General features: G+C 46.4%; 171 protein-coding genes and 1 pseudogene (1 of these 172 running past the window's edge). 88 read left to right on the forward strand and 84 right to left on the reverse strand.

Annotation, left to right across the window (positions count from 1 at the left end; all coding sequences use genetic code 11):
- Nucleotides 1-283, reverse strand: partial view of a substrate-binding periplasmic protein gene (locus LIN78_RS10585; protein ID WP_227180769.1) — the 5' end (the start) only. Its footprint begins 518 nt before the window's first position; the window shows 283 of its 801 coding nt (coding positions 1-283); the start codon lies at nt 281-283; the stop codon falls past the left edge of the window.
- Between the two features lie 149 nt (nt 284-432).
- On the opposite strand from LIN78_RS10585, the gene proB reads away from it, so the two are divergent.
- Both proB and deoD read left to right on the forward strand, forming a co-directional pair.
- Complete coding sequence (gene proB / locus LIN78_RS10590; RefSeq protein ID WP_227180770.1) at nt 433-1,548, forward strand: glutamate 5-kinase; 1,116 nt, start codon at nt 433-435, stop codon at nt 1,546-1,548.
- 42 nt (nt 1,549-1,590) lie between these two features.
- On the forward strand, nt 1,591-2,301 hold the full coding sequence (gene deoD, locus LIN78_RS10595) for a purine-nucleoside phosphorylase (RefSeq protein ID WP_227180771.1): 711 nt from the start codon (nt 1,591-1,593) through the stop codon (nt 2,299-2,301).
- Nucleotides 2,302-2,376: 75 nt separating this feature from the next.
- On the opposite strand, the gene LIN78_RS10600 is transcribed toward deoD, so the two are convergent.
- Nucleotides 2,377-3,219, reverse strand: a complete 843-nt coding sequence (locus LIN78_RS10600; protein ID WP_227180772.1) for a DUF2145 domain-containing protein — start codon at nt 3,217-3,219, stop codon at nt 2,377-2,379.
- Nucleotides 3,216-3,641: an STM0539 family protein gene (locus tag LIN78_RS10605; RefSeq protein WP_227180773.1), complete on the reverse strand. Its 426-nt coding sequence runs from the start codon at nt 3,639-3,641 to the stop codon at nt 3,216-3,218. The genes LIN78_RS10600 and LIN78_RS10605 overlap by 4 nt, the downstream gene beginning before the upstream one ends.
- Nucleotides 3,642-3,785: 144 nt before the next feature.
- Between LIN78_RS10605 and yaaA the strand changes: the two genes are divergently transcribed.
- A complete protein-coding gene (gene yaaA, locus LIN78_RS10610) occupies nt 3,786-4,568 on the forward strand; it encodes a peroxide stress protein YaaA (protein ID WP_227180774.1) in 783 nt (260 codons plus the stop codon).
- On the opposite strand, the gene LIN78_RS10615 is transcribed toward yaaA, so the two are convergent.
- The 7 genes from LIN78_RS10615 to ilvD form a co-directional block, all read right to left on the reverse strand.
- A complete protein-coding gene (locus tag LIN78_RS10615) occupies nt 4,562-5,911 on the reverse strand; it encodes a sensor domain-containing diguanylate cyclase (protein ID WP_227180775.1) in 1,350 nt (449 codons plus the stop codon). The genes yaaA and LIN78_RS10615 overlap by 7 nt on opposite strands.
- A gap of 59 nt (nt 5,912-5,970) precedes the next feature.
- Nucleotides 5,971-6,612: a chemotaxis protein CheC gene (locus LIN78_RS10620; RefSeq protein ID WP_227180776.1), complete on the reverse strand. Its 642-nt coding sequence runs from the start codon at nt 6,610-6,612 to the stop codon at nt 5,971-5,973.
- A 63-nt stretch (nt 6,613-6,675) separates the two neighbouring features.
- On the reverse strand, nt 6,676-7,044 hold the full coding sequence (locus LIN78_RS10625; RefSeq protein WP_227180777.1) for a response regulator: 369 nt from the start codon (nt 7,042-7,044) through the stop codon (nt 6,676-6,678).
- A gap of 138 nt (nt 7,045-7,182) precedes the next feature.
- Entirely contained in the window at nt 7,183-7,863 is a 681-nt protein-coding gene (locus LIN78_RS10630; protein WP_227180778.1) for an MgtC/SapB family protein, read from the reverse strand.
- A gap of 9 nt (nt 7,864-7,872) precedes the next feature.
- Nucleotides 7,873-10,710 carry a sensor domain-containing protein gene (locus LIN78_RS10635; RefSeq protein ID WP_227180779.1) on the reverse strand — a complete coding sequence of 946 codons (2,838 nt, stop codon included), beginning with the start codon at nt 10,708-10,710 and terminating at the stop codon, nt 7,873-7,875.
- An 11-nt stretch (nt 10,711-10,721) separates the two neighbouring features.
- On the reverse strand, nt 10,722-11,048 hold the full coding sequence (locus LIN78_RS10640) for an MGMT family protein (RefSeq protein WP_227180780.1): 327 nt from the start codon (nt 11,046-11,048) through the stop codon (nt 10,722-10,724).
- 1 nt (nt 11,049) lies between these two features.
- Complete coding sequence (gene ilvD / locus LIN78_RS10645; protein WP_227180781.1) at nt 11,050-12,906, reverse strand: dihydroxy-acid dehydratase; 1,857 nt, start codon at nt 12,904-12,906, stop codon at nt 11,050-11,052.
- 322 nt (nt 12,907-13,228) lie between these two features.
- Between ilvD and lgt the strand changes: the two genes are divergently transcribed.
- Nucleotides 13,229-14,098 (forward strand): prolipoprotein diacylglyceryl transferase, encoded by an 870-nt coding sequence (lgt, locus tag LIN78_RS10650; protein ID WP_227180782.1) that lies wholly within the window; start codon nt 13,229-13,231, stop codon nt 14,096-14,098.
- An 83-nt stretch (nt 14,099-14,181) separates the two neighbouring features.
- Here lgt and LIN78_RS10655 read toward each other — a convergent pair whose 3' ends face one another.
- A complete protein-coding gene (locus LIN78_RS10655) occupies nt 14,182-15,255 on the reverse strand; it encodes a 2Fe-2S iron-sulfur cluster-binding protein (protein WP_227180783.1) in 1,074 nt (357 codons plus the stop codon).
- Between the two features lie 290 nt (nt 15,256-15,545).
- Between LIN78_RS10655 and dusB the strand changes: the two genes are divergently transcribed.
- The 5 genes from dusB (at nt 15,546) to LIN78_RS10680 (ending at nt 20,529) form a co-directional block, all read left to right on the forward strand.
- The gene (gene dusB / locus LIN78_RS10660; protein ID WP_227180784.1) at nt 15,546-16,532 is read left to right on the forward strand and encodes a tRNA dihydrouridine synthase DusB; all 987 of its coding nucleotides are present in this window, start codon (nt 15,546-15,548) and stop codon (nt 16,530-16,532) included.
- A gap of 104 nt (nt 16,533-16,636) precedes the next feature.
- The gene (locus LIN78_RS10665; RefSeq protein WP_227180967.1) at nt 16,637-16,882 is read left to right on the forward strand and encodes a Fis family transcriptional regulator; all 246 of its coding nucleotides are present in this window, start codon (nt 16,637-16,639) and stop codon (nt 16,880-16,882) included.
- 82 nt (nt 16,883-16,964) lie between these two features.
- Nucleotides 16,965-18,533 carry a bifunctional phosphoribosylaminoimidazolecarboxamide formyltransferase/IMP cyclohydrolase gene (purH, locus tag LIN78_RS10670; protein ID WP_227180785.1) on the forward strand — a complete coding sequence of 523 codons (1,569 nt, stop codon included), beginning with the start codon at nt 16,965-16,967 and terminating at the stop codon, nt 18,531-18,533.
- 149 nt (nt 18,534-18,682) lie between these two features.
- Nucleotides 18,683-20,071 carry a 23S rRNA (uracil(1939)-C(5))-methyltransferase RlmD gene (rlmD, locus tag LIN78_RS10675; RefSeq protein WP_227180786.1) on the forward strand — a complete coding sequence of 463 codons (1,389 nt, stop codon included), beginning with the start codon at nt 18,683-18,685 and terminating at the stop codon, nt 20,069-20,071.
- A complete protein-coding gene (locus LIN78_RS10680; protein WP_227180787.1) occupies nt 20,068-20,529 on the forward strand; it encodes a YehS family protein in 462 nt (153 codons plus the stop codon). The genes rlmD and LIN78_RS10680 overlap by 4 nt, the downstream gene beginning before the upstream one ends.
- On the opposite strand, the gene LIN78_RS10685 is transcribed toward LIN78_RS10680, so the two are convergent.
- Together LIN78_RS10685 and alr are read right to left on the reverse strand one after the other, a co-directional pair.
- A complete protein-coding gene (locus LIN78_RS10685; RefSeq protein WP_227180788.1) occupies nt 20,518-21,507 on the reverse strand; it encodes a LysR substrate-binding domain-containing protein in 990 nt (329 codons plus the stop codon). The two genes, LIN78_RS10680 and LIN78_RS10685, sit on opposite strands and share 12 nt — an antisense overlap.
- A complete protein-coding gene (alr, locus tag LIN78_RS10690; RefSeq protein ID WP_227180789.1) occupies nt 21,447-22,547 on the reverse strand; it encodes an alanine racemase in 1,101 nt (366 codons plus the stop codon). Before alr ends, LIN78_RS10685 begins: the two co-directional genes overlap by 61 nt.
- A gap of 417 nt (nt 22,548-22,964) precedes the next feature.
- Here alr and LIN78_RS10695 point away from each other — a divergent pair, with 417 nt between their 5' ends.
- A complete protein-coding gene (locus tag LIN78_RS10695; protein WP_227180790.1) occupies nt 22,965-23,747 on the forward strand; it encodes an ABC transporter substrate-binding protein in 783 nt (260 codons plus the stop codon).
- A gap of 96 nt (nt 23,748-23,843) precedes the next feature.
- Here LIN78_RS10695 and LIN78_RS10700 read toward each other — a convergent pair whose 3' ends face one another.
- The 4 genes from LIN78_RS10700 to ilvB form a co-directional block, all read right to left on the reverse strand.
- Complete coding sequence (locus tag LIN78_RS10700) at nt 23,844-24,251, reverse strand: SRPBCC family protein (RefSeq protein ID WP_227180791.1); 408 nt, start codon at nt 24,249-24,251, stop codon at nt 23,844-23,846.
- Between the two features lie 131 nt (nt 24,252-24,382).
- Entirely contained in the window at nt 24,383-25,399 is a 1,017-nt protein-coding gene (gene ilvC, locus LIN78_RS10705; protein WP_227180792.1) for a ketol-acid reductoisomerase, read from the reverse strand.
- 130 nt (nt 25,400-25,529) lie between these two features.
- On the reverse strand, nt 25,530-26,021 hold the full coding sequence (gene ilvN / locus LIN78_RS10710) for an acetolactate synthase small subunit (RefSeq protein ID WP_227180793.1): 492 nt from the start codon (nt 26,019-26,021) through the stop codon (nt 25,530-25,532).
- Nucleotides 26,022-26,034: 13 nt separating this feature from the next.
- On the reverse strand, nt 26,035-27,795 hold the full coding sequence (gene ilvB / locus LIN78_RS10715) for a biosynthetic-type acetolactate synthase large subunit (protein WP_227180794.1): 1,761 nt from the start codon (nt 27,793-27,795) through the stop codon (nt 26,035-26,037).
- Between the two features lie 124 nt (nt 27,796-27,919).
- Between ilvB and LIN78_RS18220 the strand changes: the two genes are divergently transcribed.
- Nucleotides 27,920-28,048, forward strand: a complete 129-nt coding sequence (locus LIN78_RS18220; protein ID WP_264474588.1) for a hypothetical protein — start codon at nt 27,920-27,922, stop codon at nt 28,046-28,048.
- Nucleotides 28,049-28,276: 228 nt separating this feature from the next.
- Entirely contained in the window at nt 28,277-28,783 is a 507-nt protein-coding gene (locus tag LIN78_RS10720) for an RDD family protein (RefSeq protein WP_227180795.1), read from the forward strand.
- A gap of 83 nt (nt 28,784-28,866) precedes the next feature.
- Here the strand turns inward: LIN78_RS10720 and lptG are convergent, their stop codons facing one another.
- Both lptG and lptF read right to left on the reverse strand, forming a co-directional pair.
- Complete coding sequence (gene lptG / locus LIN78_RS10725; RefSeq protein WP_227180796.1) at nt 28,867-29,943, reverse strand: LPS export ABC transporter permease LptG; 1,077 nt, start codon at nt 29,941-29,943, stop codon at nt 28,867-28,869.
- On the reverse strand, nt 29,940-31,037 hold the full coding sequence (gene lptF, locus LIN78_RS10730; RefSeq protein WP_227180797.1) for an LPS export ABC transporter permease LptF: 1,098 nt from the start codon (nt 31,035-31,037) through the stop codon (nt 29,940-29,942). The genes lptG and lptF overlap by 4 nt, the downstream gene beginning before the upstream one ends.
- Before the next feature lie 220 nt (nt 31,038-31,257).
- Between lptF and LIN78_RS10735 the strand changes: the two genes are divergently transcribed.
- From LIN78_RS10735 to LIN78_RS10770, 8 genes are all read left to right on the forward strand, one after another.
- Entirely contained in the window at nt 31,258-32,745 is a 1,488-nt protein-coding gene (locus LIN78_RS10735; protein WP_227180798.1) for a leucyl aminopeptidase, read from the forward strand.
- Between the two features lie 8 nt (nt 32,746-32,753).
- Nucleotides 32,754-33,185, forward strand: coding sequence for a DNA polymerase III subunit chi (locus tag LIN78_RS10740; protein WP_227180799.1), 432 nt, complete (start codon nt 32,754-32,756; stop codon nt 33,183-33,185).
- Nucleotides 33,186-33,187: 2 nt separating this feature from the next.
- On the forward strand, nt 33,188-34,687 hold the full coding sequence (locus LIN78_RS10745; protein ID WP_227180800.1) for a hypothetical protein: 1,500 nt from the start codon (nt 33,188-33,190) through the stop codon (nt 34,685-34,687).
- Between the two features lie 3 nt (nt 34,688-34,690).
- Nucleotides 34,691-36,541: a CHASE2 domain-containing protein gene (locus LIN78_RS10750; protein WP_227180801.1), complete on the forward strand. Its 1,851-nt coding sequence runs from the start codon at nt 34,691-34,693 to the stop codon at nt 36,539-36,541.
- The gene (locus tag LIN78_RS10755; RefSeq protein ID WP_227180802.1) at nt 36,538-37,026 is read left to right on the forward strand and encodes an SH3 domain-containing protein; all 489 of its coding nucleotides are present in this window, start codon (nt 36,538-36,540) and stop codon (nt 37,024-37,026) included. Before LIN78_RS10750 ends, LIN78_RS10755 begins: the two co-directional genes overlap by 4 nt.
- A gap of 3 nt (nt 37,027-37,029) precedes the next feature.
- Nucleotides 37,030-37,908, forward strand: a complete 879-nt coding sequence (locus LIN78_RS10760; RefSeq protein ID WP_227180803.1) for a M48 family metallopeptidase — start codon at nt 37,030-37,032, stop codon at nt 37,906-37,908.
- A gap of 116 nt (nt 37,909-38,024) precedes the next feature.
- Nucleotides 38,025-40,835, forward strand: coding sequence for a valine--tRNA ligase (locus tag LIN78_RS10765; protein ID WP_227180804.1), 2,811 nt, complete (start codon nt 38,025-38,027; stop codon nt 40,833-40,835).
- Between the two features lie 93 nt (nt 40,836-40,928).
- A complete protein-coding gene (locus LIN78_RS10770) occupies nt 40,929-42,515 on the forward strand; it encodes a mechanosensitive ion channel family protein (RefSeq protein ID WP_227180805.1) in 1,587 nt (528 codons plus the stop codon).
- Between the two features lie 95 nt (nt 42,516-42,610).
- On the opposite strand, the gene lipA is transcribed toward LIN78_RS10770, so the two are convergent.
- The 5 genes from lipA to ilvA form a co-directional block, all read right to left on the reverse strand.
- Nucleotides 42,611-43,576, reverse strand: coding sequence for a lipoyl synthase (lipA, locus tag LIN78_RS10775; RefSeq protein WP_373307751.1), 966 nt, complete (start codon nt 43,574-43,576; stop codon nt 42,611-42,613).
- Nucleotides 43,573-44,244 (reverse strand): lipoyl(octanoyl) transferase LipB, encoded by a 672-nt coding sequence (lipB, locus tag LIN78_RS10780; protein ID WP_227180968.1) that lies wholly within the window; start codon nt 44,242-44,244, stop codon nt 43,573-43,575. The genes lipA and lipB overlap by 4 nt, the downstream gene beginning before the upstream one ends.
- Before the next feature lie 2 nt (nt 44,245-44,246).
- The gene (locus LIN78_RS10785) at nt 44,247-44,522 is read right to left on the reverse strand and encodes an HP0495 family protein (protein WP_227180807.1); all 276 of its coding nucleotides are present in this window, start codon (nt 44,520-44,522) and stop codon (nt 44,247-44,249) included.
- Nucleotides 44,523-44,534: 12 nt separating this feature from the next.
- Complete coding sequence (locus LIN78_RS10790; RefSeq protein WP_227180808.1) at nt 44,535-45,716, reverse strand: D-alanyl-D-alanine carboxypeptidase family protein; 1,182 nt, start codon at nt 45,714-45,716, stop codon at nt 44,535-44,537.
- 175 nt (nt 45,717-45,891) lie between these two features.
- Nucleotides 45,892-47,397: a threonine ammonia-lyase, biosynthetic gene (ilvA, locus tag LIN78_RS10795; protein WP_227180809.1), complete on the reverse strand. Its 1,506-nt coding sequence runs from the start codon at nt 47,395-47,397 to the stop codon at nt 45,892-45,894.
- Nucleotides 47,398-47,678: 281 nt separating this feature from the next.
- On the opposite strand from ilvA, the gene rpiA reads away from it, so the two are divergent.
- The 4 genes from rpiA to corA all read left to right on the forward strand — a co-directional run bounded on the left by rpiA (nt 47,679) and on the right by corA (nt 51,897).
- Nucleotides 47,679-48,359 (forward strand): ribose-5-phosphate isomerase RpiA, encoded by a 681-nt coding sequence (rpiA, locus tag LIN78_RS10800; RefSeq protein ID WP_227180810.1) that lies wholly within the window; start codon nt 47,679-47,681, stop codon nt 48,357-48,359.
- A 164-nt stretch (nt 48,360-48,523) separates the two neighbouring features.
- Nucleotides 48,524-49,234 (forward strand): phosphate signaling complex protein PhoU, encoded by a 711-nt coding sequence (gene phoU / locus LIN78_RS10805; RefSeq protein ID WP_227180811.1) that lies wholly within the window; start codon nt 48,524-48,526, stop codon nt 49,232-49,234.
- Between the two features lie 112 nt (nt 49,235-49,346).
- Nucleotides 49,347-50,828, forward strand: a complete 1,482-nt coding sequence (gene ppx, locus LIN78_RS10810) for an exopolyphosphatase (RefSeq protein ID WP_227180812.1) — start codon at nt 49,347-49,349, stop codon at nt 50,826-50,828.
- 4 nt (nt 50,829-50,832) lie between these two features.
- Nucleotides 50,833-51,897, forward strand: coding sequence for a magnesium/cobalt transporter CorA (corA, locus tag LIN78_RS10815; RefSeq protein ID WP_227180813.1), 1,065 nt, complete (start codon nt 50,833-50,835; stop codon nt 51,895-51,897).
- 75 nt (nt 51,898-51,972) lie between these two features.
- Here corA and LIN78_RS10820 read toward each other — a convergent pair whose 3' ends face one another.
- Together LIN78_RS10820 and LIN78_RS10825 are read right to left on the reverse strand one after the other, a co-directional pair.
- On the reverse strand, nt 51,973-52,530 hold the full coding sequence (locus tag LIN78_RS10820) for a DsbA family protein (protein ID WP_227180814.1): 558 nt from the start codon (nt 52,528-52,530) through the stop codon (nt 51,973-51,975).
- Nucleotides 52,531-52,574: 44 nt separating this feature from the next.
- Nucleotides 52,575-52,811 (reverse strand): hypothetical protein, encoded by a 237-nt coding sequence (locus tag LIN78_RS10825; protein WP_227180815.1) that lies wholly within the window; start codon nt 52,809-52,811, stop codon nt 52,575-52,577.
- Between the two features lie 345 nt (nt 52,812-53,156).
- Between LIN78_RS10825 and LIN78_RS10830 the strand changes: the two genes are divergently transcribed.
- Nucleotides 53,157-54,287, forward strand: a complete 1,131-nt coding sequence (locus tag LIN78_RS10830; protein WP_227180816.1) for a branched-chain amino acid ABC transporter substrate-binding protein — start codon at nt 53,157-53,159, stop codon at nt 54,285-54,287.
- 140 nt (nt 54,288-54,427) lie between these two features.
- On the opposite strand, the gene LIN78_RS10835 is transcribed toward LIN78_RS10830, so the two are convergent.
- The 3 genes from LIN78_RS10835 to LIN78_RS10845 all read right to left on the reverse strand — a co-directional run bounded on the left by LIN78_RS10835 (nt 54,428) and on the right by LIN78_RS10845 (nt 56,343).
- On the reverse strand, nt 54,428-54,754 hold the full coding sequence (locus tag LIN78_RS10835) for an FKBP-type peptidyl-prolyl cis-trans isomerase (protein ID WP_227180817.1): 327 nt from the start codon (nt 54,752-54,754) through the stop codon (nt 54,428-54,430).
- Between the two features lie 100 nt (nt 54,755-54,854).
- Complete coding sequence (locus LIN78_RS10840; protein WP_227180818.1) at nt 54,855-55,319, reverse strand: hypothetical protein; 465 nt, start codon at nt 55,317-55,319, stop codon at nt 54,855-54,857.
- A 148-nt stretch (nt 55,320-55,467) separates the two neighbouring features.
- On the reverse strand, nt 55,468-56,343 hold the full coding sequence (locus LIN78_RS10845) for a LysR substrate-binding domain-containing protein (protein ID WP_227180819.1): 876 nt from the start codon (nt 56,341-56,343) through the stop codon (nt 55,468-55,470).
- A 161-nt stretch (nt 56,344-56,504) separates the two neighbouring features.
- Here LIN78_RS10845 and LIN78_RS10850 point away from each other — a divergent pair, with 161 nt between their 5' ends.
- The 5 genes from LIN78_RS10850 (at nt 56,505) to LIN78_RS10870 (ending at nt 62,006) form a co-directional block, all read left to right on the forward strand.
- Nucleotides 56,505-57,674, forward strand: coding sequence for a methionine aminotransferase (locus tag LIN78_RS10850; protein ID WP_227180820.1), 1,170 nt, complete (start codon nt 56,505-56,507; stop codon nt 57,672-57,674).
- Nucleotides 57,671-58,489 carry a carbon-nitrogen hydrolase family protein gene (locus LIN78_RS10855; protein WP_308443955.1) on the forward strand — a complete coding sequence of 273 codons (819 nt, stop codon included), beginning with the start codon at nt 57,671-57,673 and terminating at the stop codon, nt 58,487-58,489. The genes LIN78_RS10850 and LIN78_RS10855 overlap by 4 nt, the downstream gene beginning before the upstream one ends.
- A gap of 95 nt (nt 58,490-58,584) precedes the next feature.
- Complete coding sequence (locus LIN78_RS10860; RefSeq protein WP_227180821.1) at nt 58,585-59,361, forward strand: ABC transporter substrate-binding protein; 777 nt, start codon at nt 58,585-58,587, stop codon at nt 59,359-59,361.
- 66 nt (nt 59,362-59,427) lie between these two features.
- Nucleotides 59,428-60,810 (forward strand): FAD-binding oxidoreductase, encoded by a 1,383-nt coding sequence (locus tag LIN78_RS10865; RefSeq protein WP_227180822.1) that lies wholly within the window; start codon nt 59,428-59,430, stop codon nt 60,808-60,810.
- Entirely contained in the window at nt 60,807-62,006 is a 1,200-nt protein-coding gene (locus tag LIN78_RS10870) for an alpha-hydroxy acid oxidase (protein ID WP_227180823.1), read from the forward strand. The genes LIN78_RS10865 and LIN78_RS10870 overlap by 4 nt, the downstream gene beginning before the upstream one ends.
- Here the strand turns inward: LIN78_RS10870 and LIN78_RS10875 are convergent.
- Nucleotides 61,952-62,434: an Lrp/AsnC family transcriptional regulator gene (locus LIN78_RS10875; RefSeq protein WP_227180824.1), complete on the reverse strand. Its 483-nt coding sequence runs from the start codon at nt 62,432-62,434 to the stop codon at nt 61,952-61,954. The two genes, LIN78_RS10870 and LIN78_RS10875, sit on opposite strands and share 55 nt — an antisense overlap.
- A 157-nt stretch (nt 62,435-62,591) precedes the next feature.
- Between LIN78_RS10875 and LIN78_RS10880 the strand changes: the two genes are divergently transcribed.
- The 3 genes from LIN78_RS10880 (at nt 62,592) to LIN78_RS10890 (ending at nt 66,598) form a co-directional block, all read left to right on the forward strand.
- Nucleotides 62,592-63,620: a histone deacetylase family protein gene (locus LIN78_RS10880; protein WP_227180825.1), complete on the forward strand. Its 1,029-nt coding sequence runs from the start codon at nt 62,592-62,594 to the stop codon at nt 63,618-63,620.
- Between the two features lie 67 nt (nt 63,621-63,687).
- Nucleotides 63,688-64,815, forward strand: a complete 1,128-nt coding sequence (locus LIN78_RS10885; protein WP_227180826.1) for a branched-chain amino acid ABC transporter substrate-binding protein — start codon at nt 63,688-63,690, stop codon at nt 64,813-64,815.
- A 109-nt stretch (nt 64,816-64,924) separates the two neighbouring features.
- On the forward strand, nt 64,925-66,598 hold the full coding sequence (locus LIN78_RS10890; protein WP_227180827.1) for a C13 family peptidase: 1,674 nt from the start codon (nt 64,925-64,927) through the stop codon (nt 66,596-66,598).
- A gap of 10 nt (nt 66,599-66,608) precedes the next feature.
- Here LIN78_RS10890 and LIN78_RS18350 read toward each other — a convergent pair whose 3' ends face one another.
- Complete coding sequence (locus tag LIN78_RS18350; protein ID WP_227180828.1) at nt 66,609-67,424, reverse strand: helix-turn-helix domain-containing protein; 816 nt, start codon at nt 67,422-67,424, stop codon at nt 66,609-66,611.
- 119 nt (nt 67,425-67,543) lie between these two features.
- Between LIN78_RS18350 and LIN78_RS10900 the strand changes: the two genes are divergently transcribed.
- From LIN78_RS10900 to LIN78_RS10915, 4 genes are all read left to right on the forward strand, one after another.
- Nucleotides 67,544-68,905, forward strand: a complete 1,362-nt coding sequence (locus LIN78_RS10900; RefSeq protein ID WP_227180829.1) for an APC family permease — start codon at nt 67,544-67,546, stop codon at nt 68,903-68,905.
- Nucleotides 68,906-68,934: 29 nt separating this feature from the next.
- On the forward strand, nt 68,935-70,056 hold the full coding sequence (locus LIN78_RS10905) for a DmpA family aminopeptidase (RefSeq protein WP_227180830.1): 1,122 nt from the start codon (nt 68,935-68,937) through the stop codon (nt 70,054-70,056).
- A gap of 291 nt (nt 70,057-70,347) precedes the next feature.
- Nucleotides 70,348-71,262 (forward strand): bestrophin family protein, encoded by a 915-nt coding sequence (locus tag LIN78_RS10910; RefSeq protein WP_227180831.1) that lies wholly within the window; start codon nt 70,348-70,350, stop codon nt 71,260-71,262.
- Between the two features lie 96 nt (nt 71,263-71,358).
- On the forward strand, nt 71,359-73,494 hold the full coding sequence (locus LIN78_RS10915) for a UvrD-helicase domain-containing protein (protein WP_227180832.1): 2,136 nt from the start codon (nt 71,359-71,361) through the stop codon (nt 73,492-73,494).
- 42 nt (nt 73,495-73,536) lie between these two features.
- Here LIN78_RS10915 and LIN78_RS10920 read toward each other — a convergent pair whose 3' ends face one another.
- The 5 genes from LIN78_RS10920 to LIN78_RS10940 form a co-directional block, all read right to left on the reverse strand.
- Nucleotides 73,537-74,037 (reverse strand): SRPBCC family protein, encoded by a 501-nt coding sequence (locus LIN78_RS10920; RefSeq protein ID WP_227180833.1) that lies wholly within the window; start codon nt 74,035-74,037, stop codon nt 73,537-73,539.
- 517 nt (nt 74,038-74,554) lie between these two features.
- Nucleotides 74,555-75,370 carry a hypothetical protein gene (locus tag LIN78_RS10925; protein ID WP_227180834.1) on the reverse strand — a complete coding sequence of 272 codons (816 nt, stop codon included), beginning with the start codon at nt 75,368-75,370 and terminating at the stop codon, nt 74,555-74,557.
- Between the two features lie 27 nt (nt 75,371-75,397).
- The gene (gene lpoB / locus LIN78_RS10930; protein WP_227180836.1) at nt 75,398-75,985 is read right to left on the reverse strand and encodes a penicillin-binding protein activator LpoB; all 588 of its coding nucleotides are present in this window, start codon (nt 75,983-75,985) and stop codon (nt 75,398-75,400) included.
- 100 nt (nt 75,986-76,085) lie between these two features.
- Complete coding sequence (locus LIN78_RS10935) at nt 76,086-76,490, reverse strand: DUF1425 domain-containing protein (protein ID WP_227180837.1); 405 nt, start codon at nt 76,488-76,490, stop codon at nt 76,086-76,088.
- A gap of 24 nt (nt 76,491-76,514) precedes the next feature.
- A complete protein-coding gene (locus LIN78_RS10940; RefSeq protein WP_227180838.1) occupies nt 76,515-77,858 on the reverse strand; it encodes a COG3014 family protein in 1,344 nt (447 codons plus the stop codon).
- Between the two features lie 207 nt (nt 77,859-78,065).
- On the opposite strand from LIN78_RS10940, the gene LIN78_RS10945 reads away from it, so the two are divergent.
- Genes LIN78_RS10945 through LIN78_RS10955 form a run of 3 tightly spaced genes read left to right on the forward strand, consistent with a single transcriptional unit; the run spans nt 78,066 to nt 80,251 of the window.
- Nucleotides 78,066-78,701: a histidine phosphatase family protein gene (locus LIN78_RS10945; RefSeq protein ID WP_227180840.1), complete on the forward strand. Its 636-nt coding sequence runs from the start codon at nt 78,066-78,068 to the stop codon at nt 78,699-78,701.
- Nucleotides 78,698-78,877 carry an oxidoreductase-like domain-containing protein gene (locus tag LIN78_RS10950; protein WP_227180841.1) on the forward strand — a complete coding sequence of 60 codons (180 nt, stop codon included), beginning with the start codon at nt 78,698-78,700 and terminating at the stop codon, nt 78,875-78,877. The genes LIN78_RS10945 and LIN78_RS10950 overlap by 4 nt, the downstream gene beginning before the upstream one ends.
- A gap of 27 nt (nt 78,878-78,904) precedes the next feature.
- On the forward strand, nt 78,905-80,251 hold the full coding sequence (locus tag LIN78_RS10955; RefSeq protein WP_227180970.1) for a deoxyguanosinetriphosphate triphosphohydrolase: 1,347 nt from the start codon (nt 78,905-78,907) through the stop codon (nt 80,249-80,251).
- A gap of 63 nt (nt 80,252-80,314) precedes the next feature.
- Here the strand turns inward: LIN78_RS10955 and LIN78_RS10960 are convergent, their stop codons facing one another.
- The 3 genes from LIN78_RS10960 to LIN78_RS10970 are packed head-to-tail and all read right to left on the reverse strand — an operon-like array spanning nt 80,315 to nt 84,449.
- Nucleotides 80,315-82,183, reverse strand: coding sequence for a potassium transporter Kup (locus tag LIN78_RS10960; protein WP_227180843.1), 1,869 nt, complete (start codon nt 82,181-82,183; stop codon nt 80,315-80,317).
- A gap of 55 nt (nt 82,184-82,238) precedes the next feature.
- A complete protein-coding gene (gene kdpE / locus LIN78_RS10965; RefSeq protein ID WP_308443956.1) occupies nt 82,239-82,922 on the reverse strand; it encodes a two-component system response regulator KdpE in 684 nt (227 codons plus the stop codon).
- A 9-nt stretch (nt 82,923-82,931) separates the two neighbouring features.
- On the reverse strand, nt 82,932-84,449 hold the full coding sequence (locus LIN78_RS10970; RefSeq protein ID WP_227180846.1) for a DUF4118 domain-containing protein: 1,518 nt from the start codon (nt 84,447-84,449) through the stop codon (nt 82,932-82,934).
- A gap of 136 nt (nt 84,450-84,585) precedes the next feature.
- Here LIN78_RS10970 and LIN78_RS10975 point away from each other — a divergent pair, with 136 nt between their 5' ends.
- Genes LIN78_RS10975 through LIN78_RS10990 form a run of 4 tightly spaced genes read left to right on the forward strand, consistent with a single transcriptional unit; the run spans nt 84,586 to nt 86,956 of the window.
- Nucleotides 84,586-85,434 (forward strand): EamA family transporter, encoded by an 849-nt coding sequence (locus tag LIN78_RS10975; protein WP_227180847.1) that lies wholly within the window; start codon nt 84,586-84,588, stop codon nt 85,432-85,434.
- A 36-nt stretch (nt 85,435-85,470) separates the two neighbouring features.
- Nucleotides 85,471-85,974 carry a MarR family winged helix-turn-helix transcriptional regulator gene (locus tag LIN78_RS10980; protein ID WP_227180848.1) on the forward strand — a complete coding sequence of 168 codons (504 nt, stop codon included), beginning with the start codon at nt 85,471-85,473 and terminating at the stop codon, nt 85,972-85,974.
- Nucleotides 85,971-86,447, forward strand: a complete 477-nt coding sequence (locus LIN78_RS10985; protein ID WP_227180849.1) for a PM0630 family protein — start codon at nt 85,971-85,973, stop codon at nt 86,445-86,447. Before LIN78_RS10980 ends, LIN78_RS10985 begins: the two co-directional genes overlap by 4 nt.
- Nucleotides 86,444-86,956, forward strand: a complete 513-nt coding sequence (locus LIN78_RS10990; RefSeq protein WP_227180851.1) for a prolyl-tRNA synthetase associated domain-containing protein — start codon at nt 86,444-86,446, stop codon at nt 86,954-86,956. Before LIN78_RS10985 ends, LIN78_RS10990 begins: the two co-directional genes overlap by 4 nt.
- A 16-nt stretch (nt 86,957-86,972) precedes the next feature.
- Here the strand turns inward: LIN78_RS10990 and LIN78_RS10995 are convergent, their stop codons facing one another.
- Nucleotides 86,973-87,560 (reverse strand): IMPACT family protein, encoded by a 588-nt coding sequence (locus LIN78_RS10995; RefSeq protein WP_227180853.1) that lies wholly within the window; start codon nt 87,558-87,560, stop codon nt 86,973-86,975.
- Nucleotides 87,561-87,571: 11 nt separating this feature from the next.
- Nucleotides 87,572-87,901, reverse strand: a complete 330-nt coding sequence (locus LIN78_RS11000) for a hypothetical protein (protein WP_227180855.1) — start codon at nt 87,899-87,901, stop codon at nt 87,572-87,574.
- 131 nt (nt 87,902-88,032) lie between these two features.
- On the opposite strand from LIN78_RS11000, the gene msrB reads away from it, so the two are divergent.
- A complete protein-coding gene (gene msrB, locus LIN78_RS11005; protein ID WP_227180856.1) occupies nt 88,033-88,434 on the forward strand; it encodes a peptide-methionine (R)-S-oxide reductase MsrB in 402 nt (133 codons plus the stop codon).
- 226 nt (nt 88,435-88,660) lie between these two features.
- On the opposite strand, the gene LIN78_RS11010 is transcribed toward msrB, so the two are convergent.
- A complete protein-coding gene (locus tag LIN78_RS11010) occupies nt 88,661-89,584 on the reverse strand; it encodes a FecR family protein (RefSeq protein WP_227180858.1) in 924 nt (307 codons plus the stop codon).
- Nucleotides 89,585-89,764: 180 nt separating this feature from the next.
- On the opposite strand from LIN78_RS11010, the gene leuS reads away from it, so the two are divergent.
- Genes leuS through holA form a run of 3 tightly spaced genes read left to right on the forward strand, consistent with a single transcriptional unit; the run spans nt 89,765 to nt 93,939 of the window.
- Entirely contained in the window at nt 89,765-92,374 is a 2,610-nt protein-coding gene (gene leuS, locus LIN78_RS11015) for a leucine--tRNA ligase (protein ID WP_227180859.1), read from the forward strand.
- An 11-nt stretch (nt 92,375-92,385) separates the two neighbouring features.
- A complete protein-coding gene (locus tag LIN78_RS11020) occupies nt 92,386-92,904 on the forward strand; it encodes an LPS-assembly lipoprotein LptE (protein WP_227180861.1) in 519 nt (172 codons plus the stop codon).
- A 6-nt stretch (nt 92,905-92,910) separates the two neighbouring features.
- Nucleotides 92,911-93,939, forward strand: coding sequence for a DNA polymerase III subunit delta (gene holA / locus LIN78_RS11025; protein ID WP_227180864.1), 1,029 nt, complete (start codon nt 92,911-92,913; stop codon nt 93,937-93,939).
- 64 nt (nt 93,940-94,003) lie between these two features.
- On the opposite strand, the gene LIN78_RS11030 is transcribed toward holA, so the two are convergent.
- The 11 genes and pseudogenes from LIN78_RS11030 to LIN78_RS11080 all read right to left on the reverse strand — a co-directional run bounded on the left by LIN78_RS11030 (nt 94,004) and on the right by LIN78_RS11080 (nt 105,261).
- Nucleotides 94,004-94,906 (reverse strand): ABC transporter ATP-binding protein, encoded by a 903-nt coding sequence (locus LIN78_RS11030; RefSeq protein ID WP_227180866.1) that lies wholly within the window; start codon nt 94,904-94,906, stop codon nt 94,004-94,006.
- Nucleotides 94,907-94,916: 10 nt separating this feature from the next.
- The gene (locus tag LIN78_RS11035; RefSeq protein WP_227180868.1) at nt 94,917-95,759 is read right to left on the reverse strand and encodes a hypothetical protein; all 843 of its coding nucleotides are present in this window, start codon (nt 95,757-95,759) and stop codon (nt 94,917-94,919) included.
- Complete coding sequence (locus LIN78_RS11040) at nt 95,731-99,048, reverse strand: glycosyltransferase family 9 protein (RefSeq protein ID WP_227180870.1); 3,318 nt, start codon at nt 99,046-99,048, stop codon at nt 95,731-95,733. Before LIN78_RS11040 ends, LIN78_RS11035 begins: the two co-directional genes overlap by 29 nt.
- Before the next feature lie 232 nt (nt 99,049-99,280).
- Nucleotides 99,281-100,087 carry an ABC transporter permease gene (locus tag LIN78_RS11045; RefSeq protein WP_227180871.1) on the reverse strand — a complete coding sequence of 269 codons (807 nt, stop codon included), beginning with the start codon at nt 100,085-100,087 and terminating at the stop codon, nt 99,281-99,283.
- A gap of 75 nt (nt 100,088-100,162) precedes the next feature.
- A complete protein-coding gene (locus LIN78_RS11050; protein WP_227180872.1) occupies nt 100,163-100,498 on the reverse strand; it encodes a hypothetical protein in 336 nt (111 codons plus the stop codon).
- A gap of 132 nt (nt 100,499-100,630) precedes the next feature.
- A pseudogene (locus LIN78_RS11055) lies at nt 100,631-100,747 on the reverse strand (prepilin-type N-terminal cleavage/methylation domain-containing protein); the annotation flags it as partial.
- A 123-nt stretch (nt 100,748-100,870) separates the two neighbouring features.
- A complete protein-coding gene (locus tag LIN78_RS11060) occupies nt 100,871-101,050 on the reverse strand; it encodes a type IV pilin protein (RefSeq protein ID WP_227180874.1) in 180 nt (59 codons plus the stop codon).
- Nucleotides 101,051-101,100: 50 nt separating this feature from the next.
- Entirely contained in the window at nt 101,101-102,345 is a 1,245-nt protein-coding gene (locus tag LIN78_RS11065; RefSeq protein WP_227180875.1) for an O-antigen ligase family protein, read from the reverse strand.
- A 68-nt stretch (nt 102,346-102,413) separates the two neighbouring features.
- On the reverse strand, nt 102,414-102,719 hold the full coding sequence (gene grxD / locus LIN78_RS11070) for a Grx4 family monothiol glutaredoxin (protein ID WP_227180876.1): 306 nt from the start codon (nt 102,717-102,719) through the stop codon (nt 102,414-102,416).
- A 176-nt stretch (nt 102,720-102,895) separates the two neighbouring features.
- Nucleotides 102,896-103,516: a lytic transglycosylase domain-containing protein gene (locus LIN78_RS11075; RefSeq protein ID WP_227180877.1), complete on the reverse strand. Its 621-nt coding sequence runs from the start codon at nt 103,514-103,516 to the stop codon at nt 102,896-102,898.
- Between the two features lie 32 nt (nt 103,517-103,548).
- Nucleotides 103,549-105,261 carry a proline--tRNA ligase gene (locus tag LIN78_RS11080; RefSeq protein WP_227180878.1) on the reverse strand — a complete coding sequence of 571 codons (1,713 nt, stop codon included), beginning with the start codon at nt 105,259-105,261 and terminating at the stop codon, nt 103,549-103,551.
- 210 nt (nt 105,262-105,471) lie between these two features.
- Here LIN78_RS11080 and LIN78_RS11085 point away from each other — a divergent pair, with 210 nt between their 5' ends.
- Nucleotides 105,472-106,311 carry an acyl-ACP desaturase gene (locus LIN78_RS11085; protein ID WP_227180879.1) on the forward strand — a complete coding sequence of 280 codons (840 nt, stop codon included), beginning with the start codon at nt 105,472-105,474 and terminating at the stop codon, nt 106,309-106,311.
- On the forward strand, nt 106,308-106,808 hold the full coding sequence (rfaE2, locus tag LIN78_RS11090; RefSeq protein WP_227180880.1) for a D-glycero-beta-D-manno-heptose 1-phosphate adenylyltransferase: 501 nt from the start codon (nt 106,308-106,310) through the stop codon (nt 106,806-106,808). Before LIN78_RS11085 ends, rfaE2 begins: the two co-directional genes overlap by 4 nt.
- A 41-nt stretch (nt 106,809-106,849) precedes the next feature.
- Here the strand turns inward: rfaE2 and lptM are convergent, their stop codons facing one another.
- Entirely contained in the window at nt 106,850-106,969 is a 120-nt protein-coding gene (lptM, locus tag LIN78_RS11095; protein WP_227180882.1) for an LPS translocon maturation chaperone LptM, read from the reverse strand.
- 122 nt (nt 106,970-107,091) lie between these two features.
- Between lptM and cyaY the strand changes: the two genes are divergently transcribed.
- From cyaY to LIN78_RS11125, 6 genes are all read left to right on the forward strand, one after another.
- Complete coding sequence (gene cyaY, locus LIN78_RS11100) at nt 107,092-107,406, forward strand: iron donor protein CyaY (protein WP_227180883.1); 315 nt, start codon at nt 107,092-107,094, stop codon at nt 107,404-107,406.
- Between the two features lie 34 nt (nt 107,407-107,440).
- The gene (locus LIN78_RS11105; protein WP_227180884.1) at nt 107,441-108,622 is read left to right on the forward strand and encodes an STAS domain-containing protein; all 1,182 of its coding nucleotides are present in this window, start codon (nt 107,441-107,443) and stop codon (nt 108,620-108,622) included.
- 69 nt (nt 108,623-108,691) lie between these two features.
- Nucleotides 108,692-109,228 carry an ATP-dependent protease subunit HslV gene (gene hslV / locus LIN78_RS11110; protein WP_227180885.1) on the forward strand — a complete coding sequence of 179 codons (537 nt, stop codon included), beginning with the start codon at nt 108,692-108,694 and terminating at the stop codon, nt 109,226-109,228.
- A gap of 45 nt (nt 109,229-109,273) precedes the next feature.
- Nucleotides 109,274-110,605, forward strand: a complete 1,332-nt coding sequence (gene hslU, locus LIN78_RS11115; RefSeq protein ID WP_444543519.1) for an ATP-dependent protease ATPase subunit HslU — start codon at nt 109,274-109,276, stop codon at nt 110,603-110,605.
- A gap of 110 nt (nt 110,606-110,715) precedes the next feature.
- Nucleotides 110,716-111,216 carry a peroxiredoxin gene (locus LIN78_RS11120; protein WP_227180887.1) on the forward strand — a complete coding sequence of 167 codons (501 nt, stop codon included), beginning with the start codon at nt 110,716-110,718 and terminating at the stop codon, nt 111,214-111,216.
- Between the two features lie 109 nt (nt 111,217-111,325).
- Nucleotides 111,326-114,241, forward strand: a complete 2,916-nt coding sequence (locus tag LIN78_RS11125; protein WP_227180888.1) for a WG repeat-containing protein — start codon at nt 111,326-111,328, stop codon at nt 114,239-114,241.
- Nucleotides 114,242-114,313: 72 nt separating this feature from the next.
- On the opposite strand, the gene gatB is transcribed toward LIN78_RS11125, so the two are convergent.
- The 4 genes from gatB to gatC all read right to left on the reverse strand — a co-directional run bounded on the left by gatB (nt 114,314) and on the right by gatC (nt 118,367).
- The gene (gene gatB / locus LIN78_RS11130) at nt 114,314-115,747 is read right to left on the reverse strand and encodes an Asp-tRNA(Asn)/Glu-tRNA(Gln) amidotransferase subunit GatB (RefSeq protein WP_227180889.1); all 1,434 of its coding nucleotides are present in this window, start codon (nt 115,745-115,747) and stop codon (nt 114,314-114,316) included.
- 102 nt (nt 115,748-115,849) lie between these two features.
- Nucleotides 115,850-116,596: a GNAT family N-acetyltransferase gene (locus tag LIN78_RS11135; protein ID WP_227180891.1), complete on the reverse strand. Its 747-nt coding sequence runs from the start codon at nt 116,594-116,596 to the stop codon at nt 115,850-115,852.
- Nucleotides 116,597-116,602: 6 nt separating this feature from the next.
- Entirely contained in the window at nt 116,603-118,054 is a 1,452-nt protein-coding gene (gatA, locus tag LIN78_RS11140; protein WP_227180892.1) for an Asp-tRNA(Asn)/Glu-tRNA(Gln) amidotransferase subunit GatA, read from the reverse strand.
- A gap of 25 nt (nt 118,055-118,079) precedes the next feature.
- On the reverse strand, nt 118,080-118,367 hold the full coding sequence (gene gatC / locus LIN78_RS11145; protein WP_227180893.1) for an Asp-tRNA(Asn)/Glu-tRNA(Gln) amidotransferase subunit GatC: 288 nt from the start codon (nt 118,365-118,367) through the stop codon (nt 118,080-118,082).
- Between the two features lie 201 nt (nt 118,368-118,568).
- On the opposite strand from gatC, the gene LIN78_RS11150 reads away from it, so the two are divergent.
- From LIN78_RS11150 to LIN78_RS11175, 6 genes are all read left to right on the forward strand, one after another.
- Entirely contained in the window at nt 118,569-119,618 is a 1,050-nt protein-coding gene (locus LIN78_RS11150; RefSeq protein WP_227180895.1) for a rod shape-determining protein, read from the forward strand.
- An 83-nt stretch (nt 119,619-119,701) separates the two neighbouring features.
- Nucleotides 119,702-120,610 carry a rod shape-determining protein MreC gene (gene mreC, locus LIN78_RS11155; protein WP_227180896.1) on the forward strand — a complete coding sequence of 303 codons (909 nt, stop codon included), beginning with the start codon at nt 119,702-119,704 and terminating at the stop codon, nt 120,608-120,610.
- The gene (gene mreD / locus LIN78_RS11160) at nt 120,610-121,119 is read left to right on the forward strand and encodes a rod shape-determining protein MreD (protein ID WP_227180897.1); all 510 of its coding nucleotides are present in this window, start codon (nt 120,610-120,612) and stop codon (nt 121,117-121,119) included. The genes mreC and mreD overlap by 1 nt, the downstream gene beginning before the upstream one ends.
- Before the next feature lie 40 nt (nt 121,120-121,159).
- Complete coding sequence (mrdA, locus tag LIN78_RS11165; protein ID WP_227180899.1) at nt 121,160-123,127, forward strand: penicillin-binding protein 2; 1,968 nt, start codon at nt 121,160-121,162, stop codon at nt 123,125-123,127.
- Nucleotides 123,120-124,238, forward strand: a complete 1,119-nt coding sequence (gene rodA, locus LIN78_RS11170) for a rod shape-determining protein RodA (protein ID WP_227180900.1) — start codon at nt 123,120-123,122, stop codon at nt 124,236-124,238. Before mrdA ends, rodA begins: the two co-directional genes overlap by 8 nt.
- A 1-nt stretch (nt 124,239) precedes the next feature.
- Nucleotides 124,240-125,235 (forward strand): septal ring lytic transglycosylase RlpA family protein, encoded by a 996-nt coding sequence (locus LIN78_RS11175; RefSeq protein WP_284700254.1) that lies wholly within the window; start codon nt 124,240-124,242, stop codon nt 125,233-125,235.
- On the opposite strand, the gene LIN78_RS11180 is transcribed toward LIN78_RS11175, so the two are convergent.
- The 5 genes from LIN78_RS11180 to glnA form a co-directional block, all read right to left on the reverse strand.
- Nucleotides 125,236-126,114 (reverse strand): hypothetical protein, encoded by an 879-nt coding sequence (locus tag LIN78_RS11180; protein WP_227180902.1) that lies wholly within the window; start codon nt 126,112-126,114, stop codon nt 125,236-125,238.
- A gap of 124 nt (nt 126,115-126,238) precedes the next feature.
- Entirely contained in the window at nt 126,239-127,657 is a 1,419-nt protein-coding gene (ntrC, locus tag LIN78_RS11185; protein ID WP_227180904.1) for a nitrogen regulation protein NR(I), read from the reverse strand.
- Nucleotides 127,658-127,704: 47 nt separating this feature from the next.
- Nucleotides 127,705-128,796 carry a nitrogen regulation protein NR(II) gene (gene glnL, locus LIN78_RS11190; protein ID WP_227180906.1) on the reverse strand — a complete coding sequence of 364 codons (1,092 nt, stop codon included), beginning with the start codon at nt 128,794-128,796 and terminating at the stop codon, nt 127,705-127,707.
- A 235-nt stretch (nt 128,797-129,031) separates the two neighbouring features.
- A complete protein-coding gene (locus LIN78_RS11195; RefSeq protein WP_227180909.1) occupies nt 129,032-129,496 on the reverse strand; it encodes a DUF4124 domain-containing protein in 465 nt (154 codons plus the stop codon).
- Nucleotides 129,497-129,640: 144 nt separating this feature from the next.
- Entirely contained in the window at nt 129,641-131,050 is a 1,410-nt protein-coding gene (gene glnA, locus LIN78_RS11200) for a type I glutamate--ammonia ligase (RefSeq protein ID WP_227180910.1), read from the reverse strand.
- A 339-nt stretch (nt 131,051-131,389) separates the two neighbouring features.
- Between glnA and LIN78_RS11205 the strand changes: the two genes are divergently transcribed.
- The 4 genes from LIN78_RS11205 (at nt 131,390) to mtgA (ending at nt 135,458) form a co-directional block, all read left to right on the forward strand.
- Nucleotides 131,390-131,842: a rhodanese-like domain-containing protein gene (locus LIN78_RS11205; RefSeq protein WP_227180912.1), complete on the forward strand. Its 453-nt coding sequence runs from the start codon at nt 131,390-131,392 to the stop codon at nt 131,840-131,842.
- 5 nt (nt 131,843-131,847) lie between these two features.
- On the forward strand, nt 131,848-132,669 hold the full coding sequence (gene aroE, locus LIN78_RS11210; protein WP_227180913.1) for a shikimate dehydrogenase: 822 nt from the start codon (nt 131,848-131,850) through the stop codon (nt 132,667-132,669).
- Nucleotides 132,666-134,648: an ankyrin repeat domain-containing protein gene (locus LIN78_RS11215; protein ID WP_227180915.1), complete on the forward strand. Its 1,983-nt coding sequence runs from the start codon at nt 132,666-132,668 to the stop codon at nt 134,646-134,648. Before aroE ends, LIN78_RS11215 begins: the two co-directional genes overlap by 4 nt.
- Nucleotides 134,649-134,750: 102 nt before the next feature.
- Nucleotides 134,751-135,458, forward strand: coding sequence for a monofunctional biosynthetic peptidoglycan transglycosylase (gene mtgA / locus LIN78_RS11220; protein ID WP_373307754.1), 708 nt, complete (start codon nt 134,751-134,753; stop codon nt 135,456-135,458).
- 53 nt (nt 135,459-135,511) lie between these two features.
- Here mtgA and LIN78_RS11225 read toward each other — a convergent pair whose 3' ends face one another.
- A complete protein-coding gene (locus tag LIN78_RS11225) occupies nt 135,512-135,907 on the reverse strand; it encodes a hypothetical protein (RefSeq protein ID WP_227180918.1) in 396 nt (131 codons plus the stop codon).
- A gap of 245 nt (nt 135,908-136,152) precedes the next feature.
- Between LIN78_RS11225 and ompR the strand changes: the two genes are divergently transcribed.
- Entirely contained in the window at nt 136,153-136,878 is a 726-nt protein-coding gene (gene ompR / locus LIN78_RS11230) for an osmolarity response regulator transcription factor OmpR (RefSeq protein ID WP_227180921.1), read from the forward strand.
- Nucleotides 136,875-138,194 carry an ATP-binding protein gene (locus LIN78_RS11235; protein WP_227180922.1) on the forward strand — a complete coding sequence of 440 codons (1,320 nt, stop codon included), beginning with the start codon at nt 136,875-136,877 and terminating at the stop codon, nt 138,192-138,194. The genes ompR and LIN78_RS11235 overlap by 4 nt, the downstream gene beginning before the upstream one ends.
- 3 nt (nt 138,195-138,197) lie before the next feature.
- Here the strand turns inward: LIN78_RS11235 and LIN78_RS11240 are convergent, their stop codons facing one another.
- A complete protein-coding gene (locus LIN78_RS11240; protein WP_227180923.1) occupies nt 138,198-138,740 on the reverse strand; it encodes a hypothetical protein in 543 nt (180 codons plus the stop codon).
- 305 nt (nt 138,741-139,045) lie between these two features.
- On the opposite strand from LIN78_RS11240, the gene mgtE reads away from it, so the two are divergent.
- The 11 genes from mgtE to LIN78_RS11295 all read left to right on the forward strand — a co-directional run bounded on the left by mgtE (nt 139,046) and on the right by LIN78_RS11295 (nt 151,133).
- The gene (mgtE, locus tag LIN78_RS11245; RefSeq protein ID WP_227180924.1) at nt 139,046-140,494 is read left to right on the forward strand and encodes a magnesium transporter; all 1,449 of its coding nucleotides are present in this window, start codon (nt 139,046-139,048) and stop codon (nt 140,492-140,494) included.
- A 9-nt stretch (nt 140,495-140,503) separates the two neighbouring features.
- A complete protein-coding gene (gene prmC / locus LIN78_RS11250; RefSeq protein WP_227180925.1) occupies nt 140,504-141,328 on the forward strand; it encodes a peptide chain release factor N(5)-glutamine methyltransferase in 825 nt (274 codons plus the stop codon).
- Nucleotides 141,329-141,400: 72 nt separating this feature from the next.
- Nucleotides 141,401-142,990: a putative bifunctional diguanylate cyclase/phosphodiesterase gene (locus LIN78_RS11255; RefSeq protein WP_227180926.1), complete on the forward strand. Its 1,590-nt coding sequence runs from the start codon at nt 141,401-141,403 to the stop codon at nt 142,988-142,990.
- Nucleotides 142,963-143,718 carry a helix-turn-helix transcriptional regulator gene (locus tag LIN78_RS11260; protein ID WP_227180927.1) on the forward strand — a complete coding sequence of 252 codons (756 nt, stop codon included), beginning with the start codon at nt 142,963-142,965 and terminating at the stop codon, nt 143,716-143,718. The genes LIN78_RS11255 and LIN78_RS11260 overlap by 28 nt, the downstream gene beginning before the upstream one ends.
- An 80-nt stretch (nt 143,719-143,798) precedes the next feature.
- Nucleotides 143,799-144,647 carry a DMT family transporter gene (locus LIN78_RS11265; RefSeq protein WP_227180928.1) on the forward strand — a complete coding sequence of 283 codons (849 nt, stop codon included), beginning with the start codon at nt 143,799-143,801 and terminating at the stop codon, nt 144,645-144,647.
- Between the two features lie 110 nt (nt 144,648-144,757).
- Nucleotides 144,758-146,023, forward strand: a complete 1,266-nt coding sequence (gene rsmB / locus LIN78_RS11270; RefSeq protein WP_227180929.1) for a 16S rRNA (cytosine(967)-C(5))-methyltransferase RsmB — start codon at nt 144,758-144,760, stop codon at nt 146,021-146,023.
- Nucleotides 146,020-146,574 carry a DUF4390 domain-containing protein gene (locus LIN78_RS11275; RefSeq protein WP_227180930.1) on the forward strand — a complete coding sequence of 185 codons (555 nt, stop codon included), beginning with the start codon at nt 146,020-146,022 and terminating at the stop codon, nt 146,572-146,574. Before rsmB ends, LIN78_RS11275 begins: the two co-directional genes overlap by 4 nt.
- Nucleotides 146,571-148,685, forward strand: coding sequence for a sensor histidine kinase (locus LIN78_RS11280; RefSeq protein WP_227180931.1), 2,115 nt, complete (start codon nt 146,571-146,573; stop codon nt 148,683-148,685). The genes LIN78_RS11275 and LIN78_RS11280 overlap by 4 nt, the downstream gene beginning before the upstream one ends.
- Nucleotides 148,682-149,980 (forward strand): sigma-54-dependent transcriptional regulator, encoded by a 1,299-nt coding sequence (locus LIN78_RS11285; RefSeq protein WP_227180932.1) that lies wholly within the window; start codon nt 148,682-148,684, stop codon nt 149,978-149,980. Before LIN78_RS11280 ends, LIN78_RS11285 begins: the two co-directional genes overlap by 4 nt.
- A 67-nt stretch (nt 149,981-150,047) precedes the next feature.
- Nucleotides 150,048-150,371, forward strand: coding sequence for a DUF2322 family protein (locus tag LIN78_RS11290; protein WP_227180933.1), 324 nt, complete (start codon nt 150,048-150,050; stop codon nt 150,369-150,371).
- A gap of 15 nt (nt 150,372-150,386) precedes the next feature.
- Complete coding sequence (locus LIN78_RS11295) at nt 150,387-151,133, forward strand: substrate-binding periplasmic protein (protein WP_227180934.1); 747 nt, start codon at nt 150,387-150,389, stop codon at nt 151,131-151,133.
- Between the two features lie 18 nt (nt 151,134-151,151).
- Here LIN78_RS11295 and clsB read toward each other — a convergent pair whose 3' ends face one another.
- From clsB to purB, 7 genes are all read right to left on the reverse strand, one after another.
- Complete coding sequence (gene clsB, locus LIN78_RS11300) at nt 151,152-152,312, reverse strand: cardiolipin synthase ClsB (RefSeq protein WP_227180935.1); 1,161 nt, start codon at nt 152,310-152,312, stop codon at nt 151,152-151,154.
- Between the two features lie 77 nt (nt 152,313-152,389).
- Nucleotides 152,390-153,214 (reverse strand): pantoate--beta-alanine ligase, encoded by an 825-nt coding sequence (panC, locus tag LIN78_RS11305; protein ID WP_227180936.1) that lies wholly within the window; start codon nt 153,212-153,214, stop codon nt 152,390-152,392.
- A gap of 187 nt (nt 153,215-153,401) precedes the next feature.
- Nucleotides 153,402-154,196 carry a 3-methyl-2-oxobutanoate hydroxymethyltransferase gene (gene panB, locus LIN78_RS11310; protein ID WP_227180937.1) on the reverse strand — a complete coding sequence of 265 codons (795 nt, stop codon included), beginning with the start codon at nt 154,194-154,196 and terminating at the stop codon, nt 153,402-153,404.
- A gap of 93 nt (nt 154,197-154,289) precedes the next feature.
- On the reverse strand, nt 154,290-154,925 hold the full coding sequence (locus tag LIN78_RS11315; RefSeq protein WP_227180938.1) for a deoxynucleoside kinase: 636 nt from the start codon (nt 154,923-154,925) through the stop codon (nt 154,290-154,292).
- A 12-nt stretch (nt 154,926-154,937) separates the two neighbouring features.
- Nucleotides 154,938-155,444 (reverse strand): 2-amino-4-hydroxy-6-hydroxymethyldihydropteridine diphosphokinase, encoded by a 507-nt coding sequence (gene folK / locus LIN78_RS11320; RefSeq protein WP_227180939.1) that lies wholly within the window; start codon nt 155,442-155,444, stop codon nt 154,938-154,940.
- 2 nt (nt 155,445-155,446) lie between these two features.
- Entirely contained in the window at nt 155,447-156,790 is a 1,344-nt protein-coding gene (pcnB, locus tag LIN78_RS11325) for a polynucleotide adenylyltransferase PcnB (RefSeq protein WP_227180940.1), read from the reverse strand.
- Between the two features lie 132 nt (nt 156,791-156,922).
- Nucleotides 156,923-158,293, reverse strand: coding sequence for an adenylosuccinate lyase (gene purB, locus LIN78_RS11330; protein WP_227180941.1), 1,371 nt, complete (start codon nt 158,291-158,293; stop codon nt 156,923-156,925).
- 393 nt (nt 158,294-158,686) lie between these two features.
- On the opposite strand from purB, the gene LIN78_RS11335 reads away from it, so the two are divergent.
- The 3 genes from LIN78_RS11335 to LIN78_RS11345 all read left to right on the forward strand — a co-directional run bounded on the left by LIN78_RS11335 (nt 158,687) and on the right by LIN78_RS11345 (nt 161,484).
- Nucleotides 158,687-159,337, forward strand: coding sequence for a DUF47 domain-containing protein (locus LIN78_RS11335; protein ID WP_227180942.1), 651 nt, complete (start codon nt 158,687-158,689; stop codon nt 159,335-159,337).
- A gap of 27 nt (nt 159,338-159,364) precedes the next feature.
- Complete coding sequence (locus tag LIN78_RS11340) at nt 159,365-160,369, forward strand: inorganic phosphate transporter (RefSeq protein ID WP_227180943.1); 1,005 nt, start codon at nt 159,365-159,367, stop codon at nt 160,367-160,369.
- Between the two features lie 107 nt (nt 160,370-160,476).
- On the forward strand, nt 160,477-161,484 hold the full coding sequence (locus LIN78_RS11345; protein WP_227180944.1) for a class 1 fructose-bisphosphatase: 1,008 nt from the start codon (nt 160,477-160,479) through the stop codon (nt 161,482-161,484).
- A gap of 94 nt (nt 161,485-161,578) precedes the next feature.
- On the opposite strand, the gene adk is transcribed toward LIN78_RS11345, so the two are convergent.
- The 6 genes from adk to LIN78_RS11375 form a co-directional block, all read right to left on the reverse strand.
- Nucleotides 161,579-162,235 (reverse strand): adenylate kinase, encoded by a 657-nt coding sequence (gene adk, locus LIN78_RS11350; protein WP_227180945.1) that lies wholly within the window; start codon nt 162,233-162,235, stop codon nt 161,579-161,581.
- A 96-nt stretch (nt 162,236-162,331) separates the two neighbouring features.
- The gene (gene kdsB, locus LIN78_RS11355) at nt 162,332-163,114 is read right to left on the reverse strand and encodes a 3-deoxy-manno-octulosonate cytidylyltransferase (protein ID WP_227180946.1); all 783 of its coding nucleotides are present in this window, start codon (nt 163,112-163,114) and stop codon (nt 162,332-162,334) included.
- Nucleotides 163,114-163,290 carry a Trm112 family protein gene (locus LIN78_RS11360; RefSeq protein WP_227180947.1) on the reverse strand — a complete coding sequence of 59 codons (177 nt, stop codon included), beginning with the start codon at nt 163,288-163,290 and terminating at the stop codon, nt 163,114-163,116. The genes kdsB and LIN78_RS11360 overlap by 1 nt, the downstream gene beginning before the upstream one ends.
- Entirely contained in the window at nt 163,280-164,281 is a 1,002-nt protein-coding gene (gene lpxK, locus LIN78_RS11365) for a tetraacyldisaccharide 4'-kinase (protein ID WP_227180948.1), read from the reverse strand. The genes LIN78_RS11360 and lpxK overlap by 11 nt, the downstream gene beginning before the upstream one ends.
- 2 nt (nt 164,282-164,283) lie before the next feature.
- The gene (locus LIN78_RS11370; protein ID WP_227180949.1) at nt 164,284-164,706 is read right to left on the reverse strand and encodes an ExbD/TolR family protein; all 423 of its coding nucleotides are present in this window, start codon (nt 164,704-164,706) and stop codon (nt 164,284-164,286) included.
- Nucleotides 164,707-164,720: 14 nt separating this feature from the next.
- Complete coding sequence (locus tag LIN78_RS11375) at nt 164,721-165,338, reverse strand: MotA/TolQ/ExbB proton channel family protein (protein WP_227180950.1); 618 nt, start codon at nt 165,336-165,338, stop codon at nt 164,721-164,723.
- A gap of 517 nt (nt 165,339-165,855) precedes the next feature.
- On the opposite strand from LIN78_RS11375, the gene xseA reads away from it, so the two are divergent.
- The 4 genes from xseA (at nt 165,856) to LIN78_RS11395 (ending at nt 169,760) form a co-directional block, all read left to right on the forward strand.
- Entirely contained in the window at nt 165,856-167,214 is a 1,359-nt protein-coding gene (gene xseA, locus LIN78_RS11380; RefSeq protein ID WP_227180951.1) for an exodeoxyribonuclease VII large subunit, read from the forward strand.
- 166 nt (nt 167,215-167,380) lie between these two features.
- The gene (locus LIN78_RS11385; protein WP_227180952.1) at nt 167,381-168,505 is read left to right on the forward strand and encodes a CobW family GTP-binding protein; all 1,125 of its coding nucleotides are present in this window, start codon (nt 167,381-167,383) and stop codon (nt 168,503-168,505) included.
- A 20-nt stretch (nt 168,506-168,525) separates the two neighbouring features.
- A complete protein-coding gene (locus LIN78_RS11390; protein ID WP_227180953.1) occupies nt 168,526-169,335 on the forward strand; it encodes an AraC family transcriptional regulator in 810 nt (269 codons plus the stop codon).
- Nucleotides 169,335-169,760, forward strand: a complete 426-nt coding sequence (locus LIN78_RS11395; protein WP_227180954.1) for a hypothetical protein — start codon at nt 169,335-169,337, stop codon at nt 169,758-169,760. Before LIN78_RS11390 ends, LIN78_RS11395 begins: the two co-directional genes overlap by 1 nt.
- Before the next feature lie 61 nt (nt 169,761-169,821).
- Here the strand turns inward: LIN78_RS11395 and LIN78_RS11400 are convergent, their stop codons facing one another.
- On the reverse strand, nt 169,822-171,831 hold the full coding sequence (locus LIN78_RS11400) for a methyl-accepting chemotaxis protein (RefSeq protein ID WP_227180955.1): 2,010 nt from the start codon (nt 171,829-171,831) through the stop codon (nt 169,822-169,824).
- Between the two features lie 232 nt (nt 171,832-172,063).
- Here LIN78_RS11400 and LIN78_RS11405 point away from each other — a divergent pair, with 232 nt between their 5' ends.
- Both LIN78_RS11405 and LIN78_RS11410 read left to right on the forward strand, forming a co-directional pair.
- Nucleotides 172,064-172,777 carry an AzlC family ABC transporter permease gene (locus tag LIN78_RS11405; protein ID WP_227180956.1) on the forward strand — a complete coding sequence of 238 codons (714 nt, stop codon included), beginning with the start codon at nt 172,064-172,066 and terminating at the stop codon, nt 172,775-172,777.
- Nucleotides 172,774-173,097 (forward strand): AzlD domain-containing protein, encoded by a 324-nt coding sequence (locus LIN78_RS11410; RefSeq protein ID WP_227180957.1) that lies wholly within the window; start codon nt 172,774-172,776, stop codon nt 173,095-173,097. Before LIN78_RS11405 ends, LIN78_RS11410 begins: the two co-directional genes overlap by 4 nt.
- A gap of 14 nt (nt 173,098-173,111) precedes the next feature.
- Here the strand turns inward: LIN78_RS11410 and LIN78_RS11415 are convergent, their stop codons facing one another.
- From LIN78_RS11415 to LIN78_RS11435, 5 genes are all read right to left on the reverse strand, one after another.
- On the reverse strand, nt 173,112-173,915 hold the full coding sequence (locus LIN78_RS11415; protein WP_227180958.1) for a transglutaminase family protein: 804 nt from the start codon (nt 173,913-173,915) through the stop codon (nt 173,112-173,114).
- 60 nt (nt 173,916-173,975) lie between these two features.
- Nucleotides 173,976-174,902: an alpha-E domain-containing protein gene (locus LIN78_RS11420; RefSeq protein WP_227180959.1), complete on the reverse strand. Its 927-nt coding sequence runs from the start codon at nt 174,900-174,902 to the stop codon at nt 173,976-173,978.
- Nucleotides 174,896-176,332 carry a circularly permuted type 2 ATP-grasp protein gene (locus LIN78_RS11425; RefSeq protein ID WP_227180960.1) on the reverse strand — a complete coding sequence of 479 codons (1,437 nt, stop codon included), beginning with the start codon at nt 176,330-176,332 and terminating at the stop codon, nt 174,896-174,898. The genes LIN78_RS11420 and LIN78_RS11425 overlap by 7 nt, the downstream gene beginning before the upstream one ends.
- Nucleotides 176,333-176,771: 439 nt before the next feature.
- Complete coding sequence (locus LIN78_RS11430) at nt 176,772-177,674, reverse strand: homocysteine S-methyltransferase family protein (RefSeq protein ID WP_227180961.1); 903 nt, start codon at nt 177,672-177,674, stop codon at nt 176,772-176,774.
- Nucleotides 177,675-177,731: 57 nt separating this feature from the next.
- The gene (locus LIN78_RS11435) at nt 177,732-178,523 is read right to left on the reverse strand and encodes a transporter substrate-binding domain-containing protein (protein WP_227180962.1); all 792 of its coding nucleotides are present in this window, start codon (nt 178,521-178,523) and stop codon (nt 177,732-177,734) included.
- Between the last annotated feature and the right edge of the window lie 69 nt (nt 178,524-178,592).

Consider the following 178,592-nt stretch of genomic DNA (forward strand, 5'->3'; position numbering starts at 1 on the left):
ATCCTTTGACGGAAGCATTATCCATTACGCCGTCTACTCGCCCTTCTTTTGCCCACTCCAAACAACGCTGCCAAGGCAGGGCTTTCAGTGTCACTTCATAACCCAGCTCATTAAAAATAGCATGGTAAAGTTCAATTGAAATGCCCTTCACAAATTGGTCGCCACTCGCATAGGAATAGGGTGGCCAGTGCGTGCCACATAAGACGATCTTTTTTCCTTGCGCCTGCACCAGCCAAGGAAACAACATCGCAGTAAGACAAAAAAGAAGAAAAATACGTTTCATATATGCTGATTGAGCTAAATAAATTGCATTTTGCCTATGCTTTATAGCATGTTGATGAACAAGCCGCTGAGTTATCAAAAGAATCAATGATCAACTCTCGCAAGAGTTTTCGCTTATCCCTTATAATCAAGCTCTAACTGGGGATTTTCATGTCATCTGTCATCGCAAGTGCAACACGAATTGTTATTAAAGTTGGCTCGAGTTTAGTTACTGCCGAAGGAAAAGGCCTAGACCATGAGGCCTTAGCAAGATGGGCAAAAGAAATTGCCGCTCTCAAAGCACTAGGTAAAGAAGTGGTTCTCGTATCTAGCGGCGCCATTGCAGAAGGCGTTCAGCGCCTTGGCTGGACCAAGCGACCGACAACCTTGCATGAAAAACAAGCTGCCGCCGCGGTAGGTCAAATGGGGCTCGTTCAAGGCTATGAAAGCTGCTTTCGTGAGCATGGCTTAAAAACTGCTCAAATCTTGTTAACGCATGAAGACATGAAAGACCGAACCCGCTATCTAAACGCGCGGGCAACCTTGCTCACCCTCCTTGAACATCAAGTCATTCCAATCATTAATGAAAATGATACGGTCGTGACGAGTGAAATTAAGTTTGGCGATAATGACACCTTGGGTGCATTAGTGACCAACCTAATCGATGGCGATGCGCTCATTATTTTAACGGACCAGCAAGGCCTTTACTCTGCCGACCCGCGCAAACATCCGGATGCGAAGTTTATTCATGAAACAGAAGCTGGTTTGCCAGAACTGGAAGCCATGGCAGGCGGTGCCGGCTCTAGCGTTGGTACTGGCGGGATGTACACGAAAGTGATTGCAGCAAAACGCGCCGCACGAAGTGGCGCACATACCGTGATTGCATCAGGCCGCGAAGAAAAAGTCCTTACCCGTTTGGCAGATGGTGAAGCAATCGGCACCCAACTGATCGCGAGAACGTCTCGCTTAGTCGCCAGAAAACAATGGTTAGCTGCACAACTGCAGGTAGCTGGCGCAGTGACATTAGATGATGGCGCAGTAAGAGCGCTCATGTCTGGTGCAAGTCTACTGCCAGTCGGTGTTACCGCCATTGGCGGTGAATTTACCCGCGGTGATGTTGTCAGATGTTTAAAACCAGATGGTACAGAAGTGGCTCGCGGTTTAATCAACTACAGCTTTGAAGAAGCTGGCCGTATCCTGCGCCAACCCAGCAATAAGATTGAAGAAATTTTAGGTTACCTTGATGAGCCAGAGCTGATCCATAGAGATAACCTCGTGCTGCTGTAAGTCCACAAGGCTCGCAGTCATCTATACTTAAAAGGAAAACACATGCCTACACCACATATTAATGCCAATCTTGGGGATTTTGCTGACATCGTCTTAATGCCAGGCGATCCACTACGTGCAAAATTTATTGCCGATGAATGGCTATCGGATGTTGTGCAAGTGAACGATGTTCGCAATATGCTTGGGTTTACCGGTACTTATAAAGGCAAGCGCATTTCTGTGATGGGTCACGGAATGGGTATTCCTTCTGTCAGTATCTACACCACCGAACTCATTAAAGACTTTGGTGTTAAAACGATTATCCGCGTGGGTTCTTGCGGAGCATTGAATGCCAACCTAAAAGTGCGTGATGTGATTATCGCTATGGGCGCTTCGACTGACAGCAATGTGAACCGTATGCGCTTTATGGGTTATGACTTTGCGGCCATTGCAAACTACAACCTTCTGCGTACAGCGGTCGATACCGCTGAAGCGTTGGGCAAACCGGTTAAGGTGGGTAATGTCTTCTCTGCAGATCTTTTCTACACACCTCAACCACAGATGTTCGATGTACTAGAAAAAATGAATGTTTTAGCCGTTGAGATGGAATTAGCTGGCATGTACGGCGTCGCAGCGGAATATGGCGCAGATGTACTAGGCATTTTGACCGTATCGGATCATATTCGCACAGGTGAAGCAGCCTCTTCAGACGAACGTCAATCTAGCTTCCGCGACATGATTGATATCGCACTAGAAACTGCATTGAAATATTAAAAGCTTGTCTCCATCGATATTAAAAAAGCCGGCGTATGCTGGCTTTTTTAATATTTAAAGTAGTTGATTCACTTCCTACTTTAATGACTTCACATCCAACTCACAAATGTGATCCCCTAGTTTGCTCGCCTGACAGGTCACTTGCGAAGATGCATACGCATTAAAAAAGCGCATCAAAGAGTCTCCGGTATGGGTAGTAATTTGATCACTCCATCTTAGTTCGGAGGGATGATCATCAAATGCGACATTCGCCGTAAACATCCGCCCACCTAAGCGCTTTAAGGCTCCAACTTTTAGTATCGAAGGCTCATATTTTAGGACTTTTAGCATAGATTGAACTTGCTCCCTGTCACTCAACGCGATGGGGCTCACGGCAGCTAGAAAGGTCTCGATTATCCATCCATCCGAATTTTGATATTTCGTACCAAAAGGGTAAGCAACCGCACTGTATTTGGATTGGTGCATAGCAAAGCGCTTCGAGTTATCGTGCAACACCGTCATTAACTTTGCAGACACATCGGCATTAAATACTGCGATTGCGATTTCTTGATTGAGTAAATCATCCGCAAAAAACTCAGGCAATCCTTGCATAAATAGATTCGAACTATCTGACTGACACTTATTTAACTCATGATAAGTTCGCCATTGCCCATCTGACTCTTTCACTAAAAATGCAACATGCGAATACTTCACACCATAGTCATCTAGGTTTTGCCCCCTTCTCGCCAAGGCCGCCACCTGAATCTCAGGACGCTGGTTTAACCAAGACTGAAGTCGCATTGCGCCATCGAATGCAACAACCGTTTTTTCGGGAGAAATAGTCACTTCAGCACAATTTCTTCCCGCCCAACTAGATGTACTAAACAGAGTAATAAATAGACCGCAAAAGAGAAACGCGGAGCCCAATCGCTTCTTCATGGTGTGGGTGCCTGTAGTTCCTGATTGCTAGAAATTCCAGATAGTTCAGGTTTCACCGCAAAAGCGAGTGCAACATCCCCTTTTTTCAGTAATGCACCTGATGGATGTGGCTCTGCGGTGATTTGATCGCCGACTTTCAGTTGTGCCTTATCTGCAATAGACTTGGGCAAATTCATTTCTACTTTTGATCCATCCTCATTTTTCCCAACTACTTTTACTGTATTCGATTCATCCACCGACTTATCAATCGACTCAATCACTAGTAGCGGGGAGATAATTGGCGCAGAGACAATGACCAATCCGCTTAATGTCGACAACATTGACCCATCCAGTCCAGGAACAATACCGGGACCAGGACTTGCGAGGGAACAAGATAAGCTGGTTGAAATCACTAAGCACACACTCAGTTTTGTTAATTTCATTTTTCCTCCTTTTTTGGGAATATAGATGAATGTCATATATTCAACAAGAAAGAATCGTCACTCCACCAAACTAGCGCTAACAAAGTCATTGCATATCCCTTATCATGTCGCCTGATTTTAGATTTATCCAACAAAGGACTCAGGATGTTCATGCTCATTTCACCAGCAAAAACGCTGGATTTTGAGACCCCATTACCAACTGATCGATACACCCAACCAAAATGGTTAGACAAGTCGACCCCTCTCATCAATATCCTGAAGGAAAAAAGCCTGCAAGACATCGCCACCATGATGTCTATTTCTGATAAGTTGGCACAGTTAAATGTTGCTCGGTTTGCAGAATGGCAACCGCCATTTACGCCAGATAATGCCCGGCCTGCCATTTTCGCCTTTATGGGAGATGTCTATGAAGGGTTAAACGCCTATCAACTAGATGAAGCATCGCTTAGCTTTGCTGAACAGCATCTAGGTATTTTGTCTGGGTTGTATGGCTTACTTTCTCCGCTCGACTTAATTCAGGCATACCGCTTAGAGATGGGCACAAAGTTAGCAAATCCGGCAGGGAAAGATTTGTACGCTTATTGGAAGCCTTTGCTCGCAGCCTCTCTGAATCAGCGGCTCGCATCGGAGGAAATACTCATTAACCTTGCTTCTGAAGAGTATTTCAAAGCCATTGACCGTAAGCTATTAAAAGCCAAAGTCATTGAGCCCGTTTTCTTAGACGAGAAAAATGGTAAGCAAAAGATTATTAGCTTTTACGCAAAACGGGCGAGAGGGCTAATGGTGAGATACGCAATTGAAAAGCGTATTTCCGATCCAGAAAAGCTAAAAGCATTTGATGTGGAAGGCTATGCTTTTAGCGCGCCTGAATCGGACGAAAAACGCTGGGTGTTTAAACGCAACGAAGCAACTGCTGCGCGTTACTGAGACTCAACCGGGCGGCGGGCGCGTTTGTCAGTGTACATGCGCTCATCCGCCAATCTTAGCAAGCCAAGTGCGCTATCCGCATCCTCTGGGAAAACAGCGGCGCCAATAGATGCCTCAACCGTCACATGCTTGACCATCACATTAATTGGCAATGTGAGCGCAACGCGGATTTTACTCACGACCATTGCCAAGGATTCTTTCGACTGTAAATCTGGCAACAAGATCACAAATTCATCACCACCAAATCTGGCAATCACATCATCACTACGCAAGGTACGCTTTAAGCGTCTTGCAACGGCCTTGAGTACCAAGTCACCCGCTTCATGGCCTAGCTCGTCATTAATTTCTTTAAAGCGGTCTAAATCTAGAAACAATAACGCAGGTAACGTATCAGATCGGCGCGCCGTCTTAATCACATGTTTCAGCGAGCTTTCCAGGTACTCCCGGTTATACACGCCAGTAAGGACATCTCGAATCGCCCGTTGCTCATGACGAATTGCAGAAACTTTCACATCATGAATATCTACAACGGTGCCAATATAACCCGTTAACGTACCACGCTCCGCTTTTAGTGGTGTGGCTTCAACACGCACCCACACCACGCTACCGGTTTTACGATCAATATAGCGAAGCTCTTCAGAGAAAGAGGCTTCTAGCTGAACCGATGCAGACCAAGCAGTTTCAATTCTAGCAAGATCTTCACCAGCGACACGGCTCGTCCATTTGATTAAACCAAACTGTTCATGCGACATGCCAACCATCGTCATCCAACGATCATTCGCAAACTGTAGCATCCCATCCATATCTACTTCAAAGATACCTACTGGCGCTTGTCTTGCTAGCTCTTTAAAGCGCTGTTCGCTTCTAAACAGTTGCGTTTGCGCCGCTGAAATATGGTTGAGTTTATCGGTTAACTCTCTGGACTGCTCGCGAAGCAACTGCTCACGACGCACTAACTCGGTTACATCTGAAATTTGAATTAAACACCAGTTACCGCCCTCAACCTTTAGCGGGCGAATTTTAACCGATTGCTTGATTCGCTTTTCTTTAGGATGCCCTGGTGTATAGAGCGGAAAAGGGGTTGGGTGCAGTGCATGAGAGAATAATCGGGACAAGCCAAAGTCCAGCGTCTCTCGGACGCCAATAGCGACACGAGGCTCTACGACACTATCAAAAGCAACATGAATCGTCTTTCCGATCGCATCGCTTGCTGCAATACGGCTATATTGCTCTAGCCATTTATTCCATAAAACGACTTTTCCAGCCTGATCGAGAATAATCAAGCCGACATCAATGGCTTCGGCAAACAAGTTTACAAATGGAGGAATTTCATCCGACTTCATGCAGCACTCAACCTCTAATATCTTCAGACCACAACAAATTTTGCATCAGGCAGTTCTGATCACTCAATGCCAAATAGTTTTTGTACTTGCAGCATAAATCCTTTGACAGAATTCACGTCCATAATAAAGAGCATATACCCGGATATGTCTTGTGTAGACATTGTCATGCCAATTTTTGCGACTAAGATCAAATCATTAGCAATGTGATTGTTGAATAACGTGACTGCTTCGTTCGTTTCGACAACTGGTAATGTTCCTTCAATCGTCGAATGAAATAGGTTAGCAAGACTACTCATACATGAATTGATAATAATATTACCAATCTCGGCTAATGCATCTTGTTCTAACTCAGTAATCTGGTCAACGGATGTCGTATCACCCAGCATTCTGCGAACAATTTCTAAGCTACCCTTTTCAGGAAACACCAACATGGTGTCAGTAGAGAAAAGCTCACCAGCTTCAAAGTGCTGATTAATCCCACACAGTCGGCCGGAGCTATTTACCGGGCCAGCATGCCCAACTTCGGCGATTAACTCGTCACGATGGAGTATTTTAACGGTTGGCACAGAAAGCTCGATCGTTTCTGAGACCATTTCAGAAAATACAGCCGCCGCTTCGCCTAAAGACAAATTAAAGGTTTCTGCCAAGGCATCTAACTGTAATTCGGAAAACGAACTGAGTAATTGGCTAGAGTCTGTCAATTTACCACCTTATTTTCTTCAACTATGGTGATGCGAACACAATTAGGCATCACCGATAAATTGTTACAGGCCTGAAGTAGTCAAAATGGTGCTAATGACTGTTTCATTAATTGGCTTACGGAAGAAAGATACCTTCAATGAATTTGCAGTTTCACGAACAGAATCTTGTACATTCGCCGTTAACATCGCTAGTTTTACATTAGGATGCTTTTCTCTCAGGATAGCAGCTAGTTCTAGTCCTGTTATCCCAGGCATATTCATGTCTAAAATAGCTAACGTAATTGCATTCGCGTCGACGGCAGCGAGAGCCTGATTAGCATCTGCCGCTTCAATAATGGAAACACCAGGGCGCAAAGTACGAATTAAGGTAGTACTTAACATTCTGGAGACTTTGCTATCGTCAACAACTAGGATGGTCGTAGATTCGGACATGGCGACTCTCTAAAAATAATTTATGACTAGCTATGTGAAGCTCCTCAATAATGAATATAGCAGCGATTGAGGAATTCATACACTAAAAATTAATGACCATTTCGTCAGTTAGATCGTTTGATTTAACTAGAGGATATACTAAGTACGTGGCAATGACTGCCAGTTAACAATTGTTTGCTGTTTCTGCAGTGATAATGCTAACCGCTCTATTACCTGAAAATTTGGATGATCTGAAGCTAGCTCGACATCTAACACCACTTCGTGCAGACCACTTTGCGTCATAGAAAGCATTCTGTACTGATGTTTCTCGACTTGCCTCGCCAGAAATTCGCGTACATGCGCCACTTTATTCGGGTCAGCGATTGTAATATTTAATCGATAATGTGTTGTTCCCGTTTCCGAAAAACCCATCGAAAGGTCCATGCGGGTAGCGATGTCTCGCAAGACCACATTAGCAATCACAATAATGACAGTGGCAACAGCAGCTTCTAGTAGCGCACCTGCACCAGATAGGACGCCAACCGATGCGGCGCACCATAAAGTCGCCGCGGTATTTAATCCTTTGACGGTAATGCCATCTCTAAACATGACACCTGCGCCAAGAAAACCAATCCCGGAAACCACTTGCGCAGCAATCCGTGATGTACCCACTTCATTTTCAAAAAAGTAACTGGCGCTAACAAACAACATGGCGCCTGCACTCACGAGTGCATTGGTTTTCAACCCAGCTAAACGATGCCGCCATTGCCGCTCGGCCCCAATTAATGAGCCCAGCAATAAAGCAACAACCCCTCTAAGTAAAAAATCGGTTAAGCCCATGCGTTGCCTTTACAGCACATAATCATCTTGAGGAACAAAAAACTTTGTCGGCAGCTGCTCAAACTCGGCTTTTGAAACAGCCTTCCCAAACAAGTACCCCTGAGCAATTTGGCAACCATTTTGCCGGAGGTACATTGCTTGATCCATGTCTTCAACGCCTTCGGCCACCACGGTTTGTCCTAAGCAATCTGCCATTGAAATCATCGCACGCACTAGACCAGCTTTATAAGGGTCGCTAGTCACACTGCTAATAAACGATCGATCAATTTTTAAGGTGTCAATCGGGAAATGGGTAAGATAACTAAGCGCGGAAAACCCAGTGCCAAAGTCATCAATCGCAATGGTGATCCCCATAATCCTTAGACGCTGCAAGTCTCTTAGCACTTGCTCATCTTCGTGCAACAAGAGGCTTTCCGTAATTTCTAACTCAATCCAGTCTGGCTGGCAGTTAGTTATCTCTAGAATGGCGGGGATTTCATCGACCAAACTACTAGAGTGAAATTGCTTGGCGGATAAGTTAATCGCCATTCGATGAGGTGTGGCTGCTTGTCGGTTCCATTCTGACACCGTTAAACACGCCTCTTTCAGCACCCAACGACCAATATCAACAATCAGCGCACTCTCTTCCGCCAACGGAATGAATCGATCAGGCGAGATCAGCCCAAGCTCAGGGTGTTGCCATCGAATTAACGCTTCAGAGCCTACCACCGTACCATCATCCAATGAAACTTTAGGTTGATAGCGCAACACCATTTGCTGGCGAGCCAAGGCCTGCCGGAGTTCTACCTCTAGCGCCAAACGTTCGTTCGCAAGGCGGGTCATTTCACTGTTGTAGCAACGGAAGCTATTTCGTCCAGCGCGTTTGGCAGCGTACATCGCTGCATCGGCATAGCGCACTAAATCTTCAGACGAAGTCGCATCATCCGGGTAGTAAGCGATACCCACACTACCCGTCATAAACATTTCACGCCCGCCAATCCAAAATGGCGCTTCAAATGCAGCTAACAGCTTACTGGCCAATACCGCCACATCATCTTTATGAATAATTTCAGGAAAAAGAACAGCAAACTCGTCCCCACCTAGCCTAGCGACCAAATCATTACTTCTTAATTTTGACTTTAGACGATTAGCCACTTGGCAAAGCAGCTGGTCTCCTACCGGATGGCCTAAGGTATCGTTTACTTCTTTGAATAAATCAAGGTCAATCAGCATTACCGCAGATTGCCGTTGATACTGCGCTGATTCATGCAGCATTTGAGAGAGGCTATCTTGGAACATTGCCCGATTCGGCAAGCCGGTCAAATTATCAAAGAAGGCTAAGTGGTGTACTTTTTGACGATAATCATTTAGTTCGGAAACATCACGCCCAATCGCAAGAACAGAGATTACATTCCCCTCATGATCAAGTTCTGGCGTCAGCCGAATCAATACGCAAAACCGCTCTTGGTCCGAACTAGACCAAAACATCTCGAATTGCGTAGCAGCCTTAGAAGAAATGGTCTGATTGAGATAACGGACATAGACCGTTCCATCGACCTCGCCAAATAGCTGAACTGGTGTTTGCCACTGAGCCGATTGACTAGCGCATCCAAATAATTGGGAAAATGCGGGGTTAATATATTTTACCCGATGAGAGACATCAAACCGGGCAATCGAATCAGAGGAATTCTCCGCCAATGTTCGGAATTCTTGTTCTCGCTCACGCAAGGCATTCTCGGCCTGCTTTGTTGCCGTGATGTCTCGTAACATCGCTAAGAAGTAGACATTATCGGCAAATAATAGGTGCGCTCCTGTCACTTCAACAGGAATAGTCGTCCCATCTTTACGTAGGCAGCTTGCTTCAAAACGGATTCGCTCTGCAGTAATGGCATGATGGCCAGAAAGGTCGATTTGTGAGACCAACCCTCCTCCATCAATTTCAGATAAGGGCATCGACTTTAGTGCATCACGAGAATAACCCAGTGCTACACACGCCTCGCGGTTCACATACGTTAATCGCACCGGCTCTTCAAAGGAAATGAGCATCACCATATCTCTGGCATGCTCTAACAACATTTCTTTTAACTGAACATCACTTTGCACACTACGCTGAAAAGTCATGTCCCGCGCAAACCCGATGGTTCCAATCGCCTCACCATGCGAAACAACTGCAGACTTCCAGCTATCAAACCAACGCACCTCTCCAAATTGATTAGAAGCCGGGCCTTCGGTTTCTAGCTTCGACTGGCTAGCCATCACCTTTCGGTCTTCTTCCATAAATGCTTCTACTTCCGCAGAAGGAAGCCATTCGGATTCTTGCTGACCAGCAACACCTAGAAGAGACTGCCCAGTCCATTCGTAGTAAGCCGCATTAGCAAATAGTATTCGCCCCTCTTTATCTTTGGCCCACATCATCGAGGACATATTATCGAAGAGGGATTGCAAATAATCTCGCTGATCAGCAGCAACGGTTTGATCAAGCAACCCACCCCAGTAAAACTGCCGCTGCGTCGCATCACGCTGCAAAATTAGTTTTGTCACATAACGAGTTTGATTAGCATGGCAAATCGACACCTCCATGCACAATGGGAAGGTTGCATCCCCCATTAACCAATCGGTAATTTGGGATGACTCAGTATCAGGAATAAAGGCGTTTAGATCTTGGCAAAAATTGGAAGACGACTTAAAAGGCAAAAGCAGCGAAGCCCCTGCCAAATATCGCATTTGAACTAGTTGAGTAGACTCATCACGATGCAAGACAAAAACAGAGGTAGACAGCTTAGACAACAACAATGAGAGCGCATCAGGGATGCCCTGATCAGTATCCGGCCATTGAATAGGTAAAGAGGAAACTGTGTCTCTTTGCATAGGAATTCACTCTAGCCTACCGAAGCGGGGCGGTAGAAATAGCGGAGCGGGATTTTATGGTTTGTTTCAAATGTAACGCCTTCTTCAACTAAGATAAGTCGTTGCAAATCATCATGGCCCGTTAAGCCTCTTCGGCTAATAGTTCTACCAGCATTCACCACTCGCCACCAAGGCAATTGAGTATCTTCTGGCAAACTACCAAGCAACTGCCCAACCATTCTGGCACGGCCAGGCCAACCTGCCATTGCGGCAATGTCACCATACGTCATGACATGCCCAGAGGGAATAGCTGCAACAACCAAATATACCGCCTCTTTGATCGTTGCAGCACTTACCACTTTATTTACGCTCTACTTGGCTTACATCACGCACGGCGCCAGTATCTGCAGAAGTAGTCATGGCAGCGTAAGCTCGAAGCGCAGCAGATACCACACGCTCACGACTCACTGGCTTCCAAGCATCTTTACCACGCGCTTCCTGTGCAGTACGGCGTGCAGATAAGGCATCTTCCGCCACGGCTAGCACAATGCTACGGTTTGGAATGTCGATTTCAATGGTGTCACCCTCTTCCACCAAACCAATCAAACCGCCTTCCGCCGCTTCAGGGCTAACGTGTCCGATAGATAGGCCAGAAGTACCACCAGAGAAGCGACCATCGGTTAGCAATGCACATGCCTTACCCAAGCCTTTAGATTTCAGATAGCTAGTTGGGTACAACATTTCTTGCATACCAGGACCACCTTTCGGGCCTTCGTAGCGAATCACCACGACATCGCCCGCGACGATCTGGTCTGCCAAAATGGCCTCAACTGCATCGTCTTGGCTCTCGAACACGCGTGCACGGCCAGTAAACTTCAAGATGGATTCATCCACGCCTGCCGTTTTCACAATACATCCGCGTTCAGCGATATTGCCAGATAGCACGGCTAAACCACCGTCTTGCGAATACGCATTGGCTTTATCACGAATACAACCATTGGCACGGTCGGCATCCAAAGTTGGATAACGCATGGATTGTGAGAATGCAATTGTCGTCGCAATGCCGCCAGGTGCTGCACGGTAGAAAGTGTGTGCAACAGAATCTGCAGGCTGGGTCACGATATCCCAAGCCGCCAAGCCTTCGCCTAGTGATGCAGAATGCACCGTTGGGACATCACGGTTAATCAGACCTGCACGATCTAGTTCTGCCAAAATAGCCACCACGCCACCGGCACGGTGAACATCTTCCATGTGATATTTTTGTGTAGCAGGTGCCACTTTTGCCAAACATGGCACGCGACGAGAGATACGATCAATATCTTTCATCGTAAAATCTACGCCAGCCTCACGTGCAGCAGCCAATAAGTGCAAGACGGTGTTGGTAGATCCACCCATCGCTACATCTAAGCTCATCGCATTTTCAAATGCAGCAAAGGTAGCAATTGAGCGAGGCAACACGCTCTCGTCATCTTGCTCGTAATATCGTTTCGCTAACTCAACAATGGTACGGCCTGCTTGCAAGAACAATTGCTTACGATCGCCGTGCGTGGCAAGTAATGATCCGTTACCAGGCAAGCTAAGACCCAATGCTTCTGTTAAACAGTTCATTGAGTTTGCGGTAAACATGCCTGAACAAGAACCACACGTTGGACAAGCAGAACGCTCAACGGCAGCGACTTCTTCGTCTGACACATTCGGGTTCGCCGCTTCAACCATCGCGTCGACTAAATCTAGTGCACGCTCTTCGCCACGCCAGTTTACTTTACCGGCTTCCATTGGGCCGCCAGACACAAAAATCACAGGAATATTTAGGCGTAATGCCGCCATCAACATCCCAGGGGTGATTTTGTCGCAGTTAGAAATACACACCAGCGCATCTGCTGTGTGCGCATTCACCATGTATTCAACTGAATCAGCAATCAAATCACGGCTTGGAAGCGAGTACAGCATCCCGCCGTGGCCCATTGCAATGCCATCATCGACAGCAATGGTATTAAATTCTTTTGCAACGCCACCTGCTTTTTCAATTTCGCGGGCGACAAGTTGGCCTAGGTTTTGCAAATGCACATGACCTGGCACAAACTGGGTAAACGAGTTAGCAATCGCAATGATTGGCTTATTAAAATCGGCATCTGTCATACCAGTGGCACGCCACAAGGCACGTGCACCGGCCATATTACGGCCACCAGTGGAAGTCTTCGAACGGTATTGCGGCATGGTCTATTCGCTCTTACTCAAAACATTCAATCGTCTATCGGAACAAATGCAAAAATGCACGGTCGGAACAGCCTTTAGCAGCCAACTAGTTAGATAGGCTATCTCTCTACATTAGAGAAAACCAACGGGTCTTGTAAACCATTGGGTTTGCTACTCCTTAGGAAGGGTGTGTCGGTAAGCGTACCGCTTCTCAAAAGGTGCATTATTTCGTTTATTGCGTAAACGTCTAGTGTAGCAAATGCTGACTAATAAACGTATAAGAAAACGCTTAACGGGTTATAATTGCCCGGTTTATTCAATCCAGATACTGGTAACTCACAACATGGCTCTGCAATTTGCGGATTTACATCTAAGTCCGGTCGCTTTTAACATTCCTCTTATTCATTGGCCAGTGCATTGGTACGGCCTAATGTACATGATTGGTTTTATTCTTTTCTTGGTACTAGGACGGGTAAAACTTAAGCAAAGGCCCGATTTAGGATGGAAGCCACAAGATCTGGATGACCTACTCTTTTATGGTGCGCTCGGCGTGATTCTGGGCGGTCGAATTGGCTACATCCTTTTTTACCAATTCTCGGATTACCTCCACAACCCATTAGATATTTTCAAACTATGGCAAGGCGGCATGTCTTTCCATGGTGGGTTAATTGGCGTAATTTTAGCCATGGTGCTATTTGCCAAGAAAAAAGGCGTCACTTGGATTACCGTGACAGACTTTATTGCCCCAACCGTCCCGATTGGACTCATGGTTGGTCGCATTGGTAACTTTATCAATGGAGAACTGTGGGGCCGAGTAACATCGCCAGACTCGTTCTGGGCTGTCGTTTTCCCAGGTGCACAAGCAGAAGACCTGGCTTATTTAAAGCTACACCCTGAAATTCAAAACACATTTATTCAATTAGGTGGTTTGCCGCGCCACCCATCACAACTGTACCAAGCGCTTCTTGAAGGCTTCTTACTCTTTGTGATTTTATGGGTTTATTCAAAAGAAAAAAGAGCAACCGGCGCTATTTCTGGTTTGTTCTTATTAGGCTATGGCGCGTTCCGCTTTATTGCCGAATTTGCACGAGAACCAGATAGTTTCTTAGGCTACTTAGCATTACATCTCTCCATGGGACAATGGCTGTGCTTACCAATGATTGTGATTGGCGCTTGGATGTTTGCCGTCTCAAAAAATAGCCGTAGACGTTAAGCGTTAATTAGCCATTAAAAAAGGGAGCCTAGGCTCCCTTTTTTGCATTTGCGCATTCAAGAAAATGAGTTTCGCAATCCAATCTAGCGCCAGAACCTCAAACGACTGGTTAATTGAGACCACCATGAGTCTGGAAAACGTACTTTAGACGGGTAAAACGGTTCAGCAATCAGATTCTCGGGATCTAAATCCATGGACAATGCTTCTTTCGCCAAATGCGGCATGGCGGCTGGGTCGCCAGACAAATACATTTTTAGCTGCGACACATCGACATCTAGCGAATGAAACGCCGTTAATAGATGATCTAGTCCCTGCGCTTCACACTGAAAGCCCTGATAAACAAATCCATATTTGCTAGCCAGTTTCTTCAGTTGTTCATCTTGCAATAATGGGCGGCCAGCAGAAAACTGCCATACCGTTAGCTCTCTTTGGCGATCATTTAATGCCGCCATTAAGACAGAGATCGCGAACGACATACCGCCACCAATTGCCGCAATCACGACAGGACCATCATGGCGTCCACGCCAAAACGCTTCACCATACGGCCCTTCGAAGTTTACCTTCTCACCGACGCGAAGCTTGTTTTCCATATAGTCGCTATATAAACCATTGGCACGACGACGTACCAATAGTTCCAATACTTGCTCACCAGGTCGATTCACCAAAGAGTAACAACGTGAAGGCATATCACCTAATTCAAGGCGAATAAACTGCCCAGGTGCAAACTGTAAGGCAGCACCCATAATTTGCAATTTCAAACGTAAATAGCCAGTCTCACCTAGTACGTCCACCGATTGCACTCTTGCTTGCCCATAACGGATGGTAAAACACGCCTCATCATCATCGGCCAACCAAGAGATAGAAACCGGGCCTTTGGGATAGGCTCGGCACGCAAGAATTTCTCCGCGCGCGGCCTCTTGTGCCGTGAGTGCCTCAGGGCTAAATGCCTCCATATCCACTTGGCCATCGACCAGCTTACATTTACATTGCCCGCAATCACCGGCAGAGCATGCATGAGGAAATGGAACGCCCGCACTCAAAATCGCATCCAGTAGCGATCCGTGTCGATAAGGAATTTGAGTTGGCCATTGAGCCAGCGTAATTTGATGCCCCGACACTGTCGTGGCAATCGAATCGTCTGGGTGTGAATTCGGCATGTATGTAGATACGCCTTTTATGGATCACATAAAGTACAGATGAATCAAGTTGTTGATTCATTAGCGTTAAGCTGCAGTTGTTCATTAAACAACGCAAACCAGATTATATCACTTCAAGAGTAGGGTAAAGCACCTCCATCACACCCAGCGAAAAATTTGCACAAAAAATAGACAAATTTCTTCCGAAAAAGCCAACTTCGCGGTACAATTCACTCCCCCTAGAAACACACCCTGCACAAAAAATAGGCTTTGGGTGATTGTTGCAGATTTCACAGGCAGTTAGAACACACATGAAAATCGGCCATATCACCCTAAAAAATAACGTTATTGTTGCGCCGATGGCAGGCGTAACAGATCGTCCATTTCGCATGCTCGCCAAACGCATGGGTGCAGGTTTAGCCGTTTCAGAAATGGTCACCTCCATTCCTTCTTTATGGAAAAGTGACAAAACGGTTCGTCGTGGCAACCACGAAGGTGAGCCCGGCCCAATATCTGTTCAAATTGCCGGTGCAGATCCTGAAATGATGGCGGATGCTGCCCGCTACAATGTAGACAAGGGCGCAGAGATTATCGATATCAATATGGGTTGCCCTGCCAAAAAGGTTTGCAATGTGGCCGCTGGTTCGGCCCTGATGCGTGATGAAGCATTGGTGAAACGTATATTAGAAGCAGTCGTCAATGCAGTAGACGTACCGGTAACAATGAAATTTCGCACTGGCTGGGATAAAGACAACAAGAACGCAGTGGCAATTGCCAAGATCGCAGAAAGTAGTGGTATTCAATCCCTCGCCGTTCATGGAAGAACTCGAGCGTGTGGATATAGTGGCGAGGCAGAGTACGACACCATTGCTGCCGTAAAACAGGCGGTGGGCTTGCCCGTGATTGCCAATGGGGATATTACCTCGGCAGAAAAAGCGGCAAAGGTACTAGCTTACACAAAAGCAGACGGCATCATGATTGGCCGAGCGGCACAGGGTAAACCATGGATATTCAATGAATTAGTTGAATACTTGGCAACAGGCAAACTGCCCCCCGCCCCCACTTACAGCGACATACGAGCCATTGTGCTCAGTCACTTAACCGATTTATATGGTTTTTACGGTGAGCATCAAGGCTGCTTGATCTCTCGTAAACACATTGGCTGGTACGTAAAACAACTGCCAGGAGGAGAAGACTTCCGGCAGGCAATGAACCAGCTAAAAACAGCAGAGGCACAATTCGAGGCGGTTAATCACTACTTCGATTTGCTTTTAGCATCACCGCAGCACCCGCAATAAGTCGCCACAAGCAGTACTGATTTGCCAGCAACAACTCAAACAAAATAACAATAGGAACAGCATCACCGATGAACGCTATGGAAAATTTAAACCAGCCATTTGCCATGATAGAAACCAGCACGAACGACCCTGTCTCTGCATGTGTAAACCAGGCTTTGAAGCAATATTTTGCGGATCTCGATGGTGAAACTCCAGCCAATATCTACGATATGGTACTCAGAAGCATTGAAAAGCCGATGCTTGAATTTGTATTAAAAGAAGCAGGTGGCAACCAAAGTAAAGCGGCAGATTGGCTTGGCCTAAACCGCAATACATTGCGCAAAAAGATGAAAGAACACGGCCTTCTATAATCGGCCTGCGTTGACGTTCTCTTCGCCCCTTACCGAATACGTTTTAAATTTTTATCCAACTAACTTGAACCGGGAACTCACCATGGATCTCTGTAAAATCAAGCGCGCGCTAATCAGCGTTTCTGACAAGAAAGGTGTGCTGGAGTTTGCTCAGGCACTAGCCGCGAATGGCGTACATATTTTGTCTACTGGCGGAACAGCCAAACTATTAGCAGACAACGGCGTCGCCGTGACAGAAGTAGCCGACTACACTGGCTTCCCAGAAATGCTAGATGGCCGTGTAAAAACACTTCATCCAAAAATCCATGGTGGCATTTTGGGTCGTCGTGATCTAGACAGCCACGTTGCTAAAATGGCAGAACACGACATCGGCAACATTGACCTAGTGTGTGTCAACCTATACCCGTTCGAAGCAACCATCGCCAAGGCAGATTGCACTTTTGAAGATGCTATCGAGAATATCGATATCGGCGGCCCAGCAATGGTTCGTTCTGCAGCTAAAAACCATGCGCACGTAGCCATCGTGACCGATGCAGCAGACTACGAAGCACTCACTGCAGAAATGAAAGCGAATGACGGCGCATTGAGCCTAAAAACTCGCCAAGGTCTGGCGAAAAAAGCCTTCAGCCATACCGCTGCTTACGATGGTGCAATTAGCAACTATCTAACTGCATTAACAGAAGAAGGCAGCAAACAAGCCTTCCCAAATCGTTTGAACCTGCAGTTCGAAAAGGTCCAAGATATGCGTTACGGCGAAAACCCGCACCAAGGTGCTGCGTTCTACCGTGATTTGCACCCAGCAGCTGGTAGCCTAGCGGGTTACACTCAGTTGCAAGGCAAAGAGCTTAGCTATAACAACATCGCTGACTCTGATGCAGCATGGGAAGCAGTAAAGCAATTTGACGAGCCAGCATGTGTGATCGTTAAACACGCCAACCCATGTGGCGTTGCCGTAGCGGCAGATCCACTTTCTGCTTACCGCTTAGCATTTGCGACAGATACCACTAGCGCATTTGGCGGCATTATTGCCTTTAACCGCGAAGTAGACGGTGTAACCGTTGAAGCAGTAACAGGTCAGTTCTTAGAAGTGTTAATTGCCCCTTCATTTACCGAAGAAGCCAAAGCACTCATCGCAGCGAAGAAAAACGTGCGCGTACTAGAAGTGCCATTGTCTGCTGGTGCAAACCATTTTGATCTAAAACGCGTTGGCGGCGGTCTATTGGTGCAAACCCCAGACTTACATCAGATCACTGAAGCAGATCTAAAAGTAGTCACCAAACTACAACCAACTGCAGCACAATTGAAAGACCTATTGTTCGCATGGCGCGTGGCGCACTTTGTGAAATCTAACGCGATTGTATTCTGCGGCAATGGTCAGACATTGGGCGTTGGTGCAGGCCAAATGAGCCGTGTAGACTCAACCAAGATTGCTGCAATCAAAGCGAAAAATGCGGGTCTAGAACTGAAAGGTTCTGTCTGCGCATCCGACGCCTTCTTCCCGTTCCGTGACGGTGTAGACGTGATTGCAGAAAATGGCGTATCAGCCATCATCCAACCAGGTGGTTCTATGCGTGATGACGAAGTGATTGCTGCCGCTGACGAACATGGCATCGCCATGGTCGTTACTGGCATCCGCCACTTCCGTCACTAAGCACATCGCTTAACCTGACACAGCCGGCACATTGATCCAATCAGTGTGCCGGCTGAAGTACTTTAAAGCGCTTGTAAAGCACGCAAGCGGACAACAATCAGCGCATTGATTGTCATTATTAAGACCCACAGCAAATACCCGGAGTATTCATGCCCATCGCAAAGATTGAATCCCTCGATCACGAAGGACACGGCGTTGCCCACGTAGACGGCAAAACGATTTTTATCGACGGCGCGCTCACTGGCGAAACAATCGAATATAGCAGCTATCGTAAAAAGCCATCTTTCGAGAACGCGCAAAGCATTCGAGTACTCAAGGCAAGTAGCCAACGGGTGAATCCAAAATGCCAGCATTTTGGCGTCTGTGGCGGCTGTTCAATGCAGCACCTAGAGCCTAGTGCTCAAGTGGCTGCGAAACAACGTGTATTAGAAGATAACTTGCGTCACATTGGCAAAGTCAAAGCCGAACGCATTCTGCCTGCTATTTACGGCCCATCGTGGGGTTACCGCCACCGCGCGCGCTTATCTGCCCGTATGGTAGAGAAAAAAGGTGGCATGCTGGTTGGCTTCCATGAAAAGCGCTCAAGCTTTATTGCCGACATGACCAAGTGCGAAATCCTACCACCACATGTGTCAGCCCTACTTGTGCCACTGCGTGGCCTCATTGCTAGCTTGTCTATCTCTCGCCGTATGCCACAAATTGAATTAGCGGTTGGTGACAACGTGACCGCGCTGGTTCTTCGCAATATGGACCCAATCACCGAAGAAGACGAACAAAAACTGGCAGAATTTGCTGCTGCACATAGCAAACCGCACCCGATTCAATTCTGGTTACAACCCAAAGGCCCGGATACCGTCTTCCCGCTTGTTCCAGCAGATGCGCCTCGCTTAACGTACAGCATGCCAGAATTCGCGATTGAAATGCCGTACAAGCCAACCGAATTCACGCAGGTTAACCCACAAATTAACCAAGTAATGGTCAGACGTGCCATCGACTTACTAGACCCACAACCGGGCGAATCGATTGCCGATATGTTCTGTGGTTTAGGTAACTTCACCTTACCAATCGCTCGCCGTGGCGCACAAGTATTAGGAATGGAAGGTAGTAAGCAACTGTGTGAACGCGCAGTGGAAAACGCCACCCACAACGGCCTACAAGACAAAACCAAGTTTACCGAAGCAAACCTATTCGAAATGACAGAAGAAGGCTTTGCTGGCCTAGGTGACTTCGACCGCATGTTGATCGATCCGCCACGCGATGGCGCAATGGAGTTGGTGAAATCGATTGGCCTAGCACTAAAACGCCGTCCAGATGCACTCAAGCGCATCGTTTACGTGTCGTGCAACCCTGCCACCCTCGCCCGTGACGCAAGCGTGTTGGTGAACGTACACGGCTACAAACTAAAAGCCGCCGGTATCATCAATATGTTCCCACACACCGCGCACGTAGAAAGCATTGCTTGGTTCGAGCGCGACCCGCACTTTGTACCGAAGGCACCAGAAGCGGAAGACGAAACCAGCAACGAGGCCACAGAATGAACGCCAATGACATCCTGCGTAGCCTACGTTATGCCATGGACCTTAGCGAGCCACAACTCGCCAAAGTGATTAATGAAGGTGGGGAAGAAATTGATCCTGACACCTTGCGGGCGTATCTGAAAAAAGAGGAGGAAGAAGGCTTCCTTCCTTGCCCAGAAACCATTCTGGGGGCTTTTTTAGATGGTCTCGTGTATGTCAAACGCGGCCGTGATGACAGTAAGCCTCAGCTCAGAACGGAACCCCCGATTAGCCATAATTTAGTGCTCAAAAAACTACGCGTGGCATTTGAATTAAAAGATACAGATATTCAAAGCCTATTAGCGAATGCCGGCTTAACGGTAACAACCGGCGAACTCAGCGCCCTCTTCCGCAAGCCTGATCACCGCCACTACCGCACGTGTGGCGATCAATTCTTAAGGAATTTTCTGAAGGGACTGACGTTAAAGCTACGTGGGTAGTTCTTCCGCATAAAGAAGGGACTCGGATTCTCGCATACGGCGAAATAGCCAGTCCCTTAAAATAGATGCAGGGGCATTTTGCGACGATGCCTTTGCTGAAAGCAAGTAATACCCTCTTCCTGTTTTGACGCGTAACGGATGCGGCATGACTAACTTGCCCGTTTTTAATTCATCCTGCACAAAGAGCGGATCAATAATTGTCACGCCCACCCCACGGCTTGCAGCGGCTACCGCCATGTAATCTGTATCAAAGATATGCTCGACTGGATTTACTGGCGGCACTTCTGACAACGCTGCTAGCCAAGCATGCCAATCCATACGATCACGAGTGGGATGAATCAACGGATGGGAAAGCAGTTGTGTAGATGACAATTTACCAATCTGTTCGGCAGAACAAAGATCATAAGAGCAAACTGGTGTAATACATTCTTCATGTAATAGCTCAACCTCTCCCGGAACCATCTGAGGCTCGCCATAATGAATAACAAAATCGTATTCATCCCAGCGAAGAAATGGGGTTTCCTCCCACATCGTCGTCAAATTAATTTCAATGCCTGGGTGTTCTAAGTAAAAATCTCTTAATCTTGGCATTAACCACAGAAATGCAATTGAGGGATAGGACTTTACGCGAATTTGATTTCGTCTAGCATCCATCAACTGTGTCGTCGTCGTCGCGATCACCTGCAGCGCACTTTGAGCCGCTTTTAATAGTTGTTCGCCCGCCTCATTTAACTCTGGCAAACGGTTTCTGCGCTCCATTAGCGGAAAACCAAAAAAATCCTCTAAATTTTTAATTTGGTGACTAACCGCACTCTGTGTCAAACACAACTCATTTGCCGCAGCAGTAAAGCTACGCAATCGGGCGACAGATTCAAATACTCTTAAGGCGTGGAGTGGAGGTAATCGATTCATGTAATCTAGGCGAATATGGACTCCTCCCCGATTAGACATACCGGCAGGCGCTTTGTCAAACCACATTCAAGCGCCTCGCTCAATACACCGCTATATTTTGACACTTCTGAAATTGGCAGCTGATGATCGCCCCATAAAACAACCGGGTCGCCCAAGCCAACTCGCCCAACCTCTGTTAAGTCAACCGCCATCACATTCATCGCTACCTTACCAACAACGCGAGTGAGATTCCCTTTGACCAAGACAGGTGTTCCGGTAGGAGCAGTATAGGGATAACCATCGCCATAGCCACACCCAACCAAACCAATCAGCATGGGTCGGTCAGCGACAAAAGAAGCGCCATAGCCAAGGGCATCTCCTTTTTGCAAATTCGATAGCCCAATAATCTCTGACCTCAGGCTCATCACTGGACGAAAATCATAACCAACTGGCATTGCTTGGCTGAATGGATTATTTCCATAAATTAGAGACCCCGCGCGAACAACTTCACCATGCGTTCGCTGATCGCGTAATATTGCAGCGCTATTTGCAGCGGTGAACGGCAATTGGTAGCGTCGCACGACCTCATGAAATACACGCCATTGCCCTTCAATCTCACAATCCAAATCATCTGCACATGCAAAATGGGTCATTACCCCTTTAAGCTTCACTGATGAGTTAGAGGCAAGTCGTTGCATAACCTCCTCTATCTGGGCTGGCGGAAAACCAAAACGGTTCATCCCAGTATTTACCTTTAGCCAGATTGCCAGAGGTTGCTTCAAAGCAACGGATGTTTTTTCAATCATCTGCAATTGTGCTTCACTGCGTAAAACAACCTCTGCTTTTAAGATTGCCGCATCCAGAAGGTCAGAAGCATCCATGACCCCCTCTAGCAGTAGCACAGGCTTCCAAATACCACTCTCACGCAAAGCACGCAGATCGTCCATTTGAATTAATGCGAATCCATCGGCATCATGCAACCCTTTAGCGATACGCAATAATCCATGTCCATACGCATCGGATTTAACAACTGCATAAGCTTTGGAAGAATCTGCTATTTGCTTAATTTGATTGTAGTTATGTCTTAAGGCGGCAAGATCCAATTGAACTCTTGTAGTGCTATGCATGAAGAAACTCACGTCTATAGAGAAAACGTCTACACAGTAACAATTCAATGCAGCAGTTAAAAATGAATTATTTACATCCCCTCATCGATTAAATTCATCTAATCTTTTTACCACTCGCACTTACCAAAACAAAACTCATTCAGTTAATCTCGTATAAATCTCGATAACAATTCAGCCTTACCAAGATAAATACCCCATACTCCTGAATCTAACAAGCGAGCAGCCATTAATTGTCATTACTTATTTCGATAGGTTTATTAGAATGATTCATTTCCGGACAAGCATCATTCTGTGCAAAATATCCTCAAGATTTGAGGCAATTGATTGAAGTAACCTAGTCTGAAAAGCTAGCATCCAAGCAAGAAAATGTTAGCTAATCAAATTTTGCATAAACGTCAATTTGGAGAGAGTATTGACATGAAAATCCTGCAACTTGTTTTCTCAGCCATCGCATTAAGCGCATTCACCGCCGCTCACGCAGAAATTCCTAAAACCATTCGCTTTGGCATTGACCCCACTTATCCACCTTTTGAAACAAAAAAGACAGATGGCAGTATTACTGGATTCGATGTAGACCTCGGAAATGCGATTTGCACAGAATTAAAGCGAAAATGTGTTTGGGTAGAAAGCGCATTTGATGGCCTAATTCCAGCGCTTAAAGCAAAGAAATTTGATGCGATTCTGTCTGGCATGTCGATGACAGAACAGCGTATGCAAGAGATCAACTTTTCTAACCGCCTGTTTCGTTCACCAGCAAGGTTAATCGCCAAATCGGGCAGTAATATCAAGCCAACGCCAGAATCCCTAAAAGGCAAAAGCATTGGCGTACTGCAAGGTTCCACCGAAGAGGTGTATGCAAAAACTTACTGGGCAACTAAAGGTGCCAATGTACAACCATACGAAAATCAGGACCAAGCCTATAACGATCTTGTTGCTGGGCGCCTAGATGCAACACTTCAAGAAGCAGCCACAGCGGTAGAAGGATTTCTGAATAAACCGCAAGGCAAAGGTTATGCCTTTACTGGCTCAATGCTAAAGGACGATAAGATTTTTGGAACAGGTTCTGGAATTGGGCTTAGAAAAGAAGACAAAGAACTCCAGCTAGCGATTAACTCAGCCTTAGCAAAAATGAAAAGCAATGGCACTTACAACAAGATTATGAAGAAATATTTCGACTACGATATTTCTGGTGATAAATAGGTCCTATACCCCTGTAGCGATCATCCCCCCAGTGACCAACTGATGGGATGGTCGTGTCATTTTTTCCTCTCCCACTGACACTTGTTCTACAGACTATTATTCGCTTTGTTCAACGTAGCATTTGAAGTTGTTAAGAATGGCCTGCCATCCCGCTTGCTGTTGCTCAATAGAGTGAATGTTTTCTGGATCAAATGTGACTGCCACAGATACGCCATCCGGCTCCACAACAAAATCTACCACCGCGGCTCTATCCCCAAACCTATACGCCAACCGCTGATGTGGCACGACTTCTGTGTAAGTACCCGCAAAATCAAAACCGAAACTGCCATCCTTCGCTTCCATGCGTGAAGAAAACTCTCCGCCCACACGAAGGTCGACACTCGCCGTTGTAGTATGCCAATCATCAGAAGCTGCATTCCACTTCACAATAGCTTCGGGAGTGGTATAAGCCTGCCAAACCTTTTCTATTGCTGCCTGTATCGTTGCATCCACGGTAATTTTCATGGTCCGACCTCTTTTGATTGCTGATGGCATCACTTCATGCAACAAACTAGCATCTTACGCTTGGATAGGGCAACCAAAAAGAAAAAGGCGCCTTTCGGCGCCTTTTTCACAATCCAGAGAATACTCTTAGATTAGTTCTTGCTTTGGTCAACTAGCTTGTTAGCTTTGATCCAAGGCATCATGTCACGCAGTTGGTTACCAACGGTTTCGATTGGGTGAACGGCGTTCAAGCGACGGCGAGCGGTCATTGAAGGGTAGTTAGTACGACCTTCCAAGATGAACATCTTCGCGTATTCGCCAGTTTGAATGCGTTTTAGTGCATTGCGCATTGCTTCGCGTGATTTTTCGTTAATCACTTCGGTACCAGTCACGTACTCGCCATACTCTGCGTTGTTAGAGATAGAGTAGTTCATGTTAGCGATACCACCTTCGTACATCAAATCCACGATCAATTTTAGCTCGTGTAGACATTCGAAGTAAGCCATTTCAGGTGCGTAACCAGCTTCGGTCAAAGTCTCGAAGCCCATTTTCACTAGTTCAACAGCGCCACCACACAATACTGCTTGTTCGCCGAACAAGTCAGTTTCGGTTTCTTCGCGGAAGTTAGTTTCGATCACGCCACCTTTAGTACCGCCGTTAGAAGCAGCATAAGATAGAGCGATGTCACGTGCCTTACCAGATTTGTCTTGGTAAACAGCGATCAAAGATGGTACACCGCCGCCTTTTAGGTATTCTGAACGAACAGTGTGGCCTGGGCCTTTTGGCGCAACCATGATCACGTCTAGGTCAGCACGTGGAACGATCTGGTTGTAATGGATGTTAAAGCCGTGAGCAAATGCCAAAGCAGCACCTGGCTTGATGTTTGGCTCGATGTCATTGCGGTATACGTCTGGCTGGCTTTCGTCAGGCAACAGAATCATTACAACGTCAGCAGCTTTAACTGCATCAGCCACTTCAGCCACTTTCAGGCCAGCTGCTTCAGCTTTTTTCCAAGATGCGCCGTTTTTACGCAGACCGATAGTCACGTTCACACCAGAATCACGCAGGTTAAGTGCGTGTGCATGGCCTTGTGAACCATAACCCACGATGGTCACTTCTTTACCCTTGATTAGGGAAATGTCTGCGTCTTTATCGTAATAAACCTTCATTGCTTTTCCTTTTGTTACCGGTCAGTGAGCAGCCACTAAGGTGGTAGTGACTGCCTTTTGAAAAATAAATAACTTTATACTTTATTGTGTTGGGATTGCAGTTTGTCCAAACAGACAAATTTTATCCTGATTATACTTTCAGGATACGCTCACCACGGCCAATGCCTGAAGCACCTGTACGCACGGTTTCCAGAATCAGGGCTGGGTCAATCGCTTTAATGAAAGCGTCTAACTTGTGGCCTGGACCTGTCATTTCGATGGTATAGGTTTTCTCAGTGACATCAATGATATGACCACGGAAGATTTCAGCCATACGCTTCATTTCTTCGCGATCTTTACCAGTGGCGCGCACTTTGATCAGCATTAGTTCACGTTCGATATGATCTGATTCATTCAGATCAATCACTTTTACTACGTCAATCAGCTTGTTTAGCTGCTTGGTAATCTGCTCGATGATGTCATCAGAACCAGTCGTCACGATGGTCATCCGAGACAGCGTTTTGTCTTCGGTTGGCGCAACGGTCAATGATTCGATGTTGTAGTTACGGGCAGAAAACAAACCAGCCACGCGAGACAGTGCACCCGCCTCGTTTTCCAGCAAAATGGAAAGAATGTGTCTCATGTTCTTACCCCTCTTAGCACAGGTTGCCGTAATCGCGCTCATTCACCGGTGTCGGTGGGGCGATTTGCAGGTTACGCATATGCGGAGGCAGATCCATTTGGGTCAAACCTTTACCATTTTGAACCATTGGGAACACGTTAGCTTGCTGGTCAGTCAGGAAGTCCATGAATACCAAGCGATCTTTCAGCGCCATTGCTTCACGCAAGGCACCTTCTACGTCTGCAGGCTTGTCGATACGCATACCAACATGACCATAGGCTTCTGCTAGTTTCACGAAGTCTGGCAATGCATCCATGTAAGACTCAGAGTAACGGTTGCCATAGAAGAACTCTTGCCACTGACGCACCATACCTAGGTAACGGTTATTCAGGTTAATGACCTTCACCGGTACATGGTACTGTTTGCAAGTAGATAGTTCTTGGATGTTCATCTGAATAGATGCTTCACCCGTAATACAGCAAACATCTGCATCAGGATGCGCTAGTTTCACACCCATGGCGGCTGGCAAACCAAAACCCATCGTTCCCAAACCACCAGAGTTGATCCAGCGTTTTGGCTCTGGGAAGCGGTAGTACTGTGCCGCAAACATTTGGTGTTGACCCACGTCAGACGTCACAAAGGCATTACCACCAGTCACTTCATACAGTTTCTGAACCACAAACTGAGGCATGATGATGTCAGAACCTTGGTCGAAGTGCAGAGAGTTTGGCGCACGCCAAGCTTCGATCTGCTTCCACCAATTAGTGATATCTGCTTGTTTATGGTCGCTTTGCTGAATCGCGCCAATCAAATCTGCCAAGACATCTTTTACATGACCAACAATCGGCACATCTACTTTCACGCGCTTAGCGATAGAAGATGGGTCGATATCGATATGAATGATTTTCTTAGGGCTAGACAAGAAGTGCTGTGGCACTGAAATCACACGGTCATCAAAACGTGCGCCAACCGCTAGCAAGACATCACAGTTTTGCATCGTCATGTTGGCTTCGAATGTGCCATGCATGCCTAGCATACCGATGTTTTGCTGATCATTACCAGGATGTGCGCCAAGGCCCATTAGGGTATTGGTCACAGGCAAACCTAGCATGCGAGAAATTTCGCGCACTTCATCCGCTGCATTACCCAATACCACGCCACCACCGATATATAGTAATGGACGTTTCGCATCTAGTAGAAGTTGAGCCGCTTTTTTGATCTGCCCAGGGTGTCCTTTTTGCGCAGGCGTATAAGCGCGCATTTGGATGCTAGCAGGATAGCTGAACTTCGCTTTTTGCTGAGTAACGTCTTTCGGAATATCCACCACGACAGGGCCTGGACGACCAGATGCCGCAATGTAGAAAGCTTTCTTAATGGTTTCCGCTAATTGGGAAATATCTTTAACCAAGAAGTTATGTTTCACGCATGGACGGGTAATACCGACCATATCGACTTCTTGGAAGGCATCCAGACCAATTGCTGGACGATTCACCTGCCCAGAAATTACCACCATTGGAATGGAGTCCATATAAGCGGTGGCAATACCAGTTACCGCGTTGGTCGCACCTGGACCGCTCGTAACTAGCGCTACACCTACTTTATCAGACGAACGAGAATACGCATCGGCAGCATGTACGGCGGCTTGCTCGTGACGAACCAGTACATGACGGAATTTGTCTTGCCGGAAAATCGCATCGTAGATTTCCAACACCGCACCACCTGGGTAACCGAAAACGTATTCAACGCCTTCTTCCGCCAGACAGCGAGTGAGAATTTCTGCACCTGTCAGTTCCATGATTTTGCACCCGAGAAAAATATAAAATTTCGCTGAAACTTACATACGCAGTGATCTGTCGCCGCCGATCAGGCGGTTCCGGGGTTGCCGAAAAGTTTGTCTGGCGTCGGCTTCGAAGTATTTAATGAGCCTAGGGATGTTAGGCTCTGGTGAATCGCAGGGTGTAGCGGGTAGTACAATACAATTCGAAGCAGCGGTATCGCCAGCTTGCGTCCCTCACCCAAGTGGTGACCCACCGGGGGAACGCGGCTAACTCGCGTTATGTAATGCGAATCGCCAACATACATGATGCAACGCACACTCGTCAAGCCATTTGCACATGCTTGTATTTAAAAAGATTTTTCTTAGACAGTTCGTCTAATTTAACGCGCTAACAATCATCAGAAAACCTGATCTTCACTCACCCCAAAGACGTGTGCTTAGTAGGGTTATCTAGCTATGTTAGAATCTTATTTTTTACCGCTGGCAGCAGAAAACCAACATGAGTAAATCCAATCAAACGGCCGACTTTACCGTCATCGAAACCGTCCCAAGTATTGCCAGAAGACTTATTTCACTCATTTATGAAGCCTTCTTATTAGCAGCGGTTTTATTTCTGGTTGAGTTGGTGTTTTTGCTGGTACTGCATGTTTTAGGCGGCCCTGCGACTTTAGAATCAAAAGAATCTCCAACTTGGTTACGCGCACTTAACTTCATCGTGTTGTGTAGTGTTTTGTGGGGATATTTTGGCTATTGCTGGACAACTGCGGGTCAAACCCTAGCGATGAAGACTTGGAAGATTGAAGTCCTTACTCACAATCAGCAGCGTTTAAACTGGCAACAATCCTCTATTCGCTTTGTGATTGCCTTGGTCGGCACTTTATTTTTTGGCGCTACTTATTGGTGGGCATTATTTGATAGAGAAAGCTTCTTCTTACACGACCGTTTAAGCGGTACACAATTGATCACCATGAAGAAAAAGAAAATTGCGGTAAGTTCATCTAGTTAATGACGAGTTTCGATGTCAACATTGCATAAAAAAATGGCTGATTTACTCAGCCATTTTTTTATGCAAAATTCATCAATTAAACCTTAGCTAGCCAGCCTTACCTTGCCATATTCTTGCCACCACAGCACCAGTACCGCTAAGCCCATTAACACCGCCGTAGGCGCCAAGGCCGTAATAATTGGTGCAAATCCATACAAGATGGCCATATTGCCAATCAGTTTATTGGTTACAAAGAATAATAGCCCAAGCAAAATTCCGGCAATCATCCGGTTGGCCGCGTTACCACTACGCTTTTGGTATTGCGCAAAAGGCAAGCTCAACAAAATAAGTGCCAAACAGGTAAAGGGATAACCCAACTTACTCCACAGTGCAACCTCGTAGCGACGAGAGTCTTGGTGGTTTGCGGTTAGATGCTCGACGAATCGATAAAGCTGCATACTCGACATTTTTTCTGGTGCGGAAATCAACACTTTTAGCAAGTCCGGATCTAACCTACTTTTCCAAACAGCTGAATTCACATGGGTTGTTTCCACATGACCGTTAGTCAACTTAATTTGCCGAATGTTTTTTAGCGTCCAAGAACCATCGCCGTTGTACGCTGCCGTTTCCGCATCATTAATCGCTTTAATTTGTCCTGTTTTAGACAGTTCAATTAGTTTTAATTGATCAACATGTTGATCAACGCCAAAGGAGCCAACACGAATAAACGTATCGTCATCTTTCAACCATAGGTTATTGGCGATCGCAGTGGTCGTCATGTCCGCTGTTTTTTCGATCCGATACTTTTTAGTTAGCTGATCCGAAAATGGAACGGCAAACTCGCCCACCAAGAAGGTAATCACACCAAACAACAAGCCGACCTTCACTAGCATCATCGCTAATTGGCCGAGAGAAACCCCTGCCATACGAATAACCGGGTATTCAGAGTCTCTGACCAAGGCTGAGAGCGCGAACAATGAACCCAGCATCATACTAATTGGTAACAGTTGATAAATCTGCACCGGTAAACGAATCACAATATAACCAAATGCCTGCGCAAGACCACCCAAGGCATTCATTTCGTACATCATATCGATAAAACTAAATAAACCGACTAATGCACCTAACACCAACAACGTTGATCGACCTATACCGCCAATCAGATATTTAATGAGGATCATACTGACTCCTCTTTTTGTGTAAGGTGGCTAATAAAAGCAGGTAACCCCCCATACATTTTGGCCATTAGCCAAATAAGAATCAAAATCGCAACCCCATGAATTGGCCATAATCCGAGCGCGACAGAAAGCTTCCCCTTCACCATCAAGGCTTGACCAATGGTGAGGGAGTTTACGTATACCAGATACACCAACAGCGCGATGACTAAATTCCAGCCACGACCACTACGTGGATTAAAGCTTGCCAGTGGAATCGCTAACAAAGCTAGTACTAGCGCTGAAATCGGGACGCCAATTCGCCAATGTAATTCGGCCTTATCGGATATATTATTGGATTGATATAGTTGTTTAGTCGGGATTGCACGCATCGCGGCAGGGGGATCTAACGCTTCTTTTGCTTTAATTCGCACCGAATAACGATCAAAGGAAATCAAACGATACTCTAGCCCGTTAATTTCTTCGTAGCGCTGGCCTTTATCTAAGCTTAGGAATTTATCGCCATTTTTTTCTGTGGTCTGACTAGCATAAGCCGAAACCATTACCCCGCGAGAACCTTCTTGCTGAGAGTCAACAAAGACGCGAGAGGCTTTATTACCCAAACCCACCAAATTTTCGATGAAGTAAACGACATCGCCACCTCTGGCAACCTTAAACACTCCAGGCGTTGCTAAACCTAAGTCATCACGCAATTGAAGTTGTGCTTCAAATTTCTCTGACAACCTCATCGCCCATGGTGTCATCCAAAAGCTAAGTGCAGTGATCACCACAATCATGGGCACTAGAAACCACAATACAGGACGAAACCAAGAGAGAGGAGAAACGCCGGCAGCAAACCACACATGCATTTCATGATCGCGCCATGCACGCATAAAAGACATCAACACAGAAATAAATAAGGTGATCGACAAGAAGACGGGCAACGCTTGCAGCAATTGAAAAGCAATAGTGGTCAGCACTGCGTCGAGTGCCAACTTCCCTACCGCTGCCTGACCAAATAAGCGAACAAACTGAATCGTCAGTACAATAGACAGCAGCACCAGCAAAACGCCCAAGGCGTTCATGGTTAATTCGCGGAGTAAAATGCGGCGCTGTAGCATGATAAGAGCTTAACCAATAACAATTTGAAATAGTGAATAAATAATTGAGACTACGCGGAAATTTTGGTTTCCGTTAAAATGTCATGCGGATGGACAGAAAACCCATCAAATCGTAGGATAAAGTATTACTCTGTAGACCGAATGACGCTCGGCACAGACGTTCCTGACAATTACTCGGCTGTTTTATCATTGAAAACAGCCTACACAAGGACATTAGGCAATGGAATTTAGCATAAAAACAGGCCCCGCGGATAAACAAAGCTTTGGTACTGCGGTTGTAGGTGTGTTCGAAAACGGGAAATTGTCAGCCGCAGCGAAGGCGCTAGATACGCAAACAAATGGCGCAATTAAGGCTGCGCTTGCTGATGGCGATCTGACAGGAAAAGCAGGTACTACGTTGCTACTACGTAGCCTAGCCAATAGTAGCTACACAAGAATTTTATTGGTTGGCTTGGGCGAGGAGCAAAAACAAGTCGCAGCAAAAGATTGGCTCTCGGCCTCTAATGCAGCGCTAAAAACCCTAAGCGACCTAGGCAGCAAGGACGCCGCCTTTTTCCTTACAGAACAAGTAGAAGATGCAGAATGGGCAGTTAGCCAAGTTGTGATCCAACTAGCTGAACAACGTTACCGCCTAGAAGGCTTTAAAAAGCAGCCAGATCAGAATCTAAATCTATCTGCGCTTCATTTCTTTGTTGGTAAAAAAGCGGTTGATGCGGCAAGTGCTGGTCTAACCTTAGGCCAAGCGTTGGCTTCCGGCATGACGCTGACGAAGAACCTAGGTAATCAGCCATCTAATTTCTGCACACCAACCCATTTAGCCAATACCGCTGCAGAAATCGCAAAAGAATATAAATTAGACATTGAGATTTTAGAACGTGCCGACATGGAAAAGCTGGGCATGGGCTCATTGCTATCGGTCGCTAAAGGCAGTATCGAACCACCAAAATTGGTCAGCATCCATTACCGTGGTGGCAACAAAAAAAACAAGCCAGTGGTATTGGTTGGCAAAGGGATTACCTTTGATACCGGCGGTATTTCATTGAAACCAGGCGAAGGCATGGATGAAATGAAATACGACATGCTAGGTGCGGGCTCTGTACTAGGGGTGATGAAAGCGATTGCGGAGGCAGGCCTTGCAATTAACGTGACCGGCGTGATTGTTACTTGCGAAAACATGCCTGCTGGCAATGCTAGCAAGCCAGGCGACATTGTGACAACGATGTCTGGTCAGACCGTTGAAATTCTGAATACAGATGCGGAAGGTCGTTTGATCTTATGTGATACGCTAACTTACATTGCGAAATTTGAACCAGCAGCGGTTGTTGATATTGCGACCTTAACTGGCGCTTGCATTATTGCGCTTGGTCACGTCAACACAGGGCTTTATGCGAATGATGACACCTTAGCAAATGACCTATTAGCGGCGGCAAATCAATCTCGCGACTGGGCATGGCGCATGCCGCTTAACCCAGAATACGATGAACAATTAAAGAGCAATTTTGCGGATATCGCGAACATTGGCGGCCGCCCAGCAGGTAGCGTGACGGCTGCAATGTTCTTGCAACGCTTTGCTAAAGACTACACTTGGGCGCACTTGGATATCGCAGGAACTGCTTGGAAGAGTGGCGCAGCTAAAGGGGCGACTGGCCGTCCAGTTCCTTTGCTAGTGACCTACTTGAAAAACCGTGCCAACGCACGTAAGAAATAAGCGGATCAATGACGCAAGTAGATTTTTATTCGCCTGTACCTGATAAAATTGCCCTGATTCATACGCTTTGCAAAAAAGCGCAGGGCAAAGGGTGGCGTACCATGCTTTGGTTAAGAGACGAAGCCCATGCGGCCGAAGTCTCTGGCCTGCTTTGGCAGCATCCGCCTACTGGTTTTTTACCACATGTTGCAGTCGCGCATCCGTTAGCGTCTAATACGCCTTTGTTATTAGCCACCAGACAGACGCCGACAGAAGGCAATTTACCGCATCACGATATGCTCATTAATCTGACAGATGCTCCACCATCGATCTTTGCTCGATTTGAACGGGTAGTCGAATTAGTTGGGCCGAATGAGGAAGAAAAATTGCATTATCGGGATCAATATCGCTGGTATAAGCAACATGGCTATCCACTTAACTTTTATCAGCTGGATAAGTAAGCATGAATCAACAAGACAAACCGGACCCGATATTTGATGATTTGGGAGAATCCCCGGTCTTGTCTAAGTTGGATGCGCTAATCCGGAAACATCGCCCAGCAGGTGTAGACGCACCGGTGTTAACAGATAGGGTGAATAAAAACAGTGCTAGATTTAGCGCTGGATTCCCTACACTGATTGACCCCGTAACCACAGAAGCACCACGCCCTGCCATTACACCGGATCCTGTTGTAACATTTGAAGTAGCGGCGCTAGAAGAGCCTCCGCTTTTATTAGAAATTGATGATTCTAATGAAGCCACCAATAGCCCTTCGGTGATTGACGCCAAGCCACTCGCAAGGTCTAATGTCCCATCTTCTGCGGCCGCTTTACAAGCCAACCCATTACTGTCTTCGTCTAGCATTCCAAAGCCGCGTCCGCGCGAACATACGGCACTAGAGACAAATACCCCTGCGGTAGACGCACACAAGACCTCCAGCAAGCAAACCAAAACCTTGTACTGGGAAGAGGAAATGCTGCCTCCTATCCCAGACCACGAGACAGCCGAGGCGCCTACTCTTGAAGTAGCGGAACTAAGCCCTCCCCTGCTTGATGATGAGATCCCTGTATTAGATGAAATAGTGATAGATGATGCAGCGCCAGATGAAATCGTATTAGACGAGGTCATTGAAGAACCTTTGCTAATTCTAGAGGCAGACTCATTACCTGCTCCATTTGAAGAAATCATTCCTGATGTGGACGATGCGGTTGCTCAGGTTGAAACACCCGTTGAGCATATAGAAGCGCTCGCACCAGATGAGCATGTAGAAGATTCCACCACGTTAGCAATAGAGGATTTACCTGCATCAGTGCAGGTCAGCGAAACGATTGAGCCGCTGCAACCGGCATTTGCGCCTAGTGTTGAACCAGAAGCAGTGGAAACACTAGACACGGCGGAAGAACTCTCTGTAGCGCCTATCGAACAAAGCCGCCTAGATGCGCCACCAGAAGAGACTTTCGAGGTGGAAATTGCAGTCACGCAAGAAGTAGCATCGGAAGATGAAACGGAGAATGCATTAGAGCAGCCCATCTTTGATTTGATGGGCGAGATACTAAGCGCACCAACGAATTCGACAGACCCAATTGCAGCGATTTTAGCGACGCCAGTAGAGGAAGGCACTCACGACGAAGTGCCAGTGTTAACCGAATTAGCACTCGAGTACGATGAAGAATTGCTCCCTCTATTAGACCCGCAGAGTCGATCTGACTGGGTTGCCGACATGGTGGAAGAAGTCATTCAAGAAATTACACCCAAGATTAGAGCCCTTGTTCGTGCACAACTTGGCCTTCAAATTGGCGGCTTAATGAAAACCGTCACCGAAGAAGTCAGCAAACAATTACAAGACAGCTGGCGAAATGAACTCAAGCGCAAAATTGAAAAACGTGTAGTAGACGAGGTAGACGCCAACCTCAAGCAACATATTATTGGTCAAGTAATCCAACCGCCTACATCCAACCAATAAAGCATGAAGGCCACTGAATTACTTCGTAACGCCTTAAAACAACCCTCATGGTGGGTGGCATTTTTCTTTGTTGCACTTGCTGCCCTACTTATCCCACTTTCCGAATCTGATATCGACACCCCCTTACAAAGCTTAAATCACTGGGGGAACGACCACCTTGTGCGTTGGGATGCAAAGCTTAGACCAGCACCAGACAATGTCGTCATTATCGCGGTTGATCAAAAAAGTATTGAAGATCCAAATATGATGGAAATGGCCGGCACACGCTGGCCATGGCCACGCGTCATTCACGGCGAATTGCTAGAACAAGTGCTTGCTAAAGAAAAACCTGCAGCCATTGTCTTTGATGTGATGTTTACCGAACCTGAAGCGTCAGATGCGCAATTGGTTGCGGCACTTCGTAAAGTGCCAGCTTATTTACCCATTGCCATCGCACCAGATGGCAATTCGTTTCCGCTTGCCAAACTCCCCTCAGTGATGGGTATTAAACGGTCGGCACACGCAAATCCTAATGCAAGCCTTCCGATTCAAATGCCTATTTCATTTGATTTGGATGTTTTAAAAACGGGGCATATCAACTTTCCAGAAGACAGCGATGGCATCGGTAGGCGATACGAGGTATTTCGCCAACATGAGGGATGGTCGATTCCCTCTATGCCAACCCGAATCGCGGAAGATCAACAATGGAATATCCCAAGAGCAAACGACATCCCTCTACACTGGTATGGCACCCCATTTCAACGATTATCCTACCGGGACGTTTATCTTTCAGGGCAAATGGCTAATGCGCCGAAAATTCCTTCACTAAAAGGAAAAATTGTCATTATTGGTGCGGTAGCGATTGGCCTTGGTGATCTCCGCGCGACACCAATGAGTGGCAAAATGATTGGACCAGAAATTCTTGCCACCGCAATTAGTAATTTAGCGAACCAAGATTGGCTTCACACGCTACCTAGCGGGATCACGCTGACGTTAACCTGCTTAGTCATTTTGCTCATTGCATGGCGATACAGTAATGGCACGCATCCCTCTTTAATTGGTGGCGCACTGTTACTTTTTAGCCTCATTGTGATTGCCTTTGCTTGGCTCGCCATTCATGAAAATTATCTATGGCAACCCTTCGCCGGGTTAGTCCTCATTTGGCTCTACTTCTTCTTTTGCGCCTTGTTTTACTTTTTATATGAGAAGCGCAAAAGGCAACATATACAACAAACGTTTAATCGATTCTTAGATCCTCGTGTCGTGAAAACACTGAGTGACTCCTCTATGTTGGCGTCATCTGAAATTGGACAAAACGTTATGCTCTCGGTATTATTTTCAGATATCCGTGGCTTTACTACGATGTCGGAAAAATCCTCACCGGCTGAAATTGTCTATTTGCTCAACAAGTACTTTGATAACCAAGTGTCTTGTATTTATGAAGAAGGCGGCACGTTAGACAAGTTCATTGGCGATGCGATTATGGCATTTTGGGGGGCACCGGTAGCACATGCGAATCATGCTGAGTTAGCGGTCAATGCGGCGCTTTCCATGGCGGAGAACTTGGAAAAGTTCAAAGCGGACATGGCAGGCAAAGCAGATGGCTTTGAGATTGGTATTGGGATCAACACAGGCCCAGCCATTGTTGGTTTTATTGGGTCGAGCCATCGCCTAGACTACACGGCGATTGGTGACACCGTTAACCTAGCTAGTCGGATTGAAGGGCAAACCAAGGGAATTGCTCGAGTATTAGTCTCTGAATATACACGTGAAGCATGTGGTAACACCTTTGATTTTATCGAACACGGTGAATTCACTGTGAAAGGGAGAGAACAGCCGGTACGGTTGTTTGAACCAAGGAGAAAACAACAATGAAAAAGTACTTGGCAACTGGCGTAGCCGCCGGATTGTTTATGCTGATGTCTGCCGCCCACGCCGACCCAGCAACCATCGTGAATAAGAGCGATTTAAAAGCCACTCCAAAATTGGATGCTGCCGCTATCACGACATTATCAGAGAAGACAGAAGTAACCATCCTAACGATTGATGGCGGATGGGCCCAAATCAAAACAACAGATGGCAAACAAGGCTGGATTCGATCGAACAACGTGCGCAGCAAAACAGCTGCAGCCAACCCTGCAAATGTATTGGGCGCCTTAGCCAAAACAGGCAGTTCTTCTAGCGCACCTACTACCGGTGTAAAAGGACTTAATAAAGACGATCTAGAAAATGCGAGCCCTAACTTCAAAGAAGTAGCGCAACTAGAAAAATATGATGTATCTGGTGCAGAAGCGAAGCGATTTGCGCAATCTAGCAAATTAAAAGCGCAAAAAGTAGATTACCTAGATGGGGGCAAGTAATTCATGAAAACGTATTTTCCTCGTCTATCGTTAGTTGCCGCGCTTTTACTAGGTGCATCCATCCTATCCGCTTGTGGCCCTAACTCGAAAGGCATGCAGCAATTTGCCCAGTTAATACCAGATAAAAACACCAGAGATGCAGTGACGGGTGTCGCTCAAATGACGTCTGATGTAAGCCCAGAAGAAGAGTTGGCAATGGGCAAGGAGATGTCTGCCTATTTGCTAGGAGCAAAGCCACTCCTAAAAAATGCGGCAGTTGAAAACTACGTGAATAAAGTAGGCCGCTGGATTGCCCTTCAATCTGACCGCCCAGATCTTAATTGGCATTTTGGTGTAATTGACACGCCATCAGTCAACGCGTTTGCGGCACCAAGCGGCTACGTGTTTGTCACTAAAGGCTTACTCAAAAATGTTAAAAACGAATCTGAGCTTGCAGGTGTCTTGGGGCATGAAATTGCCCATGTGATTAAAAGACACCATGTGAATGCAATCAAAAAACAAGGTGGTGTCAAACTTTTTGGTGCCGTGCTGAATAAGCAAGCGCAAAAAGAGGGTTCAGCAGAGTCCCAACTATTTGCGAATGCGATGAAGAACATGTTTACCAGCGGTCTTAGCCATTCAGATGAGTTTGAAGCAGATAAAATGGGCGTTGTCTTAGCAACCCGTGCGGGCTATAACCCATATGGCTTACCTAGCGTTCTACAAATGTATGCATCAGACCAAAAAGACCCGGGATTTGAACTACTCACGTCCACTCACCCGTTACCAAATGATCGCATTGATCGCTTGGATAAACTAATGGGTACAAAGCTAGACGGCTTTGAGCAAACAGGTAGCAACGATAGCTCACGCTTAAAAGCGATTCAGCGCTTACTGCGTTAAAACACACATTGCTTCCCAACAAAAAACCGCCCGTTAATCTGGCGGTTTTTTGTTTAAACAGCCTCGCTCGGGTATAATTTACCGATTATCTATTCACACATCTGACCAGACCCCATATGGAACTCGCGAAAAGCTTTGAACCCGGTGATATCGAACGTCGTTGGTACGAATTTTGGAACCAAAAAGACTACTTCCGCCCATCCATGGATGCGAATGCACCGTCATTTGCCATCCAACTACCACCGCCAAACGTCACTGGCGTGTTGCACATGGGCCACGCGTTCAACCAAACCATTATGGATGGTCTAACCCGCTACCATCGCATGAAGGGTTATAACACCGTTTGGGTGCCTGGTACGGATCACGCGGGTATCGCGACTCAGATCGTAGTAGAGCGCCAACTGGCAGAACAAGGCAAAAACCGCCACGAACTTGGCCGTGATGCGTTCATCAATAAAGTATGGGACTGGAAAGCACACTCTGGCTCTACCATTACCAGCCAAATGCGCCGTGTGGGCGCGTCAGTAGACTGGAGCCGCGAATACTTCACAATGGACGACAAGATGTCGACTGCTGTCGTAGAAGTGTTTGTTCGCCTGTTTGAGCAAGGCCTGATTTACCGTGGCAAACGTCTGGTGAACTGGGACCCGAAACTGGGTACTGCCGTTTCTGATCTGGAAGTAGTGAGTGAAGAAGAAGATGGCTTTATGTGGCACATCCGCTACCCGGTTGTGGGTAGTGATGAGAGCGTAGTGGTCGCCACCACTCGCCCGGAAACCCTATTGGGCGACGTGGCAGTAGCGATTAACCCGACTGATGAGCGTTACCAGCACCTGCTAGGTAAACAACTGGAATTGCCACTGACTGGCCGTACCATTCCGGTGATTGCCGATGATTACGTCGACGCCGCCTTTGGTACCGGTTTTGTAAAAATCACCCCTGCACATGACTTTAACGATTACCAAGTCGGTAAGCGCCACAACACGCCACTGATTAACGTGATGGATCTGGAAGCGCGCATTTTGGCGAAAGCCGATGTGTTTGCCTTTGATGGCAGCAGCACAAGCCAGATCGATCTGCCTGCCGCATACGCAGGGCTTGACCGCGTTGATGCCCGTAAACAGATCGTTGCGGACCTGCAAACTGCAGGTTTATTGGTTGAAGTAAAACCACACAAACTAATGGTGCCACGTGGCGACCGTACCGGCTCGATCATCGAACCATTGTTGACCGATCAATGGTTTGTGGCCATGCAAAAAGTGGGCGAAGGGGATGCTACCGGCAAATCCATCACCCAAAAAGCGATTGATGCAGTAGAAAGCGGTGAAGTGCGCTTTATCCCGGAAAACTGGGTAAACACCTACAACCAGTGGATGAACAACATTCAAGACTGGTGTATTTCTCGTCAGTTATGGTGGGGCCACCAAATCCCGGCTTGGTACGATGAAGAAGGCAATGTGTACGTTGCCCGTACCGAAGCGGAAGCGCAAGCCAAAGCGGGCGGCAAAACCCTTCGCCGTGACGATGACGTACTGGATACCTGGTTCAGTTCCGCCTTAGTGCCATTCTCATCACTGGGCTGGCCGGCGCAAACACCAGAACTAGACGCTTTTGTCCCGTCAGGCGTATTGGTGACGGGCTATGAAATTATCTTCTTCTGGGTTGCCCGGATGATCATGATGACCACTCACTTTACTGGCAAAGTGCCGTTCCGTGATGTGTACATCCATGGCATCGTGCGCGACCACGAAGGCAAGAAGATGTCGAAGTCCGAAGGCAACGTGATTGATCCGGTTGACCTGATCGACGGCGTGGCATTAGACAAGCTACTAGAAAAACGCACAACCGGCTTACGTCGCCCTGAAAAAGCGCCGCAGATCGCCAAAGAAACCGAAAAGCTGTTCCCGGAAGGCATCCCTGCCTATGGTGCAGATGCGCTACGCTTTAGTATGGCCAGCTACGCCACCCTAGGCCGTAACGTCAACTTCGACTTCAAGCGCTGCGAAGGCTACCGCAACTTCTGCAACAAGATGTGGAACGCCACCCGCTTTGTGATGATGAACGTGGAAGGCAAAGACTGCGGCCAAGACGAGAGCTTGCCGCTAGAATACAGCTTTGTTGACCAATGGATTATTGGCCTGCTACAGCAAGCAGAAGCGGAAATGACGACAGCGCTAGATACCTACCGCTTCGACATGGCAGCGCAGATCATGTACGAATTCATCTGGAACGAATACTGTGACTGGTACGTTGAGCTAGCCAAAGTACAAATCCAGAAAGGTAACGAAGCGCAACAACGTGCGACTCGCCGTACCTTGGTGCGAGTATTGGAAGTTGCCTTGCGCCTAACCCACCCACTCATGCCATTCATCACTGAAGAGCTATGGCAAACCGTGGCACCACTAGCCAACGCGAAGAAAACCGATTCAATTATGGTATCGAGCTGGCCAGTCGCTGCGCCAGAAAAAATCAGTGCAGAAGCCAATGCACGTATGGCGAGCTTTAAAGAAATGGTGAATGCTGTGCGTAACTTGCGTGCAGAAATGAACCTAACCAGCAAAGCACCGCTGTTTATCGAAACAAACGATGCTTCACAAGCAGACTTCATCCCTTACTTGATGCTGGTTGCCAAAGTATCAGAAGGTGAGATTGTCGCCGCACTGCCAGAAGGCGATGCGCCGGTGGCAATCAGCGGCAATAGCCGTTTGATGCTGAAAGTGGAAATCGACAAGGCCGCAGAAACCGCTCGCCTAACCAAGGAAATCACCAAGGTAGAAACCGAGCTTGGCAAGCTGACTGCCAAACTGGAAAAACCGGGTTATACCGACAAAGCGCCAGCGCATCTGGTTGAACGTGATAAAGCACAGTTAGCTGACTTCACCGAGAAACTAGAGAAGCTGAAAACCCAATTAGCTAAGTTGGGCTAAGACAAATAACCCGGGCACTCCCCGGGTTTTTTGTTGTCTGAATGCAATCATCTCCCTACAATAAAGCATTGTCATTTGCATATTTCATCAAAAATGAAGCCTAGCAACTCTCTTATTGCCCGATTAAAACTTTTGCTGGTTTTCTTCACTATCATCATTGGCTTCGCTTTTTCAACACAAACTCACGCCGCACCAACGGATGCCCCGCTGGCGATTGGTAATCGTACAATTATCGTATTTAGAGGCAACTACGGCTTATTTAGCCCCATCGAACGGGCGAACAATGCGAAACAGCGTATCGCAACGATTTTTCCATTAAGCAAAGAAGGTTGGACATCTATTCAACCAACATCAAATGGGATTGCGGTCTCAATTGATGGAAAACCAATTTTTTATGTACTAAAAAGCGATTTACCACCAAACACAAACCAGACAGTCGAAACATTGGCTAATGAGGCATCGCGAAACCTTCAAAGTGCATGGGAAGAATCAAAAGAAACAAAAGACCCGAGTGCTCTAGCCAATGCATGGATCAACACGATTGGTGCAACGGTAGGTTTAATTGTCAGCATTATCGTATTAAACAAGCTCTTAATGCGTTTTAGAACCTTCGCTGTCCTTACCCTTACGCATAAATTACGCGAGGTTCACCGGTTTCAATTTGGCCGAAAACTCACAAGTACAATTGCCATTATTTTAGCTAGGCTCATCGTATTAATGGCTTGGCTCATAAGCCTTGGGATTGTCGCCCTCTACCTAACCTTTGTACTCAACCAATTTGTCCTCACCCGCCCTGCCGCAGAAACACTAATTGCATCCATTACTGGCTTAGTTGTGGATGGTGCAACAGGATTTGTCAGTGCTTTACCTGGGCTATTTTTAGCTGCGCTTATCTTTTTAGCAGCATGGATGGCGACCAGACTCTCTACCGAACTATTTAATAATGTAGAAAAAAATGAAGCCGATCATGGCCCTCTTAATGCGCATACCGCCCCAACAACAAGACGGATTGTGAATGCCAGCCTTTGGCTATTTGCCGCAGCCATGGCTTATCCTTACCTACCAGGCGCCCATACCCAAGCGTTTCAAGGTTTATCTGTGCTACTTGGTTTAATGGTATCGATTGGGGCATCTGGTGTAGTTGGGCAGATCGCCAGCGGGGTAATGATTGTTTACACCTATGCACTCAAAAAAGGGGAATATGTCAAAATTGCAGAACATGAAGGAACCGTCACTGAACTTGGCCTTTTTGTCACGCGGCTTCGGACCGGGATGGGTGAAGAAGTAGCGCTTCCGAATACCTTTGTGCTTGCCAATGTAACCCGTAACTTCTCTCGAATTCACTCTGGGACTGGCTTTGTATTAGACGTGGCAATTTCTATTGGTTATGACACTTCATGGCGATTAGTACATGAAATGTTGCTAACAGCAGCGAAAAGTGTACCTGATATATTAAATGAACCGCCCGCTTATGTCGTTCAGACGGCGCTATCTGATTTTTATGTAGAGTACAAATTGGTAACACACGTTGGTACTGAAGAACCGTCGATGCGGGCAAGAGTAGCTAGCGCCTTACGAGCAGCTATTCAGGATGAATTTAACCGTAATCAAGTACAAATTATGTCTCCGCATTATTTTGCAGACCCGGCGACACCGAAAATTGTAACGGAAATAAAATAGACGGATTGCGGTGACAGTATTGCATCCTCAAGTGACAAGAAAGCCCAAGCACTTCTGCTTGGGCTTTTTAATCTGCTTAGTTACCACTAAAGTGTTTACACCCCATGCGCCTGCTGATCTGCATGGTAGCTAGAGCGAACTAGAGCGCCAACCGCTGCATGCTTAAAGCCCATTTCGTAAGCAGCTGCTTCGAACACTTTAAACTGATCAGGTGTGACATAACGCAAAACTGGCAAGTGGTGGTTCGATGGCTGTAGATATTGACCGATAGTGATCATGTCGATGTTGTGCGCACGCATGTCACGCATCACTTCAAACACCTCTTCGTCGGTCTCGCCCAAGCCCACCATGATGCCAGATTTGGTTGGCAGATCAGGGAAACGGTCTTTGAACTCTTTCAGCAAAGTAAGAGAATGCTGGTAATCCGAACCTGGGCGCGCTTGTTTGTATAGACGCGGGGCGGTTTCCAGGTTGTGGTTCATCACGTCTGGCGTACCGCGAGACAATACATCTAGCGCAATATCCATCCGGCCACGGAAGTCTGGCACTAGCACTTCGATGCGGGTTTCTGGTGACTGCTTACGGATTTCGGTAATACAGTCGACAAAGTGCTGGGCACCGCCGTCACGAAGATCATCACGGTCTACACTCGTGATCACCACGTATTTTAGCTTTAGCTTGGCAATGGTTTCTGCCAAGTGGATTGGCTCGTTCGGGTCCAACGGATTCGGGCGGCCGTGGCCCACATCACAGAATGGGCAACGACGTGTACAGATATCGCCCATGATCATGAAGGTTGCCGTACCGCCACCGAAACATTCGCCGATGTTAGGACAGCTAGCTTCTTCACAGACGGTGTGCAGTTTTTGCTCGCGCAGGATTTGCTTGATTTCGTGGAAGCGCGCGCTATTATGCGAGCGAACACGGATCCAATCAGGCTTTTTCAGAGGTGTATCTAGCGGCACAATTTTGATAGGGATACGTGCCGTTTTGTCTTCCCCTTTTAACTTTACGCCAACTTCTTTTTTAGCTGGCTTGTCCTGATTGACATCGCTTGTCATGATGCATTTCCTTGTGCGATTACTGGCCATTCGGCCGGTGCATCTGCCCATTGGGTAGCGGGCAAAATTTCTTGGTGAATGGCTTCGAGCAATTCCGCTGCAATGTTGTCTAGCGGGGCAAGAATGCCTTCCTGTTTGGTTTGAGTGACTTGCAGCCCTTGGTAACCACATGGGTTAATCCAACTAAACGGCGCTAAATCCATATCCACATTTAACGATAAACCATGGTACGTACAGCCACGGCGAACACGTAAACCAAGCGCCGCAATTTTGGCGCCTGATTCGACATAAACCCCGGGGGCTGCTTCGTCCCCTTTGGCAACAACTTGATGCTTCGCTAGGACAGAGATAATGCTATTTTCCATTTTCCGCACTAACTCTCTGACCCCTAAACCATGTCGTTTTAGGTCTAGCATCAGGTAAACCACAATTTGGCCAGGTCCGTGATAGGTAATTTGCCCACCTCGGTCAATTTTGACCAAAGGGATGTCTGTGGCTTGCAGGAGATGCTCTGGCTTACCCGCTAATCCAAGGGTATAGACGGGTGGATGTTGTAACAACCAGATTTCATCTGGCGTGTCTTCCGTTCTGGCGTTATTGAAAGCTTGCATCGCTTCAAAGGCAGATTGGTAATCTACCACGCCAAACTGACGGACTTGAACAGTCATCATTACAACACCACTTTTACCAGCGGATGCCCGCTAAGTGCGCGATAGAGATTATCTAACTGATCTTTTGAGTTCGCCATCACCGTACATGTCAGCGACAGGTACTTACCCGTACCTGAGGCGCGCATTTCTACTGTGGTTGCATCAAAATCTGGTGCGTGAATTCTTACCACGTCCACAATTACTTGAGCAAAATCATCCGTTCTTTCCCCCATAATTTTCAGAGGAAAAGCACATGGAAACTCGATTAACGTTTCCTGATTGCCTGTTTGCGTCATTCCATTACTACCTTATTCAAACCACAACTTAACTGAGTCCTTCATTCTACCCCATACACCCGCTTGGCTCACTTGCTTAAGTGCTACTACGGGGTAGGTTCCTAGTGCCTTGCCATCTAGTGAGAAGGTAATTTGACCCACTTTTTGACCGCCCACTACCGGCGCAATCAACGGCTGTTGCGTGACTAGCTTCACTTTCACGCGACTTGCCGCCCCTTTCGGAAGGGTCATATAGAAGTCTTGTAAAAATCCAACACCTAGTGATTCTTCACTACCTTTCCAGACTTTTACCTGCTGGATGGCCTGTCCTTTTGCATACAACTTAGGTGTATCGAAGAATTGAATGCCATAGTTAAGTAGTTTTAAGCTTTCTGTCGCACGTGCTTCTTCATTTGCTGTGCCTAACACAACAGAAACCACACGACGACCATCGCGCTTCATCGTACCTACCAAGCAGAAACCTGCACTATTGGTATGGCCTGTTTTCATACCATCTACGTTTGGATCACGCCATAGCAGCAAATTACGGTTTGGTTGTTTAACCCCATTGTAGGTAAAGTCTTTCATCGAGTAGATCGGGAAAAACTCTGGGAAATCACGAATAATCCGTGCAGCCAAAATAGAAAGATCACGTGCGGTGGTGTAATGATCGGCGTTTGGTAAACCGGTTGCGTTCATGAAGTGAGTGTTTTTCATGCCCAGTTTCTTCGCCATGTCATTCATCATGTGGGCGAAGGTTTCTTCTGATCCGGCAATCGCTTCTGCTAGGGTGATACACGCATCATTACCACTTTGGACAATCATCCCTTTAATCAGGTCATCTACTCGTACTGGTTTGTTAGGTTCAACAAACATCCGAGAGCCTTCGATTTTCCAGGCTTTTACAGAGGGCACTAATGCCTGATCTAGTTTGATTTTTCCCTCTTTCACCGCTTTGAAAGTGAGATAGGCAGTCATTAGCTTCGTTAGCGAAGCTGGTTCTACACGTTTATCCGCATCCACACTTGCTAGCGTTGTATTGCTGTAAAAATCATTCACAATATAAGCACGCCCAGCAATAGCAGGAGCAGGCGGCACAAAATCAGGGGCTGCAATAGCGGTTAATGAACTAAGACCAGCAAAGGCCAAAACCGATAATTTGAACAGTTGTCTACGGGAAAAAGAAAACACAGAATTCGCAACAGAGTTATTCATAAGATGGTTGATTCCAGATTGCAGAGGACAAAAGACGCCGCCTTTTCAAGATAAGGGCGGTTTTGTTTTTTTCGAGTCTTACACTGCAGAAAAATTCCCTAGGTCAGTTGAATTGGCAGGTAAGTACGCATAATTGCATCTCTACCTGCCCTTCACCACTCATTAGTTGGTTTGCTTAACGCAAGAATAGTTGGTAAGCCGGATTATCGGTTTCATCTACATAATCGTAGCCCAAACGCTCTAGGAACGATTCGAACTCGACATGATCAGCAGACGGCACCTGAAGGCCGATCAATACACGCCCATAATCTGCACCATGATTACGGTAATGGAACAAGGTAATATTCCAGCCTTGGCTCATGTTAGTTAGGAAGCCCATCAACGCACCCGGGCGCTCTGGGAATTCGAAACGGAATAGACGCTCGTCCGTTGCATTCGCATGGCCACCCACCAAATGGCGAACATGCAGCTTGGCTAATTCGTTATCGGTCAGATCAATCGTGGCATGGCCTTGGTCAGAAAGTTGCTGAACAATATCCGCTGCTTCACGACGGTTTTGCACTTGCACGCCCACAAAAATATGCGCTTGCTTGTTATCTGAGTAACGGTAGTTGAATTCTGTAATCGAACGGTTGCCGATTTGCGTTAAGAAGGTCTTAAACGCGCCCGGTTGCTCAGGAATCGTCACCGCAAATACCGCCTCGCGCTGCTCACCAATCTCTGAGCGTTCAGCCACATGGCGCAGACGGTCAAAGTTCATATTGGCGCCAGAGGCAATTGCAACCAGTGTTTGGCCAGTAACACCATTATCTTGCACAAAGCGTTTCGCACCGGCGATGGCCAATGCACCCGCTGGCTCTAAGATAGAACGCGTATCTTCGAAGACATCTTTGATTGCCGCACACATCTCATCATTCGTCACCCGGATGATGCCATCTAAGTGTTCGCGACAAAGGTTAAAGGTATGCTCACCAACAAACTTCACCGCAACGCCATCAGCAAACAAACCAACATGTGGAAGTTTGACACGTTCACCAGCCAAGATAGACTGGTACATAGAATCTGCTTCGTATGGCTCTACGCCATACACTTTAATACCTGGCTTTAGACGCTTCACATAAACGGCGATACCCGCGGCTAGTCCACCACCACCAATGGGTACAAAAATCGCGTCGATGTTTTTACGTTGGCGAAGAATCTCCATACCAACCGTACCCTGCCCGGCAATCACATACGGATCATCATACGGAGGGACAAAGGTTGCACCACGTTCTTTGGCTAGTTCTTGCGCGTAAATATTGGTCGCATCGAAATTCTCGCCCTGCAAAATCACATCGGCGCCGCGCGCCTTTACCGAATTCACTTTAATCTGTGGGGCAATCGCAGGCATACAGATAGTTGCCTTGCAACCTAGCGCTTTGGCTGCTAGTGCGACACCTTGAGCGTGGTTGCCAGCAGAAGCGGTAATCACACCACGTGCGCGCTCTTCATCGGTAAGCGCAGCCATACGAGCGTACGCGCCACGAATCTTAAAAGAGAATACTGGCTGAATATCTTCCCGCTTGAGTAGCAAGGTATTTTGAATTCGTCCGGACAATGCTTTTGCTTCTTCAAGAGGAGACTCTACAGCAACATCGTAGACCGGGGCGGTAAGGATATTTTCCAGGTAATCGAACTTCATCGGGTAATTGTGCCAGGCTAAAAATTAGTGAATGAGATCAAACCGTTAGAATAACAGCCCATTGCGCTTGGCGAAACCGGCAAAGGGAAATAAATTGCATTCTTTTGGAAACATTATTACATGTTATTAGCTGGCGAAGTATTGTTTGTTGTCTTCTCTCCACAGTGCGGGTAACAAACATGGGGAGAACGAGGAGTTTAGGGTAAAATGCAGGGTATGTGATGAGTGGGTTTTGCCACCTAACTCGCCCCCCTTCTAATTTGTTTATCAGGAAGCCAAACATGTCTTTGACTGTCGACCAACAAAAACAAGCTGCTGCCCGTGCTGCGATTGATTACATTGAAAATGACTGGGTGGTAGGTGTTGGCACCGGTTCTACGGCCAATCATTTTATTGATGCATTAGCGACAATTAAAGACCGCATTGATGGCGCGGTAGCGAGTTCTGAAGCGTCTGCTCAGCGTTTGAAAGCGCACGGTATCCGCGTGTTCGAACTCACTGCGGTTGGCGAACTACCGATTTATGTAGACGGTGCAGACGAAATCAATGCGAATTTGCAAATGATTAAAGGGGGCGGCGCCGCACTAACGCGTGAAAAAATTGTGGCGCAGTGTGCTGACAAATTCATTTGTATCGCTGATGAAAGTAAGTTGGTTCGCGTGTTGGGTCAGTTTCCACTCCCCGTTGAAGTGATTCCGATGGCGCGCAGTTTGGTTGGACGTGCTATGGTTAAGCTAGGTGGACATCCTGCATGGCGTGAAGACTGCGTGACCGACAATGGTAATTGGATTATTGATGTGCACGGCTTGACGATTGACGAACCAATCAAGCTAGAAACAGCAATTAATCAAATTCCTGGCGTGGTAACGAATGGTATTTTTGCTTTACGTCCTGCAGACGTATTGCTACTAGGCAAGACTAGCGGCGTTGAGGTGTTTAAAAACCCTGCTTCGGCTCGCTAATCTGCCCTATGCAAGACAAAAACGGTCGACTAGTTCGGCCGTTTTTTATTTCTGCCATTAAAATGGTAACCATCAAAACATTTATGACAAATGAGTTGTCACACTTTTGTCACATTCCATCTATAACATAAGCAGGTTATTTGTATAAATTGAAGGAGAGCGTGATGTCAGACCATACATCTCGCCAATTTGATCAAGAATTGGAAAGTGTGCGTGCCCGTGTATTAGAAATGGGTGGCATGGTTGAACAACAGATTCGCAATGCGATTGATGGCTTGGCTCGCGCTGATCGTGAAATCTTGCTTAACGTAATGAATACCGATCACCGTGTAAATACTCTTGAAGTGCAAGTAGACGAAGAGTGCCAGCATATTATTGCTCGCCGCCAACCGGCTGCTGTTGATATGCGCATGGTGTTTACCGTGATTAAAACCATCACAGACTTAGAGCGTATTGGTGATGAAGCGGTAAAAATTGCACGTATGGCGAACAATCTACTAGATGCAAACCGCATTCAAGTTCCACGTTTTAACGAAATTAAGCATGCAGCAGAAGTCGCCATTGATATGCTGACCAAAGCATTGGACTCATTTGCTCGTCTAGATGCCGTATTGGCTGCTAGCGTTGTGAAAGAAGACATCCAGCTAGATGCAGAATACCAAAGCGTTGTTCGCCAGCTGATCACTTACATGATGGAAGATCCACGTACGATTTCTAGCTCACTAGAAACCATCACCATCATCAAATCGATCGAGCGTATTGGTGACCACGCGAAGAACATGTCTGAATATGTTGTCTTCATGGTAAAAGGTAAAGATATCCGCCACCTATCTATTGCTGACGTTGAGCGTGCAGCACTAGGTGAAGATAGCTAAAAATACCTGCCATCTTGCTTAGTTTTCACGCTAAGCATGACAAAAGTACTTGTGTACCCCTTTATTTTGCGTCTAAATAAAGGGGTATATTCTTTTTCGTCTCGGAGTTTGTGTGAGTTTCGATACCATTGCCGCCGTTGATTTAGGTTCTAATAGTTTCCGTCTACAAGTTGCTCGTGTAGTGGATGATCAGATTTATCCGCTAGATAGCTTGAAAGAGACGGTTCGATTGGGCGCAGGGTTGCGCGCTGATGGACTTTTAGACGAAGACACCACCGAAAGAGCCATTAGTTGCTTAAAGCGTTTTGGTGAAAGACTAAGAGACCTGCCACCTGAAGCGATCCGCGCGGTGGGTACGAACACCTTGCGTGTGGCAAAAAACGCGGCAGACATTATTCCCAGGGCCGAAGCAGCACTAGGTGTACCGATTGAAATTATTGCCGGACGTGAAGAAGCACGCCTGATTTATTTAGGCGCATCGCACTCCCTTCCTGCGAGCAAAGAACGCCGCTTGGTTGTTGATATTGGCGGCGGCTCTACCGAATTTATTATTGGATCGCAATACAAAGCCTTAAAGCTAGAAAGCTTGTTTATGGGCTGTGTTAGCTGGACGATGAAGTATTTCCCAGAAGGCCGGATCACCAAAAACAACTTACAACTAGCGATTTTGGCAGCACGAACTGAGCTACAAAGCATAGTCACCGAATTTAGCCCAGACGAATGGCAAATTGCGATTGGTACATCCGGCACGGCTCGCTCTTTATCTGACATTATGGAACTGAATGATCTCTCCCCATCTGGCATTACCGCAGAAGGCATGGAGAAATTAAAAACCATTTTATTAAAAGCGGGCAGCATCGATGCCCTGCAGTTAAATGGTTTGAGACCTGACCGCGCACCAGTATTACCAGGTGGCTTTGCGATTATGTCAGCCATTTTTGCAGAACTTGGCATTCGCCAAATGCAAATTACCTTAGGCGCATTACGCGATGGCGTGATGTATGACCTGATTGGGCGTCATCTACATAAAGATATGCGCGACAGCACCGTGACGCAATTTAAACGTCGCTACCATGTAGATGCGAAGCAAGTAGAACGCGTTAGTCATTTGGCAACGCATTTCTTCAAGCAGCTAAAAACTAGTATGTCTTTGACCGATGAACAAGCGGAACAAACGTTAAATTGGGCCGCAAAACTGCACGAAATTGGTTTGTCGGTGTCACATACTGGTTACCACAAGCACAGCGCGTATATTCTGGAACATGCAGACATGCCTGGCTTTTCAAAACCTGAGCAATTGGTATTGTCGCAATTAGCCCTTGCGCACCGTGGCAAACTCGGTAAATTAGCACCGATTTTGACCCTGCCAGCAAGACGCGCGCAGATTTTGGCCTTGCGTTTAGGCGCGCTATTTAATCGTAGCCGTCGCGAAATGGATTTGCCTGAAACCAACATTGAAGCCACCAAAACCGGCTTTAAATTGGCAATCAATGCAAATTGGTTAGAAGAACACCCGCTAACCGAAACCGCTTTACAGCAAGAAAGTGCAATGTGGTCAGATACAGGTTTTAAACTGGATATTCTGCGAACATAGGTTAATGACAAAAAGACACCGCACCAGCCGTCAGAAAAAACAAGGTCTTCCACCAGGCACTCTGGTGCATATTGGAAAAGTACACACCCAAACACCGGAATTGGATTGGGTGTGTTACTCGGCCGATACGGTCGCGCGGCAATCTCCTACCCCCAAGAGTCTCCCACCGAAAACTGTCCCATCGCAAACCACTTGGTTAAATGTATACGGACTGCAAGATAGCGATTTACTTCGCAAAATTGGTGAAACATATGGCTTGCACCCTCTCGTGCAAGAAGACATTCTCAATACCGAGCAACGCCCCAAGGTCGAAATTTACGATCAATATTTGTATGTCGTTGCGCACCTGTTTCACCCAGATGAAGAAGGCCAACTGCAAGCAGAACAAATTAGCTTTGTCTTAGGTGACCATTGGTTACTGACGGTCCAAGAACGCAGTACGGGGTTATTTGCCCAAGTACGCAACCGCCTACTGGCAAACCATAGTCAACAACGAAAAGGCGGAGCAGACTATTTGCTATATGCCTTGCTAGACGCGTTGGTCGACCATCATTTCGCCCTTATCGAAAAACTATCTGAACGCATTGAAGATTTAGAAGATCGGCTAATGGAAGAGCGCCCTTCGACTGAACAACTCGCGGCGATTTACCGCGAAAAACGCCAATTAGCCGCTTTGCGCAAAGTGCTTTGGCCACTGCGGGAATGCCTTAATAGCCTAACGCGGGATGATGCAGATTTTTTCACGGCGGAAACACAATTGTATCTGCGAGATGTGTATGACCATGCGGTGCATGCGTTAGAGTCGCTAGAAGCATTGCGCGATCAAATCGCGGGGATGTTAGATATCTTTGTCTCCACAACGAGTAATTTGTTAAATAAAGACATGCGGGTGTTAACCGTGATTGCGACCATCTTTATGCCGCTAACACTGATTACATCGCTTTATGGCATGAACTTCAAATACATGCCTGAACTAGACTGGCACTGGGGATACTTTGCCGTGCTGGGGGTAATGGCTGCGATGGCCATTGGAATGGGCGTATTTTTCTGGAAACGCCGCTGGATTTAACGTTGCAAACTAGCCAACTAAAGACTTCCCGTTTCTTTAGTTGGCTTTTAGCCTAATCGCTTACTGCTTCGATTATTAAGCAAACCCTAGTTTTTGCAACCAGTCGCTCACTTCATCCCCACTACTCATATCTGCGATCACAATCCCGTCCAACATAAAGGTTGGCGATACATGAATGCCATTTTGTCTGGCATAGCGTGCATGCCATTTCTGTAGCGTGGTCACATGATCTTCAAAAAAAGCAGACTTTAATTGCACGCCGCTCAGTGATTCAATTTTGCCCAGAATTTGCGCGGCGGATGCATTAAGTAATTCACCTTTGCAGTGATCTTGCGGTTCGAACGCATCTCGGTGATTAAAGATGGCAGACAGCACGTGCATGACCGCGTCACGACCATGTGGCAAGGTGCTAGCAGCAAGCACTGCTCGTGTAGTGATTGGAGAAAACATATGCCATGGCTGAGACTGAATTCGAAGACGGATGGTCAGTTTATTTTCACCTGCGGCGGTCAGTAAGGCGGGTAACTTAGCGTAGGCTTTTCCAGAAAATGGGCAGGTAGGTTCTAGAAATACATCGAGAACTTTTGGACCGTGACCCCAGGTTAGTGCTTGGTTTGCGTTAGTAACTGGCATGCTGCTTCTCCTGCTAATTATTGTGTTGTGACTGGAAAAACGATTTATTTCCCACGGTAAGCGATTCTTGCTGTCATTTCCGACACAGCCATAGCAAGTGCCGCAGAGGCACCTAATTCTCCAGCCAAGTCTTCAAATAGCGTCCACTCGCCATAGCGTAACTGCCAGCCATGGGTGGCCCCTTCATCAATTCGCTCAATTAGTACGGGCACTTGAAAGCGCCCCACTCCAGGTAAGGTCAACTCGCGTACTTCAGGAAGCTCATTTTCTTCGAACCACATGTCATCACCATTCGTTGACAAAGTCAATTAATAGACTGATTAGCAGGATAAATAGTTCCGATCTTTTCTATCCATTTTTCAACTATTTTAACACTCCATCTTTGAAAGTTATTGATGAAACACACTTGCATATTTTGGATGACATTGAATTTTTTTCTAAATATCGATGTCATCTCTCACACTATTTATTTGGGTAATGGTTTCTTATAAGTAAATTCGATAGTAATTGACGGCTATACCCCGAAATTCCTAAGCTCGTACCACTTTCCAACACAACCCGTTGGAATAAAGCCTTACATTTTTGATGTTAACCATTGTTGAAATTAGTGACTAAAGGATTCGCGGATGAAGCACTTTACAAAAAATGCGATCGCTATTGCATTGTTTGCTACTAGCAGTTTGTCTTTTGCAGATGTCGTTGTAAAAGTTGGTCAAGTTAGCCCGATGTCTGGCCCGATTGCTCACTTGGGTAAAGATAACGAAGCAGGTGCAATCCTTGCGATTGAAGATGCGAATGCGAAAAAAATCAAAATCGCTGGTCAAGTAGTTAAATTTGAACTGGTTTCAGAAGATGATGCTGGTGATCCTAAAACCGCGACCGTGGTCGCTCAAAAATTGGTCGATGCCAAAGTCGTGGGCGTCGTTGGTCACTTAAACTCTGGTACATCTATCCCGGCATCTCGCTTATATAGCGATGCTGGCATTCCGCAGATCACCCCTTCTGCGACTAACCCAAAATACACCCAGCAAGGTTTTAAAACCACTTTCCGCGTGGTAGCCAATGACGTGCAGCAAGGTGGCGCCATGGGCCAGTTTGCGATGAAGAACTTGAAGGGCAAAAACATTGCAATCGTGGATGACCGTACCGCTTATGGCCAAGGCTTGGCTGATCAGGTAGAAGCGCGTGTAAAAGCGCTAGGCGGCAAGGTGGTATCTCGCGAATATGGTACAGACAAAACCACCGACTGGATGTCGGTACTGACCTCTATCAAATCGCGTGCACCAGATGTCGTACTTTACGGCGGTATGGATGCAACTGCAGGTCCATTACTACAACAAATGCGCCGCTTGGGCATGAAGACTCCATTGGTAGCGGGTGATGGTGCATGTTCGCCAGAGATGATCAAACTAGCAGGGAACGGCATCGATGCCAACACCTACTGTACGATCGCTGGTGTACCGCGCGACAAGATGCCAAAAGGAAAAGAATTCTACGCTCGCTTTAAGAAGCGTTTTGGCATGGACGTACAGACCTACTCTCCATACGAATACGATGCGATGACTGCATTGATTACCGCCATGCAGCAGGCAAACTCTACTGATCCAAAAGTATTCTTGCCTAAACTAGCTAGCATCAAAATGCCTGGCGTAACTGGTGTTATCCAGTTCACTCCAAACGGTGACATCAGCAATGGTTCGGTTACCGTTCACCAATTTGAGAATAACGGCTGGAAACCAGTCGCTGTTGTCAAATAACGCATCTCGGCACATGGTGGTGCCGAATGTGAACATACTCACTCACCCCGGTTCGCCGGGGTCTTTTTTTATTCACCGCGCCAATCGCCAATAAAAAAGGCCGGTTAGTACCGACCTTTTTAGCAGACTACGGTTGGCAATTAGCCCACGCGAATCAACTCTACTTCAAATACCAACGTAGCATTTGGAGGAATAACGCCACCCGCGCCACGTGCGCCGTAGCCTAATTCAGCAGGGATAGTCAGCTTACGAACGCCGCCCTCTTTCATCCCTTGCACGCCTTGATCCCAACCACGAATCACATGACCAGCGCCCAATGGGAAGCTAAATGGCTGACTACGATCTTTACTAGAATCGAACTTCTTGCCATCGGTTAACCAACCAGTGTAATGCACGGTAACGTGTTGACCAGCCACTGCTTCTTTGCCTTCGCCGGTGGTGATATCTTCAATAATTAGTTCTGACACAATGTTTTCCTTATCGAGCGAGTGTGATTGCTTGGTTAGCCATCACAGAAGCACGCATACTAGCATTAGGTATGCCGGTTGATCTATGCAGGGACACAGATTAGTCTTCTGGTGTTGGGCGTAAGTCAATGCCTTCTATCCGTTGGACAATTTCTTTTTTCGGATCACACGTAACGGTGGCCAGGGTTTTTCCATTCGCTAATACGGCAACGCCACCTTCCGGTTCTGGTTCATCATTCTCTTCCATTGGTTTTTCAAATGCCCAATAAACGCTATAGGTGGTTTTACCATTGGGCACGTCTACCGCATAAGAAATGGTTCGTCCGATGCCTTGCCATTGATAGGTTGAAGCCGATTGTCTTGGGGCCTTTACGATAATTTCTGGCGCGACATCAGGTTTTCCAAAGGCGTAATCGATAGTTTTCCCGCTATCACATACCTCAATGATTTTCCCCTTGGTCGTCGTGCAATGAAACACGGTTTGGCTAGGTTTGGCACATTGAGGGAAGGCGAAGCTAACCGTACTGACGAATAATGCAGCAAAAGGAAGGATGTAAGACTTCATTATTAGCTCTCATAGATAAGACATTACTTCAAATAGCAATTCACTTGGGAAATTGCCAAGGTTGATTTAGCTTAGATGGTAGAAGCGCTTTTTGCTGAAATATGCAAAACAAGCTTGATGTAGTCATCAAGATAGAACAACCCAACCATCAAGACACCGATTCAGCCAGTAGCCAATCCGCAAACGCTTTTAACGCAGTTGATTGGGGTTTGTTCGTGTTCACCGTGAAATAATACCCATCACCTGTCGCTATTTGATGAGGATGCGGAATCCTCAACAGCCCAGATTGAACATCGCCCGCGACTAGGGTTGCGTCCCCCACCGCAATGCCAAACCCTTGAATGGCCGCGCTAATGGCTAAATCCATGGTATCAAATTGCTGATTTCGATTCGCTTGCGTAGTTTGGCTGCCAACGGTAGTCAGCCACAAATACCAATCTCGCTGGTCTCTGGTTGGGTGCAATAAGGTATAGCGGAGAATTTCTGTTGGATTTAGTTCGGTTTGGGTGGTTAACGAAGGCGCACAAATGGGCACCAATACTTCATCAAAGAGTTTATGGCATTGTGCGTAACGTGATGTATCTCTGCCAAACAAAACGGCAGCATCAAAGGGTTCATGCAGGAAGTCGACATCATGCGCACTAGTCGTGGTGAGTTCTACGGGTATGTCAGGTTGTGATTTTTCCCAGATCATCAACTTCGGTAATAACCAACGCATGGCACACGTTGGCGCTTTTAGGCGAATCACATGGTGTGATTTTGCTGCTTTATCTGCGGCCTTCTGGATCAGATCAAACGCAGCGCGCAATTCTGGCAGCAATGACTCCCCTTGTACGGTAAGTTTTAGCCCCCTTGCCTCCCGATAAAACAATTTCATCCCAATATGTTGTTCTAAAGAAGCAATCTGCCGACTCACCGCGCCTTGCGTTACACAAAGCTCATCTGCCGCGCGGGTGAGGTTAAGGTGCCTCGCCGCAACGACAAAAGCGTGAAGCGCATTCAGTGGAGGGAGTCTCACAGACATGAGGGATTATTCCTATTTGTCATTCTTACGTTTAGGTATGCATTTTTCTCATGGCTAGTATGACAACAATTCCCTTGTGGGGGCAAGTGTAGATGCTTACAGTTTGTGCAAATCTTAATCACAAGAAGCGTCATTAAAACGCTGACTAAAGAGGACTGCGAATGAATTTCCCTACCCCTGCCATTAGCTCTAAATTACCGGATGTAGGCACCAACATTTTTACGGTGATCGGTCAGTTAAGTAGTGAATATCAAGCCATTAATCTTTCGCAAGGCGCGCCGAATTTTCCTTGTGACCCAGCGTTGATCGAACTCACCCATGAGGCAATGTTAAGTGGGCTAAACCAATACGCGCCAATGGCAGGTGTGCTTAGCCTACGCGAAACACTCGCTGAAAAAGTACACACACTTTATGGACAATCGTTTGATCCGCAAGATGAAATCACGATTACAGCAAGTGCCAGCGAGGCACTTTACTCGGCAATTAGCGCGCTAGTGCATGCAGGGGATGAAGTCATCTATTTCGAACCATCATTCGATAGTTACGCACCAATTGTTCGCTTGCAAGGTGCAACCCCTGTAGCCATTAAACTCAAACAACCAGATTTTCATGTGGATTGGGCAGAAGTAAAAAGCAAGATTACTGCTAAAACCAAAATGATCATCGTTAATACCCCGCACAACCCAAGTGCATCGGTCTTTTCTAAAGCCGATTTAGATTCGCTCGCCGAAGTCACTAGAGACACCAATATTGTGGTGCTATCGGATGAGGTATACGAACACATTGTGTTTGATGGGGCGGTTCACCATAGCGTGGTCTCCCATCCTGAATTAGCCGCGCGTAGCGTGATGGTGTCTTCATTTGGGAAATCTTTTCATGTGACCGGCTGGCGAATTGGCTATTGCTTGGCACCCGCGGCGATTACAGCAGAGCTTCGTAAAGTGCACCAGTTCATGATGTTTTCTGCGGACACCCCGATGCAGCACGCACTGGCAGCCTATATGAAAACCCCATCAACCTATCTATCGCTTGGGCAGTTGTATCAAGAGAAACGCGATCTATTGGTGAATCTCTTAAAAGACTCGCCTTTTGAGTTATTACCCAGCCATGGCTCATTTTTCTTGTTGGCTAAATATGGGCATTTTAGTCAGTTATCCGATAGCGAATTTGTTCTGCAATTGATTAAAGAACATCGTGTTTCTGCAATTCCACTATCTGCCTTTTATACTGATGGTACGGATGATCGAATTATTCGTTTCTCTTTCTCTAAAGACGAAGCCACGTTAAGAAAAGCCGCCGCTGCGCTTTGCCAAGTAGGAGCGGCAAAATGATGACCGAACGCATGTTAGTAGCTGCCGTGCAAATGAATAGCGGCGAAATGCTGGGAGAAAACCTTAGCCTAGCCCGCCAGCTCGTCAAAGAGGCGTCTGAAAAAGGCGCGCAATTAGTGGTTCTGCCTGAGTATTTTTATTTGATGGGTAAAACCGATGAGGCACGTTTGTCCCTAGGTGAGCCGTTTGGCGATGGACCCATCCAACGGTTCTTATCAGACTTAGCCAGAGAAAATGGTATCTGGTTGCAATGCGGCACCGTGCCACTGTCAGGCCCAGACAAACAGCATGTGTTTAATAGCTGCTTAACTTTTAATCCAGAAGGCGAATGTGTAGGTCGCTACGACAAAATCCATTTGTTTGGTTTCCAAGATAGCAAAGACACTTACCAAGAATCGGATACCTTAAGTGCTGGTGATGTGGTCACGACACTCATCACCCCATTTGGTCGTTTACGCCCTTCTATTTGTTATGACCTACGCTTCCCAGAGCTATTTAGAACCGCACCAGCACCAGAACTGATCACCGTGCCGGCGGCCTTTACCCATACAACGGGTTTAGCGCATTGGGAGGTTCTGCTACGGGCAAGAGCAATCGAAAACCAATGTTATGTGATTGCTGCGGCGCAAACCGGTTGGCACCCGAATGGCCGCCAAACCTTTGGGCACAGCATGATTATTGACCCGTGGGGCAAAGTGCTAAGCGTACTACCCGAAGGGAATGGGGTTGTTATTGCTGAACTAGATCCAAGTGTATTAGCCGAAATCCGTCAGAAGTTACCCGCTTTGCAACATCGCCGTTTAGATAAACATTGATTAAGGATCGTGACAACAAGGAAGACAACGATTAGCATTGCGCCCTTTTTTGTTCCCTTGTCGAATAGATCCCCCGTTTTTACAGGAGAGAAAGCATGAAATTTACATTCCGTTTAGCCGCATTCGCCCTAGCAGCAACCGCTGGAATTGCCAGCGCAGACAATAGCTTACGTTTTGGTATTGAAGCGGAATACCCTCCGTTTGAATCCAAAAATGCAGCTGGCCAACTAGAAGGCTTTGATGTTGATCTAGGCAATGCGATTTGTGCAAAAGCAAAATTGAAATGCACTTGGGTTGAGAATGCATTTGATAGCCTGATCCCTGCGCTACAAGCAAAAAAATTCGATGCGATTAACTCTGCCATGAACGCGACCGACAAGCGTCGTGAAGCCATTGATTTTACCGATACCATCTACCGCATCCCAACGCAGCTAATTGGTAAAGCGGGCAGCAAAATGGCACCTACAGCAGAAGGCCTAAAAGGCAAAAACGTGGGTGTATTGCAAGGTTCTATTCAAGAAACATTTGCGAAAACCCATTGGGAACCACATGGCGTCACCGTGACCGCATACAAAGACCAAAACATGGTTTATGCTGACCTAGCGTCTGGCCGTTTAGATGCTACCTTGGTGATGGCTGCAGCAGGGCAAGCAGGCTTTTTAAGTAAGCCTGAAGGCAAAGGCTATGCATTTATTGGCGCTGCAGTGAAAGACGACAAAATCTTAGGTAGTGGGATTGCATTCGGTTTACGCAAGGGTGACGACGCCCACAAAAAGCAATTGAATGCAGCGATTGCTGAAGTGAAGAAAGATGGTACCGTTGCAAAACTAGCGAAAAAATACTTCTCTGGTTTTGATGTAACCGTGAAGTAATTTTCCAAGTAGGGATAGCCACACGGCTATCCCGCATCTGCTGTTTCTCCTCCACAGGTCTGTGCCATGAACCTGCTTGCTGAACTTTCCGCTCTACTCACTCCGAATGAACTTTTGCAAGGTAAGGATATCCCCGAGCGATACTACACGCCGTATGCGGAGTCTCCACTGGCCGCACCATTGGCGGTTGCACGGCCAGATACGCTAGAGAAACTCGTTAGTACACTTGCGATTGCACATCAATCTGCCTGCCCCGTCATTCCACAAGGTGGATTCACAGGGCTTGCTGGTGGGGCGAACCCTTCTCCCAATAGCCTCGTCGTCGCGATGGAACGCTATTGTGGCATAGAAGAAATCGATACAGCAGGCGCAACTGTCACCGTTCGGGCCGGAACGCCCCTCTCCATTGTGCAAGCGGCAGTTGCCGAACAAGGTTTTACCCTAGGCATTGATCTGGGTGCACGCGATAGCTGCCAGATTGGCGGCTTAATTGCCACCAACGCCGGCGGCAACCGTGCCATCCGCTATGGCGTGATGCGTGATCAGGTACTAGGCCTAGAAGTCATTCTGCCGGATGGTACATTGGTCAGTAGCCTAAATCGCATGCTGAAAAACAATGCAGGCCTAGATATCAAACAACTTTTTATCGGCAGTGAAGGGACACTGGGGCTAATTACTCGCGCCGTGATCAAACTTTATCCGGCACTGCACACGCCCGTCACTTGCTTACTCTCCGTCGCAAATGCTGAGAACGTCACAGCACTTTGGCGAGCTGCTCGTACTCATTTACCCGATTTACTCAGTTTCGAAGTCATGTGGCCCGATTTTTATCAGTTTATGTCTAGCCGGATGCCTGACACACCCTTTCCGCTTCCCGCAGAAGATAGCTTCAAAGTCTTACTAGAATACGCCAGCCCTATTCAAACAGCAGAGGATCTACAGTCGGCACTCACTGACACACTCGGGGCATGGTTGGAAAGCGGCTTAATTAACGATGCAACGATAGCTAGTAATCTGGATCAGGCTAGGCAGCTATGGCATATCCGGGAAGGATTGCCAATGGACAACCTACCTGCTTTGCTGAATTTTGATGTTAGTTTGCCAATTGCCGATATTGACCCGTTTGTCCAACGCTGCACCAGCCAACTACTCAATACTTGGCCAAGCGTCATTTGTTTACCCTTTGGGCATTTGGGAGATAGCAATCTCCATTTAGGGATTTCACTCAACCAAGAAACACCGAATGAAGCAGCGCAGATGGCAGTCTGTGAATTGGTCTACCGACTCATCGGTGAAATGGGCGGTACCATCTCTGCCGAGCATGGGATTGGTCGCTATAAAAAGGCTTACCTCCATCATAGTCGCCATGCGCCAGAGATTTCGCTCATGCAACAATTCAAACAACTGCTTGACCCTTCCGGGCGGATGAACCCGGGCTGCGTGCTATGAAACGACAACTCTACCAAGGGAGAAATGTTGCATATGCAGCTTCTATCGCTGATTTAGCGGCGATGGCAAAAAAACGGCTGCCAAACTTTGCCTGGGAATATCTGGAAGGGGGAGCAGAAGATGAGCTTGCCATGCAACGCAACCGTCGATCCTTTGACGACTTCACACTCACACCACGTACTCTGGTAGATGTTAGCCAGCGAGATCAATCTGTCTCGCTATGGGATCAGTCTCTTTCCAGCCCCATGTTGATTGGGCCAACCGGTTTTAACGGTATGCTCTGGCCAGATGCCGATCGCTTACTCTCCAGTGCGGCAGCTCAATTTGGCATCCCTTTTTGCCTAGCAACCCTATCCAATAGCCGCCTAGAATCTGTCGCCCAAGCAATGCAACGCTACCCGAACCCCAACTTGTGGTTACAGTTGTATCTCTTTAAAGACCGCAGTTGCACAACCGATTTATTGAACCGTGCAAAGCATGCGGGTGTCAGTACCATCGTACTCACCACAGATGCGACCGTTTATGGCAATCGGAATTGGGAAGCCCGAAATTATCGCGGTTTTAAACAACCAAACTGGCGGAACCGGCTGCAGTTGATCGCCCGCCCGCACTGGGTATGGCAAATCCTAATAAATGGCTTACCACGCTTTAGTAATCTAGATGAATTTATAGGCAAACAAGCGGATGCATTGCAGGTAGCAGCGTGGATTGAATCTCAAATGGATACCCGCATTAATTGGCATACCTTGTCTTGGCTAAGAGACCAGTGGCAGGGCAAACTATTGATCAAAGGGGTGTTGCATCCTGATGATGCCAAACAAGCCGCATCAATCGGTGTGGACGGAATCGTTGTTAGTAACCACGGTGGTCGCCAGCTAGATGTTGCACCCGCCGCATTTGAATGCCTGCCAGCCATTACAGAAGCCATTCAGGGACGCTGCAAAATCTTGTTGGACTCAGGCATCCGCAGAGGCACAGACATCCTCAAAGCGAAAGCAAATGGGGCAGATGCCGTCATGCTAGGGCGTGCCACGCTGTATGGCGTCGCGGCCGACGGCGCTAATGGAGTGACCCGCGCACTCACGATATTACACACTGAAATCGACAATGCCATGGCTCAGTTAGGTATGACGAATCTTCATCATAACGGCAGGCGAGAAGTCGACTTAATTTCCCGAATGGATAATCCAGAGTGAATTAAGCTAACCCCTGGTAAATGGCGCAATACATTTTCAACAAAATCACCATAAGCATCCAGATTTTCGACCACCACTTGCAACATGTAATCCGCACTGCCCGTAATTTTATGGCAACTCAAAATTTCGGGAATCTTTTGCACCGCCTCTTCAAAGGCTTCAATCGGCTCGGGGTTACCGACGTTGCCAAAGGTAATCTGCACAAATGCAAAAATCCCCAGACCAATTTTGCGGCGATCTAAATTAGCCTGATAATCCCGAATATATCCCGCCTCTTCTAATCGCTTTAATCGCCGCCAGCATGGCGTCACACTGAGCGATACTTTTTCCGCTAGTAATGGCGTCGTTAGGCTGCCATCAGCCTGCAGTAATCGTAAAATTTCTTTATCAATTTCGTCTAACTGACTATCGCTTTGCTTTTGCCCCATTATTAGCCCCTTTGATTACTTTAAAAAGAATACGCTAAATAAATTAATTTATTAATCGTTTCTTTCTAATTTACAAAGCAATGACGCACAAAAAAGCAAAACACATCCTAGCAACACACCCTACAATTTATGTCAGCCCAATCATGAAAGACACCCGATGCTGACCATATATAGTGACAAACACCACCTCCATCACGGCACAGAATTAAAAGACGGCAAACTCAAGCCCTGCTTCGAAATGCCAGGCCGTGCCGACACGATTTTGGCGCGGGTGCAAAAAGAAGCGCTAGGTGAAATTATCGCCCCCAATGCCTACCCTGTGTCTGTGTATACCCGTGTTCATAGTGAGCGCTATGTGCGTTTCTTGGAAAGTGCGTGGTCGCAATGGCAAGCAATGGGCAGACAACACGACGCGCTACCACTCACTTGGCCGGTACGAGACATGCGCACCGACATCGAGCCGATTCATATCGATGGTAAGTTAGGTTTCTACGCCATGGATGCTGGTGTGCCGATTACCGCAGGGACTTGGGAAGCAGTGAAAAGCAGTGCCGATCTAGCACTCACCGGAGCAGACAAAATTGCAGGTGGCTTACCAGCTGCATTTGCCCTCTGTCGTCCTCCGGGTCATCATGCAGCAAGTGAATACATGGGGGGTTATTGCTACCTCAATAATGCGGCCATTGCAGCACAATCGCTGGTTGATCAAGGCGCGAAAAAGGTGGTGGTGCTAGATGTCGATTATCACCATGGCAATGGCACGCAAACGATTTTCTACGATCGCCCAGACGTAATGTTTGTCTCCTTACACGGAGACCCGCTGCATTCATACCCATACTATCTAGGTCACAAAGACGAAGCGGGTAAAGGCGAAGGGCTGGGGTTCAACCATAACTACCCGCTACCACACGGCACCGATTGGGCACACTACCAAATTGCCTTGGCAGATGCCTTACAAAAAATCCAAGCCTACAACCCAGATGCAGTCGTGATTTCACTTGGTGTCGATACCTTCGAACATGACCCGATTAGTCAATTCAAACTTAAAAATAGCGACTATCTCTCGCTTGGCCAACAGATCGCTAGCCTGAAGAAACCCACGCTATTTGTGATGGAAGGCGGCTATATGGTCGACGATATCGGCATTAATGCAGTCAATGTCTTAAAAGGTTTCGAGAACGCATAAGGTTTCTTTTCCGCCCTCCGTTTGGAGGGCTTTCATAGTGTCAATTGTCTCAATGAGGAGTGAGTAAATGAACGCTACTGTTAAACCCGTGTTGTTGGCGATGCTGTTAGCCATCGGGAGTGCGCACGCAGACGTAGAAATCAAAGTAGGGCAAGTAGGCCCATTGTCTGGCCCAATCGGGCATTTGGGTAAAGACGATGAAGCCGGCGTGATTTTGGCGATCGAAGACGCGAATGCAAAAAAGATCAAAATTGGCGGCCAAGTAGCTAAGTTTGTGTTGGTATCGGAAGATGATGCGGCCGATCCAAAAACCGCCAACATCGTTGCACAAAAACTAATTGATGCCGGCGTAAAAGGCGTGGTTGGTCATTTAAACTCTGGCACCACCATCCCAGCGTCTCGCCTCTATAGCGAAGCAGGCATTCCACAAATCACTCCATCTGCTACCAATCCAAAATACACCGCCCAAGGTTTCAAGACGACCTTCCGTATGGTCGCGAATGATATTCAGCAAGGCGGTGCAATGGGTCAATTTGCGGTAAAAAACCTCAAAGGGAAAAGCATTGCGATTATTGATGACCGTACCGCTTACGGACAAGGCTTAGCAGACCAAGTCGAATCACGCGTCAAAGCGTTGGGCAGCAAAGTGGTGGCAAGAGAATACGGCACCGATAAAACCACCGATTGGATGTCGATTTTAACGTCGATCAAAGCTAAATCACCAGACGTAGTCATTTATGGCGGCATGGATGCCACTGCTGGCCCATTGCTGCAACAGATGCGCCGCTTAGGCATTAAATCTGCCTTTGTGACGGGTGATGGCGCGTGCGATCCAGAGTTAATCAAACTCGCTGGCGACGGCATCGATAGCGGTGCGTATTGTACGATTGCCGGCATGCCAAAAGATCAAATGCCTAAAGGCAAGCAATTCTACGCTCGTTTCCAAAAACGCTTTGGCATGGAAGTGCAGACCTATGCGCCATACGCTTATGACGGGATGACCGCCATTATCAATGCCATGGCAGCGGCAAACTCTTCTGATCCAAAAGTGTATTTGCCTAAACTAGCCAGCATTAAATTCCAAGGTGTCACAGGCAATGTCCAATTTACACCTGCAGGCGATATCAAAGATGGTTCGGTAACTGTACACCAATTTACACAGGGTACATGGAAAGCGATCACGGTCGTTCACTAAGCGATTGATCACCTAGATGCTTGCTAATTCACTTAGCAAGCATCTTCAATATTGACATTGTCATTATCGCTGTTATGCTGCCAAGTATCGCCTTCACAGATAATTGGTTATGAAACGCCTTCTCGCTAGCCTCTTTATTTTTCCGCTGACTGCATTTGCCGCCTTCCCAACCGCCCCTTATACAACACCCGATGCACAACTCCCTGACGGGGGTAAATATTACGGCCATTTAGAAAATGGCGTTTTATCCGGTGAAGGGCTCATCCTCTATCCGAATGGAAAAGCTTACAAAGGGGTCTTCAAGGATGGCGTACTAGAAGGTCAAGGCGAAACTTATGCTCAACATCAATTAGTGTATAAAGGGACTTTTCATCAAGGCGATTGGGATGGACTAGGCACGTTAACTGCATTAGATGGAAGTACCTATGTGGGTGAATTTAAAGATGGTTTAGTGAATGGCAAAGGCACACTCACCCAGCCTGACAAATTTGTTTACACCGGCGACTTTAAAAATAAAACGCTCCAAGGCAAGGGACGCTACGAGTCTGCGGATGGCAAAATCTACGAGGGCGACTTCGTTAACAATGAGTTCACTGGTCAAGGCAAACTCACGCTAAAAGATGAATACTTTGAAGGCTCATTCACCAACTTCCGCCCAAATGGCGTTGGTAAATATCACAGCGATGCTTATGAACTAGAAGGCAATTTCAACAACTCCCGATTAAATGGCCAAGGGAAGTTTCACGATCTAAAAACAAACGATCGTTACGAAGGCAGTTTTACCGATAGTAAGTTTGAAGGCTACGGCAAACTGTATTATGGCAATGGCGATATCTACGAAGGCAATTTTTACTATGGCGAACGACACGGCAAAGGAAAGTTAATCCTAGCCAAACCCAACGCGAAAGGCCAAACCACGATTGCTGGCGAATGGGTTTACGGAGAATACAGCGATCCTGCAGAAGAGAAACGCCAACTTACCCAACTAGAAACTGCCATTTACCAACAGCAACACTTACTTGATCAATCCCTAAATGCGGTCAAACCCTCTATAGGTAAAGGGATTCAACTATTCTGGTTAGGTATTGCGGGTGATGGTAAGCAAGAAGTGTTTCATCGTGAGGTCGACTTTGTCAGACAGCAATTTGAAAAATACTTTGGCGTGAAAGACCACGCGATTAGTCTGATCAATAGTCGAAACACCTTTAGTGACGCCCCCTTTGCCACCAAAACCAGCATCTCCGCTAGCTTAAAAGCTATCCGCAATAAAATGGACCCACAAAAAGATATTCTCTTTTTATTCATGACTAGCCACGGCTCCCAAGACCATTTCTTTAGCCTCGCACAAGAAGACCTGCGTATCAACGATTTATCGAGCAAAGACTTAGCCAGCGTACTAAAACAATCCGGCATTCAGTGGAAAGTATTAGTGATTTCAGCGTGTTATTCAGGCGGGTTTATTAACGATCTAAAAGACGATCACACACTCATCCTAACCGCAGCCCGAGCAGACAGAACCTCATTTGGTTGCTCCGACACCAACGACTTCACTTATTTTGGCAAAGCCTTTTTTAAAGAGTCCCTAACCCCTAAAGGGGACTTCATCGCCGCCTTTCAAAAAGCAAAAGGTCTAATTCGCAGCTGGGAAACCACAGACAACAATGAAGCGACCAGCGCAGAAGAAAAAGCCGCTTACGCGCCCTCTGAACCGCAACTCTTTATAGGCAAAGCCATTGCACCTTACTTAAAAAAATGGGCGACTCAGTTACCTAGCAATCAGTAATTCGAGAAAATCATAATGCCTGTTTCTTTTGCTCTTCAGTGAGTTCAGAGATAAATTGGCTAAACAAATCGGTATGGCTTGATATACCCAGTTTGGTATACAACTTTCGTTTGTGCGTTTTTACAGTTTCAGGTGAGATCGCTAATTGCTGAGCAACGGCCTTACTTGAATAGCCTTGTAAGGTCAGACGGGCAATCTCGGCTTCTCGTTCCGAGAGCTTTGCACCGCCAAAATGTGCTAGTGCTTGCCCAATTTGATCTTCTATCTGAGGGGAAGGAACCGCACTCAGTCCTTTAACTTGAGAACTCTGCCAGTGTTTTTTCATTGCCGCAAACACCCAACAGGCAACGGTTTGTAAACGACCAATCGCTAAGTGATCAAAGCGAGACAATATCCCTAATGAAAGGGATAGATAGCTCCCATCCCCCAAAGGGAGGATGAACTGCAACTCATCTTGCCCCACTTCTTTACTAAAATAGCTCAGATAATATTCACTACTTCGAAACATATCAGGCGCAATTTGTTCAAGCTGATAAAGCCCTTGGCTCGCCCCCTCTTTCACTAACTGGTAAAAAGGATCTAGGAGATACATACCCTGGCAATAATGAAAAACTGGGGAATCTGCTTGTACGGGCCCACCAAATGTACACTCTTCCAGCACCACAGGCGCGGCATCTGGCCACATTCTCACGGCGAGTGCGTTATCAAGCGGGGCAACTTGTCTCAAGGCCATCACTAACGACCGCCAAAACCGAGGCGTTCCTAATTGCTCAAACACATTCGCTAATGCATTGTGCAGCATCATTTCTTTCAGTAAAGCTTCCACAGCCATCCCCCAAATGGGTACCCCATCACGGTGATTAGTTTGACGTATTTTTTACCTTACACTAAGACCCACAACTCTGGCCAGAGTACTTTCATCGACACATTTCAGGAGAGAGAATCATGTCGAATCAGTCAAATGCGGGCCAGTTAAAAGGTTCGCTAGGGATCATGGATGTGGTCATGATCACTGTTTCAGGCGTTACCCCCGCAAGTAGCATTTTTGTGATTGCCCCATTCGCGATTCAAAGCGCGGGCAGTGGTTCATTTTTATCGTTCATTTTCGCAGGGCTAATTGCAGTAGCACTGGCACTTTGCTATGCAGAACTCGGCGCGGCCCACCCAAGTGCAGGCGGCGAATACACAATTGTGCAGCGTTTATTTGGTCAAGCAGCAGGCTTGCAAATGTACCTATTTGTTCTCTGCATGTTGCTGTTCATTCCAGCAGTATTAGCAACCGGCGCAGCCACTTATCTCAATAGTGCGTTAGGAACGAACTTTGATAGTGCAACAGTTGCCTTAGTCGTCGTGGTTTTAAGTTACGCGATTGGGATTCTCGATATTAAAACCAATGCGTTAGTCACAGGGGCTTTTTTAGCACTAGAAGTATTGGTGTTACTGATTGTAGTCTGGTTGGGATTTAGTCACCCACATCAATCGGTTGATGTGCTAACCCATCCTCAAATGTTAGATGCACAAGGTGGCTTAGCGGATGTTCCATTTGGCATCATCGTTGCCATGGTGGGTACTGCCTTGTTTTCATATAATGGGTATGGCGCTGCCATCTATTTAGCTGAAGACATGCATAAAACAGGCCGACCATTAGCCATTGCAATTTTGCTTACCCTCATCATTGTTGTATTGATGGAGCTGGTACCCCTCACCGCGCTATTATTAGGGTCTCCTTCGCTAACAGAACTAGCAAAATCAAGTGATCCAATTAGCTATGTCATCACTCAATTAGGCAATCCAACGCTAGCGCGCATTATTTCGGCAGGTATCTTTTTATCTGTATTTAACGCGATTATCGCGATCGTCGTTCAAAATGCTCGCTTTCTATACGCGAGTGGTCGGGATGGCTTGTGGAATAAAGGACTAAACCAAGCGTTGGTTAAGCTGCACCCCAAATTTGGTACACCGTGGGTAGCGACGCTATTATTTGCAATTCCTTCTGCATTGCTAACCTTTAATTCCAATCTAGGTGAACTGACCTCCTTTACGGTCATCATCTTGTTGCTCGCCTATATGAGCATGGCAATTTCTGCACTATTTAGTCGCCATACGAGTACACACCATCCATACCACATGCCACTTTGGCCTATTCCTTCTTTAGTCGTTTTACTTGGCGGCGGATATACCCTTTTCACGATTCTAAAATCTAGCAGTGCCAAGGACTTAATGATCGTTGCGGGGATTATTGCTTTTGGATTGTTAATGTTTGTGTTTAAGCGCCAGGTCAACAAAACAGCGGATGCATCTGCATGAATCAATTTAATAAAAAAATGGAGAACCTCATGTCACCTCGCGCCAGAGATCTAGGTATTCGCATAGGAAATGGCCAACCAGGGCCACTAAATGCCATTACCGATGTAATAGGGATTCGTGTTGGTCACCATACCGTCATCCATGATCTTGCAGACGGCAGGAAAGTAAGAACCGGTGTGACGGTCATCGAACCCCGTGCCGGTCATGCGCGGTTATCTCCCTGCTTTGCAGGTGTACATGTGCTAAATGGTAATGGCGATGCAACGGGCCTAGAGTGGATTAGAGAGGCCGGCCTACTCACAACGCCCATTGCATTTACCAATACTCACAGTGTTGGTATTGTGAGAGACACCCTCATCGCTTTAGAGCGTGAATCACTGCGAGACGAAGATAGTGTTTACTGGACCATGCCTGTAGTAATGGAAACATTCGATGGCTTACTCAATGACATCAATGGATTTCATATCACGGCAGAACATGTAAAAGCCGCGCAAACCGATGCAAGTGACGGATCAATTCAAGAAGGGGCTGTTGGCGGTGGGACAGGCATGATTTGTCATGAGTTCAAAGGAGGTATTGGTACTGCATCGCGCCAATTAGCTGCATCCCAAGGAGGTTGGACTGTAGGGGCAATTGTCCAAGCAAACCATGGCATGAGGGATACCTTAAGGGTAGCAGGCTATCCAGTCGGCGATATACTCACCACTAAAGCCATTGCCTCACCCTTTGCTGAGCAATCTCTGCCACATCCGGGCATGGGGTCGATTGTAGTGACCATTGCTACCGATGCCCCTCTATTACCCCATCAATGCAAGCGTTTAGCACAAAGAGCATCGATTGGTATTGCACGGACAGGCGGAGGAACCGAAGACTCCAGTGGCGATATTTTCCTAGCATTTTCTACAGGCAATCAGCAACTACCTGTCGCAGATTATGGGAAGAAAGGAAACTTCACTACCCCAATCCAAATGGTCAACAACGATCATTTATCGCCGTTGTTAGCAGCGGCAGCAGAGGCGGTTGAAGAAGCGATCATCAATGTGCTACTTGCAGCCGAAACCACAGAGGGAAATAAACATAGTCGTGCGCATGGCCTTGCACCGGGACAACTACTGAATGCTCTTGAGCAGTGTGGTTGGTCACCTCAATAATTACAGTATTACTCACCCCCACCAGCAGGTCATATCGCCTGCATTTTGCGAGGTAGGTTGTCTACTCTACCTCGCTATTTTTATCAGTCGTCAGCGCAATACAGTCTCAACACATATAACCCTCATTGAGACTAAAAAGACCAGACACCCAACCAACTTACTTAGCAAGCAAATATTTATCCTATTTTTTTCAGTTTTTCGATATTTTGTGGCGGAATACTATAGACGCTAGAGAAAGTTAGGGAGCAAAATTCCTGCTTTCAAAACGCCCCCGCCCAAAGGAAGTGCATCATGATTGTTCGCCCAAAACTCAGCTGGATTCAACTGCTGTTCGTTTGGCGTGGCTCGGTCATGATTACCATTTGGCCAAGATTACTGCTGTTCTTTGGGATTGCCGTCTTAGCCATTATTCAAGATAACTGGCTATTTAAAGAACCCATCCCCCTCAATATTGTTCCATTCAGTTTGTTAGGCGTTGCATTGGCAATTTTTGTGTCATTTCGCAATAACGCCTGTTACGACCGCTACTGGGAAAGCCGCAAATTATGGGGGAGCGTCTTGAATCGTGGTCGTAGCCTCATCCGACAATTAAAAACAATGACGGATATGAGCCCAGAAGCACAAGATGAAATGGTGGAATTACTCATGGCGTTCTTCTACACCATGAAACATCAACTCAGAAAAACCGATGCCACTGAAGATGTAAACCGTTTTGTACCGCTACGCTGGAGACAACGCGTGCAGGACTGTCGCTTCAAACCAGCCCAAATCATCCAAATCATGGGCGAATGTGTGCAAGAAGCGAAGCGTGCTGGGCTAATTGACCCAATGAACAACCTCGCCATTGATGAAAGCATTTCTGGCTTGTCTGATTCACTCGGCGGAAATGAGCGGATTTCTAATACGCCAATTCCTTTTGCCTACAGCATTTTGCTACACCGCACCGTCTATATCTATTGCTCTTTACTTCCGTATGGGCTCGTCAGTTCAATTGGTTTTATGACCCCAGTCATTAGCGTTTTTGTTGCCTACACCTTTCTTGCGCTAGAAGCGATTGCGGAAGAATTAGAAGACCCATTTGGCTTCGCTTCAAATGATTTAGCACTCGACTTTATGTGCCAATTAATGGAATCCACACTGCGCGAACAGGCTGGCCAACCGGCACTACCAGATAGACAACCAAACGAAAACTATCAATTAACCTAAGCCACAGCCAAAACCGGCCTGTCGCAAATAGAACAGACGTTCGATTTAAAATCCGGTTACAATACGCACATTTGTGATTACCTCAGCAGAGTTGTGATGCGTACCGAATACCTGACAGGCCTCAATCCAGAACAATTGGCAGCAGTCACCCTGCCTCATGCTTCCGCGCTTATTTTAGCCGGGGCAGGCAGCGGAAAAACGCGTGTTCTCACGACTCGTATCGCTTGGTTAATCGACAATAACCACATCAGCCCATTTGGCGTCATGGCAGTAACCTTTACCAATAAAGCGGCAAAAGAAATGCTCACCCGCTTATCCGCCATGCTTCCGATTAATGTGCGTGGCATGTGGATTGGCACTTTCCACGGATTATGTAATCGTCTATTACGCGCCCACCATCGTGAAGCAGGGCTTCCTTCCACCTTCAGTATTCTGGATATGCAAGATCAACTCTCCTTGCTCAAGCGCGTGATGCGCGCGATGAATATTGATGAAGAGCGTACCCCGCCAAAGCAAGTCCAGCACTATATTAATGGTCGTAAAGAGGCTGGCATGCGCGCGCATGAATGTGAAAGCTACGATCCAGGTAGCCGTCGCATGACCGAAATTTACGCCGAATACGATGCGCAATGTAACCGTGAAGGCGTGGTCGATTTTGCAGAATTACTGCTTCGCGCCTACGAATTACTCTCTCGTAACGCCCTACTACGCGAACACTATCAACACCGCTTTCAACACATCTTGGTCGATGAATTCCAAGATACCAACCGCTTGCAATATCAGTGGTTAAAGCTCCTAGCTGGTAACGGTAGTGCTATGTTTGCCGTTGGCGATGACGATCAGTCGATTTATGCCTTCCGTGGCGCAAACGTCGGCAATATGCGCGATTTCGAGCGTGAATTTAAGATCCAACACTTCATTCGCCTTGAACAAAACTACCGCTCATTTGGCAATATTTTGGATGCAGCTAACGCCTTAATTGAACATAACGATGGCCGTCTAGGTAAAAACCTGTGGACAGCAGCTGGCCCTGGCGAACCCATTCGCGCGTTTGAAGCCCTAACCGATCACGATGAAGCAGCCTTTATCGTGGACGAAGTAAAGCAACTGCATCGGGAAGGTACAGCACTAGCAGATATCGCTATTTTGTATCGTTCCAATGCGCAATCACGCTTACTAGAGCACCAATTATTTGCCAATAACGTCCCCTATCGGGTGTATGGTGGCTTACGCTTCTTCGAGCGACAAGAGATCAAACATGCACTCGCCTACCTTCGACTAACCGCCAACCGCGATGACGATAACGCATGGCTGCGTGTAGTTAATTTCCCGGCAAGGGGCATTGGAGCACGCACCATGGAAACCGTTCAAGTGACGGCAAGAGAGGCTGGCCTTTCGCTTTGGAATGCAAGTTGCAGCCATCCGCCTAGCGGCGCCGCGGGCAAGAAAATCGGTGAGTTTGTAAAAATCATTGAAACCCTTAGCCAAGAAATCGCCCCACTACCGCTGATGGAAAAAATCGACGTTCTGCTAGATCGCTCTGGATTACGTGATTACTACCGCGCAGAAAAAGACGGCGAAGATCGTCTAGAAAACTTGGAAGAATTGCTTAACGCCGCACAAAACTTCATGCATGAAGTCCCGGAAGGTGGCGTAGAAGACTTCTTGGCACACGCCTCGTTAGAAGCCGGTGAACACCAAGCAGAAGTGGCAAGCGATGCCTTGCAGATGATGACCGTTCACGCCGCAAAAGGGTTGGAATTTAACGTTGTTTTCGTCTGTGGCCTAGAAGAAGGCCTATTCCCGCATGAAAACAGCATCATGGCCGAAGATGGCGTAGGTGAAGAACGTCGTCTAATGTACGTGGCCATTACCCGTGCGCGTCAACGCTTATACCTAACACTTGCTTCACAGCGCCAACTATTTGGACAAACAAGGTACAACTTGCCTAGCCGTTTTATGCGCGAAATTCCCGAAGCACTGCTACAGTGGATTAATAAACGGGCATCAGCGGCTATTCCAACATCGACCACCAACCCTACATTTGCAGATAAACGCGACTTACATGGTTTTAAAGTTGGCCAAAGTGTCGCGCATCCCAAATTTGGCTCGGGCGTAATTACCGCTGCAGAAGGGAGTGGAGAAGATGCTCGCGTGCAGGTGAATTTTGATGGTGCCGGTAGCAAATGGCTAATGCTAAGTTACGCGCGCCTAGCACCTGCGGCACGCTAAATAATTCCCTGCTATGTGAAGTACATCGCAGGGAATATTGCTTTACTGAAGTCTGTTAGCAGTTGGAGTAGTGGTTGGTAACGACCCTTCTTCCACCATCTCACGAATTAACTTCACCATTTCAATATCGTGTTGCTGATACGCCTGCTTTACATAACTCGCCACATTGACCCCATTGTGGGTCTCTGTTTCGCTTAGCCCTGTTTCATACGCAAAACGCACAAATAAGCGGTTCGATTCTGGCATCTCAATTTGCATCGACATCGTGCCGCCTTGATGCTGCTCATTGGGTTCGGTGACAAACTCAATACGCACCATTGGGTCCATACGGATATGATCTCTTACCCGCATACTGCCAAATACCACTTCTCTTTCTAACCAATTATCTCCTCTGGCCAAAAAAAGGACTTCGTCCATATGTGGCAAAAATAATTGCGGCGACTCTACACGCAGCATCAACCCTTGCCATAGTTGCTCTACGGATAATGGCGTCACCATTGGGTTTGCAAGGTCATTAATCTCAATAATATGCTCAAATTTCATTACACTTTACTCTAGCTAGTACTGTTCGGTGCGTACAACAATTGCCTGACCTTTTGATCAGCATCATAGATTAATTTGAAGAATTTCTGTAATATCAAACTGTTACATTATGTAGCAAAGCATGTCGTCATCCGGATGACATGGGCCGGAACGGAGCGATTTAGTTGCTGTGCAAACCGTGGCCGGTGGTTGACATGACAATTTGGCAAGGGTTGCAACCGCCCGCGTACAGCGTCATCCGATTCAGTTTCCATGATCTGGAAAACTGGTTGGGGATGAGTATCGCTCACAAAGCGATACAGCGCCAGTAGTAGAAAGGAGCAAATCATGGGCTGGGCTCTATTTATCTTTAAACGCTAAGCACATGCACTAGCTATAAGCCGCTTTCATTTGAATGCGGCTTTTTTATTATGTATAGCCCGCCCCATCGATTCAACCACTCTCAAAAAAATAGGCAGTGCATTCGCACTACCTATTTTTGCCAATTAAATCAACCTAAAACGAGTAAAGCATGCGATTAGTTATATGTCACAACTTCTTCTCTCTGACGCACTTCAATAGAATTATAACTTCCACTTTGTGAACGAGAAGAACGACTTCTTGTACCGCCAGGAATAAACTGTTCTTCCAATTGACGAGCGACATCTTTGCCTAGCGACTCTGATACCTCTTTCATTACTCGCGCTTTAGATAACTGCACTTTTTGACCAACCATATTGACTAAACGACTGTCAGAACCTTCGCCCATTGCAGAAAAAGCAGCCTTGACTTCATAAGTCTTGGTATTAATTAGGCTGCTTTCAACAACTAGTTCAAGACTTAAAGAATGGTTAACTGCATTAGAACCTTGAATAGGGTTCTCTTCTGAACGAGGATCAATGGAAGTAATTGTGTTAAACAATACGTAATCAGCATTTGGGAAATAGCCCTTTTTAATGCGATCAATCACATCATAAAGTTTCTCATTCTCTTTTGCTGTATAGGGCCTAGCTTGCACCAAGCGATATACGCCACTTTTTAACATCTCGCCTTTAATATCGCCTGTGAACTTCCTCAACTCACCTCGCTCGATTGTCTCAAAGTCACCGGAAGCTTCAAAGTACTCAGTATCGCTACTCGCAGAGACACGTTCCGAACCAGATGCTCCATAAGCACTCTCTTGACCACGAGAAGAAGCATTTAAGCGCTCTTTGTTCTTATAACTAGTCACATGAAAGTAATGTGAGACCTTTTCCTCGTAAGCCAAATCTGTCACCGCAATTTTGGGGATAGACTCGGCCTGCACCAGCGTAGGCAAGAAACAAGCACATGCCATTAACAGTTTTTTTAACATACTAACCCCCTTCTATTGAGCGCCTAATTAACGCTTAGAAGTTTTGCGAATTTCTTTCTCGTCTGCCCATTCGATCGTACCAGCCTCGTTATTGGTCAAAATCAATGAGAACTTGTAGTACACATCTTTCACGTCAGAATTACGCTTCACAATAGAGGTAATTTCACCCTCAAGACGATATTGGGCACCTTCCATTTTACCCACTTTAGCTTGAGTACTCTTTTTGTACATACCGCTATTATTTTGACGAGCTAGTTCATCTGTTTGACTCTGCATACCGCTAATATCAGTTGCAAAGCGAACTTGACCACTCTTCAACAATTGAGTACGAATTGAATCAGTAATCGATTTAGTATCGATGTATTCACTAGTTTTGTTCTTCACGTCAGCAATTGTAATTAGTGGGCGACCACGAACAACTTGGGACTGAACCAAAGAACGCGCCATACTTTCTGCAATGGTCTGTAAGTCAGTTGAACCGAACTCATTAGAAACGGTTTCAACGGCTTTGGCATCACCGTATGACACATCACCTTTTTTCATTGGACCTTGTGCTGCACATGCGCTCAGCAAAGCAGCTAAACTAATTACCGAGCATGTCATGAGCTTATTCATTACTATCTATCCTTATACTTTTATAAATTATCTGTGTAGTTTTGCGTATCATAAAACTACACCCAACATCGAATGCATTACAAAGATGGTGAAGTTTTACTTAATTCTTTGACGGTTCATTCGCCCCATTTGCATAGTTTTCTGGGCTATACAGTTCCACTTTAAAATCTGTCGCCTGTGGGCTAGGTGCTACAGTAGACAATACTTTTTTCTGCTTACCGTAAATAACTTCCGGCTTCCAGACTTCTTCGCTTCCAACTTGGAACCCAGAATCATCTAACCAGCGTATGCGCCAAGTGAATTGTTGAATTTCGTTATCAGCATTGCTCAGTTCTATCTGAAGCCTCACCAAGCCATCGCGTACAACTTTCTTAATTCCAACAACAGAAACCTCATCCATTTTGCCGAGTTGTTCAATCTTAGAAGCAATTGACTCCGCCATCACCGGCGGCGCACTCAGAATCAGGGTAAAGCAAATTAAACCAACCAACTTAGTAAACTTCATATCTCATGCTTTCATTATTAAAAATTATTTAATTACGGGTGCATCCGCCACCTCAACAGGGATATCGGTTCTAACCGTCAAGCCATTAGGGAAGCTTACAAAAGTTTTTCCTTGAAATGTTCGCATCGAAATTGCAGCATACTTCCCTGCAACTTCGAAAGGAAAGCTCAAACCATCAACCTGCAATATATGCTTTCCTACTGTAAGTTTTGTTCTAGCAATTCCTACTTTTGCAGGCAATGCTCGCCACATGCGGTCATCAGCCATTTCAGTTGCCATCGCAACAATATTGACAAACAAGCCTGCCAAACTGTCTTGACGCTGCGCCTCTTTAATCGCAATTCCTTTAGTTATCGCACGGATAGTACTGCGCAGAATAATCGCAGGCATCTCATCCTTGAGTGAACGACGTGACATCGCCTCATAATTGGTAACCCCATCCACATTGAATGCTTGGCCATCAATGATAATCGATCGAGGTAGAAGCGCCTCTATTTGGTCAGGGATAATGGGGAATGACATTGGCACAGCAATAAAACCATTTGGCGTATTCACCGGAATTGGGATCGTCTGAGATTTAATAGGAGTAACCTCCCCTGCTTCCACAATAAATAAGGTATCGGTGGCTTTAGGATCAGACCTCTTAACTCGCTGATCCAAGCCTTGCAATGCATTTTTGAGACTTTTTACATCAGGACGTAATTCAATTGCTTGCCGATAGCCAGCAGCTGCCAATGACGAATCTCCTGACTGCTCGTAAACAAAGCCTGCCAAATAATGTCCAATTGCACTTTGATATCCGTTCCGTAATGAAATTACCTCTGGATTATTCAGCGTATGGACTGGATAGCCATTTAAGACCATTACATCAGTATTAATATTGTCTGAATTCGATTTAGACTTCAGTTTATCGACTTCTTTTTCACGAAGATCTGCAATCACGCTTTCTCTTTCGTGTAGTTTCGTTACCTCCGTTCTGGCGCGGTCCCAATCCCCTTGCGCAAGATAGCTCATAGCTAAGCGAGAGGCTAACGCCACTCGTTCAAAGTCCTTGCCATCGTAAGATCTCACTTTGTCATTAACTAATACAGCCCCTAAGCCTTCAAGTAAGGATTCAGGAGCACTCTTGGCAACATCCTCCCATTTTCTAACTTTTTCATCAGCACTTAGCCAAGCCAAATTGGCACCTGCTTGGTTGCCAGTAATGCGGCGAGCCTCCCCTTCTTCGAGCGAAGTCAGCAAGTCTTCTGATACGCTCATATCTTTTTCTGCACCAGGAAGACGTGTCTTCCAATCTTTGGTTGGCAGCATATTGGCACAACCCGTCAAGCCCAGCACGAGAGCTAAAGCTATTGTTGCTTTAATCATTTTTAATATCCACCCTGATACGATTTTAACTGTTTGTTTTCCGTCGATTATTTGCAATAAATAATGAATTGTTTTTAATCTTGGTCAAATTTTGTATTCTTTTACAAACAATCTCATCAATGCCATTGTACTTAACGCCTATATATGTCGCAAGCATTAACAATTAGGCAACACATATCACACAGACCGTATGCTAAAATAGTTAGCATGAAAACTATCACGCATTTATGTTTGATTCGGCATGGTGAAACGCCATGGAATGTAGAACGTCGATTGCAAGGGCATTTAGATATACCCTTGAATGAGACAGGGCTTTCGCAAGCAGAACAGGTCGCCGAACACCTGCCAGATCTTCCCTACACTGCGCTTTACGCGAGTGACCTGACCCGCACACGCCAAACGGCTGCACCTTTAGCAAAGAAAACCGGGTTGTTACCTATCGTGACTTCGCGCTTACGGGAAAGGCACTACGGCATTTTACAGGGGCTAAACCCCGAAGAAATGCTGTCTCAGTACCCGGAAGAAACCGCGCATTACGATGCAAGAACGCCATCGTTTGATGCTGTTAATGGTGAGTCTTTACAATCGTTGCATGATCGAATCACGGTATTAATGGATCGACTTGCCAAGCAGCATCGAGGCGAATACATTATTCTAGTGACACATGGGGGCGTATTGGATATTGTGCATCGCTGGATTAATCAGCAGCCACTTGATACCCAACGTGAGTTTCCTATCCCCAATGCCGCCTATAATTGGATTAGCCATAATGATGAAGATGGCTGGAAAATTGAAGCTTGGGCAGATCGATCTCACTTAGCCAATACATTAGACGAACTATGAATCCATTAGACAATCTTCCACCTGAAGCGCCCGAACCACCAGCAGAGGGAGAATGTTGCGATAGCGGCTGTGAAGATTGTGTGTTGGATCGATATCAGGCGGCTTTACGGCAATACAGAGAAGAACTAGCCATGTGGCAAGCACTTCAAGAAGAAGATAACCCTCCTAACACTTAGTTGATCATTGTGACCGCTACCCCTCGCATGAATTGGCAGCAACTGCTGTCTACTACCCGATTTCGCATAGCAGATGGCAAAGCCGTGCCAACCGTCTCTCCTGCAACCGCAGAAGGGGCTTCCGGGTTACGCTCGGACTTTCACATTGATCATGATCGTGTAGTCTTTAGTAGCGCTTTTAGACGCTTGGGGCGAAAAACCCAGGTTCATCCTTTGGCTTCTCATGATCATACGCACAACCGCCTGACGCACAGTGTTGAAGTATCGTCTGTTGGCCGATCGTTAGGAAACCGCGTGGGCGCAGCGCTTGATCAGCATGGCTTGCTTCCTGCAGGATTCACCCCATTTGATATTGGCGCCATTGTGCAAGTCGCTTGCCTCGCGCACGATATTGGCAACCCTCCTTTTGGCCATACTGGCGAAGATGCTTTACGTGTCTGGTTTAGAGATCCGGCACAAGCGCATTTTCTAGCAGGACTAACCCCTGCCGAAACCTTGGATGTGCAAACCTATGAAGGCAATGCACATGGCTTCCGAATGGTTGCGGCGCTGGAAATGTATGAAAAAGATGGCGGCATGCGTTTAACTGCCGCCGCATTGGGTGCGTTAATGAAATATCCGTGGACGGTAGATGTTTCGCCGAAACCGGGAAAGTTTAATTTATACCAGTCAGAACTCCCCTACTTTGAGGCGGTTGCAGAATCACTTGGCTTACCTGAACTGTCAACTAATCGCTGGGCAAGACATCCCTTGTCTTATCTGATGGAAGCAGCAGACGATATTTGTTATGCCATCCTCGATTTAGAAGATGCAGTGGAAATTGGCATCCTGGATGTGCATGAGTTTGAGCGTTTGCTAACCCCGTTAGCGGGCTTGGATGATCGTGTTTGGCGAACCACAGACCCTCGGCAAAAATGCGCCTTATTGCGCGGTACAGTGGTGGGTAAATGCGTAACGGCGTTGGCAGACCGCTTTATGGCACATCATGATTCTCTAATGCATGGCCAATTTGCAGGTAAAGATTTATTGGCTGTCTGCCCTGAAGAAATCAACCACCCGCTATTGGCGGCAAAAGACTTGGCTAGCCGCAAAGTTTACCGTCACCGTAGCAAGGTAGTGACGGAAGTAGCTGCCTACCCATGTATGGCGACGATCTTGAATGTATTGATTCCCGGCGTGCATACATTGGTGACAAAAGGGGAACACGCTATGTCGACCAAAGAGAAGATTCAACTCTCCTTACTTGATCGACCTCTCCCCGTGCAAGAAGGCCTATATGCCTGCTATATGACAGTATTAGATTACGTTGGCAGCATGACGGATAACGCGGCCGCAGGCTTAGCCAGAGAAGTTTCTGGTGTCGGCATTATCTAGTTGCTAGCGGCACAAAGAAATGACAAAGGCGGATTAGCTCATGCGAACCCGCCTTTTTTGGTTTTATAGCACGATTTGAGACCCTAATTCGACAACTCTGTTTGGCGGTAAGCCGAAATAATCTGCCGCGCTACCAGCATTACGGAACATCCCCATAAATAGCTTGGCACGCCAACTTCTCCAGCCCATGCCGACCTGCTTCACTAGTGTTTCTCTGCCTAAGAAGAAAGACGTATCCATTTCGTCTAACATCAACTCTTTGAGCCCTGCCGTTGCTAATGCCTGTGGTAATAGTGGTTGATCCATAAACCCAAAACTGACCCTGACTTGCCAAAACTGATCATTAATACGCTTCACATGCACACATGATTCTGGTGGCACATAAGGGGCATCCACCGTGTCTACCGTCATGATGATGACTCGCTCATGTAGGCTTTTATAATGCTTTAAGCTATGCAGCAAAGCATGTGGGGTGCGATCGGGATTGCTCGTCATAAAGACAGCCGTACCTGAAACCGTTGGTGCGGCTTCACCAATGCTTTCGACAAAGCTAATTAGCGGCATGGTATCGCTCTCTCTGTGTTGGTTCAGCAACGCTCTACCTTTAAACCAGGTCGTCATCACCACAAAAATCACCAACCCAAGTGCTAGCGGGAACCATCCACCTTGAAACATTTTGGTTAAGTTAGCGCTGAAGTAAGCCATATCAACCAATAGAAAGAGCCCGGCCACTACTGCCACTTTTGCTCGCGACCATCCCCACAGTTTTCTCACCACCACAGCCGCGAGAATCGTTGTAATCGCCATCGTGCCGGTCACCGCAATACCATACGCAGCCGCCAAACTAGAAGAGGAGCGGAAACTAACCACTAGAATGGCGACCGCCACCATCAACGACCAATTAATCGCAGGGACATAGACTTGCCCCGCTTCTTGGCTAGAGGTGTGCAGAATATTCATCCTTGGCAAATAACCTAACTGTATCGCCTGTTGCGTCACCGAGTACGCACCCGAAATCACCGCCTGCGAGGCAATAATGGTCGCCATCGTTGCCAAGATCACCAAAGGTAAAACCGCCCAGTTTGGCACCATTAAATAAAATGGATTTTCAATAGCACTTGGATTGGCAATTAGCAAAGCCCCCTGCCCAAAGTAATTTAGTACCAGCCCAGGAAGGACAATGCCAAACCAGCCAATCTGAATGGGGCGACGTCCAAAATGCCCCATGTCGGCGTACAGCGCTTCACCACCAGTTAATGCCAGTACCGTTGCCGCTAGCGCAAAAAAACCGATGATTGGTTGATTCACAAAAAACTGCACCGCATAGATTGGGTTTAGCGCTTTCAGTACCACAGGGAACTGATAAATATGCCATAGCCCAAGTCCTGCTAGCGTAACAAACCACGCAATGATGATCGGCCCGAAAAACATACCCACTTTTGCCGTGCCATATTTTTGAACAACAAATAAACTCACCAAAATAACAAGTGCAATGGGGACGATGTAACGATCTAAAGACGACGAAACAATCCCTAACCCTTCTACGGCAGATAGCACCGAGATGGCAGGCGTTAAGACACTATCCCCATAAAATAATGCCGCACCGATTAAGCCCAACACCATCAGGGTGCCAGTTAGCTTTGCATTGGGAATAGCATGACGGACTTGCGCCATGAGCGCCATAATACCGCCTTCCCCATGGTTATCTGCCCGCATAATAAAGAGGACATACTTTAGGCTAACCACCACCATTAACGACCAAAAAATCAGCGATAAGATGCCAAGAATATTGTCAGCCGTCATCGGCACAGGGTGGTGGCCACCCGCAAAAATTTCTTTCATTGTATATAACGGACTGGTACCAATATCACCATAGACAACGCCGAGCGCCGCCAGCGTAAGCGCCGCTGTCCGGCCTTTCGCAGTAGACATGTTATTGCTCCTAATTTAGTAAAAGTATCGAGCGAGGAAGAAGGTAGAAATAAAATTACCCGGGGTGAAACCGGTATCCAATACCGGTTTCAGTCAAGAAATGTTTGGGCTGAGTAGGATCGACTTCTAATTTCTGGCGAAGCCGGCTTAGATAGATTCGAAGATAGTGACCGCTTTCTGCATGATTTGGCCCCCATACCGCCTGCATCAAGAAGCGGTGTGTCAGCACTTTATTTGGGTTCGCCACTAAGGTTTGCAATAAACGATATTCAATTGGGGTGAGATGGACTTCTCCACCTTGAAAAGAGACTAGTCTTAAGGCCAAATCCACTACTACCTCACCGAATTGGTGTCGAGGTGTATTTTCCCCACCGCCCACACTGCGGCGTAGCAGCGCCCTTACCCTTGCTAACAACTCACCCACACCAAATGGCTTGGTTAAATAGTCGTCTGCCCCTGCATCGAGGGCCGCAATTTTGTCTGATTCATCTGTTCGGGCAGATAACACCAGCACCGGATGTTGTGACCATCCACGAAAATCTTCAATGAGAGAAATGCCATCCCGATCAGGCAAACCCAAATCGACAATTAGCAAGTCTGGTTTTCTGGTTGCCGCCTCAATTAGCCCTCTGCTGGCCGAGTCCGCCTCTTGAACACGATAACCTTCAGACTCCAAAGAGATACGAACAAATCGTCTAATTTGTGGATCATCTTCGATCAGGACAATTAATTGTTCCATCATTTACTCCTAATCCACTTCTTCTAACAACAATTGCGGTGCATTTCCTTTTGGCAGAGTGATTGTCACTACCGCACCGGCCACTTCCTGATTGGAATCAAGGTGATTTGCAGCCTGAATATCGCCGCCATGCGCAGCCATAATTGCACTCGCAATCGCCAATCCCAACCCAATGCCAGGTGTGACGGACTCGGCATGTCCACGTTCAAAAAGGAGAAATAAACTATTTAATTTGTCTGCAGGAAACCCTGGGCCAATATCTTTTACACTTAACCAAACTCGTGCTTCATCCGCCCCAATTTGCACAGCGATACTTGCATCAGGATGTGCATATTTCACTGCATTTTCCAGTAAATTGCCCACCACACGTTCAATCATGACGGCATCAAACTCTACCAGAGGCATGTCATCTTGCATCTCGATGGTTAAGCGATTCGGCGCTAATGCGCCCCCCAGCAATTGTGCAGCGCTGTACACCACCTCATCCAAAAACTGCCATTCTTTGTGCAACGTTACCGCACCAGCCTGTAGCTTCGCCATATCTAACAAATTAGTCACCATATGGCCAATTGCACGGCTTTGTTGCTGCATAGATAAAATTAACGCTTCTTTATCTTCCGCGGTTTTCTCTTTGTGCATAGCCAATGTATCCGCGATGCCAACCAGTGCCGTCAGCGGCGTGCGTAAATCATGCGAGAGCGCTGATAGCAAAGAGCTTCTTAAACGCTCTGAATGTACAGCGACCCGAGATGCACTTTCAGATACTTCCAACTGTAAACGAGCCAAGGTAGTTGCTAATAAAGAGGTCACCGTTTGAAGTAGTGCACGATGAACTAGCGGCCAACTGCCATGCTGCTTTTCTGCCATCACTACCAGCACACCGACACTCTCTTCTCGCGTACCGATCGGCAGTAGCATTGCCGTGCCAGAAACAGAATGTAATCCACCCGTTTCCACCACAGACCCATGCTGCATGGTGGCATTTAAAATAGAGATATCTACCTGATCTGAAATATCGCTCACAGCGTTGAGGGGTAAGTAGAACTTAACTACCAGCCCAATTTGATCATTAAACCGTCTCACCTCTTGGCAAGCATCGACCACATTCGTCACCCCGGCTAACGCTTCCGCCAGAACATAGAGTTGCTTAGATTGCTGGGCACCATCGGCATTCAGTGCCACTTGGGCTTTTAGATTAGCCGTTAAGCCAGCAATGAGCCCACCGGTAATCATCATGACGAGAAAGGTAATGAGATATTGCGCATCAGCAACTGCAAAGGAAAAATGCGGCGGTACAAAAAAGAAATCAAACATGCCCACAGACAGCACCACCGAGAGAAATACGGCGAAGCGATTCACCAATGTCGCTAATACCACCACATTCAACAGATACAGCATTACGGTATTCGCCTGATCCACCCACGGGTGCAATAGGTATCCGGTAAATGTCGTGAGCGACGTTGCCAATATTGCCCAAAAGGCATGTGGCAGCTGTCTTAGTCGTAAGAGATAGGCTTGAGTATCCATGCCGATAAGATAACTCGTTCAGTGCAAAAAAGTTACTAAGATGTGATTGCCACGTATAAATAAAGTGTAAATATGATTCGACAATCATCTTAATACAAAGTATCTTTACATAAAGACACTTTTCTAATTCGCCATCATGTCCATCAAAACAAGTGATATTTTGCTCACCGCCATCGGACCTGTCATCTGGGGTAGCACCTATTTAATTACAACAGAACTGCTTCCGCCTGCGCATCCACTCACGGCAGCGGTGATTCGGGTATTACCGATTGGGATTCTGCTTGCCCTACTGAGCAGCTATACACCACCAAAAACGATGTGGCCAAAACTAGCGCTCCTTTCAATTCTTAACATCGCGATTTTCCAAGCCTTGCTATTCGTGGCAGCCTATCGCCTTCCGGGCGGCGTTGCGGCGACGTTGGGCGCCATTCAGCCGATTGTAGTAGGGTTCTTATCTTGGTTAGTCTTACAGCAAAAACCACACCCACTTCAGTGGCTAGCAGCACTTGGCGGAATCCTTGGTGTCGCGCTCATGGTATTAAAGCCCGATGCAACATTAGACAGCCTTGGGATATTGGCGGCATTAATTGGGGCGGCAACCAACGCCACGGGCACTATTTTTACGCGAAAATGGTGTAAAAATATGCCGATTCAAACCTTAACGGCATGGCAATTATGGATGGGCGGGTTAATGCTATTACCCTTTGCCTGCCTGATGGAATATCGACTAGACCAACTCACTATCCCGAATTATCTAGGGTATGCGTATCTAGCCGTCTTTGGATCCGGGATAGCGTATACCCTCTGGTTTCGCGGCATTCAGAAGCTGACGGTAACAGGAGTAACCATGCTAGCATTGCTAAGCCCTGTCGTTGCGACAATACTAGGCTTTGCCTTCTTGCAGCAGGCAATGAACTCATGGCAATTAGTTGGTGGGGCGCTAGTTCTGGCCAGTGTTGTGCTTGGCCAGTTTGGTAAAAGATAAACCGCTTATTATTTACAATTTGCAAAGCAAGACACCGTGAAATCAGATCGTGCAGCCTACGCCGTCTCCCAATGGAAAGACGAATTTCCTAATGATGACTTCTTGGCCATGGAGCTACTTGGAAGATTATTAGAAATTAGTCAAATTGTTAGCCAGCAACATCTTCAACCTTTGTTTGCCTCTTTTGGATTACACCCCGGAGAGTTTGACGTATTGGCCACCCTTCGCCGTGCAGGCAGCCCCTACCAGCTAACCCCAACCCAACTATTTGGTGCGGCAATGATTAGCTCTGGCGGCATGACCAACCGAATAGATCGGCTGGAAAAAGCAGGCTGGGTGATGCGCTTACCCCACCCGACGGATCGAAGAGGTACATTGGTGCAACTAACAGACACAGGGCTTACGCTGATTAATCAAATTTTGCCCGTTCATTTAGCAACAGAACAATCATTAATCGCAGGATTATCCAAAGATAAACAGATGGCGTTAAATGAATTACTTCAGCAACTTGTCGCACAATTACCGGAGTCAAAAGCATGATCAAAAACTGGAAATGGATGTTGCTTAGTTGGCTAATCTGCCTACCTGCATTTGCCAGCAATTTAGCCGTATCCACCCCATCCTTTCTAGTGAAACAATTTGGCTATTATGCGGACAATCAATTTATCGAATCAGATAATGTCCCCTACGTGATCGGCCAAGATTATGGATGGCGTATGCAAGTCACCCCAAATATTCAGTCTATCTGGATCGAAGAAAAATTTACCTTACCCAAAGCGCCCGCTACATGGGGCGACGATGTGCCGTCCAATAACTTTCGCATTTCGGCTGATCGAAAAACAGCCACCGTACGGCTCAACCTTTTCCCGCAAGATGGTTGGATTTATCACGATTGGACAATTGCCAAAGGCGACCCAACTGGCCAGCACCAAATCAACGTCTTTTATAACGGCAAGCTAATCGCAGCGTTTCCTTTTGAGATTCAAGCAAATCCCAAAGGAGAGGATCAATGAGCCAAACGACTGAATCGTTAATTTCGCTTTTGGACCAACATCAGGTGAGCTATCAGCGCTTCTATCACCCACCAGTTTTTACTTGCGAAGAAGCAAGAGCATTAACGCCCAACTTACCTGGTGCAGAAACGAAGAATCTATTTCTAAGAGATGGAAAAGGAAAAAGGCATTTCTTAGTGACCTTGCCAGACACGGCGAGTGTGTCTCTCAAAGCATTAGGCGAACACTTAGGTGTGAAAGGCCTAACATTTGCCTCACCAGAACGCTTATTAAAGTATTTAGGCATTACGCCCGGAGCGGTTTCATTTCTCGCTTTAAGCAATGATGTCGAAATCGCAGTAGAAGTGCTGCTAGACAGCCAATTAGCCCAAGCGGAACAGATTCTTGCTCACCCGCTGGTCAATACCGAAACATTATCCATCGCAACAAAGGATTTACTCAGATTTATTCAAGAGGTATGTGGGCACACGGTTCAGGAACTGCAACGAGATGCCCTTGCGCCAGCTTAATACGATTTCATGAAATTTATTCAATCGGCTGACTAACCCACTTGCCCCGCAAGAGGTCGTTAGCCGCTTGTTCAAATGGCGCTTGATTTAGCAGCGGCATAGCAATCACAAAGCCGACATCGGTTGCATAATCTGTCTCCACAACGTCAACCTGATGCTGCCCGCACAACCGACGAAACGCTGCCTCATCCGCAAATGGCACTCGACCTGCCAAACTAACCTTTTGAATAATTGGAACAAATTCCGCTAGCTTTAAAGCATCACTCACCGCTTGCCCATAGGCCCGGGTTAAGCCACCTGCGCCCAACTTTACTCCGCCCCAATAGCGGATCACCACCCCAAGTACAGAAGATAAGTGCTTATGGGTAAGCACATTGTAAATGGGCTTTGCGGCAGTCCCAGCAGGCTCTCCATCATCATCTAAGCCAGAATCCCCCTCGGTAATCAACGCCCAGCAACAATGTCCGGCGGTGGGGTGTTGCTGGCGAAGCATCGCCAACACTTCTTTGGCTGCTTTTCTATCACTGACCGGGCCAACCCACGCAATAAATCGGCTTTTCTTTACTTCTAACTCAGCGGTAACTGGTTGCCCTAGTTGAAACATACGTACTCGTTCTAAATTAAATCGTCGTCACTACCTAACAGCCCAGTTAACCGATTGCCCAACTGATTCCTTAATCGTTTTCTGGCCAATAGCTTTTGCTGCGCTTCTGAAGGAAGGTCAGTAATTCTCAATAAGTTTTTAGTAATCAGCGTATCCACCAAATCTTCCAGCACACGCACCAATTCATTATCTAAGCCGGTGAATAAGGTGGAATCCTCATTTTGGCCGAGAAAACGCGCGATCTCGGGGCTGTGTTGTGGCAAAAACTCATTCGCTTCTGGCGTTGCCTGCTTAAAAATGGCAATCACTTCACCTGAATCATCTCTTTTTACATAAGGCATTTGGACCTCCCAGCCCCATAAGCACGCCTATCAATCATCGCCAAGACGTTTGCAATCATGTCCCATCCTTGTATGCTATCACTGCCTATCATTGTGCAACAGCACATTGGATAAAAATTGGAGACCTCTTCATGAGCGATAAAATCGAAAAATCTGAAGCTGAGTGGCGCGCCCAACTATCGCCAGAGCAATACCGTGTTACCCGCCAATGCGGAACCGAAAGGCCCTTCACTGGTGAGTACGAACAACATTGGGAAAAAGGTAAGTACAACTGCGTTTGCTGCGGCAACTTGCTGTTCGAGTCTCAAACTAAGTTTGATGCAGGATGTGGCTGGCCTAGCTTTTGGCAAGAAGCAATCCCTGAAAATGTAAAACGCCTAAGAGACATTAGCCACGGGATGATTCGCACAGAAATTCGCTGTGCACGTTGTGATGCGCATCTAGGACATGTCTTTGAAGATGGGCCGCAACCAACTGGTGAAAGGCATTGCTTAAACTCCGCCTCTCTTGTGTTTATTCCGGAAGAAAAATAAACCCTTATTGCGCGCTAAGCTATAGGCAAAAAAAATCCCATGCAGGTCATTGCATGGGATTGAGGTATCACAAACACGACGTCACTTGGTGCCGCATCCGACGACTAAGTCGGGGGGAAAGATGCTACAACTCAGCAGTGACGCCGTGGATCGAACTTTATCTGGAATTGCGAAAAATTCCCAATTCTGATTCTTCATCAAACTATGCAAATAACGCATAGTTTGCTTATTGCGTCACCGCTGGGTTTAAATCAGGCACTTTTGTTTTTACCCATTGCGCCATTTTTTCTGCATCTTGCTCAGATCCCAACTGGGTAATTTTTGCAAAGTAGACTTTCTTCCCTTTGTACTTACCCGGCTCAACCAAGACAGCTACACCATCATCGACAAGCAAATCTTGCAATTGCTTCGCCTTATATTGGTATTTATAGCCAGATAACAGCAAAGACCATTTCCCATCCGCCACTTGTACAGCCTGATCGGCAACTAGATCGGTCTGAGGCGCCCATTCTTTCAGAACTTTTTCTTCCGGCACAATGCTGATTGGCTCTGTCGTGCCATTGCGATTCACCGCATAGAATTGTCTTTCTTGGTCTAGCGTCACTTTATCGCTGGCATAGTTAACTTCAATTTTACCTTCTAGCAAACACACTAAATCACGCTCATCATTTGCCTTGCCCCACAAATCGGTGCCACGAATCCCCGCAGTCAGGGTAGCGACTTTAATATCCACCCTCCGAGGGGTGGCTTTCGCACTGCTAGCGGTCGTAAAGCGAAATGCCCCCTTAATCACTTCTAGCGCAGAAGAAAAAACTCCCTCATTTTTCTTGGCAGGCACAATATTCGCCACCTTAAAACGAGCTGACTCTCCTAGTTTAATGGTGCTACCTTCCTCAACGAGTAACTCCACTCGGCCACCCGCACCAGTTAAAATCGTATCCCCTGCACCTAGAGCTTGCCCTGCAACCAATGGTTTTTGCACACCTTTGCTGTTAATCACCCAAGCAGGTAATTGCAGCTTATTCACCTTAATGCCATCTGCCCAAGCCACAGACACCAAGCCATATGCAACAGCCGAAAAGGCGATTTTTTTCCACAACGGAGCCATACGTTCCACCTCAACAATTAAATATCGATCTAAGTTCATCATAGCGACTTTTTACAGTAGCAAGGCAGTTTTCCCACAAATTATCTTTTCTCATCTCCCGCACCATGGATTTAACTGCCAAAATCACACGATCGACTTCGCCTGACTATAGAAGACACCCTCCCTAGCAGGTATAATGCTTTTTTTGCCAATTCCAATTGATAGATCAAGGACTTTTGCATTATGCAAGACCAGTATCGCCCATCCGAGGTAGAAGCTTCCGCGCAGGAGCACTGGGCCAAACGTGACGCCTATCGCGTCATCGAGGACAAAAGCAAACCGAAATATTACGCATGTTCGATGCTGCCATACCCATCGGGAAAACTGCACATGGGTCATGTGCGTAACTACACCATCAACGATATGCTCGCTCGCCATTTGCGCATGAAAGGCTTTAACGTCTTAATGCCAATGGGTTGGGATGCTTTTGGTCTGCCAGCTGAAAATGCCGCGATTGCTTATAACAAATCCCCTGCGGAATGGACATACGCCAACATCGCCGACATGAAAGCACAGATGCAGCCTTTAGGGTTGGCATTTGACTGGTCACGCGAAGTCGCCACCTGTGATCCTAGCTACTACAAATGGAACCAATGGCTATTCTTGAAGATGCTGGAAAAAGGCATCGCCTACAAGAAAACCCAAGTAGTGAACTGGGACCCGATTGACCAAACCGTATTGGCTAACGAGCAAGTGATCGACGGTCGCGGATGGCGTTCTGGTGCGTTAGTGGAAAAACGCGAAATTCCAGGCTACTACTTTGGCATTACCCAATACGCCGAAGAACTGCTGTCTAGCATCGATGCGCTAGACGGTTGGCCAGATCAAGTTCGCACCATGCAGCGTAACTGGATTGGCAAGAGCGAAGGCACCCGCTTTGCCTTCTCGCATGACATCAAAGATGCTGACGGCAACCTGATTCAAGACGGCAAGATGTTCGTGTTTACAACACGGGCAGATACCATCATGGGCGTTACGTTCTGTGCAGTCGCAGCCGAGCATCCTCTCGCTACCCGTGCAGCAGAGCTAAACCCAGCATTAGTCGACTTCATTGAAGAATGCAAAAAAGGCGGCACAACCGAAGCGGAACTCGCGACCCAAGATAAAAAAGGTGTCGCAACCGGCCTGTTTGTTACCCACCCACTCACCGGCAACCAAGTCGAAGTCTGGATTGGTAACTACGTGCTGATGACCTACGGCGATGGCGCAGTGATGGGCGTACCTGCGCATGACGAACGTGACTTTGCCTTTGCTAAAAAATACGGTATCGAAATCAAACAAGTGATCGCTGTTGAAGGCGAAACCTTCAGCACAGATGCTTGGCAAGAATGGTATGGCGACAAGCAACGTGCGGTGACCGTTCATTCTGGCAAGTACAATGGTCTATCGTACAAAGCTGCCGTTGATGCTGTTGCGGCAGACCTAAGCGGCAAAGGTATTGGCGAAAAGAAAACCACCTTCCGCCTACGCGACTGGGGCATTTCCCGTCAGCGTTACTGGGGAACCCCAATCCCGATCATCCATTGCCCACATTGTGGCGATGTACCCGTGCCATACGAAGATCTGCCAGTTGTCTTGCCAACTGATTGCATTCCAGATGGCTCCGGCAACCCACTAAAACACCGCGCAGACTTCCTGAATGTGGATTGTCCTAAGTGTGGCGCGGCCGCCCAGCGCGAAACCGACACCATGGATACCTTCGTGGATTCCAGCTGGTACTTCATGCGCTATACCTGCCCAGATGCAACCACCATGGTCGACGAACGCAACGACTACTGGATGGCGATGGACCAGTACATCGGCGGCATCGAACATGCGGTCTTGCACCTGCTGTACGCCCGCTTCTGGACCAAAGTGATGCGCGACATGGGTCTCGTTAAAATCGACGAGCCATTCACCCGCCTGTTCACCCAAGGGATGCTGCTAAACGAATGCTTCTACCGCGAAGAAGAAAGCGGTAAGAAACGTTGGTTCTACCCGAACGAAGTGGAAGTTCAGTTCGACGAAAAAGGTCGCCCACTTTCAGCCATTGCAAAAGATGATGGTCAACCGGTTGTGATGGGCGGCATCGAAAAGATGTCCAAGTCGAAAAACAACGTGGTCGAACCAAAGGACATCATCTCCCGCTTTGGCGCGGATACGGCACGTCTATTCACCATGTTTGCTGGGCCACCAGAGCAAAGCGCGGCATGGTCAAATAGTGGTGTAGAAGGCGCATCTCGTTACCTGAAACGCCTGTGGATGTTTGCATTTAAAAACGCAGACGCGATCCGCAGCGCGGGTGAAATTGGCGAATTGAGCGAAGAGGCAAAAGCCGTTCGTCGCGAAATCCACCTGACGCTCAAGCAAATCAACGACGATTACACCCGCCTACAGTACAACACCGTTGTATCGGGCGCGATGAAGTTGCTGAACGCGCTAGAAGGCTTTAAGGGCGATGCACCTGCGATGGTAAAAGAAGGTCTTGGCATTCTATTGCGTGCACTCTACCCCGTCAGCCCGCACATCACGGCAGTCATCTGGAAAGAGCTGGGTTTTGATGTTCAACAAGGTGATCTATTGGATGCCGCTTGGCCAGAACCGTTGGCAGAAGCACTAGAACAAGCCAACATCGATCTCGTTGTACAGGTAAACGGTAAACTGCGTGGCCACATTAGCGTGCCAAAAGCGGCAGATAAAGCAGCAATTGAAGCCGCCGCTTTAGCAGATGCAAGCATTCTGAAGCATCTAGAAGGCCAAGCACCGAAAAAGGTTATCGTTGTACCAGGTCGTCTAATTAATATTGTTGTTTAATAGAGGTACTTATGTCTTTACGCCGCGTATTATTTTCTTCTGCAGTCATCGCTTTGTTATTAAGCGGTTGTGGATTTCATTTACGCGGCGTGCAAGACGTAGCTCAACTACCATTCGATTCACTCTACGTGCAACCGGTTGGGGACTTCACCTTTGATCACGATTTAAAACGAGTTTTAGCAAGCCGTGGCGGCGTCAAACTGAGCGACTCCGCTGAAGGCGCGCCTTACCAGCTAGGCGGGTTAGGTGAAGGTCGAAGCAAAACCTTACGCTCTATTGATATTAACGGTAAAGCAAAAGAATATTTACTGCGCTACGACCTAAACTATCGCGTTGAAAACAAACTACGAGTAACCGTTAAGTCAGGTACATTAAGCCTCACTCGAACCATGACTTATAGTGACAACGAATTAGCAGGTAAAGACTTAGAAGAACAAAAGTTGTATGAAGACATGCGCCAAGATGCGTTCTTCCAGCTTCTGCATATTCTAGGTGCCTTGCCTGCACCGACAGTGAATACTGCGCAATAATTCACCGTGCAAGTCAAACCAGATCAACTCGCACAAGTTTTAAAACAACCATTAGCAAATATGTATTTGCTACATGGTGAAGAACCTTTGCAACTGCTAGAAGCGCAAGATGCAATCCGGCAAGCAGCCAAGCAGCAAGGGTTTAGTATCCGAGAAGTGTATTCCGCAGAATCTGGTTTTTCTTGGCAAACGCTTCAGTTCGCGAATGATGCCTTATCTTTATTTGCTGATAAAAAGCTGATTGAAATCCAGATCCCATCAGGCAAGCCAGGTGCACAAGGGGCAGAAGCGCTGATTCAATTAGCTAAATCGCCAAGCCCAGATAACGTCATCGTTATTACACTGCCTGTTCGCTTAGATAAAACCACTCAAAACAGCAAGTGGTTTACCGCACTCTCACAGCAAAGTGTGATTGTCCCGGTGTTTCCACTTGAGCGGCATCAACTACCGACATGGTTAAATGATCGCCTTGGCAAACAAAAACAGTTTATCGATGATGCAACGGCCCATTTTTTAGCCGACCGAGTAGAAGGTAACTTACTCGCCGCCCATCAAGAAATCCAAAAGCTCGCCCTTCTTTACCCTGCCGGTGAACTTTCTTTATCACAAGTGCAAGAGGCAGTATTAAACGTCGCGCGTTACGATGTTTTTAAACTATCGGAAGCCGCACTAAGTGGAGACATCCCTCGTTTTAAACGCATGCTTGCTGGCCTAAAAGATGAAGGGGAAGCACCAACCCTAGTCGCATGGACGCTTACAGAAGATGCCCACATTCTCTATCGGATATTAAAAGGGAAACGCGAAGGCATCGCGATGAACCAACTGTTTAGAGATAATCGCGTCTGGGGAAACAAGCAAGACTTAGTCACTCGCAGCCTAAAACGCCTTTCCCCCGGCGACGTACTTTCTGCCGTGAAATTATCTGGTATTGCTGACCGTGCCTGCAAAGGCGTCCACTCACAAGACCCGTGGTTTGTATTGGAACAGCTTGGGCTTATCTTGTGCGGGGTGAAGGTGATGAATAAGGACATTTAAAACAAAAACATATTTTCCATCATTTTAGACTCCTAAGCTACCTAAGCCACCTTTGCGAATGTGGTTAAATTGTAGGCAAATGCACACCCTCCAACTCTTTGGAAAATAACGCTTCCAGTGTTAGCGCCTGTTGCACATCCACCAACTCACCACCAGATGCTTTAATTGCCTCTAATGCACTCCAGAGATCTTCCTTTTGTACCGTCCAGCGCTTTCGCCCACCAGTCTCTGGGACAATATCTGCATTAAAGGCCTCGCCAAAGTAACGGATATGCGCCTCACTTGAACGCTTTGCAATTTCAGATGGCGTTTGAACCATCACTAGCCGGCCATTTAATATCAGCCCAAATCGATCGGCAATTCGCTCAACATCAAACAGCACATGCGAAGAGAAAAATAGCGTACCGCCGCCAGCTTTATATTCAGAAAGCAAATCCACGACTAGCTTTCGGCCTACTGGATCCAAGCCTGAAAGCGGCTCATCTAGCACCAATAGTCTAGGATTGACTGCCATTGCTTGTGCTAATGCAGTTCGCTGTGCCATTCCTTTAGAAAACTTATAAATAGGCTTATCTGCGACATCTGCAATGCCAAATCGGTCCAGCCATCTCATAATGTATTGTTTACGATTATCTGGCTTGACCTGATGAAAGTACAACATGCCATCAACACATTCAAACGGTGTTAATCGATCATATAAATTATTAGTTTCTGCCACATACGCAACTCCAACTCTAGCACTAGGTTTTGTTGGTGGCTGGCCAAACAAAAGCACATCACCTGAGCTCGGTGCATATAGTCCCATTAGAGATTTTATCGTACTGCTTTTACCTGCCCCATTCGGACCAATAAATCCAAAAACCTCGCCCTGGCTAACCGATAAATTAATATCTTCAAGAATTGTCTTTTGACGCCACTTTTGTCTGACTATCTTGGTTAAATGGCGCAACTCAATCGCAACACTCACAAACAAATCCTTATTTCTGATTAACTAACCGGACTTTACCGCGCTCATCAATAACAAATCTTGCACCCAACGGATCCATAGGCTCATGCTCAATTAGTTGTTGAGTCATCAGATCATCCCAACTTGTTGGCAAATGGCCTACCCTCTGTTGATAGGTTGCTATGCTTTGCGTCAACTTTACTACCAATTGATTTCTAGCTTTTTGCTGCTCAAGATATTTCTTAAACTCTGGATCACCAGCTTGAGAGATCAAAAGATCTAATGCTTTCTCTGCAACTTCCGGTGTTGGCGTCCTTGCGTACCATTTCGCAGCAATTACCTGTAAAGCGACTTTAAATTGAGGGGCAGCAACGGCTGCTTTTTCAACCAGTTTAGCGGCACCAAGATAATCATCCTTAAACTGCTGTAAATTAAACCCCGCATAAAAATAAGGGAATGGATCTTTTTTTCTTGCCTCTGCAGCATTCAATAAAATCTGCTGAGTTTGGTCAACATACCCCATCCACGGCAGGGTAGCTTCTGCCACATAGTAATTATCTTCATGCGCAGGCAATAAAACAGACACCTGCTTTTGTAGCTCCATCACCGCAGAACGCGTTTCTGGTGCCATTTGCTGTGTAGAAGAAACTAACACTCGCATGAAAAGTAAATTTCCAGCAAGGTGAGAATCCCCCCCCGCAAGAAAAATAGAAGCAGGTGCTGGGAGAACAACATCCGGATGGCTTAAATTGCGCTGATAATTTTTAGCCTCATAAACCTGATCCTTTGTTAGAGACACATATATGCCACCAAAAAGGATCAGTAAAGCCAATTGAATCAGGACATCAACGCGGATTGTCTTGCTGCTTGCCATCAACCATTTCCCTTAACGCTACCGCCACACGTGCCAACACATCAGACCACGGCTCCCACGGACCTTGTTGACGGAACATTTTTATCGTTGGATAAAAATGGCTACTTTCACCTTCCGTCCCCCACCTAAAATCAGTATGTACCGCATAATTTAATAACCACACTGGCTTACCTAAGGCAGCTGCAAGATGGACAATTCCTGTATCAGGTGCAATCACTAGATCTAGGTTCATGATTAACGCAGCGGTATCTAATAAGCTCTCACACAATGCGCCACCATTCACTAACCTCTCTAAAAAGGCAGGCGCCTGAAATACTTGGTTGGACGCATCATCTTTTTGCAGTGAAATTAGGCTAACCCCTTCGACATCCAATAAAGATAACCAGTCCTTTAAATGCGTAGACCTGAAATGGTCTGCTTGTAAACCAGGGTTTCCTGCCCAAACAATGCCTACTTTTAATCCCGGCAATTCTTTTAGCTGCGTTGCATACTTTAAAGTTAACTCTTCTGGGACATTTAGATATGAATGATCAACAGGTGTAGCTGGCTTTTCTGACTCCCATTCAGCATACAGTTGCATAACTGGCCGAATACACTCATAGTCCCGCTCATATTCTTCAATTCCATTTAGCTCAATCAGTTCATAATCATGTGTTTGTACATTTAATAGGGGAAGAATGTCTTTTCCTACAGCTAATCGGCAGCCTTTTTTTCCAATTTTATTTAGCATTCTCCAAGCCTGGATTAGGTCTCCTAAACCTTGGTCCTGATAAATAAGTACCTGCTCTGGCAATATCGCATCAAGATTCCCCCTTGATGAAATACGAGGATTTAAACCGATCGCATAATTCTTCCAGCCTTCGGAATATATGCCGCACCGAATCTGCATCCATCCAATTACCCAATGAAGATGTCGCTTGTTTTCCTCATCTAATGTTTGCATTACCTCCAGAAGTGGTTTAAGCACCTCTTCAATATTGCCACCTAAGTGGCCAAATTGAATTAATGCATCAACTACATTTTCTTTATCAAGAGCATTGATATCAAAGGAATTCTCAGTTACAAGGCATTCATAGCGTTGCCTTGCCTCATCTTTCAAACTTAATTGTCCCATTGATAAAATAAACATGATTTCTTGAGAAAATGACAACTCATTTCTTAGTTTAATCAATTTAAAAGAGGCCAACCAACCAAGATAAGGCGAACGACATTTTAGTGAAATTTCTTGAAGCAGCTCCCAACCTGGTTCAAAAGCAGGATAAAACTTTAAGAATCGCTCCAAGTAATCAACGGCAACCAATAACTTCCCATTATTAATACTAAACAAAGCCAAATAATAAAATGCTCTAACATCTTTATCCGCAATAAGAAGCAACTCTTCTTCTAAATGCAACTTTTCTGCAAGTAGAGACTTTTTTAATACATAAGCAACATAAGCTCGTGCAAGGATTATCTCAATTTGATTTGGATACGCCTGATTAGCATTTGTCACTAGGTTCGCCCAATCTATTGAACGATTCCCTCCTTGCACACAAACTTGTGACAATATCCATGCATGCGCAAAACATGGCGAATTCGATAATATAAAATTGTTCGCTAGACTTACTTGTGCTTGGGCATCGTTGAAAGCAAACAATGCTTCTTTTAGTCCGTCAGCAAATGTTGGATTCTCAATTTGATCAAACGCGCCCTTTAAAGCATCTATAAGCACATTGTCATTACACTCAAGCGCCCTCAACCACACCCAGTCTGGCAATTGATTTTGGCCAGCCAAACTCATTGCAAATAGGCTTTTCCAATCAGGTGTAAAATATGTATTCAAATATTGACCAGCTACATCAGATAACAATGCATGAGAACGGCGCCAATCAATCAAAGCAGATGTTAGATCATTTTTTATAAATGAAGACCATTCCACGGCAGAGGATCGGCGGAATATCCTCATGCTTTGATACCATGAGGAAGGCTTTTCAGAAGTCCCCCATCGCCAGTCTTGCCCCTGCTCACTAATTAGCATCCACACAGGCACACCCAAGGCGCCCGCAAGATGTGCAACAGATGTATCAACTGAAATTACCAAATCTAACTGACTAATTAATGCTGCAGAGTCAGCAAAACTCTCAAATTTATCGCCCACACGATGAATGCAAGCCCATCCCTCATACATTTTTGGAACATCAAACTCATGTTGGCAAATAAACCAATCGATCTCCGGTATCGCAAAGAGTTGGCAAAAACTCTTCCACGTTGTAGAACGAAAATGATCCCACCCATGGTTAGGGTTACCTTTCCAAATAATCCCTACTTTAGGATAACGACACTTTTCTAATGCTGAAGCCCACTTCAATTCAGAATTTTTCGGAATGGATAAATAGGCTGACTCCGCCACGGGCCCTTCACTATCTAACATAGCTGGCAAATCCATCATCCGAATTTGCGCAGTCACCATATCTAAAGAAACTTCTTCTGAACCTTCTAGTGCGCCGGAATGATCCTGATTCATGGAGGGAGAAAATAACCCCATTAACTGCGGAGATAAATTTAAAATTGTACGGATGCCCATTTGATGAAGCCGCGCAATGTAGCGGGCACACATAATGACATCTCCCGCTCCTTGCTCTCCATGAATCAGCAACACCAAATCAGATGCTATATGACCATCCCATGCTGGGAGATGCATTAACTCTGGATACTTATATAATTCCTCTGCTGCATCTGCTCTACAGCGATACAGAGGCCACCCTTTTTCATAATCTCCTTGTATTAAATAGGCTAAACCCACAGTAAACAGAAGCATCTGATCTTCAACAGGAAATAAATCTTTCCTCTGTATGAATAAGTTTGTTAGTAAAGAATAAGCCGGTGCGACAAACGCTGCTGCAGAAATTTCTGTAAGGGTTGCAGTAGTGGCATCTTCAATTGCAATATTTGTTAGTTTTTCAATACCCCGGTTTGAAGAATCGAAAAGATTTGCCATCCATACAGCAGAGGCTACAGAAGACTGCTGTGTAGCTAAATCTGATACCAAAGACCAACGTTCAGTTTCTGCAATATATAAGAAATTTCGACGGCTATTCACTAATAAGTCGAAGTATAAACCGCGATATTCAATAACATTTATATCAAGTTCATATGCCCGCTTCGCATGGGTGAGTGCAGAAAGGCTTTTTGCCGTATGAAAGTAACAAAAGGATAACAAATAATGGATATGTGCATTTAGCTCGTTCTCTTTCAGCAACGAATGCCAATGAGGAATCGCCTCAGCAAACCGGCCATTTTGCATGGCCATTACTGAAAAATTGTACTTAACGGCAGATACATCTGCAGCTAGTACTAAGGCTCGTTTGTAAGCATCATAAGCTTCTGCTACTTGCCCCAAAGACTGATGGCAAACCCCAACTTGAAACCAATAGTCTCCGGAACTTTCATTCAATTGCTTTAAACGAAGCAATGCTTCTTTGAATTGCCCATCAGCAATTAGTGCTTTAATTTCACCCATATAGAGAGGCCCATATATTTAATTATTCGAATTTTCTTCTATTTAGCAAAAGAATCGCCATCATTAAGATGAGACCAGCATAACTCATATTCGCCGTAATATTACTCAAGACTTGGGACACCGAGTAATCAACACCATACAAGACACTATCACGCCAATCTAAACGAGACAGATCTGGAATAATCCATTTCAGCCAGAGCAAAGGGGATGTTAAAGATTGCTTTAATTGTGAAGCAGCATCAGGATCAAACAAAATATAGTTAATCGCGGCATGTATACTTCTGGCCGAAATCGCAAAGATGAATGAGAGTACAAATGCAAGAAAAGGGGTTTTACTGATGACAATAAACAAGAACATCACCGAGACAATTAGCAGTTGCTCTATAAATGAACCGATGAACACAAGCGGAAGATGCTGTATGACCGGCTGAGATAATCCAGGATATTTCTGAAGCCCCCATTTCGCCATTAAATACATACAGCCATATGAGATCATTTGGAACACAAGAACAAAGCTAACAACAGCAAGCCAACGCCCAACAAGCAATAAAATACGATGAACAGGCAACACGAGCACACTATTAATTAGTTTTCTATCGATATCTGCGGCGAACATCAACTGAGCAATCGTTAGCCCGACAAAAAGCCCTAGCACTCTAGTCGCACTGATACCGATATCAATTGAAACAATACTTGGTTGCCTAGGTGAAAACGCATTGGCAACAAACATTGAAACAGCAACACAAAAAACACAAAACAATACTAATGGCCATACTTTACTTCTTAACGCCATTTTAAGTGTTTGAATATAAAAAACGACCAAGCTCATTGCTAAGCCTTACTTTTTGGGCAATAGAAAAAGAAAAAGCACCTCATAGAGGTGCTTTTCTGAGATCAAAACTGATTAGCAACCAGTAGTAGTAGAGCTAATTGTCGCAGCAGAAGTCCAAGAACCACTTGATGCAACTGCGCCGCCAGCAGTGCTGCCGCCGTACTTGATATTACCTTTATTAGAGCCGGCGCATACACCAACTTGAGTTGCATCTTGAGTGTAGTCCATTACAACGTTCGCAGAACATTGCTGAGTGAAGCCTGCCTTAATAAAGTTTGTACCTGAAGCAACTGCTACAGAAGTACCAGATCCGTTACATACTGCGGTTGCACCTGCAGTAGTAGATGCCAAAGAAATTACTGCTGCACCAGCCAAGAAACCAATTTTTAACGCTGTTTGCTTATCCATTACTTATCACTCCAAAATATTTTTTGCTGTTTTAAACTCAGAACACAAATTCAAAAACAATACAAATTATGTATTTGAGTTTGCAGTTGCATTGGTCAAGAAGTTGCGAGCGTCTGACTGAGCAGCTTTGTTTTCGCCTTTTTTGGTGTACTCACTGAACTGAGGAATCGCAATAGCAGCCAAGATACCGATAATTGCAACAACGATCATTAGTTCGATCAGAGTAAAACCTTTTTGCAGCTTTTTCATTTAAACACCTCTTTCAAAGAATGGGCTGTTAATTCACAAACAGCATGTGGCCACTTAAACCATGCATAAATCATGCCAGCAACATTAAACAAACTCAAGATCATTCAATAATATTAATAAAAATTAATGATTTGAAATGCTTAATGTTAAAAAATTTCTAGCATCCGTAATAGCTGCTTTGTTTTCAGCCTTTGCCTGAGACTCTGCAAACATAGGAATGCTGATCATAGCAAGGATTCCGAGAATACATAGGACTAGCATGATTTCTATCATTGTAAAACCGCTATGTTTCATTTGTGACATAAACCAATGCCTAGTCTGGAATTTGCTATTTAATCATGAATTAGCAATTTTCATGCCTGATTCGACTTAAAGCACCCGATCCCCGCCCCCATACTCAACCAAAACAACACTACATTTAGACCACGCATGCCATCATCAGGGAGATTTCTAAACACAAATAGGATTATCATTAATACTAAGAATAATTTTGGGAAATGAGTGACTGCATTCGCATCTTTAAAATTGTGTTTTACCACATACAAGACCGTCCCTAGCCATATCACCAGTCCAGTCAATCCAATGATCCCGGATTGTAAAAATCGATTCATAAATACGTTATGCCCATGCGATACAAATATGGGCAACATATTCGCGGGGCGAAAGCCTGCATAAGTTTGGCTTGGAACCTCCCAACCCATACCCACCCCCACCCAAGGCGACTTCATTCCTTGTTCAATCCAGAACTGCCAAATTTTGTAACGTTCTGTTTTGAAAAAAACTTGCCACCAACTGCCTTCCGTCGACAAAGTTGTCTCATTCATCACCATTCGCCAATCAGCGGGTTTAAACATCGAAGAATAGCGATACAAAAGTAGACTAAATATGCTCAATAGTAATATCGCTATGACACGCTTTTTATATCCAGCATCTTTTCTCACCATCGCTATTACACAAAAGCACATTAGGGGAAAGACAAGGTGAATAATTCTAATCTGCAGGCATAAAATTAATATCAAGATAAAAACTAAAAACAATATATAAAACTTAAGATACTTATCTGAACATGCAACTAGACCAATCAAACCAAGCGGCAGCAGAAATGACAAAATAGTGCTAAATAATACAGGGTCAAATACTGACATAAAATCTTCAGCGTTTAATAGACTATATAGCCCCAGCACCAATACAACTACAGCCGCAATGCGTTGATACTGCATAGCCGAATAAGGTGCCGCGCGTGTAACCGATGCGGCGAACAACATAGCGGCACCAGGCAGAACAGCATCCAGTCCCCATACCTTCCAAGAATACCCAGCCTTTAAGCTCCATAGATTTGCAAATGCCGTAGCTACACAATAAATGATCCAACCATATAAAATCGGCCTAGGAAAATCTTTGACTCCACCTATAGCAATCGCGCCAACAATTAATACGAGTGACGCAACTAAATATTTAATTAAATCGACTAGCTTCCAATTTCCATCTGCAATAATCCAAAAAAATGAATCAATTTGCGAAAAAACACTCCAGCGAGTATTTAAAAACACGAATGCAACAACAAAAATAAGCAGTGCTTGCAGTGATTCTGTTTTCATACAGATCCAAAATAGAAAAGGCCCAAAAGGGCCTTATGGTAAATCGTCTGGAACAACATGACAAAGAATTATCCCAGCAGTGTCTGCAACTCACCACTTTGGAACATTTCTTTCATGATGTCTGAACCACCAACAAACTCACCATTGACATACAACTGAGGAATCGTTGGCCAGCTAGCATATTCCTTGATGCCTTGACGAACTTCAGCATCTTCTAGCACATTCACTGCGACAAATTCATTGACGCCGCAGGCTTTTAGGATCTGAACAGCCATAGAAGAGAAGCCGCACTGCGGAAAAGTAGGTGTGCCTTTCATATAAAGCACAACTTTATTACCAGTTACTGTTTGGTGAATTTGCTCTTGCACGCTCATTTTTTTACTCCATATACAATTAGATTAGCGACTCTTTACAAGCAAAACGCCCTAAAATAGTCGAGTAATTTTGTCGGGATTTTATTCGGGGTGACGCTGAGCGTCAACTATTAGCAAAATGCGTCAGTCATATTATGACAAATAGCCGAATATCGCTCCCTAACAGCCACAACCAACTACGGCCATGACCAATTTTTTCGCCAAGCACCTAATACAAGGTTAGGGTACTCTGGCTTGCCTAAACTGCCGTTGTATCGACCTAAGGCACGATACAGATCACCTTTCTCGATATTGAGATAGTGACGCAAAATGGTGCATCCAAATCGAAGACTCGTCGCCTCATCAAATAGATTGTGGTTTTCATTCCCTATTTGCTTTACCCAAAAAGGCATCACCTGCATCAAGCCTTTTGCACCGACAGAGGAAATCGCATATTTCTTAAAACCACTTTCTACTTGAATAAGCCCAAGCACCATTTGCGGGTCGAGCCCCGCTCTGGATGCCTCGTACTGCACCATAGTAAGCAAGCGTCTCCGCATAAACTCATCTGGCACGCGCTTTTCAAGTCGACGCATCATTTCTGTCAACCATGCATCGCCTTCCGCTTTGGTTGGAAAAATCAGCTTTGGCTCACGTGAATCATTAATTGCTTGTTGCATTGCGGTTTGCACTGCAGGCGCCAAAATTTCTTTTTCTTGGCGGCCAGCAATGCAATCTTTAGCAAACAATGCCAACAACACAAAAGATGACATTAGCAATTTTTGTCGCAATGTGACGTTTTTCGTCAGTTTCTGCATGCCGCTGTAATTCTTAAGCATCAACAATCAGATTAAACCGCCATGTTAGATTGGATCAATGCTAGCGCCTCTCCAACTGGCAACTCTTTCACTTCACCGGTTGCGCGGATTGCAAACTCCACAATCCCTTTTTCCAACCCTTTGCCGCCTACGGTGACACGGAATGGGATACCTAATAGCTCCATATCGGCAAACTTCACGCCAGGACGCTCAGCGCGGTCGTCTAGCAATACATCGACACCCGCAGCCAACAAAGATTGGTATAGGGAATCCGCCGTTTCAGCAACTTGAGGGTTTTTATCTGCTGCAACAGGGACAATTGCCAACGTAAATGGCGCCATGGCAGCAGGGAAGATAATCCCTTTATCGTCATTGTTTTGCTCGATACATGCTGCCACCACGCGAGAAATACCAATGCCGTAGCAACCCATTTCCATCGGCACACTCTGACCATCCGCATCAAGGTAGGTACATTGCATCGCTTCAGAGTATTTAGTGCGCAGTTGGAAAATATGGCCAACTTCAATACCACGACAAATTTCTAATACGCCTTTGCCGTCAGGCGATTGATCACCTTCCACTACATTACGGATATCAGCAACAAGTGGTTCAGGGATATCACGGCCAATATTGGCACCGGTAAAGTGCATATCATCTTCGTTGGCACCAATGACGAAATCGCCCATACGGTCTACTGTGCGATCCATAATCACCGTACCAGGGAAGTTCACAGGCCCCAATGAACCAGGTGCCGCACCAAACGCTTCCACAATGGATTCAGGTGTAGAGAACGCGAGCGGTGACTTCACCTGTGGTAATTTTTCAGCTTTGATCTCATTTAGAGAGTGATCACCGCGCACCATCAGCAAGACAGGCTTGCCATCGACACCGTCCACCACCACCGCTTTAACCGTCTTCTCTACTGGAATTTTTAAGAAATCAGCTAGTTGAGCAATGGTTTTTACGCCAGGTGTATGTACTTTTGTCATGCTCTCCGCCGCTGCTGGGCGAGCATGCGCAGGAGAAACAGCCTCTGCTAATTCAATATTGGCCGCAAAATCTGACGTAGGACACCAAACAATGGCATCTTCACCAGAATCTGCCAGCACTTGGAATTCATGCGAACCGGTACCACCAATAGAACCCGTATCTGCTGCGACTGGGCGGAATTTTAAACCTAGACGGGTAAACACATTGCAGTACGCGTTGTAATAATCCCAGTAGGTTTTTTCTAAGCTAGCAAAATCTGTATGGAATGAGTAACCGTCTTTCATTACAAACTCGCGCGCGCGCATCACCCCAAAACGTGGGCGAATCTCATCGCGGAATTTGGTTTGAATTTGATATAGGTTCACAGGAAGCTGTCTGTAACTCTTGATGTCACGACGCACAACGTCCGTTACCACTTCTTCGTGGGTAGGGCCGATAACAAAATCGCGCTCATGGCGATCTTTTAAGCGAAGCAGTTCTTTGCCGTAAAACTCCCAACGGCCGGATTCTTGCCACAGTTCAGCAGGTTGAACAGCTGGCATCAACAGTTCTAACGCTTTCGCGGTTTTTGCCATTTCGTCACGAACAACGGCTTCCACTTTACGCAACACTTTAAGACCGACAGGCATCCAAGTATATAAGCCGCTGCCCAAGCGCTTAATTAAACCAGCACGAATCATCAGGCGATGCGAAATTAACTCTGCTTCCGCAGGAGCTTCTTTAAGAGTGGTAATCAGATATTGGCTGGCGCGCATGGTCTAAACTCTTCCAATCATTCCAAAAAAATCAATAACTTCGCATTTTAAGTCCTAGCAAGCAATTTGTCAGCGAAAGGTTGGTGGTTAAACGCGCAAAATTTTACATGCCATTGGTTTAAACAGAAATAATTCACATTCCTTTCATGGATTTGTCACTACAATTTAGGTACGATGACGAGATTTTTAAATTTTTTGAAGGTTTGCCTCATGCTGTACCCCGAACTGTTTGCATCTTTAGAAAAAGCCCGCTGGGATTTAGAGACTGATATTCCTTGGAGCTCGTTCGAGGCTGACAAGCTGAGTGACGAACAAGCGATGACCATTAAGATGAACGCCATCACCGAGTGGTCGGCTTTACCAGCAACCGAAATGTTCCTACGCGACAACCGCGATGACAGCGACTTTTCTGCGTTCATGTCGATCTGGTTTTACGAAGAACAAAAGCATGCGCTAGTCCTGATGGAATACCTACGCCGTTTCCGTCCAGACCTATGCCCTACCGAAGAAGAACTACACAAAGTTCGCTTTGAGTTCGATCCTGCACCAAAACTAGAAACCTTGATGCTGCATTTTTGCGGTGAGGTACGTTTAACGCAATGGTACCGTCGTGCAAGCGAATGGCACACAGAGCCAGTGATTAAATTCATTTATGAAACCATCAGCCGCGACGAAGCACGTCACGGTGGCGCTTACTTAAAGTACATGAAAAAAGCCATTGAGATTGATGGCAATGAAGCAAAACGTGCATTTACTAAAATTGGCGTATTAATGGCTTCTAGCGGTCGTGCTAGCAAACCATTGCACCCTACTAACTTGCACGTGAACGAATCTCTATTCCCTAACGACACCATTCAAAGCCGACTTCCAAATCCAGAATGGCTAGAACACTGGTTAGATCATCAGATTGATTTCAACAAAGACTGCGAAGCACGTGTTGTTGGTGGCATTTTGCGTAATCTATCCAGCTTATTTGATCAGCAATTTGAGAACGTTCAACAATTGAACCTGTATCGCAAATCATTAAACAAAGCAGCTAGCGCAGAATGAGTTACAACAGCCCTTCTTTTGAGCAAAAAATCATTGCGCCAGCAGATTTAGCTGGCGCGATCACCCGCCTGCCAAGACCACTAGTGTTTACAAATGGTTGTTTTGATATTTTGCATAGAGGGCATGTTACTTATTTAGCACAAGCACGTGCTTTAGGCGCCGGTCTGATTGTCGCCTTAAATTCGGATGCGTCTGTCAAACGGCTTGGCAAAGGCGATGACAGACCAATCAACCCACTTGAAAATCGCTTGGCCGTGATTGCCGCTTTAGAATGCGTATCAGCTGTTACTTGGTTTGAAGAAGATACGCCAATCGAGCGGATCTTGCAGATTCAGCCAAATATTTTGGTCAAAGGTGGAGATTGGGCGCCTGAAAATATTGTTGGCGCACCAGAAGTGATTCAGTGGGGCGGAAGCGTTCACAGCATTCCATTCCTATTTGATACTTCCACGACTGCAACATTGAAGAAAATTAGACTCGCCGAAGGAAGTCACTAAATCGATGGAAAAGGTGGATGCAAGCCACCTTTTCATCTTTATTAGTTAGAGGCAGGTTGTTCTACTTTGCCGTTCTTGTCTTTTGGCAAGTATAACGGTCCTTTAATACCACATGCGGTCAACCCAAGTACAAGCGCACCAGTTAAAGTCAATAAAGACATTTTTCTTAACATAATCGGGATCTTTACTAGAATTACGGTAAATATGACGTAATATGTTAGCATGAAGTCGTGACAATGACTTTGCCATTCACATACTGTTTTATCTCTCAGGATTTCATCAATTGGAAGAATCTCAATTCTTAGCAATCACCGACCAAATTTTTGATCAGATCATGTCTGCATTAGACGACTCAGGGGAGGATATCGAATGCCTGCTTTCGGGTAACGTATTAGATATTGAGTGCGAAAATGGCAGTAAAATTATTGTTAATCGCCATACTCCTAATCAAGAAATCTGGATTGCGGCAAAAAGTGGTGGCTTTCATTTTAAGTTAAAAAATGAAAAATGGATGGATAGCCGGTCAGATGATGAGTTTTTTGCCAGTCTAAAGCGTGTACTAAAAGAGCAAACCGGCGTAGACTTTACGATTGAATAACCATATCGCCTAAAGGGCTAAGTAGACAACACTTATGTTCTCCTTTTTCAAGAAAAAGGGTTCTAACACGGAAGAATCCGTCCTACCCGATTATCCACAAGTAGTCAGACCTAGTGGACAGGTAGAGGTATTGTCAGCCCCCGCAGAACCAGAAACGCCTTCTACCGAGGAGTTAGAAACCGATTTCATCGATGACACATTGATGGATCCAACCTCCACACTAGACCCTGTGGACGTTTCAATCCTAGATGAAGCAGCTATTCTCTATGCCAATGAACAAGACCGGGATGCAAGAGAGCTAATTGAGGCTCAGTTACAATCCGATTCAGCCACTGATATTGAACTTTGGCTGATGCTATTTGAGCTTTATCAGTTACAAGATGAAAAGCAACTCTTCGAACAACTAGCGTTGCAATTTGTCATGCGTTTTGAACGCACTGCACCTATTTGGCGCGATTCCGGCAAAAAAGTAAAAGCGGCACCAGAGACACAAGGCGTCATGTCGCTTCCACCATTAATTGACATTACGCATACCCGAGTTCTTCTTCAACAGCTTCAGCAACTACTTAAAAAGTTTGAAGAAGTGACGATTGATTGCCAAGCAATTACGCAATTAGCACCCGAAGGCTGCAAGTTACTTCACCAAGCACTCACCACGGTCCGTAAAAGTAATAAAAAACTCTCTTTTCGTTCTGCCGCAGTATTTGACTCTGCATTAAACGGTAAATTAGAGGTAGGCAGACCGTCGCCGGATGATCTTGTCTTCTGGTTACTCAAACTAGAGCTATTGCAATGGCTAGATGATCAGGAAAACTTCGAAAATACAGCGGTCGATTTTGCTGTCACCTATGAAGTATCCCCTCCTTCTTGGGAACCGCCCAAGCAAGTAGTAAAACCAGTTACTCCCGCGCATTTGCAAACGACTGCATTCACAGCAGATGAAGACCAATTTGCGCTAGATGGCGTCTATACCGCACTCAAAACGGCTGAACTCGACAAATTAGTTGAGTTTGCCAAAGAACGTTCGACGATTAGCATTAGTTGCTTAAAGCTAGAGCGGATTGACTTTGTTGCGGCAGGACATTTGTTACATATGATTGTGCAAATGCAGCAACAAGGAAAAGAGATTCACCTCCGACATGTCTCTCATTTAGTCGGCGCCCTATTTAGAGTGCTAGACATGCACGCATTCTGTCGTATTCATTACCGAAAATAAACCGCTCTACCACTTGAGATTTCTCTGTCTGCCCCTATTTGAAGTAGATCTAGAATAGGAAGTAAGCGCATGCAGCAATTTGACGGTACAACCATTTTATCTGTTCGCCGCGGCAATCAAGTCGCACTCGGTGGTGACGGCCAAGTCACCCTTGGCAATATTGTCATCAAATCAACCGCTCGGAAAATTCGCAGGTTATATCACGAACAAATTTTAGCGGGCTTTGCAGGTGGAACGGCAGATGCGTTTACACTATTTGAGCGCTTTGAAGGCAAATTAGAAAAACATCAAGGCCACCTATTACGTGCGGCAGTGGAGCTTGCCAAAGATTGGCGAACAGACCGCATGCTTCGCAGATTAGAAGCCATGCTTGCGGTTGCCAACCGTGACCACACCTTAATTATCACGGGTAATGGCGACGTTCTCGAACCTGAACTAGGCATTGCAGCAATTGGTTCTGGTGGTGCTTATGCACAATCTGCCGCCCGCGCACTTTGGGAAAATACCGAACTCAGCCCAGCAGAGATTGTGAAAAAATCGCTCACCATTGCAGGCGATCTTTGTATTTATACCAATCAGAATCATCTGATCGAGACATTAGATTAATCAGCAAAAAGTACCCACTTTTTGTTTACGTCATTGGATTTCCTCATGAGCATGACTCCTCAAGAAATCGTCCACGAATTGGACAAACACATTATCGGGCAACAAGCAGCTAAGAAAGCGGTTGCCATCGCGCTGAGAAATCGCTGGCGTCGTCAGCAAGTAGCAGAGCCTCTTCGCCATGAGATCACACCTAAGAATATCTTAATGATTGGACCTACTGGCGTGGGTAAAACAGAAATTGCCCGCCGCTTGGCCAAATTAGCAGATGCGCCTTTCATCAAAATTGAAGCAACAAAATTTACAGAAGTGGGCTATGTCGGCCGTGATGTAGATAGCATCGTGCGCGATTTAGTAGAAATGGCCATCAAACAGACACGTGAAACAGAAGCAAAAAAACAGCGTCACCATGCGGAAGATCGCGCAGAAGATCGCGTGTTAGATGCATTACTTCCGCCGCGTCAAACCGGTTTTGGCTTGGAAGAAGATAAAACAGAAGATACTGCGACGCGCCAAAAATTCCGCAAAATGCTTCGTGAAGGCAAATTAGACGATAAAGAAATTGAGATCGAACTGGATGCGCCAAAAATGACGGCGGAAATTTTTGCGCCACCAGGCATGGAAGATCTGACTAGCCAAATTCAAGGCATGTTCCAGAATATGGGCAATCAGCGCAAAAAAAGTCAAAAATTATCAGTGAAAGAAGCATATAAACTACTCATTGATGAAGAAGCAGGCAAATTAGTTAACGATGAAGAAGTAAAAGCAAAAGCGCTAAAAAACGTTGAGCAAAACGGCATCGTGTTTTTGGATGAAATCGACAAAATCACTAGCCGATCAGATGGGCAAAATAGTGGCGAGGTTTCTCGCCAAGGTGTTCAACGCGACCTACTGCCGTTAGTAGAAGGTACAACCATTACAACAAAATATGGCATGGTAAAAACAGACCATATCTTATTTATTGCGAGTGGTGCCTTTCATTTGGCCAAACCGTCTGATTTGATTCCTGAATTACAAGGTCGCTTCCCGATCCGTGTGGAATTAGAATCTTTATCGGTAAAAGATTTTGAAAGCATTCTCACCAGCACCGATGCTTGTTTAACCAAGCAATACCAAGCTTTGTTAGCTACGGAAGGGGTTTCACTTGAGTTCACACCAGATGCAATTCATCGCTTAGCTGAAATTGCTTGGTCCGTAAATGAAAAAACCGAAAATATTGGCGCAAGACGGTTACACACCGTGCTAGAAAGACTGCTAGAAGAGATTAGCTTTCAATGTGCCAATGAAACTGAAAAACAGATCACACTAACGGCTGCTGAAGTAGATGCTCAACTTGGCATGCTAGTACAAAACGAGGATCTAGCGCGTTACGTGCTCTAAGATTTTTAAACAGACGATCCAACAGGCCCATTTATATGGGCCTGTACTTTTTTGAGCAACAAAAACCCTATGCCTATTATGGGCATCGCTTACCAAATAAAGGTGAATAAATGATTACTGTCGGACAAACATTACCAGCTGGGTTGCTAACAGAATTCGTTGAAGTAGAAGGCAACGGATGCAGCGTTGGGCCAAATCAATTTGAGGTTAGCGAACTAGTTAAAGATAAAACCATTGTTATCTTCGGTCTACCTGGCGCATTTACACCAACCTGCTCGGCAAAACACCTGCCTGGCTATATTTCTCAAATTGAAGCGTTTAAAGCAAAAGGTGTGGATGAAGTATGGTGCTTTGCCGTAAATGATGCTTTTGTAATGCATGCATGGGGCGTTCAGCAAGGCGCAAGTGGCAAAGTACGTATGATGGCAGATGGAAGCGCCGCTTACACACAAGCATTAGGACTCACCCTTGATCTAACCACTCGCCATATGGGTGTTCGCTGCCAGCGTTTTGCGATGATTGTTAAAAATGGCGTTGTATCGCAAGTTGCGGTTGAAGCAGCCGGCCAATTTGAAGTCAGCAGTGCAGAGGCCATTTTAAATCTTTTATAAGATTTAGCCTGCTGTCGGTCAAGTTTGAAGAGAGGACGCTTCAGACTTGACCAATTCAATTCTATTTGTCATATTCCAAAGATATAGAAAACTTCTTTTGAAAGTCCTCATGCATACCCTCCCCTCCAAGCTTCGCGTCACACTGATCTCCATTGCGATCGCCTCTCTTCCTTTTAAAAGCTTCGCGCTAAACCAGCAGGGCATTAAAGAGATTATCCATCCTTTCCATGAGGGATTAGCTGCTGTCTACCTAGACCATAAATGGGGGTATGTCGATAAAGCAGGGAAAATGATTATCGCCCCTCAATTCGAGGAGGCATCCGATTTTCAAAATGGATTAGCGGCAGTCAAAATAGGTAAGGAAGCTTATTATATCGATCGAGCGGGTAAAAACGCTCTTGCTAAATCCTTTAAAGAAGCAGAAGGGTTTAACGGTAATAGTGCAATTGTGACCCTCTCTTCTGGGAAATTCGCGCTGATCAATACAAGTGGAGAAGTCATTTCCGAGCCACGTGAGGATCTCTCTCAATGGTTCAACAGTACGTCTAAAAACCGCTTTATTGGTTACAAGAAACAACAAATAATGCTTCTCTCGCCAACTGGGGCGGTCACCTCACTTGCTCAATCCAATATTACCAATTTTAGAAATGGGATTGGTGTATTTGGTTATGAAGAGAACAACCGATTTGGGCTAATAGACACCAGCGGTAAAGTGCTTACCCCTGCGATTTTTGATGGCATCCAAGCGTTAAGAAATCATTTATTTATCGTCCAGAAAGACCAACGGTACGGTTTAGTGGACGTCAACGGTAAAGAAATACTGCCACCATCCTTACAATCTATCGGTGAGTATAAATTCAATCTCGCGACAGCTACGTTAGATGGCACCCACTTTGGATTGATTAATACGTCAGGTCAATGGGTAATCAAACCGACAATTGATGCAGAAATTCACATCCTTTCCGACCGTTTATTTAGCTATACGACTCAAAACAAAACTACCTATAAGAATCTGCAAGGCAAAACATTAGCCGAAGTAGATGGCTACTCTACCTTCCAATCTGTGGGGAATGGACTAGGCATTCTTCATCTAGAAAATAGCGAAACCGGTGAAGAACAGACAAAGTTAATTGCAGTTGAGACCGGGCAAGATGTACTAACAGCAGAACAACTTCCTGGAGACCCAAAAGCCTATTTCTTTGATGTGTTATATAACGACTCAAGCGACACATATACTGAAGATGGTTCAAAAGGGATAGCAATTCGCATTTCAAAGCGTGGGGCAGAGGATGTAGAAAGTGTTGGCCTATACATTCCAGCACTAAAAAAATTCTACCCACCTATTTGGAAAGAAATCTCCAGTGGGGAAAGAGATGGTTTCCTTACGGTCAAAATGGATGACAGCAGTTCTGATCAGACCTATTTACTCAATACCACTTCTGGTGAAATAAGCCAAAGAGGGGCCTATTTTATTAGTGCTTATGAGAATAAAAGAAATAGTAAATTTGTTATTGCCTACGCTTATGATCATAAATACGGCGTGATGGATTTGTCTGGCAAATGGATCATCCAACCGCAATTTGAAAAGGTCATGATTGGAGAAGGTGATCAACTATTCTCTGTCCAAACAGCTTATAACCAATGGCAGATTTTGGACGCAACAGGCAAGCCCGCTTGGCCAGAAACATTTGAAGATGTCTCCCGCCCAGATGGGGATACATTATTTGCACGCAAAAACAAGCAGTTACTTCTCTTAAAAGCCGGACAAGCCCCCAAGCTTTTGGACAATAACCTATATCTGCTCAGCACTCAATTTGGTGAACGTGGCAGTGTACCTATTCAAAATCGAAGCACCGGAAAAATTGCTCTATTAGACAGAAGCGGCGAGTGGCTGACTCAACCTATTTTTGATCGCTTAGAAAAAGAAGAGAACAGTACCTTCTATCGAAGCTCAAAAACAGTTAATGGAGAGTATGTCGAAGGCTTGGTCGATAGCAAAGGAAAAGACATTATTCCTGCGAAATTTAATCGCTTAAGTAACTTTCAAGACCGCTTTTATATTGGATGTACAAACAAAGCGTGCCAACTGTTCGATCGCAAAGGGCAGGAAATTAACACAGCCATTCGATTCAACGAAAACGATAGCCCTCGCTTAATTAATGATACACCACCCAAAGATAGCAACATCCCCACTTGGCTAGAAATTCAAACGAATACGGGCACATGGTTTGTTAACTCTAATGGAAAATCTCTACGATTAGAGGATGTGTTTGAAGGTGCCAACTTACTCGAAGACCAAACCCTTGTATTACAAACCAAACAAACCCAAGCCCTTTTTGACGACAAAGGTAAGCAACTTACCCCATGGGGAGATCAAGTGGATGACTTTGGTGAGTTAATCATGTGGCAGGCAAATGGAAAGCACCAAGTTTACGATGGTAATGGACAGCTGAATGAAGCGCTTAGTAAGCAAGGAAAATACATTGATTGGGTAGGTGAAGGGCGGATTCAGGAGAATGGTAGCAATGGAAATTATGTATTAACCAGTTTAACGGGTGAACGCTATCCACTTCCTGCTGGCTACTTTATATACAGTGATGCTTATAAAGCAAAGTTTGTAGATGGATTAGCACCGGTGACCAGTGCGCACGATGATAATGGACTGTCTGGTTATGTAAAACCAAATGGGCAGTTCGCCTTCAAAACGAAATATCGTTATGTAGACAACTATGCGGAAGGACTTGCTTTAGTAGTCGATGCAAAAAGCCAGCAATATGGCTTTATCGACAAATCTGGCAAAACCGCAGTGCCATTTAACTATACCGTGGCCAATGCCTTTTCAGAAGGGATCGCTAGCACGGTAGAGCAACAACGTGATGATATTTCCCTCATTGATACAAAAGGAACCACGCAATTCCGCGTTAGCGCTAGGTGCGGAAATAATGTCTTAACGGATGCGGCAGGAAAAGTCACTTGGCAAGGACGACCATGCGTCACCTTTATTGAAAGCAAAATGCCAAACTAACAGCACTTGCCCCCCAAAATAAAACCGCCTGTGAGGCGGTTTTATTTTAGGGGGCATTCATCTGTAAAGTAATTAACTATCCAGTTTTTGCTTTAAGAGCGCATTCACCTGCGCAGGGTTGGCTTTCCCTTTAGATGCCTTCATACACTGGCCGACTAGTGCATTAAATGCCTTCTCTTTACCTGATTTATATTCGGCAATCATTGCGGCATTATTTACCAACACTTCATCGATCATGGATTCGATCGCGCCCGTATCTGTAATCTGCTTCAAGCCTTTCGCTTCGATGACAGCGTCAGCCTCACCTTCACCCGCCCACATAGCGGCAAGTACATCTTTAGCAATTTTGCTAGAAATCGTATTGTCTTGAATGCGGCGCAGCAAGCCAGCTAATTGCACAGCAGAAACAGGGCAATCACTAATCGATTTTTCTTCGCGGTTTAACTGGGCCATCACTTCGCCCAGCACCCAGTTAGCCACCAACTTACCTTCACCACCTAACGCCTGCACTGTTGCCTCATAAAAAGACGCCAATGCTTTGTTTGAAGATAGTTGGCTAGCATCTGCTACCGGTAAACTATACACATCCATAAACCGCACTTTTAGTGCTTGTGGCAATTCCGGTAATGCCGCTTTTACTCGCTCAATCCATGCTTCGCTAATTTGCAGCGGCAATAAATCAGGATCTGGGAAATAACGGTAATCATGCGCATCTTCTTTACTGCGCATAGAGCGGGTTTCATCACGGTCAGGATCATATAGACGGGTTTCTTGAACCACCTTGCCACCGTCTTCGATCAATTCGATCTGACGACGAACTTCGTAATCAATCGCTTTTTCTAGGAACTTGAACGAGTTAACGTTTTTCACCTCGCAACGTGTACCTAGCTTAGTTTCGCCTTTTGGACGCACAGAAACGTTAGCATCCATACGGAAGCTACCTTCTTGCATGTTACCGTCACAAATATCCAACCAAGTGACTAGCGAATGAAGCGCACGACCATAAGCAGACGCTTCGGCACTAGAACGCATAACTGGCTCTGAAACGATTTCTAGCAATGGCGTACCAGCACGGTTCAAATCAATGCCTGACATACCATGAAAATCTTCATGCAAAGATTTTCCAGCATCTTCTTCCAAGTGTGCGCGAGTCAATTCAACAATCTTTTCTTGATCGCCCACCTGAATAGCTAAGGTACCACCTTCTACCACCGGCAATTCAAACTGGCTAATTTGGTAGCCCTTTGGCAAATCAGGGTAGAAATAGTTTTTACGAGCAAAAATAGAAGTGCGATTCACCTTTGCGCCAATCGACAAACCAAAGCGAATGGCTTTTTCGACTGCTTCGCGGTTCATCACTGGTAACACACCAGGCAATGCCACATCAAAGGCATTTGCTTGACGGTTCGGTTCGGCACCAAATGCTGTCGAACTACCACTGAAAATCTTGGATTTGGTGTTGAGCTGTACGTGAACTTCTAGCCCGATCACAACTTCCCATTGCATTATCGTTTACCTTTTCTCATATTTTGGGAGGCGCTTTGTCTCTTCCCATTTTGTCTTGCTATGCCATCTGCCAAGGCGAGATGACATGAAATTCATTGTTACTTAATCACGAACTCTATAGTGATAGCCATATGCAGGTTGAAAACCCAATTTTTGATATAGCCTACTTGCCACCACATTATGATTAAACACTTGCAGCCAAGCCGTGTGACAACCACGCTGGATACCTTCATACAGTAATGAAGCCACTACACGCTCAGCATGACCCTGACGCCTGTGAGGTACCGCCGTCACAATATCGCACAACCCCAGAAAACCATCGACGATGATCCCCAAACCAGTTGCCAGCGCCAGCCCCGATGAATAGGCCGTTATGGCAATTCGCTCTGGCATTAGCGTTAACTGAGTCATAAAGGGCACAAATTTATCAGCCGGCAGATCAGACAAACGCCGATAATCTTGTTGCCAACGGTCATCCGTCTCACCGATATACAAGCCATCTTGAATTGGCTTGTATATCCCTTCACTGACCAGCGATTTCACCATCACTGTTGATGGGTCTAAGACCTTGTAGCCTCGATCATGAAGATAATTATCCAACGATCTAGGCTGCCAATCTGTTAACTTAATGACACTTTGCTGCTGTCTCTTTGCATACCAAGCTTCTGTTGTCGCAACAATGGTTTCCCACGATTGTTCAGCAGCCACATCGACCCACGCTGAATTTGCTCGTTTGGAGTAGCCGCCGTTTGCCCGACAGCACCAATCGGATTGCAAAAACGCTTCATCCTCCGCTGGCCAAGACAATCTAGCAATTTTCTCTAATTGATGAACAGCGGGGCTAGGCATTTACGTTTATAGGCTTGGTGCGCGCTGATGCCAATCAGTTACTTGTTGATATTGATGAGCAACACCTAACATTTTAGCTTCAGCAAAATAGTTACCAACAATCTGCAAACCGATTGGACGACCGTTGCTAGTAAAGCCAGCAGGCACGCTCATCGCAGGTAAACCGGCTAAGTTTGGCGATAAGGTATAAACATCTTCCAAATACATTTGCAACGGATCATTGGTATGACTACCAAGATCAAAAGCAGCGGTTGGCGCAGCCGGCCCCATAATCACATCACACACTTCAAATACTTTTTGGAAGTCTTCTGCAATCAGGCGACGTACCTTTTGTGCTTTCAGATAATAGGCATCATAGTAACCATGAGATAGCACATACGCACCCGTCAGAATACGACGCTTCACTTCAGCACCAAATCCTTCGGTACGTGACTTCTCGTACATATCCACCAAGTCAGTATATTCTGCGGCGCGATGTCCATAACGTACACCATCAAAACGGCTTAAGTTACTAGAGGCTTCTGCTGGTGCCAAAATATAATAGGTTGGAATCGCCATTCGAGTTTTCGGCAAGCTCACTTCAACCACTGTTGCACCAAGCTTCTTATACTCCTCTACCGCCGCAAGCACTGCGCTAGCCACTTCATTGTCTAACCCGTCAGCAAAGTATTCTTTCGGCAGGCCGATTCTTAAGCCGTTTAATGGGGTATTCAAATCGCTGGCATAGTCCTCTACTTCTCGCTCAAGGCTAGTAGAGTCTAGTTCATCAAACCCTGACATCACGTTCAATAGCAACGCACAATCTTCTGCCGTTTGCGCCATTGGTCCGCCCTGATCAAAGCTAGACGCATAGGCAACCATACCGTAACGAGAAACTACGCCGTAGGTTGGTTTAATACCCGTAATGCCGCAGAAGCTAGCTGGCTGACGAATCGATCCACCAGTATCCGTGCCTGTAGCAACAGGGACTAGACGAGCAGCCACCGCAGCCGCCGAGCCACCAGAAGAACCACCTGGCACCGCGGTTAAATCCCAAGGGTTCTTTACTGCGCCAAATGCACTGTTTTCATTCGATGAACCCATTGCAAACTCGTCACAGTTGAGTTTACCTAGGTTAACCATCCCGGCGGTTTTACATTTCGCCACCACCGTTGCATCGTATGGGGAGACAAAGTTGCTCAAGATTTTTGAGCCACATGTCGAACGCCAGCCTTCCGCGACAAAAATATCTTTATGCGCCAACGGCACGCCAGTCAGCAAACCTGCATTGCCTGCGGCTCTTAACGCATCAGCCGCTTTGGCTTCTGCTAAAGATTTTTCTTCATCAATCGTGATGAATGCATTTAAGGATGGGTTTAGCGACGTGATACGTGCTAAATAAGATTTCGCCAGCTCTTCACTGCTGACACTTTTGTTGGCCAATGCCTCGGCCAACGACTTCAACGTAGCATTTTGCATATCAACTGTTCTGTACTAGCGAGGGTTATTCGATCACTTTTGGCACTAAATACAAACCTTTTTCGGCTTGTGGTGCCACTGACTGCAAGGCTTCACGGCGATTCACTTCAGTCACTTTATCTTCACGCAATCGCAAAGCAATATCCTGAGCATGTGACATTGGCGCCACGCCCTCAGTATCAATCGACTGAAGCTCATCTACTAACGCAAACAGCCCTGAAAAATGGCCTTGCAGATGGGTAATTTCTTCCTCGGAAACACGTAAACGAGCTAACCGAGCAATCTTTTTAATTTCTTCTGGTGTTAATGACATAAAAATGTCCACTTTTCATGCTTAATTTGGGAACCTGAATAGGTTATCATACTCTATTTGCAACGCGCTGCTGAAATTGGCTAACAGATAATAAGTTAGCAAATCACTTTTACGCGATTGCGAAGACCGTATTTTACAGGACAGCCCATGGGGGCTGTCTATGCTTAATAAGAAAATCGAGCGGAATTACAAGGACTTACCATGTTTGGTTCACTATCCAACTATTTTTCAAATGATTTGGCCATTGACCTTGGCACCGCTAACACATTGATTTGGGTTTCCGGCAAAGGCATCGTACTTGACGAGCCATCTGTAGTTGCTATTCAACAAGAAGGCGGCACCGGTGGTAAAAAGACCATTTTGGCCGTTGGTCTAGAAGCAAAAAAAATGCTTGGCCGTACCCCAGGTAGCATCCGTGCAATTCGTCCGATGAAAGATGGCGTGATTGCAGACTTTACCGTGACCGAACAAATGCTGAAGCAGTTCATCAAAAAAGTGAACCCTTCACGCCTTTTCTCTCGTAGCCCACGCATTGTGATTTGTGTGCCATGCGGCTCTACTCAAGTTGAACGTCGTGCGATTAAAGAATCTGCCCTAAACGCTGGCGCATCGAAAGTAGAATTGATCGAAGAACCAATGGCAGCGGCAATTGGTGCAGGTCTTCCAGTAGAAGAGCCTACGGGTTCGATGGTTGTCGATATAGGTGGCGGTACGACCGAAGTGGGTGTGATTTCATTGGGCGGTATTGTTTACTCTAGCAGCGTACGCGTGGGTGGCGACAAGTTTGATGAGGCGATTATCAACTACATTCGTCGTAACTACGGCATGTTGATTGGTGAAACCACCGCAGAAGAAATTAAGAAGCGCATTGGTTCTGCCTTCCCAGGCGCAGAAGTGCGTGAAATGGAAGTAAAAGGCCGCAATCTAGCCGAAGGTATTCCACGTTCATTCACGATCACTTCAAACGAAATTCTAGAAGCTTTGACAGAACCATTAAATCAGATTGTCTCCGCAGTTAAATCAGCATTGGAACAAACCCCTCCAGAACTAGGCGCAGACATCGCTGAAAAAGGCATGGTACTGACTGGTGGTGGCGCACTCCTACGTGAACTAGACCGTCTGTTGATAGAAGAAACTGGTTTGCCAGTGATTGTTGCAGAAGACCCACTGACATGCGTTGCTAGAGGTTCTGGCCGTGCGCTAGAGAAGCTAGACAAGGTCGTTTCTGGCAGCATCTTTACCTATGATTAATTGGTAAGATTCGCAGTTAGCTATGTTAAATAAGGGCGAGCATTAGTCTCGCCCTGTGCGTTTTACCGGATCGATGGCAGATCGTGGAAAAAGAATCCCAACCCGCTTTTTTTGGCAACAAGCAAACCCCACTCAGTAAATTACTGTGGTTCGGGATTGCTTCGCTTGTACTTATTTTTACTGACAGTCGATTTCGATATCTTGAAACGGTGAGAGACAACGTTTCTGTTGCCTTATACCCTCTTCAGCAAGCGGCTATGCTGCCAGGCAACTGGTTTGAGTCATCCAAGGATTTCCTCACTAAGCAGCATGACTTGACTACCGAAAACCAACGTCTTCGCTTAGAAAAACTAGAAGTCACCGCACAACTTCAGGCTGCGAACCGTTTGGCGAAAGAAAATGAGACGCTTCGCTCATTGATGGGACTCACCCTTCAACACACTAGCGAAGGGATTATCAGTGAAATGATTTATGCGGGAAGAGATCCTTTTACCCGTAAAATTATTATCGACAAAGGGACCAACAGCAAAATTGCAGAAGGTTCTCCGGTATTAGACACCAACGGCCTGATTGGCCAAGTAACGCGTGTTCACCAATTAGTGGCAGAAGTTACACTCATTACCGATAAAAACTTTCCTGTACCAGTTGAAGTGGCGAGAACCGGACAGAGAACCGTCGTTTTCGGTACCGGCCACGATAGTTGGCTAGAGGTTCGTTATGCAGGTGCAAATGCAGACATCAAGAAAGGGGACTTGCTACAAACCTCTGGCATTGATGGCACTTACCCTGCTGGTATTACTGTAGCCCGTGTGGAAATGGTTGAACATAGCCCGGGGCTTCCTTTCTCTAAAATATGGTGCCGCCCTCTGGGTGGTGTAGAACATAGCCGGCATTATTTGATTTTAAACACACCAGCTAAGTTACCAGAATATCCGGCCTCTGAAGAAACACCTGCTAGCCAAGATAAAAAGAAGAATAAAGGTAAGTCGTAATGAGTCGCAGCCACCAAACACTTCTTTTGCCTGTTAAGCCATGGTTTGTATGGTTTTCCCTGCTTTGTGGATTATCGATTAACCTACTACCTTGGCGTAATAACGGACTGATGCTCCAGCCTGATTTTGTCGCCGTCCTTTTACTTTACTGGCACCTCTATGAACCAGAGCGAATCTCAATTGGCTGGGGCTTTACCTTTGGCTTACTGATGGATATTGCTGATACGAGTCTTTTTGGTCAGCACGCACTGGCGTATGTGGTCATGCTATATCTGAGCTCATTGCTCGCTAGGCGGATGCGGCTGTTTGGATTTTGGAACCAAGCCATTCACGTACTCCCGCTGCTGTTGTCGAGTAATTTAATCATGTCTGGCGTACGACTACTAGCAGATGGCAGGCTGCCTACGCCTAGTTACTTTAGCGCCCCATTGATTGGTGCTGTGATGTGGCCATTCTTTGTCCACTTACTGCAGTGGCCTCAACGTCGTGCGAGAGAGTCAGAGCTGTGATTGCCATGCTGTTTAGTTCCCAATGGGGTGGTGCTGACGCATGAATCGCCCGACACTCAAAAACAACAATCAAGATGGGGTCCAGTTTCAGATCCGTGTCATCTTGTTAGTGCTATTAATCCTATTAGGGTTTGGCACGTTAACCTATCGATTCTATGTGCTTCAAATTAGTCGCCATGACTTCTATCACACTCAAGCCGAAAGTAACCGGATTGGCATTGCACCAGTCACACCAAATAGGGGCTTAATTGTCGATAGAAACGGTATCGTTCTAGCGCACAACTATACCGCGTACACCCTTGAGCTACGCCCAGATAAAATCGCTGATCTCGAAGAAACGATTACCGAAATTAGCCAAATCCTCCCGATTAGCCCAAAAGAAAAACGCCAGTTTTACAAGTTAAAGTCGGAGAGCAAGAATTTTGAGACACTACCGCTGAAAATTCGCCTAACCGATGAAGAGATCGCCAAAATCGCAGCTCAAAACTATCGCTTTCCCGGGGTGGAAATTAAGGCACGCCTTTTTAGAGAGTATCCATATAAAGAACTCACCTCACATGTAATTGGCTATATTGGTCGCATCAACCAAGCAGAGGAAGACAAGCTAGCCGCCGAAGACAAACTAGCTAATTATCGGGGAACAACCCATATTGGCAAGAATGGCCTAGAGCAATTTTATGAAGATGACTTACATGGCACCACTGGCGTTGAAGAGGTAGAAACCGATTCATCCGGTCGCGCGATTCGTGTTCTACGTAGAACGGCACCTGTCTCAGGTAAGACACTGCATTTATCGTTAGATATTAATTTACAGCAGTATGCTGATGAGTTGTTTGGTGACAGAAGAGGTGCATTAGTAGCCATTGATCCAAGTACTGGCGGCGTACTCGCATTTATTAGCAAACCCGGCTACGACCCGAACTTATTTATCGATGGCATCGACTCACAATCTTGGCAGGAATTAAATAGCAACCCATTCCGTCCCCTAAACAACAGAGCGCTTCGCGGGGTTTATCCACCGGGGTCCACGTTTAAACCATTCATGGCTCTTGCAGCGCTTGAGTATGGCCACCGTCGTCCAAGCGATGCAATTGCCGACCCAGGGTTCTTCTCCTTACCCGGTAGTAGCCACCGATTTAGAGATGACAAAGTGGGTGGTCATGGCTTAGTCGACATGTACAAATCTATTGCGGCTTCTTGTGATACCTATTATTACCGCCTCGCGTTTGATATGGGAATTGATGAGATTGATCGATTTATGCCTATGTTTGGCTTTGGTCGTCAAACGGGGATCGATCTGCCAGGGGAAGCTATCGGCGTCTTACCTTCTCCCGAATGGAAGAAAAAGCGATTTCCAGCACCCCGCTATAGCGCAGCCCAAAGTAAATGGTACTTAGGTGATGTGATTAGTATTGGTATTGGACAGGGTTACAACGCCTATACCCCGTTACAGTTAGCCAATGCAACCGCGATCCTAGCAAACGGTGGCGTCGCCTTTAAACCTCACTTGGTCAATAAAGTAGAAGATGTGAAGTCTCATCAGCTTACACAGATCAACCCGATCCCATATGCTCGATATAACTTTAAACCAGAAAATATTGCAGTGATTAAACATGCAATGCAAGGCGTAATGGGACCTGGCGGTACAGGCTATGCCGTCAGTGGCGGACTGCAATACACCATGGCAGGTAAAACAGGCACTGCGCAGGTTGTCGGTATTAAACAAGGGGCAAAATACAATGCCGCGACCACCAAAGAAATGCATCGAGATCATTCATGGTTTATCGCATTTGCGCCTGTGGAACAGCCAAAAATTGCACTAGCCGTGTTGGTTGAAAATGGCGGATTTGGTGCGACTGCCGCCGCGCCTATCGCAAGAAAAATAACTGATTTTTATTTGTTAGGCAAACGCGCGACCCCAGTAGTTGAGACCGTGGCAAGCAAAGGTGGCAAGAAACCAGCCCCAGAAACCACTGCGAGTGAAGGTGAGGAGTTCGCTCATGATTAAGTCGCTCATTCAGCGGTTAGTGAAACCACTCGACCCTTGGTTAGTCCTGATGCTGCTTGCCTTATTACTAGTAGGGCAAGTGACGCTTTTCTCTGCAGGAGACAAGAGTTTTGCAAGAGTAGAAGCGCAGATGCTGAATTTTTCTGTGGCATTTGCTTGCATGTGGGTAGTCGCCAGCCTTCCGCCACAACGCCTAATGAATTTAGCCCCTCCGTTGTATATCTTAGGCGTCTTACTATTGCTTGGTGTCTTTTTGTTTGGTGATGTCAGTAAAGGGGCACGACGCTGGTTGAATCTTGGTGTAACCAGAATTCAGCCTTCGGAGATGATGAAAATTGCACTACCGATGATGTTAGCGTGGTATATGCAAAAGCATGAGTCCATGCTTCGCGCTCGGGACTTCTTGGTTGCCGCCTTATTACTTGGGTTGCCTGTTGCTTTTGTCTTAAAACAGCCCGATTTAGGTACATCCATTCTAATTGCTGGCTCGGGTTTTTTTGTCTTATACCTTGCTGGATTATCTTGGAAATTAATCTTACCCATGCTGATCGTCGGTATTGTATCGATTTGGTTTGTTACGGATGTCGGTAGGTGCACCCAAGTTTTTCATGATTACCAATGCCAACGTGTACAAACATTAATCGACCCAACCACTGACCCACTCGGAAAAGGTTACCACACCATTCAAGGAACCATTGCGATTGGCTCCGGAGGGCTAACAGGCAAAGGTTGGTTACAAGGCACGCAAACGCACCTAGATTACATCCCGGAAAAAACAACCGACTTTGTTTTTGCCGTTTACTCTGAAGAGTTCGGGCTCGTTGGTAATGTGATTTTATTACTCATCTACTTCAGCATCTTGCTTCGAGGCCTAACCATTACCTTGCATGCCAGCTCTCTATTTGGCAAATTGTTGGCAGGTGCCATTACGATGACCTTTTTTACTTATGCATTTGTCAATATGGGCATGGTTTCAGGCATACTACCTGTCGTTGGTGTGCCATTGCCATTAATGAGTTATGGCGGCACATCGTTAGTGACCTTGTGCATTGGTTTTGGTTTGCTGATGAGTATTCACCGACACCGTGCATTAATTCGATTTGGAAACTAATATGCGAGCAGGCATCAGTACGCGACTCTTACAGATAGTGATTCTTGCGATCTCTCTCTTTTATTTGGCAGGTTGTACATCAACCAAAGAGCCGACGACCAACCCTAGCACAAAGACGGCCGAAAACAAGCCAAAGTCTGGCTATATTCCGGGCAGCAAGTCTAGTCGGGACCCTAAGCTCCCTCCTCCATCGAAAGAGGGTGGCTACTACATGGATGACGGGCCGCCAGACAATATTCCACAAGGCTTAGAAAATACGCCGGATGCCCAGCCGAAAGATGAACCACTCAATCGCTTCGCCAATAAACCTTACAATGTATTGGGCGACACTTGGGTGCCAGATACATCCAATAAGCCTTACGTTGCAGAAGGCTTGGCCTCTTGGTATGGCAAGAAGTTTCACGGAAAAAAAACCAGTAGCGGGGAGCCTTACGACGTTTATGGAATGTCTGCAGCTCATCGCACCTTACCCATTCCAAGCTATGCAAAAATCACTAACTTAGCTAATGGCAAAACGGTAATTGTCAGAGTGAACGATAGAGGCCCCTTTCACAGCGAGCGCGTCATTGACCTCTCCTATGCAGCGGCATTCAAGTTGGGATACTCATCGAAAGGTAGTACAAAGGTAAGAGTAGAGCGTGTATTTCCAAACGATCGCTCAATTTCGCCAACCGCCACCCAATTAGCAAAGCAAGATGACACAGGCAATCTTCCTGCTCAGCAAGTGGACCAGAAAACGTCACAACAACAAGCCGCCGTGCTAACGGGTATTTACCTTCAGCTAGGCTCTTTTAGCCAACGAAATAATGCGGAGGCGATGGTCAGTCGATTGTCTAGCAATTTAAGCGTGCCAACAGGGAAACAGCTTCAAGTGCTGTACCACAAAAATCTACATAAAGTGGTGTTAGGACAATTTACTTCGGAACAAGAGGCAAGAGCAAGTGCTTCAGACCTGAAATCTCAATCAGGGATTAATAGCTTATTACTTCGTCCGTAATTACGACAAAGAGGCCAACCAACTGGCAATGCCTCCGAAACTAGCGCATCCCAGACAAAGCAGCCAATATGTCTGGGATGGCCACCAAGGCCTTGGCAGAATCAAAGACCAACCGCCCAATAATAAAATGGGCAGTATCCGCCAAGGCAAAGGCAGTACCATCATTTCTGTAATCAACCACACCAACACAAAATAGATAAGAACGGGCACAACGAGTGAGACCCATGGCCATGAAGCGATCGGCCGATACTTCTTTAATGATGGCAATCCTTCTAGGGTCATCCAGTAACTAGGATCTGTCTCAATTCCCCTCATACAGGCCGTCACCGAAGCGGGTGGCAACAATTGTTTAAGTCCATCTTCTAATGAGGTGGCATTTTCCCACAACGCCTCAGGGCCTTCCGTGACCAAGCTAAGCTGCCCCTCCACGTGGCGTTGATAATTTCGATGCAATTGGCGTCCGCGATGAAATGTATACATCACCAATACCAGCATCAAGGCAATACTTACCAAGCCCATCCGTGCTCCATCCGTTAAGTGGCTAAAGGCAATAAAAACACCTAGTAACACACCAATCAAACAAGGCATCTCAAGAGAATGAAATGAGGATCGCCAATCGGTTTCTTCATCCTGCACAAATGGGGCTAACTCAGGCACCCTGCTGGAAAAATGACGAAATAAAATGGGATGTCCAAGCCATGGAACAAGGCGCATAAGCATTCGCTCATACTTAGTTGGAACATAAACAGAGGCAGAAACGTTATATTTCTTTGCAATGAATAGCATCACCCATTGCCGTGGCGTGCCATCAAACCAATCTGCCAGCCAAATAGCCCACCAGTAGACTCGAGAAGAATGAGATGACGGGGATGATTTCATAGAGTGAAGACGCATTCGTAAAACTTAGAGAAGATTCACTTAACGCCCAACTTATTGAATTGCGATGAACCGATAAGTAGATGGGCAACCTGCATTTTACATGCCCATCTACTAAAGAGCATAGTTAGTCAGGGTGGGAATCTTCTTCCAATCCCAACTCTTGCACTTTCCGTGTTAAGGTATTTCTACCTAAGCCCAATAAATTAGCGGCTTCGATCCGTCTGCCATGCGTAAATTTTAATGCCTCCAGAATTAAAGTAGCTTCAAATTTTCTCGTCAGCGCATCCATAATACCCGAGTCACCATTTTGAAATGCCTGTTGTGCAACATCGGCGAGTAATTGCGCCCAATCTGCCGAAAGCATTTGTTGGGCGGGCATCTCGACACCACCGGGCAAATGCTTAAATTCAGGCGGTAGATCCGCAATATCCACACGCTGTCCGGGCGCCATCACTGTTAGCCAGTGGCACAAGTTTTCTAACTGTCGCACATTACCGGGTAATGGATGATGCTCTAGCATTTGCAAAGCGGCATCAGTGATCTGCTTTGGCTCGACACCTAAGTCGGATGCGCTTTTCAGCAAGAAATGACGCGTCAGCAATGGAATATCTTGTGAGCGTTCACGAAGTGCAGGTAAGCGCAATCGAATAACGTTTAGACGATGGAATAAATCTTCACGAAACGCTCCATCTTTCACTCGCTGCTCTAAGTCTTGATGTGTGGCGGCAATGACCCTCACATTCGCTTTTACTGGTTGATGCCCACCAACTCGATAAAAATATCCATCTGATAGCACACGCAAAAGTCGGGTCTGCAATTCTGCCGGCATGTCCCCAATTTCATCTAGGAACAACGTACCATTTTCAGCTTGCTCAAAACGCCCTTGCCGTTGTGATTGGGCGCCAGTAAAGGCACCACGTTCATGACCAAATAATTCTGACTCCAGTAAGTCTCTTGGAATCGCAGCAGTGTTAATTGCAATAAAAGGCTTAGAAGAACGTGGACTATGGCGATGCAGCGCCCTTGCTACCAACTCTTTACCCGAACCCGATTCACCCGTAATTAGCACTGTAGCACTCGAGTTAGACAAGCGACCAATCGCACGAAACACGTCCTGCATGGCTGGTGCTTGGCCAAGGATTTCTGCCTGAGTTAAGCTTTCGGCTGGTTCAGCCACCACCGGGTTAGTAGAGAGGGCTCGTTCGATCAGCGATACCGCCTGATCCACATCAAACGGTTTAGGTAGATATTCAAACGCACCATTTTGGAAGGCGGAAACGGCGCTGTCCAAATCAGAAAACGCGGTCATAATGATGACGGGAATATGTGGATAGTGATCCCTTAATTCTCTTAAGAAATCTAGACCACTTTCACCTGGCATCCGAATATCGCTCACCACCACCTGTGGCAACACCCCTTTTAGCGCACTTCTTGCACTGGCAATATCAGGGAAGCTTTCAAATTGAATATGTGCACGTGCAAGTGCTTTTTCAAACACCCATCGAATAGAACGGTCATCATCAATAACCCAAACTTGTGCCATAAAATTTTCCTAACTTATCCAGCAACTATACGGATCTATTCGCGCACTTAATGGCCAACAGAAATTGGTAATAACATAATGAATTCGGTGTACCCAGGGCGGCTAACAAAATCTAGCGAACCACCGTGCTGGTGAACAATACTCTGGGCAAGAGAGAGCCCAAGCCCAGTACCGTCTGCCCGACCTGTTACCAACGGATAAAACACGCTTGGTTGGAGTGATTCAGGGATACCAGGTCCATTATCAATAATCGACACTTGCACAGCTAATGCATGACGCTTGCGATAAAGCGTTACTTGCCTAGCAATTCGCGTACGGAAAACAATTTCACCAGAACCGCCTAATGCTTGAACGGCATTACGGACGATATTCAATACCACTTGAATTAACTGGCCCCTATCGCCATGTAAATCCGGCAAACTCGCGTCGTAATCACACAGGAAACTGACATTTCGTTGTGTCTCTGCCGAGACCAGTTGTCTTACGCGCTCTAATACCTCATGAATGTTGAGCACCACCATTTGTGGGCGAGGATTGGGTGTGAGCAAGCGATCAAGGAGCGCCTGAAGCCGGTCTGCTTCAGCACGAATCACCTGTGTATATTCTTGCAAGGAAGGATCGGTTAACTCATGCTCTAGGAGTTGCGCAGCCCCACGAATGCCACCTAGTGGGTTTTTGATTTCATGCGCTAGATTACGCATTTGCTCGCGGTTTGCATCTTTTTGACGAGCGATTTGTTCCTCTTGTATCGCGCGCCATTGGGGATCAATCGGGGTTAGCTCTAAGAGGACATCTGCACGATGCACCAAGCGCGCATCTAGCGGAATCGTCTGTATATTTAAGTGTACTTCTTTCGCCGCATGCAGAAGCGTCAGTTTCATGTCGTATTCACGACAGGCAGCTTGTTGACGTCTGGTTTGTCTAGCTGCTTGTAACAACTCCTCCACGCCCTCACCAAAAAAGTGCGCGAGTGGTCGCTCAAAGATATAGCGAGCACCAACCTCTAACATTTGCTCAACCGCTGGATTGGTATACACCACTTTATCATCTGGGCTTAGCGCCAAAATAGGATGCTCTAACCATTCCAGCCCTGCAAATGCGGCTACATCAGGAATATGTTCATTCAGGGTAGAAGACACGATTTCTCTCTTATGCTCGGTTCAGTTACACACCGAGGGGTATGTGTGTGATACAGAAACTAGCTACTCCCATACTCTTAGCAAAAAGTAAGCCAGCGTAAAGTGCCGAAATTCAGCCTGTTCACGAAGATTCAGCACCATTACGGATATCAAACAGCATAGCACTGCACCACTTTGGTGCAATAAAAAATGCCGGTAAAAACCGGCATTTTTTTGGGGCATTGATCAGCGAAGCTTAGAATTCTTTCACGCCCGCCAATTCCTTACGTAACGCTTCAATGTTTTTGGAATGCAACGTCACCGAGTTTTGTAGTTTGGCTAATTTATCTGCAGGCTGCTTTTGTGCCGTCGCATCAGAAAGCGCCTTCCTAGACTCTTCAAACAATTTTACTTCATCGTTTAATTCATCTTGTAGCACTTGTGCACGGGTATTGTCTCTACGCTTTTGAGTCTCCGTATCGACACGGGGAAAACTAGTCGGCGTAGCGGTTGCAGTAGAACTAGCCTCTCTCTTAGGCTTTGCAGCCCCTCCACTAGAAAAGCCATTTGGCGCTACCGCATCATCAAAGTTTAGGCGCTGAGCACCTTTCACCGGAGAATTGGTGTAAGTCACATTACCATTGGCATCGACCACTTTGTAGATTGTATCAGCCATGACTGCCGGGCTAAGCAGCAGGCCGACGAGTAGTAGTTTTTTCATGTCTGCACCATCACATTCAATTTCTGGGACTTTCCAGTTTATGCCAATAGCAAACCGATCGCAAGCGTATCGAACAACCTTTACAAATAAAAAACCCCCTGAAAATTCAGGGGGTTTTTAGACCAACATGTCTTACAAACCAGATTATAGGCTGTAGTACATTTGGAATTCTACTGGGTGAGTAGTCATACGAGTTTTGTTAACTTCATCCATCTTCAATTCGATGTATGCGTCAATAAAGTCGTTGCTGAATACGCCACCACGAGTCAAGAACTCACGGTCTGCATCCAATGCAGCCAATGCTTCTTCTAGGCTTGCACAAACTGTTGGGATTAGTTTGTCTTCTTCTGGAGGCAAGTCGTACAAGTTCTTGTCTGCTGGATCGCCAGGATGAATCTTGTTCTGGATACCATCTAGACCCGCCATCATCAATGCAGCAAAACACATGTATGGGTTTGCCAATGGATCTGGGAAGCGAGTTTCGATACGACGTGCTTTATCAGATGCCACGTGTGGAATACGGATAGAAGCAGAACGGTTTTTAGCAGAGTAAGCCAATTTTACAGGTGCTTCGTAGTGTGGAACTAGACGCTTGTAAGAGTTGGTACCAGGGTTAGTAATCGCGTTCAATGCTTTAGCGTGCTTGATGATACCGCCAATGTAGAACAATGCGGTTTCTGACAAGCCTGCATAGCCGTTACCAGCGAACAAGTTTTTGCCGTCTTTCCAGATAGACTGGTGAACGTGCATACCTGAACCGTTGTCACCAACGATTGGTTTTGGCATAAATGTAGCGGTTTTGCCGTACTGGTGAGCTACGTTGTGAACAACGTACTTCAATGTTTGAGTCCAGTCTGCGCGCTCTACCAAGGTAGAGAATTTAGTACCGATTTCACATTGACCAGCGGTAGCCACTTCGTGGTGGAACACTTCAACTGGAATGCCTAGTTCTTCTAGGATCAATACCATTTGCGCACGGATGTCGTGCAAGCTGTCGACTGGAGGAACTGGGAAGTAACCGCCTTTAACAGCTGGACGGTGACCAGAGTTACCACCTTCGTATTTCTTAGAAGAAGACCATGCGCCTTCTTCAGATTCGATTTCTACGAAGCAGCCAGACATAGAGATGTCGTAACGTACGCCATCAAAAATGAAGAATTCTGGTTCTGGACCGAAGAATGCGGTATCACCAATACCTGATGCTTTTAAGTAAGCTTCAGCGCGTTTAGCGATAGAACGTGGATCGCGATCGTAACCTTTGCCATCAGCTGGTTCGATAACGTCACATGTCATGAATACGGTTGGTTCGTCAAAGAATGGATCTAGACGTGCAGAGTTTGCATCTGGCGCCAAAAGCATGTCAGAAGCTTGAATGCCTTTCCAGCCAGCGATAGAAGAACCATCGAATGCGTGGCCGTGGTCGAACCAGTCTTCGTCAACAACGTGAGCTGGAACAGTTACGTGCTGCTCTTTGCCGCGTGTATCGGTAAAGCGCAGGTCAACAAATTTAACACCATTTTCTTGGATGAGTTTTAGTACGTCGGCTACAGCCATTACGTTCTCCTAAAAATTGATAAACTCGTGATGATATCAGCACAGCAAAAAGAAATTAGCACACTTATTTGCTCGTGCCATATGCAAGCACAAAACATGCCAGCACCAAAATGTCGAAAACTTACCAAAACAGGGCGCGTTAACGCGAAGCTGCAAACCGTCCCGCACAGCATTGGTGCCCCTTAAAAATCAACGCACCAAAACAGTGCGCCTCGCATCCTGTCGGTCAATTAGTGTACGCTGAATGCAAAGCCTGTGCGAGAATATCTATTGTAAATATTGTCCAGTATTGGCAACTATCGAATCGGCCTACTACCGTCTGATGAAGAGGAAGTGAAGATGAGTGAAAGCAATCAAATATTACTATTGGCAAAAAAAAGAGCTGAACAGCTAAACCTACCCTATGCGGGGGCGGTAGAACCCAAAGAAGCACACCAATTACTGCATGCCCTTCCAAACATCAAAATTGTGGATGTACGTACTTCTGCAGAATGGAACTTTGTCGGCAGAGTACCTAGCGCCGTAGAGATTGAATGGAAGACCTTTCCAGGAATGGTGCCTAACCCGCATTTTCTAGAACAATTGAAACGCCAAGTTGATGCTGAAAATATCGTATTATTTTTATGCCGCACCGGCGCGCGCTCTCACGATGCAGCTGCACTTGCTCAGCAGCACGGTTATAGCGCCGCATACAATATTTTAGAAGGCTTTGAAGGCGATAAAGATAGCGAAGGCCATCGTGGCAAAGTCAATGGCTGGAAAGCGCATCAGTTGCCATGGATTCAGGGATAAGCAAAATGACAGACCGCTATGCCGTTGTTGGCAACCCGATTGCACATAGCAAATCGCCGATTATCCATGCAATTTTTGCTAAAGCGACGAATCAAGATCTAACTTACGACCGACTATTAGCACCATTAGATGGTTTTCTAAAAGAGATAGATTTATTCAAGTCTACGGGTGGCTGTGGACTAAATATCACTGTCCCTTTTAAGCTGGAAGCATTTGAATATGCTGCCACACAAGGCCGGTTAACCGAGCGGGCTCAATTAGCTGGCGCGGTGAACACTCTTCACTTCTCCGACACCGGCGTGATTGGGGACAACACCGATGGTGCGGGCTTAGTGCGTGACATCACTATTAATCAAGCAACTTCGCTAACAGGTAAACGCGTACTACTGATAGGCGCAGGTGGAGCATCTCGCGGAGCATTAGGCCCTATTCTAGATGAGCAGCCTGGTAAGCTTGTGATTGTAAACCGTACAAAAGCGAAGGCCGAAGAGTTAGCCGAACTCTGCAAGAGCGAGATAGTAAGTGGCATTGGCTTTGATGAACTCACCGAGCATTATGATATTATCATCAACGCATCTTCTAGCAGCTTATCTGCAGAAAAGCTTCCCTTACCAACAACCGTCTTTGAAGCGTGCGAATTAGCTTACGACATGATGTACGCCGCTGAGCCCACCATTTTTATGCAACAAGCAGCAACGGCTGGCGCAAAAAAAACGATTGATGGTATTGGGATGCTGATTGAACAAGCAGCCGAAGCCTTTTATGTTTGGCGACATGTTCGTCCACCAACCACCTCTGTTTTTGAGACATTAAGACCATCTACATGAATAGCAAACGACTTGGCGCTTGGCTAATATTCATCACTTCCCTGCTGAGTTGCCAATCGCTCCAAGCGTTTGACTTAGATATAATCCTCACCGGCGCACAGGCAGAAAAACTGCCTATTGCCGAACAGGAAAAAGTCATTGCCGTTCTTGCTGAGAAAAATGGCTCATTTGCACTAACCCGCTTTGGGCATCACCTCTATTTTTTCAGCCGATTTAATGGATCTGAACGCGTCTGGCAATCTGCACCATTAAGTGGCATCAATGAAAATTGCCCGACCATTTATCGCGCTTCCAGCACCAGCCACCTATTAGTCGTACAAAGCAATCTTTGCCCAGCATCGACAACAGATACCCCAATCAACAATTGGTATTTTGATGAACTTGGGCATCAAGCACAAATTGCCCCTGAACAGAAAGACACCGCGGGTATTTTTCTTGAGCAAAATTATCTACCCTTATTGCAAGATCTCATTCATGAAAAATATTTGCCTGCGTCTTATCGACTCATCGCACTAGATAACCAAGTGGAAACTCGCACTTACGAGTGGAAACAGTCGGTAATGAATCTGACGCAAAAACAATTCACGAGCGATATCCCACTTCTTCGACAAGGGATTAATTGGAGAGCAACGAATATTCCTGCATCACTATTAGAGAAGGCGGGCAGCGCACTAATGGCATCGGATGACTGCAATCAGTTAGAAGATAGTGCGGCGATAATTTCAACCGTCTTGTCACAAAATCCGCAAACGGCGGAGCATTATTTTCAATTAGCCAACACCTTAAGCAAAGCCAAAGAGAAGCAATGTCGCCCAACAGGCAGTCGCGCCTACAAAGATCGACTTGCCCAGTACAGCCAAGCCCAAATTGATGAGTTATATAGACAGTATTGCCAAAAGAAAACATTTGCGAAGTTAAGCAAAGCCGAACGCACGCAATTGGCAAAACGACTTCGCATTAAAGAGCTAGCAGCAAGTAGTTGCCGCCCTCTTTTTGATCTATTTCGGGCTATCGAGCAACAAGACATCACACAACTAAAAGCAGCAATTGCAGACCCTGAGAATGATTTAAATGCGATTGGACCACATGGTTATAGCGCACTACATGATGCGCTAAATTCAAACTGGAAAGTGGGTGCGCTTGTGTTAATCGAAGCAGGGGCGGATGTAAACCGTGTAAGTGAAAACAACAATAGTGGCAACTTACTCAAAGCCGTTTATTTAAAAGATACAGACCTCATCAAAGCCTTGATTGGGCATGGCGCAAATACAGTTATTTATGGTGAAGCAACCAAACCATTGAGTAGTCTAGTAGGGATGCAAATACAGAACGCAACAGATGAAGCCTTTCAAACGGAGATGTTTGATCTATTTTTAGCCAACCATGCCAATCTTCATGAACGGCAAAGTGGTGGACAAACGCTATTACAATCTGCAGTGAATGGTGGTGCAGCACTTAGTATGCTTGATCGTCTGAAAAGTAGCGGAACTTACCTAAACGAGACGGAGCAATTTGGCAGAAATGCAGCGTTTTTCCTTCCTCCATTTGCATCCAGAAAAGACCGTGCCATCAATGCACTCAACTGGCTAATTCAGAATGGCATCAACCTACATCAACAAGATACAAATGGAAATACGCCGCTTAATTACCTTTTTCAATATAGCCATGCAGACACAGAAACGATCGAAGCATTAGCATCCATCATGATTGAGCACGGCGCTCCGCCATTGCTTTCAAACAATGAAGGCAAAATACCGCTTTACTATGCTGCTTTAAGACCATCACCATTATTGGTTAGCCAAATGCTGAAGCACATCAAAACACCGGACTTAGCGACAATTCTGTTACCGATTCAGCAAAAAATAAAAGAACGAATTGCCAATCTGCAGAGCCAGCGCACCCCACCATCTTGCGGCTGCGTTGAAGATCTACAAACGGTGGATCATTTGCTCAATCAGCAGATCAAAACCAGCAATTGAAGCATCCCATTGCGTATCAAAAACAATCCATGAATAATGGCGCGTTTACTTTTTTTGCCGCATAAGACAATGAATACCACTGCATCTACTGGAGCAAAGCCAATGACCTCATCTAAAGGCATTTGGTATTGGACAAAACGCATTGTTTTTTGGCTATTCATTCTCTTTATTGTCTTCAATGTCTATGTGTTTGTGCGCATCTGGTGGATGATTGATCACAACCCTGACACTACTTCATTTATGAATGATCAGCTGGCCGAAATTCGCCAAACGAATCCGGACGCACAAATTCAACATCAGTGGGTAGACTACGATCACATATCCAGAAACTTGAAGGCTGCATTAATCGCGTCTGAAGATGCCAAATTTGTCGACCATAATGGTTTTGACAAAGAAGGGATCAAACTCGCCTTTCAAAAGAACTTAAAGCAAGGAAGAATTGCGGCGGGCGGATCGACAATTAGTCAGCAGTTAGCCAAAAATCTATTCTTGTCGGCGAGCAAAAACCCACTACGCAAAGGGGAAGAAGCGCTGATTACCATCATGCTTGAACAGATGATGACCAAAGAACGCATTTTTGAAATTTACCTCAATAGTATTGAATGGGGCGTTGGCGTATTTGGGGCGGAAGCAGCTGCACGCCATTACTTCAACACATCGGCTAGTCGGCTTTCTGCCAGACAGGCGGCAAAACTGGCTGCCATGGTGCCAAATCCTCGTTATTTCGATAAAAACCGTCAGGATGCGAAACTCAGAAGAAAAACAAGCATCATTCTTCGAAGAATGGGTGCATCGGATATTCCAGATTAATCAAGCACCGATCCATCAAGACAAAGTGAAACGCCTCGACATGATCGAGGCGTTTATATTTTCGGAGGGCGTTTTGATGAGCCGTCATCACCTTGTCTATCTTTATTGGGCGGATCCTTTTTATCCCAACGTCGCCGCTTTTTTTCCAATATCTTTTCGACAACTTCACGCTCTTCTTGCGTTAGCGTACCTTTTTGCCATTTATCAAATAGCTCGGCTTGCTTTTGCCATCTTTGCCGAATCTTATCCGCTTCTTCTGCCGATATATCACCATTAGCAACCGCTTGTTGTAAGCGCGTTTCTCGCCATTGCTGTTCTTGCTTTAACCGATCTGCATCCATTTCCGATGGAGGTACCCGTTTATCCATGACAGACGAAGGGTTTCCCATCACTTGAAGTGAGGCAAAAGCCAGCCAAATACTGACCATCCCAACCATCATCCGTTTCATGTTCCTCCCCTATCTCTACCGGGCTTATCGTCGTTACATTTCTAAAAGCCAATCCTTGTATTATCTCTTAATTTCTATAATGATTGACCGATAGCCTATATATTGAATGTTGGGTGTAACTCGTTTATGAGGGAAAGCGCATAGAATGTAAATAACCGTTACAAGCTATCTTTGTGTAGTGTTTTGATACATTTGCATTTCCATCCCCCTTAACGGCGCCGCCTTGACTTTGCTAGAGTAGATCCATGGAAAAAAATCAGAAGAAACTCTTATTAATCGATGATGATGCGCGCATTCGTGAATTGCTCACTCGCTACTTAACCGAGCAAGGTTTCGAGGTAGACGTTTATGCCGACGCAAGTATGCTGGAAAAACGTCTCCAGCAAAAAAGGCCGCATCTATTGATTCTGGATCTCATGCTACCAGGGGAAGATGGGCTATCGGTTTGCCGCAAAATCCGTGCGCAAGGCGATACTCTACCTATTATCATGCTGACCGCTAGAGGCGAAGAGATTGATCGAATCATTGGGTTAGAAATGGGGGCGGATGACTATCTCCCCAAACCATTCAATCCGAGAGAATTATTAGCCAGAATTCAAGCAGTGCTAAGAAGGCATGCAACGCCCTCTGCGTTGGCTGCCACTTTCACCCCGGGCGAAACCTATGAATTTTCTGACTTTGTTTTAGATGCGGGTCAACGCAAATTATTCCGCGATGGCGAAGACTTGCAACTAAGCCAAGCCGAATTCTCCTTGCTTAAAGTGCTAGTCATGCATCCTCGACACCCGTTATCGAGAGAACGTTTATTAGAGCTTTCTCGAGGCCGCGAGTTTGAGGCGTATGACCGAAGTGTGGACGTACAAATTTCGCGCATCCGCAAACTAATCGAGCCGGATCCTGCCAACCCCTCCTTTGTACAAACAGTATGGGGCTTTGGTTATGTATTTGTGCCGGATGGGGGCGCTCGTTGAGCAAGTGGAAGTCCAAATGGTGGCCAGAGAGTTTATTTGCTCGGCTCACCATCTTATTTTTGTTTATTTTGGTCATCACCCAATCTGCGCTAGTCAGCTATTTTCACTTTAATCGCGATCGGCAGATGGCGCGGCAGGTGAGCGAACAAGTGATTGATGCCGTCGCCGAATTAGAAAGCGCATTAGAAGGGCTTTCTAATGACGACAGGCAAGAGTTCATCGAGGCTTACAATCGTCCTTACGGGATTAACCTTCTCCCCTTTGTTAGCAACCCAATTCACAAGCCCTTAGACACGGACAACCGCTTAGTTAGAGGAATTGAGAAACAACTAGCCAACTACCACTTACCCGTTAATCAGGTGGGTGTTCAGCACCACCCTAAATGGCGTTTATGGCTATCGGTTGAAATCGGCGGCAAATCTTATTGGCTGACCGTTCCGCTTGGACGCTGGCAAAACGACAGTCCGAATCAGTTTATTTTAACGGTAGTTCTACTCACCCTTGCCGCCCTTGTCGCCGCTGCTTGGATTACGTGGCGAATGAGTCGACCGTTAAGGCGACTACACGATGCTAGTAAAGCACTAGCAGCGGGCAATACACCGGACGTCCTACCCGAAGAAGGGCCGGCAGAGTTACGTAGCCTCTCTAGAGAGTTTAATCAGATGGTGGCTGCACTGGCAGCAACGGAAAAAGAACGCCGGCTGATGTTAGCGGGTATTAGCCATGATATCCGCACACCATTAACACGCTTGAGACTCAGCATTGAGATGATGTCAGACGACTATCTAAAAGATGGTATGTGTATTGATGTGGCGGATATTGAGCGAATTGTTCAGCAATTCACCGCCTTTATTGGTGGAGAGCCAGAAGAAAGCATGGTCGACACCGACTTATCGGCCTTATTGGGTGGTGTAGTTGAGCGAGCAAGTCGCTCAGGACAAGCAATCACCGCGAATTTAAGCACCGACGTGTTTGCCAAGGTTCACCCGTTAGCGATTGAGCGGCTAATGAATAACTTATTGGATAACGCCAAGCGCTATGCCAATACCCCCGTAGACGTCTCGTTAAGTTCGACGAATGAATCTATCCAAATTGAAGTGCGTGATTTTGGCCCCGGGGTACCGGAAAGCGAGTTAACGTCGATTAGCGAACCATTTGTCCGTGGCAATAAAGCACGGGGTGGCGATGGCGGTAGTGGATTAGGGTTGGCAATTGTTGAACGGATTGTGAAACATCATCATGGCAGCATCCATTTTCAAAATCACCCTGAAGGCGGGTTCATTGTAAAAGTAAGCCTACCCACTACACGCGCTTAAGTGCTAGGTGCGGGCATACCGCCTACAGCCTATTTCTGTCATTTTAGATCCTCTGCCAGGACGTACAAACATTGCAGTAGACAATTGTTTCTCATTGCCGGCCATCATCTTTTTGATGGCATGGTATCCGTCTGATCGTTGCGTATGAGTAGAGGCTGGCTGCATGCCATACTTTTGCCTAAGCACGGACAGCTGCTCTGGCACCTCGACATAGAATTCACTCCCTTTGTCAGACCAGTAATGAATGGCATTCACCGAATACCCCATTACCTTAATCCCATCAGGAACAAACCAAACCCCCTCCGGCGGCCCCGGGGGAACTAGGTCGGACAGCATAAACCCCATTCCTTTTAATTGTTGCAAGAAATGCGGGGAGGTCACCGCAGCTTCGAATGTTGCTTGGCAAACAGCATTTTCATTTACCCATTTCACCACTGCCGCATGCCCAACGGGGTAATCACTCGCCGCAATTGCCTGCCTAAGGCAGAGCAACAGAGCAAAACCAGCAGAGCGCCATAGCCTGCCAATACGTGACCGCGATTTCATCAAAAAACCTTTTGTTCTCATTAATACTATTTAAATTATTTAGCGAGCTTAACAAGCCCTATTTAGGCTGTACCGGTACAGTAAATGACAGATGAACCCTGACAGTTAAAAGAGAATTATTTTGTTTTTTGCAGTGCAGCGAATACGTCACGGTGATACAATTTAATTATCGCGGGAAGTGCCCCGCTTTTGAGACCACTCAACAATGGACTTACCTAGTTATCCCTGGATGACCAAACCCTCTTTACAGAATTAATCCGCTCTTATTCAGCGCTGCCGAGCCCTGATGGGGCAGAGGACGGCGTATGACAACAGAATTCAACATTGAAAATGCAGAAAACTTGCAGAGCTATCTGCAAGAAGTTTTAGATTTATTACATCGTCAATCACAAACGACAGATTCGCTTGCGAAACCGGATGTATCAGAATCTGAACAAGCCATTCTTCTTCAGACACAATCAGAAACACATCAGCAACTTCAGCAGTTATTAGATGATCTGCACCCTGCGGATATTGCACACATCTTAGAAGCGCTTCCGCTGAAAGATCGTTTGGCAATCTGGCACCTAGTCAGTGCCGATAACGATGGCGATATTTTGCTAGAAGTATCCGATGCGGTGCGAAGCACACTGATTGCGGATATGGACGACGAAGAGTTGCTTGCCGCGGCAGAAACCCTCGATACGGATGAACTTGCCGATCTAGCGCCTGACTTGCCTGATGACGTGATGGCTGACTTGCTCACCACGCTAGATACACAGGAACGAGAGCGCCTTCAATCAGCGATGTCTTATGACGACGACCAAGTCGGCTCGCTCATGGATTACGACATGGTCAGCATCCGTGATGACGTCACGCTTGAAGTGGTGCTTCGTTATCTAAGGCGTTTTGAAGAGTTGCCAACTCATACCGACAAACTCTTCGTGATTGATCATGTTGGCGTATTAAAAGGCATTTTGCCATTAAAACGCCTACTTCTGAATGCGCCAGAAAAAACCGTTGCGGAAGTGATGTCGGATGACCCGGTCACGTTCTTCCCATCAGATGAAAATGCAGAAGCTGCGAAAGCATTTGAGCGTTACGATTTGATTTCTGCACCAGTAGTCGATGCATCTGGCAAACTCTGCGGTCGCCTCACTGTCGACCAAATGGTGGATGTGATTCGAGAGCAGTCTGACAGCGAAGCATTAAATCGTGCCGGTTTGCGCGAAGAAGAAGATATGTTTGCCCCTCCACTTAAATCAGCCAAGAACCGCTGGTTGTGGGTAGCGATTAACTTATGTACCGCATTTATTGCTTCACGGGTGATTGGGGCATTCGAAGGTACCATTTCGCATATTGTTGAGCTAGCAGGATTAGCGACGATTATTTCGGGTATCTGCGGAAACACAGGCACGCAAACCACGACCCTAATGATTCGTGGATTAGCACTCAAACAAATTAGCCCGCATAACGTAGGGAAGATTTTTGCGAAAGAGATTATTATCGCGATCATGACGGGAGTCCTCTGGGGCGGGATTACCGGCTTCTTAGCGTATTTAATTTATGGCAAGCCCGCATTAGGTTTAGTGATGGCAACCGCGATGCTACTTAACTTAGTAGTCGCTGCATTAGTTGGCATGCTTATCCCAATTACCATGCAAAAACTAGGTCGAGACCCTGCATTTGGTTCTAGCGTATTGCTCACCTTTATGACTGATAGCATCGGGTTCTTTATCTTATTGGGCCTTGCTACTGTGTTCTTACTTCACTAAGCGGCATTTATGCAAACCATTACAGCCTTAATTGCCACCTCAGGCCTAGATAAAGTCGATAGCCGAGTACTGATGCAACATGTACTCGGCGTTTCGCGTGCTTGGTTAATTGCGCACGGAGATGAATTTCTCTCTGAAGAACAACTTGTGCAATTCCAATCCCTTATTGCAAGGAGACAAAGCGGTGAGCCAGTTGCCTATTTGGTCGGCTATCGCGAGTTTTGGGGTAGAGATTTTAGGGTGACGAGTGATGTACTGATTCCTCGGCCAGAAACCGAATTGCTCATTGAAGAAGCGTTAGCAAGACTGCCGAAAGAGAAACCACTTAATATCATTGATATTGGCACAGGTTCTGGCTGCATCGCGATTACGCTAAAACTAGAATCGCCCAATTGGTCTGTGTACGGCTTAGACATATCCGCTGCAGCACTGGCAGTGGCTACACAAAATGCAATGCAATTAAAAGCAGATGTAACTTGGCTTGAAAACGACCTACTAAACAACTTAATCCGATTTGGTTATTTACCCAAGTTCGATGCGATCATCTCTAATCCGCCTTACATTCCTCAGGGGGACCCACACTTATCGGAAGGTGATTTAAGATTTGAGCCAAGCAGTGCATTAACAGACTTTAGCGACGGACTAGAATGCTACAAGCATATAGCTAACCATGGTAAAGACTGGCTAAACCCAGATGGTCTAATCTTAGTAGAGCATGGTTATGATCAAGGTGAATCTGTGCCAAAAGTCTTTCAAAATGAAGACTGGATTGCTCATGACATCAGTGATTACGCCGGCAATCCGCGTATCTGCGTTGCGACACTGAAACAATAACAGCGTCCAACTATTCAGTTAACTGACTCTGTGGTATTGTTTAGAATTAACAGGTTTTCACAATAAACCGATATGTCGACACGCCATCAGAAACAGACAATTGAATTCACCGAGCGCGCCAATAATCGCGCCAAGCGTGAACTGTACCTGATCATTATCATCGGTTTAGCCATCACGTACTTACTCCTTATTATTGGTGGGTACGAGCGGATAGTTAAATTACTCAACCGATATGAAGCCTACCAACTCGGTGACGTCTTTACTGGCATGTTGGCGACCGGCGCACTCAGCCTTATCTATTCTCTTCGCCGCCTATTTGATGTCAAACATGAAATCTCATTGCGCACGGAAACCGAAGCACAATTAGAACATTTAGCCTTTCATGATTCGCTGACAGGGTTACCGAATCGCCGTCATCTGCAAACCTATTTTGAATCAGAGATCGAACAAAACATCAAACAAGGCAGGCATTTTATTGGCATTATTGACCTCAATGGGTTTAAAACGATTAATGATTTATATGGTCATCCAATTGGTGATTTACTCTTAACAGAAGTTGCCCAAAGGCTTCGTACCGCATTAGCACCACATTTTGTCTGTCGTCTGAGTGGGGATGAATTTGCGTTTATTTTGAAGTTTGTACAACGACAAGATGAAGCACATCAAATTATTAACTGGGCAGCAGAACAGTTGAGCAGCCCTTATCCACTTCAAGGCCATATCATCCAAAATAGCGCAACGTTTGGGCTCGCACACTTTCCCGCGCATGGCACAGATCTCTCCACATTATTAAGACGAGCAGATGTGGCGCTCTACCAAGCTAAACACGATCCAACTAGCCACTTGCATTTTTTTGATCCGACCATGGACCAAGAAATTGAACGAAGATCACAAATAGAAATGGCTATCAGAAATGGTATGGATTTCGGTTGGCTAACGCCACACTACCAACCCGTCATTCAACTCTCGAATGGTGAAGTGGCAGGATTTGAGTGCCTTGCAAGATTGTACGATCCAGAGCTTGGACACATCCCACCCAATATTTTTATTGAAGTAGCCGAACAGTACAATCTCATCAGCCAAGTCACCGCCTATCTTCTAGAGAAAGCGTGTATAGATGCGATGCAATGGCCAGACTCATTACATCTGGCATTTAATTTGTCACCATTACAGTTAAAAGACCCCGCAACGGTCAATCAAATTCTCTCCGTCCTAAATAAAACAGGATTTCCACCGGCACGGTTAACGTTGGAAATTGTCGAAAATGCGATTGTCTCCCATGTTGCTATTGCAACGGCAATTTTGGAACAACTTCGTTCGGCTGGCATTCGAATTTCGTTAGACGATTTTGGTACCGGCTACTCCAACCTCGGCCAGTTATGCAGTATTGAATTTGATTACTTAAAAATTGATCGTGCGTTTGTTCAGCAATGGCAATTTGAGCGCCATCACAAAATTCTGAGCACCGTCTTAGTACTTGGCCATGGTTTAGAAATGCAATTGATTGCAGAAGGCATTGAAACAGAAAGTCAGCTAGAATATCTACGACTATCGGGCTGCCAGTATGGACAAGGCTTTCTTTTCAGCCCGGGTATTCCAGCCAATCTCATATCAGGAATGTTAGACAATAAGCCATGGGGACGTTACTTTCAGCAACCTTAGACACACCACTAGATGCAGATGCATTTCAGGTCAGTGTGCGTCACTACAATGCTGAGCAACATCACCACAGCCATCCCTACACCCAAGCGCTTTTTTGTATTACTGGTCAACTAGACCTTGAACTAGAAAATCATGCGCATTTAATCAGCCCCGGGCAAGGCATCTATATTTCAGCAAGCGATCGCCATGGGTTTTATGGCATGCTAAACCCAGCTTGCTTAGTGGTTAATCTGCCAGAAGCCGTGAACGGTACAACAAAGCAAGCCTTCCAACTGCCAGCAGATGCGATTGCGTCGCTACATCAGCTACACAATCGATTAAAGTATGCGCCAGATGATCCATTATTATTAATGAGCATTCGCCAGCAAATACGCCAATGGAGCAACATCAACCACTCTCCAAGTGCGAAAAGATTACTAAACTTTCAACGGCTAGATGAGTGGATCAATGAACAGCTGGTTAATCCCGATCTGGATGTGGCCGCGTTAGCCAACCTAAGCCATTGGTCTGTTGCCCACTTCCGCGAGCGATTTACCCAAGAGATCGGCATCACGCCTGCCAAACTCATCCAACAACGCCGCAGCCTACTTGCCCAATCACTATTAAAAGCGGGCTACAGTGTTGCAGCAGTTTCTGCCCGCTGCGGTTATCAAAGCCCGTCCGCCCTTACCGCGATGCTCAAACAAACCATCGGCAAAACGGCGAGAGAAATCAGTTCAGATCAATAAAATCCGCGTTTTGCGATGATTTGAGTCCCCATCTCACTCTACACTCATCCCATTATTGATCACCCGCATCCGGAAATAGCATGGGAATTGTCGCTGCATTATTTGCCATCATTCTTTGGGGGGCATTAGCCATCTTAGGCGTTTCGCTCTCGAATGTACCGCCCTTTTTACTCACCGGCGCTAGTTTGTTAGTTGGCGGAGTGCTCACGCTTCCTTACTTCAAGCAATGGAAGCTCCCCTTAAAAACTTTTTTACTCGGTATTTATGGTTTATTTGGCTTTCACTTTTTGCTATTTATGGCGCTTCGATACGCACCACCTATTGAGGCCAATTTAATTAACTATCTATGGCCATTGTTAATTGTCTTGCTAACCCCTGTTTTTCTACCTGGCATGAAATTACGTTCGGTACACTGGATCGCGGCGATTGCAGGTGCAATTGGCGCAGTTCTTGCCATTAGCGGAGGTAAAGCCATCAATTGGTCTGGCGGTGGAATCGGCTACCTTTTTGCAGCCATGTCTGCCACGGTATGGGCAACCTATTCTTTAGGAATCAAACGCGTCTCCCCCTTTCCTACCGCCGCAGTAGGCGGGATTTGTTTGTTATCAGCTGGGCTATCCTTAAGTTGCCACCTTCTGTTTGAATCCACACCCAATCTAAGCACCCAACAATGGTTACTCATTGGCCTATTAGGCATTGGCCCAATGGGAATTGCGTTTTATCTGTGGGATTGGGCGATGAAACATGGGGACCCAAGAAGAATTGGCGTATTGGCAAACTTAACCCCTGTACTATCGACAATTTTGCTGCATCTTTATACAGGTAGAACACTGACGCTCTATATTGCTGGCGCAGCCATTCTGATTACCGGTGCGGCAGGGATGGTATGGTGGAGTGAACAAAGAAGAAATCGTGTAAATCCTTCTTAATTCACTCTTTTTTGGCTAGAAAATCTACTAATTTCTACCTGAGACCTCCCCATTTTCTATCGAATTTTGATAGTATCGGGGAGTTTAAAACTCAGACTGACGCACCTTATATGCACCAAATACAGCGACTCGCCACGGAAATTGTGAGCAAGGTGCTTACCGGCCGCAACCTGACAGAAACCTTATCAGATGCGCTCCGCCAAAATCCTACGCTAACACCGCAACAAAAAGGCGCCATTCGTGACTTATGCTATGGCACCTTACGTCATTACAATCAATTAGACGCACTGGTCAAACGCATGGTGCTGCATGCACCTTCCGACGCCAGAATTTCTATGTTGCTCATGATCGCGATCTATCAATTGCGATTCACTAGCGCAGCCCCTTACGCCATTGTTGACCATGCAGTTAAGCTGACTGCCAAGTGGTTTGAGCCAGGTAAGGGTCTCGTGAATGCGGTATTACGTCGCGTGCAACGTGAAGGCAATAAGCTTTGGGCAGAGGCTTGCCAAAAGCCTGCGATTCGCTACGGTTTACCACAATGGTGGCTAGAAAAGTGGCAAAAAGACTACCCTAGCAATTGGGAGGCCATTGCAGAAGCTAGCTTAAGCCATCCGCCAATGAGTCTTCGGGTCAACCCGCATCATACAACTCCGACAGATTACCTTCAGTTACTGAGTAACGAAGGAATGGATGCAGCAATCATTGCAGAAAATGCAATTAAATTAGCCCAGCCAGTGCCGGTAGATCGCCTTCCTCACTTCCAAGAGGGATGGGTTTCGGTTCAAGATGCTGGCGCACAAGCCTCTGCACGTTTACTAGACGTAGCGGACGGAATGAAAGTGCTGGATGCGTGTGCGGCGCCAGGTGGAAAAACTTGCCATCTACTAGAACAGCATTCGCTCACGCTCACCGCCTTAGACATTGATGCGACACGACTAAAACGTGTCGAGGAAAACTTACAACGCTTGCAATTGACCGCAGCGTTAAAAGTTGGCAATGCCAATCAGCCTAAGACATGGTGGGATGGACAAGCATTTGATCGCATTTTATTAGATGTGCCATGCAGTGCTTCTGGTGTGATTCGCCGTAATCCTGATATTAAATGGCACCGCCTTGCAAAAGATATCGCCACATTTGTGAAAGAACAGTCTGATATTCTGGAAGCAATTTGGCCTTGCCTAGCAGCTGGCGGTAAGTTGCTATATGCCACTTGTTCGGTATTTCCGGAAGAAAACCAAGATCAGATTAGCCAATTCCTAGCGAAGCACCCTGATGCCAAGTTAGAGCCACTATCTGACAACAGCCCATACTTGCAATACTTCCCTTCTGCAGACACAGATGGATTTTTCTTTGCTCGTTTAGTGAAACAATGATCAAACGTTACCTTAGACTTTTACTCATCTCTCTTGCCGTCAGCCTATCATCGGCGGCATATGCAGATATCTCATTTAGAAGTTCTAGGGTAACTGTGACGGATGATGGGTATCAACTAAATGCGCATTTCAACTGTGCACTCACCCCAAGCCTAGAAGACGCTTTACGACAAGGCGTCTCTCTCGGGTTTGTCATTGATTTAGAAATTAATAAATCTCGTCGATATTGGTTTGATGCCAACTTGGCCAATCTGCAAAAGCGCTATCGGCTTAGCTACTATGCGCTCACCCGCCAATATAAGCTCTACTATGGTGGACTCGTTCAAAACTTTTCGAGGCTAGATACCGCACTCGGCGCGATGTGTAATCCACCCGCTTGGAATATCCTAGAAAAAAGTATCGTCGAACCGGGCCTGAGTGCCCGAATTCGGATGCAGTTAGATACTGACCAACTGCCAAAACCGTTTCAGATTAATACCATTACCTCAAAAGAGTGGTCATTAGACTCTGATTGGAAAACCATTTCTCTGACATCGGATAGTAACCCATGAAGAAGTTACTTTTAATTAGTCTGGGAATGGCACTGGTCGTTTTGTATCTGCTGGCCATGGCGTCAGCCAATACCTCTCGCTTTACCGGCCACTACAACCAAATGCTGATCATCAACATTGCGGTATTAACGGCAATGGTCTCCTTGGTTGGCTATCAGCTATGGCAACTTCGCAAAAAGCTTAAAGCGGGTATCTTTGGTTCTAAACTCACACTACGATTAGTGATGATGTTTGCCCTCGTTGCCGTATTACCTGGCGCATTGGTTTACCTTGTTTCTTTCCAGTTTTTAACCAAGAGTATTGATACTTGGTTTGATGTCAAAGTCGATACCGCTTTAGACCGAGGGCTCAGTTTAGGGCAAGTTGCGCTAGACCATGTTCGCCAAGAGCAAGAAAAAAATACGCTGGTGATTGCTAGGCAATTGGCCGATAAAAAAGGGGATTTAGTAAGCAACTTATATCCTTTACAAGAACAGACGGGTATACATCAACTTGGTGTATTTACTGCGCGCGGCACCTTACTCGCTTTTGCGGGACCTAGTTCACCAGACAACCCTACGCCGTTAGAAATCAACCAAGTAAGAACCGGGCCTGTTTCGACTATCGAATCGGATCAGAAACTGGGCCTATTTGTGCGGGTACTCGTACCACTCAGCAATAATTTACTCGGTACAGACTCCCGAATATTGGTACTGCAGCAACCAGTGCCCAAACAGTTAGCCGAAGATGCCGATGCCCTTGAGTCCATCCGCAGCGACTACAAAAGTTTGATGCTGTCTCGTGGGAGTTTGCAAACCTTATATACCGTCACTCTGACGCTAAGCTTGCTGCTTGCATTGCTAAGTGTATTAGCACTTGCCTTTTTCCTCTCGGATAGACTTTCTGCCCCGCTCACGGTACTCGCTGCAGGCACCCGAGCGGTTGCCCAAGGGGATTACAGCCAGCGCCACGCAGTGCAGTCGAGAGACGAGCTTGGTATGCTCACGCTGCAATTTAACCGGATGACGAGGCAATTGGCTGAGGCTCGTGATAGTGTCGAGCATCAACAACTCGCGCTAACCGCCACCAATGAATATTTAGAAAGCTTGTTAGCCAACCTTACCACCGGTGTATTGGCCTTTGACGTAGAAATGCACTTACGTTCAGCCAACACAGGTGCGGGTAATATCCTTGGTGTAGACATTCAAACCCTGCAAGGGAAAGCCCTGTCTATCTGGCAAAATGAACAACCCTTACTAGCCGACTTTGCGGTCAAAATTGGGACTGCATTCAAAGAATCAATGGCAGAAAACTGGCAAACCGAACTGGTCCATGAAGGCCCTAAAGGCGCTCAGACGCTCTTGCTTCGCGGAAGCCATTTGCCATCGGCAGAACATGGCTTTGTCTTGGTATTTGACGACATTACCGATCTGATCCAAGCTCAGCGACAAGCGGCTTGGGGGGAAGTCGCCAGACGGTTGGCACATGAAATCAAAAACCCACTGACGCCGATTCAATTATCTGCAGAGCGTCTACAATTTAAGCTGGCAGAGAAGCTTAGTGGCCAAGATGTAGAAATGCTCAACCGAAGCACACAAACCATTGTGAATCAGGTTGCCGCACTAAAAAATATGGTCGAAGACTTCAAAGAATATGCTAGAGCACCTAAGCAACGTTTCTCACAATTGGATTTTCATGAGTTAATTCAAGAGGTATTAACCCTTTATGAATCTGGCAATCAGGTGAAAGCATCCCTGCCAAGTGGCCCAGTATTCGTCAATGGGGATGCAACTCGTTTGCGTCAAGTCTTGCATAACTTGCTGCAAAACGCGCAAGATGCAGTTAGCGGAGTAGAAAATCCTGAAATTCAGGTAAAAACCTTACTTGGAACACATGACATTCAGCTGACAGTATCTGATAATGGAGCAGGATTTCCGGCAGATCTCATGACCCGGATTTTCGAGCCCTATGTAACCACGAAGGCAAAAGGGACGGGCCTAGGGTTAGCCATTGTGAAAAAAATATGCGAAGAACACCACGGTAGTATCCAGATTCAGAACCGCGAACCAAATGGTGCGCAGGTAACTATCGTACTACCTAGACTGCAAGAGCAGCCGGAGGAAGCAATATGAGTGGCAATGAAATCCTGATTGTCGATGACGAAATGGGCATCAGGGAACTGTTATCAGAAATTTTGCAGGACGAAGGTTACACCGTTAGATTGGCTGAAAATGCAGCACAAGCCAGAAACTACCGTAACCAACAACGCCCAGACTTGGTCTTATTAGACATCTGGATGCCCGATTGCGATGGCATTACCTTACTAAAAGAGTGGGCTCGCGCCGGCCAATTGACGATGCCTGTGGTGATGATGTCTGGCCACGCGACAATTGATACCGCCGTTGAAGCAACCCGCATTGGCGCGCTTGATTTTATGGAAAAGCCGATTGCGCTCCAGAAATTACTTTCCACGGTACAACGCGCATTAAAACGCAGCGGTGTGCAGCACCAACCAGAACAATCACTGGCCAGCCTTGGTAAAGGCGAAGCCATCATGGATTTAAAGGCAAGACTCGATCAAATCTTGCCGCAAAAGCTACCGGTGTTACTCACAGGTGAGTTTGGTGTGGCCTTTGAGCCTTGCGCTAGGTACTTGTTTAACCCCAATACTCCTTGGGTCACACTAACGACGCCACAGACCCTTATTGACGCGCCATTGACGCTGCTAGAACAGGCCCGTGAAGGCTTATTGTTTGTGCCAGAAGTATCTGAACTACCTCGACGTGCACAATCTGGCTTGCTGCTGTTAATTAACAAGCTCGAGAAATTCCATGTTCGCTTAGTGGCAACAACCACACGCCCATTACTGCCATTAGTGACCGAGCGCACCTTTGATCAAGGTTTGTACCATGCGCTGAGTACCCTAACCGTCGTCGTGCCGCCACTTAGACAACACGCAGATGATATCCCTGATTTGGCAAAACAACAGTTGAACCAACTGATTGAGAGCAAGAAAGTGCCGTCGAAGAAATTATCGACGGCTGCGCTGAATCTGATGCGCCAGCACGCATGGCCAGGTAATCATCAAGAGTTATTGCAAGTTGTTCAGTCTGCCGCATTAACCGCACCTGAAGAAGAAATTTCAGAAGCGGATGTGTCACCATTACTGCAGCAGCGTGCGATTGTTGAACCTCAACCGATTGAGGCAGCGCCTTCAATCAACAGCTTAATCTCTTTTGACCAACCACTGCGTGAAGCAAGAGACGAATTTGAGCGCTTATATCTGGAATACCACCTGCGTGAAACAGGTGGAAATATGAGCCAAGTCGCCGAGCGTGTTGGGTTGGAAAGAACCCATCTGTATCGAAAACTAAAACAACTTGGCGTGAGTATTGGTAGAAGAAATAATCAGGATGAAGATAATTAAGGAAATTTTGTTATAATTAGCCAACTAACAAATTCCCCAATTCCCTTTATCTAGCTGGTAGACAATTATGAGTAAAACATTTCAAGAGTATTTAGCTGAACTACCAACGATTGATCAGGTAGCGGCCATTGAATTAGCAACCAACGCAGGTGAAGTGGTTGCAAGAATTGAAAATCGTCCTGGTACAGCTGCATCTGCCAGACTGTACCATGCCTTATTTACTGAGTTTGGCAGCATTACTGTAGAAGCTGCGCAAAAAGGAATCATTCAATACGCAGAACATACGGAAGATGCCAAAGTAAACCCTGGCAAACATCCAAATATCGATCGCTTATTTGCGATTGAAAAAGGAGAGTTATCTCCATTAAGCGTGACAGTGATTGCCGCTTAATTAAGCACATAGGCCATGTTTTCCCTCATCCGTTCATGGCCTGTTCCTTCGCTCTGCCAATCTATTCTTTGGTGGCAACGGCTACTTTTTCTCGCTTCGATTAGTTTTGCACCTGCTGCATTCGCAGAAGAAGTACTTCAACTCGTCACCGAAAATGATCCGCCACTTAGCTTCGAACAAGATGGCTTGGCGGCAGGGGAAATCACCGACGTCTTAAGAAAATCATTCGCTAATCTCAATTTACCCTTCCATTCGGAAGTTTGGTCTTGGCCAAGAGCGATTGAAGCCGCCAAATCAAAACCAAACTATTGTGTCTATGGCACAGCTAGAACCAAAGAGCGCGAAGCAGATTTCAAATGGGTTGGCCCGATTGCGGTAATGGATTGGATGATCTACGCAAAAAAAGGCATGCACCACCCGAAGCAAATCTCTGACTTAAAAAATGAATCGATTGGGGGATGCCGAGACGATGCCATTTCTCTTTGGTTAATCCAACATGGCTATAAAGTCGATTTAGCATCTGAAGATGTACACAACCCTGCCAAGTTGCTCATCGGACGATTTAATTATTGGGCAAGTTCGCGAACAAGAGGAGATGCCATTCTCTCTTCGCAACATCTTGGCAATCAACTAGCGCCTATTATTCAATTTGGCAGCAGCAAACTTTACCTAGCCTGCAATAAACACGTCCCTGACACGACCATCAGTAAATTAAATCGCGTAGTTCGACTGTTTGCTCATAACACACCAGTCCCTCATTGAAGATAACCTGCATCACGTTTATTTCGCGTGATAATCCTCGCGACCATAGCCGGTCATCCCCATTAGCCCCCGTACCACCCCATAGGCAAACCAAGGTAAAACACGATATCCCCACCATTGTTTACGAATTGTCTCTTCGCCCACCTCTACGCCACCAAGCGCCAACTCATTGAGTAAATCTTTGCGTAACTGCTTTGCAAAAGCAGGATGCTGGATAATAAGATTCGCTTCTCTTGCTAACAAAATGGAGAATGGATCAATATTACTAGAACCAACAGTCACCCATTGGCCATCAATAACTGCCACCTTTGCATGCATATACGCACGGTGATATTCCACGATTCGGATGCCCGCCATTAAGAGTTGCCGAAAGAAACCACGGCAGGCAAATTGTAACAATGCTTGATCTCTTCGGCCCTGTAATAGCAAGGTCACTTTCACGCCTCGCTTCGCCGCATGGAGCAAGGCCTGTCTGAATCGAATACCCGGAAGGAAGTAGGCATTGGCGATCATAATTTCTTTTTGTGAGGAAGCGATCGCTTCAAGGTAGGCCGATTCAATATCTCGACGGTGAAGGCTATTATCTCGAATAATTAACTTTGCCGGATAGTGGCTAGTTTCATCCGCCTCTTTGGGCGTGCGGCATGGCAACCAATGTGGTTTTAACTGGAACTGACATGTTCGTCGCCACATGCTCATCATGGTCATCGCAATATCACGACAAACGGGACCGACTACCCTAACGGCGTAATCAAACCGAGGCACAGTTTCACCAGGATCACGGTCATTGACGATATTAATCCCCCCAACAAAGCCAATCACCCCGTCAATCAAGACCAACTTGCGGTGCAATCGGCGAAGCCGCTTCTTTTTGAAAGAAAAGAGAGTGATCTCGGGTCGAAATTTCAGCGCACAAACACCACTGGCAAGTAACTGCTGCCATTGATCATCTGGGTAGTTTTTTGAACCAAAACCATCGATGAGTAAGTGCACTTGCACACCACGCTTAGCGGCGGCAATCAATGCTTCGGTTACCCGCAAACCGGTTTCATCGTTGGCAAATATATAGGTTTCAATCCAGACGGATTCGCGTGCGCCCGCAATAGCGGACAAGAGGGCTGGAAAAAAGGCCGTTCCATCCCTTAGTAAGGAAAGATGGTTGTTAGAAAACTCAGGCAAACCTTGTCTCTCTGAAATTGAGGGTCAGAGATGAGGATAATCACTACCTGTCATAAGAGCAACAAGTAGTGATTGAATTACAGCGCAATATTATCGATTAAGCGCGTTTGGCCATTAAATGCCGCGACCAATAGACGAGAAGGCGTTTGAAGGTCAGTGCAAGGAGATAGATCTACTTCACTACGCCATTCAAAGTACTGATTCTTCCAGCCATGCTCTTCTAAAGCCTGCATAGTGGCTTGCTGAATGTCCGCCCAAACACCACCTTGCTTCAGTGCTTCACGTGCATTTTGAAGTAACTGATATAGTCGCGTCGCTTCTTGGCGCTCTGTTGGATTCAAATATTGGTTTCGAGAACTCATGGCGAGGCCATCGGTTTCGCGGACAATATCACCACCAATAATTTGAATTGGATGATTCATCTGCTTCGTCATTTCACGCAAGATGAGATACTGCTGAAAATCTTTTAAACCAAAAACCGCTGCATCTGGGCGAATAACATTGAAAAGTTTACTCACCACCGTGCAAACACCTTGAAAATGTCCTGGACGAAATGCGCCGCACAACGTATTAGCTAGCAATTCAGGTGGTTCAACCAAGTAGCTTTGAGGTACCGGATAAAGAACCGTTTCGGAAGGATGGAACACCGCATGACAGCCGTTAGCTGCTAATAATGCACTATCTCTTTCAAAGGTTCGCGGGTAACGATCAAAGTCTTCATTTGGGCCAAACTGAAGACGATTCACAAAAATACTGACCACCACTTCATCAGCGTATTGGCGAGCCAACTTCACGAGGGATAAATGACCTTCGTGTAAATTACCCATTGTTGGCACTAGCGCCAAGGTTTTTCCTGGCTTACGGAAAGCCGCTACGTCTTCAGGTGTGGCTAAAATTTGCATACTTCATCCCCAGCTACAATCGGGCGCAAAAAAAAGAAAGGTGCCAAAATCTGGCAGGAGGTGAAGTTTACACGGAATCGGCAAAGAATGGCGGATGAATTTGCTTATTTTTGCAGCAAACTAGCAAGGCATTCGCAACCATCTGATGGATTGCGTCACTCCGCACTAGTTTGCGTCACTCATACAGTTAAAAACTGTTTTCTGCAGTTGGAAAGCTCGCGTCTTTTACTGCATTTACATAGGCTTTGACGGCAGCTTGGATACTACTTTGACCCTTCATGAAATTTTTCACAAAACGCGCTTTCTTGCCAGGGTAAATATCTAACATGTCTTGCAAAACCAGCACTTGTCCGTGGCAATCGACCCCGGCACCAATGCCAATGGTAGCAGCAGTCGTTAAGCTAGCGGTAATTTCAGCCGCCAATTTGGCTGGCACTGCCTCTAGCACAATCATGCTGACCCCAGCCGCTTCCAAGGCCAATGCTTCTGCCTTTAGGCGCTCGGCTGCTGCATCCGTTTTGCCTTGTACTTTATAACCGCCTAATGTGTTCACAGACTGAGGGGTCAAACCGATGTGGCCACATACAGGGACGCCACGTGCAACCAAGAAGCGAACGGTTTCTAGCATATGCTCGCCACCTTCTAGTTTGACCATATGGGCACCGGCAGACATCAAGGTGACACTACTCGCCATTGCTTGTTGCGGGCTTTCTAGATAGGCACCAAACGGTAAGTCAGCCAGAATAAGGCTACGTGTTGCCTTACGTGCAACACAACGAGTATGGTAGGCCACTTCTTCTAGCGTCACAGGGATCGTCGAGGTATGGCCTTGCATGACCATACCTAAAGAGTCCCCAATTAACATCACATCCACACCGGCCTCATCCAGTACGCTCGAAAATGTCGCGTCATAACAGGTAAGCATGGCAATTTTCTGGCCTTGTTTTGCCATGTTTTGGAGGGTGCTAGTGGTAATTTGCATGATGTTCTCGCTAATCTGTATATTTTTTACACAAAGACGGTCAGCCTTTGGTCCATCTCGGCAGGGTCAATGGTGATTGAGCCCTTTTCACGGTTAATCCCCTTTGTTGAAGAATTCCCGCGTGCCACGCATATTGTTGACGCGTCGCAACAATAACGCAAAATCCGTTTCGGATTCAAGATCCATATGTTCAACATTCACCATTAAAACTGGTGCGGCGCCATATCCATAAAAGAAACTACTATACCGCTGAGCTACTCTTCTCAATAATCCATCTTGCAAGTCTGGCACATGTGGATAGGCGATTTTTCTAACATGTTCAACTAACCAGTTGGGAGATGCCTGAAGAGAAATCACCAAATCGGGTTTCGGCAAGGCTGGCGCCAGCTTTTGATACATCATTTGGTAAAGCGGCAGTTCCTCGCTACTTAACATTAACTCTGCGTATAAATTATCTTTTTCTAGCAAGAAGTCCGTCACGATGCCTTGCTCGAATAAATCATGCTGAACAATTGGTTCTAGCTTCCGAATACGCTGAATGAGAAAAGATAACTGGGTAGGCAGCGCGTAACGAGCCGGCTCCTGATAAAAGCGAGGAAGAAATGGGTTCTCTGTTGGCTCATCTGCCAAAAAGCGCTTGCCAGAACAATCTGCCAACCGTTTCGCTAACGCTGTTTTACCAATACCACACGGCCCATCGACAACAATATAGCGGTACGGTCGTAGCATATAGCTCTCTTATCAAGAAGCGATTGGTAACGGAAAAAAAGGCTGCCTTGCTTCAATTCGTTGATCTTGGCAGGCGGCTAACCAAGGGGTTAATGCACCAATGCCCGGCATTTCCAATGTTGGCGCCAGTTCGGCTAATGGCACAAGCACAAATGCACGTAGATGCATCCTTGGATGCGGCAAAATCATTCTAGGATCAGAGGACACTAGCTGATCATACATCAGTAGATCTAAATCCAAGGTGCGGGGTGCATTGGCAAACAAACGCTCTCGTCCCCCTTCAAACTCTAATTCGAACATCAAATCGAGCAATTCGTTTGCTGCTAAGGTCGTTTCCACTTCTGCAACCGCGTTGTAAAAATCGGGCTGGTTGTCATAACCCACCGGTGCAGTCACATAATAACGAGAGGCCCGTACCTGATGAATCGCTGGGTGCTCAGACAATTTTGTCAGTGCCGTCTGCATTTGGGCGACTGGGTCACCCAAATTACCACCGAGTGCAATATATGCCCTTGCCACGCTTATTCCTCAGCGCCAGATTGACCACCACCATCATTCGGTTTACGACGGCGACGGCGACGTTTGCGTTTGGAAGGATCAACCGGTGAATCTTGTTCCAGCATGCGCGTTTGCTCACCAGCATCGGCGTGCTGAAATGCCGTCCACCATTCTGCTAATTCTTTGAGCGAGTCATCTGCGCTTGCTCTTAACACCAAGAAATCGTAAGCCGCACGGAATCGGCCATTCTCAAGCAACCTAAATGGCTTACGACCTGTACGGCCATCAAACCTTGGTTGAAGAGACCAAATTTCCCGCATCGTGCCGGCATGCCTTGCTGGTGCTAACCCTTTATTACGATCTAATACATCTTCAATCGCATTCATCATGGCCTGCATACCGCTTTGGCCACTGCCTTGCAGTTGCTCCCAGCGTCGCTGAACTTGCGGCCATAATAAAGCTGCCATTTGGAAAGCTGGGTTGACACTTTTACCCGCTTTAATCCGATCATCCGTTGCCGACATCGCCTTTTGTAAAAAGTCGCGGTCAGACTTAGTAGACATAATGCGGCCAAGTTGTGGCATCACCGGCTTGTATAGACCAGAACTGTAGAGCACTTCTAGACAAGCACCGGCTGCGCCAGAAAGGAGCATCTTGGTTAATTCATCAAAAAGCCTTGCTTGTGGCACTTCTGCAAGTAGCGGTGTTAACGATTCGATGGGTTGTTCGGTGCCTTGCTCAATGCTTAGTTCTAACTTCGCCGCTAAACGAATAGCGCGCAGCATACGAACAGGGTCTTCACGATAGCGACGCTCAGGATCACCAATCATCACCAACTGACGACGCTCTAGATCACGCAAGCCATGGTGATAATCGTATACCACTTGTTTTGCAGGATCGTAATAAAGAGCGTTGGCCGTAAAGTCTCGGCGGCGTGCATCTTGTTCTTGATCGCCCCAAACGTTGTCACGAAGAATTCGGCCGGTTTCTTCATCGGTATGCACATCATCCGCGTCACCACGGAAGGTAGTCACTTCGATAATTTCAGGGCCAAACGGCACATGAACAATCCGAAAGCGTCTACCAATAATGCGTGCGCGTCGACCAAATATGCGCTGCACTTCTTCAGGTGTAGCATTGGTCGCCACATCAAAATCTTTTGGTTCACGACCTAACAATAGATCGCGCACTGCCCCACCCACGACTAAGGCAGTGTAGCCAGCCGCTTGTAACTTATCGGTTACTTTCAGCGCTGAGCCACTAATTTGTTCACGGGTAATGCCATGTTTTTTTAATGGCAATGCCTCTGCGCCGCCATGCGGCAGCATCGGTAATCTGAGTACGCGTCTTATCAGTTTTCTGATCATTCTATTGTTAGTTCCAGTCGGGCGATTGCAGGCCACTCCCTAGCCCAACCATACTCTAATGTGAGCACGGTACAATCAGCAAGCAAAACGGACGCATATGAACTGCGTCCGTTTTCCGTCGTGAAGCTAGGCTTAGATTCGCTTAGCTAGTTCAGCCGCTTTACCAGTATAAGTCGCTGGTGTGAGTGCTAATAGACGTGTTTTTTCGTCTGCAGGAATAGCAAGACCTTCAATAAAGGTAGCCAAGGTTTCTTTGTTAATACCAGCCTGACCACGGGTCAATGCTTTTAATTGTTCGTACGGATTTTCAATGCCGTAACGACGCATCACGGTCTGAATTGGCTCAGCCAACACTTCCCATGCATTATCCAAGTCCGCAGCCAAACGGTTTGGATTGCATTCTAGCTTGTTCAAACCACGTTTTAGTGCAGACAAACCAAGGGCGGTATAACCAAACGCAACGCCCATGTTGCGTAACACGGTAGAGTCGGTAAGGTCACGCTGCCAACGAGAGATTGGCAGTTTTTGCGCCATATGGGTAAGCAATGCATTTGCCACACCCAAGTTACCTTCAGAGTTTTCAAAGTCAATCGGGTTAACTTTGTGCGGCATGGTCGAACTACCCACTTCGCCCGCAACCACTTTCTGTTTGAAGTAACCTAGAGAAATGTAACCCCAAACGTCACGATCCAAGTCGATCAAGATTGTGTTTGCACGCACAAACGCATCAAACAACTCTGCCATGTAGTCATGCGGCTCAATCTGAATAGTGTATGGGTTAAATGTTAAACCAAGGGACTCGATAAACTGACTAGCGAAGCTTTCCCAGTCAATCGTTGGGTACGCAGACAAGTGTGCATTGTAGTTACCCACAGCACCATTAATTTTGCCCAGCATTGGCACGGCAACGATTTGCTCACGCTGACGACGTAGACGGTATACCACGTTAGCCAACTCTTTACCCAAGGTAGTTGGGCTAGCGGTTTGGCCGTGGGTGCGAGACAACATTGGTAAATCAGCCAGTTGGTGAGCCAACTCTTGAAGACGGCCGATGATCTCATCAAATTGAGGCACCAACACTTCATCACGACCGGCTTTTAACATCAAGGCGTGAGACAAGTTGTTGATATCTTCCGAGGTACAAGCAAAGTGGATGAATTCACTAGCGGCTTGGACTTCTGCGTTATCCGCAAACGCTTCTTTCAAGAAGTATTCAATGGCTTTCACGTCATGATTGGTCACAGACTCAATCGCTTTTACGCGCTCAGCATTTTCTAGAGAGAAATTTGTGATTAATGCGTTTAATTGTTCAATAGTTGCTGCAGAAAAAGGCTTCACCTCTGCAATTTCAGGATGTGCAGCCAATGCTTTTAGCCATTCGACTTCCACCTGTACACGGCGGTGCATTAGACCAAACTCAGAGAAAAGCGGCGCTAACTTGTCTACTTGTTTACGGTAGCGTCCATCAAGAGGAGAAATTGCAGTTAGATTTGATAAATCCATGTTTCTATCAGCCAGATAACCATAAAAAAAGATATTTTATCATGTCCACACCACTTCGGAGCGACTGACTATGCTTGTTTCTTATACTTTCAACAAACACACGACAACAGCATCTAATTGAAAATAAATAGCATTTTCTTTGTGTTAGGTCGTGATTCTCTTTCATTTTTCTGTCACAATTCGCCCGAACCGAATACATACCCGACATCACCCTCTACACGAATGACCTTGTAGTCATCAAAAAAATAATAGAGGAGACCGGTGATTAAGGCTGATCGGAACATGTGTTTTGGGCGGAACAACACCCTAGTGTCTGCCCGCTAAATGATAAGGCTGGCGTCGCCAATCGGCACCCACCACTTGAGTGATTGAGTAATAAAGGGAGAACAACCCATGTCCAACTTTCTGACCGCGCTGATCGCGAAGGTCTCTCCAAATGAAGAGAAATTTTTCACCTGGTTTGATCAACACGCAGCTTTGGTAGTGGAAGCCGCTAAACACCTTGCAGCAATGAGCGCAGAGCCAACTGCAACGTTTAAAGGACATTTCGAAGCAATCGAAACATTAGAGCGTAAAGCGGATGATGTTTCTCGTGACATTCTATTGGCGTTACACCGTACATTTGTTACCCCATTTGACCGTGGCGAAATCAAAGACTTAGCGACTGCGCTAGATGATGTTGTCGATATCATCGAACAAATTCCAGTCAAAGCATCTATCTATGGTGTACAAAACTTCACACCAGAAATGGCTGCACTTGGTCAAATCGTGCTACGTGCATGTGAAAAACTGCAAGACGCAGTATCTAAACTAAATGACATGACGCACGCTGACGGTATTATCAAAGCTTGTCACGATGTAAAAATCATTGAAGATGACGCTGACCGCGTTCGTCGCAATGGTATTGCACGTTTGTTCGCAGAAGAAAGCGATGCTCGTGCGCTACTAGCAACCAAAGAGTTGTACGAGCTGTATGAAGCAGCTGTTGATCGTTGCGAAGATGCTGCAGACATGATTCACAGCATCGTGCTAGAACGTATTTAATTAGTTAACAGGGCGAATCCCCACATTATGGATACTCATCTGTTATTAGTTATTATCGTTTTGATCGGTCTTGCATTGGCGTTCGACTTTATGAACGGCTTTCATGACGCGGCCAACTCGATTGCGACCATCGTTTCTACCCAAGTACTCAGCCCACAAATGGCGGTTGCTTGGGCTGCATTTTTTAACTTTGTTGCCTTCCTCTTCTTTGACCACCATGTCGCTGCCACCATTGGCAAAGGTACGGTACATAAAGAAGTGGTTGATAATGCCGTCATTTTTGGCGCGCTAGCTGGGGCTTTAAGCTGGAACATCATTACTTGGTGGTTCGGCATTCCATCTAGCTCATCCCATGCGCTAGTGGGAGGTCTTGCAGGTGCTGCCGTTGCGAAAACAGGTTCACTTAGCGCGTTGATTGGCGGCGGTTTCCTCAAAACAGCAGGGGCAATTGTGCTATCCCCGATGCTTGGCATGCTGCTCGCTATTACGCTATCTATTATTGTGACTTGGTTCTGCGTTCGCTCAACCCCCGTCAGTGTTGACATGCGTTTTCGTAAGCTTCAGTTTGTTTCTGCTGCCTTATATAGCTTGGGGCATGGCGGCAATGATGCACAGAAAACCATGGGGATCATTATGCTGCTACTGATCTCAAACAACATGCTACCAGGCAATGCTGACATCCCACTTTGGGTAATCCTATCTTGCCAAATTGCAATGGGCCTTGGCACCTTATTTGGTGGGTGGCGGATCGTCAAAACCATGGGTATGGGTATTACGAAACTGAAACCGATGGGTGGCTTTTGTGCCGAAACAGCAGGTGCAATTACGCTATTTTTAGCAACATCACTCGGCATCCCGGTATCCACCACTCATACCATCACTGGTGCGATTGTTGGTGTTGGCGCATCACGCCGTATGTCTGCGGTTCGTTGGGGTTTAGCAGGCCGTATCGTATGGGCATGGGTGCTTACTATTCCATGTTCAGCACTCGTGTCTGCGATTTGCTGGAAAATTGGCACGATGATTTTTTAATCTGCCAATTGATAGTTAGCACAAAAAAACGGCCCTTCTCGGGCCGTTTTGTTTATCTGGATCACTGAACAAGGTAAACTGCACAAAACTCACTGGAGAACCGTTTTATGTCTCGCGTTACGTTAAGCCGTTATTTAATTGAACAAACCCGCAATCATGACACCCCTGCCGATTTACGCTTCTTAGTCGAAGTGGTTGCACGTGCCTGTAAAGCAATTAGCCATGCAGTATCTAAAGGCGCGTTAGGTGGTGTTTTAGGTAACGCAGGAACAGACAACGTTCAAGGCGAGGCACAAAAGAAGCTAGACGTCATCTCTAATGAAATTTTGTTAGAGGCCAATGAATGGGGCGGCCACTTAGCCGCGATGGCTTCTGAAGAAATGGAAGAAGCCTATCAAATTCCAGGTCGCTATCCTAAAGGCGCTTATCTATTGCTATTTGATCCATTAGATGGCTCTAGCAACATTGATGTCAACGTATCAGTTGGGACGATTTTCTCTGTACTTCGCTGCCCAGAAGGTACCGAGACACCATCTGAAGCGTCTTTCTTGCAAGCCGGCACCGAACAGGTTTGCGCAGGCTATGCAATTTATGGTCCGCAAACAATGCTGGTGTTGACGCTTGGCAACGGAGTTAAAGGCTTCACGCTAGACCGTGAAATGGGTTCATTCGTACTGACCCATGAAAGCATGACAGTACCTGAGTCGACCAAAGAATTTGCGATCAACATGTCTAACCAACGCCACTGGGAAACCCCAGTGTCTCGCTACGTAGCAGAAATGCAGGCGGGTGCGACTGGCGCATTAGGCAAAGATTACAATATGCGCTGGATTGCATCGATGGTAGCGGATGTGCATCGCATTTTGACGCGCGGCGGCATCTTTATGTACCCTCGTGATGCACGTGAACCAGAAAAGCCAGGCAAGCTACGCTTGATGTATGAAGCGAACCCAATGAGTCTCATCATTGAACAAGCGGGCGGCGCTGCGACCAATGGACATCAGCGCATTCTGGATATTCAACCAGAAAGCCTACATCAACGTGTCGCGGTGTTCCTAGGCTCGAAAGAAGAAGTAGAGCGTATTACTTCGTATCACCATCACAGCGAAGCATAAGCACAACAGCGAGGGGAATCATGTGATGATTACCCTCTTCTGAAAAAAAATAAAGGCAGCGTTTAGCTGCCTTTATTTTTGGGGGCGGAAAGACTTATGCGCCTAGTGCTGCAAACACCGCGTCACGAATACTTTCTACTGCACCAACACCGGCCACCTTAATGTACTTAGGCGCTGTGGTATCACCGCTTTTTGCGATCTCAGAGTAGTAACCAACTAGCACTTCAGTTTGTGCATGGTATACATCCAAACGCTTTTTCACGGTCTCTTCTTGGTCGTCGTCACGCTGAATCAAATCTTCACCAGTCTGATCATCTTTACCTTCAACTTTTGGTGGATTGAATTTCACGTGGTAGGTACGGCCAGATGCAGGGTGCACACGGCGACCAGACATACGCTCAACGATTTCGCTATCTGGCACGTCGATTTCAACCACGTAGTCGATTGCCACGCCAGCTGCTTTTAGGGCATCTGCTTGAGGAATCGTACGTGGGAAGCCATCAAACAAGAAGCCATTTGCACAATCAGCCTCTTTGATACGCTCTTGTACCAAACCAATAATAATGTCGTCAGACACTAATTGACCCGCATCCATCACCGCCTTGGCCTGCAAACCAAGTGGCGTACCGGCTTTTACTGCTGCGCGCAGCATATCGCCAGTAGAAATTTGCGGAATACCAAATTTTTCTTTTAGATAGTTAGCCTGCGTACCCTTACCAGCACCCGGCGCTCCCAATAGAATCAATTTCATTTTCAGATCCTCTGTTTCTCTGTGTAGGTCATTTAATTTTGGGCAAGCACAAAGCCAGCTTTTCGATGTGCTCTAATATAGCTCGTATGATTATTATTATGACGTTGCGTCAGGATTTGCCGCTAACCAAGCGCGCACTCTTGCGAGATCATCGGCAGTATCGACACCTGCAGGCGGCGGTTCATCCACAACAGCAACGGATATCTCATAACCATGCCACATTGCCCGCAATTGTTCCAATGCCTCAAACTGCTCTAGCGCAGTGGGCGTCAGACCCCGGTATGCTCGCAAAAAACTGACACGGTATGCATATATGCCAATATGCCGGAAAGCGGGTAAACCTGCCGGCAGGGTTGCTTTGTCATTCGCAAAGGCATCCCTGGCATACGGAATGGGCGCGCGACTAAACGTCATCGCTCGACCATGTTGGTCAAATACCACCTTGACCACATTCGGATTAAAAAACTCTGCCGCCTCATGAATGGGATGACAAAGTGTCGCAATACTCGCCGTTGGATGATCAACTAACTGTTGTGCGACTTTATCAATTAACCCTGACGGCAAAAGGGGTTCATCCCCCTGAACATTAACGACAATTGCGTCATCAGGCAAGTCTAATAATTCAGCTGCTTCAGCCAATCGGTCGGTGCCACTAGGGTGATTGGGATTTGTTAGCAATCCTTTTTCACCATGTGCAGCCACCGCATGAAGGATGTCTTCATGGTCTGCCGCAATGACGACACTAGTCGCACTACTTTTTGCCGCCTGCCTTGCCACCCGCACAACCATTGGCAAACCAGCTAAGTCAGCTAGCATTTTCCCAGGCAACCGAGTAGATGCAAACCTTGCAGGGATAACCACCACAAAAGCAGACATCATTACGCCTCTTCAGCGCCTAATGCCCTTGCCTCATCTTCTAGCATGACAGGGATTCCGTCTTTAATCGGAAACGCCAAACGGTCTGCTTTACAGATCAGTTCTTGCGCCGCCTTATCTAGCACCAATGGGCCTTTACAGATAGGGCAAACAATAATATCTAACAGTTTAGCATCCATGTTTTAATCTGCTTTCTACAAAAGCGACGAGTTCTGGTGACACGTCGGCCTGAATTCTTAAGGCCCATAGTTTATCATTATTCAGCGAAAAACATTTGACCGCATCTTTTTCGGTCATTAAAACTGCATCTGCATCCACTGATTCAAAGTCTTTTGCCTGATACGCATAGTGATCCGGGTATGGCTTTACCGCGACCAATAACCCCAATTCTTTTAACGTTTTTTCAAACCGTGCAGGATGGCCAATCCCCGCCACTGCATGCAAGGATTTATCCTTTAGTTCGGCAGCGGTCACTTCTTTCTGTGGATGACTAACTTGCCAGAATCCACCGGGGACGAGTGTCATTAAGTACGATGATACGCCGCTTGGCAAAACCTGATCGTTTCGATGCGTATTCCAGACCACAGCATCAATGTGCTTTAAACGCCCCCAAGGCTCTCTCAGCGGCCCCGCAGGCAACATACACCGCGTCTGCTCTCTCGTGCCATCCATCACGCACAGAGAGACGCTACGCGCCAATCGGTAATGTTGCAAACCATCGTCACATAACAAGACATTCACTTTTGGATGCGCAGCTAATAATGCTCGCGCGGCAGCAACTCGATCTCGCCCCACCCAAATAGGCACACTTTGCAGCGACCTTGCCATGAGTAGCGGCTCATCACCGACCGCCTTCACATTACTATCGACTGTGACCGCGCATACTTCATCGGATTCTCGGCCATAGCCGCGACTAACAATTCCCGGGCGCCATCCTTTTGCGCTTAAGGCATTCGCTAAATGGATAGTGAGTGGAGTTTTTCCACTTCCGCCCACATGAATATTACCGATCACAACAACAGGAACGGGTAACGCTTCTGATGCAAGCCATCCCATCCGATAGAGCGCATAGCGAAGACGCACCAATACGCCAAACAAAGCACTGATTGGCCACAAGAAAAAACGCCGCCATGTTGGGCGGCGCCATTCATTTTCCAGCCAGTGACTCACGGCTAGTCTTTCGGGTTCTGCGTAGCAAAGGTGACTTGACCAAAGCCCGCCTCACTTGCAGCTTCCATAATATCAACGACATTTTGGTGTCTTGCATTGGCATCTGCATTAATCACCACCACAGGATCTTTCTCTTCCCCTGCGGTTTTCTTCAATAAAGTCGCTAGTTCATCGGTATTCGTGAACATAAACGGCTGGTTATTGAGAGAGAACTTACCCTGCGCATCGACGGCAACATTCAGCGTTTTCACCTGTTTTTCAGGTTGTGGCGCATCTTTTGCAGTCGGCAGATTAATCTGTAGTTCGGCAAAGCGCGAATAGGTGGTCGTCACCATCAGAAAAATAAGAATGACCAATAAGAGATCAATCAACGGAATAAAATTGATCTCTGGCTCTTCTCTATGTTTGCCTCGATGAAAATTCATAGTGGCATTCCCGATTAGTTACGACGTTCGCCGTGAACAATTTCCACCAGTTTAATGGCTTGTTGTTCCATTTCGACTAACAACTGATCCACTCTGGCACGGAAATGACGATAGAAGCCCATACTAGGCACCGCTACCAAAATACCAAACGCAGTGTTATACAGCGCAACCGAAATACCGTGTGCGAGTACGGCTGGGTTATTGCCGGTTGCAGGGTTCTGTGCGCCGAAAATTTCGATCATCCCGATCACAGTACCAAATAGACCAAGCAGCGGAGATAGCGCGGCAATGGTTCCTAGCAACGTAAGAAAACGCTCTAGTTCGATAGAAGCTGCACGACCAGCTTCTTCGATCGATTCTTTCATCACTTCTCGCGTGCTACCCACATTTTTCAGGCCAGATGCGTAAACGCGTGCCATCAGCGGTGCGTTTGGGTCTAAGAGTTTTTTTAGCAACGCTTCATTAACGCCATTTTGACGGTAGTCTTGCACAACGTCTTTTAACAAGCCATGCGGCGCAACCAGTGTGGTACGCAAGGACCAGAAACGTTCAAAAATAATACCAACAGCCAGAATAGAGGCCACAATCAATAGCCAAATTGGCCAACCTGCCGCTTCAATAATTGATAACACCAGCTTATCCTTTAATTTAATTCTGCACAGAAGGGATATCGGCCATCTATTTTGCCCTTAGACGCCGCATGACATTTCACTAAGCGAATCTTACCCGTCTGCATTTATGCTTACAATCGGGTATTATCGCATAACCATAAATGATGAAGTGAAAATTGCATTACTTCGTCAGCTAAACAGGTAACAAAGTGTGAAAAAATTTTTTCTACGTGTGTAAAAGCGCTGAAAAAGTTCCCAACGCTACTTTAAGAATTTCAGATAACCCTATCATCTCTATAGGTTTTTTTTGATTACCCACAGAACCTGTGGATAACTTTGTGAGTAATTTCTGAAAACATGCACTAAACTAGCGATAGATAAGGACTTTTTACAAATTGCGGCCAAAATAGACAATTTATAAAAATCAATAAAATCAACAACTTAACTTTGTCAAGCCTGACAAATCCGGAAATTCGTGATGCGTCAAAATTCGTTAATGTCAAGCTTGACAAGGTGTGGATGACCTGATCAAAACCACATGCAATCTTCATATTCTCAAAAAGTTATCCCCGTCTCGCTGCTAAATCAACAAGTTAGCGATGTCTTGGAGCAAAGTTTTCCGCCACTTTGGGTGAGCGGCGAGATTTCCAACCTAACCAAAGCAAGTTCTGGGCATTGGTATTTCGTCTTGAAAGATAGCAGTGCGCAAGTACGCTGCGTGATGTTCCGGCACAAGGCACAGTATGTCGATTGGCAAGTAAGTAATGGTGAACAAGTAGAACTGTTTGCCAATATTGGTTTTTATGCGCCACGGGGGGAGTTCCAACTCAATATTGAAACCATGCGCCGTGCGGGAAGAGGTGCGCTATTTGAAGCATTTGAAGCCCTAAAAGCCAAGTTAGCCGCAGAAGGCCTGTTTGACCCGACGCGCAAACAGCCCATTCCCACGCACCCAACAGCCATTGGGATTGTCTCTTCCCCGCAAGCTGCTGCGTTACGAGATATATTAATAGCCCTTCGCCGTAGAGCACCGCACATCCCTATCATTATTTACCCCGCGCCGGTACAAGGTGAAGGCGCAGCAGTCAAACTAGCGGCCGCGATTGAAACGGCCAATCAAAGACAAGAAGTGGATGTACTAATTGTTGGCCGTGGCGGTGGTTCGATTGAAGACTTATGGTCGTTTAATGAAGAAGTGCTCGCGAGAGCCATCGCGAATAGCCACATTCCGATTGTGAGTGGGGTTGGGCACGAAACAGACATTACCATTGCCGACTTTGTTGCCGATTTACGCGCACCTACGCCGACGGCTGCTGCTGAATTAGTCTCCCCTGATGGGGCGGCGATGAAACAAAAGCTCGCCATGGTGAAAGACAGGCTTTATCGGCAGATGACCCGTGCGATTGAGCAACAAATGCTCAAAGTGGATTGGCTAGCGAAGCGATTAGTGCATCCGGGCGAAAAACTCAACCAACAGCAAAAACGGTTGGAGGGGTTATCTTACCGATTAACTCAAACCCTACTGCGTCAACAAGAACAGCGAATGGCTAAGTTTAACCATTTGTCGCTTCGTCTTTCTGCCAAAACGCCAAATTGCCAACCTTACCAATGGCAATTACAGCGCCTGCAAGAGCGATTAATCCAAAGCCAACAGCAAAGTATGATTCAGTTATCGCAACGCATCACCCAAAACGGACACCGTTTAACCGCACTAGATCCGACGGCAGTACTTTCGCGCGGTTACAGCTTAGTCACCAACCAGCAAGGTCAGATTATTCGCCATCCAAACGAAGTGGGGCATGGAGAAGCGTTAGATGTGACCCTTGCAGGCGGTAAACTGCATGTGACCGCCAATACGGATAATGCATCGCCCTGCCAACACGAACTACCGCTATAAAGCAAAATGGCGTGAAGGAAAGTGATGTTGGTCGCTTGAAGCAAAGCACATTCGCCCCCATCTATTGATGATAGTATTTCTCGCTGCTGGTATAGATTGCCGGACAGCCCCATTGAGCCACCACCCAAAAGATGGCTCAACATAATGAATAACAGTTGAGGACAGCATGCAAAATCCATCTAGCATTCCAGTAACCATTGTCACCGGCTTTTTGGGCGCGGGTAAAACCACGCTGCTGAATCGCGTATTAAAAGAAAATCACGGCCAGCGTATTGCCGTGATTGAAAATGAATTTGGCGAAGTCGGCATTGATAATGAGTTGCTAGTGCAAGACAGCGAACAAATCGTTGAAATGAATAATGGATGTATTTGCTGCACCATTCGTGGCGATTTACAACGCAACTTGCTAGAACTAGCTGGCAAGCGCGCAACCGGGCAATTGGCGTTTGATCGTATTTTGATTGAGACCACCGGCCTTGCAGACCCAGGCCCAGTGGCACAAACCTTCTTCTTTGATGAAGAAGTACAACGCTTATATCACTTAGATGCGGTATTAACCGTTGTGGATGCAAAACACGGTGATCTACAGTTAGACCGTGAAGAAACTGCACAAAAACAAGTTGCTTTTGCCGATCGTATTTTGTTGTCTAAAACAGATTTGGTAGAAGGCGATGTGACACAAGCGTTAGAAAAGCGCTTGTTACGCATTAACCCGCGCGCACAAATTCGACATGTTCACTTTGGCGAAACTCCACTAGACCAAATTCTGGATATTCAAGGCTTTGATCTAAAAGCAAAATTAGAAATTAATCCGAAATTCCTAGAAATGGAAGCACACGATCATGACCACCATGATCACGAGTGTAATGAACACTGCGACCATGACCATGGACACGAACATCACCACCATCATGATCACGATCATGAGTGCAATGAACATTGTGATCATGACCATGATCACGGACATGCGCACACACACTTAGACGCGGTGCAGTCGTTTGTTTTCCGCTCTGAGCGTGCCTTTGAAATGGGCAAACTAGAAGCCTGCCTAGGCAAACTACTAGAAATTTATGGTAACGATTTGTATCGATACAAAGGCTTACTATACTTGGCAAAAGAACCACGTCAGGTTATTTTCCAAGGTGTACACATGATGATGAGCAGTGATTTTGGCCGCCGTTGGAATGATGGCGAGAAAAAATCGAGCATTGTTGTGTTCATCGGTAGAGATTTACCAAAAGACATTTTTGAGCAAGAGTTAACTCGCTGCTTATTACCTGCAAAAAAATAACCCCATAAAGGCGTTTTTACATGGATGTTGCCAGGCTATTTCGCCACCCGCTTTTACCGGAAACGGATCTGCTCTCGGCACATTATGTTGAACACACCTTCAGCCCGCACTGGCACGACTGTTATGTGGTGCCAGTGATTCAGGCTGGGGCGCAGCTATATCAGTACGCAAGAGAACAGCACCTAGCAGTCTTTGGCAGCATTGGCGTGATTAACCCCGGCGAAGTGCATACAGGAATGCGCGCAGGCGATGATGGCTGGACTTACCGCGCCTTTTATCCGCCGGTTAGCTATTTGCAGAAAATCGCGAGTGATCTAGCAGGTAAACCGGTGGAACCACCATGGTTTCCGCTCAAAGTCATTCACGACATCCCGCTAGCACAAGAACTCCTAAAAGCTCACCTACTACTTGAACAACAATTTCCTGATTGGTTGGAAGTAGAAACCCGGTTATATCAGGCAATGAGTGTGTTGATTACGCGCTATTCTGGCATTGCCCCTGTGGATGAGACCAGCAAACCAATTCGGCATGTAGCATGGATGAAAGAGGTTTTGTCTAGCCGGTTAGAAGACAGCCTAACGCTGGAGCAACTGGCAGCAGAAACGGGGCTATCGGCCTTTCATGCCGCGAGAATGTTTTCTCAGCAAGTGGGCATGCCCCCCCATGCGTGGCGCAACCATTTACGGCTGAATCGCTCACTGGGGATGTTAAAGCAAGGGCAATCTATCTCGGCAACCGCTGCAGCACTTGGTTTTACTGACCAAAGCCACTTTAACCGGCATTTCAAACGCGCCTTTGGCGTTGCGCCAAGTCACTGGAAAGCCGCCTAATGAAACCTTGGCTGTACTTGTTACCTAGCTATACTTGGCAGGGTGAATCATCCACCTTACTTGCCTATCTGACACGGTTAAAATCAACAAAAAAACTGATAGAATTACACTCGGAAGAAAGTAAGCCGAAATTCTATTTTAAAAGCATTTTGCCTGCATTTTCACTGCATATAGATGCAGAATTTAAGCAAAATAATGCGGCCGAATGCCACATAACATACCCGCTAAATAGCACCGCAGTGATGTTAATGTGGAGCTTTGTATTGATTATTTGGAATGTAGTTCAACTATGGCAATGGGGGCAGTCTAACCAGCCCTTTCAATGGAAATTGCTCTCTACCGGCACCATTGGTTTGATTTGTTACTTAAGTTTAACGCTGACCTTTTGGCGCAAAGTGAACGCGCTATTACCCATCGAAAAATAAAATGGCGATATGTGCGTCGCACGCATCGCCATTCTGAAGATCAACTTAAATTAATCTGGGGTTAAACCTCGAAATGCTCGATCGCCTTAGTCAGTACAATGGCTTTGTCTTTCATTTCGTTAACCGCCGAGACAGTATTGCCAACAGTCGATTTATTGGATGATGCAAGATCTGCAATCAGTTGAATCTGATTAGCAATTGCCTCCCCAGACTTCGCCTGATCATCAGTCACCGAAGCAATTTCTTTTACTTGCAACTCTGCCGCTTTCGATTGATCACGGATTTGGGTTAGCACTTCGGCTGCCGCACGCGCACGGTCTTCACACTGATCCACTTTGGCTTGGCCAGCTTCCATCGTCACCACGGTTTGCTTTACCTTGTCTTGCATCGCAATGATATTGCTATGGATTTCTTGTGTCGCGCGACCAGTTCGCTCTGCTAATTTACGCACTTCATCTGCCACCACGGCAAAACCACGGCCTTGTTCGCCTGCACGCGCAGCTTCAATCGCGGCATTTAAAGCCAGTAAGTTGGTTTGATCGGCCACTTCTTTAATCACACTCACAATCTGACCAATATTTGCAGACTGTTTAGAAAGCTCTTCCACCGTGCCTGATACTTGTCTTACTGCCATTGCCACATCTTGAATGTCGGTTTCGACATTCTTCACACTGATCTGGCCTTTTTCAGCCAATTGACTAGCTTCTCTAGTGAGGTTCACCGTTTGTTGTACACGGCTATTTACAGTGGTAATGCTGCCTTCTAAGTCTCTTACATTGTCTGATGCGGTATAGACGGCATCGGATTGTTGTTGTGCGCCTTGCGCAACGAGTGAGGAATCACTAACTAAACGAGTAGTGGCGCCTGAGACAGCCACTGCTGCTTGTTTCGCCTGATGTAACACAGAGGCAAATTGCCCTGCCATGCGATTAAAACTTTCTGCGACACGCGCCGTTTCATCTTTGGTAGATAGCTTTGCACGAGCAGATAATTTGCCAGCAGCCAAATCAGAAGTAACTTGCTCTAGGGCTTGAATTGCACGGGCAATTGAGAGGTATGCCGCCACAAACAAATAGAAGGCAAGCACGATTGCGATCAAAATCAATGCCAAGCCAAGCACCAATTCGGTGCGTTTACTGATCATCCGCTTATCAAGACCTTTCTCCAAACTAGGAGAAATGAATTGGCTAATCGCTAATACCGCATTATCAAATTGATCTGCCTGCGCTAAAAAGTCTTTCGGCACCATGGTGTAGGCCATGGTATTGACCACTTCTTTGCCATAAACCGCCGACAGTTTCGCGGCCGAACTCATCAATGTTTGGCGAAGACCTTGTAGCTTGGCTTTTTCTTCTGGAAAAATTTTCTCAAAGTGGTCTAGGTCGTTATTGAGCGCGTCTAATCTAGTTGGCAAGTTATACAAGGAAATGGCCAATGCTTCACGATCACCTGTCGCAGGGAAGCCGCGTGCTAAGGCGCCTGCACCAATATCACGTATTTCACTCGCGGCACGTACCACTTGCGGTAAGGCATTGGTAAACCCATCGGCTAAGTAATAGGTCTCGGCTTCTGGGTCGAGAATAAGGTTCGACTTCTCTGCGACAACACCAATGTAGTTCAATACAGCGCCAATGAGCGCCTCGTTATTCGCACGGTTTTCCGCACCATCTAATAAAGGTGCCGGCATTTTGGCGAGTTTTTTCTGCAGATCTTGCAGGGCCATCGCGGTATCTAAACCAGCGGCTTTATCCGCTGCGACTAACTTAGCCAGTGCAGCCTGAACCTTTTGATCCCGTGCTGCGACTTTAACGGCAAACTCTTTTGCTTGCTGGGAATGGGCGCTCTGCTCGCCACGACGCAATGCCAGTTCATATAGCAAGGCGTGCGCTGGTTGCAAAACGGCCAATCCATTTTTCTCATAGTTGGCAAACGAGTAGTCCTCGTACATCGATCGCGTGAGCATGGCTGCTAATAAAATCGAGGGGATCAGCATGACCAAGCCAAAGACTGTAAATTTGCTTCGATAGCCTAAGCGATCGAATAATGCGATTGCCGGGGAGAACAATGACATAATTTGTATACCTTTATTGTAAATGGTCCTAAATTGGCACCGCTAGCAATGTCAAAGTGTGGGTGGTTTTCTATGAAACCTAGTCATTAAGAATAGCAAGAAATAGGCCAGCAATCATTTCAATCCCATGAAAAATAAGCGTCACACCAAAAAGCGCAAGAATGTACAAGGCAAATAAAACTTAAAACGCTAAGGTAAAGGCTAGACACTGATGATTTGAGAGAACAAAAAGATGGCACTTTCCCCTGCTCACCAATTAAGCATTCGCGGCGCGCGCGATATGATCCCCATGCTCGTTGGGGCCGCCCCATTTGGGATTATTTTTGGCGCACTGGCATCGGCAAGTGGTTTAGCTGCCGGCCACAGTATGATGATGTCGGCCATTGTGTTTGCAGGCTCTAGCCAATTTATCGCAACAGGCCTCATTGCCTCTCACACCAGTTTAATCATTATTTGGCTAACCACGTTTATTGTGAATCTAAGACACGCGCTATATGGAGCAAGCCTATTACCGCATGTCAAACATCTACCTCTACGCTGGAGAATCTTATTAAGTGGCGTACTGACAGACGAAGCGTATGCCGTGATGATTGGTCATTACCGCAGTGAGAAAGACCATACGCAATCGCACTGGTATTTTCTGGGGGCGGCATTTGCCATGTACTTTAATTGGCTATTGTGCACGTTGATCGGCGTGTTGTTTGGGCAAGCCTTTCCAGGGCTAGATGGCTTGGGACTAGACTTTGCCATGGCGGTAACGTTTATCAGCATTGTGGTACCGCAATTAGTGAGTAAACCAAAGCTATTGGCCGCGCTCGTGTCTGCAGTGCTATCTGTCGTCACCATCGCCTGGCCGTACAAACTCGGACTAATGACCGCAATTACCTGCGGCGTGCTAACCGGCATGCTTTGCCATCATTTGCTAAAAAAAGGGGCTACTCAATGAGAGATACTTTAATGATTATTGGGATGATGCTCGTTACCTTCTTGCCGCGCGCATTCTTTTTTGTGTTGGGAGAGAAACTGCATTTCTCAGAAAACCTGAAAACGGCGTTAACTTTTGTGCCAGTAACGGTACTAACCGCCATTACCGTTCCGATGCTGGTGTTACAAGGGGATAAATTGGCACTCAGCACCAGCAACCCGTGGTGGATTGCTGGGCTGGTAACGATTCTCGTGGCCAAGTTACAAAAAAATGCCTTGGTCACGATTGTGGTGGGGTTGTGTTTCTTCTTTGCTTACAAATACTTGGTATTAGCCGCGTAGCCAGATAATTCACATCACTCTTCGGCGAGCATCACATTCGCAATGACTTTGAGTTGCTCGCCGTCACCACCACGTCTCACGCCGCGGATTGGACAGGCATCCATGTAATCTAGCCCAAGCGCTAGTTGTACATGGGTTTCTCCCGGTCGGTTGCTATTACTCACATCAAAACCATGCCAACCATCTGCCAACCGGACTTCTGCCCACGCATGGCTCGCCAAATGGGCTTCATCGTCAAACGAATACACATACCCGCTGATATACCGTGCCGGTAGATTTAGTAATCGGCAAAGGGTGAGGAAAACATGCGTATGGTCCTGACAAACGCCACTGCCCTTGGCTAAAGCTTGGCTAGCAGAGGTCGCTACGCTTGTCGTCCCTGGGCGGTACGGCATAGCGGCTAACACACTCTCCGATAGCTTTTCTAAGCCAGCGACCGGGTTCGTTTTGATTAGCTCTGCATGTGCGGCAGCAAAATCCCTTAGCTGCTGATCTGGCTCGGTTAAATCGGTACTACGCAAAAACCAAGCAAGCGGCAATAGCGGTACATCGGGTTCAGTGGCTAAGCCATCTCGATCAACGTCTACCACGCCTTCCGCCACAATTGAAATTTTGCTGGTCGGTTTATCAATGGTTAATACTGCCACTTGGTTGTAAAACAAATCTCTGGTGAGAAACCAAGGTTGCGGCGTAGATAACTCCCAATGAAGCACCTGCTGTAGCGGGCCATTGCGCGGTAATAAACGAAGGTATTGCGTACTAAAGTTTACGGGGGACTCGTATTCGTACACCGTTTCGTGCCGGATTCTAAGTGCCATACAACCTCCTGTGACTTGAACAGCAACCGATAAACTCACCGATTGCTGTTCTAATACAGCTTACACCGAATCAAGATAGGCATTATGGATGAGTGCGCCCACTTCTTGCGTATCCGTCACAAAATCATCTAGCCAGGTTTGTAGGCCTGTTTCAAAGATTTCCTGAATCGTGGTATGCGAAAGTTTGACACTCAACTCTGCTACTCGGCGTTTTGCTTTGCGGCCGTTATCCCCTTTAATCTGATTAAAGGTAGATTGCATCACCCGCACGCAGGCATGTAAGGAGCGTGGCATATCCTTTTCTAGAATCAGCAGCTCACTCACTGTCGCAGGGGTGATCTCTTCAGTATACAACTCATGGTAAGACTGAAAAGCCGAAAGTGATTGAAGCAATGAACTCCAGTGATAAAAGTCTTGTGTGACTTCGCTACCTTCTTCTAGTAAGGGTGCATTCACCATCAGAATCCGCGCGGTGTTATCCGCACGTTCTAGGAAGTTACCTAATAAAATAAACGCGTGTGCTTGGTTACGCAAAATCGTTGCCATCATCACCCCGCTAAACAGGTGAATGCGTTCTTTCACCCATTCAAAGAAGTACTTTGGTGCAATCGATTTTTGCGAGGAGAGCTTTTTGGCCTCTAACCAAGTGGCGTTAATGGTTTCCCACATATCGGCAGAAATACGGCCACGCACGGCATGGGCATTTTCTCTGGCGTATTTTAAACACGCCATGATACTCACTGGGTTTTCCTGATCCCAAACCAAGAAATCCAATAACGCAGCTTGGGTAACGGCTGGGTATTTCTCTAAAAACTGCGGCATAGAACCCGTGGTGACTAGCGGAGCGGAAAGCTCAATTACCGCCTGACCGGATTTATTATTGAGTAGCGACAGGGTAAAACACACATCTAATAGACGAGACAAATTGGCAGCACGCTCAAGGTAACGGGCCATCCAATATAGGTGCGACGCGGTACGGCTTAGCATGATTCATCCTCCAGAACCCAAGTATCTTTGGTACCACCGCCTTGCGACGAATTCACCACCAAGGAACCTTCTTTTAGTGCTACGCGTGTTAAGCCGCCCGCCACCATACGGATTTCACGACCTGACAGTACAAATGGGCGTAAATCGATGTGTCTTGGCGCGATACCTGCCTCGACAAAAGTAGGGCAAGTCGATAACGAGAGCGTTGGCTGCGCAATATAGCCTTCTGGGTTGGCTAAGATTCTTGCTTTGAAATCTTCAATTTCTTGTTTGCTTGCCATTGGGCCAATTAACATGCCGTAGCCACCCGCACCGTGGACTTCTTTCACCACCAAATCAGCGAGGTTATTCACCACATAATCTAGTTCGGCTGGCTTACGGCACATCCAGGTTTGTACGTTATTCAGCTTTGGCTCTTCATTGAGATAGAAGCGGATCATATCCGGTACGTATGGGTAGATGGATTTATCATCCGCTACGCCAGTACCAATCGCGTTGGCGAGCACCACATTGCCATTACGGTATACAGACAATAATCCTGGCACGCCCAACATTGAGTCTGCGCGGAAGGCTAATGGATCGAGGAAGATATCGTCCACACGGCGGTAGATCACATCGACTTGCTTATGACCGGCCGTGGTACGCATGTACACACGATCATTCTTCACAAAGAGATCTCGCCCTTCGACTAACTCCACCCCCATCTGCTGCGCAAGGAAGGCATGCTCAAAGTACGCACTGTTGTAATGACCTGGGGTTAATACCACCACGGTTGGATCATCTACATGCGTAGATTGACGCAAAGTACGTAGTAAGAGACTAGGGTAATGCTCGACCGGAGACACCATGTGGCGAGCGAATAGCTCAGGGAAGAGGCGCATCATCATGCGGCGGTCTTCGATCATGTACGAGACACCAGACGGCACGCGTAGATTATCTTCTAGCACATAGTAGTTGCCATCATTATGGCGGATTAGGTCGACGCCAGTGATATGTGAGTAGACATTATTCGGAAGGTCAATGCCTTGCATAGCAGGCTGATATTGGGCGTTTTGGAAGACCTGCTCTTCAGGAATGAGCCCCGCTTTTAGAATATGCTGATGATGATAAATATCATGCAGGAAGGCGTTAATTGCAGTAACCCGTTGTGCCAAGCCTTCTTCCAAAGCTTTCCACTCAGCACCTGGAATAATCCTAGGTACAGTATCAAACGGAATTAAACGCTCAGAACCACTTTCATCGCCATAAACGGCAAAGGTAATCCCTACTTTTCGGAACAACAAATCCGCCTCTTGATGCTTGAGTTTTAGCTCTTGAGGGGTTTGTTCATGTAGCCAATTGGCAAATCGCTGATAATGCGGTCTAACCACACCGCTTGGTAAAAGCATCTCATCGAATATGTGCGCTGGTGGCAACGTGAGTGCATGCATAATTGGCTCCCGTCATCTTACTTATATAACTACTATTGCTATGAGTCTGTTGGCTATTTCCGATCGGATGATCGGCTGCATGTACAGGCAAATATAGGTATTCTTATGATGCCGAAAAGGAATGGGTTCTCCTTGTTTTTGATCAAACCATTCATAGGCCTGACATTCTTTTACGAATTTTTGTTCATTCTTTTGTAGTAGGTTGCCCTTCTATTGTTGCCGTTCGACACCAATAGAACCTGCGTACCTTTTCTATGCAAAAAGCGTACCAACCCGTATTAATACCGACAAATTCAACTTTCGCTAGCGTACCAGCGCAAATTTACAGGAAATAACTAACAAATACCCTTTAGTCATAATTTTGGCGGGCACTTTTACTATAGACAAATAAAAACGCACCATATAGGTGCGTTTTTAAAGAACCAATCACTCAGAGAGATTATTTTGGATGAAAGGCTTTCGCCAACTCCCCAATATGCTCTGGAGAAATACCACAACATCCGCCCACGATAGAAGCACCGGCTTCTACCCAGCGCTGTGCCCACACCAAATAATGAGGAGGATCCAGATCTGCTCTTAATTCATCTAAGCCAGAATTCGCTTCCGCGTCTTTTGGCTGTGGCGGGAATGCATTAGCGTACACCCCCACCTCCACAGACACACCCGCGTTGGCAATTTCTGCTCGTGCCGCTTTCACTGCAGAGGCCATCACTTCTGGTTGGCTACAATTAAATAGCACCGCTTTTACACCAAGTGCCAACGCCGCCTTTACCGCCTCTGCCACCGACTCCCCAGAGCGCAGCTGAACATCTTCTCCCGGGAATTCGTCATCTAATGTGAACGACACCCAAAATGGCTTGCTGTTACCTGCTAACGCAGTATGTGCCGCACGGATTTCTGCAATGGAGCTTTGGGTTTCTGCCAACCAGACATCCACATACGCATCCAAACCTCGGATAAGGGTTTGATGAATACGGATGGAATCTGCTTCCACAAATAAATCTGGGCGATAAGAACCCAATGCTGGCGAGAGTGACCCTGCCACCATCACTGGGTGGCCTGCTTTATTCGCCGACTCTCTTGCTAATTGACCAGCTAACGCGGCTAGCTGTTCGCCGTTTGCCTCAAAACGCTCGTCACCAATATGGAACGGCACAACCGCATAGCTATTGGTCGTAATGATTTCTGCACCATTATTGATAAAGGCATCGTGCACTTGGCCAACATAGGCAGGCCCTTCCATTAGTGCTAACGCCGACCATTCTGGCTGACGAAACGGCGCACCGATTCGATTTAGCTCACGTCCCATGCCACCATCTAAAATTTTTACTGTTTGAGCCACAATCAATTCCTCTATCTAATTTCTGCAAACCATTCTGTAAACTGTACCAATGCCAAATTAAGGCTCGATACCGAACATAAAATATTTCTGGGCAAGCGTGGTTAATGTACCGTCTTGCCGCACCATCTCAATCCCTTTATCGAGCTGGGCTTTTAGTGCTTTGTCTGATAGACGAACCACAAACCCAACCCCTTCGCCCACCATGTTTTTGTCTCGACTTGGCGATCCAACAAATTCAAAACCATCTTTACGGTGATCTTTTAAGAAAGACTCTTGCGTCGTCGCCATGTCGTCCAACGCTACATCAATCTCACCCTTTGCTAGGGCTTTGTACATATCGTCGGTTTTTTCATAAGTAATGCGAGAGACATTCGCCGCATTCTTTAGCATTTTTTGCAGGTAGGTATCGTAGCTAGAACCACCTTGCACCCCCACCTTACGGCCAGCTAGTTCCATCGCACTAATGTATGAGTACGGAAAGCGCTTGGCTTTACCGACAAATGAAACCGGCACTTTGGCGTAGGGCGTTGAAAACAGCCATTTCTGTTTTCGTTCTGCATTTATCGTCACGGAATCTGCCACCACATCGTACTTTTTGGCGTCTAGGTTAGTGAACGCAGAATCCCAATCATTCTTAATAATGGTGCAATTCGCTTGAATTTTCTTGCAGATTGCATCGATTAATTCTGGCTCAAAGCCACCAATTTTGCCATTCGGTAGCGTAGTGTTGTACGGAGGGTATGCAGCCTCTGTGGCAAACCGAATCGTTAACGCCTGCGCTGAGCTAGCAGCCAATACCCCCGCCACTAGCACCAATGAACCTAACCGATACCCACCACGATTTTGCATGCCCTTTTCCTTCTATCGAAACACGGCTCTATTAGCGATTTCTACTTCGAAACAACTGGCTCACAACAT

Origin of the sequence: Leeia speluncae (assembly GCF_020564625.1) — a bacterium.
Taxonomy (GTDB): domain Bacteria; phylum Pseudomonadota; class Gammaproteobacteria; order Burkholderiales; family Leeiaceae; genus Leeia; species Leeia speluncae.

Excerpts from the sequence above, each read along its gene's own strand:
- LIN78_RS10910 (WP_227180831.1), top strand. The coding sequence starts at position 70,348 with ATGATTGTTCGCCCAAAACTCAGCTGGATTCAACTGCTGTTCGTTTGG.
- LIN78_RS10890 (WP_227180827.1), top strand. The coding sequence starts at position 64,925 with ATGAAACGCCTTCTCGCTAGCCTCTTTATTTTTCCGCTGACTGCATTT.
- LIN78_RS11240 (WP_227180923.1), bottom strand. The coding sequence starts at position 138,740 with ATGAAATCGCGGTCACGTATTGGCAGGCTATGGCGCTCTGCTGGTTTT.
- LIN78_RS10925 (WP_227180834.1), bottom strand. The coding sequence starts at position 75,370 with ATGTTAAAAAAACTGTTAATGGCATGTGCTTGTTTCTTGCCTACGCTG.
- LIN78_RS11295 (WP_227180934.1), top strand. The coding sequence starts at position 150,387 with ATGTTTTCCCTCATCCGTTCATGGCCTGTTCCTTCGCTCTGCCAATCT.
- yaaA (WP_227180774.1), top strand. The coding sequence starts at position 3,786 with ATGTTCATGCTCATTTCACCAGCAAAAACGCTGGATTTTGAGACCCCA.
- LIN78_RS11150 (WP_227180895.1), top strand. The coding sequence starts at position 118,569 with ATGTTTGGTTCACTATCCAACTATTTTTCAAATGATTTGGCCATTGAC.
- LIN78_RS11275 (WP_227180930.1), top strand. The coding sequence starts at position 146,020 with ATGATCAAACGTTACCTTAGACTTTTACTCATCTCTCTTGCCGTCAGC.
- msrB (WP_227180856.1), top strand. The coding sequence starts at position 88,033 with ATGAGCGATAAAATCGAAAAATCTGAAGCTGAGTGGCGCGCCCAACTA.
- rpiA (WP_227180810.1), top strand. The coding sequence starts at position 47,679 with ATGTCTTTGACTGTCGACCAACAAAAACAAGCTGCTGCCCGTGCTGCG.
- LIN78_RS10720 (WP_227180795.1), top strand. The coding sequence starts at position 28,277 with ATGAGTAAATCCAATCAAACGGCCGACTTTACCGTCATCGAAACCGTC.
- prmC (WP_227180925.1), top strand. The coding sequence starts at position 140,504 with ATGCAAACCATTACAGCCTTAATTGCCACCTCAGGCCTAGATAAAGTC.
- LIN78_RS11080 (WP_227180878.1), bottom strand. The coding sequence starts at position 105,261 with ATGCGCGCCAGCCAATATCTGATTACCACTCTTAAAGAAGCTCCTGCG.
- grxD (WP_227180876.1), bottom strand. The coding sequence starts at position 102,719 with ATGAGCGTGCAAGAGCAAATTCACCAAACAGTAACTGGTAATAAAGTT.
- lgt (WP_227180782.1), top strand. The coding sequence starts at position 13,229 with ATGGCTCTGCAATTTGCGGATTTACATCTAAGTCCGGTCGCTTTTAAC.
- dusB (WP_227180784.1), top strand. The coding sequence starts at position 15,546 with ATGAAAATCGGCCATATCACCCTAAAAAATAACGTTATTGTTGCGCCG.
- LIN78_RS11420 (WP_227180959.1), bottom strand. The coding sequence starts at position 174,902 with ATGCTAAGCCGTACCGCGTCGCACCTATATTGGATGGCCCGTTACCTT.
- LIN78_RS11060 (WP_227180874.1), bottom strand. The coding sequence starts at position 101,050 with ATGTCACAAATGAAACATAGCGGTTTTACAATGATAGAAATCATGCTA.
- LIN78_RS11175 (WP_284700254.1), top strand. The coding sequence starts at position 124,240 with ATGCGAGCAGGCATCAGTACGCGACTCTTACAGATAGTGATTCTTGCG.
- LIN78_RS10995 (WP_227180853.1), bottom strand. The coding sequence starts at position 87,560 with ATGTTTCAACTAGGGCAACCAGTTACCGCTGAGTTAGAAGTAAAGAAA.
- ilvB (WP_227180794.1), bottom strand. The coding sequence starts at position 27,795 with ATGGAACTGACAGGTGCAGAAATTCTCACTCGCTGTCTGGCGGAAGAA.
- aroE (WP_227180913.1), top strand. The coding sequence starts at position 131,848 with ATGACAGACCGCTATGCCGTTGTTGGCAACCCGATTGCACATAGCAAA.
- kdpE (WP_308443956.1), bottom strand. The coding sequence starts at position 82,922 with ATGGAACAATTAATTGTCCTGATCGAAGATGATCCACAAATTAGACGA.
- LIN78_RS10900 (WP_227180829.1), top strand. The coding sequence starts at position 67,544 with ATGTCGAATCAGTCAAATGCGGGCCAGTTAAAAGGTTCGCTAGGGATC.
- xseA (WP_227180951.1), top strand. The coding sequence starts at position 165,856 with ATGCAATCTTCATATTCTCAAAAAGTTATCCCCGTCTCGCTGCTAAAT.
- LIN78_RS11085 (WP_227180879.1), top strand. The coding sequence starts at position 105,472 with ATGCTGTACCCCGAACTGTTTGCATCTTTAGAAAAAGCCCGCTGGGAT.
- mgtE (WP_227180924.1), top strand. The coding sequence starts at position 139,046 with ATGACAACAGAATTCAACATTGAAAATGCAGAAAACTTGCAGAGCTAT.
- purB (WP_227180941.1), bottom strand. The coding sequence starts at position 158,293 with ATGGATTTATCAAATCTAACTGCAATTTCTCCTCTTGATGGACGCTAC.
- leuS (WP_227180859.1), top strand. The coding sequence starts at position 89,765 with ATGCAAGACCAGTATCGCCCATCCGAGGTAGAAGCTTCCGCGCAGGAG.
- LIN78_RS11035 (WP_227180868.1), bottom strand. The coding sequence starts at position 95,759 with ATGGCAAGCAGCAAGACAATCCGCGTTGATGTCCTGATTCAATTGGCT.
- LIN78_RS10700 (WP_227180791.1), bottom strand. The coding sequence starts at position 24,251 with ATGAAAATTACCGTGGATGCAACGATACAGGCAGCAATAGAAAAGGTT.
- ntrC (WP_227180904.1), bottom strand. The coding sequence starts at position 127,657 with ATGGCACAAGTTTGGGTTATTGATGATGACCGTTCTATTCGATGGGTG.
- hslU (WP_444543519.1), top strand. The coding sequence starts at position 109,274 with ATGAGCATGACTCCTCAAGAAATCGTCCACGAATTGGACAAACACATT.
- LIN78_RS11260 (WP_227180927.1), top strand. The coding sequence starts at position 142,963 with ATGGGGACGTTACTTTCAGCAACCTTAGACACACCACTAGATGCAGAT.
- LIN78_RS10630 (WP_227180778.1), bottom strand. The coding sequence starts at position 7,863 with ATGGGCTTAACCGATTTTTTACTTAGAGGGGTTGTTGCTTTATTGCTG.
- LIN78_RS10685 (WP_227180788.1), bottom strand. The coding sequence starts at position 21,507 with ATGTGGTTTGACAAAGCGCCTGCCGGTATGTCTAATCGGGGAGGAGTC.
- LIN78_RS10695 (WP_227180790.1), top strand. The coding sequence starts at position 22,965 with ATGAAAATCCTGCAACTTGTTTTCTCAGCCATCGCATTAAGCGCATTC.
- LIN78_RS11340 (WP_227180943.1), top strand. The coding sequence starts at position 159,365 with ATGGATACTCATCTGTTATTAGTTATTATCGTTTTGATCGGTCTTGCA.
- LIN78_RS10865 (WP_227180822.1), top strand. The coding sequence starts at position 59,428 with ATGAACCTGCTTGCTGAACTTTCCGCTCTACTCACTCCGAATGAACTT.
- LIN78_RS10825 (WP_227180815.1), bottom strand. The coding sequence starts at position 52,811 with ATGTGGTTCGAAGAAAATGAGCTTCCTGAAGTACGCGAGTTGACCTTA.
- LIN78_RS11105 (WP_227180884.1), top strand. The coding sequence starts at position 107,441 with ATGTTCTCCTTTTTCAAGAAAAAGGGTTCTAACACGGAAGAATCCGTC.
- lptG (WP_227180796.1), bottom strand. The coding sequence starts at position 29,943 with ATGATCCTCATTAAATATCTGATTGGCGGTATAGGTCGATCAACGTTG.
- LIN78_RS11135 (WP_227180891.1), bottom strand. The coding sequence starts at position 116,596 with ATGCCTAGCCCCGCTGTTCATCAATTAGAGAAAATTGCTAGATTGTCT.
- LIN78_RS11410 (WP_227180957.1), top strand. The coding sequence starts at position 172,774 with ATGAGAGATACTTTAATGATTATTGGGATGATGCTCGTTACCTTCTTG.
- LIN78_RS11290 (WP_227180933.1), top strand. The coding sequence starts at position 150,048 with ATGAGTAAAACATTTCAAGAGTATTTAGCTGAACTACCAACGATTGAT.
- LIN78_RS10680 (WP_227180787.1), top strand. The coding sequence starts at position 20,068 with ATGAACGCCAATGACATCCTGCGTAGCCTACGTTATGCCATGGACCTT.
- LIN78_RS11205 (WP_227180912.1), top strand. The coding sequence starts at position 131,390 with ATGAGTGAAAGCAATCAAATATTACTATTGGCAAAAAAAAGAGCTGAA.
- LIN78_RS10950 (WP_227180841.1), top strand. The coding sequence starts at position 78,698 with ATGAATCCATTAGACAATCTTCCACCTGAAGCGCCCGAACCACCAGCA.
- LIN78_RS10735 (WP_227180798.1), top strand. The coding sequence starts at position 31,258 with ATGGAATTTAGCATAAAAACAGGCCCCGCGGATAAACAAAGCTTTGGT.
- ilvA (WP_227180809.1), bottom strand. The coding sequence starts at position 47,397 with ATGAAGTTCGATTACCTGGAAAATATCCTTACCGCCCCGGTCTACGAT.
- proB (WP_227180770.1), top strand. The coding sequence starts at position 433 with ATGTCATCTGTCATCGCAAGTGCAACACGAATTGTTATTAAAGTTGGC.
- lpoB (WP_227180836.1), bottom strand. The coding sequence starts at position 75,985 with ATGAATAAGCTCATGACATGCTCGGTAATTAGTTTAGCTGCTTTGCTG.
- LIN78_RS10985 (WP_227180849.1), top strand. The coding sequence starts at position 85,971 with ATGATCAAAAACTGGAAATGGATGTTGCTTAGTTGGCTAATCTGCCTA.
- LIN78_RS11345 (WP_227180944.1), top strand. The coding sequence starts at position 160,477 with ATGTCTCGCGTTACGTTAAGCCGTTATTTAATTGAACAAACCCGCAAT.
- alr (WP_227180789.1), bottom strand. The coding sequence starts at position 22,547 with ATGCATAGCACTACAAGAGTTCAATTGGATCTTGCCGCCTTAAGACAT.
- LIN78_RS11045 (WP_227180871.1), bottom strand. The coding sequence starts at position 100,087 with ATGAGCTTGGTCGTTTTTTATATTCAAACACTTAAAATGGCGTTAAGA.
- LIN78_RS11000 (WP_227180855.1), bottom strand. The coding sequence starts at position 87,901 with ATGCCTTATGTAAAAAGAGATGATTCAGGTGAAGTGATTGCCATTTTT.
- LIN78_RS10855 (WP_308443955.1), top strand. The coding sequence starts at position 57,671 with ATGATGACCGAACGCATGTTAGTAGCTGCCGTGCAAATGAATAGCGGC.
- mreD (WP_227180897.1), top strand. The coding sequence starts at position 120,610 with ATGAGTCGCAGCCACCAAACACTTCTTTTGCCTGTTAAGCCATGGTTT.
- LIN78_RS10635 (WP_227180779.1), bottom strand. The coding sequence starts at position 10,710 with ATGCAAAGAGACACAGTTTCCTCTTTACCTATTCAATGGCCGGATACT.
- LIN78_RS10955 (WP_227180970.1), top strand. The coding sequence starts at position 78,905 with ATGAATTGGCAGCAACTGCTGTCTACTACCCGATTTCGCATAGCAGAT.
- LIN78_RS10885 (WP_227180826.1), top strand. The coding sequence starts at position 63,688 with ATGAACGCTACTGTTAAACCCGTGTTGTTGGCGATGCTGTTAGCCATC.
- gatB (WP_227180889.1), bottom strand. The coding sequence starts at position 115,747 with ATGCAATGGGAAGTTGTGATCGGGCTAGAAGTTCACGTACAGCTCAAC.
- adk (WP_227180945.1), bottom strand. The coding sequence starts at position 162,235 with ATGAAATTGATTCTATTGGGAGCGCCGGGTGCTGGTAAGGGTACGCAG.
- LIN78_RS10915 (WP_227180832.1), top strand. The coding sequence starts at position 71,359 with ATGCGTACCGAATACCTGACAGGCCTCAATCCAGAACAATTGGCAGCA.
- LIN78_RS10615 (WP_227180775.1), bottom strand. The coding sequence starts at position 5,911 with ATGAAGTCGGATGAAATTCCTCCATTTGTAAACTTGTTTGCCGAAGCC.
- ilvD (WP_227180781.1), bottom strand. The coding sequence starts at position 12,906 with ATGCCGCAATACCGTTCGAAGACTTCCACTGGTGGCCGTAATATGGCC.
- gatA (WP_227180892.1), bottom strand. The coding sequence starts at position 118,054 with ATGCAAAATGCTACGTTGAAGTCGTTGGCCGAGGCATTGGCCAACAAA.
- LIN78_RS10605 (WP_227180773.1), bottom strand. The coding sequence starts at position 3,641 with ATGAAATTAACAAAACTGAGTGTGTGCTTAGTGATTTCAACCAGCTTA.
- ilvN (WP_227180793.1), bottom strand. The coding sequence starts at position 26,021 with ATGAGACACATTCTTTCCATTTTGCTGGAAAACGAGGCGGGTGCACTG.
- LIN78_RS10880 (WP_227180825.1), top strand. The coding sequence starts at position 62,592 with ATGCTGACCATATATAGTGACAAACACCACCTCCATCACGGCACAGAA.
- LIN78_RS10755 (WP_227180802.1), top strand. The coding sequence starts at position 36,538 with ATGAAAAAGTACTTGGCAACTGGCGTAGCCGCCGGATTGTTTATGCTG.
- LIN78_RS11010 (WP_227180858.1), bottom strand. The coding sequence starts at position 89,584 with ATGATGAACTTAGATCGATATTTAATTGTTGAGGTGGAACGTATGGCT.
- ompR (WP_227180921.1), top strand. The coding sequence starts at position 136,153 with ATGGAAAAAAATCAGAAGAAACTCTTATTAATCGATGATGATGCGCGC.
- corA (WP_227180813.1), top strand. The coding sequence starts at position 50,833 with ATGACAAAAAGACACCGCACCAGCCGTCAGAAAAAACAAGGTCTTCCA.
- pcnB (WP_227180940.1), bottom strand. The coding sequence starts at position 156,790 with ATGATCAGAAAACTGATAAGACGCGTACTCAGATTACCGATGCTGCCG.
- LIN78_RS10850 (WP_227180820.1), top strand. The coding sequence starts at position 56,505 with ATGAATTTCCCTACCCCTGCCATTAGCTCTAAATTACCGGATGTAGGC.
- LIN78_RS10625 (WP_227180777.1), bottom strand. The coding sequence starts at position 7,044 with ATGTCCGAATCTACGACCATCCTAGTTGTTGACGATAGCAAAGTCTCC.
- rlmD (WP_227180786.1), top strand. The coding sequence starts at position 18,683 with ATGCCCATCGCAAAGATTGAATCCCTCGATCACGAAGGACACGGCGTT.
- ilvC (WP_227180792.1), bottom strand. The coding sequence starts at position 25,399 with ATGAAGGTTTATTACGATAAAGACGCAGACATTTCCCTAATCAAGGGT.
- LIN78_RS10760 (WP_227180803.1), top strand. The coding sequence starts at position 37,030 with ATGAAAACGTATTTTCCTCGTCTATCGTTAGTTGCCGCGCTTTTACTA.
- lipA (WP_373307751.1), bottom strand. The coding sequence starts at position 43,576 with ATGACAAGCGATGTCAATCAGGACAAGCCAGCTAAAAAAGAAGTTGGC.
- LIN78_RS11405 (WP_227180956.1), top strand. The coding sequence starts at position 172,064 with ATGGCACTTTCCCCTGCTCACCAATTAAGCATTCGCGGCGCGCGCGAT.
- LIN78_RS10870 (WP_227180823.1), top strand. The coding sequence starts at position 60,807 with ATGAAACGACAACTCTACCAAGGGAGAAATGTTGCATATGCAGCTTCT.
- LIN78_RS18220 (WP_264474588.1), top strand. The coding sequence starts at position 27,920 with ATGAGCCTAGGGATGTTAGGCTCTGGTGAATCGCAGGGTGTAGCGGGT.
- LIN78_RS10790 (WP_227180808.1), bottom strand. The coding sequence starts at position 45,716 with ATGAATAACTCTGTTGCGAATTCTGTGTTTTCTTTTTCCCGTAGACAA.
- LIN78_RS11255 (WP_227180926.1), top strand. The coding sequence starts at position 141,401 with ATGTCGACACGCCATCAGAAACAGACAATTGAATTCACCGAGCGCGCC.
- LIN78_RS10960 (WP_227180843.1), bottom strand. The coding sequence starts at position 82,183 with ATGTCTACTGCGAAAGGCCGGACAGCGGCGCTTACGCTGGCGGCGCTC.
- lptF (WP_227180797.1), bottom strand. The coding sequence starts at position 31,037 with ATGCTACAGCGCCGCATTTTACTCCGCGAATTAACCATGAACGCCTTG.
- panB (WP_227180937.1), bottom strand. The coding sequence starts at position 154,196 with ATGCAAATTACCACTAGCACCCTCCAAAACATGGCAAAACAAGGCCAG.
- LIN78_RS11215 (WP_227180915.1), top strand. The coding sequence starts at position 132,666 with ATGAATAGCAAACGACTTGGCGCTTGGCTAATATTCATCACTTCCCTG.
- LIN78_RS10600 (WP_227180772.1), bottom strand. The coding sequence starts at position 3,219 with ATGAAGAAGCGATTGGGCTCCGCGTTTCTCTTTTGCGGTCTATTTATT.
- lipB (WP_227180968.1), bottom strand. The coding sequence starts at position 44,244 with ATGACTGTTCAAGTCCGTCAGTTTGGCGTGGTAGATTACCAATCTGCC.
- LIN78_RS11315 (WP_227180938.1), bottom strand. The coding sequence starts at position 154,925 with ATGCTACGACCGTACCGCTATATTGTTGTCGATGGGCCGTGTGGTATT.
- LIN78_RS11265 (WP_227180928.1), top strand. The coding sequence starts at position 143,799 with ATGGGAATTGTCGCTGCATTATTTGCCATCATTCTTTGGGGGGCATTA.
- LIN78_RS10905 (WP_227180830.1), top strand. The coding sequence starts at position 68,935 with ATGTCACCTCGCGCCAGAGATCTAGGTATTCGCATAGGAAATGGCCAA.
- LIN78_RS10765 (WP_227180804.1), top strand. The coding sequence starts at position 38,025 with ATGGAACTCGCGAAAAGCTTTGAACCCGGTGATATCGAACGTCGTTGG.
- LIN78_RS10820 (WP_227180814.1), bottom strand. The coding sequence starts at position 52,530 with ATGCCAGTTACTAACGCAAACCAAGCACTAACCTGGGGTCACGGTCCA.
- LIN78_RS10785 (WP_227180807.1), bottom strand. The coding sequence starts at position 44,522 with ATGACGCAAACAGGCAATCAGGAAACGTTAATCGAGTTTCCATGTGCT.
- LIN78_RS11415 (WP_227180958.1), bottom strand. The coding sequence starts at position 173,915 with ATGGCACTTAGAATCCGGCACGAAACGGTGTACGAATACGAGTCCCCC.
- LIN78_RS10875 (WP_227180824.1), bottom strand. The coding sequence starts at position 62,434 with ATGGGGCAAAAGCAAAGCGATAGTCAGTTAGACGAAATTGATAAAGAA.
- LIN78_RS10745 (WP_227180800.1), top strand. The coding sequence starts at position 33,188 with ATGAATCAACAAGACAAACCGGACCCGATATTTGATGATTTGGGAGAA.
- hslV (WP_227180885.1), top strand. The coding sequence starts at position 108,692 with ATGCAGCAATTTGACGGTACAACCATTTTATCTGTTCGCCGCGGCAAT.
- deoD (WP_227180771.1), top strand. The coding sequence starts at position 1,591 with ATGCCTACACCACATATTAATGCCAATCTTGGGGATTTTGCTGACATC.
- rodA (WP_227180900.1), top strand. The coding sequence starts at position 123,120 with ATGATTAAGTCGCTCATTCAGCGGTTAGTGAAACCACTCGACCCTTGG.
- glnA (WP_227180910.1), bottom strand. The coding sequence starts at position 131,050 with ATGGCTGTAGCCGACGTACTAAAACTCATCCAAGAAAATGGTGTTAAA.
- LIN78_RS11075 (WP_227180877.1), bottom strand. The coding sequence starts at position 103,516 with ATGCAGAAACTGACGAAAAACGTCACATTGCGACAAAAATTGCTAATG.
- kdsB (WP_227180946.1), bottom strand. The coding sequence starts at position 163,114 with ATGATGTCTGCTTTTGTGGTGGTTATCCCTGCAAGGTTTGCATCTACT.
- LIN78_RS11395 (WP_227180954.1), top strand. The coding sequence starts at position 169,335 with ATGAAACCTTGGCTGTACTTGTTACCTAGCTATACTTGGCAGGGTGAA.
- LIN78_RS10665 (WP_227180967.1), top strand. The coding sequence starts at position 16,637 with ATGATAGAAACCAGCACGAACGACCCTGTCTCTGCATGTGTAAACCAG.
- LIN78_RS11335 (WP_227180942.1), top strand. The coding sequence starts at position 158,687 with ATGTCCAACTTTCTGACCGCGCTGATCGCGAAGGTCTCTCCAAATGAA.
- mrdA (WP_227180899.1), top strand. The coding sequence starts at position 121,160 with ATGAATCGCCCGACACTCAAAAACAACAATCAAGATGGGGTCCAGTTT.
- LIN78_RS11435 (WP_227180962.1), bottom strand. The coding sequence starts at position 178,523 with ATGCAAAATCGTGGTGGGTATCGGTTAGGTTCATTGGTGCTAGTGGCG.
- gatC (WP_227180893.1), bottom strand. The coding sequence starts at position 118,367 with ATGTCATTAACACCAGAAGAAATTAAAAAGATTGCTCGGTTAGCTCGT.
- LIN78_RS11125 (WP_227180888.1), top strand. The coding sequence starts at position 111,326 with ATGCATACCCTCCCCTCCAAGCTTCGCGTCACACTGATCTCCATTGCG.
- LIN78_RS10845 (WP_227180819.1), bottom strand. The coding sequence starts at position 56,343 with ATGTCTGTGAGACTCCCTCCACTGAATGCGCTTCACGCTTTTGTCGTT.
- LIN78_RS11225 (WP_227180918.1), bottom strand. The coding sequence starts at position 135,907 with ATGAAACGGATGATGGTTGGGATGGTCAGTATTTGGCTGGCTTTTGCC.
- LIN78_RS11050 (WP_227180872.1), bottom strand. The coding sequence starts at position 100,498 with ATGGATAAGCAAACAGCGTTAAAAATTGGTTTCTTGGCTGGTGCAGCA.
- LIN78_RS11020 (WP_227180861.1), top strand. The coding sequence starts at position 92,386 with ATGTCTTTACGCCGCGTATTATTTTCTTCTGCAGTCATCGCTTTGTTA.
- LIN78_RS11195 (WP_227180909.1), bottom strand. The coding sequence starts at position 129,496 with ATGAAAAAACTACTACTCGTCGGCCTGCTGCTTAGCCCGGCAGTCATG.
- panC (WP_227180936.1), bottom strand. The coding sequence starts at position 153,214 with ATGCAAATTTTAGCCACACCTGAAGACGTAGCGGCTTTCCGTAAGCCA.
- LIN78_RS10945 (WP_227180840.1), top strand. The coding sequence starts at position 78,066 with ATGAAAACTATCACGCATTTATGTTTGATTCGGCATGGTGAAACGCCA.
- LIN78_RS10990 (WP_227180851.1), top strand. The coding sequence starts at position 86,444 with ATGAGCCAAACGACTGAATCGTTAATTTCGCTTTTGGACCAACATCAG.
- LIN78_RS11400 (WP_227180955.1), bottom strand. The coding sequence starts at position 171,831 with ATGTCATTGTTCTCCCCGGCAATCGCATTATTCGATCGCTTAGGCTAT.
- LIN78_RS10840 (WP_227180818.1), bottom strand. The coding sequence starts at position 55,319 with ATGAAGTCTTACATCCTTCCTTTTGCTGCATTATTCGTCAGTACGGTT.
- LIN78_RS10860 (WP_227180821.1), top strand. The coding sequence starts at position 58,585 with ATGAAATTTACATTCCGTTTAGCCGCATTCGCCCTAGCAGCAACCGCT.
- LIN78_RS11370 (WP_227180949.1), bottom strand. The coding sequence starts at position 164,706 with ATGAATTTTCATCGAGGCAAACATAGAGAAGAGCCAGAGATCAATTTT.
- LIN78_RS11360 (WP_227180947.1), bottom strand. The coding sequence starts at position 163,290 with ATGGATGCTAAACTGTTAGATATTATTGTTTGCCCTATCTGTAAAGGC.
- LIN78_RS11285 (WP_227180932.1), top strand. The coding sequence starts at position 148,682 with ATGAGTGGCAATGAAATCCTGATTGTCGATGACGAAATGGGCATCAGG.
- LIN78_RS10920 (WP_227180833.1), bottom strand. The coding sequence starts at position 74,037 with ATGAAATTTGAGCATATTATTGAGATTAATGACCTTGCAAACCCAATG.
- lptM (WP_227180882.1), bottom strand. The coding sequence starts at position 106,969 with ATGTCTTTATTGACTTTAACTGGTGCGCTTGTACTTGGGTTGACCGCA.
- rsmB (WP_227180929.1), top strand. The coding sequence starts at position 144,758 with ATGCACCAAATACAGCGACTCGCCACGGAAATTGTGAGCAAGGTGCTT.
- LIN78_RS11280 (WP_227180931.1), top strand. The coding sequence starts at position 146,571 with ATGAAGAAGTTACTTTTAATTAGTCTGGGAATGGCACTGGTCGTTTTG.
- LIN78_RS10740 (WP_227180799.1), top strand. The coding sequence starts at position 32,754 with ATGACGCAAGTAGATTTTTATTCGCCTGTACCTGATAAAATTGCCCTG.
- LIN78_RS10970 (WP_227180846.1), bottom strand. The coding sequence starts at position 84,449 with ATGGATACTCAAGCCTATCTCTTACGACTAAGACAGCTGCCACATGCC.
- LIN78_RS11385 (WP_227180952.1), top strand. The coding sequence starts at position 167,381 with ATGCAAAATCCATCTAGCATTCCAGTAACCATTGTCACCGGCTTTTTG.
- LIN78_RS10940 (WP_227180838.1), bottom strand. The coding sequence starts at position 77,858 with ATGATTAAAGCAACAATAGCTTTAGCTCTCGTGCTGGGCTTGACGGGT.
- purH (WP_227180785.1), top strand. The coding sequence starts at position 16,965 with ATGGATCTCTGTAAAATCAAGCGCGCGCTAATCAGCGTTTCTGACAAG.
- LIN78_RS10770 (WP_227180805.1), top strand. The coding sequence starts at position 40,929 with ATGAAGCCTAGCAACTCTCTTATTGCCCGATTAAAACTTTTGCTGGTT.
- LIN78_RS11180 (WP_227180902.1), bottom strand. The coding sequence starts at position 126,114 with ATGAAATCATCCCCGTCATCTCATTCTTCTCGAGTCTACTGGTGGGCT.
- phoU (WP_227180811.1), top strand. The coding sequence starts at position 48,524 with ATGTCAGACCATACATCTCGCCAATTTGATCAAGAATTGGAAAGTGTG.
- LIN78_RS11040 (WP_227180870.1), bottom strand. The coding sequence starts at position 99,048 with ATGGCCATGCAAAATGGCCGGTTTGCTGAGGCGATTCCTCATTGGCAT.
- LIN78_RS11390 (WP_227180953.1), top strand. The coding sequence starts at position 168,526 with ATGGATGTTGCCAGGCTATTTCGCCACCCGCTTTTACCGGAAACGGAT.
- LIN78_RS10750 (WP_227180801.1), top strand. The coding sequence starts at position 34,691 with ATGAAGGCCACTGAATTACTTCGTAACGCCTTAAAACAACCCTCATGG.
- LIN78_RS10655 (WP_227180783.1), bottom strand. The coding sequence starts at position 15,255 with ATGCCGAATTCACACCCAGACGATTCGATTGCCACGACAGTGTCGGGG.
- LIN78_RS11425 (WP_227180960.1), bottom strand. The coding sequence starts at position 176,332 with ATGCATGCACTCACGTTGCCACCAGCGCACATATTCGATGAGATGCTT.
- LIN78_RS10975 (WP_227180847.1), top strand. The coding sequence starts at position 84,586 with ATGTCCATCAAAACAAGTGATATTTTGCTCACCGCCATCGGACCTGTC.
- LIN78_RS11120 (WP_227180887.1), top strand. The coding sequence starts at position 110,716 with ATGATTACTGTCGGACAAACATTACCAGCTGGGTTGCTAACAGAATTC.
- mtgA (WP_373307754.1), top strand. The coding sequence starts at position 134,751 with ATGACCTCATCTAAAGGCATTTGGTATTGGACAAAACGCATTGTTTTT.
- LIN78_RS10830 (WP_227180816.1), top strand. The coding sequence starts at position 53,157 with ATGAAGCACTTTACAAAAAATGCGATCGCTATTGCATTGTTTGCTACT.
- LIN78_RS10935 (WP_227180837.1), bottom strand. The coding sequence starts at position 76,490 with ATGAAGTTTACTAAGTTGGTTGGTTTAATTTGCTTTACCCTGATTCTG.
- LIN78_RS11065 (WP_227180875.1), bottom strand. The coding sequence starts at position 102,345 with ATGAAAACAGAATCACTGCAAGCACTGCTTATTTTTGTTGTTGCATTC.
- rfaE2 (WP_227180880.1), top strand. The coding sequence starts at position 106,308 with ATGAGTTACAACAGCCCTTCTTTTGAGCAAAAAATCATTGCGCCAGCA.